The following is a 228,731-nucleotide window of genomic DNA, read 5'->3' as shown; positions in this document are numbered from 1 at the left end:
CAGCCGGTCTAGCGCCACGCACGGCGTTTGCGGTGCGCTGCGGCGCCAGGCGCGGCTAACTTCCCAGCTTTAGCAATAACTGTCCACGTTTTGGTTGCCCACAGGCCCCTGACCTGCGGCGATGCTTCGGGACCCGCCGAAACATGGACAGTTGGGGCACCGGCAGGGCCCGGAAAAGGTGACCACTGTATCGATGGGCCCGGTGCCGAGGCTGCGGTTCGGCGGAAACTGACGGTTTTGGAGTGGCGCGGAGCTGGAGCCCGCAGTCAGCCGAGCAGGTCCAGCAACGCTCCGGCGCCGACGGTGCGCGCCCCGAGGCTTTCAGCCCGTTCGCGCAGCCCGCGGTCCGACGTTGCCACTGTCACCGGCGCCTCGGGGTCGGTGCCGAACGCCTTCTCCACCTGAGCCACAATCTCGTCGTCGCCCGACCCGGCCGCGTGCACCACTTCCATTTCCACACCTCGGCGGCGCGCGGCCGAGGCCTGGGCTGCTGCCTCGCCGTCCTGCTCCGTCACCGGGGAGTCCGCGGCGACGCGGGCCCGTGCCCGGTTCGCCCCGCCGTCGTGCCCATCTGGGCTTGCAAATTCTGCCGGACGTGCCTGCCCATCCGGGTTCCCCGCACCTGCCGGCCCCGCCGGCCCCGCGGGGGCGGCATCCTTTGCGGCGCCTTCCAGCACGACGACGGTGCGCGGCCACACGGTGCCGGCGGGCACCTCCAACAGGTCCGCGGGAAGCCCCAGCTCCAGGGCGGTGTGCAGCGAGGCGAGCAGCCGGCGCGCGGCGCCGGGGCGGTCCTTCCACCAGCCGTCCGGCCGGGAGCCGACCACGTTGGCCGCGTCGACCACAAGCACCGGCGGGTGCTCCAGCAGCGTGCGGAGCCTGGGCCACGCCTCGCCGAAGTGCGGATGCAGCGGCAGCTGGTCCACCTCATCCAGCGGGACCCAGGCCAGGGCCAGGCTTTCGGCGTCGGTGATTTCCGGTTCAAACGGGCGAACGGTCCTGGCTGCGGCGGTTGTGTATGACCAGAAGCCCAGGTCCAGCACCGAGGTGAACAGCGGCGCCAGCGCGTCGACAGGGACGTCGGCTTCTTCGTTGGCCTCGCGCAGGGCGGCATCAACGGCCGGCTCGTCCTGATGCCGCGCCCCGCCGGGAATTCCCCAGGTGCCGCCGAAGTGGCTCCACTGCGCGCGGTGCTGGAGCAGGATGCCGCGCTCGCGGTCCACCGCCAGCAGCCCGGCGGAGCCAAACCGGCCCCACATCCGCGTGCCGTCCGGCCCCTCCACCCAGGCGTCGCCGGGATCGCGCGGACCGTGGAATGGCGGGGTCTCAGTCATGATTCCAGCTTGCCACGGTCGGCGGCGCCACGTGGAGGGCCCGGAGCGACCCGGCGGCTCAACCAGGCAACGGGCGTAACCCCGGTTCACAGTCGCCGCCGCAGCCGCTGCCCGGACACGAGTCGATAGGATGGGCTCAGAGGCAACGCCTTCGAATCCGTATCGCTAGCCAAGGAGTCAGCATGCCCGTTGCAACCCCTGAGATCTATGCCGACATGATTGACCGCGCCAAGGCGGGCGGCTTCGCCTACCCGGCCATCAACGTGACCTCCTCGCAGACCCTTAACGCCGCCTTGCAGGGCTTTGCCGACGCCGGTTCCGACGGCATCATCCAGGTGTCCACCGGCGGCGCCGCCTACTGGTCCGGCGCCGGGGTCAAGGACATGGTCGCCGGCTCGCTGGGCTTCGCCGCCTTCGCCCGCGAAGTAGCCAAGAAGTATCCGGTCAACGTGGCGCTGCACACCGACCACTGCCCGAAGGACAAGCTGGACGGCTTCGTGCTGCCGCTGCTGGCCGAGTCCGAGGCTGCCGTGAAGCGCGGCGAGGACCCCATCTTCCAGTCGCACATGTGGGACGGGTCGGCCGAGACGCTGGAGGAGAACCTGCGCATCGCCGAGGACCTGCTGGCCCGCACCGCCGCGGCCAAGATCATCCTGGAAGTGGAAATCGGCACCGTCGGTGGCGAGGAAGACGGCGTCGAAAATGAGATCAACGAAAAGCTCTACACCACCGTCGACGACGGGCTGAAGACCATCGAGGCGCTGGGCGCAGGGGAGAAGGGCCGCTACATCACCGCGCTGACCTTCGGCAACGTGCACGGCGTGTACAAGCCGGGCGGAGTGAAGCTGCGCCCCGAGCTGCTCAAGCAGATCCAGGCCGAGGTCGGTGCCAAGATCGGCAAGACCAATCCGTTCGATCTGGTCTTCCACGGCGGCTCCGGCTCCTCCGAGCAGGAGATCGCCGACGCCGTGGCCTACGGCGTCATCAAGATGAACGTGGATACCGATACCCAGTACGCCTTCACCCGTCCGGTCGCCGGCCACATGTTCAGCAATTACGACGGCGTGCTAAAGGTGGACGGCGAGGTCGGCAACAAGAAGGCTTACGACCCGCGTGTCTGGGGTGCGGCCGCCGAGAAGTCGATGGCAGCCCGGGTTGTCGAAGCGGCTGAACGGCTGGGCTCGGCCGGAAAGTCGGTGAAGTAAATGACCGAATCGTTCCGCACCAACTTGCTGGGCCCGGAGCCGACCTACCTGCCGGAGGAGACCGACGTCCTGGCCCGGCTGGAGGCCGGCGACGAAGCTTTGGACCTGGCCGCGAAGTTCCCCACCTCCTCACTGGTCTGGGCGATCCTTGCCGACGAGGCCTACTCCGAAGGCCGGACCATCGACTCGTACGCCTACGCCCGCGTGGGCTACCACCGCGGCTTGGACGCCCTGCGCCGGGCGGGCTGGCGTGGAGCCGGCCCCATCCCCTGGGAGCATGAACCCAACCGCGGATTCCTGCGCGCGCTCTACGCCCTGGGCCGCGCCGCTGGTGCCATCGGCGAGGCGGAAGAAGTGGACCGGATCGGCAAGTTCCTGGCCGACTCGGACCCCAACGCCAAGGCGGCCATCGAAGACGCCTGATCAGCAACAAATTCCTCGGGGTGGAAAACGGGAGCTCGCCGCACGGCAGCTCCCGTTTTCGGCCCCTGGGCGGGGGCTGTCCCGTGTCCGCCAGCCCGTCCGGCACTTTCCTGCAGATCCGTTGTTGGGCATGATGCAGAGATGGGAGCAGGCAGCAGCGGCCCGGCCGCTGGATCAACGGAAGGAGCCGGATCGTGAGCGGATCCGAGACCATCGACGAGTATCTGGGACGGCTCGGTTCCAACCAGCCCACGCCCGGCGCCGGCGCGGTCGGCGCGATCCACGCGGCGCAGGCAGCGGCGCTGATCGGCATGGTGACACGGTTTACCGAGCGGAGTGCGGCGAAGAACAACGACGGCGGCGCCTCCGCGGGCTCGGGGCACAACGACGGCGGTACTTCCGCGGGCTCGGCGCGCGACGACGGCGGTGCCTCCGCCGACTCCGGCCCGGATCCGGACCTGGACGCCATACTGGCCGAGGCCGGCGATCTGACCCGGGCGGCAGTGCACGCGGCAGTCTCCGACGAGGAGAAGTTCCGCAGGGTCGTCGACTGCTACAAACTCCCGACCACAACAGACGACGAACGCAGCCGTCGCAGCGCGGCCATCCGGGAAGCGCTCGTGGAGGCGACGCTCCCGGCGAGGGCCCAGCTGGACCTGGCCTCCGCCGTCGTGCGTCTGGGCACAGAGCTGGTGGGGGTGTGCAATCCCAACGTCCTGAGCGACATTGCCGTGGCCGCGGAAGCGGCGCGGGCCGCCGCCGCCACGGCACGGATCACGGTCGAGGCCAACCTGGCCTCCATCCGGGAGGATTCCATCCAGGAGTCGCTGAAAGAACACACGCAGAAGGCGGACGACATGGTGCGACGAGCCGAAGAGCTGTCAGCGTCGGTCCGGCGCCGCGTCCTGGACTGACCGGTGCGCGAGTAACGGAGCGCGGCCCCGCCGCGCGCTCGATGGAGCGAGACCCCGGCTAGGCCTGCTTCGTGCTGGCAATTTGGATGAGGTTGCCGCAGGTGTCGTCAAACACGGCCGTGACAACCGGTCCCATGTCGGCAGGCTCCTGAACGAACTGCACTCCCAGCGCGGTCAGGCGCTCGTACTCGGAGTGCACGTCGTCGACCCCGAAGCTGTTGAAGGGGATGCCGTCGGCGACCAGGGCTTCCTTGAACGGCTTCACCGCCGGATGGCCGGACGGTTCCAGGAGCAGTTCCACGCCGTCCGGGGCCGATGGCGAGACAACGGTCAGCCAGCGGTCGTCGCCGACGGGAACATCGTTCTTGAGCTGGAACCCCAGCTTCTCGGTGTAGAACTCGAGGGCCTTCTGCTGGTCGTCCACAAAAATGCTGGCGGTGGTGATGATCATGGTGTCTCCTTCGAAGAGGGCGGGAGGTTGGCGAGCCATTCCCTCGCATGGCTTAGCGGGGCAGTATCCAGATGGTGGATGGTGGTGCGTCCACGGTTGCTGGCGGTCACCAAGCCGGCCTCACGCAGAATCGCGAGGTGCTTGGTGACAGCCTGACGGGTGATGGCGAGATGGTGGTTGTTGATCAGGCGCACGGTCAGCTCGAACAGCGTCTGGTCGTTGTGCGCGGCCAGTTCGTCCAGCAAGATCCGCCGAGTCGGATGACTTAGGGCCTGGAAAACCGTGTCCACCCTTCCATGATAGGCAACCTCTAGGTTGCCTATCAAGCGCGCGACCTTGCCTTCGATCGGCCGCGCGGTCTTTCGCCGCGGCATCCGGGCAGGCATGATGCAGGTATGGGTGCGAACACGGCATTCACGGCCACCGAGCAGGTCTATGTGCCGCCGGCGCGGGCGTGGGCGCTGTTGACGGATTGGGCCGCGGCGCCCGCATGGATGCCCGGCGTGAACGAGATGCACGCCGAGGGGCCGCTGGCGGTCGGCCAGGCCATCAGCTTCCGCTCGCAGGGCCACGACCGCAGCAGCACGGTGACCGAGCTCGACGTCGGCCGCAGCATCACCATTACCTCGTCGGAGGGGGACGTGCGGGCTGACTACCGCTACGAACTGGACGGCGACGGCGGCGCGACCCGGCTGACGCTGACTGCCGACGTCGTCGTCAGCGAGGAGCTGGCCGGCATGGCGGAACAGATCCGGCGGGCGATCGCGGAGGCCGATTCCGGCCAGCTGGCCAGCTTCAAGCAGTTTGCGGAATCCGCGCCGTGATTGCCGCCAAGGCGCTGCGCGGACGCCATGCTGATCGCGGTCGTGCGCTGCGAAGAGGCCGCCCTGATCCCGTTCGTGCGCTGCGCGGAAGCCGCGCGCCGACCCTGTCTTGCGCTGCGGGGGAGCCGCGCGCCGACCCTGCTGCCGTCCGCCCGGCTTCCGGCTCAGTAGAATCGACTGCTGGGACCGCTTGAAAGGACTGCGTTGGCCAAGCTCTACTTCCGCTACGGGGCGATGAACTCCGGCAAATCGACCGGATTGCTCCAAGTAGCCTTCAACTATGAGGAGCGCGGGCAGCGCGTGTTGCTGGCCAAGCCGCAGATGGACACCAAGGGGGACAGCAAGATCGTCTCCCGGCTGGGCATGGCCCGGGACGTGGACTTCCTGATCCGCCCGGGTGAATCCGTTCGAGAGCACTTCGGCCGGGTGGCCGCCGGCGAGGATCCCGAAGCCCTGCTGGAGCACGTGGACGTGCAGCCGGTGGCGTGCCTGCTGGTGGACGAGGCTCAGTTCTTGGAGCCGGAACAGATCGACGACCTGTTCCGCATCGCGGTGATGGACAACGTGCCGGTGCTGGCGTACGGCATCCGCACCGACTTCCGCACCCAGGCCTTCCCGGGTGCCCGCCGGCTGCTGGAAATCGCCCACTCCCTTGAGGAGCTGAAGACCATTTGCCGCTGCGGCCGCAAGGCGGTCTTCAACACGCGCCGCGTGGGCGGGGAGATTGTGTTCGACGGCGAGCAGGTTGCCATCGACGGCGAAGACGTCTGGTACGAGTCGCTCTGCGGCACCTGCTACCTCGAGGCCTCCGGCGGCGCGCTGTAGCTCATAGGGCGGCACGCTCTAGGTTAGGCGGCGGTGGGCCGCGGGTTCATGGGCGGAACCCGGCAGCGTCCGTCTGCCGCGGGTGGGCACGCGTTGGCGCTTCCCGCTGGTCACGGGCCGGTAGGCAGGCCCAGCCTTTGCGCCAGCCCGATCGCGTTGAACGGTGCGTGGACCTTGACGTCGTTGTCGAAGTACACGTAAGCATCCCGGCCCGCGCCGTCGGGGCAGCCCGAGCCGTCCAGCCATCCGGCGACCGTCGATGCCAGCCGGTCCAGGTCTTCGTCCCGGTAGCCGCTGACGTAGAGTTCGTCCTTTCCGTGCAGCCGGACGTAGGCGAAGTCGGCCGTGATCTCGTCCAGCATCGGCCACTTGCCGGCGCTGTCGGCCAGCACCAGGGCAGTGTTGTGCCGGCGCAACTGGTCGAAGAACTCCTCGTTGATGAACGTGGTGCTGCGGATCTCGAGGGCGTGGCGCAGCGGCCGGTCGGCGCCGTCGTCGGGGATCCAGGTCCGGTCCTTCATCAGGTCGGTGTGCCCGGCGGCCAAGGCGGCGGCGGCGTGCGTGCTGCGCGGCAGTTGGACCAGAAACTTTTCCATCACCTCGGCGTCGTAGTTGGCCCGCTCGGGCAACTGCCACAGGAACGGTCCGAGCTTTTCGCCCAGGCCCAAGACCCCCGAAGCGTAGAAATTCGCCAAGGCGTCGCGGACGTCCTTCAGGCCCTTCATGTGGGTGATGTACCGCCCGCCCTTGACCGCGAACACGAAGTCCGGAGGCGTCTCGGCGTGCCACTGCCGGAAGCTGGAGGGGCGCTGCAGCGAATAGAACGTGCCGTTGATCTCGACGGAATTCAGGTGGCCGGAGGCATACTCCAGCTCGCGGCGCTGGGGCAGGCCCTTCGGGTAGAACGTGCCGCGCCAGCGCGGGTATCGCCAGCCGGAAATGCCGATCCGTGCCATCGGTTGAGAGGGGGCCATGTCCCGCAGGCTACCCGGCCCAGGCGGTGCAAGCCAGAGCAAGCCGCGCTCCCTCGTCGTGCTGTGGGGCGTTGCGCATCCTTTGAACCGCTGCCGCATCCGGGCACAAGAAGCCCCGCTTTTTCGAGTGGAGAGAAGATGCACGCTTATGCCCGGTTTCGCTGCATCTTCTCTCCACTCGACGCGCCGTCCCGGGTTCCGCCCCGGAATCGACGTCCCGGGTGCGGTAGTTGGAGGGGCTGCAATAGCTGAGGGGTCGCAACCGCTTTCCGGCTTCGGCCCCGGGAGCGACGTCCCGCTCCGGGAGCTAGGGGCCGCGATCGCTTTCCGATTTCCGCCATGGAACCGATTGGGCGGCGCGGATTCCGGTCGTTTGGGGCCCATCGGCTAAACTTGGCGGGTAAGAGCCCCAAATACTCCACCCGGAGTGAGGGGCGTTCTCATGCGCGGCAGCGGCTCCTTGATGTGCAGTCTGTCCGGGGCTTCCGCCGCATCGAATGGGGGAGGATCCCATGCCAGCAATTGTGATCGTCGGAGCCCAGTGGGGCGACGAAGGAAAAGGCAAGGCTACCGACCTGCTCGGCGGCCGCGTGGATTACGTGGTCAAGCCGAACGGCGGCAACAACGCCGGGCACACCGTCGTCGTCGGCGGGGAGAAGTACGAGCTGAAGCTGTTGCCGGCCGGCATCCTGTCCCCCAACGCCACTCCGATCATCGGCAACGGCTGCGTGGTCAACCTTGAGGCCCTCTTCGAGGAGATCGACGGGCTCGAGGCCCGCGGCGCGGACACTTCGCGGCTGCGCGTCTCCGCCAACGCCCACCTGGTGGCCCCGTTCCACCAGACCATGGACAAGGTGACCGAACGCTTCCTGGGCAAGCGCGCGATCGGCACAACCGGCCGCGGCATCGGCCCCGCCTACATGGACAAGGTGGCCCGGCTGGGCATCCGCGTGCAGGACGTGTTCGACGAATCGATCCTGCGGCAGAAGGTCGAAGGCTCGCTGCGGCAGAAGAACGAACTGCTGGTCAAGGTGTACAACCGCCGGGACGTGCACGTGGAGGAAGTCGTGGAGTACTTCCTGTCCTTCGCAGAGCGGCTGCGCCCGATGGTCATCGACTCCACCTACGTGCTGAACAAGGCGCTGGACGAGGGCAAGGTCGTGCTAATGGAGGGCGGCCAGGCCACCTTCCTGGACGTGGACCACGGCACCTACCCGTTCGTGACCTCCTCCAACCCGACGGCCGGCGGCGCGTCCGTGGGCTCGGGCATCGGCCCCACCCGGATCAACCGTGCCGTCGGCATCATCAAGGCGTACACCACCCGGGTGGGCGCCGGGCCGTTCCCCACCGAACTGTTCGACGACATGGGCGAGTACCTGCAGAAGAAGGGCGGGGAGTTCGGCGTGAACACCGGCCGGCCGCGGCGCTGCGGCTGGTACGACGCCGTGCTGGCCCGCCACGCCGCCCGGGTCAACGGCTTCACGGACTACTTCGTAACCAAGCTGGACGTGCTCACCGGCATCGAACAAATCCCGGTCTGCGTGGCCTACGACGTGGACGGCGTCCGGCACGACGAAATGCCGATGACCCAGACCGAGTTCCACCACGCCAAGCCGATCTTCGAGTACTTCGAGGGCTGGACCGAGGACATCACCGGCGCCAGGACGCTGGAAGACCTGCCGGAGAACGCCCGCAACTACGTGCTGGCGCTCGAAAAGCTCTCCGGCACCAGGTTCTCCGCCATCGGCGTGGGCCCCGACCGCGACCAGACCATCGTGGTCCGGGACCTGATCAGCGAATAGCAGGACTGACGACGGCGGGGCGCGGGCAGCGATGTCCGTGCCCCGCTGCGTTACCACCCCCTGCTTAAACCTTTCGCGGGCGGTGCGCGCCATGGGTTAGACTCGTGGGCAACACGGGAGTCCGGTGAGCCGGGCTGAGAGGAAACTTCTCAAGTTTCGACCGTCGAACCTGATCTAGATCATGCCAGCGCAGGGACGTTGACTCTTTACTACCCGTGCCCCGTTTAACAACCTAAGGGCGCGAAAATGCGAACATCAGACTCGATCGTCACCGCGACGAACACCCCTACTGCTGCCGTGCGCAGCGATAAGTTCACCGCCACTCCCCGCGAGTTCGGCGTGGGCGCGAGATTGACCCTGGCGGTCATGGCCGACAACTACGCCGACGTCATCCTGACGGCACTGGACCAGGCCGACGCCACCGGCCTCGAGGTGCAGACCGGCAAGGTGAGCACCTACCTGACCGGCGCCGAGCAGGATGTCCTGCGCTACTTGAGCCAGGTGATTGCCGCGGCGGGACGCACCGGGGCGCACGTCTCGGCCTCCGTGCTCCTGTCCCGGGGCTGCCCCGGCGGCGTCAGCTGCGAAATACCCGAGGGAGGCGCCGCCCTGTACTCGGAGATCCCGGAGCTGGAGCCCACCGGAATCGAGGCCGCAGCCGACTGGGCGCTGTATCCCCTGGCCGACGGCGGTACCGGCGGTGCCTCAGCCGACCACATGCGCGATATCTACGCCGCCATCGACTATGCAAAATCCACCGGTGTTGCGGTTCGGGCGGAGCATTTTGTCACCCGTCTGGACGGCGATGTGGCCCAGGTGCTGCAGGCCATTGCCGCCGGCTGGATCCTGGTGGGCCGTTCCGTCCAGCACGTCACGACGCACGCGACGCTGTCCATCAACAGCCCCAGCGCCTCCTGAAGCGGAAGGACCAGCCATGCCATCATCGTCTTCGCAGCAGCATGCCCTCCCGCGCGGTGCCTGGACCCTGAAGGACCTCGTCCTCCTGGTTGTCCTGGGCGTCGTCTTCGGTTTCCTCTATTGGGTCTTCGTCCAGGCCTGGACCGCCCTGTCCCTGCTGATGGGGCCGGCCGGAGACCTGTCGCAGCACTTCCTGGCCGGAAGCTGGCTGCTGGTGGCTCCGATCGCCATCGCCATCGTTCAACGTCCCTTCGCCGGCGTGCTGGCCGAAGTCTTGGCCTCGGTGATAGAGGTGGTGTTCCTGGGCTCCGCCGTCGGTCCGCTGCTCTTTATCGCGGCCGCCATCCAGGGCATTGGCAGCGAGATCCCGTTCTCGGCCACCCGCTACCGTTCCTACGGCTGGCTTACCTACGCCCTGTCCGGGCTGCTCGGCGCCGGCCTGGTCTTCTTCTATTCGGCGTTCCGGTCCGGCTGGTACGGACAGGACCTGTTCTGGACCCGCCTGGTCATCCACCTAATCTCCGGTGTGATCCTGGGCGGGCTGCTGGGCAAGATCATCGTCGACGGGCTGGCGAAGACCGGCGTGGTGGACAACTTCGCGATCGGCCGCGCCCGGCTGGGCACAACCGATGCGCACCGCTGACCCGGTCCTGGAGCTCAATGACGTATCCGTAGGCTTCCCCCGGCGGGACACAGCCGTGCTGCGCAACGTCATGCTGCGGCTCAAGCCCGGCGAACACCTGATTGTGTTTGGGGCCTCCGGGTCGGGAAAGTCCACCCTGCTGCAGGCGGTCACGGGGGTCGTTCCGCACTCGGTGGTCGCCACCCTGGCCGGCACGGTGTCGGTGAACGGCGTGGCCACAACCGATTCCTCGGTCGCCGAACTTTCCCGACACGTCGGCGTGTTGGCCCAGGATCCCTCCTCCGGGGTCTGTCTTCCGGACGTCGAACAGGAGCTGGCGCTGCCGCTGGAGAACGGTGCGGTGCCTCCCGAGGAGATATCGGCACGGATCGACACCGCGCTGGCCTCGGTCGGCGCCGCCGGCCTCCGCGGCCGCCAAACGGCCCAGCTGTCCGGCGGAGAAGGCCAGCGGGTGGCGCTGGCCGCGAGCCTCATCGCCGAACCGGACCTGCTGCTGCTCGACGAACCCACCTCCATGCTCGATCCGGCAGGCCTGGCCGCCGTGCGGGACGCCGTCACCGCTGCCACGGCCGCTTACGGACCGGCAGTGGTGCTGGTCGAACACCGGCTGGACGACTACGCCGGGGTAGCTGGCATAGCCGGCCTGCCGCGCCGGGCGGTCGTCCTGGGCGAGGCAGGCCAGGTCCTGGCCGACGGCGTGACGGCCGAAGTGCTGGGGGTCCATGCAGTCCGGCTGAACGCGGCCGGATGCTGGCTGCCGTTGGAGACGGAACTGCTGGCCGTCACCGGCCGGACCGGCGGTCTCGGCGCGCCCGACGTCTGCTCGGACTTGCGGCAACTGTCGGCGCCTGACCACGACGCGGATGGCGCGGCCCCCGCCGTCGGCGAGACGGTGCTGGCCGCGGAGAACCTCTCCGTTTCGCGGACGGCGCCCGTACGGAAGAGGCGCCGGAATGCGGGGGATGTCCGGCCGGAAGCGGCCATTCTCCATGGTGTGACCCTCCGGCTGAAGCGCGGCGAAATCGCAGCCCTGCTGGGAGCCAACGGGGCCGGCAAAACCTCGTTGCTGCTCACCCTCGCCCGGCTACTACCGCCGGCGACGGGAACCGTCCACGGGGAACGTCCAGGGATGGTGTTCCAGAATCCCGAGCACCAGTTCGTGGCGCACACCGTCCGGGACGAGGTCCGGCACGGCCTTCCCGACGCTCCCGCCGAACGCTTCGGCCGCCTCCTGGCGCAGCACCGGCTCACCCATGTGGCCGACCAGAGTCCCTTTCGGCTGTCGGGCGGCGAAAAGCGCCGCCTGAGCGTGGCGGCCATGCTGGCCCATGAGCGGCCTGCGCTCCTGGCGGATGAACCCACGTTCGGCCTCGACCGGCGGGACACCATCGCCACGGTGGCAGCCTTCAAGGAGGCCGCCGCCGCTGGCCGCGGCATCCTCTTCTCCAGCCACGACCTGCGTACCGTCGCGACTCTGGCCGACCGGGCCATCGTGATCGCGGACCGCACGGTGATTGCCGACGGCCCCGTCTTCGACATCCTGCGCGACCCTGCCGTCCTGCAGCGCGCCGGCCTGCGGCTGCCGCCGCTGATCGAATGGCTGCTGGCCGAGTTCGCCTCGGACCACGAGATCCGGCGGGTCCTCGACCGGCTCGACGCCGCCGTATCCCGCGCCGATACGGTCTATCCGCAGATCGGCAGCCGGGCATGAGCGCCGCCTTCGCCCCTGGCCCGGTTTCCGCCGTCGCCGGCGGCGTCCTGGCGCGGCGCAATCCGACCATCAAGCTCGCGCTCCTGTTTGTGGTGTCGCTGACCCTGGTCTTCATCTTCGATCCGGTGACGCCTGCCTTCCTCTACCTGGTCGCCCTGGCCGCGGTCGCATCCTCCACACGCCTCAGGCCCAGGACCCTGGCGCTGGCGCACGTACCCTTCGTCGCCTTCGGGCTGGGAATCTTCATGGTCAACGCGCTGAGCCGGCCCGGCGAGGTGTTATGGACCTCCGGGCCGCTGCGAATTACGGTCGAGGGCCTCGCCGTCGGCGGTTCCCTGGCCCTGCGCACCCTGATCATCGGGATTCTTGCCATCGGTTTTATTGCCTCGACCGACGGCGTCGCGCTGATGGGCAGCCTGCACCAGCACGCCCGGCTCGGGCCCCGGATCACCTACGCCATCCTGGCCGGGTACCGCATGCTGCAGGAAATGCCGCGGGAATGGCTGACCATTCGGCAGGCCCACGCCGTCCGGGCCCGGCTCCGTCCGGACGGTTCCTTGCCGCGCGGCCTCCGCGCCCACGGAAACGCGGCGTTCGCCCTGCTGGTCGTCTCCGTGCGCAAGGGTGAACGGATGGCCCAGGCGCTGGAATCGCGGGGCCTGGGCCTGAGCCCGCGGACGATCTGGCGGAGGGTCCCGTTGACCGGCGCGGACTGGCTGATGGTGGCAGGCGTGCTGGGGATCCTCGCGGCCGTCCTGCTCACCAGCCACACCCTGGGGTACCTGGCGGGCTTTGAAGCGCTCGGCAGCTGAAAACTCTTGTCGGCGGCCATCCCGGACCTAGTCGTCCCCCGATGCTGTGGAACCTGCCGGCAGCAAGAGCATTCCGGCCCTTCCGCCTGTCGCAAGGCAGGGTCCCGGCGTAACATGCTCGTCATGGGGGACGACGAACTTCTCCGCCGGACGGCCGAGCTGGCCACAAAATACCTGCAATCCCTGCCCGGACGCCCGGTGAAATCGGGGCTGAACGTGGCGGCCCTGCGCCGCGAGCTGGCGGGAGAACTACCACGGCAGGGCGAAGACCCGCAGGCGGTCATTGAGCACCTGGCCGACGTCGGCGGGCGGGCTGCCGTGGCCATGGCAGGTCCGCGTTACTTCGGCTTCGTGATCGGCGGCGCCCAGCCGGCCGCGCTCGCCGCCGACTGGCTCACCTCCACCTGGGACCAGAACGCCGGACTGTACGTGGCCGGTCCGGCCGCCTCCGTGGTGGAAGAGGCCGTGGGCGCCTGGCTGCTGGACTTGTTCAACCTGCCCGAAGACTCCGGCTTCGGGCTGGTCACCGGCTGCCAGATGGCACACTTCACCTGCCTGGCCGCGGCACGGACGGCAGTGCTGGAACGCGCGGGCTGGGACGTGGTCAGCGACGGCCTGTTCGGCGCGCCGGAGATCTCCGTCGTTGTGGGGGAAGAAGCCCACAGCACCGTGCTGACCGCACTTCAGTACCTGGGCTTGGGCCGCCGCAGGATCTACTCGGTGGACACCGACGCGCAGGGCCGCATCACGCTGGACTCGCTCGACGCCGTGCTGGACCGGGTTCCCGTCGACATGCCGCTGATCGTCAACCTGCAGGCCGGCAACGTGAACACCGGTTCCTTCGATCCCATCCGGCCGGCGGTGGAACGAGTACGACGGCGGGACGGCGCCTGGATTCATGTCGACGGCGCGTTCGGGCTGTGGGCCGCTGCCAGCCCGGATCACCGGCACCTGTTGGACGGCGTGGAGCTGGCCGACTCCTGGGCCACCGACGCGCACAAGTGGCTCAACGTCCCGTACGACTCCGGCGTGGCCTTTGTCCGCGACGCCGAGGTGCACCAGCGCACGATGTCCCCGCCGCATGCCGCCTATCTGGAGTACGGGGCCGAACGGGACGAGGTCGCGTGGGTGCCGGAGTTCTCCCGGCGTGCCCGCGGCTTCCCGGCCTACGCCGCGCTGCGGACGCTCGGCCGCGAGGGGGTGGCGGACCTCGTGGGGCGCTGCTGTTCGCTGGCGTCCCGGATGGCCGGACGGCTGGCCGAGGCGGACGGCGTGCAGATCCTCAACGAGGTGGTGCTCAACCAGGTGCTGGTCCGGTTCACGCCGCAGGACGGCTCGGACCCGGACGACTTCACCCGCGAGGTGGTGCGCCGGGTGCAGGAGGACGGAACACTCTGGCTTTCGGGGACCACATGGCACGGCCAGGCCGCGATGCGGATCAGCGTCAGCAACTGGTCCACTACGGAAGAAGACGCCGACCGCTCAGTGGAAGCCATCCTGCGCTGCGCGGGTAGCCACTGACCCCTGCCGGGGTCCGGGCGGGGCACGCCGCACAAAGCGCTCCCGGCCAAGGCCTGGCAAGGCCCTCGGCAAGTCGGCCCAAGGAGTGGCGCCGATACCCGCTGAAGCCGCCCGCCGCCGTCGGGCGGTGAATCCGCTGCGCCCGCGGAAGCGCCGGGCAAGTTGGTCTTAGGTAGGCTGGAAGGACACACACCGCCATCAAGACGGGAGCGCGTTATGAAGATCAGCGTCGGACAGCTCAACCCCAGCGGGGAGGTGACGGAGAACCTCCAGACGGTGCGCTCACTCGCGGAAGAAGCCAAGGCCGACGGCGCCGAGCTGGTCGTGTTTCCCGAGGAATCGATGTTCACCGTGCGGCACGTCGAGGGCGACCTGGCCGCGGCCGTCGACGCCAACTGGACCAAGTTCGTGCAGCAGCTGTCCTTCATCGCCGCCGAAGTCGGCATCGCGATCATCGCCGGTGGCTACGAATCCAGCGGCGAGGAACGGCCGTACAACACGCTCGTGATCGTCGATGCCACGGGCCGGATCGTCGACACCTACCGCAAGCTCCACCTCTACGACGCGTTCTCCTACCAGGAGTCCAAGCGGATCAAGCCCGGCGACGGCGGCCTGAAGATCGTGCAGCTGGGCGACCTGAATATCGGGGTGCTCACCTGCTACGACCTGCGCTTCCCCGAGCTCGCCCGCGCTCTGGCGTCGGAGGGCGCCGACTTGCTGTGCGTGCCGGCCGCCTGGTTCAAGGGAGACCACAAGATCGACCACTGGGAAACGCTGCTGCGCGCCCGTGCCATCGAGAACACCTGCTGGGTGGCCGCGGCCGGGACCTCGAGCACCAACACCGTGGGGCATTCGGCCATCCTGGACCCGATGGGCATTCCGAAGGCCTTCCTGGACGATGAACTCCGCGGCGTGGTCACCGTTGACGTGACCAGGCGCCGGATCGACGAAGTGCGCGAGTTCCTGCCGGTGCTGAAAAACCGGCGGCTCGCCAGCGCCGTGGAGATCGTCTCGGCGCACTGATTGTGCCCACGGCCGGCGGCGCCCGAAAACTTTTTCAAGAAGTTTCGCCGCACCCGTAACCTTTCCGTAGCCGGCCGCGATTACGTAGATGAGGAAGCCGCGCCACAGCTTATCCCCCCAACAAGCTGTGGCGCGGCTTCTGTCATCCCGCCGGACGGGACGCGGTGGCTAGCGTGAGCCCGGGGCTCCCGGCACGCAAGAGGCCAGGCCCCGGATTGCTCCGAAGCCTGGACTCTTTACTGGTTGAGGCGGTTATCTACCGTCCGGTCCGGAAGGACCAGCTGGTGGCCGACAGCCGGTTGCCCGAGGCATCCTTGATGCTGCTGCTCAGCCGAATTGTGTAGCTGGCATTAGCCTTCAGGTTGCTCGACGGATTCAGCGTTGCCGTCCGGGTCCGCGAGTTGTAGCTGACCTTGGCTGAGACCGTTTTGCCCTTGCTGTCGACCAGCTTGAAGCTGGAGCCGCTGACGCCGGAGACTGCCTTGCTGAACGTCACGGAGACGTTGCCGCTCCGGCTGATCGACTTGGCACCGGCTGCGGGTGTCCGCTTGGACACCGTGGGCCGGCCTTCCGTCGTGAAGCTCCAGCTGGAGGCCGCCAGGCGGTTGCCGTTGACATCCGTGATGCCGTTGCTGAGGCTCACCGTGAACCGGGTGCTGCTGGGCAGGATCGCCTTGGGCTTCAGCGTGGCCGTGCGCTTCGCAGCGTCGTAGCTGACCGTCGCCGGTACGAGCGTGCCCGCGGCGGTCCTCAACGTCACCGTGCTGGCGCTGACGCCCCGGACCGGTTCACTGAACGTCACCGCCAGGTTCCGGTTGGTGGCCGTATTAGCGGCGTTCACCGCCGGCGTCCGTCCGGCGATGGCCGGCGCGGCTTCGGTGGTGAAGTTCCAGGTGGTGGCCGTGATCGGGTTACCCGTTGAGTCCGTGATGCCGTTGGTCAGCCGCACGGTGTAGGTGCGGCTGGTCAGCAGGTTGGCGTTCGGGTTGACGGTGGCCGTCCGGGTTGCAGCGTCGTAGCTGACGCTAGCGATCACTGCCGTGCCGGCCGCGTTGGTGACCCGGAAGGTGGTGCCGTTGACTCCGGTGACCGGTTTGCTGAACGTGGAGGTGATGTTGCTGTTGGTGGCCACGTTGGTGGCGTCCACGGCCGGGGTCCGTCCGGTGATGGACGGCCCGGCCTCGGTGGTGAAATTCCACGTGGTGGCCGTGATCGGGTTACCCGAAAGGTCCCGGATACCGCTGGTTAACTGCACGGTGTAGGTGCGGCTGGTCAGCAGGTTGGCGTTCGGGTTGACGGTGGCCGTCCGGGTTGCAGCGTCGTAGCTGACGGTTGCGGTCACTGCCGTGCCGGCCGCGTTGGTGACCCGGAAGGTGGTGCCGTTGACTCCGGTGACCGGTTTGCTGAAGGTGGCGGTGATGTTGCTGTTGGTGGCCACGTCGGTTGCGTTCACCGCCGGCGTCCGTTCGGTGATAACCGGTGCGGCCTCGGTGGAGAAGTTCCACGTAGTGGCCGGCAGGGCATTGCCCTGCAGATCCCGGATGCCGCTGGTCAGCTGCACGGTATAGGTGCGGTTGGCCAGCAGGTTGGCGGGGTCGAGGGTAACCGTCCGGGTCCCATCGTCGTAGCTGACGCTTGCGGTCACTGCCGTGCCGGCCGCGTTCGTGACCCGGAAGGTGGTGCCGTCGACTCCGGTGACCGGTTCGCTGAAGGTGGCGGTGATGTTGCTGTTGGTGGCCACGTTCGTGGCGTTCGCCTCCGGGCTGCGCCCGGTCACCGATGGAGCCGCTCCGGCAGTGGTGAACGTCCAGCTGGTGGCAGTGAGGGGGTTGCCCGCCGCGTCCCGGATGCCGTTGGTGAGCGCAACGGTGTAGACCGTGTCGGTCGCCAGGTCCGGCACCGGGTCAAGCGTCGCCGTTCGGGTCACCGGATCGTAGGTCACGGTGGCGGCGGTCGGTGCCGTTGCTTCCGCGGCCGTCAACGTGGCCGTTGTCCCGGAGATCCCTTGGACGTCCTCGCTAAAGGTCGCCGTGATGTCGACCCCGACTGCCACGTCGGTTGCCCCGGCAGCGGGAGCGCGGTCCGTCACCGTAGGTGCCTCGGTATCTTTCGGGGCCGTGAGGTCAACGGTCTGGTCGGTGAACCGGAGGCGCTCGACATTGGTGATAGTGTCGGTGCCGTCGTCCCCGGTGCCGCGGACATGGGCCACGGTTGTGACTCCGTCGACGGTGGTGATGTCGTATTCATCGAGTGCGCCGGAGAAGTTGGCGGTGTCGATGTCGGTGGGAGCCGCACTGTTGAGGATTTCCCGCACGATGACCACGTCGCCCGGGTCGATCCTGCCGGCCATGATGTCGGCCTGAATGCTCTTCAGGGTGGTGACAGACCGCAGTTCAGCGCCCTGTGCGTCGCGAACGCTCAGCCGCACGTTCAGCCACTTGTCCCCATCGATGATGTCATCCGCGCCGTTGCCCCAGATCTGGTCGCTGCCGGAGCCGCCGATGATGATGTTGCCGGCGCCGAAATCTGTGGCACCGGCGGGCAGCAGGTCGGCCAGGCCGGCGATCCGCTTAATGCCCTCTGCGTCGAGCGCATTGCTGAGGCCTGGCACGGCGACCTCATCGTCGGGCTCTGACGGGACGATGTCATCGCCGCGCAAGACGTCGTCCTTGTCCCAACCAGAGAGGGCCTCGACCAGCAGGAACCGGTCCTTGAGGGCTTTGGGGCCCTCCACGATGACCATGCGCATATCGGAATCGGCCACTTCCACGGACCGTGCGTGGGTCACCCAGTCGAAGCCGTAGACCCCGTGATTGCGCTCGATCCCGGGGCCGGCGACCATGATGTCGTCACCGCCCTCGGCGTCGTAGTCGTCCTCGCCGCTGTCGCCGATGAGGACGTCGTGGCCGGGGTTGTTGATGTCGTCGAAGAACGGTGCGCCGCTGTCGCCCTGAAGCAGGTCGTTGGCGTTACCGCCTTCCTGCCAGTCATCGCCGCCGCCGCCGAACACCGTGTCCGGTCCGTCGCCGGCTATCACCAGGTCGTTGCCCTCGCCGGCGAAGGTCTGGTTGCCGTTGAGCCCGCCGTTGGAGAAGTCGTCCCCGTCGCCCGACATGATGACGTCCAGTCCGGGGCCGGCGTCGATCGCGTCGTTGCCCGGCCCGCCCTTGAGCACGTCGTCCCCGTGGGAGTCGGTGATCCGGTCGTTGCCGGCGCCGCCCAGGAGGGTGTCCGCGCCGTCGTTGCCTTCGATGATGTCATCGCCGCCGTTGCCCCAGACGGTGTCGTTGTCGACGCCGCCCCAGATCCGGTCCGTCCCGTCGGCGCCGCCGGCGTCGTCCTTGCCGTTGTAGGTCGCCTGGGCGTTCAGGCCCGGACGGTCCACGCTGTTGGAGACGCGGTAGCGGATGGTGCCGTCCGCCATCCGGAGCAGCAGGGCCGACTCGTCACAGGCGGAGGTGGGATCATCGGCCACATTGTTGCCCGTGGTGCCGACGATGTTGCCCATCTCGAACTCGCAGTCGGCGACGCCGAAGACATCCGCCTTGAGTGAAGCGGCGTCGGTATTGCGCATCACCAGCTCGGCCATCGAGTTGCCTTCGAGCTGGGCCCGCAGGTTCAGTCCTGAGGTGCGGGACAGGTAGTAGAGCCGGTCCCCGTCCTGCAGGTCCGTCATCTGGCGTTCGAAGATGTAGTTGAACGTGGAGCCGAGCAGCCCGCCGAAGAGATTCTGGGCTTCAGCCAGGCCCCCCACCCACAGGTCGACCGTGTCGAGGCCGGTCTTGGAGGCGGCGCCGTCGTTCGCCCACTCGCCGCTGCTGTTGACGAAGTCGTAGGCATCGGCCGGAGTTTCTGCCGCCGGGTCGGGGCTCATGTCGAAGAGCTTCTGCGCCGCCGCGCGCTTGGCATCGATGGTCGTCGCCTCGGTGATGCTGGGGTGCGTGCCGTAAGCGGCCATGAAGTTGACCACCGAATCCGGATGCTTCAGCGCCTGCCCGAAGTCCACCCAGTTGCTGTAAGGCTTCAGGGACGACTCACTCGTCTTCGCGTAGAGGTCCTTGCGGAAATTGTTCAGCGATGGAACGCCGGTCTCCCGGCCGCGGGCAATGTTGAGCGCGGCCAGGTCCAGGGGCAGGCCCAGCACGCTGTTGCGCAACGTGTCGGTGACGAACTCGTCGAGTTCTGCGCCCACCTGGTCGGTCATGCCCATCGCGATCGCGCCTGCGGCCTGCTCGGGAGTCATCGTGCTGTCCCCGTTGGCGTAGTAGGCCGGTGGATTCAGGAACGCGTCCAGCAGCGGCAGGCCGATGTCGGCGCCGCTGTTGGTCTTCCGGTCCACCGCGTCCGTCAGCATGGAGTGCCCGAACCGGTAGGTCGCGTGGGCGAACTCCGCCTCAATCGCCGGGTCAATCGCCGTGTCCGCCTGGGTGAAGACGTTGAACGGATTGATGCCCGGTTGGATCTTGCGCGCGAAGTCCTCGAAGACGATGTGCTGGTACTCCATCTCCGTGACGAACCGTGCGGCCTGGAAGAGGCGCTCCCCGTTCCATTCGCCATTCGGGAGCTTCCACTCGTTCAGGTCCAGGTTCAGCGACGTCAGCAGTTCTTCCATGTAGGTGACCAGCCGGTTGTGCTCCGAGTGGAAGACCTGGTGGACGGCGGTGAGTCCGATGTTCTCGTTCACGCGGCCGTCGCCGGCAACGAAGTGCGCGTTGAGCATTTCGTCGTCATAGGTGCCCGGGTCCTGCCGGCCGCTGGTGGGGGTGATGCCGTCGTCCCCGTCGGGTGCCAGGGCCGTGCCGCGCGAGTCGAACGGAGCCGCGAAGTGGGAAATATCGTCCAGGAACGCGATGCCGATCCGCTGGACATTCTCCGGCGGCGCAACGGGGCTTTCCAGGTTCCCTTCCACGAACTGCTTGTCCTGCGTGATGTACTGCGGCAGCCCGTTGGGGCCGCGCAGGAAGCGCCCGTACTGGTCGGTGGCCAGCATCGGGATATTAACGACGTCGGCGTCGGAGAGCTTCAGGCCGAGCATCGACTCGGCCTGGGTCTTGATGTCCGCCCAGGTGGCCATGCCGCCGGGGGCGCCTTCGGCCAGCTCGCCGGTCGAGACCGGGTCGCCCTCCTCGTTGAGCTCATACTCCCGGAGGAAGACGTGATGGGACGGGTTCGAACCGTAGGTCTGGCTCTGGTCTACCCACGGAGAGTCCGTGTTCGTGGCGTCCTGGACATCGTCGTCGGTGCCGAGTTTGCCGTCGGGGCCGGGCTGGTTCTCCGCCCGGTTGAGCAGCATGAAGTTCGTGGGCGATCCCTCGACATACAGTGGATCGTCCTTAGCCAGGGGCATCATGACGACGTTGTTGGTCTTCTTGGTGAAGTCGATGCCGTGGTCGAAAAACTGCCCGAACAGGGCAAAGAAGCCGTTGTATGGCGGCGAGAGCCCAAAGTCGGTGGTGACATTCGGGATGTCGAGTGTCTCGCCTTCGGGCACGCAGTTCAGGGGCCGGCCCTCGGCGTCGCAGGGAACCGCCGTCGGGCCGTCGTTCACCGTCCGGTGCGCCTTGCCGGCCGCAGCGATAGCGGCCGGATTGGTGGAGGTCTGGTCCACGATGACATTGCTGACGAAGCGCGGGTCCGCGTCCCGGAGCATCGGAACGTTGACCGACTTGTACGACTGGCCCCCGGCTGTGGTCCGCCATTCCGGTTCTGCCAGGCGCGGGAAGGGCAGGCTGGCGGCGCCGAAGTGCCCCTGGTTGGGCACCAGGTTGTTATCGGACCCGTCCACGCTGCGCAGCCCGTAGGGCAGCAGCGGATTGGCTATCTGGTTGGGGCCGGGGCCGAGGAGCGGCTGGCCCGGCACGGGATTGCCGTCGGCGTCTTCCTTGGTGGCGTGGTTCTCCGCGATCTTGATTTGCTTCAGGATGAACCTCATGTCCCCGGCATTGAGGGTCAGGCCCTGGCCTACCGGCGCTGCCAACGCCGCGGGGGCGAGGGCGGAGGGCAATACGCCCGCGCCCAACACGAGCGCGGCGAGCCCGGCCGTAACTTTTTGGGGGAAGGATGGCTTCCCCCTTTGGGCACGTTCGGTGCCCCTCCTTGGTTGTGGATCGGTTGGTGCAGTAAACACGGTGACTCCCCCTGGTCGAGTAATGTGTGGCTGGCCACAGCATCCGATGAGGACCTTGGGGAAATCCTTGAAGGCTTCTTCTAGCTACTTGCGGGCAGGAAAAAACCCGCCGCGTGCCCCGGCCCTCCACGTGGGAGGCCCGGGGACAAGGGGCGGGCTTTTCGCGGCCGGCGGGCTAGGCGCGGGCGGCGGGTCAGGCGTGACCGCCGGGGCTGGCCATGCTGGCCCTCCGCCGTCGTTAGTGCACCGTAGCTTAGTCGTTCGGGGAAGCCGCTCCGGGAGGCCCGCCTAGGCGGTCAGCTGCCGCTTGGAGGAGATCACGCCGGTGTCGAAGCCGGCCAGGTGCAGCCCGCCGTGGAAGCGGGCGTGCTCGATCTTCACGCAGCGGTCCATCACCACGTTCAGCCCGGCGGCCTCGGCCTTGGCCGCGACCTCCTCGTGCCAGGAACCCAGCTGAAGCCAGATGGTCTTGGCGCCGACGGCCAGCGTTTCCTCCAGCACTGTGGGCAGGTCGTCGTGTTTGCGGAACACGTCCACCAGGTCCGGTACCTCGGGCAGGTCCGCCAGCGACTTGTAGACCGGCTGGCCGAGGATTTCCTTGGCCACCGGATTCACGAAGTAGACCTTGTACGGCGAGCTGGACAGCAGGTACGTGGCCACGAAGTAGCTGGCCCGGCTCGGCTTGTCGGAGGCGCCGACGATGGCGATGGACTTGGTGTTGCGCAGGATGTTCAGCCGCTCCGCGGCGGACGGGCCGATCCAGGTGCGTTCTGGTGTCGCGGTCACTTGGCGGCTCCTTCTTCGGCTTCGATCAGTTCTTCCACGGACTCGACCACGCGCGTTCCGGGCTCTGTCCGGGCGGCACGCGCTGCCGGGATCGTGCAGGACTCGCCGGCATAGCTGGGCGAGGCGAACTCGGAGGTGTTGAACGCGTCGTCCTCATGGTCACGGCTGGGGCCGTGCTCGGCGCCTGCTTGTTGCGAGGCGGCCAGCGCCTGGTCCAGGTCCCAGAGGATATCGTCCACGTCTTCCAGGCCTACGGAGATGCGGATCAGGTCCTCCGGCACGCCGGCAGCCACCAGCTGGTCGGCGGTGAGCTGCTGGTGGGTCGTCGATCCCGGGTGCAGCACCAGGGTGCGGGCGTCGCCGATGTTGGCCAGGTGGCTGGCCAGCTGCAGCGACTCGATGAACTTCTGGCCGGCGGTGCGGCCGCCCTTGACGCCGAAGCTGAACACGGAGCCCACGCCCTTGGGCAGGTACTTCCTGCCCCGCTCGTAGTGCGGGTGCGCGGGCAGGCCGGCGTAGCTGACCCAGGAGACGCGCTCGTCGGCTTCCAGCCACTCGGCCACCGTGCGGGCGTTGGCCAGGTGCTCGTCCATCCGCTGGGCCAGCGTTTCCACGCCCTGCAGCAACTGGAACGCGGACTGCGCGGACAGCGACGGGCCGATGTCGCGCAGCTGCTCGGACCGGAGCTTGGTGAGGAAGCCGTACTCGCCGAAGTTGCCCCACCAGGACACGTTGCCGTAGCTGGGCACCGGGTCGGTCATCTGCGGGAACTTGCCGTTGCCCCAGTTGAAACGGCCGGATTCGACGACGACGCCGCCCAGAGTGGTGCCGTGGCCGCCGAGGAACTTGGTGGCGGAGTGGATCACGATGTCCGCGCCGTGCTCGATCGGGCGGATCAGGTAGGGCGTGCTCAAGGTGGCGTCCACGACGAGGGGGATTCCGGCGTCGTGCGCCACGGCGGCCAGCCCCGCCAGGTCGGCGATGTCGCCGGAGGGGTTGGCCACGATCTCCGTGTAGACGGCCTTGGTGTTCTCGCCGATGGCCGCGGCGAAGTCGGCCGGGTCGTTGGAGTCGACAAACGTGGTCTCCACGCCGAACCGGCGCAGCGTCACGTCCAGCTGGGTGATGGTGCCGCCGTAGAGCTTGGACGACGCCACGATGTGGTCGCCCGCCCCGGCGAGGGCGGCGAAAGTGATGAACTCGGCGGCCATGCCCGAGGACGTGGCCACCGCGCCGATGCCGCCCTCGAGCGAGGCGATGCGCTCCTCGAACGCGGCGACCGTGGGGTTGCCGATGCGGGAGTAGATGTTGCCGTACTTCTGCAGCGCGAAGAGGTTGGCGGCGTCGTCGGTGTCTTTGAACACGAACGAGGTGCTCTGGTAGATCGGTACGGCCCGGGCACCGTGCTCGGCGTCGGGCGTGCCGCCGGCGTGCAGGGCACGGGTGCGGAAACCGAATGTGCGTTCAGCCATCAGGCGGTTGCTCCTTCAAAACTAGGATTCCCGGGCAATGACGGTCCTGGCGGCACCGCGCGGGCGTCGTCCGGATCAAAGATTGCTTGCGCTCTCTCCATCGCTTCTGGCGGTAGCACCTTTCCGGTAGGCCGGATGGTTGCTGCGGTGTCAAAGAGCCAGATCTCTCAACCGCTCGGGATGGTCGCGTCCATTCTCGCAACCAACTGCCGCGGCGCCAAAAAATGTTGAGCCGCGTTGCGTCCTGTCCAAAAATTCCCAGCACGACGGCGGTGCCCGGTTTGGGCGCCCATGGCGGCCTTGCCGGCGCACGCCTTCGGTTGGAGCTGCGCATGCCCAGCACGACGGCGGTGCCCGGCCGCGAGTGGGACGGGAACCGCGCCTGCTGTGAGCCTGCCGGTTGCGCCGACCTCCCGGCGAAGGTCCGCGTAGTTCCCGTAGATTGGGTCTATGGCTGAGCTCTCGGCGTTGCAGCGCCTCGCACAGGAACACGGTGTCGGCATTACTTTCCGCGGTTGGGACGGCGGCGAGAAAGAAGTCGGACCGGCGACCCTGGTTGCCGTCCTCACCGCGCTGGACGTCCCCTGCGCAACCGACGACGATGTCGCCGCATCCCTCCGTGCCGCCGAGCTCGAGCCGTTGCAGCGCACGCTGCCGCCCGCCGTCGTCCTTCGCCAAGGCACCGCCACCGAGGCTCCAGTCAATGTCGGCGCGGGCCTCCGCCCGCGGGCCAGGGTCCTGTTGGAGGACGGGTCTTCGCGCGACGTCGAGGTGGTGTCCGGCAGGTCTGGCGCCGAAGGTGATCCGGGCGGACGTTTCGCGGCGGTTGTGCCGGCCGACCTCCCGCTGGGCTGGCACACGCTGGAGGTCGCGGAACTGTCGGAAGCGACGGCGACCCGAACCGGCGCGGCCGCGGAACCATCCGGCAGCCTGGCACAGTGCGCGCTGGTGGTCACCCCGCGGCGGCTCACCACCGCCGACAAGCTTCCCCGGACCTGGGGCCTGATGGCACAGCTGTACTCGGTGCGCTCGCGGTCGTCCTGGGGCATCGGTGATCTCGCGGACCTAGCCCGCCTCTCTGAAACGGCCGCCGCCAAGGGTGCCGGCTTCGTCCTGATCAACCCGCTGCACGCGGCACAACCCATGCCGCCGGTGGAGCCCTCGCCCTACCTGCCCACAACGCGCCGGTTCGTCAATCCGCTCTACCTGCGGGTTGAGGACGTGCCGGAATCCAAGGACCTCCCGCTGACCAACAACTTCCACGAGGTGAACCTGGACACCGGCATTCTGGACCGCGACCCTATTTTTGCGGCCAAACTGGAGGCGCTGGAAGCGGTCTATGCGGTGCCCCGATCCGCGGAACGGCAGCAGCGATTCGAGGAGTTCCGCAGTCACGAGGGCGAGGGGCTGGAGCGCTTTGCCCTGTGGTGCGCGCTCTCCGAAACCCTTCCGCCAGGCGCTCCCGAGTGGTCGGACCCTGCGTTCATCGAGTCGCAGCGCAGCGCGCTGAAGGACCGCATCGAGTTCCACCAGTGGCTGCAGTGGCTGTGCGACGAGCAACTCGAGGCGGCGCAACGCCGCGCCGTCGAAGCCGGAATGAACATCGGGATCATGCATGACCTCGCGGTCGGCGTCCATCCGACCGGCGCCGACGCCTGGATGTTGCACGACGTCCTGGCCCCCGGAATCTCGGTGGGCGCGCCGCCGGACATGTTCAACCAGCAGGGCCAGAACTGGTCCCAGCCGCCGTGGCATCCCCGCCGCTTGGCGGAATCCGGCTATGCCGCCTACCGGGACATGCTGCGGACCATCCTGCGGCACGCCGGCGGCATCCGGGTGGACCACATCCTCGGCCTGTTCCGGCTGTGGTGGATCCCCGTCGGCGGCCCTCCCGGCGAAGGTTCCTACGTGTATTACGACCACGAGGCCTTGATCGGCATCCTCGCCTTGGAAGCGGAACGGGCCGGCGTCGTCGTCATCGGCGAGGACCTCGGGGTCTTCGAGCCGGGGGTGCAGGACTACCTGGCAGAGCGCGGCATCCTGGGCACCTCCATCCTGTGGTTCGAGTACGACGGCGCCAGCCCCCGCCCGCCGGAGGGGTACCGTCGCTCCTGCCTCACGAGCGTCACCACGCACGACCTGCCGCCCACCGCCGGCTACCTTGCCGGCGAGCACGTGGACCTGCGCGAATCACTGGGCCTGCTGAACCGTCCGGTCGAGGAGGAACGGGCTTTGGACCAGGCGGCCCAAGAGGCGGTGCTTTCCCTGGTGCGCTCGCGGGTGCCGGCTGCGGAGCACGACGACGGCGCCGGCGCCACCTCCGAACAACGCACCGTTGAGGCCCTTCACGCGTTTATCGCCCAGACCCCTTCGGTGCTGCTGGGCGTTGCCCTCACCGACGCCGTGGGGGAGAGGCGGACCCAGAACCAGCCGGGCACCGCGGACGAGTACCCGAACTGGAGGATCCCGCTGGCCGGGCCGGACGGAAAGGCCGTCCTGATCGAGGACCTGGCGGGCAACGAAAGGTTCGACTCGCTGGTGCGCGCCCTGCGGGAGGACTAGGCGGGTAGCCGAGCCGGCGCCGCACCGGCGCCGGCCGGGGCTACCCCTGGACGGAAGCGCACCGTCGCCCGCGACGAATAGCCCCACCCCGCCAAGGAACCCTGACCCACCCCGCCAAGGAACGGGGGGCCACCCCGCCGAGGAACGGGCGCTGCTGAACGTGACCGGTTGTCCACGTTCAGCAGGAACTGTCCATGTCTTGGAGCGGAGTCTGGCGCTGACTAGGACAAACGCAAAAGCCTCCCGCAAAACGTGGACAGTCCCGGGGTCGTGCCCGGTCTCTACAGCCGGGCCAGCAGCGCTTCGCCTGTTTCGGCCCGCCGATAAAACACTTCGCGGCCCGACCGCATGGTGGCCGCCAAACCGCTCTCGGACATGACCTTGAGATGTTCGTTGACCGTCCCGGCGGCGAGGTCCAGGCAGCGGGCGAGCTGCGTCGTCGTCATCGGGACATCGAGTTGGGCGAGGATCTGCGCCCGGGTCTTGCCGAGCAGCCGCGCCACCGGGCTGTGCGTCGCCTCGCGGCTGGCTTCCCACAGCCGGCCGACGCCGCGTGGCGCGTAGGTCAGCGTGGGCACGAACGGCCGCACGTTGAGCACCAAGGTGTTGGGCCAGACGAACGCGTTGGGCACCAGCAGCAGCCCACCGCCGGGTTCGGGCACGTCGTCGGCCTCACAGCCGCGCATGATTTCCAGGCCGGTGGGAGTGGGACGGACGCTGGGGTGCAGGCTCTTGAACACTTCCAGGATGCCGTCGCGCGCCAGCTGGGCCAGCCGGCTGTCGATATCGGCCAGCAGCACGGACCGCAGGCGCGGCCATACCGGCTCGACGGCGGTGCCCCAGTACCATTCGAGGGCTGTGGTGATGCGCGGGATGCCCGCGTCGATATCCTCCGCCAGCTGCTGCAGTTCCCCGCGCGCGTAGTCGGCCGGGTTCTGGGCCAGCAGGTGGGTGACGTCGCGCTGCCACAGCTCCGGCGCAACCTCGGCGACGGCGGCTAGTCCTTCCGCGAAGGTGGCCTGGTGCTTGGGGGTGGGCGTGATGGAGTCGGCCAGGAAGCCCTTCGGTGGAACCAGCGCAGTCAGCAGGCGCAGGTGCGCGCGGGCTTGTGGATCGGCCGACTCGGCGATGCGCCGCTTGGTGGCCTCGATCCATGGGCGGTGGATAGGAGTGCCCACCTGCAGGGCGCGCAAACTGGCGACGGTTTCGCCCAGCGGCGCCGCCTCGAACCGGACCTTGGTGAGGTCCTCGCTGCTGAGCGTAATGTGCATGAAAACAGCGTAAGGTTGCCGGTTACGCCGGTCGAGGATTCGGGCTGGACCGAATCGTGGCCGGCGATGGCCGATGCGCGGATTCTGAATCCATGACTACTTCAACTCATGCCCCGCACTTCCTCGACGTCGATGACCGGACCTACCGCTCCAGCCAGTCCGCGGCCGGCTTGGTCCGTCCCACGACTGCGACGGGCCGTCCGGCCACTGCCACCGCTCGCCCGAGCAATGCAGACGCGCCCTTGAGCCTGTCGCAGCCGGTGCACGCGGCTACACGGACTGGCGTCTTGAGCGCTGACGGGAATTTCGCAACCGCCACTTTCCATGGCCTGGCCGCGGCGGTCCGCTGGCTCCGTTCAGCCTGGCAAGCCGGGGCCGCGAAGGAAGCCTTGATGGAGGAGCACCGGGACAAGGTCCGTACGCAGATCTACCAATTCGGTGGCCGCTACTGACGCACACGTCGTGGTGCGCCACATCCTGTAGAGGCACGCCCACCTCTCTAGATCCCAAGGTCTGCCGAGGCCACTCATTACGTTTTCCACAGGGAGTGCGGCGATCTAGCTGTCCGCGGCCGCAGCCTCCATGCTCGTGGATATGGACGAGGCGATAGCTGGTTACGTTGAACGGCGCGGTGGAACACTCCCGGCCAGCGAACTGGCCCGCTGCGGTTTCAGCCGGGACCAGATTCAGGCAGCCGTGAAGAACGGCGCGATCACTGTGCTCCGCCAAGGAATCGTCGGTACGGAGAAGGCTGATGCGAACGTACGCGTAGCCGTGCTGGCCAACGGACTAATTACCTGCATTTCAGCGGCTCGGGAACTAGGGCTTTGGACGATCAAAGACCCGGATCAACTGCACCTGTGGACGCTCCATAGCCGGCAGCCGCCGTCCACTGTCCAGCACCGAGGCGAACTGCTGGGGAGGCAGCGGCTTGGGAGCTACGTGAGCATCCTGGACTGCGTACTGCACGCCATCCGATGCCGGCCTCGGCTGGAGGCGTTGGTCTTAGCAGAATCGGCCGTGCGCAGGGGTGTCGTCACCAAAGCCGAACTGGTGGAGCTGCTTCCTGGCAAACGCAACGGCATGCGTCGGGCAGTCGTTTTGAGCATCGGTGACGACGCCGATTCGCCGCTCGAGATTATCGCCCGCGACCTGTTCCGCACGGTCGGGCTTCGGGTGGAAACCCAGGTGCCGATTCAGGGGCTTGGACGAGTGGACATGGTGGTGGAAGGCCGAATCATCATTGAGCTCGATGGGTTCGACTTCCACTGGAACCGGGCGACTTTCAAGAAGGACCGCAAAAGGAACAACGCCGGCATGCTCAGCGGGTTTCCAACCTTGCGGTACGTGTACGAGGATCTCGTCTTTACGCCCCAGAACGTTGTCGCCGAGGTCATGACGATGTTGCGGCGTGTTGCCTGAGCGCCAGAGGTTACCCCCGGAGTCATGCAGGCGGCAGGCCGGCTGTCCAAGTTCTGCAGCAACTGTCCACCTTTTGGAGCGGCCTCTGGCGCTGACTAGGGAAAACGCTCAGCGGTCAGCCAAGACATGGACAGCCCTGACCAGTGAAGGCGGAAAACTTTACCGTGCGTCGCAGATTGCCTGGATCTGCGCGATGCAGGGCTCGTTCTGCAGGCTGGTCGTGTCGCCCAGCTCCGTCCCCTCGAACAACTGGGTCAGCAGCCGGCGCATGATCTTGCCACTGCGGGTCTTGGGCACGTCGGGCACAAACACCACATCGCGCGGCTTGGCGATCGGCCCGATCTGCGTGGCCACGTGCTCCCGCAAGGCCGCAACCGCGGCGGCCCGCTTTGCCGCGGCCTCCACGGCCGCCGCCGTCTGTCCCTCGGCCTGCCCGGCAATCAAGTCACCGGCCGCAACCTCCGCCGACTGCTCCAACTTCCCGTCCCCGGCCGCCGCCCCGATCAGCGACTTGTCGCGCGGCACCACAAAGGCGGTGGCGGCGTGTCCGGTTTTGGCGTCGTAGGTCGGGCAGACGCCGGCCTCCACCACCGCCGGGTGTGAGACCAGCGCGGACTCGATTTCGATCGTGGACAGCCGGTGCCCCGAGATGTTGATGACGTCGTCGGTGCGGCCCAGGATCCAGGTGTCGCCGTCGGCGTCGAAGCGGGCGCCGTCGCCGGCCAGGAACCAGCCCTGCGCCGCGTACTTCTCCCAGTAGGACGTGAAGTAGCGCTCCGGATTGCCCCACACCGTCCGGGCCATCGCCGGCCCGGTGCTGGTGACCACAATGTTGCCCTGCTCCCCGGCACCCACCCGGGCGCCGCCGTCGTCCACGATGTCCGTGGCCAGCCCCGGCAAGGCGCGGGTGGCGCAGCCGGGCTTGAAGGACGTATCGGTCTGGCGCGGCGAGAGCACGGTGGCCCCGGTCTCCGACTGCCACCACGTATCCACCATCGGCACTCCCGACGCCGGGTCCCCGGCGACCAGCGAATCCCGCCCCACCTGGGTGCGCAGCCAGCGCCAGGCCTCCGGGTTCACGGCCTCGCCCACCGTGCCGGCCAGGCGGATGGAGCTGAGGTCGTACCCGGCGGGAATGCCGTCCGGGAACCAGCCCATGAGCGACCGGACCAGCGTGGGCGCGGTGTAGTAGCTGGTCACGCCGTAGCGCTGGATCACCTCGAAGTGCCGGCCGGGGTGCGGGGCGTTCGGTACTCCCTCGTAGATCACCTGCGTGACGCCGTTGCTCAACGGCCCGTAGATCTCGTAGGTGTGCGCGGTTACCCAGGCCAGGTCCGCGGTGCACCAGTGCACGTCGTCTTCGCGGGCGGCCGGGTCCGGGTTGCTGAACAGGTACGAGTGGCTGAACGAGGCCTGCGTCAGGTAGCCGCCGGTGGTGTGGACCAGGCCCTTGGGCTGGCCGGTGGTGCCCGAGGTGTACATGATGAACAGCGGCGTCTCGGCGTCGAACGCCTGGGCCTCGTGGACGCGCGGCTGCGTCTCGACGACGTCGTGCCACCACACGTCGCGGCCTTCCACCCAGTTGATGTCCGTGTGGCCGGTGCGGTTGATCACCAGCACGTGCTCGATCGCGTTGTCGCCGGAAACGGCCGCGTCCGCGTTGGCCTTGACCGGGACGGCGGTGCCGCGGCGGTACTGGCCGTCGGTGGTGACCAGCAGCTTGGCGCCGGTGTCCTCCACCCGGAACCTCAGGGCCTCCGCGGAGAAGCCGCCGAAGACCAGCGAATGCACCGCCCCGATCCGCGCGCAGGCCAAGGTGATGACCACCGTTTCCACCAGCACCGGCAGGTAGATGACCACCCGGTCGCCCTTGCCGACGCCCAGCGCCAGCAGCGCATTGGCGGCCTGCGAGACCAGCTCCTGCAGCTCGCGGTAGGTCACCGTGCGGCGGTCGCCGGGCTCGCCTTCGAAGTGCAGCGCCACCTTATCTCCCCGGCCGGCGGCGACGTGCCGGTCGGCGCAATTGACCGCGGCGTTCAGCTTGCCGCCGTCGAACCAGCGCAGCTCCGGTCCCCGCCGCCCCGCGGTGTCCACCGGGGTGGCGGAGTGCGCGGTGTGCCACGGCTCGGCCCACTGAAGCCGGGCCGCCGCGCGCTCCCAGAAGGCAATCCGCTCGGCCTCGGTCTGCGGCTCCGGCCAGTCGGTCACCTGGTCGCGGTAGGGCGCCAGGTCCTCTTCAAGCACGACGGCGGTGCTTCCGGCGGTGCGGCGACCGCCGGCGGTTTCGGCTACTTCTATGCCCATCTCTTGACTGCCCATTTCTCCGCAACTCCCAGGAGCGCGTCGGTGATCTTGCCGATGATGGCCAACAGGACGATGGCCAGCAGCAGCCGGTCGGTGCGGCCGTTGTTTTGCGAATCCGTCAACAGGAAGCCCAGGCCCATGGAGGAGGCGATCAGTTCCGCCGCCACCAGGAACAGCCACGCCTGTGCCAGGGCCAGCCGCAGTCCGGAGAACACGGCGGGCACCACGGCCGGCAGCTGCACGGTGGTCAGCAGCTTCACGCCCTTGAGTCCAAAGGCGCGGCCGGCCTCCACCAGGTTCCTGTCCACGTGGCGCAGCGCCAGCGAGACCGTCGTGAACACCGGGAAGAACGCGCCGATCAGGATCAGCGTGACCTTGGAGTCCTCGCCGATCTTCATCCACAGGATCAGCAGCGGCACCCACGCCAGCGACGGCACCGCACGCAGCGCCCCGATGGTGGGGGAGAGCAGCACATCGGCCACCTTGGACAGCCCGATCAGCGCGCCGAAGACCAGGCCGAGGGCGGCACCGAAGGCGAAGCCGAGCAGCACGCGCTGGGTGGAGATGGCCACGTGCTGGGCCAGTTCGCCGCGCTGGATCAGGTCGACCGCGGCGTCGATGACCGCACCCGGTGCCGGCAGTTGGACCGAGCTGAACAGGCCGGCGGATGTGCTCCACTGCCAGGCTGCGAGCAGGGCGGCGGGCAGCAGCAGGCCAAGGAGCAGGCGGGCCCAGCCGTTGCCGAGCACCCCGGTCGGGGACCATCCGTTGGCCGGGGACTGGGGTGAGGGGCCGTTCTGATCCGGCCCAGGCGCACCCGCCGTTTTGAGGACGCCGGTGGCCGCGAGGCCTTCCTGATTGGTGGCGTAAACGCTGTTGCCGGATGCGCCGGGATTGCCGAGGTGAGTCATTAGGATTCCTTGATGGCCGACGGGTCGGCCTTCTTCACCAGCGAGTCGTCGAGCAGGGTGGCGAGGGCCTCGTCGATGTCGGCCTGGCTCTTCACGTCGCCGGTCTCGACGAACGCCGGACCGACCTTCTCCAGCACCGCGCGCTGCTTCTCGCCCGGGGCGGCCTCCACGTCCAGGTTGCTGCGCTCGCTGATCACCTTGGTGGCGACCTCGAGGTCCAGGGCGGCAACATCGGCCAGGATCTGCGCGGTTTCCGCGGGGTTCTCGGCGGCCCAGGCGCGGGCCTTCTCGTAGGCGTTCACCACGGCCTGCGCCAGCTCTGGTTCCTCCTCCAGGAAGGACTCCGTGGCGTTCAGGAAACCGTACGTATTGAAGTCCAAGTTCCGGTAGAACAGTTCGGCGCCGTCCTGCTCGGCTCCGGCCATGATCGGATCCAGGCCAGACCAGGCGTCGACGGAGCCCTGCTGCAGGGCGGTCAGGCCGTCGGCGTGCTGCAGGTTCTGCACGGTCACGTCGTCGGCGGAGAGGCCGGCCTCTTCCAGGGACTGCAGCAGGAAGAAGTAGGGGTCGGTGCCCTTGGTGGCGGCCACCGACTTGCCCTTGAGGTCCTGGACGGACTCGATGCCGGAGTCGGGCAGCGCCACGAGGGCCGCCCATTCCGGCTGCGAGAAGAGGCTGATGGTCTTGATCGGCGAGCCGTTGGCGCGGGCAAGCAGCGCCGCGGAACCGGCGGTGGATCCGACGTCGACCGCCCCGGAGCGCAGCGCCTCGTTGGCCTTGTTGGAACCGGCCGACTGCACCCAGTTCACCTCGACACCGTCGTCGGCCAAGGTGGCCTCCAGCCAGCCCTTTTCCTTGATGACCAGGCTCAGCGGGTTGTAGGTGGCGAAGTCGATGTTGAGCACGCCGTCGCCGGTGCCCTGGGCGGCGGTGGCTTCGGAATCCTCACCGGCAACGCAGCCGGTAAGGGCCAGCGAGGCGGTGGCGGCAACGGCGGCGGCGCCCAGGAGCGGGCGGCGGGAAAAACGGCTGGCAAGCGACATGGTGGTTCCTTTGAACGGTGTGCGGAACAGGAGAGATTCCGCGACGGATGATTTTGGGCGCGAACGGCCCGGGAATTGCGCTTGACTTGATGAGTGGTGACGGCGGCCCTAATGGCCGTCGACGCCGAGGCTTTCGAGCAGCGAGCGGCGCATTCGGGCCAGCTCGACCGAACCGCGGTCCCGCGGACGGTCGCCGGGAACATCGACGGTGCGAACGATCGTGGCGCCGTCGTCCTCGCAGCCTTCTTCCTTGCCGAGCACGATGATTCTGTCCGCCAGTTGCAGGGCTTCATCCACGTCGTGGGTCACCAGCAGCACGGTGGTGGGTTCCGCCGCGTGGATATCGAGCAGCAAATCCTGCATCTTGATCCGGGTCAGCGCGTCCAGCGCGCCAAACGGTTCGTCCAGCAGCAGCACGCCGGGGTTGCGGGCCAACGCCCGGGCCAGGGATGCCCGCTGGGCCATGCCGCCGGAGACCTCGCGCGGCCGGTGCTTGGCGAAGGTGGCCAGGCCGACCAGTTCCAGCAGCCGGGCGACCTTGGTCTTGCCCTGCTTGGCACTGGAGCTCTTGGGCAGGCCGATGGCCACGTTGGCCTGCAGGGTGTGCCACGGCAGCAGCCGCGGTTCCTGGAACGCGACGGCGCAGCGGGAGTCGATGCCCTGGACCGGCGTGCCGTCGATCTCCACGGTGCCGGCGCTGGGCGAGTCGAGGCCGGCGGTGGCGCGCAGCAAGGTGGACTTGCCACAGCCGGACGGGCCCAGGATGGCCAGCACCTCGCCGGGACGGACATCGAAGTTTACGTCGCGTAGCACGGTGTGGGCCTGGGCTCCCGTGCCGAACGTCCGGTTCAGGCCGCGGAAGGAAACGGCCAGGGCGGAGTCGGAACGGGCCGCGGGTGCAGCGGAAGGGGGAGCCGCGTGGCGGGACGACGACAGTACTGCAGTCATGGGATCACTCCATCGATCCTGGCAGTAGCACCCTACGGATCAAGCCGTGCGGCCCGGCTTCCGCCGGCCGTACCCGTGGCTTGTCACCTCGTTATCACCGGCAGTCTGGGTGGGCTTCCGGTGACCAGGGTTGCTGCGGCGTCGTCGATCCAGGTCTCTCGGCCGCTCGGGATGGTCACCATCAACTAAACGGCACCCGCGGCACTCCCGGCAAACTGCCCGTAATAATGAGCCGTAACAAACACGCGACGAAAGTCTGCCGTAACAAACGCGGCGATCCGCTCGTGGGGGAACCTACCGGGAAACAACCACTTCCCCGCTATCCATGGACGCACCTTCGGGGCAATGGCAGGATGACCGCATGAAAATCAGCAGACAGATCATCGTGTTCGACGCCGCCGACCTCGCGGCGGAGAGCACCTTCTGGGCCAGCCTCCTGGACGGGACGGTCGAGGCCGAAGACGACTGGCACACGGTGATGGTGAACGGCGAGCCTCGGCTGGGATTCCAGCTTGCACCCAACCACATTCCGCCTGACTGGCCGGACGGGACGCCGCAGCAGATCCACCTGGACCTCTACATCGACGATCTCGCGGCCGCGCATGAACAGGCGACGTCATTGGGCGCCAAGCTGCTCAAGCCGGCCAACGACCCGGCGGCCGCCTCGGGGTTCCAGGTGTATGCCGACCCCGCCGGACACCCCTTCTGCCTCTGCTGGGACGCGTAACGGCGGCCCATGTACACCCCTCTTCTGCCCCCCTGATTGAAGGCTTTACTCCCCCTTCTTGCGAGCCCCACGACCAATCACGAACAAGAGACAGATCATGCCAACCGCTGTAAACCATGACCCCACGCTGCCCTGGACTGCGAGGATTAGAGACAACACAAGGACGACCCCGGCGACTGTGGCGAGAATCCAAAGGGATGTGCGCACTGTTCCTCCTGTATTCATCGGGACATGGACTGAATCTATCTTGATGCAGCTGGGGGTAGCCCCGCGTACGGGCGCACCCGGGCCCGCCCGTACATGACGCTCATGGAAGCGTACGGGTATCCACTGCGATGCCGGCGACCGGGGGTATACCCCTTCGGGCCCGCGTCAGCGCCCTCCCGGGTCATAACGACGGCAATGCCTCCTCCCGCCCATGAGCCGCCGACGTCGGCCGCCTCCTCCTCCCGCCCATGAGCCGCCGACGTCGGCCGCCTCCTCCTCCCGCCCATGAGCCGCCGATGTCGCCGCTGCTCCCGGTGCCCGCGTGGCGGACAAGCGGGTCTGGCAGTCAGGCGGGCGGATCCGCCGGGATGAGGATTGTGGAGAACAAGCGGCGGTGCCGCCCCTCTTCCGGGCCGTTGGCCGCCACCTTCTGCGCGGCCGCCCTGATGGCGGAGGTGAATTCCTCGAACTCTTCGTCCGTCATCCAGAGAGCGGTCTGCCGGTAGCCGGCGCCGTCGCGCAGGAAATCCGGATTCTCCCTGGCGGTGTACTGGTCGAAGGCCGCCAGCAGTCCGGCCGCGAAGGCCATGAAGCCGCGACGGTGGTCCTCGGCGGTCATGGAGGCCAAATCGTCTTCGGCCACTGAACTCTTGGCAACGTCCAGCCGGAAGGTGCGTTCGGTGGTGCCGCGGACCGGCCTTTCCTGGGCCACCGCCAGCACGCCGGCCTTAGAGAGCGTGCCGATGTGCCGGTAAAGCGTTGCCGTGGGAATGTCGGGGAGTTCGGCGGAGATCTCCGCCGTGGTCAGCTCGCGGTTGCCCAGCAGCGTCTGGACAATCCGCAGGCGCACCGGGTGCAGGATCAGGTCGGCGCTCGGCGAGGAGGACATGGCTCTACATTCTCACGGTTGACATTGTTCCCACAACTGATAATAATCGTACTGTCCGGCACGGGAACCGGGCTCGAACGACCAAGACGCGAGCAATAAACGACCCGAAGGGAGGCGCAGTGGCGGCGCTAGTGGTGGGGAACAAGGACGTCCTGCTGGAGTTGGACCGGTTTGAGAAAGTTGCGGGGCTGCTCGGCGACCAACGTTTCCCGCTGTCTGCGGTGACCTCCGTCCGGGTGCTCGCGGACGCGTTCGACGGCGTCCACGGCCTGCGGGCGCCCGGGCTTGCGATCCCGGGACGGACTCGGGTGGGAACATGGCGCGGCCGCGGCAGGACCATCGCCGTCGCCCGCCGCGGTACCCCGGCAGTGCAGCTTGACCTGAACGGGCAAAAGTACGCCCGGGTAGTTGCGTCGCTTCCCGATGCGGAGGATGTTGCGGCCCGGATCCGTGCCGCCGCCGGCCTGCCCGCCGGGCAATCGGTCACGGAAGAAGAGGTCCGCTTCTCCTCCGGGACCGTGCAGCTGGCCGGAACATGGGCCGAGCCGACCGGCCAGATGCGTGCCGTGGCGCTGATCCTGCCCGGGTCCGGACCGATCGACCGCAATGCCGACCATAAACGGATGCCGTTGGGCATCAGCCGTGACTTGGCAAACGCGCTGGCCGGCCACGGGATCGCTTCACTGCGCTACGACAAGCGCGGCACGGGCGACTCGAAGGAAAGCTTTTGGGCGGCCGGTTTTCGTCAGAACACCGACGACGCCGCGGCCGCCCTGCGGTGGATGGGCACGCAAAAGGCAGGGGACCTGCCGGTGTTCCTGGTCGGCCACAGCGAAGGCAGCTACCATGCAGCGGCCGTGGCGGCGGATCCCGGCACGCGGGTGGATGGCGCAGTGCTGCTTTCAGCCTCGGCACAGACAGGCTTTGAGACAGGCAGATGGCAGACAGCCCAGATCAGCGACTCGCTGCCCGCCTTTCCGCGCTTGCTGCTGAAGCTCTTCCGCCAGGATCTGGTCAAGATGCAGGCGAAGTCGGTGGAAAAACTTCGGATCACCACCCAGGACGTGGTGCGCATGCAGGGCCGTAAAATCAACGCCCTCTGGCATCGGGAGTTCCTTGACTTCGACCCCGTTCCGTACCTGGGGCGCCTACAGATGCCGGTGCTGGCCATCACGGGCGCCAAGGACGTGCAGGTGGACCCGGCCGACCTGGACATCATCGCGGCCACCGTTCCCGGTCCGGTCACGACGCGGAAGATCGAGGACCTGTCGCATTTGCTGCGCCGGGACCCGAACGCTCCGACCCTCGCCGACTACAAGCGCCAGATCCGCGAGCCCGTGGACGCTGAACTGCTCGAACTGGTGGGGCGTTGGATCTCCGAGCAGGCCGGCACTGCCTCCGGAACGTCCGGTGCGGCTGGAACTTCTGCCCCCGGGCAGCTGGCTCGCTAGTCACTGAGCGCACGGAGGGCCCCCAGAGCTGCCGCATGGCATTGGAGCCGCCCGAGATTGGGTATCTGCCTCTCGGTGAGGCGGCAGGGCGCGGGCGGTTCCGGTGCAGAAGAGTCGCGGGTAGGGTCGAGCCATGGCACACCAGAATGACCCCAAAGTCGTCCGGCGGCTGCTGGAAACCCCGGGCCGCTGGGCCGTCGTCGGCCTGTCCACGAACCCGCACCGGGTGGCCATGCGCATTTCCCGGTACCTGATGGACCAACTGGACATGGAAGTCGTCCCCGTCAACCTGAAAGGCGACGACGTCCTCGGCCTGACCGGATACCAAAAGCTCGCGGACATTCCCGGCGAGATCGACGTGGTGGACTGCTTCGTGAACTCGCAGAAGGTCGGACCGGTGGTGGACCAGGCCATCGAAGTCGGTGCCAAGGCGGTGTGGCTCCAGCTGGGCGTCGTCGATGAAGCCGCCGCGGACCGGGCCAAGGCGGCCGGCCTGGACGTAGTCATGGACACTTGCCCGGCGATCGAGGCCCCGCACTTCGGCCTCTAGCCCCGGCGCCCGTAACATTACGCCCCGGGACGTCACGGCCTGTCACGTGCTTCCCGGCGCCGGATCGGCCCCGGCATACTCAACTCCGAGATCAAGAGTCCCAACGACAAGCTCTGGCTGGTTGGGCGGCAACCCTCTCCCGTAGCGGGGTGCCCCAGATGAGGATCCGGCCGCGCACAAGACCGTGCCCGGCAAGTACGGCCCCCGCCAGGCTGCGCCCCCAACCGTGATGGTTGCTGCGCCGCAGGCAGGCGGGAGCCCCGCCTTGAGGAGCCAACATGACCGCCGTCGTGACCGAAATCAACCCGCAGACCGGCCGATCCCCGTGGGCCGGACAGGCCGCCGCCGAAGAACTGGCCCACTGGCAGCAGATAGCCGAAGGCGTTGCCGCGGCGCTGGCGCCGGACGTGCTGGAGCGCGACCGCCGCAACGCCGACCCGCACGCCGAGGTGGAGCTGCTGCGCAACTCCGGGCTGCTCAACCTGATAATCCCGGCCGAATGGGGCGGCGAGGGCGGGCACTGGGAAAGCGCGCTGCACGCCGTGCGCATCCTGGCCCGCACCGACGCGTCGATCGCGCAAATTCTCGGCTACCACTACGCCAATCTGGGCGCCGTCGTCTTCTACGGTGATGCGCAGGTCCAGGAACGCCTGCTCCGCCGCTCCGCGCTCGGCCGCTGGTCCTGGGGCGACTCCGTGAACCCCGTGGACCCGAATCTGGAACTGGTTCCCGACGGCGACGGCTACCGGCTGAATGGCATCAAGCACTTCTCCACCGGCGCTTCCGTCGGCGACGCCATCCTGGTCAATGCCGTGATCACGGCCGGGCCGGCGCAGGGCACGTTCCTGGCCCTCGCGCTGGAGCATGACAGAACGGGCATCGACTACCTCGGGGACTGGGACGCGCTGGGCCAGCGCCTCTCGGCCAGTGGTTCGGTGAAGTACGACGGCGTGCAGGTCAGCGCCGCGGACATCATCGGCGAGGTAGGGGAGGAGCCTTTCTCCACACTGGTCACCCCGTACATCCAGCTGGCCTTCGGCAACCTCTACCTGGGCATCGCGCAGGGGGCGCTGGACCGCGGACGCCGGATCACGCTGGCGCGCCGGAACTCCTGGTTCCTCAGCACGCAGGAGACCTACGCCCAGGATCCGCTCACCCAGCGGGTTTACGGCGAGCTGGCTTCGCGGGTTGCCGCGGTGGAAGCCCTGGCCGACCGGACGAACGCAAGGTTCGACGCGGTCATCGCCGCCGGCGCGCAGCTGACCGCGGAAGCTCGGGCGAACATCGCGATCGAGATCGCGCGGCTCAAGGTCGTGTCCACCGAGGTGGGTGTGGACGTGGCGAACCGTATCTTCGAGACCACCGGCTCGTCCTCCGCGAAAACCGACGTCGGGCTGGACATTTTCTGGCGTAACATCCGCACGCACACGCTGCACGACCCGGTCGACTACAAGAAGGTCGAGGTCGGCGCCAACTACCTGCTCGGGGACGTCCAGCCGATTTCGCTCTACACCTGAGCCGCGCCTAGCGCAGGCGATATTCCCCGTGCCCGCGGACCCCATCACGACTGCTCGCCGACCACGGGCCCCATCACGACTGCCCGCCGACCGCGGGCCCCATCACCCCGCCCTCGCGGCAGAACCTCCAGGAGAACCAGCATGACCGAAACCATTGACGACATCGCCACGGCCTTCGGCGCCGCAGCCGCCAAGTACCGTCCGATCTTCGCGCGCATCGCAGCCGGGGCGCTGAGCCGCGAGCTCACCCGCGAGCTGCCGTTTGAACAGATCGGCTGGCTGAAGGACGCCGGCTTCGGCGCCGCCCGGATTCCGGCCGAGTTCGGAGGCGACGGGCTGGACTGGGAAGAGTTCACCCAACTCCTGATCGAGCTGGGCGCCGCAGACAGCAATATTCCGCAGGCGCTGCGTTCGCACATCGCCTTGGTGGAGGAGAACCTGTACCACCACGGCCGTACCTCGGACCGCAGCGCCTGGCTGCGGCGCTTCGCCTCCGGCGAGCTGGCCGGCAACGCCTGGACCGAACCGGGTGCCGGGGGAACCGCCACCGTGCTGTCCGAGTCCGGCGGCAGGCTGCTGCTGAACGGCCGCAAGTCCTACACCACCGGCACCATTTTCGTGGACTGGATCGATGTCACCGCCAAGCGCCCGGACGGCTCCGATGTCTCGGTGATCATCTCAACCAAGACGCCGGGCGTGGAAACCTTCGACGATTGGGACGGTTTCGGCCAGCGGCTGACGGGCAGCGGCACCACCGTGTTTACCGACGCGGTTGTGGATCCGGCCAACGTGTCAGCCTTCGCCGACCGCTTCCCGTACCAGACGGCGCTCTACCAGCACATCCTGTTGGTCACCCTGGCCGGTATCGCCCGGGCCGTCACCGCCGAAGCCGCAGACAACGTGCGGGACCGTAAGCGGGTGTTCGGCCACGGAAACGGCCCGCTGGTCCGGCACGACGCGCAAGTCCTGCAAGTGGTCGGCGAAATCAGCGCCACATCCTACGCCGCGACGGCGACGACCCTGAGTGTGGCCCGCAGCCTGGACAGGGCTTTCGAGGCTCGGCGCCTGGATGCCGACGCCGAAAAGTCGGCCAACATCGCCGTCGAACTGGAATCGGGCCGGGCGCAGATAGTGCTCAGCACCCTGGTCCCGGACGCCGCGGGCGCCCTCTTCAACGCGCTCGGTGCTTCCTCCACCAGCACCGACAAGGCGCTGGACCGGCACTGGCGCAACGCCCGCACCGTGGCGACGCACAACCCGTTCATCTACAAATCCCGAATCGTCGGCGAGTGGGAAGTCAACGCCACGGAACCCCCCTTCGTGTGGACCATCGGCGAGGCCAATGCCGACGCCGACCGTCCGCCAGTCAGCCCCGCCGTCCGTTCCGCGGCCGTCTAGGAAGAACGCACACCATGTCTGTATCCACCAGTAATCCAACCCTCGCGGCACCCGAAGCCGCGGCCGGCGCCGCCGGCGCTCCGCGGCTCTCCGGCCGGCTGGGTGTCGCCAGCATCGTGCTCATCGTGCTGGCCGCAGCGTCGCCGCTGGGCGTCATCGGCGGAACCGTCCCGCTGGCCATCGTCAGCGGCAACGGCGCCGGCCTTCCCTTCATCTACCTGCTGGCCATGGCAATTCTGCTGTTGTTTGCCGTCGGCTTCACCACCATGACACCGCATGTGCCAACCGCCGGCGCGTTCTACAGCTACGTCGACAAAGGCCTCGGCCGCAGGGCAGGCCTGGGGGCGGCCTTCGTGGCTCTGCTCTCCTACCTCGCCCTGGAAGCGGGCGTCTACGGCCTCTTCGCCCCGGCGGTCGACGAGGTGGTCCGCGCCTACGGCGGCCCCGAACTGCCCTGGTGGGTGTGGGCCGCGGCCGCGCTGGCGGCCGTCGCTTGGCTGGGACACCGCAACATCGAACTCTCCGGCAAGGTGTTGGCCGTGCTGCTCGTGGCCGAGGTGCTGATCGTGCTGGTCCTGGACGCCTTCATCATCTTTGACGGAGGGGGTGCCGGCGGCCTGTCCACCGGGTTCGCCACGCCGTCCACCGTCCTGTCCGGGGCGCCCGGCATCGCGTTGCTGTTCGCCATCCTGAGTTTCATCGGCTTCGAGGCCACCGCAGTCTTCCGCGACGAAGCCCGCGACCCGGACAAGACCATCCCGCGCGCCACCTATGTAGCCCTCATCGTGGTGGGCACCTTCTACGCCCTCTCCAGCTGGCTGCTGATCAGCGTCTGGGGCGACGACGGAATCGTCCAAAAGGCCACGGACGCGCCGGGCACCATGCTCTCGGAGACCACAACGCTCTATCTGGGCACGGCCGGCAGCCACATCATCCAACTGCTGCTGGCGACCAGCCTCTTCGCCTGCATCCTGTCCCTGCACAACATCGGTTCCCGCTACTTTTTCCAAGTCGCCGGGCAGGGCATCTTCCCGGCCAAGCTGGCCAGCACCCACGCCCGGCACCACTCCCCGCATCTGGCCTCCGCGGCGGCCAACACGGTGGTGGCCCTGTTCCTGCTGGCCGCCGTCGTGGCCGGCTGGGATCCGATCATGCAGTTCTACACCTGGTTCGCCGGCTTCGCGTCGCTGGGAATCGTGGTGCTTATGACGCTGACCAGCGCAGCCGTCCTGGTCTTTTTCCGCCGGAACGGTGCGCCCCTTCGGGACTGGAAACGCACCGTCGCCCCTGCACTCGGACTGATCGGGCTGCTCGGAATTCTGGCGCTGATCCTGCAGAACCTCCCGACCCTGGTTGGCAACAGCGTCCCGCTGGCGGTCGCCGTCGTCGTCCTGATCCTGCTGTGCTTTGCGGCCGGAGCCGTGGTCCGCGCCCAGCGGAGGCAGCCTGTGTCCTGAGTTACCTCGCGTGACGGCACACATTTCCCTCCGGGACGTCCCCGGGTGTCCAATGGAGGGGTACCCATCCAGAGCGGCCGAGAGACCTGGCTTGTTGACGCCGCAGCAACCCCCTCCTTTGAGGAAGGTGCTACCGCCAGGACCGATGGAGAAGCTCGATCTCTCGTTGGTCTTCCGTTGGCAGCCGCATGCCCAACGGAGGGCCGGCGCGGGCTCTTCTCATCAGAAAAGGAGCCTGACATGACCCTGAACAACCCGAACCCCAACTCCCGGCGCCAGATTCGTTTCAACGCCTTCGACATGAACTGCGTGGGCCACCAGTCGCCCGGACTGTGGCGCCACCCGCAGGACAAGTCCGCCAACTACAACACCATCGGCTACTGGACCCACCTGGCCAAGGTGCTGGAAAAGGGCCTGTTCGACGGCCTGTTCATTGCCGACGTGCTCGGCACCTACGACGTCTTCGGGTCCTCCAACGAGACCACGCTGCGCGCCGGCACACAGGTTCCGGTGAATGATCCGTTCATGCTGGTCTCGGCGATGGCCGCGGTGACCGAAAACCTCGGCTTCGGCGTCACCGCCGGCACCGCCTACGAGCACCCGTACCCGTTCGCCCGCCGCCTGGCCACGCTGGACCACCTGACCAACGGACGGGTCGGCTGGAACGTGGTCACCGGTTACCTGCCCTCGGCGGCGCGCAACATGGGCCAGGAAGACCAACTGGAGCACGACGAGCGCTACAACCACGCGGACGAATACCTCGAGGTCATCTACAAGCTGCTCGAGGGCTCGTGGGAGGACGACGCCGTGGTCAAGGACGTCGAGACCGGCGTCTTCACCGACCCGGCCAAGGTCCACGAGATCCGGCACGAGGGCAAGTACTTCAAGGTCCCCGGCATCGCGATCACCGAGCCGAGCCCGCAGCGCACCCCGGTCATCTTCCAGGCCGGGGCCTCCAAGCGCGGCACCGAGTTCGCCGCCGGGAACGCCGAGGCGGTGTTCGTGACCTGCCCGACCAAGGAGATGCTCGCGGCGTCGGTGAAGAAGATCCGCGACGCCGTGGAAGCGGCGGGGCGCGACCGCTACGACGTACGCATCTACGCGATGCAGACCGTGGTGACCGGACCGGACACCGCCACCGCGCAGGCCAAATTCGAGGACTACAAGTCCTACGCGGACATTAACGGCGCTCTTGCCCTGATCTCCGGCTGGATGGGCGTTGACCTCTCCACCTACGGCCCGGACGACGTGATCGGCGGGAACGTGAAGTCCAATGCCATCCAGTCCTCGGTGGAAACCTTCCAGAAGGCTTCCGGCGACAGCGGCAAGCCGTGGACCATCCGCCAGCTGGCCGAATGGGTCGGCGTCGGCGGCTTCGGCCCGATCACCGTCGGCTCCGGCGCGGAGGTGGCCGCCAAGCTGGTGGAGTGGGTCGACGAGACCGACGTGGACGGGTTCAACCTGGCCTACGCCATCACCCCGGGCACCTTCGAGGACATCGTGGAATACGTCGTGCCGGAGCTGCAGAAGCTGGGCGCCTACCCCACGGAATACGCGCCGGGGACCCTGCGCAACAAGCTCTTTGGCCGCGGCGACAAGCTGCCGGAGAACCACCGCGCCGCCGGCTTCCGCCTGCAGAACGCGCTGGTCGACTAAGCGTCGGCAGCAGCAGAACCAGCTAAACAACGACGCCGGTGCGCCGCCCCTTCAGGGGGCGGGCACCGCTGTCGGCAAGAACCATCCAGAGCGGCCGAGAGATCTGGCTCGATGACGCCGCAGCAACCCCGGCAACTGCCGCACGGTGCTAACGCCAGAACCGATGGAGAACCCGGGCCGGCCCGGAACCGGCCGCGCCATGCCTGCGCGCCGTGATCGGCTGTGCCCGGGGCTCCCTGACCTTCAGGAGCAGCATGAAAAGGTATGCCGCGGGCGGCCCGCAATGATAGAAATCCGCAATCTGCACAAGAGCTACGACACGCGCCACGGGACGGTCGAGGTGCTCAAGGGCATCGACCTGACCATCGAGCAGGGGTCGATCACCGCCGTCGTCGGCCCTTCCGGCGCCGGCAAGACGACCCTCTCCCACTGCATCTCCTTGTTGGAAAAACCGACCTCCGGCCAGGTGCTGGTGGACGGCCGCGACCTGTCAGCACTGTCCGGACAGGCATTGCGCGGCGAACGCCGCGCCATCGGCACGATCTTCCAACACTCGGCCCTGCTGCGCCGGATGACGGTGGCGGAGAACGTGGCGCTGCCGCTGCGAAACCTCGGCGTGGTGCACGCTCAGATGGAGGACCGCGTGGCCGAACTGCTGGACCGGGTGGGCCTGCTGCACAAGGCCAACGCCTACCCCGGCCAGCTGTCCGGCGGCCAAAAGCAACGGGTCGGCATCGCCCGGGCGCTGGCACTTCGTCCCCGGATTTTGCTCTCCGACGAATCGACGTCGGGCCTGGATCCGGAGTCCACCCAGCAGATCCTGGACCTGCTGGACGACGTGCGCACCGAACTGGGGTTGTCGGTCATCCTGATCACCCATGAGATGGACGTGGTGCGCCATGTCGCCGACCAGGTGGCCGTGCTCTCCGGCGGCCGCGTCGCGGAATACGGGCCGATCGGCGCCCTGGTGGCCGATCCGGCCTCCGCCGCCGGCCGCCAACTGCTGCCAATCCGCGCCCTCCCGCTGCCGGCCGGCTTCGACTACGCCCTGTCCGTCTCGTACCGGCACGGGCCGGTGGACCCGGAGTGGATGACCCGCCTGTCCACCGGCTTGGGCGTGCGCGTGGCGCTGCTCGGCGGCTCGGTGGAAGCCCATGGTGAAGCGGTGCTGGGCCGCGCCGACATCGGTGTCGCCGGCCGCCCGGAGGCCGAGGTCCGCGCCTACTTGGCCGGCCTGGGCCTTACCGCAGAGGCACGCCACCGTGCCGTGGACGCGGCGGAAACGCCGCCGTCGGACGCAAAGGATCATGCAAGGAACGAGAAAATCGAGGTGCACGCATGAGGCCCGCAGAAACCGCCGCCGTCGGGCTGGACACGCCCTGGGCGGACCTGCCCGCGCTGCTGCTGCCGGCCTACGGCGAAACCTGGGCGATGGTCGGCATCGTGATGGTCATGGTGATCCTGGTCGGCGGCGCAACCGGCGTGCTGCTGTACAACACGGACGGCCGCGGCCTGTTCCCCCGGCCCCGCCTGCACGGAACGCTCAGCTGGCTCGTCAACATGGGCCGCTCGCTCCCGTTCCTGGTGCTGATGGCCGCCATCATCCCGCTGACCAAGTGGGTCACCGGAACGACCATCGGCATTGCGGCGGCCGTGGTCCCGATGACACTGGCCGGCATTCCGTTCTTCGCCCGGCTGGTGCAGAACGCACTCAACGACCTGCCGCGCGAGAACATGGCCGTCGGGCTGGTCACGGGCAGTTCCACCGGGCAGATCATCCGGCAGACGCAGCTGCGCGAAGCCCTGCCAGGTCTTACGTCAGCGGTCACGCTCAACACCATTTCGATGATCGAATACTCGGCGATCGCCGGGACCATCGGCGCCGGCGGCATCGGCTACCTGGCCGTCACCTACGGCTACCAACGGTTCGACACCCACGTCATGGCGGCCACCATCGTTGTCCTGATCATCACGGTGCAGCTGGTGCAGTTTGCCGGCGACCGGATCTCCCGCGCGCTGCTGCGCCCCTAGCCACCGACCAACAGGAGCATCACATCATGAGCACCCCTTCCGCCGGGTCCGGCCACGACCACGGCTTCACCCTGCGCAAACAGACCACCGCCCTGCCGTGGAGCATTGCCGCCCTTGCCGCCGTCGTCGCACTGGTCCTGGGGCTGCTGCTGGTGCAGCAGCAGTCAGGGCCGGCCGTCGCGGCATCCGGCAGCGAGGTCACCTCGCCGCTGAAAGTCCACTTCGAACCGGCGATGGCGGGGGAGGAGAAGATCCTGAAGTTCGTCGCCGAGGAAATCGCCCCCGACTACGGCGTGGAGATCGAGGCAGTGGGCCTGCAGGATCCGGTCCAGGCCAACCGCGCGGTGGCCGATGGGCAGTTCCACGCCACCATCTTCGAACACCAGTGGTACATGCAGCAGTCCGCCGACGCCAACGGGTTGGAACTGACGCCCACGGTGGAGCTGTACCAGTGGGGTTTCGGCCTCTACTCAACCCGCTACGGCTCGGTGGAAGACCTGCCGCGCGGAGCCGTGCTGCTGCTGCCCAACGACGCCGCCAACCAAGGCCAGGCGCTGTGGCTGCTGCAGCGCGAGGGACTGCTGGAGCTGGATCCCGCGGTGGAGCCGCGAACAGCAAAGATCCGCGACGTCACCGGCAACCCGCGCGGTTTCGAGCTGAAGGAAGCCGACCTGCTGGCGATGCCGCGGATGCTCGACTCAGTCGATGCCGCGATCGGCTACGTCTCCCAGTTCGACGCCGGCAAGATCGGCCGCGACAAGGGCATCCTGTTCCCTGCGGCGCCGAAGACATTCGCCTCCCGCCTGGTGATCGGCACCCAGTTCAAGGACAGCGCGGAGAGCAAGAAGCTGATCGAGATCTTCTCGGATCCGCGGCTGGAGGAGTACCTGCACACCACGGAGGATCCGCTGGTCAAGGACGTGCTGACGCCGGTCTCCACGGAGTAGGGCCGACACGCGAGAGGCCCCGGGCGCGCTACATCTTGGCGTAGCGTGCCCGGGCGCCCATGTACAGGCCGTAACAAATCAGGCCGACGGCGACGAGGGCGAGTGCGGCGGGGCCGAAAGCCTGGTCGCGCAGTGCCTTGAGCGCCCCGTCCAGCCCCTTGACCTCCTGCGGGTCGTGCTGCACCGCGGCCACCGCCAACAGCAGCCCCAACACGAACAGCGCCAGCCCCTTGCCCACATAACCCACGACGCCGAGCCACGTCACGGCGGTGCCGGTGTTGCCCCGGGGGGGCCTCTTAAGGTCGCTCAGGAACTTCTTCTTCAGTCCCTTGAACACGTAGAAGACGCCGGCGCCCATGATGACAGCGCCAATCAGGAACAGGACAACGACACCGCCGGGCCATTGCATCAGCCTGGTGCTCGCGTCCTGGGAACTCTGGCTGCTGTCGGCGCCGGAGCCCAACGCGAAGCTGCCGAACGACACCGCCACCACCGTGTACGCGATGGCCAGTCCCACGCACTTAGCCCGGTAGCCCCACTTCTTCTTAGCCTGGCGGCCGCGGCCCCCGAACACCGCTTCGCTGATCTGCCACAGGGCCAAGGCCGCGGCGGCAAGCATGCCCGCCCAGAGCAGGAACAATCCTCCCGGGCGCTGCGCCAGGCTTGAGGCGGCCCCGGTCTGGTCCGCCTCGCCACCTCCGCCGAACGCCAGTCGGAGCGCGATTGCGCCAATCAGCACGTGCAGCAGGCCGCTGGCCACGTATCCGAACCGCGCTACCCGCTCGAAAACCTTGGAATTGGCGGCGTCCTCGGTCTTGTCTTTCGCCCTGCCGGCTGCCCGCTTCGCTTCCCTGCCGGTGTCTGCCATGGGTCTCCTCTCCAAAGCCGTGGCCCATTCCGAAACCCGCCGGCGGCACGGAAGCCCCGCCGTCGTTCCCCGTGAAACAACTGTGAATCCATCCTGCCACCGAAGTTGCCGCCGCGCATTGGGCGAACTCGGGCGGCCGCGGGGCATGGGCGCGGGCCGCCACGTGGTTCCCCAGAACCGTGACCGGCGCGGGCGGGGCGCAGTAGGCTCGTGCCTATGGACGCAACCGCGCTGCGCGCATTCTGCCTGTCCCTGCCCGAGGCGTTCGAGGATTTCCCGTTTGGCCCCGAGGCGTCGGTGTTCAAGGTCAGGGCGGCGGGACGGGCCGGCAAGATGTTCGCGCTCTCCGACCTGCAGGCGCCGCAGCTGAGCATCAGCCTCAAATGTGAACCGGTGCTGGCGCAGCAGCTGCGCGCGGCGCATCCGGAGATCACGGGTGCCTATCACATGAACAAAACGCACTGGAACGGCGTGCGCTGCGACGGCGAGCTGCCCGACGACATGCTGCGCGACATGATCGAGGACTCCTACGATCTGGTGGTGGCATCACTGCCGCGCCGCGACCGCGAGATGCTGGGCTGGATGGGCCTGGCCAGGGGCGAAGATGCGCGGCAGGGCTAAGGATGAAGGCCAAGGACCTGGGCGGAGCGCGGTTGACGTACGACGGCGTGGGGCTGAGCCGGGAACGCACCTCGCCGCCGGGATACAGGGTCGTCGACGAGCGGGTCGGTGTCGGTGAGGGGGAAGAAGCTTTTCATCGGCTGGCCGAGGGGCTGTTGGGGTGGGAAGTGCATCGGCTGGCCGGGCTGCGGGTGGATGCCACGGGGCCGGTGGCCGCCGAAGGCGTGGAGGTGGTGTGCGGGTTCGGAGTCGGGCCGTTGCGGCTCGCCATCCCGTGCCGCGTCGTGTGGACGGAACGGATGCCAACGCGGACGGGCTTCGGCTACGGCACGCTGCCCGGGCATCCGGAGTCGGGGGAAGAAGGTTTTGTGGCTGTGCTGGAGGGGAGCGGGCGGGTGGTCTTCGAGGTGTTCGCGTTTAGCCGGCATTCCAACTGGTTCTACCGGACGGGCGCGCCGGTGGCGGAAGCCGCCCAGCGGTTGGTCACGCGGCGCTACATTGCGGCAGCCAGGGCGCTCGCAGGCGGGCAGGCCGGGCAGGCGGGCCGGCCTGGGCAGCGCCGCTAACTGACTGGCCGTCGACACGCACCGGCGGGCTGGCGGACAGGCCGGGCGGCGACGCCAACTGACGCTGGGCCAATCCTGACTGCCGCACCTGACCTGACGGACCGCGCGGTGCATGACAGGATGAAAAGACACCCCCAACAAGAAAGGCTGATGCCGCGTGATTTTCATTGTGGTCAAGTTCAAGGTCAAGGACGAGTACGCCGACAGCTTCCCCGAACTCGTGCGCGAATTCACCGAGGCAACGCGTGCCGAGCCGGGCAACCTGTGGTTCGACTGGTCACGCAGCGTGGACGACGCCAACACCTACGTGCTGGTGGAGGCCTTCCGGGACGACGCGGCCGAAGCACACGTAAAGAGCGACCACTTCCAGAAGGCCATGCAGGAGCAGCCGCAGTACCTGCAGGAAACGCCGCGGATCATCAGCCGCCAGGTCGAGGGCGACGACTGGGACCTGATGGGTGAAATGACCGTCGCGTAGCGCCGCGGCCGCCGGAGGGGCTGGCAAGCGGCCGGTTCTTCGCCACAATAGGGCGCATGGAACAGTTCACGCCCCGCACAGCCATTGTCACCGGTTCCGACTCCGGCATCGGCCGGGCCACCGCCGTCGCCTTGGCCCGTGCCGGCATGGATGTCGGGATCACCTGGCATTCGGACCGGGACGGAGCCGAGGACACGGCGAAGGAGGTCCGCGCGCTCGGCCGCAGCGCCGCCGTCGTCCAATTGGACACCACGAACCTGCCCGGCTGCGGGGACGTAGTCGACGCGCTCGCGGAGCAGCTCGGCGGGCTGGACGTGTTCGTCAACAACTCCGGTACCGGGGCGTCGGTGCCGTTCCTGGACCTGGACTACGAGACCTGGCGCAAGGTGGTGGCCACCGATCTGGACGGCGCGTTTGTCTGCATGCAGCGCGCGGCCCGGCGGATGGCGGATGCCGGCCGCGGCGGCCGGATCATCGCGGTCACCAGCGTGCACGAGCACCAGCCGATGATCGGGGCCGCCCCCTACGACGCCGCCAAGCACGGCCTCGGCGGGCTGGTGAAGAACATGGCGCTGGAACTCGGCCGGCACGGCATCACGGTCAACTCCGTCGCGCCCGGGGAGATCGCGACCGCCATGACCGGCAACGAGGACCAGGACCCGTCGGCCATCGACCGCCCCGGCATCCCGCTGGCCCGGCCCGGCGACGCCCGCGAGGTCGCCGCCGTGATCGCCTTCCTGGCGTCCCCGGGAGCCGGCTACGTCACCGGGGCGTCGTGGGTTGTGGACGGCGGCATGCTGCAGATGGGACCGCAGGCCGGGGCGGCCGTGACCGGCCACGACTGGCGCAAGGTGTAGCAGTAGCAGTACAACGGCCCGGACCGCGTCCGTCGCTGGTTAGTTGGCGGCGATCCGCTCCGTGGAGCCGCGCACAATCAGCGAGGCCTCCAAGGTGAGCTGCGGCTGCTCAAGGTCGCGGCCTTCGATCAGGCCGCGCAGCTGTTCGCCGGCCTTGAGGCCCAGGCGGGCGGCGGGAAGGTGGACGCTGGTGAGGCCGGGGTTGCTAGTGGCGGAGTAGGGCAGGTCGTCGAAGCCGGCGACGGCGAGTTCGTCCGGGATCCGCACGCCGGCGACGCGCGCTTGCTGCAGCACGCCGTACGCGTGGGTATCGGTGGCGCAGACGACGGCGGTGACACCGGATTGCTGCCACCGGGGCCAGGCGGCGGCAAACGCCTCGGCCGAGGCGCCGATGTCGATCGTGGTGCTGATCAGGTGAGCCGGATCCACCGTCATCCCGCGCGCGGCCGCCTCCGCCAGGAAGGCCGTCCTGCGAATGGTGAAGGTGGCTGTGCCGGTCACGCTGTCCAGGTACGCCACCCGCTGGTGGCCGGAGGCGGCCAGATGCGCCGCGAGTTCGCGGGCGCCGTGGGCCACATCGAGGTTGACGGACGGCGCATAAGCCTCAAGCCCGGGCGCGTCGAGCAGCACCAAGGGGCCCGTGGCGGAGAGGTCCTCGAGGAACGCGGCATCGGGGGCATCCACCAACAGGCCCGCCGGGCGCAGGGCGAGGATCCGGCGGATGTCATCCGCGCGGGGGAATTCACCGGCTTCGGTGACGGAGAGCAGCAGCTGGAAGTCCGCGCCGAGGGATTCCCGGACGCCGGCAACGACCTTGGCGAAGAACGGGTTGGAAATGTCCGGCGCCACCAGAACCACAATGGAGCTGACCCCCTTGGCCAGCGAACTGCCCACGCTGTCCACCACGTATCCGAGTTCGGCGATCGCCCGGCTGACCCGCGAGATGTTGTCCGCAGACACCCGCCCGCGCGTCTTGCCGTTGGCCACCAGAGAAACCGTCGCCGTGGATACGCCGGCGCGGGCGGCCACCATCGCCGCGGTCACTCGCCGACCGACGCGCGGCGGGTGCTGGGGAGGGCGGGCGGAATCCATGAGCCCATGATAGGCGTGATCAGGCACCATAAGGCATCAAGCGCTTGACCCAGGTTTACGTCAAGCGTTTGACGTGAACGGGGAGGGGGTGTCACACTTCCTGTGACCAAATTCCCGCTGCGGCGGGCCCCGATGACGTGGAGAGAAAACATGGACGCCACTTCCGCGACGCCCGGACCGAAAAAGATCATCTTGGATTGCGATCCGGGGCACGACGACGCCGTGGCGCTGCTCCTGGCCCACGGCAACCCGGACATCGAACTGCTCGCCGTGACCACCGTTGTCGGCAACCAGACCCTGGCAAAGGTCACCAAGAATGCTCTGGCCGTGGGGACGATCGCCGGCATCACCGGTGTCCCGTTCGCCGCCGGCTGCGACCGCCCGCTGGTGCGCACCATCGAAACCGCGCCGGACATCCACGGCGATTCCGGCATGGACGGCCCCGCGCAGCCGGAGTCCAGCATTGAACTCGACCCGCGCCACGCCGTTGATCTCATCATCGACACGATCATGGGGCACGAACCCGGCACCGTAACCCTGGTCCCGACCGGCGGCCTGACCAACATCGCGATGGCCGCCCGCAAGGAGCCGCGCATCGTCGAGCGGGTCAAGGAAGTCGTGCTGATGGGCGGCGGCTACCACGTGGGCAACTGGTCCGCCGTGGCCGAATTCAACATCATGATCGACCCCGAGGCCGCCCACATCGTCTTCAACGAGAAGTGGCCGGTGGTCATGGTGGGACTGGACCTCACCCACCAGGCGCTGGCCACCCCCGACGTCGTCGAGCAGATCGAAGCCGTCGGCACCGGTCCGGCCCGCTTTGTCCGCGAACTGATGGACTTTTTCGCCCAAACCTACAAGGACGCGCAGGGCTTCGACTATCCGCCGGTCCACGATCCCTGCGCCGTCGCCTACGTCATCGACCCCACGGTGATGACCACCCGCAAGGTCCCGGTCGACATCGAACTGCAGGGCAAGCTGACCCTCGGCATGACCGTCGCTGACTTCCGCGCCCCCGCACCGGACGACTGCCACACCTCGGTGGCCGTGGACCTTGACCGCACCAAGTTCTGGAACCTGGTGACCGATGCGCTGGTCCGGATCGGCGAGGTAGAGATCGGAACCGCCGCCACCACAACGACGACGGCGGCGCCCGCCTCCGCGGCGCCCGAGACCGCCAGGATGGCAGCGAAATGAGCGCCGTTCTCCACGAAGCCAAGGCAACCCGTGGCGGCACCACCGCCCTGATGGTCGCCCTGCTGACGGCCTGCGTGGCCTTCCAGCTCAATGCCTCCATGCTCAGCCCCGCCCTGGTCACCATGGGGGAGGAACTGCAGACAGACCAGGCCTCAATCGGCCTGTCCCAGACGTGGTTCTTCACCACCGCCGCTCTGTTCTCCCTGTTCCTGCCCCGGCTGAGCGATATTGTCGGCCGCAAGCGGATCCTCGTCGGGATGATGCTGCTGACGGCCGTTGGCTCCGTGATCGCAGCGCTGGCCCCGGACGTTACGTGGCTCTTCGTGGGCCGGATCATCCAGGGCGCCAGCGGCCCCACCGTGCCGCTGTGCCTCATCATGCTGCGCACCGCCGTGTCCAACCCGCGCACCTACGGCACGCTGATGGGCGTCATCCTCGCGGTCAATGGCGGCGTGGCCGGCGTCGATGCCTTCCTCGGCGGCTACATGGCCGAGCACTACGGCTTCCGCAGCATTTTCTGGTTCATGGTGGTCCTCGCCGTGATCGCCGCGGTTCTCGTCGCCGTCCTGACGCCCGAGAGCAAACCGCAGGCCGGGACGCGGATGGACTGGACCGGCGTCGTCTTTATAGTTGTCGCGGTCGGTGCCCTGCTCACCGCGCTGAACGAGGCCGCCAAGCTGGTCGGCGGGTTCTCCGGGGAAACCCTGGTCCTCTCGCTGGTGTTGATCGCCGTGGCCGCCGCCGCGTTCGCCGCCTTCTGGGCCACCGAAAAGCGCACGAAGCAGCCGATGGTCGAGATTGTCCATCTGCGCCAGCGCTCCACGTGGGCACCGCTGCTGACCACGGTCCTGACCATGACCGGCATCTTCGCCGTCATCAACGGAATCGTCCCCGCCTACGTACAGGCCGCCGCACCCGGGTTCGGCCTCGGCCCCACCGAAACGGCGCTGCTCATCCTGACCCCCTACGCGCTGCTGGGCTGGGTCTTCGGCCCGATCAGCGGACGGCTCGCCCCGGTACTGGGCTACACCAAGGTGCTGCGCATCGGCATGATCGGCAGCATCGTCTCCCTGGTGATCATTGTGCTGTTCGGCCTGAACAGCCTGCCGGTGATGGTCGCCGCCACTGCGCTGCTCGGCATCATGTACGCCGGCACCGCGAACATCATGCTCAACGGGCTCGGCGTGGTGCTCTCGCCCCCGGGCAACCCCGGCTTCCTGCCGGGCATGAACGCGGGCGCCTTTAACCTGGGCGCCGGGCTGAGCTTCCTGGTGCTGCCGGCCGTGCTCGTGGGCACCTCGGCGCTGGGCGACCGCGGCTCTTACCTCACCACGGTGGTGGTCGGCCTGGTCATCACGGTCGCGGCCTTCGCCGCCTCGCTGCTGATCCCCAAGCCCGTCGATGCCGAGGTGGAACAGTGAGTCCGCAGGCCGGACGCATCGTCGTCGTTGGTTCACTGAACGCGGACCTGACCATCTACACCGAGCGGCTGCCCAACCCCGGCGAAACCCTCCGCGGCGAAGGCTTCGCCGTGAACCCGGGCGGCAAGAGCGCCAACCAAGCCGTGGCCGCTGGCCGGCTCGGCGGCAACGTCGCCATGATCGGCGCGGTGGGCGAGGACTCCAATGGAGACATGCTGCTGGCCTCCGTTGCAGGGGCCGGCGTGGACGTTTCCCGCGTGCGCCGCGCCGCTGACGTCGAGACCGGCGTCGCCGTGATTACCGTTGACGCCGCGGGGGAGAACAGCATCGTCATCTCCCCCGGCGCCAACGGCACCGTTGTTCCGGATGACGTAGTCGCAGCCAGGGACGTTTTCGATGGCGCCGCCGTGGTTTGCCTCTGCCTCGAGGTCGGCCGGGACGTCGTGGAGGCGGCAGCAAGATCAGGGCACGACGCCGGAGCAACAGTGCTGCTTAACCTCTCGCCTTACGCGCCCGTGTCGCAAAGCCTGGCCAAACTCACCGACGTCCTGCTGGTCAACGCGCACGAGGCTTCGCAGTTCCTCGGCGGCGCCGAGATGCCCTGCGCCAATGCCGCCGTTGCCGACTGGGAGCAGGTGCGCTTGAAGTTTGCGGCGCAGGGGCTGGACCGCGTCGTGGTGACCCTGGGTGCCGACGGCTCCATCGTGCTGGATGCGCATGTCGAGGAGGGGCGCCGTTTCACCCGGATCGCCCCCACCAAGGTTGACGCCGTGGACACCACCGGCGCCGGTGATGCCTTCACCGGGTCCCTCGCGGCACGGCTTGCCGCAGGGGAGACCCTGGCCGAGGCGGCGGCGTTCGCTTCGGTCGCTGCTGCCCTGGCCGCCACGAAAAAGGGAACCCAGGCCGCGTATCCGCGACTGGCAGACGTGGAGCGCCTGCGGGCTGGCGCCTGACGTCCAGAGACCTAACGCGACGTACAAACGAACGGCGCGGTGCACCGGAAGGTGCGCCGCGCCGTCGTCCTTGGTGAGAGCAAGCCGGGCCGGCACGGCATCACGATGAACGCCGTCGCGGGGGGAGATCGCCACCACCGTGACCTGCAACGAGGATGAGGGCACACACCGCATCGACCGCCCGGCATCCCACTGGCCAGACCCGGCGAATCCCGCGAGGTCGCCGCCGTCGGCAGCCACGACTGGCGCGAGGTGTAGGAAACCACCTCGGGCTCCTGCAAGTGCGAGGGCAGACAAGGCCGTCCGCGCCGGTGCACACGACGGCGATTATAAGTCTATGGCTGCAGCAATCCCGGCAGAACCACGGGCGCGAAGGCGCCCGATTCCCACGTCAATACAAAATGAACGTTTGGACGGGAATTAAGACCAGCAACCATTGCCAGCCCCCTGGCGGCGTTGTGACACTAAGTTGCCGCCATGCAACCAGTGCCGTTCAGGTAGGGGCTGCCGACGGCATTCGCATGCAGTTCCATGGAAATTGATTCGACGAGGAGTCAGGTGAAAAAGACGAAACCAGCGCTCATGGCACTCTCATTGGTCCTTTCGGCCGGGTTGGCGGCAGGTCTTGCCGCCCCCGGTGCTACGGCGGCCGACACCACGGAGACCGTGCAGCAAAACAGTGAAAAGGTCCTCAGATCGGGTGCTATCACCGTCAAGCGGGACACCTACGGCGTCCCGCACGTCTACGCGGACACGACCCGCGATCTGTTCTACGGCTACGGCTATTCCGTTGCTGAGGACCGGATGTTCCAACTGGAAATGGCCAAACGCGCCGTTCTGGGCACCTCTGCCGAAGTCCTGGGCCCGGACTACGTCGAGATCGACAAGCGCTCCCGGGCCTCCTTCGACCCGGAAGCCATCAGGGAGCAGATTTCGGCCCTGCCCGCCGACGACCGGGACATCCTCGACGGTTACGCGGCCGGTTTCAACAAGCGCATCTCAGAGGTCATGGACAACCCCGGCGCCCTGCTGCCGAAGCAGTTCACCGATTACGGCTTCGAGCCCTCCCGCTGGTCAGGGTACGACGTGGCGATGATCTGGGTCGGCACCATGGCCAACCGCTTCTCGGACAGCGCCGGGGAGCTCTCCAGCCTGCAGGTCCTCCAGCAGCTCACCGCCGAACACGGCGCGGAGCAGGGCCAGCTCCTCTTCGATCAGCTGCAGTGGATCGAAGATCCTACCGCCCCCACCACCGTGCCGCGCGTGGATAAAAAGCGCCCGAACCAGCTGGCCTCGGACAGCCCCTCGCAGATGGCCAAGCTCAACAAAGTTTCCCATGATCTGAAGGATGACGGCCTGGAGCGGATGAAGCAGTTCGGCGGCGGCGACTGGCCGAACCTCCAGCCCGAGGCCAGCAATCTCTGGATCGTCGGCGGCAAGAAGAGCAAGGAGAAAGGCTCGGTGCTGCTCAACGGGCCCCAGTTCTCCTGGTTCAACCCCTCCTACGTCTACGGCATCGGCCTGCACGGGGCTGGCTACGACGTTACCGGCAACACGCCGTTCGCCCACCCGACGATCCTCTTCGGCACCAACAAGGACATCAGCTGGGGATCCACCGCCGGACCGCTGGACGTCAACGACGTCTACCAGGAGCAGTTGAACCCGGAAAACCCTTACGAATACAAGTACGACGGCGATTGGGTGCCGATGGAGGTCCGCACCGAAAAGATCGAGGTCGCCGGGCAGGAACCGATCGAACAGCAGGTTTACTCCACGATCCACGGTTTCGTGACCAGCTTTGACGAAGCGAACAACACGGCCTACTCAAAGAAACGCAGCTGGGCCGGCACCGAAATCCAGTCCTTCATGGCTTGGATCAAGATCATGAAGGCCCAGAACTGGGAGGAGTACCTGGCCCAGGCGGAGAAGGTGGGCATTACGATCAACTGGTACTACGCCGACAAAAAAGGCAACATCGGCTACGTCTCCCCAGGCAAGCTGCCGATCCGTGCCGAAGGGCACGACCCGCGGCTCCCCGCCGTCGGCGACGGGTCCATGGAGTGGGAGGGAATCAGGGACTTCTCCGAAAACCCCAAGGTCTACAACCCCAAGCAGGGCTATATCGTGAACTGGAACAACCAGTCCGGTGCCGGCTTCAACGCAGGCTCAGGAAACTGGTCGCCAGTGGACCGCGTCAACGAGATCATTGAGCGGCTTGAGGACCAGCACAAGTTCACGACCGACGAGATCTGGAACATCAACGAAGAAACCTCGTTCGCGGACCTGAACATCCGCTACTTCCGCCCGTTCCTCGAGGAAGCCGTCAAAACGCTGCCCGCCAGGGACCCGGTGGTCCAGGATGTCCGGCTCCTGACAGGATGGGATGGCCAGCGCCGTGACAGTGACGGCGACGGCAAGCTCGACGGCCCCGAGGCAGCGATCATGAACGCCTGGCTGCCGATCCTGTTCGAGGCGGTGCTCAAGGACGACCTGCCGGCCTCCGTTTTTGCCAGCTACTCGCAGGGCACCGGTCTCGCCCGTCCCGCAAACGGCAGCAAGCTCGTCTACAACGCCCTGTTGGGCAAAGACGCCGGCGTCTTACAGCACGTCGACTTCTTCAATGGCGTGGACAAGAAGCAAGTCTTGCTGGACACCTACCAGCAGGCGCTGGAGAAGCTCGAGGCCGAACAGGGCACCGACCGCAACAACTGGACCGCGCCCGCGCCCCAGCATGAGTTCTCCTACAAGAACTTTATCGGCGTCCCCCAGGCGAACCCGAACGAGAACCTGACCGGGCCGGACTACATGAACCGCGGCACCCAGAACGACATCGTCTCGCTCTTCGGTTCGCAGGCCGAGATGTGCACCGTCGCCCCGCCCGGCCAAAGCGGCTTCATCGCTCCCGACGGCACCAAGTCCGCGCACTACGCTGATCAACTGCAGATGTACGCGGACTTCGAATGCAAGACGGAAAACCTCTACCCGGAACAGCTCGATGCCAACCTCGAGAGCGAGAAAATACTGAAGTGACCTGTTCGTAGTCGACAGCAGGCGGCCACCGGCGGTGGGCGCCTGCTGCTTTCCCTATGGGCCTACTGTTCGTAGCCGACGAGCCAGTGAAGCCCGTGACGATCGATCACCTGGCCATCGGAGGCGCCCCACGGCTTCGGGGCAAGGGGATCGACCACCCGGCCGCCAACGGCGAGCTTGTCGAACCACTCGTGCAGCACCTCGGGCTCGGCCGTCCCGAGCAACGAGAGCATGACGCCCTCGAGCCGGACGCTCTTCTCGCCGGGTGCCGCATCCGATCCGGCCAGGGCGACCACGCCGTTCAGCATTCCGTGGGCTATGTGCCCCGGCGGTCCCGTACTGTTACCGAAGTCCTCATTGGTGTGCAGGGAAAGCTCGCCGCCAAAGATCTCTGCATAGAAACCCAGTGCTTCGCGGGCAGTGCCGGGGAAACTGATATAGATCTGCGGTGCCGTCATGGGCACAGCATACAGATACGGATATCCGGCAGTGCTGCGGTGCCGGTCCTCGAGGGGAAGACGAAGAGGGATGTTCCCTGCACCGCGGTGCTGGGAACATCCCTCTTGCGCCCGCCCCTGGGCAGGGCGGAATCTATCCGAAGTACTTCGGCAGGGTGCCCTCGTGGGCGTCCTTCAGTTCGGCCAGCGGCACGGAGAACTCGCTCTGGAAGTCCAGCGCGCCGTTCTCGGTGTCCACCACGCCGATGCGCATGAACGGGAAGCCCCGCGCGCCGCACATGTCCTTGAAACGGACCTCTTCGCTGCGCGCCACGGACACGACGGCGCGTGCCTGGGATTCGCTGAACAGCAGCGTGAACAGGTCCACGCCGTCACGCTCGCAGACCTCGCCCAGGCCGATCCGGGCACCGACGCCGAAGCGCAGCGCCATCTCGGACAGGGCGGCGGCCAGGCCGCCTTCGGAGAGGTCGTGGGCGGCGTCGATCATGCCGTCCCGGGAGGCGTTGATCAGCAGCTCGCCGAGCAGCTTCTCGGCGGCCAGGTCCAAGACCGGGGGCTTGCCGCCCAGGTGTCCGCGCAGGTTGGCCCATTCGGAGCCGTCCAGCTCGTCGCGGGTGGTGCCCATCAGGTAAATCGCCTGGCCGTCCTCGCGCCAGCCCGACGGGGTGCGGCGGCCGACGTCGTCGAGCTTGCCGAGCATCGCCACGACGGGAGTCGGGTGGATCGGGGTGTTGCCGGTCTGGTTGTACAGCGAGACGTTGCCGCCGGTGACCGGGACGCCCAGTTCCATGCAGCCGTCGGAGAGGCCGCGGATCGCTTCGGCCAGCTGCCACATGACGTCCGGGTCTTCCGGGGAGCCGAAGTTCAGGCAGTCGGACACGGCCATCGGCACGGCACCCACGGTGGCGACGTTCCGATAGGCCTCGGCCAGAGCCAGTTGCGCCCCCTGGTAGGGATCCAGGTAGGTGTAGCGGCCGTTGGCGTCGGTGGCCAGGGCAACGCCGAGGCCGGTTTCCTCGTCCACCCGGACCACCCCGGCATCGTCGGGCATGGCCAGTGCGGTATTGCCGCCCACGTAGCGGTCGTACTGGTTGGTCACCCAGTCCTTCGAGCACATGTTCGGGGACGCCATCAGTTCCAGCACGGCTGCCTTGAGGTCCTCGGCGCTGGCCGGGGGGTTGGCGCCGGCCGCGGAGGCGCGGAAGCTGTCGGCCTGGACCCGGTCCTGCCATTCCGGACGGGCGTAGGGGCGGTTGTAGACCGGGCCGTCGTGGGCGACGGTGCGCGGATCGACGTCGACGATGGTCTCGCCGTCCCACTTGATCACCAGGCGGCCGGTGTCGGTGACTTCACCCAGCCAGGAGTATTCCACGGCCCACTTGGCCATGACGGCCTCAAACGCCTCGACGTTTTCGGGGGAGACGACCGCCATCATGCGCTCCTGCGACTCGGACATCAGGATTTCGCCCGGCGTCAAGGTCGGATCGCGCAGCAGCACCGACGTCAGCTCAACGTCCATGCCGCCGTCGCCGTTGGATGCCAGTTCCGACGTGGCGCAGGAGATGCCGGCGGCCCCCAGGTCCTGGATGCCCTCGACCAGCGAGCCCTTGAACAGTTCCAGGCAGCACTCGATAAGCACCTTCTCGGCGAACGGGTCGCCGACCTGGACCGCGGGGCGCTTGGAGGGCTTGGTGTCGTCGAAGGATTCCGAGGACAGGATGGAGGCGCCGCCGATGCCGTCGCCGCCGGTGCGCGCGCCGAACAGCACCACCTTGTTGCCCTTGCCGGAGGCGTTGGCCAGCCGGATGTCCTCGTGGCGCATGACGCCCACGGCCAGTGCGTTCACCAGCGGGTTGCCCTGGTAGACGGAGTCGAAGACGACCTCGCCGCCGATGTTCGGCAGGCCCAGTGAGTTGCCGTAGCCGCCGATGCCGGCGACCGCACCGTGGACCACGCGGGCGGTGTCCGGGTGGTCGATCGCGCCGAAGCGCAGCGGGTCCATCACGGCCACCGGGCGCGCGCCCATGGAAATGATGTCGCGCACGATGCCGCCGATGCCGGTCGCGGCGCCCTGGTACGGCTCCACCATGGTCGGCGAGTTGTGCGACTCGATCTTGAAGGTTACGGCCCAGCCGTCACCCAGGTCCGTCACGCCGGCGTTCTCGCCGATGCCCACCAGCATGTGCTTCTTCATGTCCTCGGTGACCTTGTCGCCAAACTGGCGCAAGTGGACCTTGGAAGACTTGTAGGAGCAGTGCTCGGACCACATCACCGAATACATGGCCAGCTCGGCGGCGGTCGGGCGGCGGCCCAGCACCTTGACGACCTCGTCGAACTCGTTGCGCTTCAACCCCAGCTCGGCCCAGGGCAATTCCGTGTCCGGGGTCTGCGCGGCATGCTCCACGGTGTCGATGTTGAACTGGCGCCCCTCGACGCGTTCGACGGCGTCGGCCGCCCCGCCGTAGCTCTGCACGTGCTCATTGCGTGCCTCGGCCTCGGTTTCCAGCCGGGTGTCCACTGATGCGCTGGTCGGATTGGTCTCGGTCATTTACTTGGCACCTGCCACAATCTTCGTCAATACGGAGGTGAACATTCCCAGGCCGTCGGTGCCGCCGCGCAGCGCGACGTCGCCGAAGGCGGAGGAGTCCGGGCCGAAGCCGGCTTCCACGGCGTGTTCGGGGTGCGGCATCAGGCCCACCACATTGCCCGCGGCGTTGCTGATGCCGGCGATGTCGCGGCGCGACCCGTTCGGGTTCCCGTCCGCATAGCGGAACACCACGCGATTCTCTGCTTCCAGCTCGTCCAGGGTCTTCTCGTCCGCGACGTACTGCCCGTCCTGGTTCTTCAGCGGCACCACAATCTCGGCGCCTGCTTCATACTGGCTGGTCCAGGCGGTGGTGTTGTTCTCCACGCGCAGCCTTTGGTCGCGGCAGAGGAAGTGCAGGTGGTTGTTCTTGATCATCGAGCCGGGCAGCAGGTGTGCTTCGGTCAGCACCTGGAAGCCGTTGCAGATGCCCAGCACCGGCAGCGGATCGTGCTGCGCGTTGGCGGCATCGGCGATCTGCTCCATCAGCGGGGCAAAGCGGGAGATCGCCCCCGCGCGCAGGTAGTCGCCGTAGGAGAAGCCGCCGGGGATGATCACGCCGTCCACGCCCTGCAGGTCGTGGTCGCCGTGCCACAGGCTGACCGGCGTGCCGCCGGCAATCCGCACGGCACGGGCCGCGTCGCGGTCGTCCAGCGTGCCGGGGAAGGTGACGACGCCGATGCGCGCGCCCGAGAGGCCGGCGTCGGGGGCGGGCGAGAAGTCGCCGATCAGGGGAGTCTCAGTCATTATTCGCCGGCCCCGATGGTCGCCTCGGTGATGACCTCCACCCGGGTAACGTCTTCGATCACGGGGTTGGAGAGCAGCGTGGCGGCAGCATGCCGGGCCTGTTCCAGAAGTTCCTCGGTCACCTCGCCGTCAACCGTCAGTTCGAAGCGCTTGCCCTGGCGGACTTCGCTGAAGCCGGTCAGGCCCAGGCGGTTCAGTGCGCCGGCAATGGCTTTGCCCTGCGGATCAAGGATTTCGGGCTTGGGCATGACATCAACAACGATCCGGGGCATCCGGCCACTCCTGTGCTTGGATTGTGCTCTTCAAACGAAGCGAGGCGCGCGGAACTCAGTGCAGTGTCAATCCAACAATTGGTGCCGTCTCACGCTGACCCAGCGCTCCGCGAGCTTGCAGCACCATTCTACCGGCAACCCGGGGTGCTGATTTTACGGGACGACGACGGCGGAACCCGGCAAAACCGTGCCGTTGACAAGCGGGGCTCGTAGCATGGCTTTATGACTGAAAAGCCGCAATCCATGCTGCTGCCCATCCTGGCCGCCGTCGTGCTGGGCGGCGTTGGGCGGATGGTCATCCAAAAGAAGCGCGAAGACCGGCGGACCGCCCGCGCCGCAAGCCAGGATCTTGACCGCCGGGTGAGCGACATCATGCGCGACGGCCGACGCTGACCTGGTCGAGGCTGCGCTGGCCGACACTGCCCCCGTCGAACATCCGTACGCCGAGCCGGCCTTGGGCGGGCAGCCGGGTGCCGCTGCCGGGCTCAGGCTTCGCCGGCGCGGCTGCCCAGCAGGGCGGCCATGGCGTTCCACTCGGAGATCTTGCACCCGTCGGTGAGGGAGAAATGCTTGTTCACCTCGCGGCCGTTGAAGGTGCCGGTGACGTGGGCCTGCTGCGGACCGCCGTATTGCTGGGTGCAGAGGCGGTTGGGATCGGGCAACTCGAAGAAGACCTTGTCCCCGTGCTTGGCCAGCGCCGCGCACGCCGCCTCCGCGTCGCTGACCGTGGAACCTGCGGCGGGACGGGAATCCCGGCACACCAGCAGTTGCTCAAACCGGGCGGCGCTGTCCGCGGAGGTCAGCATGATGGATAGTTCGGCGTCCACGGCCACTCCTTTCTGATCGTCTGTCGGGGCGGGCTTCGAGGGTGCCGGTTCCGACGGGGCAGGCTTCGAGGGTGCGGGTTCCGAGGGGGAAGAGGTGCCGCCGTCGCCGGGGGACGCGGGAACCGCGATGCCGGGGGAAGGTTGCGGCTGGCCGTCCTGGGCACAGGCCGCCAGCCAGGGCAGGAAGAGCAGGCAGGACAGGAGCACGGCCGCTTGACGGGGTGCCCGCTGGGGCCCCGGACGCTTCGCCTCAACCGCCATGATCAGTCCTCCGTTCGGATAATTCCCGGAGCGGTGTGCAGCGCGCCGGCACGGTGCGACGACGAGTCCCCCTCCGTCCCACGGTCACGTCAAGCGCCTCCAGCGCCTCCAGCGCCTCCAGCGCATCAAGCGCTTCCAGGAGCCGCAGGCGCAGCACCTGGGCCTCGTCGGCAAACGCCCGCTGGGCCGCCACGTACTGCGCGCGGCCCTCGGTGGTCTCGATCCTGACCGGTTCGTAGCCCCAGCCCGAGAGGTCGTAGGGCGAGGCCCGCATGTCCAGCTCGCGGATCCGCCAGGACAGCTCGAAGCAGTCCATCACCAGTTCGCTGGGCAGCGCCGGGGCCAGCTTGTACGCCCACTTGTACAGGTCCATGTTGGCGTGGAGGCAGCCGGGCTGCTCCATCTGCCGCTGGTTCTCGCGGGTGGGCCGCAGCGTGTTCAGCGGTACGGCCTGCGGCGTGTAGAACCGGAAAGCATCAAAGTGCGAGCAGTTGATCCGGCTGCTGTCCACCACGCGGTCCGTCCCATCGGCGCCGAGCCGCAGGTCCAGGTAGTCGTGCCGGACGCCGTTGAGCCGCGACTTGTAGGCCATCGCCCATTCGTGCAGCCCGAAGCAGCCGAACCGGGCCGGCCGCGACGCCGCACCGGCCAGGATTTCCCGCGTGCACGCCACCGCGGTTCCCCGCGCCGCAAGGAAAGCTTCCGCGTCGAAGGTGACGGCACCGGCGTCGTGCTCCACACCCGCCGTGCGGCACTCCGCGGCGGTGAGCGCCCGGTAGAACTTCCACCCGCGGCGCTCGCCGGCGTCGGCGCCGGTCAGCACCACGCCCGCGCCGGGATGCCAGCGCAACAGCTGGCCCGGCTTGAGGCTGTAATAGGTGAAGAGGAAGTCTTCCACCGGGTGTTTCAGCCCGGCCGAGCGGCGTTGCAGATACGGCTGGGTGAAGCGCCGGGCGCGCTCGCGGTGGGCCCGGGCGCGCGGCAGCCACTGCTCCGGTTCGAGCACCCGGAGACGGTCGAGGAGGACCTGCGGCGCCATGGTTCCATTGTTCCAGCCGCCGGGGCAGATTGGCACCCGGCTTATAGCACCGCCGGCTTCGGCAGGGAAGTACCCGCAGGAGATTTCCGCCGCGGCACCGAAAACTAGGGTGAAACGGTTCTTTCAGACCTCCCGGTGCGGTACTTTGATCCCACAGACGCACCAATGTGGCTGTTGTCACAGTTGGGGATGGGGCCGGCCTCGCACGCCGGGGAAATCCAATACCCTGTGGGCCGTACGGCCCACAGGATAGGCATTCGGTTGCGTCTGCGGGCCGGCCAAAGCGGTCGGTCCACCGGATGAAAGGCATTTCCTTCTCATGACACAGCAAAGCAGCAGCTTTGTGCACCGGCAGGGATTGCGCTCTGCCGCAGCACTCGCACTGGGGATACCGCTGATCCTCTCCGGGCTTGCCGGCCCGGCGGCGGCCGCACCCGCCGACATTGCGCGCACCATCACCTCGAATCCGGACGGGCAGCAGGCCGTCTACGAGGACGGCCGCTACATCGTGATGCTTTCGGGCGATCCGCTGGCCACCTATGAGGGCGGCGTGTCCGGCATCGCGGCAACGAAGCCCGCGCCCGGCGAGAAGCTGAACGCAAACAGCGCCAACGCCAAGAAGTACCGGGCACACCTGCAGGAGCAGCAGAACGACGTCGCTGCCTCCGAGGGCGTGAAGATCGGGAAGAGCTTTACGACGGCGGTGAACGGCTTCGCGGCGGAGCTGACCGGGCTGCAGGCAGCCGAGCTGGCCAAGAAGACGGGCGTGGCGGCGGTAGCTCCGGACGAGCAGCACCACCCGGACTACTCCAGCACCGATTTCCTGGACCTGCCCGGCGGCAACGGCGTCTGGGCCGAACAGTATGGCGGCGCGCAGAACGCCGGCAAGGGAACCGTGGTCGGCGTGATCGACACCGGCTACTACCCGGAGAGCGATTTCCTGGCCGGCGAGGAGGTCAAGCCGCTGAGCGGCAAGGCCAAGGTCGGCGAACCCTACCTGACGCCGGACGGCAAGATCGCCATGCTCAAGGCGGACGGCAGCACGTTCCTGGGCGAATGCCAGCCGGGCCAGGAAGGCTCCGGCTTCGACGGCACCGAATGCAACTCCAAGGTGCTCAGCGCCCGCTACTACGCCGACGACTTCCTGGCCTACGTCCCGCCGGGAGACAGGCACCCGCAGGAGTCCATCTCCCCGCTGGACATCGCCAGCCACGGCACCCATACCGCCACCACGGCCGCCGGCAACAGCGGCGTGACGCAGACGGTTGACGGCCGCGACTTCGGCACCGGCAACGGCGTGGCCCCGGCCGCCAAGGTTGCCGTCTACAAGATTTGCTGGGAGGACAACGACGACGCCACCGGCGGCTGCTACACCTCGGCCTCCGTGTCCGCGATCGAGCAGGCCATTCTCGACGGCGTGGACGTGCTGAACTACTCCATCTCCGGCAACAACAACTCCGTGCTGGACCCGGTGTCGGTGGCGTTCCTGAGCGCGGCCGAAGTGGGCGTCTTCGTCTCCGCCTCCGCCGGCAACTCGGGCCCGGCTCCCGCCACCGTCAACCACAGCGCGCCCTGGGTGACTACGGTGGCCGCCAGCACGTTCTCCAACGAACTGCAGGGCACCGTTGAACTCTCTGACGGCACCAAATACCGCGGCACGTCCATCATGAACCGAGAGGTTCCGCAGACGGCGCTGATCCTTTCCGCCCAGGCGGGTGCGGCCGGTGCCACCGGGGACGAGGCACGGTTGTGCTACCCCGGCAAGCTAGATCCGGCCAAGGTCGAAGGCAAGATCGTCATCTGCGACCGCGGCGTGATCGCCCGCGCGGACAAGTCGGTGGCCGTCGAGCAGGCCGGCGGTGTCGGCATGGTGCTGGTCAACGTGACGCCCGGGTCGCTCGACCTGGACCTGCACGCCGTCCCCACCGTGCACATCGACGACCCGTCCATCAAGGAGAAGGTTGCGGCAGATCCGTCGCTGACCGCGGCGCTGCGCGACCGTGACACCACGGGACTGCCCCAGAGCCCGGTCCCGCAGGTCGCCGAGTTCTCCTCCCGCGGTCCGTCCACCGCGGTGGACTCGAACCTGCTGAAGCCGGACGTTGCGGCCCCCGGCGTGAACGTGCTCGCCGGAGTTTCCCCGGTGGTTGGCGGCGAGACCAGCGGCTTCATGTCCGGTACCTCGATGGCCGCACCGCACGTGGCCGGCCTCGGGGCGCTGCTGCTGGCCAAGAACCCGAAGTGGTCCCCGGCCACCGTGAAGTCGGCGATGATGACCACCGCCGGCGACCTGGTCACCGAGGACGGCTCGGTGAACGAAGACCGCTTCGCCACCGGCGCCGGCCATGTGGATACCGCCCGCATGGGCGATCCCGGCCTGGCCTACGACGCCGATGTCAACGACTGGCTGGGCTTCATCCAGGGCACCGGCGTGGACCTGGGCCTGAAGAAGCGGGACACCGTCGAATCCAAGGACATCAACGTTCCGTCGTTCGCCCTCGGGAAGCTGGCCGGCAAGGTCACCGTAGAGCGCACGCTCACCGCCCTGGAGCCCGGCACCTACACGGCGGACGTGGACCTGCCGGGTGTGAACGTGAAGGTCTCGCCCGCGAAGCTGATCTTCAAGAAGGCCGGCCAGGAACGCACGTTCAAGGTCACCTTCGAGAACGCGGACGCGCCGCTGGATCAGTTCACCATGGGCGAGCTGGTCTGGAGAGAAGAGGGCAAGGCCGGCAAGCCCGGCGCCCGGGGCGGCGGGCAGCACGTGGTTGCCTCACCCATCGCCGTCCGGCCGGTCACCGCGGTTGCGCCCGCCAGCGTGGCGTTCGCTTCCGACGGCGGTGACGGCACCGGTTCGATCGAGGTCACCTCGGGCACCAACTCGCCGATCGACCTGGCGGTCGAGGGCCTGGCCAAGGCCAACGCCACCGAAGTGGAGAAGGTCCCCGGACAGCCCGCCGTGATCGGTTCCAACGGCAGCACCGGATATGCCCCGCAGGCGGTGCCGGCAGGTGCCACGCTGGCGCAGTTCTCCATCACCGCGGCCGACCCGGGGGCAGACTGGGATCTGTACGTCTTCACCCCCGCGGGCACCGTGATCTCTGCGGCCACGGCCTCGGCCAGCGAGTCCTTGGTCATCAACAATCCGGCACCGGGCACCTACTACGCCATCGCGCACCTGTACAGCAGCCCGGACGGCAAGGCGAGCAAGGGGACCATCGACACGGTGGCGCTGAGCGGTGACGCCGGCAACCTGGCGGTCAGCCCGGATCCGCTGGAGCTGGCCAACGGCGAGACCGGCACGGTGACCGCCACCTGGTCCGGCCTGACCACCGGCAGCTGGGTTGGCCTGGTGAAGTTCGGCGACGGCTCCTCCACGGCGGTGACTGTCAACGTCTCCGGCAACGGGGCCGCCGCGCAGGCGCCGGCAGCTGAAGGTGCCGCCGTGATAGTCGACGGCAGCGCCTCGCCCCAGCCCGGGCAGCGCTCGGGTCGCTAGCGGCACACGCGGTCCTGGCCGCTGACAACACCTGAACAAACGGGAGGGTGGCCGGTGGAAACGTCCACCGGCCACCCTCCCGCCGCATCTACCGGCAGGACCGTGCCTCGGCGCTAGTCTTTGGCCGCCCGCGCGGCCTTGATCAGCGCATGCATCGAGGCGTTCAGCTCGCGCAACTGCTCCCGTTCGAGCCCTAAACGCGCCAGCATGGTGCCGGGCACGGCCAGGGCCTCCTCCCGCAGCGCCTCTCCGGCGTCGGTCAGGCCAACGGCCAGCGCCCGCTCGTTGCCTTCCACGCGCTCCCGGGTCACCAGCCCGGCCTGCTCCAGCCGTTTGAGCATGGGGGACAGGGTGGCGGGTTCCTGCTGCAGCGCCTCGGACAGATCCTTGACCATCTGCGGGCTCTGCTCCCACAGGGCCAGCATCATCAGGTATTGAGGATGCGTGAGGCCCAGCTTCTCCAGCACCGGCTTGTAGGAGGCCACCACGCTGCGCGATGCCACCGACAGCGCGAAGCACAGCTGGTGCTCCAGCAGCAGGTCGTCCGTAGTCCCCGCCGTCGCTGTCACGGCCATCACTCTCCATAAGTTCATGCGCTAATTGTTCATGCTCTATTCTGGGGTTAAGCGCCCGCAGAGTCCACCGGGCACCGGAAGAAGGATCACGCACATGGCCGAGAAGAAGTCCCGCGTCAACGCGTTCATGCGGGCGACCGGAAAGTTCCGCATCGTCTTCGGCCCGGCCCAGAAGAGCGGCGTGGACCATCCCATGACCGAGGAGAACAAAACCCTGCTCAAGCAGCGCGAGGCAGAAGCGTCGCAGTGGGAAACGGTCACGCGGGCGGACGGCAGCACCTACATCGTGCCGAAGAAGCCGGCCTAGGCGCGCTCTATTCTTGCGTACCGGTCCTCGTTAAACTGATGCCACGGATTCTTCTGAGCAAGAAGGTGATTCAGATGGCTGGAAATGGGCGTTTCATGGACCGCTTCATGCGCGCCACGGAGAAGGCGGCGAAGGTCTGGGGCCCTGCCGATCGGATCGAGTCTGACTCTCCGGTAGTGCACCGGCACGACGCGGCCGAGAAGGCGTCGGAGGAGCAACTGGCAGAGATCGAAGTGGAGCGCGGGCCCGGCCACGCCTACGCATACCGCAGGCCGCGCAAGGCCTGACACACGACGAAGGGGCCGTCAGCCAACTGCTGACAGCCCCTTCACGATTCCGCCGGTACGCCGTCAGCGGCCGGTGCCGCCGTAGACCGTGGCTTCCTCATCGGTGTCCAGGTCGAAGGCCGCGTGCACCGCGCGGACCGCGGTGTCCAGCAGATCGGCGTGCGTGACAATCGAGATGCGGATCTCGGAGGTGGAGATCATGTCCACGTTCACGCCGGCCTTGTGCAGGGCTTCGAAGAACTTGTAGGAGACGCCGGGGTTGGAGCGCATGCCCGCGCCGATCAGCGAGAGCTTGCCGACGTTCTCGTTGTAGAGAATGCCCTCGAAGCCCACTACGTCCTGGGCCGCGTTGAGCGCTTCCAGCGCTTCCTTGCCCTCCACCATGGGCAGCGTGAAGGAGATATCCGTCTTGCCGGTACCGCGGGTGGAGATGTTCTGCACGATCATGTCGATGTTCGAGTGCGCGCCGGCCACGATGCCAAAGATTTCCGCGGCCTTGCCGGGAATGTCGGGCACGCCCAGGATGGTCACCTTGGCTTCGGAGCGGTCGTGGGCAACGCCGGAGATGATGGGCTGTTCCAAGGGTTCTCCCTCTTGAATCTTGATCTTGTCGTCGGGGTCGGGCAGTACCCAGGTTCCCTCGTTCGTGCTGAAGGACGAGCGCACGTGCAGCTTCACGCCGAAGCGGCGCGCATACTCGACGCAGCGCAGGTGCAGGATCTTGGAGCCGGAGGCCGCCATTTCCAGCATCTCCTCGCTGGAGATGGTATCGATCTTCCGGGCGCTGTGCACTACCCGCGGATCGGCGGTATAGATGCCGTCGACGTCCGTGTAGATTTCGCAGACGTCGGCGCCCAGAGCGGCCGCCAGCGCCACCGCGGTGGTGTCGGAACCGCCGCGGCCGAGCGTGGTGATGTCGTTGCTCTCCCGGCTGATGCCCTGGAAGCCGGCCACGATGGCGATCTCGCCCTTTTCGATGGTCGTCATCACCCGGTGCGGCGACACGTCGATAATCCGTGCCCGGCCGTGGATGGCGTCGGTGACCATGCCGGCCTGGCTGCCGGTGAAGGACTGGGCCTTGGAGCCGAACTCCTGGATGGCCATGGCCAGCAGCGACATGGAGATGCGTTCGCCGGCGGACAGCAGCATGTCCATTTCGCGGGCGCTGCTGTTGGAGGAGACTTGGTCGGCCAGGTCAAGCAGTTCGTCGGTGGTATCTCCCATGGCGGACACGACGACGACAACTTGGTTGCCGGCGGCCTGGGTGTCGACGACGCGTTGTGCCACGCGTTTGATCCCCTCCGCGTCCGATACTGAGGAACCGCCAAACTTCTGCACTATCAGGCTCATGTGTTCTCTAAACAACTCCTGGGTTGGGGCCCGGACGGCGGCCGCTCGGGGCGCGCCGCCGGGCTCATGGATTGCTGCCGCGGGTCCCGGCTGCGCACCGCGCGGCAACCGCCATTCTAGCGCCGGAGTGCGTGCGGCAGAGAATGCGGACGGGCAGTATGACTGGCCAGGGTAATAACGACGACGGTGCCGGCGTCGGTGTCAGGTGAGGGCGCGGCGGCCTTCGAACGCGCGGCCCAGGGTAACCTCGTCCGCGTACTCGAGGTCGCCTCCGACCGGCAGGCCGGACGCCAGGCGGCTGACGGGGATGCCGATGGTCTTGAGCATCCGGCCAAGATAGGTCGCCGTCGCCTCGCCTTCGAGGTTCGGGTCGGTGGCGATGATGATTTCCTCGATCTGCCCGTCCGAGAGGCGGCTGAGCAGCTCACGGATGCGCAGTTGCTCCGGGCCAACGCCACCGATCGGATTGATGGCGCCGCCAAGCACGTGGTAGCGGCCCTTGAAGGACCGGGTCCGCTCGATCGCGATGACGTCCTTGGACTCTTCCACCACGCAGATGGCGGTCGGGTCCCGGCGCGGGTCGCGGCAGATGTTGCAGGTGTCCTGTTCGGAGACGTTCCCGCAGATGGAGCAGAACTTCACCCGCTCCTTGACGTGTGTCACGGCGTCAACGAGCCGCTTCATGTCGGCCGGATCGGACTCCAGAATGTGGAACGCGATTCGCTGGGCGGACTTCGGGCCTATTCCAGGCAAGCGGCCGAGCTCGTCGATCAGCTCCTGGACAGCACCTTCGTACACTGAACCTTCAATCTCCGCGGGCGGTTAGGAACCGTCGAGGCTTCGTTCTTCGATCAGGCGTCCGCCGAGGAGCCTTTCAATGGCAGCGCGGCCCACCAGTCCGGAATCTTCGATGGCCTCGTCGTCTTCGCTGGGGATGTCCTCGACGTACTTCAAGTTTAGGTCACGGGCTGCCGGGGACGGCGCCGCGGCGGCCGATGTCGCCTGCGTGGCCTTCGCCTGGTCCAGCAACTGCTGGTAGCGGCTGCGCTTTTGCCCGGCCATGTGCCGGTCCGGCGTCGTTTCCCATTCCTCGGCCGGCGGTTCGTCGTTGGCATACGGGATGTCGTCGTACGGAGACGGCTGTACCGGAGCGGAGGGGGCGGACGGGCTTGGTTGCGCCGACAGGGGGCCGGTGGGGTGCGTGTTCGTTTGGGCGGCAGCCCCGGGCACCGCCGCTGCTGGGACTGCGGAAGATGCTGGGACTGCGGGGGCGGGGAAGCCTGCCAGCGCCGGGCCGGAGTGGTTCGAGGCCGATGGTGCACCGGCTGCCACGGGGACAGCGGCGGGAGCCCCCGGGGCTGCCATCCGCTCGGCCAACTTCGCAAACACCGGCTTCTCCCCGGGCAGAGCCGGCGGTCGCTGGCCGTTGCCGGAGGCGCTGTTCGGTGACTCGGCCGACGGCGCTGACGCGGCGGTGGCTGCGGACATGCCGCTGGGTGCTGATGCCCCTGACGCGGCGGAGACCCCGGACATGCTGCTGGGGGCTGAAGCGGCGGTGGGCGCCGACAAGCTTGAGTCCGCGGACATGGCGCTGGGGGCTGAAGCGGTGCTGGGTGCTGATGCCCCTGACGCGGCGGAGGTAGCGCTGGGGGCTGAAGCTGCGGTGGTCGCCGACAAGCTTGAGCCTGCTGACATGCCACTGGGAGCCGAAGCGGCGGTGGACGCCGACATCCCGCTTGCTGCTGAAAGGCCCGTAGGCGCGGGGACCCCGCTGGGGGCAGCCGGACCGGAAACAGCCGAAGCCGGGGATACGCCGGATCCCCCCGACAACGCAGAACCACCCGAGAAGCCGGTCGCGGAGACGGCCGACATCGCCGAGCCAACCGGCGTGGCCGGGGCACCCGGCATCGCCGGTTCAGCCGAAGGCACAGAAGGCGCCGAGCGGGGGCCGGCCGTGGAGCCGGCCATCCCGGCAGCGGCCGGTCCGGGCTGCTGATGGACAGCCTGCCCAACCGGTTCCGAAACCGGCGCGGGCGCACCTACCGGCGCGGCGTTGGCGGACCAACCTCCGTCTGCCGGCTGCGGCCGGCTAGTAGGTACTTTTGGGTTTGACTCACCCGCTGTCACCGACGCGTCTTCGACGGTTTGGATCTGCAGGTCAATCCCGAGCACTTGCTGGATGGCCTGACGCACGTTGTCCGCGTGGTCGCCGTTGTTGAAGTTGGTGGCAGAACCTTGGTTCTTGAAACCGAGCGTCAGCGCCGTGCCGTCGAAGCTGAGCGGCGAGGCATTGGTGCTGACGTTCATCCACGTCACCTTGCGGATGCCGCTGAGCGTGTTCAGGATCTCCGGCCAGGCGCGGCGGATCATCTCGATCTGCCCGGACGCCTGGGGGCCGGATTGGCCCTGGCGCGGAGCCTGTGCCGGTGGCGCGGCCTGTTCGGGGCGCGCCGGAGACTGTTGGGCAGGATCCTGCCCGTGTGGTGCAACCGGTTCCGGCCGTGCCGGTGGCTGCTGCTGGGCCGGGGCCTGCGCCCGGGGTGCGGCTGGTTCCGGGCTCGCCGGAGCCTGCGGTGCTCCCTGCGTCTGCCGCTGCGTTTCGGGCTGCTGCGCCGGGGACTGGCCCTGTGCCTGGGGCCGCTGGTCGGATGCCGCCGTCGGCGCTGCTGTGTTCCGGGGAGATTGAGTCGGCTGGCCCGATGCAGGAGCCTGGCTTCCAGCCGGCTGAGCGGGGCGCGGGGCTTCGGGCGCCGGAGCCGGCTCCGGCATGGCGCCCCAAGTGCCACCCCAGTCGGCCGAGCTTTCGCCGGAGGATCCTGCAGCAGCTTCCTGCGGAACGGCCACGTCGGACGTAACCTGCACGCCGGCGTCCTGCCTGCTGCCGTCGCGCGGGTTCCCGAACACCGACGACGGGACGGTCGGACGGTTGGAATCGGCGGCAGATGCCGAGGCGGAAGGCGGCTGGGCGGAAGACGCTTGGGCCTCGGAGCCGGCCGCAGCGCCGGACGCATCCGGAGATCCGGAGCTTCCGGCCGCCGCAGGTGCCGTACCCCCGGAGCCAGCGGGAGCTCCGCCGTCGTGCTGTTGGGCAGGCTGGCCTGCGGGCTGGGAGTTGTTGGCGGCGGGAGCAGCGGGACCCTGCTGGTCTTCCCGTGGCCAGTCGGTGGTGCTCACCCGCGGGGGAGTGACGCGCTCCGCGTCCGGTCGGGCGGGCTCGGCCTTGTGGGCGTTGGCTCCCCGGAGCGCGGCGCGCGCAGCTTCGGGCCCGGAGAGCGGGGGCTCCGCGGCGGCATGCACGGGGGGCGCCTGCCCCTGGCCAACTGCCGGGGAGGGAGCCGGGCCCCCGCCGTAGCTGAGCCGGCGCTCGATCCGGTCCACCCGTGCCGCGACGCCCTGCTCGCCCTGGTCGGCGGCAGGCAGCAGGATTCGTGCGCACAGCAGTTCAAGGTGCAGGCGGGGGGAGGTAGCGCCCGTCATCTCGGTCAGCGCCTGGTTGGTGATGTCCGCGGCCCGGGAGAGTTCGGACGCGCCCAGCTGGTTGGCCTGGGTCTGCATCCGGGCGATCTGGTCCTCCGGGACGCCGCGCAGGATCGCGTGGGCGCTTTCCGGCATGGCGCGCACGATGATCAGGTCGCGGAAGCGCTCAAGCAGGTCCTCGACGAAGCGGCGCGGATCGTGGCCCGTCTGCACCACGCGGTCCACCGCGCTGAACACGGTGGAGGCGTCACCCGCGGCGAAGGCGTCGACGACGTCGTCCAGCAGGGAGGCGTGGGTGTAGCCGAGCAGCGAAACGGCCAGTTCGTAATCCAGCCCGTCCGGTCCGGCGCCGGCCATCAGCTGGTCCAGCACGGAGAGCGAGTCGCGGACCGAGCCGCCGCCGGCCCGGATCACCAGCGAGAGGACGCCCGGGGCCACCGGAACGTTCTCCTGCCGGCACAGCAGTTCCAGGTACTGCATCAGCGGTTCTGGCGGGACCAGCCGGAAAGGATAGTGGTGCGTCCGGGAGCGGATGGTGCCGATGACCTTGTCCGGCTCCGTGGTGGCGAAGATGAACTTGATGTGTTCCGGCGGCTCTTCGACGATCTTGAGCAGGGCGTTAAAGCCGGCCGACGTGACCATGTGGGCCTCGTCGATGATGAAGATCTTGTAGCGGTCGCGCACCGGGGCGAAAGTGGCCCGCTCGCGCAGGTCGCGGGCGTCGTCCACGCCGCCGTGGGACGCGGCGTCGATCTCGATGACGTCAAGGCTGCCGGGTCCGCCGCGGCCGAGTTCAACGCAGGAGTCGCAGGTGCCGCAGGGGGTGGGCGTGGGGCCCTCGGCGCAGTTCAGGCAGCGGGCCAGGATGCGGGCCGAGGTGGTCTTGCCGCAGCCGCGCGGGCCGGAGAACAGGTACGCGTGATTGACGCGGTTCTTCTGCAGCGCCGCCATCAGCGGGTGGGTTACGTGTTCCTGCCCGATAACGTCCGCGAAAGTGTCCGGGCGGTAGCGACGGTAAAGGGCTGTACTCACGATCAAACCCTATCGGTTGAAACTGGGCCCGTGCACGCCGAAGCGGCCGGGCTGGGGATAGGCAGCATGGGGGTAAGTAAAGACCCCTCATGCACCTGACAGAGCCCGCTTACCCTTGCTACCTTCCGGTCCTGGGGGAGTTCACAGGATGACACCGCATGAGGGGCCGACGAACAGTCTACCCGACTTCGGGCGGCGGCCCGAAATCACTGCCGGGGCCCGTCGGGGAGCCGGCGGCGGCGTCGGGAGCGGCGTCGGGAGCATCCCACCAGCGCAGCACGCGGGAGCACCGCAGCGTGGCCCAGCGGCCGATGTCCTCGGCGGTCCAGCGGAACCACATCCGCCCCGGATACGGGCGGTACCCGCCCCAGTTGCCCGGGCTGCGCCGTCCGTGGGCCACTACTTTGATGGCGGGCGTCATCCGGTCATCGTGCGGGCAGCCCTCGGTCCGGAAGTACTCGAGGCCGCGCAGGATGTCGTAGTGCCACTGCGGCGGGAACCGGAACTGGGACAGCGAAGGATGCGCCACGGCCCCGGTCCGGTGTGACCGGTAGAGCGAATGCATCAGCAGGAATTCGCGGCCGCGTGCCTCGGCGACGTCCACCTTGATCGAGCCGCCGCTGTGCCGGTAGGCAGCCAGCGCCTCCAGCGTGCTGATGGTGGTGTGGAAGGAGGCGTGCTTGGTCGGTGAGCTGTGGGCCTCGCAGTTCCAGCCGCCGTCGTTCAGTTCCTCGGCGAGTAACCACGACACGGCCTTGTCGAGCCGTTGATCGCCGTCGAGCCGCTGGCCCAGCTCGGAGCCGACCAGCACGGCCATGGCAGTGATGCAGTTCTCGGCCCGGTCCTGATGCCGGCCGAAGGTCAGCCCGCCGTCGAAATACTCTGCCCCGTCCAGCAGCCTCCGGCAGCCGGCCACGGCCTGCGGGTGCCCCGGCGCCAGCCCGAGCCAGTGCAGCAGCAGCAAGGTGAACATGGTGGAGGTCCACTTGGGGTTGTAGAGGCCGCCGCCCCAGCTGCCGTCCGGGTCTTGCGCCTGGAGCAGCAGCGCTCCCCAGCCGGAGCCGGCAATTTGGGCTTGCGCGGCCGCCACTTCGCCTTCCGGCGCGTCGCAGAGATCGCGCAGGGTCTGGAACCGGATTGACGCATCCCCGGCCAGCAGCCAGTCCAAGATGCGTGCCGGTGGCACGCTGCCTACCGCTGACTCTGTACCGGTGGCCATGTTGTTTAGTCCCCTTAGAAAAGGGGCTGCCCCCAGCCCCTCACCTCACCCATGGCGTAAGTTTGCCACTGCCGGTCGCAGCCTTCCAGAGCTACAGGGCGGTGGTACCCGCCGGGTCTCAGATTCAATTTTTGGGCCCGTTCCGGAGCGGAGGCGGCAGTCGCCGGGGAGCTTTGATCGCCCCGCCTCAGCCCCCGGGAGGCCTGCCCCTCGGCCCCCGGGAGGCTCGCGCCCCGGCTCCCCAGACTTCTGTGCCCCAGCCCCTTGGATTCCCCTGCCCAGCCCCTTGGCATCGCGCGACCGAGCTCTTCGGACTCCCGCGCCGCAGCCCCGTGGACTCCCGGGCTCCAGCTCCTTGAACTCCTAGGCTCAGCCCCTTGGGCTCCCGCCCGATTCGGCACATCGGTCCGGTTTCGGGTACTCTGGTATCTGCTCTTGTGAGCAAACATCTGGAGGATTCGCCTAGCGGCCTATGGCGCACGCCTGGAACGCGTGTTGGGTTCACGCCCTCGGGGGTTCAAATCCCCCATCCTCCGCCAGCAAGAAAGCGGCTCTGACTAGGGAAAACCTAGGCAGGGCCGCTTTTGTTTTGCCTCGCAGGAACTCCCGGACCCCTGATAGGAGTGGGCTCGCGAGTCGGATCGGCGTTTAGTCGGCAGTGCCTACTATCTCCTTCAGTGCACGCACGTGCCCGTCGAAGGCGTTCCGCCCGACTGGGGTGAGAGTCACCCAAGTCAGGCGGCGGGCATCCTTGCGCGCCGCCGATGCGGCCTTGGTCAGGCTGACGTATCCGGCTTCGACGAGGGTCTTCAGGTGCTTCGATAGGGTGGCGTCCGAGACGTCCAGCGTGTCACGCAGCACAGCGAAGTCCATCTGCTCCACCGGCCGCAGTACTCCGCAGATCCGTAACCGTAGCGGCGCGTGGATGACGTCGTCGAACCGGGCCCTAATCATGACGCAGCTGATCCAGCGCCGAGCGGTAGGCAATTCCTGCGAGCCACGTAACCAGGCCAAAGGCGCACAGGCTGGCCAGCGCCACGGCCCAGCCGACGCCCAAGGAAACCAGACCAAGTGAGACCGAGAAAAGAGTTAGGCAAACCAAGAGGACCGCGATCCCAGCCATTACGGCGCGTGGGCCCATCTTACGGAATCGGATTCCGGTTTCGCGGCGGATCAGGTGAACAATCACTAGAACGGCGACCAGGCCCAACCAGCCGGAAGCCGGGGGCTCGTAGTTCTCCCCGGGGGTGGCTGTCGCGGCTCCTGCCACCCACCAGGCCGCCACGCCCCCGAGTGCGGCCAGCAGTGTTTTGGGAACGCGCACGCCGTCGGCCAATGCCTGACGGTCGGAAGCGAGGTTGCGGAGGCTGGCAGCGGCCTCCTCGACCGACGGGTGCCCGTCAAAGTTATTTTCCATAACGGAAAGTCTACAGAATGACTTTCCGCTCCGGCAAGGAATGCGCGGCGTGGTTGAGTGCACGGATGGAGCAAGCGCCGGAGCCGTGCGATGCGTTGGGGTGGCTACATCAGTCAGCATTTGTCCATGTTTAGGCCCAACTGTCCACGTTTTGGAGAAAAGACAAGCCCCTGGCCTGCGGGTTTATTCGAGGGCCGTTTTAAACGTGGACAGTTGCGTCCCGTGAGTCGCGCCGTCAGGCCTGCTGCCGGAGCCGGGCGAGGCGGCGGCGCGCGGCGGATTCGCTGGGACCGGTCTTGCTCAGGCCCAGCCGGACGACGCCGAGGACAATCTGGGTGGCGGGCTTGATGAGGATCCGCAGCGGCAGGGGGGTGGTCGGCCGCAGCCCCAGCAGGCGGCGGTACTCCTCGGGCAGCGTTTCGACGGCGGCGGCGAACAGGATGCGGTAACCCAGCCGTTGAGAGCGGGGTAGTGGTGGCCGCCGGACGAATTCCACCGTCTCTTTCATAGTGGGCGACGCGGCGAGCTCCGGGGCGAAGCCGGCCAGTTGGGCGCGCAGTTCCGCGTAAGTTCGGGGCGGATCCGTGACGTGCATGAGTTCGCCGGCCTTCGCCCATTCGGCCACATAGCGGTCCGGGCCACCCGGCAGCCTTCGGCCGTAGGCCAGGTGCGCGGTGACAAAGGCGTCCGTGAAGGTCAGGTGCACCCAGCGCAGCAGATGGGGGTCGTTGGCGTTGTACGGCTGCTGCTCGCCGGTGGAGTCGGTGTAGGTGCCGCGGACGCGTTCATGCAGGCGCAGCACCAGGTCGCAGGCGGAGCGCGCCGCCGCGGTGTCCCCATAGGTGACTGTGAAAATCCACCGGATGGTGTTAGCTAGGCGCCCCAGCGGATCCTCGCGGTAGGCGGAGAAGTCATGCACGCCGGCCAACGCGCCGGGATGCAGCGTCTGGGTGAGCAGGGAACGGATCCCGGCAACCAGCGTGGGCATCGAGCCGTGGACAGCCCAGACGGCCGAATCGGGCGCGAAGTAGCCCGCGTCGTCGCCGTTCTCCAGATCCAGCTCCCACTGCGGGACCGTGTCGCTCTGTCCGGAAAATGTGCCGCGCAGTTCGCGGCGCCAGCGGGTCAGGATGTTGCCCACACAGCCCATTATGGGTGAGCGGGAACGGCAGCGCACCGGGGGTGGGGAGAGCCTGCACGCAGAAGAATGGTGTGTGCGAAGTCGACTTCGCACACACCATCCTCGAAAGGGAACATCAGCCCAGAAGCCCCGAAGCCCAGAAGGCCCGAAGGCCCGGACCCCGCACCCTCGGACCCGTAAGCCCGGCCCCCCGGCGAGCTCGCGCGCTTACTTGTTGGCGAGCAGCTCCGGATAGTACTTCTCGGTCACGTCCGGGTGGGCGCGGAGCCGGCCCTTGAGCATGTTGGCACCGAAGCTGGAGAGCATCGGGTTGGTGGGGTCGTCGGTGCGGCCGCGGGAGCTGGCCTTGAGCTCGTCCGGCAGCGGGACCGGGTCGATCACGGCATCAAGGCGCGGCGACCAGAAGAACGGCACCGAGTAGCGGTCCACGCCAGGCGGCGGAGCCTGCACGCGGTGGACGGTGGCGGTGATGTAGCCGTCGGTGGCCACCTCCAGCATTTCGCCCAGGTTCACCACCAGGGCACCCTCGATCGGCTCGACCGGCAGCCACTCGTCGGACTCCGGCGGGCGCACTTCAAGCCCTCCGACCATGTCCTGCAGCAGCAGGGTGACGAAGCCGTAGTCGGCATGCACGCCCACGCCCTGGTCGCCGGCTTCCTCCACCACGCCGCCCACGTAGTGCACCAGCTTGCCCATCCAGTGCGGGGTTCCGGCGAACGGTTCGTCGAAGTAGTCTTCCGGCAGGCCCAGTCCGACGCCGATGGCCGAGAGCAGGTCATGGCCCACCGTGGACATCAGCTCGGCCCAGGCCATGGCCTTCTCGCGCAGGTCCGGCTGCACGGCATCCGGCCACTGGTTCGGGCCGCGGAGCAGCCAGTACTTCTGGTCCTCGGGGTAGTCGGCCACCGGCTCGCTCTCGGGCGAGTAGTCCAGCTGCTCGCGGGCGTCGGCGCGGCCCTGGGTCCGCTCGGTGCCCATGCGGGTGTAGCCGCGGAAATGCGGAGAGTTTCGGTTGTCCAGCTTCAGCCGCTCTTCCAGCGGCAGGTCGAAGAAGCGCTTGATCGCGTCGAAGAGCTCCGCCACCTGGCCCTCGGCAGCGCCGTAGCCGGTGATCTGGAAGAACCCGACGCGGTGCGCGGCGTCGCGCAGCTGGTCGATGAAGTCCGGGTTGAAGCTGCCGTCCGCCAACCGGGCGGTGCTCATGTCGAGTACTGGAATGCTCCCCTGAAGTGCGTTCATGGAAGGCAGACTAGCACCGGGCCCGGAGTCAATTGTTACGGACGTTACGTTTTGCTGCAGCCGCGAAGTTTCGCTTGACTCGCGAGGGAAATCGGCGTGGAATGCGCCCCGTATTTCGCCGTGTTACGCCCCTACAGCGTCTGCGCGATCGCCGCCCACGTCCGCAGGAACGCCGCGCCGGCCTCCTCGTGCACGGCCTTCGGGAAGCCCAAGTGCGCTGCGGTCAGCACCGGGTACGGCTTCTGCGGGACCCCGTCGTCCGGGCGGACATCCACGTGCAGCACCGCGTGCCCGTTGTGGTGCAGCAGGTCGGACATCGCGTAGTCGGTGCGCGAATCGCCCATCGTCCGCCAGGCGTGCGGCACCACGCCGTCCGCGGCCAGCATTTCCAGCGCCCGCTCGGCGCCCAGGTCCTTGCCCAGCTGCACCGATTCGATGTCGGTGGCGATGATGTTCGGGTCCACCCGGTAGTCAATCCGGTCGTCGCTGTCCGGCAGGTGCTGGTCCAGGCGGGTGGCGCCCATGCCGAACCTGCCCATCAGAGCCAGGACCTCGGCGTCGAACTTTTCCTGCACCCGGCGGTACTCCCGGTTTTCCGTTCCCACCACCTGCTCCACGGAGACCATGGCCCGCTTGGTTTCGTCGAAGAACATGTGGCTGGAGTAGCCGGAGCTGACCAGCTTGCGAACCTCGGCGGCGAACTCCTGCGGCGGGGCCAGCGAATGGTCCACATGGACGGTGCCCGGGCCGGCCGCGGTGAAGCTGAACCAGACGGCGCCCTTTTCGCACACCGCATAGCAGCGCACCCCCGGAGGCATCCCGGCGGCCAGCATCGGCTCCATCACCTGCTCCCGGATGAACAGGTCCGACCGTCCGGTGTTGAACACAATCGGCCAGCCGCGTTTGGCCATCACCAGCAGCGAGTGGATGATCTCCGACGGCACCGTGCGGGTCACCGGCGAGGAAACCGGGCCGTCGACGTCCAGCAGCAGTCCGATGGGCGGCTGGTCCGGGCGGGCAGGGAGACCGGCTGTGAGGCTCATGGTCCCAGTATGACGGGGCGGCAGGGCCGTTTGCATCCCACCAGTTTTTCCCAAGCCCGCGCGGCAAGGATGAGTGCCTACAGGCATGGGGGACGGGAAGCGGTAAAGCAATGACGACGCTCTATGGGGATAGCGCGGTCGTGCCGGGGCCGGACAGCAGCGCGAACCTGCCGTCCGGCCTTTCGCGCCGTGTTTTTGGGGTACTTGTTGGAGTCGGCGTCGCCGGCGTGGCGGGGGGCGCAGGCCTGCTCTCGGCCAGCCACCTGCGGGCCGGCAACCTGGGTTCGGGAGGCGTGGAGACGTCCTTCGGGAGCGTGCGGCTGGTGTCCGCGGAGCGCCAGCATCGGTTGGCGTACGACGGCGGTGTCCCCGCCACGGGTGCGGAGTCCCCCGCTGCGGCGGGGCCGGCAGCGGCTGGCGCCACAGCAGGTCGGGACACTGCCCCGGCTGGATCCGGACACGCCGGCCACGGTGCCATCGTGGCGGCGGCCCCGCAGCCGGCAAACATGACGTGGGGCGACCACCTGCTGGTGGAGCTGGAGGTGCAGAACGCCTCGGAGGACGAGGTGCTGTTCGCCCCTGGACAGCTGCGGCTGAGGGTCGGCGACGGCGGCCCGACGGTGACCAACCGGGACTCGGGGGACGCCGTGGCGCTGGCGCCCCTCAGCGCCGAGCGCTTCTGGATCAGCTTCCTGGTGCCGGCGGACGCGCAGCGCTTCTCCGCGGAGTTTACGGATCCGTGGCTGCACGCGGCGCCGTTGCAGCTTGACCTGCCGCGGGTGGCGCTTAGGCCCGGGTGGCTGAACGAGGGCGGCCATCATGACTGAGCACGTGCCGGAGCCGGACCGCGGCGCCTTGGGCCAGGACAGCGAGGGCCGGGACAGCGTGGGCCGGGACAGCGTGGGCCGGGACAGCGTGGGCCGGGACAGCGTGGGCCGGGACAGCGCGGGGAAAGTGCACGTCGAGCGCTGGGATTTCCTGAAATACGGGGCAGCAGCCGGACTCGGCGCGCTTGCCCTCGGCGGGACGGGCAATGCCGCCGCTGCGGCACCGGCCGCGAGTGCCGCCGCGGCACCGGCGCCGGCAGCCGCCGCCGCTGCGCCGCTGGCAGGGGTGCGGCGCGCGCCAACCCGGCGCTCCGCCGTCGTGCCCATCCCCGGCGTGCTCGACCTGTACATCAACGAGGGCTACCTGAAGATGGTGGACGACTCGCTGGTCTACCACCGCGGTTTCGGCGATCGGCCCACCGGCCTGCGGGACGCCTCGCCGAGCCTGGCCGTGGCGCCCAGGGTGTTCACCGCCGACGGGCGGCTGGTGGAGTCGCGGAGCTATCCGCTGGGCGCGGCGCTGCCGCCGCGCGGCACCCCGCAGCCGTACGGCCCGGACCCGGCGAACCCCGGGCAGTACTTCATCCGCCGCAACTACTGGGCCAGCTACTTCCCCGCGCGCAGCATCATCGCCGAGGTCGGTTCGACGCTGCGCTTCCGGGTGCACAATCGGCTGGCCAAGGACCATGAGTTTGTTCTGCACGACGTCGGACCAGGCCACGCGGACGCCCGGACCGGTCCGATTGCGCCGGGTGGGAGCGCACTGCTGGAACTGCCCTGCCCGCCGGCCGGATCGTACATTTACAGCGATCCGACCAACGCGCCGGTCGAGCGGACCCTCGGGCTCTTCGGCGCGCTCGTGGTGATGGATCCCGCGCACCAGTGGGACATCACGCCCGGCAGGGCCAGCTTCGAACGGCAGTGGGTGTGGATGTGCCACGCGGTGGAGTCGAACTGGGCCGCCACCGAGGCCGCCGGCGGCACCGTTGACCCGTTGAAAACCAAGGCGGTGCCGCGGTACTTCACGCTCAACGGGCGCAGCGGCTACGAGTCGCTGGCGATGACCCGGAACGAGGCGCTCAACCTGGCCAGCGACGAGGAAACCCTGGTCTCCGGGTATCCGCGGCAGCTCGATGTGCGCCAGTTCGGCGAAGGCACCACCGCCGGCACCCTCCGCGGCGGCCAACTGGTGCGGCTGATCAACCCCGGAATCGTGTACCACCAGATCCACTTCCACGGGAACCACCTGTGGACCGTGCGGCGGAACAACTACCACTGGCCGCGGCGCGAGGGGTACGTGGACCAGCAGGGCCACGTGGTGCTGCAGCAGTGGGAGGACGTGGTGGAGCTGCAACCGATGGACCGCAAGGACTGCATCATGCCGGTCAAGCGGCCGCCGGATGCCCTTGATCCGGTCTGGTATGCCCGGACCACGGACTGGGAGTACCCGATGCACTGCCACGCCGAGCCCTCGCAAACCGCCGCGGGCGGCATGTATCCGGGCGGGCTGGTGGCGCACTGGAACCTGAAGGCACCGATTCCCGGGGAGGGATGATGAGCAACCTGAGAGTCCCTTTGCGCGCCGAGAGCCAAGCCGCGAAACGGGCAGAAGAGCAGCGCAAGCGGGCCGAGGCCGAGCGAAAGCAGGACGAAGCTGCCCGTCGGCGCGAGGAGGACCGGAAGAAGCGGGAAGCCGAACAACGGAACAAGAAGACGGAGGACAACCGCAAAGGCGGCGGCACGTCCACACCCACCGCGACGCCGAAACCGAAACCGACCGCGACGCCGAAACCGACCGCGTCCCCAAGGCCCACCGCAAAGCCCAGGCCGTCGGCGACTCCCCGTCCCACGGCGACGGCGGCGCCCACGGTTGAACCGACCGCCTCGCCCACGGGCAATCCCACCGCCGCACCGACGCCAAAGCCCACGAACGAGCCCACGGAGGCGCCGACGTCGTCCCCCACCGGGGAACCGACCCAGCCCACCGGGCAGCCGACGCCGAGCCCGCGTCCCACCAGCGACGACGACCGCCCGCGCCACCGCTTCCGCAGCCAGGTGGACTTCAGCTCGGACCAGTTGGATCTGGACCGCCCGGTCACAGAGTTCCGGCAGACGCCGCATTCGTCCGTCTACCTGGAGGTTTTTAACCGGGACCTGCGGTTCGACGACGGCGCGCAGTTCGAGATGTGGAGCTTTGACTCGCGGGAATCGGGCCGCGGCTTTCCCGGCCCGTTGATCCGGCCGTTGGAGGGGCAGATTTTCCACGCCACCGTGCATCCCTCGATGGGGCCGCACACCATACACTGGCACGGGCTGGAACCCGACCCGCGCAACGACGGCGTCGGCCACACCTCCTTCGAGATCGGCGGCACGTACACGTACCAGTGGGCGCCGGAACCGGGCCGGCCCGGAGATCCCAACTACGGCGCGGCCGGCACCTACTTCTACCACTGCCACGTCAACACCGTGCTGCACGCGCAAATGGGGATGTTCGGCCCGGTGATCGTGGACCCGGTGGTGCACCCCGACTATCCGGTGACGCCGGGGGCGCGGCGCGCGTTCGTGGACGGGCCGGAGTACGACATCGACACCGAGTCCATGCTGATCCCGTATTCGGTGGATCCACGCTGGCACGAAATGCACCACGCGGCCGGGCTGTCCGGGGAAGACGTGGGGCTGAACCGGTACGAGCCCAGGCACTTCTACCTGATGGGCGGGGAGCTGATCCGCCGGCGCTCGGGCGACAACCGGGTGTGGAGCCTGTCGGCGCTGAGGGCCAACGTGGCCGGCGGTGGGAAGAAGCCGACGCTGCTGCGCATCCTGAACGCCAACTACCTGCCCAACCGCATGTACTTTACGACCGTGGACGGGGAGCCCGTGCGGATGGCCGAGCTCATCGCCCACGACGGCCGGCCGTTCCGTGACACCTCCGTCCCCGGTGCGCCGTCACCGACCTGCCGGGAGGCCGGATACCCGCTCATGACCGACGTGCTGGCCTTCGGGGCGGCCGAGCGGTACGACGTGATGCTGCACCCGCCGGAGCGGGGGGAGTACCGGCTGCGGGTCGAGTGGGAGGACTGGATCACCGGCGAGATCGTGAGCGTCCGCGAAGTGCCCATCACCGCAGCCTGACCGGCGGCCGGTGGCCAGACACCGCGGCGTCCGAGGCGGTAGACGCCAGACACAGCGGCGTGCCAGCCCGAAAACGCCAGACACCCAACACGTGCAGCACGCGGTCCGTAACCTTTTGGCTACGGGTCCGCGGCACGCTGGGGCGCACGTTTCCTTCGTGGGCCGACTTCCTTAGGCTGGGTTGGTGATCTTCAAAGCCGTGGGCGACAGCCGCCCCTACCCCGAACATGGCCACGTCAGCCCCAAGGACTGGGCCGAGGTGCCGCCGCGCCAAGTGCGCCTGGACGAGCTGATCACCACCAAGTCAACCCTCAACCTCGATGCCCTGCTGGCCGAGGACTCCACGTTCTTTGGGGACCTGTTCCCGCACGTGGTGCAGTGGCAGGGGAACCTTTATCTGGAAGACGGACTGCACCGCGCGGTCCGCACGGCGCTCCACCAGAGGGCCGTGCTGCATGCCCGGGTCCTGGTGGTCGATGACTGAACCCAGCGTTCCGCCGCCACCCCGACGCAAGCCCAAGCAGATACTGAGCTGGCAGGGCCAGCGCGTCATCACCGAAGAGGATCTGGACCGCGTCTTCGTCGACGACGGCAATGTGGAGAGGCCGCACGTCTACCACCGGCGGATCCTGCACGGGGTGGTGTTGGTGCTGCTGGTCGGCCTGGTCATCGCCGCGGTGCTCGCGGCCCTGGCCGTCGCCCGCGGGGACGTGAAGGTTCCCGGCTGGGGTCCGCCGCCGCCCCCGGAAGCGGTCACCTGCCCGACCGGCACCTACGACTACCCGGACAACGGTTCGTTCCGGCTCAACGTCTACAACGGAACGCAGCTGGAGGGGCTGGGCAGCAAGGTGGCCGCCGCGTTGTCCGACCGCGGCTACGACATCGGCTCCGTCGGCAACAAGACCTTGAGCGTCTACGGGATGAGCGCCGTCGTCGTCTCAGGCAAGGCCGGCGAAGCCAACGCCTTCAATCTGCAGCGGAACATCCCTGACTCGGAATACGTGGCCGACGACCGCACCGATGACAGCGTGGACGTGGTGGTCGGCGCCGGCTACAAGGAACTCGTGCCGGCCAACCGGGTGGACCAGACACCGGGGACGCTGAGCTGCCCGCGGCTGTCGCCCACCCCCAGCGAACCGGCGGAGCAGGAGTAGCGCTTCACGCACGACGGCGGTGCCTGGCCGGGGCGCCCGCCTCACCGCCGCGAGGGGCCGTTTAGGCGCCGACGGCGCCGGCGGCACCCTTCCGGCGGCCGTGCACGAAGTAGTAGAGCACGGTGGTCAGCACCATCACCACGGCCAGCAGGGCGTACATGCCCGGATAGTCGAGAACCGGAACCAGCGTGCCCAGGATGATGGGCCCGAGCCCGGAGCCGACGTCGAGCATCAGGAAGAAGGTGGAGGTGGCCGTGCCGATGCGTATGGACGGCGACACCTTCACCGCAATCGCCTGCGCGCCGGACATGACGGTGCCGAAGCCGATGCCGCTGAAGATCGCCGAGCCGATGATGGTCAGGAGGGTGGGGTCCGGGATCAGCAGCGCCAACCCCAGCACGAAGGAAATCAGGGTGGGGTACATGACGCTGTTGTCGCCGCGGCGGTCCTGGATCCGGCCGGCGAACAGGCGGGAGACGAGCACCGCCCCGGCGTAGACCAGGAAGAAGACGCTGGCCGCGGCGGTGGAGCCCCGCGACTCCGCGTAGGAGGTCAGGAAGATCAGGATGCCGGAGTAGGAGGCCCCGGCCAGCAGGATGATGCAGGAGATGGGCAGGGCCGCCGTCTCGAAAATATCGCTCAGGCTCATCCGGAACCGGCCGGACCGCTTCGCCGCGGGCAGCTCCGGCACCCGCAGGAACAGGGCCACCACCAGGGCAACCACGGAGGCGGCGGCGCAGAAGTAGAACATGGCGTCGTAGTTGCCCAGCCCCGCCAGCAGCACGCCCACGAACGGGCCCACCGCCGTCGAGAGCGTGGTGGACAGGCCAAAGTACCCGGTTCCCTCGCCGCGCCGGGTGTGGGGGATGAGGGTCTGGGCCGAGGCCGCCACCGCGGTGGTGCCCGCACCGAAGGCCATGCCGTGCACGATGCGGAGCACCAGCAGCCAGGCCAGCGAACCGGTGGGAATGTACAGCAGCGAGGCGGCCACGAACACCGTCATGGTCACCAGGATCATCTTCCGGCGGCCCACGACGTCCAGCAACCGGCCGGCGAAGATCCGCGCGATGACCGAACCGAGCACGAACGCGCTGGACGTGAAGCCGGCGGCGGTGTCGGAGGCCTGGAACCGGTCCACGGCGTAGAGCGCCATGGTGGTCATCAGCATGTAGAAGACCAGGGAGATGAACAGGTTGACGACGATGGCCAGAATAAAGTTCTTGGTCCAGAGCCTCGTCGGTTGCTGATCCATCCCGCTATCAGTCCTCTCTCAATCGGGCCGAAGCCTCGGCCAGCCATTGCCAGTACATGCACCTGCGCACGCGGATGGAACCGCAGTGCGCAGCCAGGGGTGCTTCGCCGCGGTCGTCCAGGGGACGCGGTCGCCACAGTTAAGGGAAGCGGACCATCGCGGGACGGCAGTGTGCCGCCAGGCGATGCAAAAGGGTCCGTGGCAGAATCCTCGGCGACGAGGTGCCAAGCCTTTTCACTCTACTGCGGGTCCCTGTTTCACGCTGGTGGGCAGCGATATGAGCTTCGACACGGGGAACTCCGGGCTTGGGCACCCGGCGCACCCTTCAGCAACGTATCGCTTCGGGAGTAGCATGTCGGCCAAGCGCCGCCAAGGGACCAGCCGCCGTGGGAGGCCCGGTCAGTCAACTCAGTCAACGGACCCCGGGGCGGTCGGGGAGCAGAGCGAGGAGCAGGCGATGGGCGAGGCAACAGCGCAGCCGTCGGCAGAACTGATGATCGACCTGATCATCTCCCTGGACGGGTACGCCTCGGCCGAGGGCTGGCCCGGCTGGTGGGGGCTGGAGGGCCCGGAGTATCTGGCGTGGCTCGAGCAGGAGGGGGAGAAGGACTACACCTTCCTCATGGGCGCGAACACCTACCGGCTGATGTTCGGCATGTCCGAGGAGGCCGCCGCCGGGGGCTCGAAATTCTCCGAGGATGAGGGCGCCAGCCTGACCGGCCTCGCCGCCGTGCCCAAGGTCGTCTTCTCCTCCACCCTGCAGGCGCCGCTGGCCTGGCCAAACTCGGAGCTGGTCACCGGGGACGCAGTCGAGGCCGTGGCGGAGATGAAACGCACCGGGACCGGGCCGCTCAGCACCCTCGGCAGCCTCAGCCTGTGCCGGTCGCTGCTGACCGCGGGCCTCGTGGACAGGTTCCGGCTGGTCGTCTTCCCGGTCATCACGGGCCGCACCGGCCGGGAGCGGATTTACGACGGCTACCCCGACGTCTCGCTCGAGATGGTGGACAGTAAGATCTTCGACGGCCGGCTCCAGCTGCTCGAGTACGTCCCCACCGTGCTCGACGGCCCGCCCGGCAACCCTCCGTCGTAGGACACAAGAAAACCGGCGGGCCGCTCCGGGAAGCGGCCCGCCGGTTCCGGTCGGTCAGGTCAGTTGCAGCCGTCCGGGCCGCACACGGCGCCGTCGTCGGTCTTCGACTGCGGCAGCACGGTCAACGGGCTGCGCTCGTTCCACGCCTGCCGGATCGCCTGCGCGAACGCCTCGGCCGGCTGCGCCCCGGAGATCCCGTACTTGCGGTCCAGCACGAAGAACGGCACCCCGTTCACGCCGAGCTCGCGCGCCTCGGCGATGTCGGCGCGGACGTCCGCGGCAAAGCGGTCGCCCGCCAGCGTTTCGCGGATCTCCGTCTCGGGAAGACCCAGTTCGACGCCGATGCTCACCAGATACTCGGCGTCGCCAATGTCTTTGCCCTGCTCGAAATGGCCGGATAGCAGAGCCTCCTTGGCTGCGTCCATCACACCGTGCTCCTTGGCCAGGTGCAGGAAGCGGTGGGCGGTGAAGCTGTTGGCCACCACCACGGAGTCGAAGTCGTAGTTCAGGCCCTCGCCGGCCGCCTGCGCGGTGACGTGGCCGAACATCTGCTTGACCTGGTCCTGGGGCATGCCCTTGATCCGGGACAAGTACTCGGTCTCGGTGCCGTCATAGTGCTCCGGCAGGGTGGGGTCGAGCTGGTAGCTGCGCCATTCGACGTCGATCTGGTCCTTGTGTTCGAAGCCCTCCAGGGCCGTCTCGAAGCGGCGCTTGCCGATGAAGCACCAGGGGCAGGCAATGTCGGACCAGATCTCAATCTTCATGGACACGTCAACAAAGAGTGCGGGCCGGCTATTCCGCGCGGTCCAGCTCGCGGCTGATCCCGGGAGCGGAAGGAAGTTGCGGCCCTTCGGCTGAGGCCGGACGGGGGATAAAGTGTGCTCACCGGCCGAGTGCCTGCTCGCCGGCCAAATACCTGCCCACCGACCCTGGATCAGGAGGGCGACATGGCATCTGACGCACCAGGCAGCACCGGCCACGTGGTGCTGCTCGGCGATTCGGTGTTCGACAACGCAGCCTATGTGGCCGGGGGCCCCGACGTCGTGACGCAGCTTCGGGGGCTGCTGCCGCGCGGGTGGCAGGCCACGCTCCTGGCTCTCGACGGCGCCGTCATCAGCGGGGTCTCCGGCCAACTCCGCTCCCTCCCGCGGGACGCCACGCACCTGGTGATCAGCGTCGGCGGGAACGACGCCCTGGGATTCGCCTACCTGCTCAACGAACCGGCCGTGTGGGCGGCCGAGGCCCTGGCCATGTTCGCCGATGCCCAGGAAAAGTTCGGCGCCGGTTATGCCGCGATGCTAGATGCGGTGGCGGCAACGGGGCTGCCGACGGCAGCCTGCACCATCTACGACACCCCGCCATCCGGCCCGGACCAGCGGATCATCAGGTCGGCTGCCGCCCTGTTCAACGACCACATCACGCGGGCCGTCTTCGCCCGGGGGCTGGCGCTGGTGGACCTGAGGCTCATCTGTCCCGAAGACGACGACTACGCGAACCCGATCGAGCCCTCCGTCCAAGGCGGCCGCAAAATCGCACACGCCATCAGCGCCTACCTGTTCCCCGAGCAGGCCGCCCCTCGTTCCCTGGTGATCGGCGCCTGAGCTACTGCTCCGCCGACGTCCGCGACGGTTCCGCGGCCACGTCCACACCGGTCTCGTCCACCAACTCCGCGCGGCACCGTCCGGCGCCCTTGATGCCGAAGCGGTAGGCCACGAACAGCAGGGCGATCCAGGCGCAGCCCACCAGCAGCGCCACCCGCGTGTCCGGCATGATGCCCAGCAGCACCACGATGAACACCATGAACGCCAGCGCCAGGTAGGACGCGACGGGCCAGAACGGCACGGGGAATTCCGACGCCTGCAGACCCTTCCGCGCAATCTCGCGCTTCATCGCGATGTGGGAGAGCAGGATCATCAGCCAGACCCACACGGTGGCGAAGGTCGCGATCGACGCAACAATCAGGAACAGGGACTCCGGCAGGAGCGCATTGAGCACGACGCCGGCCAGCAGCACCGCGGCCATCGTCGCCACCGTCATCCACGGCACCCCGTGGCGGGAGATCTTCGCGAAGGCCTTCGGCGCGTGGCCTTGCTCGGCCAACCCGTACATCATCCGCCCGGCTCCGAACGTGTCGGAGTTGATCGCTGAAATGGCCGCGGTAATCACCACGGCGTTGAGGATGTGCGCGGCCGCAGGGATGCCCAGCATGTCGAAGATCTGCACGAAGGGGCTGGTGGAACCGTCGATCCGGTCCCACGGCGAGATCATCATCAGCACAGCCAGCGTGCAGACGTAGAAGAGCAGGATCCGCACCGGCACCGTGTTGATCGCGCCCGGGATCGCCTTCTTCGGGTTCTTTGCCTCGCCGGCCGTGATGCCGATGGTCTCAATTCCGCCGAAGGCGAACATCACAATGGAGAAGGAGGCCAGCAGCCCCCAGAACCCGTTGGCGAAGAAGCCGCCGGACCCCAGCATGGTCTCCAGCCCCGGGTTAGCGCCGTCCGGCAGCCCGAAGCCGAAGATGATGATCGCGGCGCCGCCGGCAATCATGGCGATGATCGCCGCGACCTTGACCAGGGACAGCCAGAACTCGGTCTCGCCGAACACCCTGACCCTGACGAGGTTTAGGGCGGCGATGAAGAACACGACGGCGAGGATCCAGATCCAGCGCGGCACGTCGGGGAACCAGAAGCCCATGTAGATGCCGAACGCCGTCACGTCCGCGATCGCCACAATGGCCATCTCGAATGCGAAGGTCCAGCCGGTGATGAAGCCCGCGAACGGTCCCAGGTAGCGGCTGGCGTACTGGCCAAACGACCCGGAGACCGGGTGCCGCACGGCCATCTCGCCCAGCGCCCGCATGACCAGGAACACCGCGGCGCCGCCGATGGCGTAGGCCAGCAGCACGGCCGGGCCGGCGGCCTGGATCGCGGCGGCCGAGCCGTAGAACAGCCCGGTGCCAATCGCGGAGCCGAGGGCCATGAAGCGGATGTGGCGGACAGTCAGGCCACGCGCGAGCGCGGACGCGAATTGCGGCATGGGAGAAACTACCTTGCTGGAGGGAGACGGCCGGTCAGAAAATGCGGCCAATCAATTCTACGCCCCGCCCGCAACCTCCGCGGCCACTGCCGCTTCCACCCGCACCCCGGTTCGATGGTCGGCAGCGCGGTCCTTTGCAGTGGACGGGTCGGCGATGGCAGAATTATGCTGTCCTCGACCCTCAGGTCGCGGGCTTTTTCTGTCTTTGATCTTGAGAGGATCTGATGTCCACTCCCGGTGACAGTCCGGGGCATAGTCCATGCCCCCTGCTGACCCTCGAAAATACACCGAGAAACGCAGCAGGGGGGTGTTTGTAAGTGGAACTAGTGTCGATCCTCGGCGGCCTCCTTCTGGTCGCCGGCTGTGGCTTGTTCGTTGCGGCAGAATTCTCCCTGATCACGGTCAACCGCAACTCGGTCAGGGACGCCGCAGCTGCCGGCGACAAAAAGTCCGTCGGTGTCTTGAAGGCGATGAACACGCTGTCCACCCAGCTGTCCGGCGCCCAACTGGGCATCACGCTGACCAACCTGGGCATCGGCTTCCTCGCCGAACCGGCGATTGCCGTCCTCGTATTGGGCCCGCTCATGGATGCAGGGCTGGCGGAGCCGGCAGCCCGCTCCGTTTCCATCACTATCGCCTTGGTCTTGGCAACGGTCTTGACCATGGTCTTCGGCGAGTTAATTCCGAAGAACCTGGCGATCGCCAAACCACTGGCCACCGCACGCGCCGTTTCAGGCTTTCAGCGCGGATTCAGCGCCGCGACCAAACCACTGCTCGTGTTCTTTAATGGCACGGCCAACAAACTGGTCCGGGCAATGGGCATTGAGCCGCAGGAAGAACTGGCGTCCGCCCGTTCCGCCGAGGAGCTGACCGTTCTGGTGCGCCATTCGGCCCGCCAGGGCGTGCTGCCGGAGGAGACCGCCGAACTGGTCCGCCGGTCGTTCGCGTTCGGGGCCCGTCGTGGCCACGACGCCATGACTACCCGTACCCGGATAATTTCAGTCGCCCCCGATCAGAGCGTTCAGGAGATGCTCGACATCGCGGCTGCCAGCGGCCACTCACGCTTCCCCGTGATGGAGCCCGGTTCGCATCAGGTGCTGGGTATCGTGCATATCCGGCGCGGCCTGGCCGTTCCCTTTCCCGACCGCGGCCGCCGCACCGTCACCGAAATCATGGACGCCCCTACGCTCATCCCGGACACCGTTGAACTCGACGACCTGATGGACACGCTGCGGGCCGGCGGCCTCCAGATGGCGATTCTGATCGATGAGACCGGTGACGTTGCTGGTCTGATCACCCTCGAGGACCTCGTCGAGGAGCTCGTGGGTGAAGTCTTGGACGAACACGACCCCGACGACGGCAGTAGTGAACGCCTGCCCTTCGGTGTGTGGCGTCTCGACGGCGCGCTGCGCCCCGATGAGGCGACAGAGATCCTGGGTCACGCCATTCCGGACGGCACCGAGTACGACACCATCGCCGGCCTGTTCACCCTCCATCTGGGCCGTATCGCCGAGCCCGGAAACACCGTCGAGCTGGTGACGGAGCAGTCCCATGGCCACGCGGCAGCCAAAATCGAGCTGTGCGTCGAGGAGATGGACGGTGCAAGGATTTCGAAGATCCTGGCCACCGCCACGCCCCTTGGAACCGAAGAAGGGGGCCGCTAAGTGGATGCCACCGGAATCATTCTGACCATCGTCCTGCTCGCCGCGAACTTCTTCTTCGTCGGCGCCGAATTCTCCCTCATCGCCGCACGCCGAAGCATTGTCGAACCCCGGGCAGAGCAAGGCGGACGGGCCGCCAAAATGACCCTGTGGGCCATCGAGAACGTCTCGCTCATGATGGCCGGCGCGCAGCTGGGCATCACCGTCTGCTCCCTGGCGCTGGGCTACGTCACCAAACCCATGGTGGTTTACGCCCTTGAGGGACCTTTCAGCGCCTGGGGAGTCCCGGCCGCCTTGATCGACCCGATCGCCTACGCCATTGCCTTGAGCGTCGTGACGTTCCTGCACGTGGTCCTCGCCGAGATGGTCCCGAAGAACATCGCCTTGGCCGGACCCGAGCGGATGGCCTTCGTCCTGGGTCCGGTGCTGGTCGTCGTCGTACGCATCCTGCAACCGCTGCTGTGGTGCATGAATGCCATCGGCAACGGGATTCTGCGCCTGTTCAAGGTGGAACCCAAGAACGAGGTCGCCAGCACCTTCACCCGGGACGAGGTGGCAGGCCTGGTCGAGGAGTCACGCGAAGGCGGGCTGCTCGACAAGCAGGATGAACGGCTCCTGCTCGGCGCCCTGACTTTCGAAGAACGCTCGGTCGAGAGCATCGTGATCCCGCTCAGCAAGGTCACCACCCTGCCGTCCGGATGCACCCCGGAGCAGATCGAACAGGTTGCCGCCAACGGCTTCTCCCGCTTCCCGGTTCAGTCCGCCACCGGGGAACTGGACGGATACGTCCATGTCAAGGACCTGCTCAAACTCGACGCCACGGCCAGGAACCGGCCGTTGCCGGCCAGCCTGGTGCGCGTCCTGCCGCAGGTGAACCTGAACGCCGCGCTGCGGTCCTCGTTGCACCGCATGCAGCGCGAAGGGGCACACCTGGCGCTCGCCATCGACGGCTCCGGCCGCCCTTACGGCATCGTGACGCTCGAAGACATGCTGGAAGAGCTCGTCGGACAGATCCGCGACGACAGCCGAAGCGCCCGCGCCTGAAACGGCAGGGCAGCCGGGGACCTGAAGCTGCATAGGGGAGAGGCTGCTCCAGTCCGCGGTGGGCTCGCCGAGTCGGGCGTTGAGCCGGACTCGGCGAGCCGTGCTCCGACGTCCGCGAGAGAATCTACGCCAAACCCTTGACCCTATGTCCAAAGCAGGACTAACCTGCAACCAAATGGTTGTAGATCAAGTCAGTGACCTCGAGTTGGACCGCCTCTTCCAGGCGCTCGCCGACGCCACCCGCCGCGACATCGTCGCCCGGGTGCTCACCGGCGAGTTCTCGGTGTCGGGTCTGGCGGCGGGGTACAGGATGAGTTTCGCCGCGGTACAGAAACACGTCGCGGTCTTGGAACGGGCTTCCCTGGTGGTTAAGGAGAAGCGCGGAAGGGAGCAGATGGTGCGGCCTCATCCTGAAGGAGTGCGGAGAGCGCGTCGCCTGCTCGACGAATACGAGATGCTCTGGCGCCAACGCGTTGACCGGATCCAGGACATTCTCGCCAAGGGATAGGAAGGACACCGTCATGCCGATTACCGACACCAAGCAGGACGTCGAGGGCCTGCAGTTCACCATCGTGGCCGAGTTCGACGCACCCGTCGAGCGCGTCTGGCAGCTCTGGGCAGATCCCCGCCAGTTGGAACGCTGGTGGGGACCGCCGGAGTGGCCCGCAACCTTCGACAAGCACGAGTTCACCCCCGGCGGTAGGGCCAGCTACTACATGACCGGTCCGGACGGCGAGACGGCCGGCGGCTGGTGGAAAATCACCGCGATCGAGGCCCCGCACCGGCTGGCCTTCGAGGACGGTTTTGCCGACGACGACGGCGAGCCGGTGGCGGACATGGGCACCACCTACGCCACGGTGACGCTGGAATCCATCGACGGCCGCACCCGGATGACCACCGAGTCCAGGTTCGAGTCGGCCGAGCAGCTGGAGAAGATGCTGGAGATGGGGATGGTCGAAGGCATGCAGGGGGCCATGGGCCAGATCGACGCCATCCTTGCCGAACCCGCGCCCGCCTGAGCCCGTACATTCCACGAACGGAAGGAGCACCCGTGTCACTCGTGCCAGCCAACCAGCCCGCCATCCTGGCGTTGCCGACGGCGGACCGCCGAACATCGTTCGATTTCTACCGGGCTCTCGGCCTGGCTGCCGTCGGTGAACCCGCCGACGACGGCATCCCCGAGCCCCTGCAGTTCGAGGTGAACGCCGGCCTGCGGCTGATGTTTGTTCCGCACGGAGGCTTCGGCTGGGTCACCGCCAACCGGCCCATGGCCACCGGCGACCAGACGGAATGCCTGCTGGGCCTGCCTGTCTCCTCGCCAGAGGAGGTGGACTCGACAATCGACGCGGCACGCCAGGCCGGGGCGAAAGTCGTCATGGAACCTGGCAGGCAGCCGTGGGGTTACTCGGCCGTCTTCGCCGACCCCGACGACCACCTCTGGCAGGTCACCGCCTCCTAGTCCGACAAGAGGCAACGCCGGGTGTGGCTCCTGCTCCGGGAGCCGCACCCGGCCCTCCGTTCTGCGCGCCGACGGTGGCTCCATCCGGGCGACGCCCCGGCGTCGTAGGCTACGAACATGGCCATCATCTACGACGCAGTGCTGAAACCCACCAAGCTCGAGCTTCTGGCCGCGTGGTTGCCGGGGCAGCCGTGGTTCCGGGAACTCGGGGCAGACGCCGCCGAGCTGGAACACCTTGGCGCCTTCCGCTTCGACGATCCGGTCGGGGAAGTCGGCATGGAAACCCACCTGGTCCGGGCCGGCGACGGTCCGGTGCTGCACGTCCCGTTGACCTACCGCGGCGCGCCCCTGCCCGGCGCCGAACAGTTCCTCGCCGGGACCATGGAACATTCGGTGCTCGGCGACCGCTGGATCTACGACGCCTGCGCCGACCCGGTCTATGCCGCCGCGCTGGCCACGGTCATCATCCAGGGTGGTTCGGGTGCGGAGGTGTTCCGCGACGTGGACGGGAAGCTCGAGCCGGCAACCGGCGCCCTCCCGGTGCGCGGCAGCGGCGCTCCCAGCGGCATCGTCCCCACCACGACGACGGCGGTGCCCACTACCGAGGGCAGCGTCACCACCATCGACGCAAGCCCGCTGACGCTGACCCTCTACCGCACACCGGAAGTCGGCGAACGGCCGGGCACCGCCCTGACCCTGACTTGTTCGCTGGCTGAGCAGCCGCTGATTCTCGCCTCGGCCTGGTGAACCGGCCGGACTGGAAAATGCCTGCACCGGAGTGGACCCGCAATACGTTGTGCTCGATTTGACCCACGGGAGGCGCGCCGGATAGGTTTTCGTGGCGTAGCTCACCAAACAGCCCTTACGGGCGAGGGGAGCGTGCAATCGGCCTGACGGGATGGCGATGGAGCCATTGCCCGGCCGTCCAAACGGAAACTTCCGCAGATGCGCAGTCCCACCCTAAGGAACACATGAGCACCGCGAGCACCACCAACGAACCGCACCTCCAGCGGTCCTTGTCCAACCGTCACATCCAGTTGATCGCCATCGGCGGCGCGATCGGCACCGGGCTTTTCATGGGCTCGGGCAAGACGATTTCCGTCGCCGGCCCCTCGGTCATCTTCGTGTACATGATCATCGGCTTCATGCTCTTCTTCGTCATGCGGGCGATGGGCGAGCTGCTGCTGAGCAACACCGAGTACAAGAACTTCGGCGACTTCGCCGGCGACATCCTGGGGCCGTGGGCGGCGTTCTTCACCGGCTGGACGTATTGGTTCTGCTGGGTGGTCACCGGCATCGCCGACGTCGTCGCGATCGCCCACTACGTGGCGTTCTGGTGGCCGGACCTGCCGCTGTGGATCCCGGCGCTCGCCTGCATCCTGCTGCTGCTCGCGCTGAACCTGCCCACCGTGCGGGCCTTCGGCGAAACCGAATTCTGGTTCGCGCTGATCAAGATCGTAGCCATCATGGCCCTGATCGTCGTCGGGCTGGTCATGATCATCACCGGCTTCGAGCACGACGGCGCCCGCGCTTCCTTCGGGAACCTGTGGGAGCACGGCGGAATGTTCCCCACCGGCTTCATGGGCTTCGTGGCCGGCTTCCAGATCGCCGTGTTCGCGTTCGTCGGGATCGAACTGGTCGGCACCACCGCCGCCGAGACCAAAGACCCGGAAAAGAACCTGCCGCGCGCGGTGAACTCCATCCCGATCCGCATCCTGATCTTCTACGTGGGCGCCCTCATCATCCTCATGGCGGTCCAGCCGTGGACCAATTTCAACGCCGACGAATCGCCGTTCGTGGGCATGTTCGCCCTCGCCGGCCTCGTCGGCGCGGCCGGCGTCGTGAACTTCGTGGTGCTCACCTCGGCGACGTCGTCGGCGAACTCGGGGATCTACTCGACGTCGCGCATGATTTACGGTCTCTCGCTGGAGGGCGATGCCCCGAAGCGCTTCGGCAAGCTCTCCGGGCGCGGCGTGCCGCGCAGCGCGCTGCTGTTTTCCTGCATGTTCCTGCTCGCCGGCGTGGTCCTGCTTTACGCGGAGGGCAGCGTTTCCGAGGCGTTCACCATGGTCACCACGGTCTCGGCGCTCTGCTTCATGTTCGTCTGGACCATCATCCTGGTGAGCTACATCGTCTACCGCCGCCGCCGGCCGCAGCTGCACGAGGCCAGCAAGTTCAAGATGCCGGGCGGCACGTTCATGCCCTACGTGGTCATGGCCTTCTTCGCCTTCATCCTGTGGGCGCTGACCACCCAGCCGGACACGTTGGCCGCCCTGCTGTTCACCCCGGTCTGGTTCGTCGCGCTCGGCATCGGCTACCTGTGGCTGCGCCGCAACCCGGAGCACACCGCCATCCGCGCCGCCCACGACGCCAAGGTCGCCGAGGAAAAGGCGGCACTTGCCGGCCGCAAGGACGCCCTGACCGGCCAGCGCTAGCGAAGCCGGCAGCCAGCTGCACAAAAACGTCCGCTTCCCGGGTCTCCGGGGAGCGGACGTTTCTGTTTCGCGTCCCCCCGGCAGCCAGCCCCTGTCCTCAGTGCCCGCCATGCCGCAATCCGGCATCGGCGGCCACCTGCACGCGCGGCTACGATGGCGCCATGGAAGATTCGATCACGCTGCGTTTCCTTGCGGCGCCCACCGACGTCGCGGCCGACGGGACTACGGTGCAGGCCGGGAGGGTCCTGGAGTGGATCGACAAGGCCGGGTACGCGTGCGCCGTCGGGTACTCGGGCGGCTACTGCGTCACCGCGTACGTCGGCAATGTGCACTTCACCCGGCCGATCCATAACGGCGACCTGATCGAGGTCAGCGCCCGCATCGCGCACACCGGACGTTCCAGCATGCAGGTGGTCGTGACCGTCGACGCCGCGGACGTGCGCTCGCGGCAGTTCCGGCCGGCCATGGACTGTATCTTGGTGTTCGTCGCCATGGACGGGCATCGGCGGCCTCGGGAAGTTCCGCCGTGGGCGCCGACCGACGACGCGTCGGAGCGGCTGGCGCGCGGTGTGGCGGGTCGGCTGGAGGCCCGGCGCGAGATTCGGGAGGTGATGAGCGCCCAGGCTTACACGGATGCGGGCACCACGCCCTCCGAACGCTTCCGTTTCCTCGCCGCCCCCACGGACGTGAATTGGGGCGGCCACGCCCACGGCGGGATCGTGATGCGCTGGATCGACGAGGTAGCCAGGGCATGCGCCATGGGCTGGTGCGGCGCCGACGCCGTGGCGGTCTACTCCGGCGGCATTCACTTCCTGAACCCGGTCCACATCGGGGACCTGGTGGAACTCTCCGCACGGATGATCCACACCGGACCACACTCCATGCACATCGCCGTCCACGTTCGGGCACGGGACCCGCGCGGTGCCGACTGGCGGGACACCACTCAGTGCATGACCGTCTTCGTCACCCGGGACGACGCGGGCCACGCCGCCAAGGTTCCGCAGCTCGTGCTGCGTTCAGACGAAGACCGGCGGCTGGCAGCCCACGCGCAGGACCTGGTCCGGCGGCGGGCCGCGCTGCCCCCGCTGAGCTTTGCCGTCGAGCGCACTTATCACTCGCCTGCCGGGAACTAGGGGAGTGCCCGGGACGACCCCCGGCCTGGGCAACCGCCTCAGACGCCGGGGGCTGCGCCCACGTCCGCCCAGGCCACCTTGCGTTATTTCTTCTTGAGGGTCAGTTCGATGATTTCAAGGATGTACGGTGCGATGACGTTGCGGGAGATGCGAAGGTCGACGACGAGGGTGCCGCGGGCTCCTTCAGCCACCCACTGCTGCACGGCATCGAGATCATCCATGGTGTTGACGACCAGGCCGGTGGCACCAAGACCCTCCCCGATCTTGGCGAAGTCGACCTGCTCAATTTCCATAATCCTTTCGTCCAACCCTTGGGACCCGTATTGGTGGATCTCGGCCCCGTAGCAGGCGTCGTTGAAGACGAGGACCACAGCGCTGGCAGCCGTGCGGACGAGGGAATCCAGGTCTGGAAGGCCCATCAGCCCGCCGCCGTCCCCGACGGCCACGATGGTGGTGGCATCGGGCCGGGCGAGCGCGGCACCAGGTGCGGAGGGCAGCCCGAGGCCGATGGATTGGTATTGAGTGCCGACCATAGTGAGGCTGTCCGGTGCAGGCAGGTCGAAGTAGTAGCTCGACCAGCCGATGAAGTGTCCGCCGTCGGAGACGACCTGCCGGTTGGCGGGCAAGATGTCGTTCAGGCGGACCATCGCCGTCCGCGGGTCGAGCAGGCCGTCGGGAGCCTGTCCCGTGCCGGCATCGCGGCTGAAGTTCAAGCGAGAATCCCGGGCATGATCGGCGGTACCTTCCCACGGACTTGCCGGCGCCTTAACCGAGCCGAGCTGTTCAAGCAGCGCGGCAGCGGTTTCCATGGAATCGCCCTGAAGATACAAATCGACGCAGGCATTGGTTCTTTCGGGGAGGACATCGATTTGTACGATGGTGGCCTCGGGGGCAAACTGCGTGCCGAAGGCAGTGGTGAACTGGTTGAGCCCGATCCCGGCGGCGAGGATGACGTCTGCCTGCCTGATGAGTTTGGAGGTGTCCTCAGAGGCGAAGCCGCCGCAAACACCGAGGTCGAATTCCCGGTCCGCGAAGGTGCCCCTGGCCGGGGCAGAGGTGGCGGTGAGCGCACCCAAGCGGTCGGCCAGATCGCAGAGGGGCACCGCGGCGTCGCGCGCACCCCGGCCGGCCAGGATCAAAGGGCGTTTGGCGCCGGCCAGTAGTTCGGCGGCCTGCTCGAGAACCCGCTGGTCCAGTCCATTTAAGTGGTCAACCGGCGGTTGCGGGGAAGGGGGCGGCTCGTTGGCTGCGGGGGCCGTGGCGGTGTCATAAGGGATAAAGAGGACCACGGGTAGGCGTTCGGCCTCTGCTAGGCGGAAGGCTTCGCACGTTGTGGCTGCCGGAGTGGCGGTGTCAACGGTCAGGGTGTGTGCGCCGACGCCGCGCGCGAGAGCGACCTGGTCGACGTCCCAGGGGCGGGGCCCGGTGGTGGGTTCCCCTCCGACGACGAAGACCAGCGGGGTGCGGGAGCAGGCTGCTTCGGCCAGAGGCGTCAGCGCGTTGGTGTAACCGGGACCGTACGTGGTTGTGGCCACCGCCGTGCGGCGACTGACGCGCTGATAGGCATCGGCCGACGCAACGGTAGCGGCCTCATGGCGCAAGCCGGTCAAGCGGACACGGCCGTCCCGCGCCAGGGCGTCGGTAAAGTAAGCGTTGCCGTTGCCCATGAGAGCAAAGACTTCGGTGGCATGATCGGCCACGGCGGTTGCGACGGCTTCGGAAACAGTAGTCATGTGACAATTCCTCAATCAGTGGTGGGGGACCTAGACAGCCCCGCCGCGGGCCGCGATCGCCTTCGCTGCAATGGTGGCAACGACGTCCAGGTGGCGCCGGACGGCTGCCCGGGCGGCCGCGGAGTCGCGCGCGACGACCGCGTCCGCAAGCTCCAGCAGATTCGCATGGTCCAGCATCTCCGTCCGCGCCCCCTCGGGGAGGATGCCAGACCACAGTGCGGCGGTCGACAGTTCCTCGTATGCGCCCAGCAGTTGCTCCGAGGGAGAGAGGCTAATCAGTTTGCGGTGGAAGAGCCGCGCGGCATCCACGTACTTGTCGAGGTCCGCGGACCCCGCAGTTTTAATAACATATGTGAGAGTCTCCCTCGCCAAACGGAGCTCCTCGATCTGCTCCTCGCGGGCGTGCGGCAGATGCGTGTCGATTACTCCAGCCTCGATGGCTGCCTGCGCCGCGAAGAAAGCCTGGGCCAGCTCCGCTGTGATGGGTGCGGCCGCCGCCGAACCGTCAGTGGCACGGGTGACGAGTCCCTCCGATTCGAGCCGCACGATTCCCTGGCGAACGTACTCCGGCCTGCTGCCCAATTCCTCGGCGAGGACGTGGGGGTCCAGCGGGGCCGATACAGGAGTGCGTCGCTGCAGGACATGCCGGCGAAGGGCCTTATAGCTTTTCTCCACCGCGTCGTGCTCGAAGCGGCCGAAAGTCCCCCGGTAGTAGGTCAGGGGTTCCCCCGGGAAGGCGGCGGCATCGATGACCTCCCCCAGAAAAACCGTGTGGGTCCCGCCGGCAGTCGTTTCGACCACCCGGCAGGCGATGGTGGCCAATGAGCCATCGATCAGCGGGACCCCATTCGGGGCAGGGGACCAGGAGATGCCGGCGAACTTGTCGGTGCCTTTGCGGGCGAATGCCGAGGCAGTTTCTCCCTGATCCTGAGCCAGAATGTTCACGCCGAAAATTCCCGATGCCGCGATCCGGTCGTGCGTGGCACTGGAGCGGTTGAGGCATACCAGCATCATCGGCGGGTCCATGGAAAGGGAAGCAACCGCCGATGCCGTGGTTCCGGCAGGGAGCCCATCGTTCGCCGTCGTAATGACAGTCACGCCAGTGGCAAAGTGCCCGGCCACATCCCGGAACACGGTCTGGTCAACCAGCTGTCGAGGGCTTTCACCAGCTTGGGGGTCGGTGGTTTTCATCGTGGTTCTCCTGAGCTAACGGGTTCGGCGCGAGCGCCCCATGGGGACGACAGTAGCAAGGTCACAAACATTTGTTAATGAGAAACTATTGCCTACGTCACATTCGATCCGTAATGTAACAGTTGTTAGTGACGCGGTCGACGGGCCGCTGACTCCCCAAGTTCTCTCTGCTCGTAAGGTCGGTACAGCAATGACAGTCAGTTACCTCTCTCCGGTGGGGATGCTCGGAGGCGGCTTCACGCCCGAGCATTTCGAAACCGCCGTCAGGGAGCGCCCCTTGGATTTCGTGGCGGTCGATTCCGGCTCCACGGATGGCGGCGCTAACAACCTGGGCGAAGACAAGTTCTTCTTCTCCCGCGACGCAGTCAAGCGAGACATGAGGCTGCTCTTGATCGAGACACGGCGGAAGGATATTCCGCTCCTCGTGGGGTCCTGCGGCGGATCCGGCGGTAACTGGAATCTCAACTGGATGTGGGAGATTGTGCAGGAGATCGCGCGTGAAGAAGGGTTGAGCTTCACCACCGCCCTGATTCCTGCGGAACCTGACCGCGACGTTCTGATCAGCAAACTGCGCGAGGGCCGCATCCGGCCACTCGATCCTGCCCCGGCGATCACTGAGGATACGCTGCGTGACACCCATCGCATCGTGGCGATGATGGGAGTGGAGCCATTTCAGAAGGCGTTGGAAGGTGGCGCCGACGTAGTCCTGGCCGGCCGTGCCAGCGACGCTGCCCTGATGGCTGCGGTCCCTCTGATGAAGGGCGTTGATGCGGGGCTGGCCTGGCACGCCGCCAAGATCGCCGAATGCGGCGGCGCGGCCGTAACCCAGATGACAAAGCCCGAAGGGATGATCTGCACCTTCGAGGACGACTACTTCATCCTGGAGCCGGTCAGCCCCGAGCAGCAGTGCACTCCGACGAGCGTCGCCTCCCACGCACTGTACGAAACGTCGAACCCCGTGGAGATGCAGGAGCCCGGTGGCACGATGCTGCTGGACGCTGTTACGTACGAGGCCCACACCGACCGCACCGTCAAAGTCAGCGGCAGCCGCTTCGAACGGGCAGAGGTCTACACCGTCAAGCTAGAGGGGGCCGCGCTGCAAGGCTACCGTTCCGCCGTTCTGGGTGGGGTGACCGACCCGGTTGTCCTGCGCAATTTCGACGAGTGGTTCGAGCGCGCCAAGGCCGGAGCCGACTACACCATGCGCCGTGCTCTTGGAAACGATCGCGCGGATCAGTGCACGACAACCTTCCGCATTTACGGACGCAACGCGGTCCTCGGGGACAGGGAAACCCGTAAATTCGACAACGACCACGAGATCGGTATTTTCATGGTGACGGTCGCACCAACGCAGGAACTGGCGAACAGCGCCATGGCCACCATCAGCCACACCATTTTGCACTTCGCGGTGCCGCAGTGGCACGGGCTCGTGTCCAACTTGGCGTTCCCCGAGGCACCGCACGAAATTGAACTCGGCCCCTCCTATTCCTTCGTGTTGAACCACGTCGTGGAGCTGGACGACCCGCTGGAGTTTTACGACATCGAATTCAAGGAGGTCTGACCGTGGCGACTCTCGGTTCCCTGGCGCAACTGATCCGGAGCAAGAATGCCGGGCCGTGGAAGCTAACCGTTGACGTGATGCTTCCCGACACTGAAACCTACGAACGGGTCCTGGCCTCCGGGGTGATCGACCAGGACACCATCAGCAGGCTCTTCGGCATCGAGGCCAGCAAGGTGGAGATTTACCACTATGCCCCGGCCAAAGCCATCAAGATCAGCTTCCCGAGGTTTCGACCCAACGGCCATCCGGAGGACACCGATCTCTTCGGCGGCCAGCAGTTCGCACCGCTGGTGGACCTCGAGGTTCCGCCCGCGCACTCCGCCGCCTAACTCATCATCATCAACTCCCGCAACGAAGCGGGTTTTCCAGGAAGGTCCACCATGCATCGCAAAAAGTCCCGTTTCATCGCCGTTCCCGCCGCCCTTGCCGCCCTCGCGCTGGCTGGGTGCGGTGGAGGCGCACCCTCATCCTCCGGAAGTGCTGCCGCGGCGCCCGAAGGAGAAACGATCGCCGTCACAATCAGCATTCCGCCGTCGTCCTTTGCCACGCCCATGTATCTGGGTGTCGAGGAAGGTATCTTCGAGAAGCACGGGTTTGATGTCACGCTCCAGCCGGGCACGTCCATGGCTGAGATGATGCCGTTGCTGATGAACGGTCAAGCGCAGTACATCTTCGCCGACCTGCACAACACCATCATCGCGAAGGAAGAGGGCATGCCGATCGCCGTCGGCGCGCCGAACGGCATTAACTCGGAGAAGGAGCCGGAAGGCAAGGGCTTCGCAAACCTCATGGTCGCCGAGGACTCCGGCATCGACGAGTTGAAGGACCTCGAGGGCAAGAAGATCGGCACCAACAGCATCAACGGCCAGGCTCAGCTGGACAACATGACGTACCTCGAATCCAAGGGCGTGGACACCTCCGGCATCGAGTGGATCGCCGTTCCAACCCAGCAGGCGGTCGCCGGTCTCAAGCAGGGCCAGTACGACGCCATCACCATCGCCGAACCCGGCGGCACCGCGGCCATGCATGGAGGCGGGGTGGAAATGCTCGGTTCCGCAGACGCCGCCATGCCCGGGTCTCCCATGTTCGTGCTCGTCGCCCAGGAATCGTACCTGGCGGAAGACCCCGAACGCGCCCAACGATTCCAGGAGGCGATGATCGAGGCGAACACCCTGGCCAATAACGACCGTGCCGCCGTCGAGGAGACTCTGGCGTCCTTCATGGATCTCCCGGAAGCGATTATCAAGGAGACCGTCCTGCCCGGTTTCTCCGAGGTGCCGTTTGAGGCGGCCAAGACCGAGCCTGTCATCGAGCGGTTGAAGAAGAACGGCATCCTGCCCCAGGACAGTAATCCGGACCTCGAGGCGCTCTTCCCCGTGAAGTAACCCCGCGGCCTACTCGGAGGAAACTGATATGACCCACCAAGCAACGCCCCTGGCTGCACCGGGGCGGCAGGTTGTCGCCCCTGCGCGGGCGCGGCCGGCCCGCAGGACCTGGGGCCGGGAACTGGCCTCGCAGGTCGGGGCCGTGACTGCGGCACTGGTTCTCTGGCACGTTTTCTCACTGACGGGAATCGCGCAGAAGGCGGCCATGCCGGCACCGCTGGAGAGCTTCGTTCGTTTCGCCGAGCTGCTCGTCACGGCGTCGTTCTGGACGACCATCGGCTCGACGCTGTTCAGCTGGTCGGTTGCGCTGCTGCTGAGCCTGATCGTGGGAATTCCGGTGGGGATGATGATTGGCCGGTCCCGGAGGGCGGCGGACAGCGGGAAGTTCCTGATTGATTTCCTGCGGACCATCCCGTCCCTGGCCATCATCCCGCTGGCACTGCTCCTGCTGGGGCCAACAAGCGCCATGGTCGTCATGGTGGCCACTTTCACGGCCGTATGGCCAGTGCTCATTCAGGCCATGTACTCCGCAGAGCACTCCGATCCCGTCTTGTCACGCGTAGCGCGGTCCTTCCGCCTCACCCTGGCGGATAGGATCCGCTACGTATTGGCACCGGAATTTTTGGCATTCTTTTGGCCGGGAGTGCGGATGGCCGTCACGGCCTCGTTGCTCGTGACAGTCGGTGCCGAATTGATCGGAGGTGCTCCGGGCATTGGGCGGGCCATCCAAGACTCCCTGCTGGTCAACCAGCAAGTCACCATGTTTGCGTATGTGATCGCCGCGGCGATGATCGGTCTCGCCATCAACGCCACCCTGATGCTCCTGCAGTGCAAGCTGCTGTGGTGGCACCCCTCCATCCGAAAGGAGCAGTGAAGCGTGGCTCTTCAAACACCGCCGACCGTCACGCCTCGACGTTTCCGGCGCCGTCCCAGATGGCAAGCGTTCCTGTGGCAGGCGTGGCTTCCCATGCTCGCCCTCGCCGTCGTCTGGGTGGTCAGCGCGCAAAGCACTTCGTTCTACTTCCCGCCGGCCGAAGACGTGTTCCGGAAGACGTCACAGGTCTGGTTCCCGGATGCCCTGATGACCGAACTGCTGCCGAGCCTGGCGCGGCTCTCCCTGGGCTTCGGAATTGCAGTCGTGCTGGGCATCCTTCTCGGTGTCCTGCTGGGTTTGGTGAGGCCGGCGGAAGTAGCGGTCCGGCCCCTGACGGAAACAGCTCGGGCCATCCCCGGTGTCGCGCTCCTTCCCATCGCGATGATGTTCTTCGGCACCGGAGAATCGATGAAACTCGTCATGATCGTCTTCATCTCGATGTGGCCGATCGTGCTCAACACCATCGAAGGCGTCAGGTCCGTCGACCCTGCCTTGCGCAGCGTCATGGCCTCCTTCCGGATCACGCCGATGGACAGGTTCCGCAGTGTGTACCTTCCCGCGGCTATGCCCCAGATCTTCTCCGGGGCGCGCATCGCCTTGGCCATCGCTGTAGCGGTCCTGGTGGCCGTCGAGATGTACGGCACTCCCGGCGGCATCGGTTACTTCATCCGCAACGCGCAACAGACGTTCCGGATCGTCGACATGTGGACCGGCCTGGTCATCCTTGGCCTGTTCGGATACCTACTCAACGTTGTCTTCCGCCTGCTGGAGGGCCGCGTCCTGCGCTGGCACAAGCGCATGGTGAAGCACGTTCAAGGAGAGTCATGACCAGCACCCCGCACACCGCAGCCCGCAGCGACCAGCCGATCCTAGAGATCGACGGATTCTCCTTCTCCTATGGGGAAGCGCACATCCTGCAGGACATCAACTTCGCGGCGGCCGCCGGCGAGTTCGTCTGCATTGTTGGTCCTTCGGGAGCAGGCAAGACCACGCTGCTGCAGTGCCTCGCGGGCCTGCGCCGGCCGACGTCGGGGCAAATCAAACTCAATGGTGTCGAAATCACCGGTCCGCCGGCGGAGTTGGCGGTCGTCTTCCAGGATTATTCGCGTTCGCTGATGCCGTGGCTTAGCGCCAAGGAGAACATCGCCCTGCCGCTGAAGAGCGCAGGAATCGGGAAGAAGGAACGCGAGGCCAAAGCTTTGGCCGCGCTCGAAGAGGTCGGCCTCGCCGCCGCCGCGGACTTGTATCCCTGGGAGCTTTCGGGCGGAATGCAGCAGCGTGTCGCGATCGCCCGCGCCCTGGCCTATGAGCCGGCACTCGTCATCATGGATGAGCCGTTCGCCTCGGTCGACGCCCAGACCCGCGCGGATCTCGAAGACCTGACGCTCCGGATCAAAAAACACCGGGGGATCACGGTCATACTCGTCACGCACGACATCGACGAAGCCGTTTACCTTTCCGACCGCGTGTTGGCATTGTCAGGGCGTCCGGCCCGGGTGGCCGACATCGTAGAGGTAGATCTTGGAAACAACCGCGACCAGATCACCACCAAAGAACGCCACGAGTTCGCCGGCCTCCGCTCACGGCTATACCGGCTGATCCGGCGGCCCGAGCAGCAGGACTCCGTCACGGCACTGCCCGAAGCCCACTAGCAACATCGAAGGATCACCATGGAAACCATTCCCACGCTCATTGGCGGCGAGTTCGTTACCGCGCGGAGCGGTCAGTACATCGATTCCATCAGCCCCTCCACCGGTGAGGTTTATCGTTCCGGCCATCGTCACGGGCAACACGGTGCTGCTCAAACCTTCGGAGCACACGTCGCTGTCCACCCTGGAGTTGGCCAAAGACTTCAACGAAATTTTCCCGCCGGGCGTGGTCAATGTGATCACCGGCTACGCGAACGAGGCCGGAAACGCGATCATCGACCACCCGCAGGTGCGCCGCATCGCCTTCATTGGCGGAGCCGCCGGGGGCCGGGCAATCCAGGAGCGCGCCGCCAGGGCCGGGGTCAAGAACGTTTCGCTGGAGCTTGGCGGCAAGAACCCGCTCGTGGTGTTCCCCGACGCCGACCTCGACGTCGCTGCGGACGCAGCAGTCACCGGGATGAATTTCGGCTGGCAGGGCGAGTCGTGCGCCTCGACGTCACGCCTGATGGTCCACGAATCGATCCACGACGAGTTCGTAGCCCGGGTGGCCGCGAAGATCGACGCCCTGCGCCCCGGCGATCCTCTGGACGAGACCGTCGACACCGGAGCCATCGCGAGCCGTCCGCAGTTCGACAAGGTGCTCAGCTACATCGAGCTCGGCAAGCAGGAAGGACGCCTTGTCGCAGGCGGAGGCAGGGCGACAGTGGAAACACTCGAACGCGGTCTCTTCGTCCGTCCCACCATGTTCGACGGGATCGAACCCGGGGCGCGCATCGCCCAGGAAGAGATCTTCGGCCCGGTCCTGGTAGCCATCAAGTTCAAGGACTATAACGACGCGGTCCGTATCGCCAACGGCATCGAATACGGGTTGACGGCCAGCGTCTTCACCAACGACTACGGAACAGCGCAGCGCTTTGCCCGCGATGTCGAGGCAGGCTACGTCTGGGTCAACACCGTCTCGCGGCTGTTGCCGGGCACCCCCTATGGCGGTATCAAGAACAGCGGCCTTGGCCGCGAGGGGCATCTCGACGAGCTTTATTCCTTCACGAACACCAAAAACATCACGTTCAAGTTCTAGCTTCTCTCGCACGACGGAAAGGCAGCGCACCATGGAATACCGTGAATTCGGACGGACGGGCTGGAAAGTCTCGTCCTTGATGATGGGCACCATGCAGTTTGGCGGTGATTGGGGCGACCAGGACGACAAGGATTCCGTTCGCACCCTCCACGCCGCGCTGGACGCCGGCATCAATTTCTTCGACACAGCCGATATGTACGGCTTCGGCCACGCCGAGGAAATGGTGGGAGAAGCCGTCAAGGGGCAGCGGGACAAGGTCTACATCGCCACCAAGTTTGGCTACCAGTGGCAGGAATACGGCGAAGAATGCGGACGCCAGCCACGGATCTATTCTGGCCAGTTCGTCCGTGACGCCATCGAAGGCAGTTTGCGCCGGCTCAACACCGACTACATCGACCTGTACCAGGCGCACAACTGTCCGCCGGAAGTACTGGCGTCCGAAGAGTGGTGGGCCGAGATGGGCCGGCTCGTGGAGGAAGGCAAGATCCGTTCCGTGGGCGTCACCGTAGGGCCCGGCGATTTCGGAACTCCAGACGCCATCGAGGCCGCCAAGCATCCGGAGTGTGGCTCAGTGATGATCGCCTACCACCTGCTCAGCCAGAACCCGGCGCGCGTGGCCTTCCCCTTCATGAAGGACCGGGGAGTGGGCGTGATTTCGCGCGGCCCGCTGGCCATGGGGCTGCTGACCGGAGCCTACGACGAGGACACAGTGTTTGCGGAGAACGACACCCGGCGGCACTGGCACCGTGACGACTTCCTGCGCCGCTTGGACCAGGCCCGGGCGTTTGATTTTCTCGTTGAGGGTCCCGTGACATCCAAGGCCGATGCGGCGCTTCGCTTCGCCTTGTCCAACCGCGACCTCTCCACCGTCTTGGTGGGAATGCAGACTCCGGAACAGGTGCAGCAGAACGTTCGGGTCGCAGAAATGGGCAGCTACGAAGTCGATCAGCTGCAGCAGATCGCCGAGCTGTACGACTCCTGGGCCGAGCACGAGTCGAAGCTGCCCGACATGATCAAGAAATAGCCCACGCCCGCCTCCATTGGGGGGCAGCGGCCGTGCGGGCGCTGCCCCCGTTCTTGGTAGGATGCGGCAATCTTTGATCACGAAAGTTCCATGCGGCACCGGAAGGTGAAGATCCAATGTCAGGCGACAGTGAGGCGAGCATCGAAAAGGCCCTGGCCGAAACAATGCCGCCGGTATTTCAAAACGTCATGAAGCTAACCCGGCTCGGAGGCCAGTTGGCCCGACCGTTCTTCCAGACTTACGCCCAAAATTTTTCGCTGACCCTCAACGAGTGGCGCGTAATTGTGGTCCTGCATGCGCGTCCCGGTACGGCTGCGCAGGACGTGAGCCGGTTCACTGGCGTCCACCCCATGAACGTCAGCCGCGCGATCAGTACTCTGAAAGACGCCGGGCGGGTGACGGCTGTGCCGGACGCGCAAAACCATCGCCGGAAAATGTTGTCTCTGACGGACGAAGGCGAAAGGCTGTTCGCCGAGCTGTATCCAAGTTCGGAACAGCAGGCTGTGCGGTTGTTTTCCGCGCTGTCACCGGCCGAGCAAGCCCTTTTTGGCGAGCTCCTGGACCGGCTGCTCGACCGAGCTGAGCTGATCATGGGCGAAGAGGAAGATCAGGCCGATGATGCACGCCTGATCTCCACAGAGATGTAGCCGGCCACGAGGCATTCCGCAAATTCACCGAGGTGTTCCTTGAGCAGGGCAAGATCCTCAACGCAGACCGTGACGCCTCCCGGCCGCCGACGAAGTGATCTTCGTGGGCAAGTGACAAGCAGATTACGCAACCCCGCGACCAAGCAGTTGGCAGCAAGACCATCACTAAGCAGAGAAAGTAACTGATTATGGCTTCGAAGAGACACCTCGCGCTGACCGTCTTCATGATTACCGGCGGTTACCACTACGACAGCTGGCGCAGGCAAGATAGCCGTGCCGAAGAACTGGGTTACCTTGACCTCGTTGTCGATATGGCCAAGAAAGCCGAGGCAGCGAAACTCGACGGTATCTTCTTTGGTGACACCGTGACGGCCGGTGCCGTACCCGGCATGGACCCGACGGTGGCCGGCCACTACGAACCGCTGACTACGCTGTCCGCACTTGCGGCGGTGACCAAGCGGATCGGATTGATCGGCACGGCTTCCACTACCTTCAGCGCTCCATACAACGTGGCCCGTCAATTCTCCGGCCTGGATTCGCTCTCCGGAGGGCGTGCAGGATGGAATATCGTCACGTCGTCGTTGGGCAACGAGAACTACGGCATGGAAGAAATGCCGTCACCGTCGGAGCGTTACGAGATGGCAACAGAATTCGTCGACGTCGTCACAGAGCTTTGGGACTCTTGGGCTGACGACGCTGTTGTCGTCGACCGTGAACGCGGTTCCTGGGGGGATCCGGAACGTATCCGGGCCATCGACCACCAAGGGAAGTACTACTCCGTCGCAGGGCCTATCAACATGCGGCGGTCACCGCAGGGTAGGCCTGTACTCGTCCAGGCGGGATCATCGGTGGACGGCATGCGGCTTGGCGCGGCGGTGGGGGACGCAATCTACACCGCCCAGCCGGACCGATCGAAAGCCGAGCAGTTCTACACCGAGTTCAAGTCGGTTGTGAAGAGCAACGGACGGAACCCTGATCACGTCAAGATCCTGCCCGGCATCGTGCCCATCATTGGCCGAACGGAAAAGGAAGGGCAGGAGCTCGCCGCCGAACTGGGGAGCCTGGTCAACATGGAGAACGGCCGCCGCACGATGGAGCAGCGGCTGGACACCAAGCTCGATGACATCGATCTGGACGAGAGCATCCCAGCCGAACGCTTCAACCTGGAATCGGCCCGCACCAGCCGTGCCCGCACTGAAATCTTCATGCGGCTGAGCGTTGAACAGGGCTACACACTCAGGGATCTGATCGTGGAGAACGCGCGGGGCCACGGCCACGGGTGGATTGTCGGTTCTGCCTCTCAAGCGGCAGACCGCATGGTCGAATGGTTTGAATCGGGCGCCTGCGACGGGTTCTCCCTTAACTCGCCGTACATTCCGGGCGGTCTCGACGATATCTGCGAGCTGCTCATCCCTGAACTTCAGGACCGCGGCTACTTCCGCGAGGAATACGAGGGGACAACGCTGCGGGAGCATCTGGGCATCGAACGTCCAGGTGCATGGGACGAGTCCTCGGCCCTTGCGGGGCAGGTTCAATAGCAGTCAATTGAGCCACCGGCAAGATCCTCGTGCTTCACCTGACGGATGCCCGGCCAGGCGAGGGCGCGGGCATTCCCTCAGGTGCGTGCCGAGTGTGCATGCCGCCAAGGACCATTCTCTGATGACGACGGCGGTGCTCACGGCCGAGGGAAGTCCGGGTCCGACCCTTACTTCGCGGCAAATAGTTCGGAGAGCGGTAGGACAACCCGAGGTTGGACGTTCCACTTCACGGTCAGGTGCAGCCGTGGCTCGCCACCCCTTCCCGCGCGCGGTCCAAGGCGCAAGAATGAACGCGGCACGGAACGCGCCGCATCCACTACGGAAGGCAGACCCATGGCACTGGACCTTAACCCCTACCTGCAGTTCAGCGGCAACGCCGCGGAGGCGATCGAGTTCTATCACTCCGTGTTCGGCGGTGAGGTGCAAAAGATGACCTACGCGGAGGGAATGGGCGACGAGAACCCCGAGACCGGCGCGAACATCATGCACTCGTCGGTGTTCGTGGACCGCGGCTTCCTGCTGATGGCCGCGGACGCGCCGCCCGAGATGCCCGCGACCGGAAACGGCTCCATCTGTCTTAGCTCCAGCGGAGAGGACCCGGCCGACGAGACCAAGTTGCGGACCTATTGGGAGCGCCTGAGCGACGGCGCGACCGTCGACATGCCGCTGGAGAAGGCGCCGTGGGGTGACTACTACGGACAGCTCACGGACAAGTTCGGCGTGAGCTGGATGGTCAACATCACCGGTCCCGAAAACGCCGACGTAGCACGGTAAGCGGCAGCCGGCAGAACGGGGACTACATGGCCATCACGGATTTCGACCGTTACCCGCTCACCTTCGGCCCCAGCCCGGTCCACCGCCTGCCCCGGCTCAGCAAACATTTGGGCGGCGCGCAGCTCTGGGCCAAGCGGGAGGACGTGAATTCCGGCCTGGCCTACGGCGGCAATAAGACCCGCAAGCTTGAGTACATCGTCCCGGACATCCTCGCCGAGGGCGCGGACACCATCGTGTCCATCGGCGGCTTCCAGTCCAACCACACCCGGCAGGTGGCAGCAGTGGCCGCGACACTCGGCCTGAAGGCCCTGCTGGTGCAGGAGAACTGGGTGGACTGGCCGGATCCGCTCACCGACCGCGTCGGCAACATCCTGCTCTCCCGGCTCATGGGAGCTGACGTGCGGCTCGACCCGGCCGGCTTCGACATCGGCATCCGCGACTCTTGGCAGAACGCCATCGCCGAGGTCGAGGCGGCCGGCGGCAAGCCCTACGCCATCCCGGCCGGAGCCTCCGAGCACAGGCTCGGCGGGCTGGGATTCGCCAACTGGGCCTACGAGGTACAGGAGCAGGAGAAGGAACTCGGCGTCTTCTTCGACACCATCGTGGTCTGCACCGTCACCGGCTCCACCCACGCCGGCATGATCGCCGGGTTCGCCGCCCTGCAGGACGCCGGCGGCCGGCCGCGCCGTGTGATCGGCATCGACGCCTCCGCCACCCTGTCCAAGACCCGCGAACAGGTCGTCCGCATCGCCCGCAACACAGCGCAGCTGATCGGGCTCGAGCGCGAACTGCACGACGACGAGATCACCGTGCTGGAGGGCTGGGCCGGCGACCTCTACGGCATTCCGGTCGACTCCACGCTGGAAGCCATGCGGCTGAGCGCCTCGCTCGAAGCCATGATCACCGACCCGGTCTACGAAGGAAAATCCATGGCCGCCCTGATCGACCTGGTCAGCAGCAAGCAGATCCCGGCCGAGAGCACCGTGCTCTACGCCCACCTCGGCGGCCAGCCGGCCCTCAACGCCTACAGCGGCCTCTTCCGGAGCTAACAAACAACGAGGGCGGCGCTCGCCTGAGCGCCGCCGTTCAGCGGGTCTTTCGGCCAGCTGGGGAGCGCTAGCGGGCCAGTTGGATCAGGCTGATGTACAGAACGGTCACGGCAAGCGCAGCCAGCACCTGCCACAGCACCACGGTTTTCCGGCCGGCGGGCCTCCGGTGTACCTCGTGCTGGTACTCAACGGCATCGATGGCAAGGCCAATGAGGACGGCACCGCCAAGGTTCGTCCAAAACCCGTTGCCGGCCACATTGAAAAGGGTGATAAACAGAAAGATGAAGGCAATGCCGAGCACATCGCGAAAGACTTTGCCGCCGCTGGAGAATTTCCACTCCAGGTAGCTTTTCGGCTTCTGCTGAGTTTCTGAAGTCGTTTGATCGTGGGTTGTCATGCATTTCCTTCGGGCTTAGTCTGCCGTCATTGTGCCATGGCCGCGGACTAGGTCACAGTTTGAGCCAGCTTTACGATCCACTCGGGTGTCTGGTGCCCTTGCTTCTTGTCCGTGACTACACGCAGCTTGGCCGCTTGCACTTTAATGTGCTCCTGCTGGGAATTCTCAGTAGCTGCACGGGAGCGCGGCTCGACCTCCACATCCTCAAGAGCCGAGACCTTTTGCGCCAAGACGTCTGTTGAAGCGACCTGAAGGATTCTGGCCTCTTCTTGGCCGGCCAGGCTACTTTCGGCGAGGAGCGCCAACACGCCGAGCCCGATGACTTTCCGATCCAGGCTGGAGGACATCGAAGCATCCAGCGCCCACTCCGCTCTCGCCCACCACTGGGAACGACGATCGGCCTCGGCCTGAGCCCGCATGCTGCGCCAGCCTATGTAAGCGGCGATGAGGGCAGCCAAGAGGATGGCCAGCGGACCGAGAGAAGCGAGGACGTCCCACACGATAGGGTCATCGGCCCGCACAACCACCTCGACCGGTTCCGGAACCTGCTGCACGATCATGGCTCCAACCTAGGGCATGCCTCCGGTGAAATCCCGTCTGACCGCAAGTCCCACGCCGCGCTACTACCAAGATGCTGCGCCTGCGCGACGGCAACCGGACTGGACGACTGGACCTTTGCCCGAAGACTGGGATGATCAGGGTATGACCATTCCAGTGACGTTTATCCCTTCCGACTTGGCCCGCGCGGCCCGCGCTTTGACGCAGGTCTCGTCCAAGGTGATCGCCAAGGCAGCGAACCTGGACAAGAAGCAGGTTCGAGACTTCGAAAAGGGCAACCAAGCGTTGACTCCCGAGCAGAATGAGCAGCTGCGTCTTGCCCTGGAAAGGTTCGGCGTCGACTTCATAGCTGACGACGACCACGGCGGCTACGGTGTGCGCCGCAAGTTCAACGCCACCAAGATCCAGCGCCTGGAAACCTGGGAAGGCGAAGGCGGAGCGGCTCACGAGGACGGCGTTTAGGGCACTCCGAGTCTGCATTGCCCTCGCGAGAGGTTTGTGTTCTCGTGTAGGTGCCATCTTCAACTCGCGTACTGAAACCCTGCGGATTCTTTCGTTCGTGCCGTGGTAAGTCGCGGATGGACACCGTGAAGCGTGTCTGTCGAGCGATAGAAGCCCACCTCCCGCCGGCTCTTTTGCTTCTCATCGCGATTCATCAGGCTGTCTAAAATGCCAAACTTCAGATTCGTGCGCAACTCGACAAGAGGACGATACGCTCAGGTTCGGGGATGCTTTCGAAGGGATGAACACAAAGAGGTCTGCGAGCGGCGTAAGCGCCGCTGCCCATTCGCCTCAGTCAAGTATTCCGTCCCCGCTAGGGCGAAAGCTTCGAAGGACTCGCTGAGCTAAACGCGGTGTTCATTTCTTCCCGATGCTGATTATCGTGTGGTGTTGCAGCAGGCTTCGAGCTTCCCGATGGCGACTGAGACACAGTACGAAATTATTCGTGCGCCAGCCTCACCTCAGTGCATGCTCATTGCCACTAAAGTGGCATCTAGTTTGTGAGCAGCGGTAACCGTCGTTGCTGAGTGGTTGTGCAACCTGGAAGGTGACCTTGGCAAAAGAACGTAGTCTTGCTGCAGACCCAGTAACGCTGCAGGAGCGCCTCAAAGATGATGTCCAACTTCTGTGCCCGCTGTTCCAAAGAAAGTACGTCTGGACGGCGAAAGAGATTGATCAGCTTTGGGAGGACATAGATTCAGTCCTAGACGGCACGGCAGAACGCCGGTTTCTCGGCGCACTGGTGTTCGCTGACCAGGAGAATTCCTCATCGACGAGCGCTGGTAAGTATCTAGTGATCGATGGGCAACAGCGAATGACCACACTAGTCCTGTCTGTTATCGCTCTCGCGGAACGAGCAGCTGAACAGGGAGAAGAAGGGCTAGAGCTAGCCAAGGATCTGTTCGAGCAGTACATCGTCAGCCGTAAAGCGAACACTAAGAACCAGCCGAAGTTGGCGCCTACGCTTATCGATACACGTCAGTTCAACGAGATTCTTCGGCAGGCTTTCGGCGACTTGTTCGCGCTGGACATCAATGAATCCAAGGAAGTTGGCCCAGCACAGGGCACTATGACTAAGTCCTACGGGTTGCTGCGGAAGAAGGTCATCAACCGGACGCAGGCAGACCCGGATGCGGCGGACAAAGAGGCTTCTGTCCGTCAGAGCATCCTGCGTCTTATGGATACGGTGCTCGACCGGCTTGAGTTCGTTGAAATTCTTCTTGGTGAAGAGCATGACCCGAATGAAGTCTTCGATCGCTTGAACAAGGAAGGCGTTCGACTCGGCATAGTCGATCTTGTGCGCAATGAAGTTCTTAAAAGACTAAGCGACGATCCCAAGCAGGCGCTGCAGTTGCATTCTCAGGAATGGTTGCCTTTTGAAAAGGCATTTGGTGACTCGACAACAGGATTAGATTCCTACTTCTACCCGTATGCGTTGACCGTGGACAGCAAGATAACGAAGGCGAAAGTCTTTGCGATGCTGTCGAAACAGTGGAACGCTCAGTTCAAAGACACCGGCTTGGCTCCAGAGCAGCAGCTGAAGAAGATAATGGAGGGCCTCAAGAGTCACGTTGTTTCCTACAACGCCATAGCGCGTGGGAAAACGGATCAGCTGGATGAAGACGTCGTCAAGTATGTTCTGAAGCTAAACGACATGAACCGGCCAAGTTCTGTGTATCCGTACGTTATGCAGTTGCTCACGGCTCATTCCCTTGGCAAGGTGGAGGCACCCCAGGTCGAGGAATGCTTGAGAATTATCGAATCGTTCCTGGTGAGACGGGCATTGCGCGGCATCGAGCCTACGGGCTTGCACGCGATCTTCAAGGGAATGTGGGATTCGGCCGGGGCCGATCCGTCAGCGGTGCGCAAGGCAATCGTGTCGAAGACTATTGTGTACCCGAGCGATGAACAGATTCAAGAAGCCATCATGGAGTGGCCCATGTATTCCCGCAAAATACTGCCGTACGCAATGGCTGAATATGAGCGGGAAGTCTCCGTCGTGGATGTCATGAAGTCCTTGCCGGAAATCACCGTCGACCACCTCATGCCGCAATCGCGTAAGGGCGACTGGGCAGAAGTCATGAGTAACAGTGACTTCGAGCGCCTGGTCGATACGTGGGGGAACCTTGTTCCACTCTCGGGTCCGGCTAACTCAGCCAAGAACGCGAAGAGTTGGGCCGAAGCCCGTGAACTGCTGCAGACAGAGACTGTGTTCTCTTCCACCAAGCAGGTCTACACGACTCACGAGGAATGGAACGCTGAAACCATTCAGGCGAGGTCTAGGGCCATTGCTTCATGGGCGGTTGACCGCTGGCCTTTCTTCAGTGAGTACCTTAAGGACGCATAGCTTCTGAACGGCTGGATTGCAAGGAAGATAGAGCGGGGTCTGCCAGCCACGCTCTATCTTGTTTGCCGTTACGCAGGTGCAGCACCATCGGAGAGCCACACGCGGCGTTCCGTTTGGCAGTGCTTCCGCAGGACCGCGGGCCCGCCCGACCCTCGTGTGCTTGTGGCGAAGTAGCGTGAACCAAACGTCCCTGCGGAAAGTCTTTGGTGCCGGCGGCGGAATGAGGGGCTGGCTATTGACCTCGGCCCGCCGCCGGACAGATCAGGCGGCGGCGATTCCCTGACCGACGACAGCTTCTCCAGCAGGTAGTTCTGGTACGCGGGGATCGTCAGGAATGCCGGGAACTCTTCGCACATGAATTTGCGGGACGGCCGAGATCCTTGTGCGGGGCGCCGGCATCGGCAAGGATGCAGGTGGTCCCCGTGCTGCGAAGAAGGAGCCGACGCCATGACAAAGTATCTGATCTCGTTTCCGAGTGCCGCCATGGTCTTCCCGGAAGAAGACCTGCCGGCCGTTTCGGACGCAGCGCACGCGGTCGTTCAGGAGGCGAAGGACGCCGGCGTCTGGGTGTTCGGCGGCGGCATCGATGAGAGCATCCCTCCCGTCCTGGTCGACGGCGATGGGACCGTGAGTGAGGGCACCTACCCGCAGACGGCGCAGCTTGAAGGCGGCTACTCGGTGCTGGAGCTGCCTACGTATGATGCGGCCTTGGAGTGGGCCGCGAAGATCGCGGTCGCTTGCCGTTGCGCGCAGGAGGTGCGGGCTTTCCAATATGACCCCGCCAGCTAGGTCCCGGCTGGGTGATCCTCGTCCCTGGGCTCAAGATCGATATCACAACGAAGAACGCCGGGTGCGGCTCTGTACGTAGAGCCGCACCCGGCGTTTTCATTCACTGTGCTTCCGCAGGGGCCGCCGGTCCGCCCGACCGTCGGGCTGCTTGTGGCGAAAGTACCGTGGACCTGGCGGCCCTGCGGAAAATGAGGGCCGATCTGATCATCTCGAGATCCGGTATGCGCACTCTCAAGCGACTAGTACGAAGCATGCCTGACGATGCCACAGTGCAACCACCGGGCATCGTCTGCTTCTGGCCAAGCGGAGCTCTTTAGGTAGAAGGGAGTGTCGATCGACGGGCCATCTGGCGCCAAATTGCGTGATCCAGTACCCAGGGTGAGGTGCCTAGTTCATCTGCAGCCGTGGCCAGCAAGCGACGTGCCTCGTCGATGGAGGGCTTACGGCCCAAAGCGGAAGAAATCCATCGAAGGATGTGACGATCCGGTTTTACAGTATTGTCGTCTCCTGCCGTCATCCATATGTAGCCAGTCCGGATGCCGCTAAGACCGCTGCCTTTGACCCGCCGCATGGCGGTTTCAATGTCCTTCAGCCTGTCTGTCTCGACGAGCAGCTGAGGGACGTCCGCCAACACCTCGACATCGAAAGCGACGAGAGTCTCGGCCAACTGTCGGACGGCGGCCGCTTTGAGAATGCCGCCTCGTGTTGAGGTCAGCTGTCGGTTCTTGAGAACGTCGGCCGCAAAGACTTCATCATCAATTTCGGCTACCGATTTCAAAAACTGACTCAGCGTTTGTTCCCCGTTGCGGGGACTGATGCTGTTGTAGTTTTCGGGGTAGATCAAGGCGTCCTGCAAGCCGGCGTATTCGGCGTAGCGTTTGACCGTTGGCACAACAGCGGCGTTGTAGCGTGCGCCAATGGAGAACGTCGCAGCGAGCAAACAAAGAGACAAATGGCCCCATCGTGAAGTTCTCGGCGATAAGTCCAGTTCTCGTCGCGCCTTTTCCACAAGTGCAGAGGTATTGATTTGTGGCATTATAGGCCTCCGGTCTGGACGTTCTTCTCTTATATCGAAGTATTGCATCGTGACAGCGTTTTGGGAGGAAGGAGATCGTTTGCACAGAATCTGACGCACGTTTCCGGGTTGGGGCGCTCCGCGGCCGTGATGACGTTTGGGAAACACCTATAAGAGTCAGTGGACGTCGGGTCCACCGGCCTCGGCCAGTTCACCGAGCACGGTGATCGCCTCGTCTGCATCGCCATCGTCTGGGTTCTCCTGAGCAACATCAGAAGACGACATTTCCGCTTCCTCGTCACCGAGGTGCGGGTACTTCTCAAGGAGGAAACGCTTCCGGTACTCAATGTTTGCGACGTCAACGATCGACTCCAGAGTCGTCCAGTTGAAGGCACCGCCAAGGACGATCCCGGCTGCGGGTACGACCTTTCCGAGCCCCTGCTTGGTAAGGCGAACGGCAAATTTCTCCGCAAACTTTTTGGATACCTGGGCGACGATCGAATGATCCAAGACCGCCCAGGTACTCCCGCGGACGAGATTCTGAACGAGCTTCGAAATGTCGGCCATCGCGGCGGCCTTCGCACTCGCGGACATCGCAGTCCCGGCGTTGACAACGGACATCACGAAAAGCTTCTCGGCTGGCTCTTCGGGATCGTAGCCGTAGAGCAACGAGATGTGGCCGACGGAGCGGGACGCCAGACCAAGCACAAAGGCAGCGTCACCGACGAAAGCGCCGGCGATCGCCGCTGCCGAAGGTGCCGCCGCAACGCCACCAGTGACTGGAACGGCAAGTTCTCCTCCGGAGATGATCAGGCCGGCGCCCGCTCCAGAAGCTGCCGCGATAGCAGGGTAATACCAGGTCGCTCCTCGTCCCCGGACAGCGTCGATTTGCTCAAGGTCGAGGTTGCGCAGGTCGAGCAGTCTCGCAACGTCGTGGCCGCGCTTCTGGTGGCTCGCAACCACTCGCTTGGGTGAGAGCCCCACCCGAGATACACGTCCCACGGACCGCCGCATCGACCCAAAAGCAACTTCACTCCAGTCTGGGAGGGCATCCGCTGCCATACGGGCTCCGGCGCCCACTGCTTGGGCGCCCTTGGCAGCGAACTTCTGACCCCGAGATACCGCCGCTTGGGCTCCTGGCCGCCTCTCCAGATACTGCGTTGCGCGCTTGCCGATCCCCGCAGCACCGGTAGCAACTTGCTCACCGGCATTCCTCACCATTCGTGAGAGTGGCCGGCCCTCGAACCGTTGGATGTTACGCCATGCATCTAGCTCATAGGCCGAGAGTTCATTCATACAGTGAGTCTATGGGCCAAGACTGACATATAAAGGATGATTAGGTGAGTGTTGGTGATTGCGCTATTCCACTTTGTCCCAGTTAGTTGGTGACCCCCCGCCGCAGCCTAAAATGCGAGCACCGTGCGTCTAACGAAATCCTGCATCATCGCGGCATGCCTTTGGCGCACTTACGAATCTAAATAATCGGACCGTGGCAAATGAGGTACTTAGAGCATCAGTCGGTGGGCTTGGACGTTTCCGCAGGACCGGCCGGGTCCGCCCGGATTTCGGGCTGCCTGTGGCGAACGGCGTGGACCGGCCGGTCCCGCGGAGTTGGTCGGTCCCCGTTCAATGAACGGAGACCGGGAGTGCGGTGATGGCACCTGCACGTGAACCCGGCAGTTGACCAGAGGCTGGCTATAGGACCCCGGTCAGCCGCCGGACAGTTATAAAGGGTTCAGCCGAGGGCGATGCCTCGGGTGAGGATGTGATGGCCCGAGACGCTGTGATCAATCGCGACGCATAACCAGAACATCGCGCGGGCAGCATCCCCCGTCCCCCACACCCGCCCTCCGATCCGGGCCACCATTGCCAGTGGCCCGGGAGCGGAGGAGCGAGGAGACCTAGGCTGCAGCAACCACCTTCAGAGGCGACTTCTCCAGCAGGTAGTTCTGGTACGCGGGGATCGTCAGGAAGGCCGGGAACTCTTCGCCGAGCGCGACCTCTTCGAAGATCTCGCGGGCGTCGTCGAACCGGTCGCCGTCGAACCGCGGCAGGCCGGCGAACTCTTCCTCCAGCAGTTCGCGGACCCATTCCCGGGTGATGATCTCGCCGTCGTCGGTCACGGCATGGGCGTGGATCCACTGCCAGATCTGCGAGCGGGAGATCTCCGCCGTCGCGGCGTCCTCCATCAGGTTGTGGATGGCCACAGCGCCGTTGCCGCGCAGCCAGGACTCGATGTACTGGATGCCGACTTCCAGGTTTGTGCGGATGCCGGTCTCGGTGATGGAGCCCTCGGTGCCGGCGACGTTCAGCAGGGCGGCGTCGTCGGGGATGACGTCCTCGCGCTGGCGGTCCAGCTGGTTCGGCCGGTCACCCAGCACGCCGTCGAACACCTCGCGGCAGACCGGCACCAGGTCCGGGTGCGCCACCCAGGAGCCGTCGAACCCGTCGGAGGCCTCGCGGGTCTTGTCCGCGTGCACCTTCTCCATGGCGATGGCGTTGGCCTCCGGGTCGCGGCGGCTGGGGATGAACGCGGCCATCCCGCCGATCGCCATGGCGCCGCGGCGGTGGCAGGCGCGGACCAGCTGCTCGGTGTAGGAGCGCATGAACGGCGCCGTCATGGTCACCTGCGTCCTATCCGGCAGCACGAACCGCGGCCCGCGGGCCCGGAAGTTCTTGATCACCGAGAAGATGTAGTCCCAGCGGCCGGCGTTCAGCCCGGAGGCGTGGTCGCGCAACTCGTACAGGATCTCCTCCATCTCGAACGCGGCCGTGATGGTCTCGATCAGCACGGTGGCGCGGATGGTGCCCTGCGGGATGCCCAGCAGGTCCTGCGCCAGGATGAACACGTCGTTCCACAGCCGGGCTTCCAGATGCGACTCGATCTTGGGCAGGTAGAAGTACGGCCCGCGGCCCTGAGCGATCAGCCGCTGGGCGTTGTGGAAGAAGTACAGCCCGAAGTCCACAATGCCGCCGGCCACCGGTTCGCCGCCGATCAGCATGTGCTTCTCCGGCAGGTGCCAGCCGCGCGGCCGGACCACGATGGTGGGCAGGTCGGTCAGCGTCTGCCCGGTCAGCTTGTATTCCTTGCCGGTGTCGGAGACGAAGTCGATCCGCCGCTCCAGCACGTCGGTCAGGTTCAGCTGCCCGTTGACCACGTTGGACCAGCTGGGCGTGGAGGAGTCCTCCATGTCCGCCAGCCACACCTTCGCCCCGGAGTTCAGCGCGTTGATGGTCATCTTCTTCTCCACCGGCCCGGTGATCTCCACCCGGCGGTCCTCCAGCCCGGGCGCCGGGGGAGCGACCCGCCAGCTGTCATTCTCGCGGATGTGCCGGGTGCCGGGCAGGAACTTCGGGTCGTGGCCGCGGCCGATCGACCGGCGCCGGTTCTCCCGCTGGACCAGCAGCTCCCGCCGCCGGGCCGCGGTGGCCTGGTGCAGCCGGGCCACGAACTCCAGTGCCTGCGGCGTCAGCACTTCCTCCTGCCGGCGCACCGGCGCGGCGGTCAACGTAATCCCGTTCAAGGTAATCGGATCATTCATCGCTCATTCACTCCTCAAGATTCCAAGTACGACGGCGGTGCTCACTTGAGCGCCCAAAGTGGCGCTTGTGGTGAGGTGCCCTAGGAGGCGAGCACCGCCGTCGTGATAAGGGAGGGGCGGCAGGGTCCCTACGTGGCGACGAAGTCGACACGAAAGGGCCCGCCCATCCCGTGGTTAGTGGAACTGGCCCTCTTCGGTGGAGCCGACCAGTGCCAGGGTGCTGCCGTTGGGGTTGAGGGCAGTGGAGATGGTGTCGAAGTAGCCGGTGCCCACTTCGCGCTGGTGCTTGGTTGCGGTGTAGCCGCGGTCTTCGGCGCCGAATTCGCGCTCCTGCAGGTCCACGTAGGCGCTCATGCCGTTGCGGGCGTAGCCGTGGGCCAGGTCGAACATCGAGTAGTTCAGGGCGTGGAAGCCGGCCAGGGTGATGAACTGGAAGGTGAAGCCCATCGCCCCGAGCTCGCGCTGGAACTTGGCGATCGTCGCGTCGTCCAGGTGCTTCTTCCAGTTGAAGGACGGCGAGCAGTTGTAGGAGAGCATCTGGTCCGGGAACTCGGCCTTGACCGCCTCGGCGAACTTGCGGGCCAGCTCCAGGTCCGGGGTGCCGGTCTCCATCCAGATCAGGTCCGAGTACGGGGCGTAGGCCTTGGCCCGGGCGATGCACGGCTCAATCCCGTTGCGGACCTTGTAGAAGCCCTCGGGGGTGCGCTCGCCGGTGATGAACTCGGCGTCGCGCTCGTCCACGTCGGAGGTGAGCAGCGTGGCGGCCTCGGCGTCGGTCCGGGCGATGATCACGGAAGGGGTGCCGGCGACGTCGGCGGCCAGGCGGGCCGCGTTCAGGGTGCGGATGTGCTGGCCGGTGGGGATCAGCACCTTGCCGCCCAGGTGGCCGCACTTCTTCTCCGAGGCCAGCTGGTCCTCCCAGTGCACGCCCGAGGCGCCGGCGGCAATCATGGACTTCATCAGCTCGTAGGCGTTCAGCGGCCCGCCGAAGCCGGCCTCGGCGTCGGCCACGATCGGCACCAGCCAGTCCTCAACGGTCTGGATGCCCTCGGAGAACTCGATCTGGTCGGCCCGCATCAGCGCGTTGTTGATCCGGCGGACCACCTGCGGCACCGAGTTCGCCGGGTACAGCGACTGGTCCGGGTAGGTGTGGCCGGAGAGGTTGGCGTCGGCGGCCACCTGCCAGCCGGAGAGGTAGATGGCGCGCAGCCCGGCCTTGACCTGCTGCACCGCCTGGTTGCCGGTCAGCGCGCCGAGCGCGTTGGTATAGCGGCCCTCGGCGGCCTCCTCGGTCAGCTGCTTCCACAGCTTCTGCGCGCCGCGCTTGGCCAGCGTGTGCTCTTCCTGGACCCGGCCGCGGAGGCGGACGACATCCGCTGCGGTGTAGTCGCGAGTGATGCCCTCCCAGCGGGAATCCGCGGCCCACTCGAGCTCCAGTTCCTTGGCCGCTTCCTCAGCGTTCAACGGGGCCGGCTCAAATGATGCAGTCATTGCTGTCTCCTGTTCGGTGTCGGGTCCGGCAGGTTCCGATCCTCGGTGATCGGTCCGGGCCAAATCCTTCGTGAAACCGACTATTCCGCACTCTGCAACACCCAAACCAGAGTTGGTGCTGGAAAGATTTGCAGTTCTTCTCGTATTCTCAAGAAATGACATCCACCAGCTGGAATCGTCCCGCCAAGCACGACGGCGGTGCCTCCTCCGAGTCCGAAATCGACGTCATCAGCCTGGGCCGGCGGGTGCGGCACCTGCGGAAGGCCCAGGGCATGACCCTGGACGATCTCGGTGCCGCCGTCGGCTCCGCGCCGTCGCAGCTCTCGCTGATCGAGAACGGCAAGCGCGAGCCCAAGCTCGGCATGCTGCAGGCCCTCGGCAAGGCACTGGGCGTGGGCATCGACCAGCTGCTCGGGGCCGAGCCGCCCAGCCGCCGGGCCGCGCTGGAGATCGAGCTAGAACGCTACCAGCGCGGCCCGCTGTACGAGTCGCTGGGGCTGCCCAAAGTCCGCGTCAGCTCGCGGCTTCCCATGGACGTGCTCGAGTCACTAGTGGGGCTTCAGCACGAGCTGGAGCGCAGGCTGGACGAACAGGCCGCCACGCCCGAGGAAGCCCGCCGGGCCAACACCGAGCTGCGCAAGGAAATGCGCGCCCGGAACAACCACTACGAGGACCTCGAGGCCCAGGCCCAGGAACTGCTGAAAGCGGTAGGTTTCAAGGGCGGTCCGCTGTCCCACCACGTGGCCGCAGACATCGCCGAACACCTCGGTTTCAGCCTGCAGTACGTCAGCGACCTGCCGCATTCCACCCGGTCCGTGACGGATTTGAAGAACAACAGAATTTACCTGACCCAGGGCCACCGGTCCGAACACGACCCCCGGTCGGTGCTGCTGCAGGCCGTCGGCCACTACGTCCTGGGGCACCAGGCGCCCACCGACTACGCGGACTTCCTCCGCCAGCGCGTCTACACGAACTACTTCGCCGCCGCCCTGCTGATGCCGGAGCACGCCACGGTGGACTTCCTGCAAAAGGCCAAGACCGCCAAGGAACTGGCCATCGAGGATCTGCGGGATGCCTTCAGCGTCTCCTATGAGACCGCTGCGCACCGCTTCACCAACCTGGCCACCCACCACCTGGGCATCACCTGCCACTTCCAGAAGGTGCACGTCTCCGGCATCATCCACAAGGCCTACGAAAACGACGGCGTGAACTTCCCGGCCGACCACACCGGCGCCATCGAAGGCCAGCCCGTCTGCCGCAACTGGACCTCACGGGCAGTGTTCGACGTTCCGGACAAGTTCCGCGCCTTCAACCAGTACACGGACACCAAAGCCGGAACCTTCTGGTGCACAGCCATCACTGAGCGCCACTCGTCGGGGGAGTACTCGCTGAGCATCGGCATCCCCTACAAAGAGGTGAAGTGGTTCCGCGGCCGCGACACCACCGAACGCTCCGTCTCCAACTGCCCCGATGAAACCTGCTGCCGCCGCCCACCCGCCGACCTCGCAGCCCAATGGGCCGGCCACGCCTGGCCCAGCGCCCGCGCTAACTCCCACCTCCTCGCGGCCCTGCCGCCCGGTGCCTTTCCTGGAGTCGACGAGACGGAAGTGTATTCGTTTCTGCAGGCACGAGCGGGGCGTTAGGTGGCTGGAGTGCTCGCCTCTCCTGCCCCGGCCTGAATGCGGATGATGGACGTAGCGCATTCATTGCTCTCGCGTTGCCTAAGCGCTGCCCAGACAACATCCCTGAGCTCGTAGATGGCCAATGATCGGGATTTGGGCGAGGTGAAGTAGGTGGGCGGTCTCCTGACTCTGACGGTGGCTGTGACTTGGGGCGCGGGGAAGTGCGCAGTTGCTTTAGTTGCGCGGTCAGCGGTAACAAGTTGATGCCCGTAGCGCCGGGCCACTTATTGTCCGCTCACTTAAGACCCTAAGCCGTTCGACCGCTCTGCGCTTGCCGGACCATGAAGCAAACTTCCGCAGTAGCACGGCCATCCGGAGCAGACCGATCGTCTTCGTAGCGCGGGCACCTGGGGTCGGGTACCTGAGCAGCGGTTCCGCAGCCGGGGGATCCAGATAAAGCCCAATCGCCCGTACCAGCGCAAAATAGATAGATCAAACCTGGATCCGCCTGGAAGTGGCCGTAGCCTGCTGGTACAGCGGATAGTCGAGCCGCATTGTATGGACCGCCCCACACCATTCAGGAGCCATCGTGAGCCAAGGTGACCGCTGCATCATTGTTATTGGCCGACCGGCTGGGCTGCGGGCAAAGTTAGCTTTCGGTAAATATTCTGACGATTGTTTGTGTGTGCTCGTTGAATCGTTTAGCCTTTAGTAAAGATCCTAGGAGGATGCATGAAGTTGCACGAGCGGCTTGATCGAGAGTTGAACAAACAGGGCAAGACCCAGGTTGCACTGGCAGAGGCCGTCGGCGTCTCCGCGGCAACGGTGTCGCAGTGGCGTGCTGGAACGAAGAAGCCGAGCGCCGCGAACCTTTTTAAGATCGCGAAGTACCTCGGGGTCCAGGCATCGTGGCTGACTTTCGGCGAGCTGGACGCGGTCAGCAGGCCTGTAGACCCAAAGCAGCGCGACGCCTACCGGCGCGATTGCCAGTGGTACTATCGCCCGGCGCCTCAGGACGAGGGGCGGGAGCTCGGGAATGCGGCGGGATTCGCTTTTCATGGCGGTCTCTCTACCTTGGCCCGCGAAACAAGCCAGAACATCCTCGACGAGGCCAAGGCTGGACAGCCCACAGTCGAGGCTCGTTACACCATAATCGAGCTGTCTGGAACGCGCCTCGAGTCCTTCCTGGAGACGATCCAGTTCGATGACCTGTTGCCGCACTTGGAGGCGGCGGCCGACAGCCGCCAGAAGGTCGCCAAGGTGATTCAGCGAGGGTTGGCATCGTTACGGGATAACCGCAGATTGATCCTGCTGCGCGTCGAGGACTACGGAGCCAAGGGCCTGGTCGGTCCGGAGTATGAAGACGGCAACTACATGGCGGTCGTCCGCAATATTCTGGACTCGTACAAGGGCGACAACGCTGGCGGCTCCTATGGTTTGGGGAAGTCTGTCATGTGGGCCTGCTCGCAGTTCGGGCTGGTGCTGATCAATAGCACCCTGTCGGTGGCGCAAGATGGCAACCGCGAAGGTCGGTTCATCGGACGGCTTGATCTTCCATGGCACCGCCTGCCCGTCGCTGACAGCGCCAGCCCCGAACCGTTTGCGGGTCCCGCGTGGTTCGGTCAGAGGGACGCCAAACGCGGGAAGGTCACAAAATCCTACTGGGGCAACGATGCCCTCGCTGCAGATACGTATTTGGCGCGGGACGGCGATGAGTCGGGCACGTCCTTCCTCATCGTCGGCGCATTTGATCCCGACGACAAGATCGAGGCTGTCGAGGACATGCACGACCAGCTTGTCAGGGCACTAGCAAAGAGTTTCTGGCCGGCGATGGTCGATCGCGACGGGGGCGACCCGGGAATGATGACCGCATTCGTGCGTTCTGAGCGCAACGGCGTCACGCTCAAGTCTGACCTCGTGGACCCGCACTCCTACTCTCCGGCGAAGGCTCGAATGCTGCAGGTGCACCGAGACGACCTGACGGTTGAGACACTGGAGAACCCTGGGGACGTTGTTCGTCGTCGGGTCGCGTTGAATATCCCTCGCCGACTTAGCGACGGCGCTCACGGCCCGCAGCAACACGAGGCCATCCTCCTTGTTACTGAGGCCGGGGATGACGAAACAGACACCAATCGGGTCGCATACATGCGTGGAAGCCACATGATCATCCGCGAGGAGCCTGTCGCCGGACTCCCGATGGGTAGCCGGACCTTTCACGCCGTCGTCCTAGCCGGCCTCGCCGCTGGTGACGACCCCGCGGACAAGGCGGCCGACCGTTTCCTTCGCGCCGCCGAGCCCCCTGAACACGACAACTGGGAGGTCACCCCGGATGTCTCAAGCTCTTACGCTCGCGGATATGGTAAGGCCCTTGGCGACTTTAAGACCGAAGTTCGCAAGGCGATCCGAGAGGTCGTCGGTCGCCCTACCCGCGACCTCTCCGATGGGCCAGACTCACTCAAAGAGCTGTTGCGCATCAGCCCCCCAACCGTTGACACGGCGAAACGTCCCAGAGTCAAGAGTGCCGTGGGCAAGCCGGACGCCGCTGGTCGCTGGTCCGTGAACGTCCGTGTTAGCTTGCCGGACCGCGCTTCTCCTTGGAGATTCAGCCCTGTCTTGCGCTTCGGCACGGAATCTGGCGCCCCAATTCCGGTGGTCTGGGAGGAGCTCGTCCCTGAGAGCAAGTGCTCTGTCTCGGGCGATGTCATTACAGCTGATCCGCGCGCTCGGGAGGTTCGTTTTAGCGGCACCACTAAGGCAGATACTCACCCCGTAGGCGCTACCCGCGCCACCGCGCTCGTCGACGTCCGAGTCTACAAGGGGAGCAACTCGTGATCGCTATCTACCCGTACGACACCCTGGTCGGAGACATCCGCATATCTGTAAGTAGAGTGGTCATCGACGGAAAACCTCTTTCAGCTAATTACGTCAACCCCGACATGCCTGAGATCGCCTTCCGAGACCTTGACGCCGACCACTGGGAGGAAGCGGTGATCGACGTCACTGTAACCGCGCCCGCCGGCGAGTTGTCCGGGAACCCTACATGGGAGGACCCTCAGGCTGTTGTCCAGATGCTCTGCTCGCACAGCAATACTCGTCGTATGGTCCCGGTTACCGAAGATCCATACTCCCCGGCCCGCTGGCACGGCACCGTCGTCCTTTCTCGGAACGAATGGTATGGACGCGCGACCATGCAGGCTGTCGTGGCTGCCACTGTGGAGGATGTGCCCCATCGCGTCATTGGATCCAGTGAAACGTGGGCGTTGTCCTTCGATGACCTGCCGCCGTCGCCCGTGCACGGCAGCATCGCGGTTCAGTGGGTGGACTTCGTCAACGACGGCGAGCTGGGTCTCAAGCCCTTCAAGGATGATCCGCACCACCTGCGCCTCGACCCCGAAGCGCCTGTGCTTTATCTCAACAGCGGTTTCGAAGGCTTAGAGGCCTTGCTTGGTGACCGCAAGCGTCGTCCACGAGCTGAGCAAGCCATGCATGACAGTACCCGAGCGAACATTGCTGGGGATGCGTGGCAGGCGATGTTCGTCGCTTCCTTGGACGCTGTGGAGATCGACCCGGAGACAGGTATGCCAGAGTGGCCCACACAGGAGTGGCGGGTCGTGGTGCTGAAGACGCTTTTCCCGCGCATCTACCCACACCTCGGACCGGACGACGCTCTGGTTGAAGCAGTTCAAGCCCGAGGTTCGGGGGAGGGCTCCAGCGAACTGCTGGAGCGTCTGCTTCCAGCTGCAGCTATGCAGGTAGGCACTGCGTCGCTCCTGCGCCGAGGCATCACATTGCTCGTGAAAGATGCTGAGAACAAGGAGATGTCATTGTGACTGGACTCGCAATACCGCTGGACGGGAGAAAGTTTCTCGGTGGCGTCGGCGCCACGATCCGGCTCACGCCGGCCTTTCGGCTTGGTACCACCGATCTCGATGCCACTGACCACTTGATTGAGGTGAAGGGCTTGCGCGAGCACCAGCTCGAACCTGTTCAGGTACTACTTGACGAGACAATGAGCCGTTTTTCCCAAGTGGATGCCGCTGCTTCCGACTCTTGGCTCGGGCCCCGCCTCCACGCGGCTCTTCGGCTTTCACGCAGGGAGGCGGGTAACAGGGATGTGTGGCGGTTCCTCGGTATTTGGTCCGCTGACTACGTCCGCTGGCGCTTCGGCCCACCCGCAGGCGAGGAGGACCCCGATAAGGCTGCCAAGGCCGAGCGTTTCGTGGGTCCCGATAGCAAAAACGCCTTGGCACGGCTCTGGTGGATGGCAGAGGTTTTCCGCGATGGTAAGAGCTACAGCACGGCCGCGCTTGCCCTTTCCAACCAGGACATCGTGAACAACCTGTTTCGCATGAGCATTTCGAATCACCGCCCCACAGCGCTCGCAGCGCTTGGCGCTCTTCCGTCGAGCGAGGACGGCATGTCGCTCCTTGATGGACGACGCGCCAACGCCTTGGCGAAAGCCACTAATGCTGCGGCCTCGACGCTGCTGCTCGACCTAATTGGCCCTGACGTCCCGCTCGACGTCAGCGCTCGTGCCCAGTGGGAGAACGTAAGGGCAGACTACGATCCCCTGATCTACTTCGACCAACTGCCGGAGGGCCCGGACGACGGAGAAACACCGCCGGAATCCATAGAAAAGATGAAGACGCTGCTGATCCAACTCCTTTCAGAGGCACCGATCCGAGGCGGAGAGCTCGCTGTGTAACTTCGCACTACAACTCTCCTGACCGCTTACCGTTGAGACCGACGATCGGGAGCACACGGCGTCATGTGAGCCACTCTGGGAGAGAGAAGCTCCCGGCCGCGACCGGGACTTCACGGGCAGTGTTCGCAGTGCCGCAGCCGGCCCCCTGACCTCGCCAGCCTGGGGGCCCGGCAATGCGCCCATGCTAACTCCCACCTGTTCGGAGCCCTCCGCCGGGGTATTTCCGGTGTAGGCGAGACCGAGGTGTACTCGCTTTGGGCGGTGCATGCCAAACGTGAATGGCACCGCCAGCTTAAGGCTCCGGTTGCGTTCTTTCCTACGTTCCCGAAGGACTGTCCCACTGGTAGAGCAATATCGGTTGCTATATCAGTTCGGGGTCGGGGATCAATGGCCGTGCATGGGTGTTCTTGCGGCAGAGTCTGCTCGGTACTGTTGTTCTCCGTGAAGTGGGGCCAGCGGCCGTGGTGCACTGCGCTGCCGGCTTGGGAGTTGCTTGCGTCTAGTGAAACCGGCGGGGCGGCTGCCTACATCAGCCATCACGCTGGCCGCCCCTTCTGACTCGTCGACGCGCGGCTTCGGCCGCAGATAGCTGTAGATAGACTCTGCGATTTTACGTCCAAGAGGGACTGGTACTGCGTTTCCGATTTGCTTGGCGATATCAGTCTTGGATCCGCACCACCGGAAATCATCAGGGAAGCCTTGCAGCTTCGCTGCCTCAAAGTGCGTAATTGGCCGGTTCTCGGTCGGGTGTAAGTAGCGCCCCTTCTCCGGCTTAAAAAATTCGGTTCTTATGGTAACTGAGGGGTGTCCGAGTCGCGCCCGGCCCATAACGTCTCCAGTCCCCGAGACGTGTTCGTCCCAGGACTGAGTCGACAGGTATTCAAGGGTGGCACTATGAGATGACTTACCGTCCCAAACATCAACTCGATACACGGCGTTTCTGCTTCGGCCACTGGGAGCGGCTTCAACGGCATACGACCGGATATAAAGCGTCCTGGAAGTTGGAGCACCACTGACTACTACCTTGTGCGCACCAAGTAAATTAAGATTTCCCAGATCGTCCCTAGGATTTCCAACCTTTTCGAGGATGATTTCCGGAGCCCCTTCGAAGCGACAGAGGTATCGCCCACGCAGATTCTTACGATTTCCATTTTCCGGAATCGCTCTGTAGCGGGCAAGCGATATCGACTCAGGGCGCCTAGTGAAGTGAAGCTCCGTTGTCACAAACGGTCCGGCAATGCTCGCCGCAATGCCTTTGACAGTAGTCACTCGACCACTTGGAAGCTCCGTTGTTTCGAGATTCATTAGGGCCGTCTCAGCGAACAGATCGTCAACAATTCGCCAGGGGGCACTGCCAGCAGAAGCGTCTCCTTTCCTATTGCCTGCGCCGGTCAGTCGAACACCCTTGGAGTGAGTCGGCTCGGGGTACTGCATGCGACCAACGGGTAATCCGGCATCAGTGCGAACGCCCATGACGATCGCTCGTCTGCGCGCCTGACTCGCGCCATAGTCGGCCGCATTAAGCAGGTATCGCTTGGCGCGTTCCTGTTCCGTGTCATCTTCTAGCGCTCCGGGTGCCGCGACAAGTTGGTAGTTAGTGAGGTCTCCGCTTCCCATTCGGTCTTGGAGGTCCTTGAACTCAACTGAGCGGATGAATCGGTCGACGTTCTCGATAACGAAAAGCTTGGGTTGGAGGTCTATGACAACACGCACAAACTCCTGCCAGAGTTTGTTGCGGTCCGCCCTCACCTTGTGCCGATTCAGCGCAGAGAATCCCTGACACGGAGGACCTCCGACGACGACGTCGACTTCGCCAGGTTGCCATTTAGGCTTCCAGCCAACAATGTCCCCACAATAGATTTCAGGGGGATCAAAATGACGGGCCCGCTCCGACTCGGCTCCGAAGTTCATTGCGTAGGAAGCCGCGGCGGCGGGCTCCCACTCGACCGCACCTATGGTACGGAAGACCGGGGTGCTCGTTCCGTATGGTCGGAACTGGTGAAAGCCTTCTGAAAGTCCCCCACAACCCGAGAAAAGGTCGAGGACTGTGATCGGTTCCTCGACTGCGTTCTCCTCTGCCATTGATCTAGTCTAACGTTCAGGCAGCACCGCTAGCAGCCGGCCTGATCTCGCAGCCGCTCCAGACAGCAGTTCCCGGTGGTTCACCGACCGAGTTCAGAACGTTCCCGCCGACCGGATTTCGTCCAGCACACCGTCCAGCAGTCCCGGTACATCGCTTCCGCCAAGCACGAGCTGTCGGTCGAGCAGCCGGTTTCCAGTCTCACACGACGTCTCACTGAGGAGAGAACAACCGTGGCAGGCCGACAGGTTTAGGCTCGATGCACCTTGTCGATCGCTCTCGATGCATACAGGATCGTTGGAACAGACATCCGCGTCGTCGAGCGCTTCTAAGAGTAACGGCATCAATTTGTCTGGATCGCCGAGTCTTACGAGACCCCCAAGTGTGCCTTGAGCATCACCAGCTGCTGTATAGATCAGGATGCCAGCAGTGCGGTCCCGTCGGTCGGTTTGCGCATAAATTCGCTCTTGGAGAGACGCCGAGGAATACCCACTCGCGTAGGCGAGACGGCGAATCAGGAGGTGCGCGATGGTGTGTAGAGCGATATAGCGTGGCTCCGGGACATCGAGGCGATGTGCCCATGGCGTCTCCCTGCGCCTGTCCAAGAGGATGCCCGCACGCGCTTGCACTTCTGGCTGGCTCTCCCACTCTGTGAGGAACTGCTCGTCGAATTGAAGAAATAAGCCCTCCCCGTACATCTCGATTGCGGGGAAAACGGGCTTTCGCTTGCCATCAATGGAAAGGTCTGCGCTTATCATTTCCGCGTCGGCGGAGTAGCGGCGAAACCCTTTAAGTGCACGGACCTCCCGCACCCTCCTGACTTGTCCGACGGCCGTCAGACGAGCGGTCAGTGCTGAGAACACGCCAGAATGGGTGCTAGCTGTCCAACCGTCCACGACGAAGTCGCCTTCGCTTCGGTCTCGTCCGGGTGTCTCCAGCTTCTTCAGGAAGGCTGCCCATTCGCCATCCTTTAAGTCGAGCAGGATGTCGTCAGCGGGTTCGTCACCTTCGGCTGCGACGCGCAGAACCTCTTCGGCGCTGATGCCGAGCTCGTCGGCGATCCATCCAGCGACGATCTCCGCCTGCGGGCCGCCGTTGTCGGCGACGATCTTCTCAAAGAACATGTGATTGCGGATGGCGTCACTCGCTTCCACCGAGCGAGGCCGCTCTTCTGGGATGTCGAGTGCTGAGATCCGTTCGGCGATGTAATTGCCGGTCGCTCCCCGCTGCACCGCAAAGAGCGTGTGATCGCAGGCATCGCCCGGCATCGGGTCCTGCCAGGGCTGGGTGCCTTGGCAGCGGATCCCGTCGCGGATGAGTGCGTCCCGGGTGACCAAGTCAGACAGGGGCCGTGACCGCTTACACCCACCGCACTCGACGCGCAGCGACTTCAGGCCTTCGCCGTGCTTTGCGGAACGGACGAACCGAAGCTCCTTGTAAGAGCGGCAGAAGCGTACGGATTCGGTGACGCCAGCATCGTGGCCGCGATGGGCCCACATGAACCAAGGGATGTCCTGGATATGGCTGCCCTTCTCGCAGACGGCGACGTAACGCATCGGTACGAGCGAGCCTTCGCAGGAACACTTGTTCGTCCACTTTCCCTTTTTTTTACCTGTCTGCTGCGACAGGCGAGAGCACCGTTCGCAGAACCTCCAGGCTGGGAACCGCCAGTACAGCAGGCCGACCGTATTCTTTCCTGCACGATCGGAGTGAGCCGGGGCCTCGCGCAGGAGGCTCGGTCCGAGTCGCTCCACGAGACGTTCGCAGTGAATCTCGGGAGCGAAGCGCTTGTCCCACCACGAGGTGTCGGGAGCGATGAGGGATTCCCCACGGACGTCAACAATTGCGCCGACGCCGAAGGGCGAAACTGTTTCCGACAACCGTAAGTCATGCTTGATGCGTTCCACTGGTTCCTTCCTCGAAAGGCTCGCGCACGTCCACGGCCACGTTGGGTTCAACCGACCGCATAGAGTCGGCGACAAGCCACCCCTCGCCCGATTCCCCGAAGCGCTTAAACAGTGCAGCGTCGGCCTGGTTTTGGTGTTCGTATAGCAGCCGAGAGCCAGACTCTCGGGCATACTTGGCCCGTCGGTCCCACTCGTTGAGTAGCGTCCAGACCCTCTCGTGAGTGTCGTCCGATTCGAGCTCGTCGGCACGCCGCACGAGGCCGACGAATCTGTCGACGAGTCCGTCAACTGTATCCCTCTGTACCGCATCGTCCAGGTCGAGCCGAGCAGCGGCGTCGTTCTCAGCGAGTTCGGGTATCAGATGGCGTACGAGGGCGGCCAGGGCACCAGCCAGCGAGCGAGCGCGTGATGCCAGGGACCAGGGGGTCACGCTTGTTGGTTCGACGTTGCGGTAAAGCACTTCGTGGTATCCACGGAAAGTCTCGAAGTGCGAGCGGTCCCTCGCGCGGTTGGACCGGAACAACGTCGTGACGACACCTTGGACCTTGCCTCGTCCGACGCGGCTAGTGGCTTGGATGTATTCGGAGGTCGTCTTGGGTTGCCCGACCATCAGCATCAGAGCTAGACGAGGGATATCGATTCCCACCGAGAGCATGTTCGACGACAGCACGACGTCTATCGCCTGATCGGAGTCGTCCGCGCTTCGCTTGAGCTCACGCAAATCATTTGGGAGCTCCTCGGGCCCGCGCCGGCTGGTGAGTTCGAGGACCCTTTCGGCTCTGACAATGCGGAGGGCGTGCTTGAGCCGCTCAGCTCGGGGCTCAAGACGCCCGTTTACGTCGTCGACGACGAGGGTGCCAGTGCGGCCAAGCTCGCGCAAGCTGTTGTGGTACATCACTGCGGTCCAGTATGCATCGCGGCTGGCACCCGAACTGCCGGACCTATCGAGCATGGCGGGAATCTCGATCAGCGGCGAGGCTGCTGAGACAGTCGCCGACATTTGAGACAGCGCTTGCGGCATTAGTCCGAGGTATAGGCGCCCCTCGCCGCTGCTGACAGGTCTGGAGAAGAAAGTTCTGTCGTCATCTAAACCTGACGGGGGGTACAAAGCCACGGGCCGCCCGTAAAGCCCCTGAACCTGCTCGTCGGAGGATCTAATCGTCGCGGTGGACGCAACGATCTTTGGCATGGACCCGCCAACGGAGAGCAGCAGCTGAATTACGGCGTCGAAGACCGCAACCGTAGTTCCTAGAGGCCCCGACAGCAGGTGTAGCTCGTCCTGGATGATCATCGAAGGCTGTCGGAACGCGGTATTCAGGCCGAGCAACCTCCCCGCTTTAGGGAGGAACTGCAGGCGTGCGAACTTGTCAACGGTCGCCAACAGGATGGTCGGCGGATTCTCGTACAGCGCCTCGTCCACAACCGCGACGGGAAGCTCGTCGCTGAACTCACATGAGCTGTTCGTGCAGTGGATTACAACGTCGCGGCCGACAAGCTTAAAGCCGTACTCGGTCAACCTCGAAGAATGCAACTCGGGCAAAAGCGCGGTTGCACACCAAGGGCAGCTCTCTATCTGGAACTGGTTCGCCTCCTCTGGACGAGCTGCCTTAAATAACCTTTCCAGAGCCGCTTTGGCGTCACGCCGCGATCCTGGGGTGACCTCATTACCCACCCACAGGCCGATCGAGAAAGCCGCCATCCCATTGACTCGCGGATCACCGAGCCGATCCGGTCGACGGAGGATCTCCATCGCGCAGACGAGTGAGGCCGCACGCTGGAACTGCTGGGAGGTCAGCAGGCGCAGCGTGTACCGGGTCAAAACCGCGGTGCCGCTACCTGCGGGTCCGTCGGCAATTCTACGACGGAAGATCTCGATGGCGGCGAGCCCAAGATAAGCCTCTGTCTTGCCACCACCGGTCGGGAACCAGATCAAGTCGACGAGCTCGCGCTCGGCGTGGGTCTCGTCGACGGTCGAGGCAAGAGAGACCAGCAAAAACCCGAGCTGAAACGGTCGCCAACGAGGTTCTGACGGCACATCATGCCGATTAGTGGCCGCCTGCCGCATTTGCAAGCGCATGGCGGCCATCGCGAGGGCGAACGCGGTGCGGAGATCGGACCGATCGTCTTGCCGCAAAAGAGCGATAGTCTCACGCATGCGGCGAAGTGCCACCTCGGAGCGATCGACGATCCGTCGAGCGACCGAGGCGTCGGCGCCGAACGAGTTGACCCGGACTTCTTCCGAGGCAACCCACGAGGCAAAGGCGTCGACGAAGGCGTCCAAAGACGCGAGGACCTCGACCGGCGAAGAGTCAAGACGGGAAAGATGGTCGAGACACAGGGCCTGCGCCTCAGCCGTCAACTCATCGAACGCTGTGGTCTCGATAGCCGGGACCACGAATGAAGGCACGGGGTCGAGCCACACCCGAGTGCAGCGGCTCTCGGACAGCTCCCAATCGGCTGACATGCCGTGGCCAACGGCGTAAACCTTTCGGTTCCGGTACCGAAGTCTAAGTTCGGCCGACTCATCGTCGAGGTCCAACGTCCTGGTCGTGTCGTACTCCAGGATCGATCCGCCCCCCTCCGGCTTGACCGCCAGCGAGATCTGGTAGAGCATGTTCGCCGCGTCGAGGCGGTCGTCTTTTGTCGAGGTGGCCAGGACGCGGACGTGCACGGTCACTAGGAACCCATCGCCGAATGCCCTCCACCGAGAGCCCATCTGAATCGGTACGTCCCCTGCTGCGTATTCATGGTGCGGCTGTTCGCGAGAGAGCTCCAGGTTCTCGAAGCGGAAGGGTACGCGCCGCCAGCGCGGCGGGCCGTCTCCACCCACTGCGACATATGTCGCGCCAGTGAGATCACACCGGATCGCCGGCCGATTAGTGACGAAGGAGATGGCAGCGGATGACGGCCGCCAATCCTCCGCGATCGGAACGCCTGCACCTGCCTCTTCTACTTCTCCGGAGGAAGCGACAGCCCCGTCGATGTCGACCTCGTCGATATCCAGGGCAGCAGTGCCCTCATCTGCGACTGGCACGGCGATCTCCTGTGGGAAGAGCATGCCGACGGCATATTGCCTGTTCGGGAGGTTCTCGATGACCTCATCATCGCCTCCATCTGGCCCCACGTATGCAGATCGAAGGTGCTGTAGCACGAGTTGTTGTGCAGGGGTGAGGGTCATCTTGCTGCCATCCGCTGTCGTACAAGCTGTTGGAGTCGTCTTCGGTCCGCTTTAGACACAAGGACGTGGAGCGAAACCCTTGCCCGCGTGACCGCCACGTAGAACGCCGCAATTCCGGCATCATCGAGCGAATCGGGCAAACCGCACACGACAACGTGCTCGGCTTCGAGGCCCTTAGCGAACCTAGGAGTGGTTATCGTGATTCCATCGTCACCCTTCATGGGTGCCTCGTCCGATGTCGGGTCGATGACCCAGATCTCGCTCCTGCGGACGCCGTCACTTACGAGCTTTGCAGCGACGGCCGCACCATCTGCGACGGTGGCCTGATTCTCGCTTGTGTGCCACTGAACTCTTTCGCCGTGCACGATACCTGGATCACCGACATCAGCGCCGAGGTACTCTTGGACCACGTGCACGATCGCCCTGGTGTTCCGCACGTTGAGATCGAGGTCGACGGCAATGGCTTCGTCTGCGACGAGCGCAGCAACGTCCTCGTCGTAGTCACCATCGACATGCGCTTGGTTGTTGGGGTCAAGGAACATGCGCCAACGCCCGTTGGCTCGACCTCCGACTATCACAGCATCTATTTGGTCCATAGCCTCGGCGGACATCATGTCTTGCGCCTCGTCGATCAGCACCACGTCGTAGCGCCCCGCGACGCCAAGGTTCTCAAACGGAATCACGTCCACGGGAAGGCTGTCCAGATGAGGTGCGAAGTACCGTGCAAGCGCGGGAGATCGGAACGTGACCAGCACGGAACGTCCTTGGTCTGCCTCTTGTTTGGCGGCCTCAACCAGGACCATGGATTTACCCGTGCCGGCGCCACCGTAGACGACCATGCGCTGATTCCTTGCGAGCGCACCAAGAACACGAGACTGCCCAGCGGTTGCACGGTTCTGCTCTTCGATGACCGCGCCCCGCTGTGCGTCGACGACCGGCATTCGAGTGAACTCGCCGAACAAACGCGTGCGTAAATCGTCCAAGCGTGCAAGCTTCTGTCCCGTTGGCGCCTGGCGCGTCCCCGCCACAACCGCCTCGAGCGCTGCAGTGAGGCCAGCAGAGGTCATTTGGTCTCGAGCGAGCCAATGCGTGGGTAGCCAGCCGACCGCGTCCGGCGGCGAATCGATGTCTGGGGTCATTACGACGGCCTCGTGAGCGAACCATCCGATACCCTGCTCCTTGAGGATATCTCTGAGGGCGAAGGCAGCAGATTGTGCCTGCTCGATTGGAGAGGTCGCAAGCTTGTGCCAGTCCCCGCGGCGGTCGACCGTGTACCAAACACCGTCATGCTTTCGGACGCCGCCGCCCTTGACCTCGATCACGATGACTGTCCCACGCCACAAGATCACGAAGTCTGCCTCGGCCTGCTGCTTGTACCGGTGCGAGCGCAGGTTCACAGAGTAGAAGGCCACGGCGCTAGGGTCTGCGTCGACATCACGTAGCAGGCGGGCAAAGGATCGCTCGCCAGCGCTCACGGACAGCTTTTCGATGTCTGCCAGGGCTGGAACCAAAATCATCCCCGCTGCTCCTTCCAGAGCTCTTCGTAGTCGTGATACCCGAGGAAGTCGTTCATTGCTCCCCAGTTATCGGCCACGTCGACAATCAGGCATTCCTCCTTGCCGCCGTTCTCCTTGCCGCGCAGCCCTCGACCCGCCATCTGGATGTAGGCGCCAGGGCTGAAGGTGGGACGCGCGATGTACAGGGCGCGGACGCCCGGTGCGTCAAAACCCTGAACCAGCAGGTCGCAGTTAGCCAGCACCTTAATCTCGCCGTCCTGGAATTCCTTGATAATGCTCCGGCGTTCCTGATGGCCGGTCTGGCCACTCACCGAGGCCGCTTTTACGCCGCGATAACGCAACGACGCAGCGAGTACCTGTGCGGAAAGGACGCTTGGCGTAAACACGAGTATGGGCCACTCCGGATCCTGCTGCAGGATGTGCTCCACCAAGATCCGCATGCGCTGCTCGTTGCGGCCGATTCGCTCGTAGACGTTGCGGTCGATGAGGCGGCTCGACTGGAGTGTGCTGCGTTCCGTATTGCTGAGATCAACTTCAACGCCTGAGGGGAGCACCTCATGCCGGACGCTTGCGAGGACGCCAAGCTTGACGAGCTGCCGGTACGCGTCGGACTCGAAAGCGGTGAGCCGTTTCGTGCCGAACCTCGCTACCAACTCCTTGGTACCGCTTTGGTCACCCGCCCGCCCTTTGAACGGGGTCGCAGATAAGCCCACCAGTGGACGTTCCCAGCTGCGTCCGTCTACTCCCAGCCATCTCAAGATCGTCGTGTAGCGTGTCGAGCCGCCAGCACGGTGGGCCTCGTCGATAAAGACGGCAGTTGGCTGGCTAAGCCACTCGTACTCGGGACGACCCATTATGGCCTCAATCTTGGCGTCGGTGGCGACGACGACGGAGAGGTCGGTGTCAGGCTCGTGGACAGTATTACTGTCCCAAAGCCGACCGATAGTCAAAGGGCGCTCGTCGCCTAGGTGCCGCCAGACCGACTGGAAGGTCTGCACTGCCTGCTCGCACAGCTCTGCGGACTGGGCTATCCACAAAATCGTGCCGGACAGTACCTCGTCGACGAACAACTTGAGCGCCGTCTCCGTCGCCACACGGGTCTTGCCTGCACCGGTCGGCAACTCGACCATGCCCTTCTGCGCCGGCCCTTCCGCCGACGGCTGGGTCAGAACGGTCCGCAGGTCCTCGCTGATTTTTTTCTGGTAGCTGTGAAACTTGTTAAGGTGGACAGCACCCGCAACAACGAACTCTTCGGGGCGGGGCTGGTTTCGTTGGCCTGCGAACTCCGGGCCGAAACCCATCTTGCGCACCCAAGAGATAGCTGCCGAAGTTCCGGCCCACGCCGACGGGACGTCGGAAAACCCTTCCTCCCGAAAGCGGTCAGCAAGGATCCGCAGCGAGTCGGAGCCGTAGACAGTCAGGAACAGTTCGGCGACGGACGTGTTGTCGTCAACGAGTCCCTGGACCTCCAAGGCAGTCCAAAGACCAGTCGGCAGCGCGTCCCGCAGATCGTCGGGTCCTATGTACAAATCCAGACGATCAGCGTCGGATGCGATTGCATGCGCCTGTTGGCGAAGGAGCTCCAGCCTATGGTTCAAACCGGCCTTAAGCACTGCGGAGAGGCGTGAGTTGTCGAGACGTAGGCCGAATGCCTCGTTCACGAAATTTAGGATCCGTCGCTCGTCGGCATCGTTCCTAACTACTAACTCAGAGCCATCTAGATGCCAGTCCAACGGTTGATCCTCGACACCGTCCTCTGTCGTAACGCGCTTGGCAATCAGGAGGGCACGGGAGACCTTGGAAGAGCCCAACCGTACTCCGAACTCATTGCGCAGCCCTGTGTAAATATCCAGGATCCTCTGAGCGTCCTGCTGCCCCTCGAGGACCATGGAGAACGAAAAGCTGTCTTCGAACCGACGACACCCGACGACCTCGACAATCTCGTCAACCTGTTCCATTGCAACGCGCAGATACGGGCGCTGGCGGGTGCGGAGGAAGTCTTCCTGCTCGTCGCTTGTGGCGAGATAAACGGTAGAAGGCGCATGCGCCTCAATCGTCTGATTTACTCGAGCCGGGACAGAGGCAGGCTTGGTGCCCGCGAGACCGATCCTGCTTGCTGTGAGCACGAACTCAACGAGGGTTCCGTCGTCCACCCGCGGGAAAAGCTGTCCTTCAAGCATTTCGCGCAGGACATGAGGGGGGACGGCATCGAGCTCGTCAGGCAGGTCCAGTACGTTCAACGCCTGATGCGGCCCCTTGTAGAGCGGCAACAGGCCAGCGAACCGCACCATCGAGGGCGCAATGACATCTCTGGGCGGACGGTAACCGCGAGTAGTGTTTAACAGGCCCGCCTGCTCGATTGCCCAACGAGCCGGTGATTTAACCGCATACGTGCGTCCAGTCTCTGCGTCCTCGAAGACCCATTCCCCTTCGGCGAACGAAAGAAGGGACGTCGTCCAGTTCTCGCGAACCTGAGGTGACGCACCTGCATCACGGAGCATGAAAAGCACCGAGAACGGTCCCGGGCCTTCACCGGGACTCAACTCGATCGACCTTATCGGCCGCTCACCCGGCCCTAGCGCGGCGTTGAGCTCGGTGAGCGTAGCCTCCACGAACGCCTCGTACGCCAGCTCGTCTTCCAGCGCAAAGTCCTTCACCGGCTGCTGTACCACACCAAGCGTGTGCGCGACGTCAGGTACGCAGCGCCGACGGTCCAGAAGCCTCGATGCGGCTTCCTCAGGTAGAGCAACGTCAAGGTCAATAACCTGCTGCGGCCATGCCCAGCCTCCGTCACGGGTCGGCACCTTAATCGACGCCCTTGAGGAGCCCATCACCCTCGCAGCGGCCGTGGACGCGACCGACAGTACCGCGTCCCATAGCTTGGTGAGGTCTTCACCGTTTGGGTTCACAGGAAGCGTCGCTAACCGGGCGTTAAGGATCGCCTCAGGGTTGAGGTCGCGGAACCCCTGCAGCCGCAAGAGCTTCTCTACGCCTTCCTCGGCTAGGAAGGCTGGGTCGATGAAAGCCGCACTCTCGACCTCAAGGTCTTCCTCACCGTGGAGGAACACAATGTCCTTATCCACGAGTGCTCGCATGCCTGCCGACGTGGGGATTACCCTAGCGGTCGCAATGTCGTCAAGAGCAAGGTTCTTGGTGACTGTACGAAACGCGTTGGCGGCCGAAGTGGGATCTTCGCCCTCGGCCCACTCTCGAAGCCACGTGAGAAGGCCTCTCTTCGGCATTTGCTCCAATGCGAGCTTGATGTCCCGTGCGCTCGGATCGAGGTCGGAGCTCGTTGCGGTCAGGAGGAGATCCCGGAGGCGAGTTGCGCGGGTGGCATTCGCGTAGCAGCGCCAGTGCGGTACGTCATCGCCAGTGTTAGGGGACGCAATCCATCCCTGATGCACGAGTGCCTCGAAGCGGACTGATGGATCGAGTGGCCGCAGTGCAGCGCCGTTGGAGAGCACGCCCTTTGCATTCGGGATGAATGCCCCCGCTCCCGCCAGCCCCAGGACGTGTGTTCCTAAATTTTCGTCACCAAACCCATGGCTTTCCTGCCCACGGCCGCGCGCTGGCATATAGTCCAGATGTGCTGCCGGGTCGGCCTCGGTCTGGATGCGCGGCAAAAGACCTACGAAGATCTCGGCGAGCGTTCGGAGGATCTCACGGTTGTACTCGTTTCTGAGCAAAGTCGTCCGGTCATCGTTCACGCTCCATGGCGCATTGAACAGAGCCGATGCTGACGTCGTGTCCTGTAGCTGGAAGTACGACCAGAACTGGCCAATCTTCAGCCGATTCTGCTGAGCTGGTAACGCAACCGTCACCTTAACTTCCGTCCGCGACACCGCCTCTCCGACGAGTTTTCTTGACTCCGCGGACGGGGCGTGCATCTGGCTTTCGACGATCCATTCAATACCTTCACCATCAGGGCCTTCGATCCGCAAGACTCCATCACCCAAGTCTCGAGAGATGTGGCTCGTCTCGAAGGGATCGGGACCAACCACGCGAAGCTTGACTTCGCGAACAGCGCCTACGAAGAGGAGGAACTCCGAGCTGAAGTTCTCAATCTCGTCGCGAAGATGCTCGAGGTTGGACGCCCCTGGGAGCTTCACGATCGTTGTCGCCCACACCGCCAGCTCGGCAAGGGTTGGATCTTCTTCGATCTCTTTTGCCGCATCCAAGAGAGTTGCAGTACGCAAGACAGGAAAACGCTGCGGTGCCGCTACATCTGCGAGCGCCTGACGGGCGTGGGATGAGTTGAACTCAAACGCGATGGAGCGGCTAAGCACTTGCGGCGAGTCAGTCACTGCAAGAACCGATTTGAACCCGAGTCCGAAACGCCCGATCTCATCGCCACGCTTCCCGCTGAGGTGCGCGTGTGTGATGGCGATCAGCCCGGACTTCGAGAAAGGACGTCCCGAGTTTGCGCAGTAGAGAGTCCGCGAAGCGGAGTCGAGCACGATCTCGACTCTTCCGATATCGTTCAGTCCGGCGTCATCTGCGCCAGCCATTGCGTCGGCTGCATTCTGAACCAGTTCGAGAAGTGTGCGATTTGCATACCCACCCGTTCGGATGGACTCCTCGTGGTTAGCATGCTCAGCAATCAATGTCGGTTTCGCTCTATAAGCGGCTATCGCGCTGGCGAACTGCTCGTTTATCTCCCGCGCCAACGTTTCGTCGGCTTGCCAGCCGGTAGTCACTTCTGCCACCTGATTCCCCCAATTTTGGCGCTGCTCCTGGGTGAATCCTGTAGCAGTGCAGCTTGTGATAGCAATCGATTTGATGCGCCCAGATTTCCCTATAACGTTTCAGTGTCGTGACATTTAGGGATCCGCGAGGCCGTTCTCCATTGTAGATAGCTTCCCATTCCTCGGCAAACACCTTGCTTCCGCCGAACTCCCGGATTTCCGGATAGTTGTTCGGAAACACTCCTCCGAGAGGCGCCAGCGAACCCCCACCTGTGTACGAAGGAGTTCTAGACTATGCGGTTCTTCCAAATAACATGGGGGGTTGCGGGTCGCCAAGGGGTATAAAAGTACGTCTTGCAGACAACGGTAGTGAGATGCAAAGCATGCTGTCTTTACTTGGACCTTCTGTCTAGTCAACCTTGATTTGGTTTGAGGAGTCTGAAAAAGAGTTCTTCCTCTTAGTCCAAAACAGCTGCAACTGAACCGAGAAACGCTGGTCTACAGAGTATTTTTACTAGCACGCTGCGTTTTGGTCGATGAGTCGGCGGTTTGATTCGGCAGGTGCTGTCAGGGACCTAGAGGGCTCGGGGGCTTCGGTGGTGTGTTAGCCTCCCCAAGTGATGGGCTGGCCTCCCCAAGTAGGAGAGTGGGGCGGTGTTGCTGGCACTCCAAGAGTCTGGGGTGCATATCTGGAGCCACTCTCGGCTTACGAGGACATGCATATCCTCACGAAGCCCGGATGACGTGGATAAGTGTATTCCAGCAGCGATCCGTCTAGGGATTAGGAAATCCTCCGCGCATAATCTTCCTTGACGACTTCGAGGTGGAGCCAGGAGTCGGTGCGGCTCACGCCGGGGAGGCTGCGGATTTCTTCGAGCTGGGCGAGGAGATCGCGGGGGGACTGGGCGGCGAGAGTGGCGATGGCGTCGAAGCGGCCGACGGTCTGGGCGACGAACTCCACGTGCGATGAGTTGCGCAGGAGTTCGAGGACGGCGTCGTTGTCGCCGGAGAGGTTCAGGCCCACGCCCATGGAGAGCTGCCGGCCGCCTGCGCCGCGGGACTCCACCGCGCTGATCCGGATGATCCGGGCATCGAGCAGCCGCTGCACCCGGGAGCGGACGGCGGTGGGGGTAAGCCCCACGGCGGCGGCCAAGTCGCGGTAGCTGGTCCGGCCGTCCTGCTGCAGGATCTCGATGAGCTGGGTGTCCACGCCGTCGATGGTGACCTCGCCGGCGTACTGCGAAATGAAGAGGCCCTTGACCACGCGGGTGTAGACCAGCGTGTCGATGTAGGCGACATTCGGGTGCCCGCGCAGTTGGGTGAGCACGGCGTGCAGTTCGTCGTGGGTGGCGACGCGGATCTCGGCGATCAGGTCATGGGTGCCGCCGACCGCGGAGACCAACACGGCCTCCGACCACTCCGCCAGCCGCTGGGCAATATGCCGCACCGGCCCGGACGCCACCACCGAGACGTGGGAGATCACGTGCTGGCCCAAGAACGCCGGATCCACCGCCGCCACTACCCGGACCGTGTGGCTGTCCAACAGCTCCCGCAGCCGGGCCGAAACCGTGGCGCGCGGCAGGCCGAGCTCGCGCGCCAGCTCCTGGTAGCTCGCCCGGCCCTCCTTCTGAAGTGCACGGACGAGTTTTGTGTCGATCATTTCGATGTGGTCCGCCAAAGTTTCCTTAACCTCCCAAGTGAGCACCGCCGTCGTCAATTATCCAGTGATTCAGCGCACACGCAAGCGCTTCCGCAAAAAACATGCGCGGCAACCCGAGCAGAAGTGAATTCAGGGGTCCGTAACGCAACATTTGTGCTCTTGTTGGATTGTGATTTAGGCCCTACAGTCGCAGAGATCACAACGGCACTCATGCCCACACCTTAAGGTGGAAGACCATGTCTCATACATCAGCAGCCCGGCCGCAGTTCAGCCACGCCCGGGCCCGCCGCGCCGGATTCGCGGCCTTCGTCGGCACCGCCATTGAGTGGTACGACTTCTACATCTACGCCACGGCCGCGGCCCTGGTGTTCGGCCCGCTCTTCTTCCCGGAAGCGGACCGGATGACCGGCATCGCCGCCGCCTTCGCCACCTACGCGGTCGGGTTCTTCATGCGCCCGCTGGGCGGCATCATCTTCGGCCACATCGGCGACAAGTTCGGCCGGCGCCCCTCGCTGGTGATCACGCTGCTGATCATGGGTTTGTCCACCGTGTTTGTGGGCCTGCTGCCCACCCACGAGAACATCGGCTCCTGGGCCGCAGTCCTGCTGGTGGTGCTGCGCGCCCTGCAGGGCCTGGCCGTGGGCGGCGAGTGGGGCGGGGCCGTGTTGATGGCGGTGGAGCACGCGCCGGAGAAGCACAAGACCTTCTACGGCGGCTTCGCACAGCTGGGCAACCCGGCCGGCGCGCTGGGCGCCACCCTGATTTTTGCTTACCTGTCCGGGATCAGCGACACGTTCCTGGTGGACGGCGGCTGGCGCATCCCGTTCCTGCTCTCCGTGGTGCTGATCGGCGTGGGCTTCTGGGTCCGCTACCGGGTGGAGGAATCCCCGGTGTTCGAGGAGAAGGTCGAAGGCAAGGTCCAGACCCTGCCGCTGAAGCACGCGCTGGTCACCAACTGGAAGCCGATCCTGATCGGCATCGGCCTGCTGCCCATCTCCACCGGCGGCTACTACCTGGCCACCACCTTCGCCACCGCGTACGGCACCGACCCGTCGGTGGGCTTGAGCGAAACCATGATCCTCAACGCGCTGTCCGTGGCCGCCCTGGTCGAGCTCATCTGCACCCTGGGCGTCGCCTGGCTGGGTGACCGGTGGGGCCGCAAGCGGGTCATGTTCGTGGGCCTGGTGGGCTCGATCGTGCTCATCGTCCCGCAGTTCCTGCTGATGTCCACCGGTCCGGAATGGCTGATCTTCCTGGCGTTCGCCGCGATGCGCCTGGTCATGACCGCCACCTACGCGCCGACCGCGACCATCCTGTCCCAGCTGTTCCGGGCGCAGGCCCGCTACACCAGCATCTCGCTGGCCTACGGGATGGCCAACGCCATCTGGGCGGCCCTCTCACCGCTGACCGCGACCTTCCTGTACAGCAGCACCGGCAGCATCTGGCCCGTCCTGATCATGTTCGGCGCCATGGGCGTGCTGAGCATCATCTGCCTGGCGATCGCTCCCCAGCACCGCGACGAGGACGACGACGCCGACTTGGCCGACGATGCCGAACGCACGAACAACAGCAACACCAATTTGGAGGCCTTCGGGTGAGGAAACTCAAGACTTTCGACGCCCCCGCGACCAGCTTCATCCCACAGCTGATCACGGCCGCGACCATCCACACCATGGATGAGGAGCGCCCGACGGCGGAGGCCATGCTCGTGCACGACGGCTACCTGCTCGCCGTGGGCACCGAGGCACAGTGCCGCGCCGCCGCCGTCAACCTCGGCCTGCCGGACCCGAAGGAACACAACGCCGGCGGGGCCACCATCGTGCCGGGCTTCATCGACGCGCACGCGCACCCGCTGATGTACGGGCAGCTGAAGACCTGGGTGGACTGCGGGCCGGAACGCGCCGGCAGCATCCCCGAGATCGTCGCGCTGCTGAAGGAACGGGCAGCCGAGACCCCCAACGGCCTGCCCGTGCGCGGCTTCGGCTACGAGCACACCAACCTGGTGGAGGGCCGCCACCCCACCCGGCAGGAGCTCGACGAGGTCGCCACCGACCGAGAGGTGTACCTGATGAACGCCTCCGGCCACGGCGGCGTGGTGAACTCCTACACCTTTGAACTGCACGGCGTCACCAAGGACACCCCCAACCCCGCCGGCGGCGAATTCTTCCACGACGCCTCCGGTGAGCTGACCGGCGAGCTCTCGGACGCGGCCTGCAATATTCTCACCGGGCTCGAGGGCGTGAAGATTGGCCACCACGGCCCGAACTTCCACCTGGCCGACGCGCCCGAGGAGCACCTGCGCCAGCTGCAGATCGCCCAGGAGAACTTCCTGGCCGGCGGCGTCACCACCATCGGCGACGCCCAGGTGTCCCGCCGCGAGTTCGACATGTACCTGCGCATGGCCGAGGAAAACCAGCTCAAGGTCCGGGTCAGCATGTACCTGCTCTCGCACCTGCTGGACGAGGCCGCCGAGATGGGCCTGCACGGCCAGTTCGGCAACGCGCGGCTCAGCTTCGCCGGCTTCAAGTTCTACGCCGACGGCACCCTGGGCGGCTGGACCGCGTACTTCCCGGACGGCTACGTGGGGGACCCCTGCCGGACCGGGCAGCTCTACCACGACCCGGCCGACTACGCCGCGCTGATCTCCAAGGCGCACCGGCTGGGCCTGCAGACCGCCACCCACGCCCAGTCCCCGACGGCGCTGGAGATGGTCATCTCCGCCATCGAGGCCGCGCAGGCCGAACGCGCTGACACCGATGCCCGGCACCGGATCGAACACTGCGGGCTGCCCACGCTGGAGCAGATCGACCGGATGGCCGCCGCCGGCATCCACCCGGTCAACCAGCCGCAGCACTACTACAACTGGGGCGAGGGCGTGAAGGAAGCCGTCGGCACCCCGGGCGAGCGCTTTAACCCGCTGGGCGAATTCGCGGCGGCCGGCGTGCGGGTGACCATCAGCTCCGACGCCCCCGTTGCGGAGCCGAAGCCGCTGGAAGCCATCCAGGCCGCCACCAACCGGATCACCCGCTCCGGCGTCAAGCTCGGGTCGGACTCGCTGCTCATCACCGCGCGCCAGGCGCTGGCGGCCCACACGATCAACGCGGCCTACACCCTGGGGCGCGAGGACGACCTCGGCTCGCTGACGGCGGGCAAGCGGGCCGACTTCGTGGTCTTGGCCGGCGACCCGCTGGCCGTGGACGCCGCCGAGATCTCGGACATCCCGGTTTTGGAAACCTGGGTGGACGGCATCCAGCGCTTCACGGCCGACCGGCCGGTACTCCGCACGGAAGAGGTCCAGCATGTCTGAGCACACCCCGGCGGCCACCCCCACCGTCACGCTGCCCGAGGGAGTCGTCGCCGATAACACCGGCCTGGCCGTCATGACGGTCCTGCGGAACTACGGCATCGACACCATCTTCGGCATCCCCGGGACGCACAACCTGGAGTTCTACCGCCACCTGGCACCGCTGGGCATCCGCCCGGTGACCACCCGGCACGAACAGGGCGCCGGCTACGCGGCCGACGGCTGGGCACAGCAGACAGGCCTGCCCGGCGTCGTCATCACGACGTCGGGGCCCGGCCTGCTCAATGCGCTCTCCGCCGCGGGCACCGCCTATTGCGAGTCCCGGCCGCTGATCATCCTCTCCCCGGGCGTGCCCGAGGGCGAAGAGTTCGCGGACATCGGCTCGCTGCACGAGACGAAGGACGCCACGGCCGCCGTCGGCGCGATCGTCGAGTGGTCGCGCCGTGTCACCTCCGCCACCGAGGCGGTCCAGGGCATCCACGACGCCTTCGAGCTCTTCCGCTACGGGCGCCCGCGGCCGGTGCACATCGAGGTACCGCTCAACGTGCTCGAGGGACCGAGCGACGCTCCGGCGGAGCTGCTGCAGGCTGCGCCACAGCGTGAGCCGGCCGGCGCGTCCGAGCAGGCCATCCGGCAGGCCGCCCAGTTGCTGGCCGAGTCGCGCCGGCCGGTGCTGCTGGCCGGCGGCGGCTCGCTGCGGGCCGGCGAGCACCTGCTGCAGCTGGCCGAAGCGCTGGACACCCCCGTGGTCACCACGCTCAACGGCAAGGGCGCCATCCCCGAATCGCATCCGCTCTCGCTGGGCTCGGACATCCGGCTGCCCGCCGCGCAGCAGCTCTGCGAGGAGGCCGACGTCCTGCTGGTCATCGGCTCCAAGGTCGGCGAGGCCGAACTGTGGTTCAACCAGCTGCAGCCGAGCGGCACGGTGATCCGCGTGGACATCCTGCCCGGCCAGATGGCCAAGAACATCGCGGCCGACGTTCCGCTGGTCGGTGACAGCGCCGCCGTCGTGCCCCAACTGCTCGCGGCACTCAACAACGACGGCGGTGTCCCGCCGCGGGCGGTAAGCGGCGCCGACCGCGCGGCCCGGCTGCGTCCGGGGATGCGCGACGCCGCCCGGGCGCTGTCCCCGGAGTTCGCCGCGCTGGCCGAACAGGTGGCGGCCGCCGTGCCGGAGTCGACCATCATCGGCGGCGACTCCTCCCAGGCCACCTACCTGGGCACGGCGAGCTTCGTGCCGCAAGACCGGCCGCATTCGCTGCTCTACACCCCGGCCTACGCCACGCTCGGGTACGGGCTGCCGGCCTCGATCGGCGCCCGCATCGGCGCGCCGGACCGGCCGGTGGTCTGCGTGGTGGGCGACGGCGCGCTGATGTTCGCGGTGCAGGAACTCGTCACCGCCGTCGAACAGCGCCTGGACCTGGTGGTGGTGTGCGCCGACAACGGCGGCTACGGCGAGATCCGGCAGAACGAGCTGGACCGCGGCATCGAGCCCGTGGGCGTGGAGCTCGTGCAGCCCGACTGGGCCGCCCTGGCCACCGCCTTCGGCGGCACCGGCCGGCGGATCCACGCCGCCGCCGAACTGGCCCCGGCCATCCGCCAGGCGCTGGCCGACGGCGGAGTCCAGCTGATCCACGTCCCCGCGCAGCTGTTCGCGCAGGATGGCCAGGCATGACGGGAAACCCGCGGGTCATTATTACCGACGCCGAGGACCTCGACTACTCCGTTGCCCTGGAGTTGCTGGCCGAGGCCGGCATCGAGGCGAGCTACCTCAACACCCGGGACCGCGGCGTCATTCTCGACGCCGCGGCGGGGTGCGAGGGGATCATCCTCGGCTACGCCAGCCTGGACGCCGAGATGATCGCCGCCATGCCGAACCTGAAGGCCGTGGCAACCATGTCCGCGGGCTTCGACATGGTCGACCTGGAGGCGGCGGCCGCCCGGAACATCACGGTCTGCAACGTGCCCTCGGTGGCCACCCGCGACGTGGCCACGCACGCCTTCGCGGGCATGCTCTCGCTCATCCGCGAGCTCCCGCGCTCCCAGGCGGCCACCCGGCGCGGGGACTGGACGGGGGAGGGGATCCCGGTGCCCCCGCGGATCAGCGAGCTGACCCTGGGGCTGGTCGGGTTCGGGCGCATAGCCCAATACCTGGCCGGCCTGGCGGCCCCGGTCTTCGGGTCCGTCATCGCCTACGACCCCTTCGTCCCCAACGAGGCGTGGCCGGCCGCCGTGCGCCGGGGCGAGCTCGCCGAGGTCCTGGCGGCGTCGAACGTGGTCAGCCTGCATACTCCGCTGACCGAGGAAACCCGGAACCTGCTCGACGCCGAGAATCTCGCCGTCCTGCCGGCGGGCAGCTATGTGGTGAACGTGTCGCGCGGCGCCCTCGTCGACGAACAGGCGCTCTGCGCCGCCCTGGACTCCGGCCACATCGCCGGGGCCATGCTGGACGTGCTCTCGGAGGAACCGGCCCCGGCCGACCATCCGCTGGTGGTCCACCCGTCGGCGATCGTCACGCCCCACGCCGCGTACCGCAGCAACGCCTCGCTGCGCGAATACGTGGCGCTGCCGGCCCGGAACATCATCGCCTGCCTGCAGGGCCGGCAGCCGGAGACCCCGATCGCCGCGGCATCCCCGTCCCTCGCCCCGGCGGCCGGGTAACCCGAGGCTCGCACCTACGCAACGGCGCCCGGTCTGCACCAGCAGACCGGGCGCTTTGCGTGAGAGCGTGTCACTGTGCAACAACGCCCGCTCGCGCCCGGGGGCGCCGGGCCACCGAATGCGACGCCGGGGTCGGTGAGTTCGGGTTGGCCGAGAGCTGCCGGGTCACCGGCCCGCCGCAGACGAACGAGTAGACCTTGGAGTAGTAGGAGCAGCGCTGGGTGTCCCAGCGGGCGGCCCCTCCGCGTAGGAAACCAATGTAGTTTCCTTGGTGCCGTGGCCGACTGGTTTCCAATCTCGATTTGGTGTGCGGGGTCGACGGGGGAGAAAGCCGGCAAGTACGGCTGCGGTCAGGGTAGCGAAAGCTGCGATCCAGAAGATGAGTTGAAAGGCCTGGAAGGACGGGTATTCGACTCCGTTGAGGATCAGAGTGGTTGAGGCCAGAAGCGCGGCTACCGCGGCGCTGCCGATGGTGGTTCCGATGACGCGCAGGACGGTGTTGAGGCCGTTGGCAGCGGCGGTAATTGTGACGGGGACTGCTTCCATGATGAGAGTTGGCATGGCCGCGTATGCGATCGCGTTTCCGATGCCTATCACGGCGGCTCCCACCATAACCATCCAGACCTCTTCCGTCAGGAAGAGACGGCAGATGAAGCCTGCGGCAGAGATGAGGGCGCCGGTCATGAGTGTGGTTTTCGCTCCGCGGCGGCGGCTGTTCATTGCAGAGAGGGGAGTGAACAGCACCATGGCCAGGCCGGTGGGAACCATGCAGAGGCCGGCCGCCATCACGCTGAGCCCGAAGCCGTAGCCGGCGGCTTCGGGCATTTGCAGCTGCTGAGTAGTGGAGAGCAGATTGGAGTACATCGAGTAGCCCAGGAGGACCGAAACCAGGTTTGTCAAGAGCACTGGTTTTCGGGCTGACGTTCGCAGGTCCAGCATTGGCTGGCTGATTTTGAGCTCGATCGGGACCCAGAGGGCCAGGGCGGCGATTGCGGCAGCAGCCGCTAAAAGGGTAGTTGTACTGGTCCAGCCCCAGGTGCCGCCCTTGGATAATGCAAGAAGCCCTGCGGTCAGGGCAATGGTCAGCAGGATGGCGCCGGCGTAATCAAATTTTGCTGGCGTGCGGATTCTGGATTTCGAAACGACCAAGGGCAGGGTCGCGATCAGCAGGATGCCTGTCGCTGCGGTGCTCCAGAAGATTGCTTGCCAGCCGAGAAGTTCGTAGAGAGCACCGGCCAGGGGAAGGCCCAGCGCACTTCCGAAACCGAGTGTCGCGCTGATCATTGCAACGGCCGGGCCCAGCTTGGGGCCGGGGATTTCCTCGCGCAGGACGCTGATGCCCACGGGGACCAGGGCAGCGGCGAATCCCTGGAGTGATCGGCCGGCCAGCATGGCCGCGAAATTCACGTCGATCGCTACCAGCGCCGAGCCGAGGGACATCATGACCAGGCAGACAAGCATGATTCGGCGTTTGCCGAACATGTCCGCCAGACGGCTGAGCACCGGGGTGGCGACGGCACTGGCGAGCAGGGTGGCAGTAAGGATCCAGGACGCGTCCTCGACGGAGATCCCGAGCAGGCGGGGCAGGTCGGGCAGCAGGGGAACGACCATGGTCTGCTGGAGGGTGACGGTTGTTCCGCACAGGCAGAGCACCGGCAGAAGGAGTTTGCTGGTAGTGCTCGGTTTGGACGCTGTGCCCTTGCAGCGGGGGAGCATTCTTGTGGCCGCCTTTTTGTCGGAGCGCAACTGTGCCGCTGATTCCGCTCGTCGGTGAATCAGCGGCACAGTGGGGGAGCAGCTGGAGCTTCTGCGTTTTAGGGTGTTTTGTCCCGGGTATTCGGAGCAGGTGCTGCCGTTAGTTGCTTGAGCTGTGCTGCTTCTCCGCCGGCGGGATAGGGCGGTCTTCGTCCGGATGAGCTGACGTGCTGCTAGAGGCGGGGACTACCTCGCGGTCGGAACTGTCCGGGTCCTGAGTATTTGCTTCTTCCATCACCTGGGATTCTGCGGTGGCCTTGGCGCCGGCGACGCGCTTTCGCATTCCGGTGATGACCTTGGCGGCGATGATGGCCAGGATCAGGGTGAAGATGATTGCGGCGGCCGGATCGGTGACGAAGATGTCCAGGCTGCCGCCGGAGATCAGCATGGACTGGCGGAAGGATTTTTCCAGGATTGGTCCGAGGACGAACGCCAGCACCAGCGGGCCGGGGTCGAAACCGGTCTTGGACATGATCCAGCCCAGAACGCCGAAGGCCAGGACCACCCACATGTCGAAGGAGCTGTTGTTGATCGAGTAAACGCCGATCAGCACAATCAGCAGGGAGAAGGAGACCAGGATGCTTTGGCGTACGCGCAGCATTTGGACGAAGATTCCCACGAGCGGAATGTTGAGGATCAGCAGCATTAGGTTGCCGATGTACATGGAGGCGATGACGCCCCAGAAGAGTCCTGAGTGGTCGGTCATCAGCTGCGGACCCGGGGTGATGCCGTGCATCAGCAGGGCGCCGAAGATCATTGCCAGCACTACATTGGAGGGGATGCCGAGGACCAGCAGCGGGATGAACGCGGTGGTCGAGGATGCGTTGTTCGCCGTTTCCGGACCTGCGACGCCTTCGATGGCGCCCTTGCCGAACCGGCTGGGGTCTTTGGCGCGGCGTTTCTCCGTCGCGTAGGAGGCCAGGGAGGAGATGACCCCGCCGCCGCCGGGGAGGATGCCGATGAGGAAACCGAGAATCGAGCCGCGGCCGATGGCGCCGGCCGAGTCCTTGATGTCCCGGCGGGAGGGCCAGATGTTCTTGATCTTTGTTTTGATGATCTGGGCTTTTTCGGTCTGCTCCAGGGTACGCAGGAGTTCAGCGACGCCGAAGAGGCCCATCGCCACCGCCACGAAGTCCAGGCCGCCCAGCAGCGGCATCTGACCGAAGGTGAAGCGGGCTGTCCCGTCGACGGGATCCTGGCCGACGGTGGACAGCAGCAGTCCGGCCGCGGCCATGCACAGGCTCTTGATGGTGGATCCGGTGCCCAGGGACGTGACCAGGAACAGGCCCAGGACCATCAGGGCAACATAGGCGGCTGGGCCCATGGACAGCGCGATCTTGGCGAGGGCCGGGGCCAGGAAGGTCAGGCCGATCACGGCCACGGTGCCGCCGATGAAGGATCCGATGGCGGAGATGCCCAGTGCCGTGCCGGCCCGCCCTTGCTTGGTCATCTGGTAGCCGTCGAAGGTGGTGACGACCGAGGCTGCCTCGCCCGGCAGGCGCAGCAGCACGGAGGTGATGGTGCCTCCGTACATTGATCCGTAGTAGATTCCGGCCAGCATGATGATCGAGGCTGTGGGGTCCATCGTGTATGTGATGGGCAGCAGGAGCGCGATCGTTGCAGTGGGCCCGAGGCCGGGCAGGACCCCGATCGCGGTTCCAATGACCACGCCGATCAGCACGAACAGCAGGTTGATGGGGTCGAAGGCAACGGAAAAGCCTTCACCGAGGTTGCTTAGGGTTTCCATGTCAGGTCCGTTCTAGACGAAGGCGCCAAGGGCCAGGTCGGCGGGGAAGGGCACGCCCAGGAGCCGGTCGAAGATGACATACAGCACGGCCGGGCCCGCTACCGCGAACACGACGGTCCAGCGCCAGGACTCTCTGCCGAAGACGCGCAGCCACAGCAGGAGCATCAGCACGGCCGGGACGAAGAAGCCGATCAGTTCAAAAAGAACGACGAAGGCGCCGAGACTGGCGACGCCGGCTGCCACCGACAGGCTTTTGCGGCCCCAGGCCTCCAGCGGTTCCTCTCCGGGCCAGATCGTCAGTGCGCCTGCACTGAGGATGATGGCCCAGGAGATGACGAACGGCCAGAGGCCCGGGGCAGGGTGGTGCAGGGTGCCCAGCTTCAACTGCCATGATCCCCAGGCTGCACCCAGGCCCAGGGCGAGCAGGACGAGCGGAGGAATTCGGCGCTGCCAGCGCGTGGCGCCGGTGTCCGGTGTCGCCGGTACGCGGGTGTCGGCGGCCGCTTCCACGGGAGAAGTAACCATGGGGTTGCCCCTTCTTCGGGCCGGCCGTACCGGCCGGCGGGTCAGTAGTCGGGTGTTACTTCGCCAGGAGGGGCTCGTAACGGGTGCGCATGTCATTGAAGATCTGCTGTGTCGCTTCCGCGTCCGAGAAGCCGTCAGGGACAAAACGGTCGCCGATCTGGGCGATGACGTCCGCGTCCTGGCTGCAGGTCTCGATGCCGTTTTCCAGCTTCCCGGCGATGTCCTGCGGCAGGCCCTTCGGCGCGAAGAGGCCGTAGACCGAGGCCGTCTTCACGTCGTAGCCTGCCTCCTCGGTCGTGGGGACCTCGGGGAAGGCTTCAGAGCGGACTTCGCCCGCGGCGGCCAGCGGGACGATGGCGCCGTCCTTCACCTGGGACTCGACATCGACGTAGTCGTTGACGAAGCCAGCGTCGATATGGCGGCCGAGAAGGTTGGTGATGAGTTCGGCGCTGCCGGAGGTGGGCACCATGGCGAATTCAATACCTGCGGTCTCCTGCAGGCGCTTGAGTTCGACGGCCAGTGAACTGGTGGCTCCCGGGACCCCGATGGAGACCTTTCCGGGTTCGGCCTTGGCGGCATCGAAGAGATCCTGCAGGCTTTTGTAGGGCGAATCCTTCGGCACGGCGAACAGCGTGGGGATCTCGGCCATGGTGCCCAGAGCCTGGAAATCGTCCTGGGAGTAGGGCAGCTCGTTGGTCATCGGATTCAACACCAGCGGGCCGTTGGTGCTCAAGCCCAGGGTGTAACCGTCGGGCTTGGCGCCGGCCAGCTTCTGCATGGCCACTGCCCCGGCGCCGCTGTCGAGGTTTTCCACCACGAAGGTGCCGTCCAGTTGCTTTGACAGGCAAGCACCGTAGGCGCGCGCCGTGGTGTCGGAGGGGCCGCCGGCGGCATAGGGCATCACGAGCGTCACGGCCTTGGCCGGATAGCTCTCGGACGCCTCGGACGCCTCGGAAGCACCCGAGCATGCGGTAACGGTTAGGGACAGGCCGGCGACAGCGGCGGCAGCGGAGATCAGGCGAGTGTTGTTCAAGGTAACCTCTGATACTTGGTCTGAAGTTGAGAGTTCACTCCGTAAGGAGTGCCCTCTCAGTAATACATGATTGTGATCGACGGCACAACTGCTCCGTCAAATGTGATTATTCGGTTACGGCCGATTCGAGCAGGGGCACGCTCAGCGCTGCGCGCGGTTTCATGAAGACGTCCCATAACGGTCCTGTCGAGAGCCAGCGCAGGGGGTCCATCAAGGCAAGGCTGCGCGGGACGAAAACCTTGCGCTGGCGTGCGGCCATCGCCGCAACCAGCAGATCGGCGCAGGTGTCCGTACTGGAAACGACATTGAAGGGCCAGGGCAGGGAACGGCTGTCTCCGGCCCGGGTGCCGGCCCCGGCGATCATGCCGGTACGCACCCAGGCCGGGTGCGCGACGCCAACGTCGACACCCTTGTGCGCCAGTTCGAGCCGCAGTGCCCCGCCGAACGCCTCCACGCCGGCTTTGGACGCGGCATACGCGTTGGCGCGCGGCACGTTTTTCAGCGCAGCAGCCGAACTCATCAGCAGGTAGTAGCCCCGGTTCTGGGTGACCTCCTCGAGGGTGGCCTTGACGGTCCGGATGACCCCGCCGAGGTTGATGTCCACGATCCGCAGCAGGTCCTCGGTGCGCGAAACGGCGACCGTGGAAGCGCTGCCCACGCCGGCGCAGGCGAAGACCACATCCAGCCGTCCGAAGTGGTGCACCGTTCGGCGGGTAGCGGCCTGCAGCGACTTGTAGTCGGTCACGTCAGCTGCCGTAGCCAGGTGTCCGCCGCCCAGTCGGGAGAGGAACCGGTCTAGGGTCTCCTGGTCACGGTCGATGAGCGACACGTGCGCGCCGGCGGCGGCGAGTCGCTCTGCGGTGGCCGCGGCGATGCCTCCGGCTCCGCCGGTGATCAGCACGACCCGGCCACGCAGCCTGCCGGGATCCGCAGCACGGCCCGTTCCTGTCCGGTCCGCCGTGGGGGGAGTCAGGGGTGGGGCTTTCATCCCATGTACGACCCGCCGTTGACGTCGACGGTAACACCGGTGACGAAACCGTTGTCGGCGGCGGCCAGGTACTGGACGGCCTGGGCCACGTCACTGGCATAGCCCAGCCGGCCCACCGGGATGCGGCCGAGATAGTTCCGGTTGACTTCGTCGGAGACACCTGAAGCCATGCCGGCGTCGATCCGTCCGGGGGCGATGGCGTTGACGGTGATTCCGAATGGCGCCAGTTCCCGGGCGAAGGAGCGGGTCAGGCCGAGGAGCCCGGTCTTGGTCGCCGCATAGTGGACACCGCCCAGCCGGCCGCCGTCACGCGCGGCCAGAGAGGACATGTTGACGATCCGGCCGAAGCCGGTGCTTTTCATGTGCGGCGCCAGCGCTTGGATACCTAAGAAGGGTCCTGTGAGGTTCACAGCCAGGACGCTGGTCCATTCATCGAGGGGGATTTCATCACCGTCGATTTTCTGTCCGTCCCGTTTCGGGGAGACGCCGGCGTTGTTGACCAAGACCACCGAGGGTTCGGGGGAGGCCTCGACGGCCTCGGCAATCCGCTTCCAGTCCAGTGGATCTGTTACGTCGCTGGACATGGTCTGCAGGAGTCCGGCATGCTGATTCAGGTCCGCCTGCAGGCCGTCCAGGGCCGAACCGGAAGTGTCAACAGCGATGACCCGGTCTCCGCTGGCCAGGAATGATTCCACAATGCCGCGTCCGATCCCGCCGGCTGCGCCGGTGACGACGACTGTTCGGTGCTGCTGTTCGGTAATGCTCATGCTTTTTTCCGTTCCTGGGTGATAGGGAGGCTGCCTTCCTTCAGGCAGCCTCCCGTGGTCCGTTAGTGCGCCGCGGCCAACACATGTTCGGAGGCTTTGTCCGCGCAGGTAGCCAGGTACGGTTCGGGGTCGAACGGTGCATTGACCTCGCGGAAGGTATAGGCCGGTTCCGGCCACAGGGTGGTAAGCCGCCCGTTGCGGTGGTCCACGTACCAGCTGCTGCAGCCGCCCTCGAGCCAGACGGTACCTTGGGCGAGGCTGTCCACGCGGTCCATGAAGTCATCTTCTGCTTCCCTGCTCACCTCGAGGGCAGGCAGCCCGGCCGCATCGCGGAAGTTCACCGCAGCCATGATGTAGTCGATCTGGGCCTCGGCGATGTACACGGCAGAGTTGTGCCCCAGACCGGTGTTGGGCCCGTTGATGATCCACAGATTCGGAAAACCGTGCACGGCGGTGGTGGCGTAAGCCTGCATGCCGTTGGCCCAGCGTTCACTGAGCGGCAGGCCGTCGCGGCCGAAGACGCGGTAGGCGATCGGCAGATCCGTGGCCTCGAAACCCGTGCAGGCAATGATGACGTCCAGTTCATGGCTGCCTCCGTCCCCGCCGAACACGCGGTTGCCTTCGACGCGCTTGATGCCGCCGGTTTCCAGATGGACGTGATCCTGAGTGAAGGTTGGGTAGTAGTCACTGGATTTCAGGACGCGCTTGCAGCCGAACGTGTAGTCCGGGGTCAGTTTCCGGCGCAGTTCCGGATCCTCAATCTGCCGGTGCAGGTGGTCCAGGGCAACCTGGGTGGCGGCGGAGACCAAGGTCGGGGTGCCGCGACGTTGGGCGTAGCGCTCCTCGTTGGACCAGAACATCTCTTGGCGCAGTTCCTGCATCGCCTCGGGCATCTTGCGGAACAGGCCCTTTTCCTGGTTGGTGTAGGACCGGTCGGGACGCGGGGTCACGTACGGGGCCGAGCGCTGGAACACGACGACTTGGGCGGCGATCTTGGCCACTTCGGGCAGCACCTGGACGGCTGTGGCTCCCGAGCCGATGATCCCGATCCGCTTGCCCGTCAGATCGATGCCGTCATTCCACTGGGCCGAGTGGAACAGTTCGCCGGAAAAGTCGTTCAATCCCTCGATGTCGGGCACCTTTGGCTCGGACAGATGCCCGACGGCGCTCACCAGGGTGCGGGAGGAGAACTCCCCCTTGGGGGTGGTGACCCTCCACAGTGCAGCTGCCTCGTCCCACTTGGCGGCGTTCACTTCGGCGCCGAACACGATCCGCTCAAGCAGGTTCTCGTCACGGGCGACGTTGCGCAGGTAGTCAAAAATTTCCCGCTGGGGCGCGAACATGCGGGACCACTCCGGGTTGGGGCGGAAGGAAAACGAGTACAGATGCGACGGGACGTCACAGGCGGCTCCGGGGTAGTGATTGTCACGCCAGGTGCCACCTACTTCGTCCGCCCGCTCAAGAATGATGAATGAGCGCTGGCCCTCGCGGGCCAGCTTCGTGCCCATGCCAAGGCCCCCGAAGCCGGCACCAACAATGATTACATCGACCGGTGAACCGGGCGCGGGATGTTTCAGACTGGTGCTTTCCACTATTCCTCCAAATTGTGTCGTGGTGTGTGCTGGTCCCGACGGGCTAGACAAGGATCGGCTCCTTAATCTCGCCGGCAGGGGCGGCGGCAGGATCGCTGACGAACTCGTTGATGAGCTGGAAGAGCTGGGCCGGACGCTCGTGGGGGATGGCATGTCCGCTGTCGATGACGGCGTACCGGGCGTTGGGGAGGCCTCCGAAGAGAAGCTTGGTTTGCCGGGCGGGCACCATCTGGTCATGCCCACCGGCGACGACAAGGGACGGCGCGCTGATGGCGGCCAGTTTCCCGCTCAGGTCGGCGGTGACGTTGAGCCGCATCTGCGCTGCAATGCCTTCCGGAAAGGTGCGGGACTCAACCAAGGTTTGGATATCTGCCTCGGCGCGGCCGGCAAGGAACGGGTGCCCATAAGCGGTCCAGGTAACAAATTCGCGCAGGAGGTTCTGGTCCGACTCGAAGAGCCGGGTCCAGATCCGGTTGCGGAGCCGTTGCTGATTATCGGCCTTGATCCAGCCGGCCACCAGGGTCAGGCTTGCCACGCCTTCCGGCCGTGACGCGGCCATGTCGGCAGCCACCAGGGCGCCCAGGGAGTAGCCCACGACATGAACCGGCCGGACAGGAATGCGGGCATCAATAACGCCGGCGACCTGTTTAGACAGCGCCTCCAGGGTCAGTTCTCCGTCGGGGGTCTGCAGATCGACGGAAAGCACGCGGTACCGGGCTGCGAGCATTGGAAACAGTGTGTGGAAGTGGGTCTTGCTGCTTCCGCCGGTTCCGTGCACCAGGACAATGGTGTCCCGGGAGTCATCCGCAGCATGCGTGTCATGGAACGGAACCGACAGGGAGCCGATGTGGACCAGTCCCTCTTGTGCATCTGGATGAATCTTCAATTCCAATCCCTTCAACGTTTTGTGAGTGCCGGTGTTAATGGTCAGGAGGGGATCCGCGTGGCGGAGGACTAGGGCAAACTGCCTGATATTGAAAGTACACTCCGTGCGGATTAGACTCTCATAAAAGCATATGAGTGATGCCAAGCACAATCCTGAAAGGGTTCATATGAAGATCACCGGCGCGGTTCTCGAAACTGTCGGCGCCCCCCGTCCCTACGCGCAGTCCCGGCCGCTGGCCGTTGCGGAACTTGACCTCGCCGACCCCGGACCGCAGGAAGTTCTGATCAGGGTGGAGGCCGCTGGCGTATGCCACTCCGACCTCTCCGTCGTCAACGGTGACCGTCCCCGGCCTCTGCCTATGCTGCTCGGCCATGAAGCCGCCGGAATTGTCGTCGCTGTCGGCGCCCAAGTTGATGATCTTCAACCGGGCCAGCGGGTCGTCACTGTGTTCCTGCCCCGCTGCGAGGAGTGCGCCAACTGCCGCACCGGAGGCAAGCTTCCATGCAGCGTCGGAACAGAATCCAACGGGGCGGGGTCATTGCCCGGCGGCGTCACCCGCCTCAGCCGCAGCGGCGAGCCGATCCTTCATCACCTCGGAGTCTCCGGATTCGCTACTCATGCTGTCCTTAACCGGCGCTCGGTAGTTCCCGTCGGCAGCGACATCCCGCCCGCGGTCGCAGCGGTTCTTGGCTGCGCGGTGCTCACCGGCGGTGGGGCGGTTATCAATGCGGGCAAACCGGAAGCGGGCCAGGACATCATGATCATCGGCCTTGGCGGAGTCGGCATGGCCGCGCTGCTGACCGCCGTCGCGGTCTCCTCACCCTGGGCCGCACCGCCCCGGATCATCGGCGTCGACGCCAACCCGGACAAACTGACCGCGGGGCGTGACCTTGGCGCCACAGAAACCTACTCTCCAGCGGAAGCCGAGGAACTAGGCATCCGCGCACACCTCGTCATCGAGGCCGCGGGTCACCCTAAGGCCTTCGAAACCGCCGTACGCTCAACGGCACCGGGAGGTACCACCGTGACAGTGGGCCTGCCGGCTCCCGGAGCCGTGTCATCGATCGAACCACTGGGCATCACAGCGGAGGCGCGGACCATCATCGGTTCCTACCTCGGCTCCGCGTTGCCCGCCCGCGACATCCCGGTCTACGCGCAGATGTGGCGCGAAGGAAGGCTCCCGGTCGAAAAGCTTGCCTCCTCAGTGATCCCCCTCGACGGGATCAACGAGGCGATGGATGAACTTGCCGACGGCAAGGCCATTCGCCAGATCGTGATGTTCAATTAAATGTCATCTGCACCAGGAAGTAGCAGCCCGGGCGGCCCATCACTGGGCCGCCCAGGTGCCGACGCTGATAGGGGCGTTAACAGGAAATGAAAACAACGACTTCGGTGGCCACAACACCGGGCGCCCCTGTCGGGCTGCGGGAGCGAGCGCGAATTGAGCGCTACCAAAACATCCGCGCCGCGGCCGAACAGCTCTTCAACGAACGAGGTTACGAGCAAACAACGACCAAGGAAGTAGCCGAACGTGCCGGCGTCGGGGAAGCAACTCTCTTCCGTTACGTCACGAACAAACACGAGCTGCTCCTGTTGGTTATCGGAGAACGCATGGACATGGCGCTCCAAGCGATCGAGGACGCTGACAAGGAACAGGTTGCCAATACTTCCACCGCCCGGGACTACGTCGAGCGGATCTACGCCATCTTTCAGGCTCGCGCCCAGTTCTACGCAACCGACCCGGAGAACGTCACCAGCTATCTGCACTACGGATTCAAGGCCGGAAGCCAGCTCGGCGCGCAAAGCATCTCCCAAGGCGACAGGATCATCGCGCTAACAGCATCTATCCTCGACAGCGCACGCGACGCCGGTCACCTGACTGCCGAAGTAGACTCACGGACAGTCGCGCAGAACTGCAACGGAACATACATCCACGAAGTTCTGCGTACGCCAGCCCGGGGATTCCAGCCCGAGGACCTCTGGGGAAAACTCCACGAACGCCTGCGCGTACAAATCGAGCCTCTCTTCCGGCTCTGAAGGCTCAAATCGACTTCCACGTCGAACTTGAAGGTGGCCGGTCGTCCTTGCCGAAGACCTGATAGATAACCTTGCCGGTCGGCAATATGCGCGGTTATCGGGTTTGGAGTTGGGCCGCGTGTTTAGTTCTCGAACCCCTGTTGCGGGTGCATCGTGGTTGAGCGCCTTGAGTGCCACTCTTCATTGACTGGAAGTATTCAGTGGCTTCTGCGTGCCTTTGCGGGGATTGGCCTTAATGGCGGTGCGGTTGCGGAGCCACTGGAACCGATCGGCGTACGGGCGGATAACTTCAACGTGGAGACGACGGTATGCGTGCCGGTCACTTCATTTTCCGACCCCTGGAGAAGCCGTTCCTGGCCGCGACGTTCAGTACTCGTCCGGCCCGCCGAACCATCCGGAAGCTCGGGCGTGGAATTCTTGCGTATGCAGCGCCGAGGCTCCCGCAGGGATCATCCCCAGGAACGGGACGGGAAGATCGCTCAGGTACCGCTGGTTGTCCAACTCAATGTCGGTGGGCTCCTGCGGCCAGGCACCGATCACTAACCCCGCGACCGGAAGCGACCGGCGCTGCAGTGCCTCGAGCGTAAGCAGGGTGTGGTTCAACGTCCCGAGCCCGCTGCGGCACACGACGACGATGCCCGCCGTTCGCTGGCTGTCGCCGGCGCCGGCCGTCGATGTCCCGTCGATGAAGCCAGCAGCCAGATCCGCGAGGCAAAAACCCGGTTCGAGTTCGACGAGCAGTCCGCCGGCCCCCTCCACCAGCACGTGATCGAAATCCTCGGCTAGCCCCCGGATGGTCTCGGTGTGCTGCACACGTCTGGGGAGGGAAGCGCCCTCCCGGGCGGCTGCGGCGACCGGCGCCATCGGTAACCGGAGCCGGGCACCTTCTAAGACGTGGTCGATCCCGGCCAGCCGGCGGACTTCCTCGATGTCCCCGGCCTCCTCCTCCAGAACGCCCGTTTGGACGGGTTTATAGACCGCGACCGAGGGGCGGCCGCTGCGCGCGGAAGCCGCGCGGGAACCGGCAGACAACGCCGCCGCAAGCGCCGCCGTCGTCATCGTTTTGCCCACGCCGGTATCCGTGCCGGTCACGAACAGGATCCGGGGCAGGGCGGGCAGGCCCGCGTCAGGGTGCCTCACCGGTTGCTCCTTTCCGGTGACGCGGCTTCCACCGTGACGGACAGGGGCGCCTGGAAGGACAACAGCCGCAGCCAGTCAGGTTCCGGCCCAATCAGCCGTATATCAGGCAGGGCGCGGGCTGTTTCCTCCAGGGCCAGGACGGTTTCGAGTTCGGCCAGCCTCGCCCCCAGACAGCGGTGCAGCCCGTAGCCGAAGGACAGCGAGTAGGCCGTGGGGCCAGCATCGGGCGGGTGGTGGCCGGCCAGTTCCAGAAGGATTTCGGATCCGGCGGGCAGCGCCGTGCCGTCCAGGACGGTATCGCGCGGGACGACCCGGCGCCAGGTGTGCACGGACGGTTCCTCGGCCAGCACCCTGCGCACCAGCGTTGATCCAGTGCCGCCGGAGGCCAGCGATTGCCAGCAAGCGGGATCCTGCAGCGCCCGGTACAAGGCTGTGCCGATCAGCAGTGCGGTGGTTTCCTGCCCGGCGATGAGCAGGAAGTAGCCCAGCGAGCAGACCTCTGCGGTCCGGAGCCCGGCCGCGTGCAGTGCGCCGAAGAGGTTGTCGTGCCCATGGCTGGCGACGACCTCGGCCCGCAGCCAGGCGTAGAACTCGGCGGCGGTTTCGGCGAGTTCCACCTGACGCTGCGGATCCGGCCAGCCCCAGAAAAGTTCCAGTGAATCCCGGCTCCAGCGCTTGACCACTTCCGAGTCCGGCAGTGGGAAGCCGGTCAGTTCCTGCATGATCACCGGCGGGATGTGGGCTCCAACAGCCCTGGCAAGGTCCACCGGGCCGTGCGCGATCTCCGCGGCGGCAGCTTCGGCATGTTTGCGCGTTAGTTCGCGCACCCGCGGGCCGATGGCGGCGACCTTGGCGGGGGTGAAGAACCCTGCTACCACCGAACGCACCGTCCGGTGCAGCTCCCCGGTGGCCGAGGCCAGCACCGGCGGCAGGGCGAACCGGCTGCGGCTCAGGATCCGCAGTGCCGCCGGGCTCAGCGGCACCACCGAGGTTAAGGCGTTGGTGGGCAGGAAATCATCCACTCGGCGCAGCACCTGGCGGACCTGCTCGGGGTCCCTGATGACCTGATAGCTCGTGCCCTCGCTCACGCGGGCACCTCCATGTGGGATAGCAGCGTATTAATAAGGTCGGTGACGTTTCGCAACTGCGCCGGGGCCAGGTCCGCGCGGGCGGTCAGCCTCAGCCGCGAGATCCCGTCCGGCACACTCGGCGGACGGAAGCAGCCGACCAGCACGCCGGCGTCCTCCAGCCTGGCGGCCAGGTCCGCGGCGCACCGCGGTGAGCCGGCGGGCACGGACTGCACCGCGCCATCAGCCTGCTCGATGCCCAAACCGGCGGCGATCAGCGCCGCGTTGCGGCCGACGGCGGCCACGCGCTCCGGCTCGTCGGCAATGATGCGGCAGGCCTGCGCGGCGGCAGCGGCCGCGGCCGGGGCCAGCCCGGTGTCGAAAATGAAGCTCCGCGCGGTATTGACCAGATGCTCGCGCAGAGCGGGGGAGCCGAGTACCGCCCCGCCCTGGCTGCCCAGGGCCTTGGACAGCGTGGCGGTAACCGCCACATGCTCCGCTCCGGCCAGCCCCGCGGCGTACACGGCGCCGCGGCCGTGGCCGGCAACGCCGATCCCGTGCGCCTCGTCCACCACCAGCAGCGCGTCGTGGTCGGCGCACAGTTGCGCAACGGCGGACACGTCGGCGGCGTCCCCGAGCACCGAGTAGATCGATTCGATCACGACGACGGCGCGCGGCTGGCTGCGCGCGGCCAGCCGCTGCTCCAAGGCATCCAGGTCGTCGTGCGGGAAGACCTCGACCGGGGAGCGGGAGAGCCGGGCGGCGTCGATCAGCGAGGCGTGGATGTGCTCGTCGGTCAGAAGCAGGGTTCCGGGGCCGCCGAGAGCGGTGAGGATGCCCAGGTTCGCGGCGTAGCCGCTGGAGAAGGCCAGCGCCGCGGGGCGGCCGGTGAGCGCGCACAACTCGGCCTCGAGCTCCTCGTGCACAGCGTGCGTGCCGGTGACCACGCGGGAAGCGCGGGCGCCGGTGCCGTAACGTTCGACGGCGGCGACGGCGGCGGCCTGCAGCCGGGGGTCCGCGGCCAGGCCCAGATAATCGTTGGAGGCCAGGTCGAGCACGGTGCCGGTCCGCGGTACCGTGTGCCGGATGATACCGCGCCGGACGCGCACTCGGGCCTGGGCGGCGAGCCAGTCCTGCATGGAGCCCATCAGCCATGCACCTCTTTAACGGCGGCGCTAATGCCGGCGCCGATCGCCGCCACGTCAGCCGGCGTGCAGATATATGGCGGCATGGTGTAGACGAGGTTGCGGAACGGGCGCACCCAGACCCCGTGCGCCAGGGCCGCGCGGGTCATGGCCGGGACGTCCACCGCATCGTGGAGTTCGACGACGCCGACGGCGCCGAGCACCCGCACGTCCCGGACGGACCCGAGGCCGGATGCCGAGGCCAGGGACGCGCGCAGGCCAGCTTCGACGCCTCGCACCTGCTCCTGCCAACCGGCGCTTTCCAGCAGCTGAAGCGAGGCCAAGGCCGCCGCGCAAGCCAGCGGGTTGGCCATAAAGGTCGGCCCGTGCAGGAGGGCCCGGAATTCGGAGGCGGTGATGACGTCCGCGACCGTCGTGGAGCACAACACCGCGGCCAGGGTCAGGTAGCCGCCGGTGAGGGCCTTGCCCACGCACATGACGTCCGGGACCACCCCTGCCCATTCGCCGGCGAAGAGCTTGCCGGTGCGGCCGAAGCCGGTAGCGATTTCGTCGAAGACGAGCAGTAGCCCATGCGCGTCGGCCACCCGGCGCAGGGCCTGCAGGCATTCGGGCGGGTAGGCGTGCATTCCGCCGGCGCCCTGCAGCACTGGTTCCACAATGATCCCGGCCAGCTCGTGCCCGTGCCGGGCGACGGCGGCCTCCAATTCCGCGGTCCAGGCGGCAACCGCTGCGCCGTCGGAGACCAGGCTGCCGCCGCCGTTCAGCCGCGCGGCCGGCGGCCGGGGCAGGAAATGCTGGACCGGCAGGGATGGGAAGGCCGAGTGCATGCCGTCCACCGGATCGCACACGCTCATAGCACCGAAGGTGTCCCCGTGGTAGCCGCCGCGCAGGGCCAGGAACGCGTGCCGGCCCTGCCGCCCGGCTGCGGCCTGGTACTGGATGGCCAGCTTCAGCGCGACCTCCACCGAGACCGAACCGGAGTCCGCGAAGAACACGTGCCGCAGCGGATCTGGGGCCAGCTCCGCCAGCTGCTCGGCCAGCCGGACGGCAGGCTCGTGCGTGAGGCCGCCGAACATCACGTGGCTGAACCGCTTCACTTGCCGGCGTACTGCGTCGTCGAGGGCCGGATGCCGGTAGCCGTGGATGGCGGACCACCAAGAGCTCATGGCATCGACCGCCTCGAAGCGCGCCCCGTCCGCGGCTTCCAACTGCAGCCGCACGCCGTCCGCGGCGGCAACCGCGTAAGGCGTGGGGCCGTCCAGCGGGGCGTAGGGGTGCCAGAGCAGGCCGCGGTCACGCGCAAGCAGCGCAGCGCCGGACAGCGCTGCCTCAGGCATTGGGGGCAAGCTCCGTCCCCGCGCCGCGGCGCCGGATGGAAATCTCTGTCGGTGCGCCGTCGTCGTCAGCGGCCGCAGCGGGCACCGGGCCGGCAGGGGCCAGAACAGTGAAGCCGGCGTCGGCAATCATCTCCAGGTCCGCCTTCGCGGCCTGGCCCTCGCTGGTCAGGTAGTCGCCGAGGAAGAGCGAGTTGGCCACGTGCAGGGCAAGCGGCTGCAGCGAGCGCAGGTGCATCTCGCGGCCGCCGGCCATCCGCAGTTCGGTGGGAGGGCAGGCGAAGCGCACCAGCGCCAGGATCCGCAGGCAGTGTGCAGGGGTGAGCAGCCAGGTGCCCTCCAGGGGGGTGCCCTCGAAGGGCATCAGGAAGTTAACCGGGATCGAGTCGGTCTCCAGCTCTCGCAGGGCAAAGACCGCGTCGATCAGCTCTTCGTTGCTCTCGCCCATTCCCACGATCAGGCCGGAGCAAGGGGAGAGGCCGGCGTCCTTGGCATGGTTGACGGTACGAACGCGGTCTGCGTATTCGTGGGTGGTGCAGATGTCGGCGTAGTTGGATTCGCTGGTGTTCAGGTTGTGGTTGTAGGCGTCCACTCCGGCGGCCTTGAGCTTGTCTGCCTGCCCGTCCTTGAGGATGCCCAGGCAGGCGCAGACCTCCACCTGCGGATGCTCGTCCTTGAGTCCGGCGACCATGTTGGCCACTCGATCCACGTCCCGGTCCGTTGGGCCCTTGCCGCTGGCCACGAGGCAGACCCGGGAGGCGCCCGCGCGGATGCCGCTGGCGGCCTGTTCGGCGGCCTCTTCCGGTTTGAGCCATGTGTACTTGAGGATTTCGGCGGCCGAACCCAGGCGCTGCGAGCAGTAGGTGCAGTCCTCCGGGCAGAGGCCCGACTTGAGGTTCACCAGGTAGTTCACCTTGACGGTATTGCCGAAGTGGGCCCGCCTCAGCGTCGCTGCCGCCGCCGTCAGCTGCAGCAGCTGTGAATCGTCGGAAGCGAGGATGGCACGCGCATCGTCGCGCGTCAGGGTGCCGCCGGCCAGCTGCCGGTCGGCCAGATCTTGGAAGGAATTGAACACCGTTCAATAGTGGGTGTGGCCGGAGTGGTTGTCAAGGATGGTGCATGATGGACGCGATAACGTGACATCGGCTGGAGACGGAGAGGACGGAGGCCGACGTGGCCCTGACGCGCCAGAAGATCGTCGATACGGCCTTGGAAATTTTGCGCTCGTACGGTCTGGCCGATCTCTCGATGCGCAGGCTTGCGCGCGATCTCGGCGTGCAGCCCGGAGCGCTGTATTGGCATATTAAGAACAAGCAGGAACTGCTGGTGGTGTTGGCCGAGCGAATCCTGGAGCCAGTAGAAGTGGGCGACGCCGGCGGCGACCCGGAGGGTGCCGTGCGGCGGTCCGCGCAGGATTTGCGTGCGGCGCTCCTTGCCGTGCGCGACGGCTCGGACGTCGTTTCCCTCGCGCAGGCGCTGGCGCCGGAGTCCCTCACCCCGCTGAATGGGATGACCGCGCTCTTGGTTGAAAGTGGACTGAGCGAGCTGCACGCGCGCTGGGGGGCGAAGAGCCTGACGCACTACATCCTCGGCGCGGTGGCGGAGGAGCAGACCCGGGCCGAGCTTGCCCGATCCGGCCTGCTGGAACCGGGCCCTGATTCCGACACTAACGGCGAAGCGTTCCTCTTCGGCATCAATACGCTGCTTGAGGGGCTGCAGATGCATCGGACGCGGTGATCCGAGTCCTGCCTAAGGGTCCGAGGGTCGAGCTCGCGGGTGATGCAGGAGGCGATGTTGCTCAGCTGCGGCTGGAGCCTCTCCGGCACGTTCTCGACAATGCGCCGCGCATTGAAGGATGTACAGATTTATGTTCATCCTCCACTGCCGAAACTAGGCTGGCCTTATGCGGAATGAGCTGAAGGCTGCTGCAGACCAACTGAATGTTCAGCCGGACGCTAACGTCCTGACCGTAGCTGAGGCTCGCGCCGCCTTGCCGGCAACGTTGCGGCACTTCCGAACCGTCCCGGGTGCGCGCCCCGTACTGGTTGGATCCCATCGAAAAGCTGATGCCGCGATTGTGCCAATCCGCCTCTACGGCAGCATGGACGCCGGCCGGGTCGGCGAATCGATGCCGTTGCTCGAACTCCTCAGGCAGCGGCGCCGGTTGATTTCCCGTCTGGCTACACTCAACCGAATTGAGGCTGTCGCTGTCTTCGGGTCGGCCGCCCGCGGAGAAGAAAAGCCGGACAGCGACCTGGATCTGTTGGTCGATCCACAGGATGCCGCGAGTCTGTTCGATTTGGCCCAGTTCGCCGAGGATATGGAGCAGTTGGTCGCCCGCCCGGTGGATGTCATCTCCCGCCGTGGGCTCGATCCCGGCCGCGACGCGACGATCCTGGCTGAAGCTGTGCCACTGTGACAGACTTTCCCGATCACACGCAACGATGGCTGGCAGACCTCGCGGTCAACCTGGATCTGGCGGCTGAGCTCGTGAGCCGGGGCCGCGAAGCGTTCAACTCCGATCCTGCGCTCCGTCTGGCCTTTGAGGCTTTGTGCAACCGTGTCGGTGACCTGTGCAAGAGGCTCGTTACCGCGGAACCCGAGACCTTCACTGACCCGATCTGGCGGCAGGCAGGCAGGAACAGGGATTTCTTCGTGCATCACTATGACCGCGTCGATGAGCAAGCGCTGTGGGTGACGGTCTCGGTAAGGTTTCCGGAGCTGCGCGATCGGCTCGAAAGAATATGCCGGCGGCCAGGGGAACACTGACTGCGCACGACGGAGATGCACAGGCAGCGAAGCTGGCGGTGTTCACTCTGGTCATCCAGCGATGGGCTTTGGGTAGCAGGCAAGAAGGTAGACGGGCAGCGACGGCGGGGACGGGCAAATGCTCGGCCCCGCCTTCGCAGCAAGCTGAAAGCATGAGGGGGGCCTCCCACGGTGGGATGGCACCCCTCATGACTGTCCGCAGGTTAGGCGGCGGGCTCTTCGACGACAGGCTGCTCGATAATCAGGTCTTCAACAACCGGCTGTACGGCAACCAGCTGCGCCTCGTAGGCGGCAGCGATGGTCTGGTAGGCGGCGCGGGCCTCGCCGACGATCACTCGGTTCTCGGCGCGGAGTTTCTTCAGCGCAGCGGCCTGGGCTGCACGCAGGTTCTTGACCTCCAGTTGCGCAGCCTTCACAGCCTTGCCCTTGGCGAGCTTCGCCTTCTTGGACAGGGCCTTCAGCGCGGCGGCAGCGGTGGCACGGGCCTGCTTCTCAGCAGTCTGGGCTCCGATTTGCGCGTCCTTGAAGGCAGCCTTTGCTGCTGCGACGTCGGCGTTGGTGAGGGGGGCTGACTCAGTGGCAACCGGTGCGGTGGTGACGGGCACAAGGTCAGCGGCGGATGCGGCGGTGGCACTTCCACCAACCAGGAGGCCGGCGGCGAGGAAGCCAGCGGCGATCTTGAGAATTGCAGTCATTCTTACTCCGTATTCGGATGAGATAGCTGGCCCAGCGCCAGCCACCTTTCGAAAGTAACGAGCGCACTCGACGCAAAAGCCAACCTTGCGGCTAATCTGCTGAAAGACTGTCGCTGCTTTCCAAAAGCTGCGCTTTTGCTGGGACAAGCCGTGCCCGGAAGTGGCCGTGCAAAACGAAGGCGGGCATCGCCGTCGTGATGATTTACGCGACTTTTCTGCCCGGCTCTGTGGCCTAGGGCGCTGGCACGGCTATTCCCGTGCCTTTGCACGGTGTGTGACACCTGGTGGGGCAGACGTAGGGATCAAAGAGGTAGCTGATCCTCAGAGGGCAGGGTGCCATGACTAGGATGTGGGGCATGCCGACAAGCTCAATCCCCGTGACCGACGCTGCCCGCGCCGACGCACTCCACGCCCTGGATATTCTCGATACCCCTCGAGAGGAGCGCTTTGACCGGATTGTCCGTGCAGCACGGGCCGTCTTTGATGTGCCGATGGTGGCCCTGAACTTCATCGATCTGGACCGGCAGTGGACCAAAGCAGAAGCCGGTTTACCGGGCTTGGAAAACACGCCGCTCGATGAAGCGATCTGCTGGTATACCGTCCGGAAAGGCGACGTACTGGTTGTGCCCGACGCGTCGGTCGACGAGCGGTTCAGTGACTACCCGTTCGTTACCTCGGATCCTAATATTCGCTTCTATGCAGGGCAGCCACTGAGGGCGTCGGGCGGGGAACCTGTCGGCTCGCTGTGCATCCTGGACACGAAACCACGGCAGCTCAGCGACAAAGAAGCCCAGGTGCTGGCCGAAATGGGGCGTTGGGTCGAGCAGGAGCTGGAGTTGCAGCGGGAGCTGGACCACGCGGCCGAGGTGCAACGCGTACTTTTGCCCCGTACCGTCCCGGATCTTCCCGGCTACCAGCTGGCTGGCCGGTGTGTGCCGTCGAGAGGGTTGAGCGGGGACTTCTTTTACTGGCACGCCTTGCCCGACGGTAAGCTCCAGCTGCACGTGGTGGATGTGATGGGCAAGGGGATCCCCGCCGCGCTCATTGCGGCGTCGCTTCGGGCCACCTTGGTGGGAGCTGCACGGTTCAGCGACCAGGGTCAGGCATTCCATCGGGCGGCGGTCGCATCGGAGCAGTTGCTTTCCGACGCCGACTCCTTCGGCACTGTCTTCTCGGCCCGCCTTGAACCGTCCACCGGGCGGATTGACTATGTAGATGCCGGACACGGGCTGGCCTTCGTCTTCAGCGACGGAGGTTACCGTCGGCTGCACCGTTCCGGTCCTCCCCTGGGGGCGGTACCCGGCCAGCGGTGGGAGGTCCACAGCACGGTCCTGGAGTTTGGGGAGACCTTGGTGGTGGTGTCAGACGGTTTCCTCGATTTCTTTGCGACCTTGGAAGAAACGGTCGAGCAGGCGGTTGCCGCCGGAATCGTCGCCTTGCCACCGGATGAGTTGGTTGACCGGGCCGTTGCCTTCGCCGGCGTGAAGGGACACGACGACGACATCACCGTCGTCGCACTTCGTAGGGAATAAGACGACCGTGAGCGGTGCATTCCGGGGGGCGGGAATGGTGCCGACTTATGTACCTCGCGGTGCATTTGATCCGCCTCGATTGGTTCGGATAGTGTTGCGCCGCACGTGCCGTTGATAGTTCCGCCACTGCTCTTCCCTGTCTCGCCTTCTCCCACTAGAGAGTCCTCCCATGCGTCTGGCGTTAAACGTTTTGATGGTTCCAATCCTGGTCGCACTCGCGCTGATGTCAGGCGGGATTGCCCCGGCGCAGGCAGCCACGGCCGCGATAACGCTTAGCTCCTCGTCGGGGCCGGCAGGAACTTCGGTAACGGTCACCGGAACGGGTTTCCCCAAAAAGTCGTCCGGAACCATCACCGGCGGAGCAGAGCCTGTCGCTTTCGCCTCCAGTGCCTCCGGATACTTCCGTACCACGCTGGTGATACCTGCGGCCGAGCAGGCAACTGTCCTCATCGAGGCTAGAGCCGGGGCCACCCGCGCATCGGCTCCCTTCACGCTCACCTACAGCAGCCCCTCAGTGACGCAGGAGGAACCGGCGCAGCCCCAGCAGTCTCCCGCCCCCACCGCGCCAACGATCAACAAGGCGCCGCTTCGCTTCGGCCTGGGAACGCCGGGCGGACCGTTGGCATCCGCCGAAATTGACACAGCCGCTGCCCTGGTCGGCGAAGCTCCATCGATCATCCTCTCCTACAAGGACTTCAACCAAGCCCCGCCCATCGCAGAACTGGAAGCGGTCCGCACCCGCGGTGCGGTCACCTTGCTCACCTGGGAGCCATGGACCTGGGGCGGCGGCACCGAACAGCCCGCCTACTCACTGGACCGGATCACAGCCGGGGACTTCGACCCCTATCTGCGCGATTGGGGCACGGCTCTGGCTAAGTGGGGCCACCCCGTGATGCTGCGCTTCGGCCATGAGATGAACGGCAACTGGTACCCCTGGTCTGAAGGTATCAACGGCAACACGGCCGGGGACTATGCCGCCGCGTGGCGGCACGTTCACGACGTCGTCTCTTCCACCGGCGCACGGAACATCACCTGGGTGTGGAACCCGAACGTCCCCTACGCCGGATCAACGCTTCTGGACGGGCTTTACCCCGGCGCGGGCTACGTGGACGCGGTTGCCCTCGACGGGTACAACTGGGGAACCTCCGCAGCGTGGAGCACCTGGACCCCGCCGTGGGCGCTTTTCGCCGACGGCCTCGGACAGCTCCGGTCACTGGCCCCGGGCAAGCCCATCCTCATCGCCGAAACAGCCTCCGCGGAAGAGGGCGGCTCCAAGGCAGCCTGGAACAAGGACCTTGTCTACTACCTGTCCCAGCAGCCCGACATCACGGCCTTGGTCTGGTTCCACTACAACAAGGAAACCGACTGGCGCATCGACAGCAGCAAAGCCTCTGCAAGCGCGCTCGCCGAAGCCCTCGCCGCCAGACCCCGATAGTGGACTAGCAGAGTAGTCCTCACTGAAGTGAAACCTGCGCTGACCTCAAAGCGGTGGGGCTGGGAAGGCGGTTTCTTCCCAGCCCCACCGCGTGGGCGACCCCATACGGGCCACCGGCGGGTGTTCTAAGGAGCTGCGACCTCGTGTGAGCGATGAGCCTCGTCGTCCTTGGCGAGGTCCTTGCCTTTGGTCTCCGGAGATGCGATCGCCGCGACCAGCACCAGGGCACAGAGCAGGATCAGGTAGATGTCGAAGGCCCGCGGCATGCCCTCCGAGTAGAGCCAGGTCTGCAAGTACGGCGCGGTTCCGCCGGTTAGCGCTCCGGCAACAGAGTAGGGCAGGCCCATGCCGATGGCCCGAACACGGGTCGGGAACTGCTCCGGGAAGAAGGCCGGCATGATAGCCGTCGGTGCGGCAATGAGAATCATGCCCACGCCCATATAAACAATCAGCCGCCATGATTCCTGGCCGCCATTGAAGACAAGTGTCAGGGGGATGATCAGCACCATCGCGCCGATGGCAAAGAAGTACCAGTTGAACTTTCGGCCAATCTTGTCCGACAGCCATCCCCAGAAGATAAGGCACACAATGAAAAAGACGTTGGCCGCGGTGCTGATCCACAACACATGGCTCGGGTTCATCTGTAGCGGACCCATGGCGAAAGCCGGAGCCATGATCGACCACACATAGAACATCACAGTGCCACCTGCCGCCAAACCGACGATGCGCAGGCATGCCCGGCGGTGCTTCCAGATTTCAGGCCACAGCGGAGTGCGCTCTTCGGTTCGGCCGGCCGCACGGGCAGCTTCGATCTCCTTGGCACGTTGGCGGAACATGGGAGTCTCGTCGAGCTTGCGCCGCAAGACGAGTGCGTAGATGCCGAGGACTCCACCAGCGATGAACGGCACGCGCCATGCCCACTCACGGACGGCGTCCGCACCGATCGTGCTGGTTAGGATGGCACCCAGAAGTGTGGCTGCCATGACTCCGACGGTGACGAACACGAAAACGCTGGAGGACCATAAGCCGCGGGATTTGCGCGGCGCCATCTCTGTCACGTAAGTGAAAGATGAAACGACTTCGCCGCCGTGCCCAAGCCCCTGCAACACACGGCCCAGTAGCAGGAAGGCGGCGGCCGCGGCGCCGATCATGTCGTAGCTCGGCGAAATGCCGATGAGCAGGCTGCCGCCGGCGGTGATAGTCATCGAAACGGACATGGCCTGCCGCCGGCCGAGTCGATCAGCGAACCATCCGAAGAAGAGCCCGCCCAAAGGGCGCATGAGGAATCCAACGGCGAAAACCGCCAGCGTTCCCAAGAGTGCGGTGATCGGGTCTTCGGCGCGGAAGAACTGGCCGGCGAAGTAGGCGGCGAAGATCGAATAGGCGGTCCAGTCGTACCATTCCAGCGCGTTGCCGACGCCGACGCCGATAATGATCTTTCGTTTTTCCCGGGCCGACAGCGGAGTGCCGGCAGCCAGGGCGGTGGATGTTTCAGTCATGAACATGCCTTCGCTTGTGGAAGTGACGGATGGGGGCGGGGCGCATCATTGCTCCAGGGCGGGGCGCATCATTGCGCCAGCGGTCGAGCGGAGTCTCCAGTGTTGAAAAGGCTTTGGGACACATGCCCTGCTTTGCTCGGCTGCATCTTGCCCTCAAGCTGGTCAGCAGCAGTTTCGCTGTGAGTACTGTGTCACATCTTCGTGACGGAAGTCACGGAAATGCCAGATAACGGTTTTGTTACGCGGCTAGTTGGCGGAAGCGGGAGCCGTGAAAGACCAGTGGGCTCCTCTCCTTGTCGGCTTGCAGTGCGTGGATTTCGAAGAACACCGCGTCGTGATCTCCTGCCTCGTGTTCGGCATAGATGCTGCACTCGAACCACAGTGATGCCGCAGGCAAGAGGATTGCCCCGCTCTGCGTGGTTACTGTCTCGACGCCCTCGAATCTGGACTTCTTGTCGCGGCCGGCCAGCTGTCGGCACAGTGCGCCCTGGTCTTCGCCCAGGATGGAGACGCCGATTCGGTCGGCTTGCCGCAGAACGGGCCACGTTGTCGAGGACTTTTGGACGGCGAACATCACCAGCGGGGGCTCGAGGGAGACGCCCACGGTGAAGGAGGATGCCACCAAAGTGTGGCTTTCTCCTGACACCTCGGCGGCCATGGCGGCAACACCGGAGGGGAAATGGGCGAAAGTCTCCCGCAGTAACTGCGGATCGGGCGCGTGGGTGCTCAGGTTCATGATCGTGTCCTCCTTGGATTTTGGGTGACGGCGGTCGCCGCATGTGTGCAGTTAGCATGCCAGAAAAGAGGCCGACTGTATAGCAATTCAGTGACGACCGTTTAGATTTTAGATATATGACGCAGTTCACGCGTTGGTATTGCAGCACCGTGCCGACCGTAGTAGTTTCTGTCACATCGCCGTACCGCTGCGGCGCATCGGAAGGAGCACCATGACCCACCAGATTGATACGAAGACCCGAAGCCGTGTAAGCGTGGTCCGTCAGGCCGAGCGTGAAAACCTGTGGTTTCTCGGCGACCTGATTCAGCCGATTATCACCAGTGAGATGACTGAGGGTCGGTTCATGATGGCCCTAACGCATTCGAAGGCCGGCTCGGAGCCGCCCCTGCACGAGCATGACGCCGAGGATGAGATCTTCTACATCCTTGAAGGAAAGATCTCATTCTGGGCGGCCGATACCGAGGTGACGCTTGGCCCAGGTGACTGCATTCTGATGCCCAAGGATGTGCCGCACATCTTCCAAGTGGCCCCGGACCTGGAAGCGAAATGGCTCGTCATGACCGCTCCCGGTGGGTTGGAAGATTTCTTCCGGGACGTCTCCATCCCGGCCGAATACGCCGGCCCGCAGCGGGGCTGGGAGATGGATGAGGCCACCGAAAAACGTCTTGAGGCCGCGTGCGCGAAGCACAACATCACGCTGCTGGCACCTCCCGGTACTCGTCCGGGCAAGGCTTCCTGACGTGACGGCGGCACCCCCGACGCTGACAGATACTGTGCGCGCCTTCTGGAAAGCTCAGGCAGCGGGTGACGCCGAGTCCGCCCGCGCTCTGATGTGCGACGACGTCGAATGGACGGTGGCCGGTCGGCATGCCCCGGTGGCTCGTACGTATTTCGGCGCAGAGGAGTTTTTCGGACAGTTGATGGCCACGCTCGGGCGGACCTTCGAGGCCGGCAGCGCAGTCATGGACATCCGGGGCATGTATGAAGATGCGGCCCAGTCCACCGTCGTCACACACCTGCGCGAAACGGCCACGACCCGCACCGGGCTGACATTCGACAACGAGATCGTCACGATCATGACCGTCCGGGACGGACGGATCACCCGATGTCGGGAGCTGATGGACCTGCACGAGGTCCGCCGAACCTTCGGCGCCCAACCGGAGCCCGAACCCGCAAAAGCCCATGAATAAGGAAGAACCATGACCGACACCGACGTCGCCCCTGTCCGGATCGCAGCCATCGAAGCACCACCAGCTGAAGTAACGGCCGAAATCGTCGAACGCATCCACAATATCGGCCCGCTGCTGCGGGAGAACGCGTTGCTTGCGGACCGCAACCGGGTCCTGCCCCAGGAGACCGTGGAGGCGCTGGAGGACGCCGGTGCCCTGCGGATCGCCGCACTGCGCCGCTACGGCGGTTACGAGGGTGGGGCGTCCATGCTGCTGGAGGTGGCCCGCACCGTCGGTTACTACGACCCGGCGGCTGCCTGGTGCACCGTGATCTCGAACGGCTCGGTGATGCTCGCCAATCGTTACAGCGACGAACTGCTCGACGAAGTATTCGCGGATGGCCCCGTGCGGATGGCCTCGATTTTCGCCAGCCCCCAGGGGACGGCCGTTCTGGACAACGGCGGGTGGCGCGTTTCGGGCGTATGGCCGTTCGCCTCGAATTCCTCGCACTCCGAGTGGGCCATCGGCATCCTGTTCATCAAGGAAGCAAACGAAGAACCGGGCGCGGCTCCGCGCATCGGTTTCGCCATGATGCGCCGCGGGGAGTATGAGGTGAAGGACACGTGGTTCACCATCGGCATGCGCGGATCCGGTTCCAACACCATGGTGACGGAGAACCTGTGGCTGCCGCACAATCGAATCATTACCTTTGAACAGCTGATGGGACCTGGCTACGAGCAAGACCCGGAGGCCACGTTCGGCCGCCGGCTGACTCCGCACCTGACTATGTCCACCACCATCCAGGCGCCCTCACTCGGCGCAGCCGCTGCAGCCTTGGACTTTGTGCGGGAAAAGGCCCAGACCCGGCCGGTCACCTACACCAACTACAAGCGGCAGATCGATTCCGGCGCCTTCGTGCAGAACCTCGGCCAGGCCAGCATGAGGATCGACTCTGCCCGGGTGCTGCTGGAGCGCTCGGCCGCCATGATCGACGCAGCGGCCGCGGGCACCCAACCGATGCCGCTGGAGCAGCGCGCCAGCAATCGCGGAGGCATCGGCCACGCCGGCCATGAACTGGTGGACGCGGTCAACGATCTCTGCTGGTTGCACGGCACGGCGGCGTTCGCCGAACACAGTCTGCTGGGCCGGATGTGGCGCGACATCAACACCGGGACACGCCACGCCTCGATCACCGCCCCGATGGGCTACGAGCTGCACGGTAACGGGCTGACGGGGACCGAGTTCATCTCGGCCAAGCTTTAGGGGAGAACGGTGGGAACCTCGGCCAAGTCAGCCTCCACCCGGCTGTATGCCCAGCGCGACGCCGGTGTCCTCGCCTACCGCGGCATCCGCTACGCGGAGCTCGACGGTGCCGCCCGGTTCGCCGCCCCGCGCCCAGCCTCGGGCCAGCTGAAGACCGACCGCTTGGCCGAGGTGCCGGTCTTTCCGCAGCTGCCAAGCCGGCTGGCTGCCGCGATGGGAAGCGGAGCGGAAAACCCGCAGGCGGAGGATGCGTTCTACCTGAATGTATGGGCTCCCGAGGGTGCCGACCGGCTGCCAGTGCTGTTCTTCATTCATGGCGGGGCCTGGATGAGCGGCGGCGGATCCAACGAATGGTACGACGGCGCCGAGCTGGCCCGCGAAGGACTGGTGGTGGTCACCGTCAACTACAGGCTAGGCGCTATAGCCCACCTCGCCCCGCCCGGACGCGAGCACCGTCCGGTGCAGGACCTGCTGACGGCGCTGAGATGGGTCCGGGACAACGTCGAGGACCTCGGCGGGGATCCCGACCGTGTCACCGTCGCCGGCCAATCGGCCGGCGGCTGGTATGGGCACCTGCTGAGCGTGCTGCCCGAGGCCCAAGGCCTGCTGCGCCGCGTGGCGCACCTCAGCATGGCAACACGCAAGCCGTGGGATGCTGAGCGTGCCGCCCGCGTGCGGCGCGCTGCCGCAGGCGAACAGGCTCCGGATCTGCTGTCAATGGCCCCGCTGCCCCGCCTGCTGCGCGCCGGCATGCGCGGGCTGACGGCGACGGCCGACACAAGACCGCTCGGGCATGCAGCCTCGGGTTACCTGCCCACGGAGGCGCCCAACATCCCGGAGCGGTTCCTCGATCCTGAATGGGCCGCCGGGCGATGCCATGTGGAAGCGGCCTACATCCGCTATACGGCGGATGAAACGGGCATGTTCTTCTTCAACTCCGAGCCGGAACGCCACGCAACGGCCGATCAGGTCGATGCCTGGATGGCCATGCTGCCCGCGGCGGACCGGCCGCCCCGGGATGCAACCACAATGGACCCGTACGAGCGGCTTGTCACGGCGTCGTCGTGGATCCAGTTCCAGCGCCTTCCGCATGAATTGGCTTCCGCCTACGCCGCGGCCGGCATTCCCACGTCGTTGAAGGTCTTCGCGCACCGCAGCCCGCTGCCGGGCCTGCTCAGTGGGCACTGCCTCGACTTGCCGTTTCAATTCGGTACCCGTGCGGCCTGGGCCGACGCGCCGATGCTCCGCGGAACGCCCGATGATGTGTTTGAACAGTTGTCCGGAGAGCTGATCAGCGAGTTGGCAGCGTTCGCAGCGGGGTAGTGCGCTGACATCACGCCCCCGGGGCCTTACTCCGTCCGCCTTGAGTCCTCGCCCTGGCCCGACCTGGCCTCCGATGTGGCCGCCGGTCAGCTGTGGATGGCTCGTTGGGCGTGCCGGGCAGAGAGCGGCGCGAGCAGCGCGTGCAGTTCGCGAAAGAGCTCCCGGGCGGGTTCGCCCTTCCAATCTTCGGGCAGCGCTTCGGCAGGCAGGCCCGGATCAAGGTACGGCAACTGCCGCCACTGGGTCACCATGGGAATATACGTGCAGAACGCCTCCCGATAGACGTCGCCGCTGCGGTCTGAGCGGTCCCGCCATGCGTCCAACGAAGGGCCGTACGCATCCAAGAAGTCCTGGTAATGCGACTCCAGAGCGGCAAGGTCCCACCACCGGGCAACCTTGCGCCGGAGGTCGGTGGGCCCTGCATGATGGGAGAGGAAGAAGTCGACGAAATCGTCCAGCCCGTTGCGCTCCATGAAGTCGGCTGCCTCGTTGATCAGGTCGCCAGGCGCCACGCAGAGTCCCGGCCCGACGGTGCCAAAGCCCATCCGCGCCAGTCCGCTGCGGATCTTGTGCCGCTGGTTGCGCTGGGTCTCCGGGACTGAATACGCCGCCAACAGCCACGGGTCCTCCGCACGCGCAGTATGGGGGGCAAAGATGCGCTCGTCGCCAATCCGGAAATGCTCTTCAAGTTCCGAAGAGAGTGCGTAGCCGGCCTCGCCGTCGACGCGCTCGCTGGTCAGTACGCCCTTCTTCTTAAGGCGTGAGATCGAGGAACGGACGCTGGCCGGTTCCGCACCCAAGTCCTGCAGCAGCCGGACGACGACGGCCACGGGGATCGCACCGCCGCTTTGCCGACCATAGATGCCGAAGACCGTGACGATGAAACGGTGATGCGGTGGTTGTCCCTTTGAGCCCGGCAGCCGGCCGGCAATAATCTCGTCTTCAGCGCGCACCCACCGAGCCTATCGGACCGCCGCTGCAGCCCGGCGCAGCTGATAAGTGTCACCGACTTAGGATGGGAGACGCACGGAGTATGAGGGGTGCGCATTCAAGAGGAGGACACAATTCCCGCCATGGCGCCACGGACGCAGCGCCCGCAGCTGCAGCAATTGCTGGTTACGCTCTACGGTCTTTACGCGGGAGGCGCTGGAGCGTGGTTGCCGGTCTCTGTGTTGGTGGCCATGTTGGCGGATCTGGGCGTGGACGGCCAAGCAGCGCGGTCGACGATTTCCCGGTTGAAGTCAAAGGGCGTGTTGTCCGGTCGGCGGACCGGCGGCGTGTCCGAATACGCACTCTCCGAAGGCGTGCTGGATATTTTCCATTCCGATGACCAGCGGATCTTCGCACCGGAGCGTTCGCGGCCGGAAGACCCCTGGGCCTTGGTGGTGTTTTCCGTACCCGAGGCCGAGCGCAACCGCCGGTACGAACTGCGCGCGGAATTGACCAGCCTGGGCTTCGGGTTCGTGGCGGCAGGCGTGGCGGTCGCGCCAGCTACGGTGATGGAGCAGGCCATGCGCCGGCTTGCTGAGCGTGGTCTAGACCGCTACACGGAGTACTTTGCTGGAAGCTACCTTAAAGACGGCAATGTCGGCGAGCAGGTGCAACAGTGGTGGGACCTCGCCCTGCTCGAGCGCCAGTATCAGGATTTCTTGACTTGTTACTCGCCGGTGGCGGACGAGTGGCAGCGGCGGAGTTCGCAAGGTGAAAAGCCGCTTCCGCGCGAGGCTTTCAGCTTGTACGTGCCAATGCTCACTCAGTGGCGAAGGTTCCCCTACCGGGACCCAAACTTGCCCTTCGAATACTTGCCTGAAGGCTGGAAAGCACCCGAAGCCAAACAAGTGTTCCTGACCTTGAACCGCATCCTTCGTGCTCCGGCCGCCGATCATGCACGGAGGCTGGCGGCAGCGGCGTCTCGCTGAGCTGGCACGGTATCCGGTGTGCCGATGAGCACCGGCGCCGGTGCCTTGCTGCGTGAGCAGGGCACCGGCGTCGTTGTTCAGGACTTTCCCCGGCCGCTTTAGAGCGGGGATTACGCGCCGGGAACGCTGCCCTCGGGCAGGAAGTTTACGTCGTGCAACGCCGATCGGCGTACAACTTCTTCCGGATCGCTGAGGTTGTGCAGCTGGTCGAATAGCTGGGCCAGCCGGCCTGACGGGCTGACCCAGAAGAGAGCCTTGCCCGGGGTCTCTCCCTTGTTGTAGTAAGCGTGCGGCAGGTCCCGGGGCATGCGGACGGTGTCGCCCGGGCCCGCGGTGGTCCACTCGCCGTCGAGGTACAGCGTATAGACGCCTTCCATCACGTAGATGTGCTCGTCCTGAGTCGGGTGGACGTGCGGCGGCACACCTGTTTCGGTGGGATCCAACGACAGCCACGCAAAGCTTGTGGCACTTTCCGACTTGGCCAAGTAGGTGTGGCCGAGGACGTTCCAGGTCTTGTTACCCATGGCTTCGCTCGCGAGAGTGATGCCCTTGGGCAGATCTCCCAGAACGATTTCCTGATCCTGTTGCGCCTGCATGGCGGCTCCTTTCGTTGAACGAACTGTGCAGTCAGCATGGCAGGCTGGGAGTGAATATGCAATAGGTATTGCGATCGCAAAAGTAGCTCCATATGATGTGTGTCACGCTTCGATGCCGTAAGGCCGGGGCGCGTCACGACGCCGCCACATCACCTTCTCGGGCGGCTCATTTTCCCGCCCACCTACCGAAGGAAAGAGGGCACATGGCTACAGCACCGCAGGGTATGAGCGTTCACACGCTCGGAACTGGAGGCGGTCCGATTGTCTCCAGCAGTCGCGCAGGAACCAGCACCGCCATCCGCGTAGATGACGCTGTCTACGTTGTGGACTGCGGAATGGGCAGCATCCGCAACTACCGCTCCAGCTCTACGTGGGGCGAACTGCGGGGGATTTTCCTGACCCACCACCACTCGGATCACGTGTATGACCTGGGGTCGTTCCTAGTCACGGGTTGGCAGGTCCCCGGGGAGTCCTTTAGCCGGCAGATCCAGATTCTGGGGCCGGGCCGTCCTGAGCGCGTGCCCGCTCTGGATGACGAGCATGCCGGGCAGATCAGCGCACGGTTCGGCAACCGCGGCATGACAGGTACCCGCGAGATGGTGGGCGCGCTGCTGGACAAGGTTTTCGCGTCTGATATCTGCATCCGGATGGCCGATGAAGGGCGCGCCGACCCCAACGACTGGGTGGTTGCCGCAGATATTGAGATACCAGCATCGGCGGCAGCAGACCCTGTCCACAACCGACATCCCGAGATGGAGCCCTTCGAGATCTACCGGGACGACAAAGTTGCCGTCAGCGCCATTCTGGTGGACCACCGGCTGTGTTTCCCGGCCTTCGCCTACCGTTTCGACTCGGCGTACGGTTCGGTGGTGATATCCGGAGATACAGCCTATTCGGAGAACTGCATCCGGCTTGCGCAGGGCGCCGAGCTGCTGCTGCACGAGGTGATGGATCTGGAAGCTATCCTCGCGACCTTCCCGGACGGGCCCACCCGCAACGGCATAGAAGTTCACCTGCGTGAATCGCACACCCCCTACACCGAAGTGGGCAAGGTGGCCGCACGTGCAGGTGTGGGGCGGCTGGTGCTGCACCACGTGGTGCCGAACACGCCGGGCGCGGCTGACACACAGAAAATGCAGGAGGCCGCTGCCGCCGACTTCGGGGGTCCGGTGGACGTGGCCGAAGACAATGACGTCTTCGTCCTGCCACCGGGGTTCCCGGTTGATGCGCCGTCCGTGGCCGGGGCAGCGGAGGCTCTGGCCGCAGCCGAGACCGTGGAGGTCGGGGTATGAGCGCGCAGCAGGCCCGGGAGGCGACCGGGCAAGAGGAGCAGATCCCGTCGCATACCCTCCGGGCCGCGGTCCGATATGGACGGATGAATCGGCGAGCCTGGCTGGTCACGGGAGCACTGGTGGTTTTTCAGATCATCAACTTCGCGGACAAGGCGGTGCTCGGCCTGGTCGCAGCGCCCGTGATGCAGGAGCTCAACCTGAGCGCCGGTGAGTTCGGCTTCATTGGCAGCGCGTTCTTCTTTCTCTTCGCGGCAGCTGCCGTGGCCGTGGGCTTCCTGGCCGGCAAGGTGCCGACGCGTTGGATCCTGCTGGCCATGGGTATTTCCTGGGCGGTGCTGCAGTTCCCGATGCTCTTCGGCGGCGGCGCGGCCGTCCTGCTGGTTACCCGGATCATCCTGGGCGCCGCAGAGGGTCCGGCCACTCCCATCAGCCTGCAGCACGTCCATGGCTGGTTCCCGGCCAAGGAGCGGGGGCTACCCAGCAGCTTGGTCGCCATCGGCTCCACGCTCGGGCCTATCATTGCAGCTCCGATGCTGGCCTGGATCATCGCTCACCCGGACCTGGGCTGGCGCTGGGCCTTCGGATTCCTGGGAATCGTGGGGTTGCTGTGGTCGCTTGCCTGGCTTTTCATAGGACGCGAAGGTCCTTATAGCCACACTGCCAGATCAGAGTCTGGCAAGGCGGGCGGCGAGGAGCCAACTGTTGCTGCCGCGGCGGCGGCAGAGGAGCGACCTGCGCCCGCTCCCGCGACCGCAAGTATCGCTGACCGTTCGGACCTGCTCAAGATAGTCCCGATCCGACGTGTGCTCGGCACTCGCATGTTCCTGTGCGCTGTCTTGGCGGGAGCCGGTTGCTTCTGGGCGCAGGGATTCCTGACCACCTGGTCGCCCAAATACCTCGCTTCGGTCGTCGAGCTTTCTCCCGAGATGATCGGGCTCGTCTCCACCTTCCCCTGGGTCCTCGGCGCGCTGGCGCTGCTGGTGCTCGGCTACACCTCCCGGTTCCTCATGCAGCGCGGTGTGACCGTTCGCTGGGCCCTCGGGGCGCTGTTCGGGGCATCGCTGCTGTGTTCGGGTGTGTGTTTCCTGGTGCTGCCGCAGGTTGGCGGCACGGCAGCGGTGGTCTTTGTGACGCTTGGCGCAGGTCTGGCGCTGGTCTTTCCGCTGGCTCCGACGGCCTTGGCCTTCAGCGTCTGTGCCAAGCAGCGTGGTGCCGTGATGGCCACCTTGACCGGTTTGGCCTCGCTCGGCGGCGTGATCGCTCCGGCGATGGTCGGCCGACTGATGGACAGTGCCGGCTATGTCATAGGCCCCAGGGGTGCTGCCGATACCGGCGAGATGGCCGCCCGGCTGGCCGCGGGGATGAACTCGGCATTCTGGATAATCGGCATCTACCTCGTCGCGGTCGGGATCCTGAGCGTCATCATGCTCAACCCGGACCGCACGGCAAATCGGCTGCAGCAGCGGTTCGTGTTCAACGGCTGAACAGCGAAAGGCCGCCGTCGTCTATCGACCCGGCAGGGCGCTCCGTCACCGTTGCGCCATAGGATGGATGTCGTCTGCAGCGAAAGGAGAACCATGGAGCGGAATGACGGCGGCCTGCCGGAGGTCAGCATCGAACGGACCGTTGAGTGGGTCGATACCGACGCGGCGGGCCACCAGCACAATTCCGTGATCATGCGGTGGGTGGAGGCTGCTGAGGCCGAACTGTTCCGCCGGCTGCAGTTGCCCGATTACTTCCCCAGCGCCCCGCGCGTGCAGCAGGTGATCAACTACCGGGCCAAGCTGTGGTTCGGCCAGCGGGTGACCGCCCGGTTGTCCGTGCAGGAGTTGGGTCGGACATCCCTGACGTTCGCGTTCGAGGTCCACGGCCAGCCGCATGAGCAGTCGCCAGGCGGTCTGGCGGCCCACGGAACCTTCACCACTGTTTACGTACCGGTCGACAGCGGCGGCGCGCAGCCGTGGCCCGACCACATGCGCGCCGCCATCTGCGGTGCCGGTTTTCGGCCGGCGGGTGCGGGAATTATGAAGGCATGATGGAGATTCCAGCGCCGCAACTGCAGCACCAGCAGCTGATCCTCACCATCTACGGCTTGTATGGGCGGCGAGGCGGATCCGCGCTGCCCGTGTCCGTGCTGATCGATATGCTTGGCGACCTGGGGCACGACGCCCCGGGGGTGCGTTCGGCGGTCTCCCGCATGAAGGCCAAGGGCGTGCTCAACAGTGTTCGCAGCGGAGGAGCGGCGCGATACGAGCTGTCGCCGCGCTCGCTGGAAATAGTGCAGGAAGGCGATGAGCGCATTTTCGCGCCGCACCGCGGGGAGCCGGAAGGCCGATGGGTGCTGGCGATTTTCTCGGTGCCGGAGTCAATGCGCGATCGCCGGCACCAACTGCGCGCCGAACTGGCCCGGCTCGGTTTCGGGTCCATGTCGGCGGGGGTTTGGATCGCACCGGCCGCAGTCCGGGAGAGCGCCCGGCGGCGGCTCGAAGACCGCGGTTTGGCCGAGTACGTGGAATTCTTCACGGGTGAGTACTCGGAAGGGCCGGATATGCGAGCCAAGGTGGCGCAGTGGTGGGACCTCGACGCGTTGGCGGTCCAAATCGATGAATTCCTGGACTACTACGGTGGATCGCTGGCAGCGTGGGCGGAACGCGTTGGTGGCGACGCCGCGCGGGCGCTGGCCGCGTCGGATGCCGAAACCAAACGGGACGCTTTCCGGTACTACGTGCCCATGCTGACGTTGTGGCGACGACTGCCGTACCGGGACCCCGGACTCCCGCTGAAGTACCTGCCTGAAGGTTGGCGCGGCCCGGACGCGCGACAGACATTTTTTGGGGTTCATCGCTTGATCGGCCCGCTGGCCGAGGCCCACGCACAGTCGCTGGTCGCTGACGACGCCGCGGCCTGAAGCCGGACGGCAATAGCCGCAGAACGCCGGGACGGTGTGGGATTAGGCGTCTGCCGGACCCGCCGACGGGTCGCAAGCCGACGCCGGCGTGACGTCTCCTCATCCCCACAATTCATTTGTGGAAATATGGTGACGCCCGTCACAGGCTTGTGCTATGTTGTGCCAGTATGACGCTCGTAAAGATGTCAGCATATGCCTTGGGTGGCGCAGTAGAACCGCACAACGGCAGTCCTGCCCGTCCCGTAGAGCACTCGCCCACTTCGTCCCGAATGATGAATTGAGACCCGAATGGAAACTACATCCCCACCCGCCTTCAGGGTGCCGCCCAAGGCAACGAAGACGGTGCTTTTTTGCTGCTGGCTGGCCATCCTGGCGGAAGGCTACGATGTCGGCGTCCTTGGTGCTGTCCTGCCGGCGCTCGCGGAGTACCGCGCCTGGGACCTTACGCCGTTGGAGCTCGGCGGACTCGGAGCCTACGCCCTGGTTGGAATGCTCATCGGCGCCCTGTTTATCGGCACCCTTAGCGATATGTACGGGCGCAAAAAAATGCTGTTGGTCTCAATGGTCATCTTCACCCTGACACAGGCAGGTGCCGCGGTCGCTCCGACGCCGGAAATCTTCGGTCTTTTCCGACTCATCGGCGGCCTTGGCATGGGCGGCGTCATTCCCGTGGCCGCCGCGCTGACTATCGAATATTCGGCTCCGAAAAAGCGTTCGTACAATTACGGACTCATGTACTCCGGCTACTCGCTGGGCATTGTTGCCGCGGCGCTCATGGCGCTCTTCTTGCTCCCGGTGGCCGGTTGGCGCTGGGTCGTCGCAATCGGCGCCGTCCCGGTTCTACTCTTGCCGGTTATCGCCAAGCTGCTGCCGGAGTCGCTGGACTATCTGGAAGCCAGCGGAAAGCGGCAGCAGGCTGAGCTTTTGGCCGGCCGATTGGGAATAGCTCCTTATGTTCCGACCGTGCCAACGAAGCCAGTCGAAGAAGGCAAAGCCGACCCTTGGTGGCGGACCATTACGACGATGTTCTCTTCCCGATACTTGCGCTCCACAGTATTCTTCTGGATTTCCCTCTTCTGCGGCATGGTCCTGGTCTACGGGCTGAACACCTGGCTGCCTTCCATTATGAAATCCGCCGGCTACGACCTCGGTTCCTCTTTGACCTTCCTGCTGGTGTTCAGCCTCGCCTCCGCTGCGGGAGGGCTGGCCTTGGGCAAGGCTGCAGACAGGTATGGTCAGAAGCTCATTCTGGTGGTCTTCTACCTCCTCGGGGGTTTGGGCATTCTTTTGCTGATATTCCCCGGGAACATGGTGGTCAACCTCCTGTTTGTCGCGTTCGCCGGTATCGGCTCCATCTCTACCTCGCTGGTGCTGACGGGCTACATTGCCGACTACTATCCCGCGAATATGCGGGCCACCGCCACGGGTTGGGCGTTGAGCTTCGCTCGCATCGGAGCCATCTCCGGCCCCTTGATTGGTGGATGGATCGGAAGCGCCGCACTGCCCTTCGAGTGGAACTTCATCATTTTCGCCGGAGTCGCCGTTATCGCAGCGGTAGCAGTTGCGCTGATTCCGAAACGCATTTCACCAACGCTGCCGTCGACGAAGCGAGGCGGTGAAACTGCCGACGTGAGCGTCCGCTAGCCGTACTGCTGAGCGCGGAAATGCCTCGGAGCCGAGCCGGAGCCGAGGCATTTCCGTCATTTCATCGTTACTGCGGGACCATCGCCGAGCTGGACTGGCCCCGTCTATGGAGGGATACGTCTTGACCGTTACGACCAACAACCGCCGACAGGAACGCCCGCAAGCAGACGCCCGGCCACCCGTCAACGTCGCAGAGCTCGTAGGCTACACCCTGGCACGTCTGGGGGCGGGCCACGTTTTTGGAGTAGTGGGCAGCGGCAACTTCACTGCGACCACGGCGTTGCGCCGCTACGGCGTCCCGTTCACCGCCGCCCGGCATGAAGCCGGCGCAGCGACTATGGCGGACGCGTACGGGCGGATGTCCGGAAGGGTGGGCATCGCTTCTACCCACCAAGGCTGCGGGCTGACCAATGCCGTCACCGGAATCGGGGAAGCCGCTAAGAGCCGCACTCCGATGATCGTGCTGACAGCGGACACGGCGGCCTCGGCCATCCGTTCCAACTTTAGAATCGACCAAGATGCCCTGGCGCGAAGCGTCGGTGCCGTCGCCGAACGGATCCATTCGCCGGAGAGCGCCGTAGCGGACACCGTCCGTGCCTTCCGTACCGCTATCAACGAACGCCGGACGGTGGTGCTGTCGCTGCCGACGGATATCCAGGCGGCGGCTGTGTCTGCCGACGTACCCGATATTGAACCTTTTCCGGTGCCGCAGGCCGTCCGTCCGGACGTCACATCGGTCTCCCGGTTGGCCGAATTGATTCGCGGCGCTCAGCGTCCCGTCTTTGTCGCCGGACGCGGCGCTCGCGGAGCCGGTCCGCAGATTTCGGCGCTTGCCGCAGCCTCCGGGGCGCTGGTGGCAACCTCCGCAGTGGCACACGGGCTCTTCGCCGGAGAATCCTTTAATCTCGGAATATCCGGAGGATTTTCCTCCCCCTTCACCGCGGAAACCATTGGCAGCGCGGACTTGATAGTCGGCTGGGGCTGCGCATTAAACATGTGGACGATGAGGCACGGGTCCTTGATCGGGTCGAATACGCTGGTGGCCCAGGTCGATGTGGAGGATTCGGCCCTCGGCGCTAACCGGCCCATCGAACTGGGCGTACTGGGTGACAGCGCCGAGACGGCCCAGGCCGTACTGGAAGTGCTGCAGGCCGAGGGCTACCGGGCCGCAGGCCTGCGTACCCAGGAGATGGCCGCGCAGATCTCCGCCCACGCCCGCTGGAACTCCGTGGCGACGGAAGACCTGTCCACTGGTGAGGTCATCGACCCACGGGTCATCAGCCGGGAGCTGGACAAGATCCTCCCGGCTGATCGGCTGGTGTCCATCGACTCCGGAAACTTTATGGGTTACCCCAGCAGTTACCTGTCTGTGCCGGACGAATTCGGATTCTGCTTCACCCAGGCGTTCCAATCCATTGGCCTCGGGCTCGCGACTGCCATCGGCGCCGCAACAGCCCGCCCGGACCGCCTGCCGGTCCTGGGCACGGGCGACGGTGGCTTCCTGATGGCTATCGCCGAGCTGGAGACAGCAGTGCGGGAGCGGATTCCGCTGGTAGTCATCGTCTACAACGACTCCGCTTACGGGGCCGAAGTCCATCACTTCGACGTAGACGACGAGGATCTTGAGGTGGTCCGCTTTCCGCTCGTGGACATCGCCGCGATAGCCAGGGGCTACGGGGCCGAGGCGATGACCGTTACCTGCTTGGACGATGTTGCGGCGGTTTCGGCGTGGCTTGCGGGCCCTCGGGCGGAGCCGCTGGTGATAGATGCGCGGATCGCCTCCGACGGCGGTGCGTGGTGGCTTGCCGAGGCATTCAAGGGGCATTGACCGTCGGCGCTGCCGGGGGTGTGGTCGGCCACGGCTGAAAACATGTGGGAGGGCGGAAATTTCCGCCCTCCCACACAGCGTGGCTCTGCGTTTTTACTCAGCGCTCCGGGATCACCGCGGTGCCTTGGATTTCGATCAGCGCTTCCTTCTGCCACAACCGGGAGACGCCGATGCCGGCCATCGCCGGATATTCAGTGCCGGCCATTTCCCGCCAGAGCCGCCCAATTTCCCGGCCGTTGGCCAGGTAGTCGTCTACGTCGGTGAGGTAGATGGTCACGCTGACCAGGTCTTCGGGGCGCCCGCCTGCTTCCTCCAGCGTGGCCAGCACGTTGGAAAATGCCTGGCGGAACTGCTCGACAATCCCGCCCGGGACGATGTTCATGTCCTTGTCCAGGGCGGTCTGGCCGCCCAGGAAGACCGTGTTTCCGGCCAAAATCCCGTGTGCGTAGCCGGACGGCTTGGGTAGCGACGCAGGGTTGATGGTGCGGTTGCCAACGGCTGACTGATTGCTCATGTGTTCTCTCCTGGCGTTGGTAGATCGGTTTCTTCAGTTTTTGGAAAAACTCTGGTGCGGATCGTTCTGATCGTGTACGTTGAGCATATGTGACGGCCGTAAAAAAGTCGACACATCGAAATACGAAGGAGAGACCGCATGAAACTGGCCACCTTGCGCACCGGACTAGGCAGCACCACGGCCGCCGTCCAAACGACGGCCGGCGCCTATGTGCCGTTGCCGACGTCCGATGTGGGAGCCTTGCTGGCGATGCCGGACTGGCGCGCCCAGGCCGAGGAGGCGGTGCACACCGCCGCGAGCGCCGCCGTCGTCCGGCCCCGGGACGGCGAACTGGCGCCGGTAGTGCCGCGGCCGGGCAAGGTGATCTGCTGCGGCCTGAACTACGGCGACCACATCCAGGAGATGGGGCGCGAGCTGCCCGAGTATCCGACGCTGTTCGCAAAATTCGCGGACACCTTGGCCGGTCCGGAGGACCAAGTCAGCGTGGCCGGCAGTGAGAACGTGGATTGGGAGGCCGAGCTTGCCGTGGTCGTGGGAGCCACCCTGACCGGAGCCGACGAAGACCAGGCTGCGGCCGCCATCGCCGGCTACACCGTGGCCAACGACGTCTCGATGCGGGACTGGCAGCGCCGGACCCTGCAGTGGTTCCAAGGCAAGGCTTTCGACGCGAGCACGCCGCTGGGACCGGTGCTGGTCACCGCCGACGAATTCGACGGAACAGGCGTGGAGGTCCGCGGCTACGTGAACGGCGAGCTGGTACAGCGCGGCCACACCCGCACTCTGGTGTTCGGTCCGGCCAGGCTGCTGTCCTACATTTCGCAGTTCACGACTCTGCGCCCGGGAGACGTGGTCCTGACGGGCACACCCGGGGGAGTGGGCATGGGCATGGTTCCGCCGCGCTTCCTGGCCGACGGCGATGTGCTCACCACCGAGATCGACGGCATCGGCCGCCTGACGAACCTGATCCACATCCAGCCCGCGGAAGGCCTGCGGGAACGGGCACCGGCCCTTTCCGGAACAACAACGGCGGAGCCGGCCGCCCGCGGCTGAGGCGCCTTTCCCAACCCCACCCCTATGACAGAGGAGCGACATGACTGAAGCAGCTACCGAATACCGCACCGAGGGCGACAACTCGGTGTATGCCGGCGCGGACGGGAAAGTGGTCCCGGTCGTCACCAAATCCGGCAGCGAGGACACCAACACCGCCCAGTCCGGCGATTGCGTCCGCGTCTCCGGCGTCTCGATCCAGCACACGCCGGCCACCAAGATCTGGTTCGGACAGGTTTCGAACGTTCCCGGCTACCGCTCGCTGCCCCACCACCACGGCGAAGCCGAAACCGGCGGCTACGTGCTGCGCGGCCACGGCCGGATCTACTTCGGCGAGGACTACTCCGAGTTTGTGGACATGACGGCCGGCGACTGGGTCTTCGTGCCGCCGTTCATGCCGCACGTGGAAGCGAACATGTCCGTCACAGAAGAGCTGGTCTGGCTTACGGCCCGCACGCCCGAGAACATTGTGGTCAACCTGGACGACGTTCCGGACGAGACGTTGGAAGGATACCGCAGGGCATGAATACCGACACCGTAACCGTTGAGGGAAGCCTGGCGCCGACGGCCGAGACCTTCCTGCGCGCAGTCGAACTGACCGCCGTTGAACCTCAAGTCCACGACGAAGCCTACGAGGCGACCACCCAGTACGTGCCGTGGCCGAAGGCCTACGGCGGCGACATGGTGGCCCAGGCCGCAGCGGCAATGATGCGCTCCGTAGGCGAGGACCGGCAGCTGCATTCGATGCACAGCTACTTCATGCGGCCCGTGGATATTGGGGCCGTGGTGCGCTACGAAGTGGAGAAGCTGCGGGACGGTCGCGGCTACTCCACCCGCAGCGTACGAGGCTGGCAGGACGGCAAGACCGTGTTTGCCGCAATGGGTTCCTTCCACGTGCCCGAGGACGGTCCGGAATTCCAGCCGGACATGCCGGCCTCCGTAGACCCGGATTCGCTGCGGAGTGCCGCCGACGTGCTGGCAGGCGTCGAAGGCGACGCCGCTGCCTACTGGTCCCGGGGACGCAGTTTCGACATGCGGCACGTGCCCGGCCCGGTGTATGTGGAGATCGAGGGCGAACAGGTGCCGCAGCAAGCTGTATGGGTGAAGGCATTCGGGCAACTGCCTGATCAAGTCGACGAGCGCGCCACCCGGGACCTGCACCGCACCGCGCTGGCCTACGTCTGCGACTACACCATCCTGGAGCCGATCCTGCGCGCGCAAGGCCAGTACTGGGCCCAACCCGGACTCGTGACCGCCAGCCTCGACCACTCCATGTGGTTCCACCGCGACGGCCGCGTGGACGACTGGGTGCTGTACTCCCAAGAAGCGGTTTCCGGCCAGCGCAACCGCGGGCTGGCCACCGGCAGGTTCTTCGACCGCGACGGCCGCCTGCTGGCCACTGTTGCGCAAGAAGGCATGATCCGCGCAGGGCGCTGAGCCTGGCGGAGGCATATGCGCCATCCACATGCCTCCGCACTGCCCGACTAACCCGCTCTTTCATCTCCCCGCCCATTCTTCTCTCCGAAAGGAACGCCATGGAGCTTTCCCCGTCAGCTCATGTGGACTCGTTCACGCGCGACCACCTGCCGCCCGCTGAGCAGTGGCCGATCCTGGAATTCACCCTTCCCGAACTGCAGTATCCCGACCGACTTAACGCTGCCACGGTCCTCATCGATGAGGCCGTAGCCGCCTTCGGGGGCGAGCGCCCCGCCCTGCATACCCCGGAGGGCCAGACCTGGAGCTACGGCCAACTGCAGCAGCGCGCTAACCAAGTGGCGCAGGTGCTCACCGAGGATTTCGGCGTGGTGCCGGGTAACCGTGTCCTGCTGCGCGGCCCCAATAACCCCTGGCTGGTGGCCGCCTGGTTGGGCGTGCTCAAGGCCGGTGCCGTCGTCGTCACCACGATGCCGGTACTGCGCGCCAGTGAAGTCGCCACCATCTGCCAGCTGACGCGTCCCTCCGCTGCGATCACTGATGCTCGCTTTGCTGATGGACTTGCTGAGGCGGTGGGGGAAGGCATCGCCGTCATGACCTACGGGGCGGACGACCCCGATGACCTCATAGTCCGGTGTGCTGCTAAGAGCGGCAAATTCGACGACGTTGCCACAGCGGCGGACGACATTGCCCTGCTTGGGCCGACCTCGGGTACCACCGGCACACCCAAGATCACCATGCACTTCCACCGCGACATCCTGGCTAACGCGGATACGTTCGCCCGGTACATCTTGCAACCCACCGCCGACGATGTGTTCGCGGGATCTCCGCCTCTGGCGTTTACCTTCGGGCTCGGCGGATTGGTGGTCTTCCCGCTGCGGTTTGGTGCTTCCGCGCTCCTGACCGAACGTGCCACCCCGGTGCAGTTGGCGGAACAGGCGGCCAATGCCGGCGCTACGGTGCTTTTCACGGCCCCCACGGCGTACCGCGCCATCCTGAAGGAAGGTCGGGCGGACCTCCTCCGTGGGCTGCGCATTGCGGTGTCGGCAGGAGAGCATCTGCCAAGGGAGACGTGGGAGGCGGTCCATGAGGCCACCGGGCTATCCCTGGTTAACGGGATCGGTTCCACCGAGATGCTGCATGTGTTCATTTCCGCCGCCGGAGACGACATCCGCCCCGGCGCCACGGGGATTGCGATCCCGGGTTTTCGTGCCAAGGTGTTGGACGACGATGGCAACGAAGCCCCGGTCAACCAGCCCGGGAAGCTGGCCGTCATCGGCCCGACCGGTTGCCGCTATCTGGACGACCCGCGGCAGGCAAACTACGTGCAGAACGGATGGAACATAACCGGCGACACGTTTCTGCGCGACGAGGAAGGCTACTTCGTCTACCAGGCCCGGTCGGACAACATGATTGTCTCGTCCGGCTACAACATCGGGGCCCCCGAGGTGGAAGCGGCGATCGACCAGCATCCGGACGTGGTGGAGAACGCCGTGATCGGTCGGCCGGATCCGGAACGCGGCAGCGTGGTCTGCGCCTTCGTGGTGCTGCGCGACGGTGTGGTCGGCGACGACGCCACACGCAAGGACATCCAGAACTTCGTCAAGGCAACCATCGCGCCTTACAAATACCCGCGGGACATCAGGTTCGTGACCGAGCTGCCGCGCAACCCCAGCGGAAAACTTCAGCACTTCAAACTCCGCGAGCAGGCTGGCCAAGGGGCAGACCTGGCCGGAAGCCCGGCTTAGACCAGACCGGAAGGACAACAGACATGAAAATCGCAATTGTGGGAGGCGGCCCCGGCGGCCTGTACTTCGCAGCCCTGATGAAGCAGTTGGACCCGGCGCACGAGGTGACTGTCTGGGAGCGCAACGCGGCTAATGACACCTTCGGTTTCGGCGTGGTTTTTTCGGACGAAACCCTGGGCGGGATCGGCAACGCGGATCCGGTGGTGGCCGAGTATATGAGCCGCCGATTCGCCCGCTGGTCCGACATCGACATTCACTACCAGGGCGAAATCATCGCCGTGGGCGGCCAAGGTTTCGCTGCCATGAGCCGTAAAGAACTGCTCGAACTGCTGCAGCACCGTTGTGCGGAACTCGGTGTGGACCTGCGCTTCTCAACCCTGGCACCCCCGGTGGAGGAACTCGAAGCCGGCTATGACCTGGTGCTGGCAGCAGACGGGGTAAACTCCCAGATCCGCTCGAAGTACGCCGAATCGTTCGGCCCCAATCTGGACCCGCGGCCGAACAAATTCATGTGGTTGGGTACCGATCTAGTCTTCGAAGCCTTTAAGTTCTTTATCAAAGAGACCGAGCACGGGGTCATGCAGATCCACGGCTACCCGTTCTCCGATCAGGGCTCCACGTTCATCGTGGAAATGCCCGAAGACGTCTGGCGCGCTGCCGGCTTCGATGAAACCGAGAACGAGGTATTTGCCCCCGGCGTCTCCGATGAGAAAGCGATCGCGAAGATTCGGGAGATATTCGCTGACGAGCTCGAGGGCCATCAGGTACTGGCCAACAATTCCAAGTGGCTGAACTTCACCACCGTCCGCAACAGCAGTTGGCGGCACAGCAACGTGGTGCTGCTCGGCGACGCTGCGCACACCGCACACTTCTCCATCGGCTCCGGCACAAAACTGGCCATGGAAGATGCCTTGGCCCTGGCGGCATGCCTCCACGAACACCAGGATCTGGAGACGGCGCTGGAAGCCTATGAAACCGAGCGGCGGCCAGTGGTGGAATCTACCCAACGCGCCGCGCAGGCGTCACTCGAGTGGTTCGAACGCGTGGGCCAATACACCGGGCAGGACCCGGTCCAGTTCACCTTCAACCTGCTCACCCGCAGTCGGCGCATCACGCAGGACAACCTGCGGTTGCGGGACCCCGAATTCGCACTGAAGGTGGAGGAACACTTTGCCAGCTCGCAGGGTCTGGAATCGGTCGCGCCGGCTATGTTCCAGCCGTACCGCATCGGCGGCCTGGAGCTGAAGAACCGCATCGTGGTCTCGCCAATGGACATGTACTCCGCCATCGATGGGATGCCGGCGGACTTCCACAAGGTGCACCTGGGCAGTAAGGCCATGGGCGGCGCCGGCCTCGTCATGACGGAGATGGTGTGCGTCTCGGCAGAAGGCCGTATTACCCCGGGCGACACCGGGCTCTACACGGACGAACAGCGCGACGCATGGAAAGACATCACCGAGTTCGTCCACGGGCATTCCGACGCCAAGATCGGCGCCCAGATCGGCCACGCCGGCCGCAAAGCGTCAACGAAGCTGATGTGGGAAGGCATCGATCAGCCGCTGGAATCGGGTAACTGGGAGGTCATCGGCCCATCGCCGCTGCCCTACGGACCGGACAACCAGGTTCCCCGGGAAATGGATCGTGCCCAGATGGATAAGGTCGTGGCAGACTTTGTCGCCGCCACACAGCGGGCAGACGAGGCCGGATTCGACCTCCTGGAAGTACACGCGGCGCATGGCTACCTCCTCTCCTCATTCCTGTCTCCGGTGGCCAACCACCGAACGGACGAGTACGGCGGCAGTGTGGACAACCGGCTGCGCTTCCCGCTGGAGGTCTTCGACGCGGTGCGGGCTGCGTGGCCGGCGGAGAAACCGCTGACGGTACGCATCTCCGCGACAGACTGGATCGAGGGCGGCAATACGCTGAATGAAGCTGTGCAGATTGCCAAGGCGTTTGCGGTCCACGGCGCCGATGGAATCGATGTATCCACCGGCCAGATCGCCAAGGGGGAGAAGCCTCAGTTCGGTCGCAGCTACCAGACGCCGTACGCGGACCGAATCCGTCAGGAAGTCGCAGTCCCCGCGGGCATCGCTGTTATCGCGGTGGGGGCGATTTCCACCTACGACGACGCGAACTCGATCCTGCTGGCCGGACGCGCCGACCTGATCGCTCTGGGACGGACACACCTGTATGACCCGCACTGGACGCTGCACGCAGCTGCGGAGCAAAACTACCGGGGCGACGGCGTTGCGTGGATTCCACAATTCCGGGCCGGACGGCGCAAACCGCCAAGCGCGCGCACGGATGCGGTCCGCCCGCGGCTGTCCCTGGTGCGCGAGGACAACGTGCCAGCGATCAACTCGCATCTACGCTGGAAGCCATTGCGTCCGGCTGAGCCTGCACTGGCGGGCTAAGGTCGCCTGGCGACTGGTGATTGATGGCGGCCGGCCCGGGCAACAGCCCGGGCCGGCCGCCATCCGCAGCTATTCCGGCAGCGTGAGCAGGCCGAAAGGGAAGGTTAAGTGAGCAAAACCGCCGAAGAAATTCAGACCATCTACTACGGACCGGATGCCTCCCAGCAGGTTGTTTGCTGCAATCCAGCCGGCCACGCTACACCCGTCGGCATAGCTTTGCTGGTGCACGGCGGCTATTGGCGTGCGCAATTCGATGCCTCTCTGATGGAGCCAATGGCGGCCGACCTGACTTCCCGTGGATGGGCGGTAGCAAACATCGAATACCGGCGCGGAGCGGCGGAGAGCGAGTGGCCCGAACCGCACGAGGATGTCGACGAGGCAATCCGCGCGGTCACCGAAAGTGCCTGGGCGCAGGAGCTGCCCGGACCGCGGGTTGCCATCGGCCATTCGGTAGGCGGGCAATTGGTCCTGCTTACCCGCGCGCCAGTTGACGCGCTGGTTGCGCTGGCGCCTGTGACGGACGTGGCACGAACATACGAAGAAAACCTGGCGGAAGGTGCCGTCGCTGAATACTACGGCGCTGGGCGCCACGATTTGTACCGCGATGCATCGCCGGTGCGGCAGCGGCCACGCCCCATCCCCACCTTGGTGGTGCATGGCGAGGCCGACGTCCGCGTGCCTCTGGATCACACCCGCGAATTCGTCCGGCAGGCCCGGACACACGGTGCCCGGATCGAACTATGCGTTCAGCCCGGCATGGACCATGTCCAGCTCATCGATCCACGGGCCGGGCACTGGGACACGGTACTGACGTGGATGGATGAACAAGGATCACGGTTGGAACGCGTGCCATTGATGCCGTAACCATCGTCGCCCAACAGTAGTTCCACGATTAGGAAGGCGGGTAAGGCAGCGCCTATCGCGTCATCGAGCGGTGTGCCTCGGGCAGCGGGACCTTCTTCTCGCCCTTGAGTGCGCCGTCCATGGTTTCCTTCCAGACCGGGGCAGCGACTTCGGAGCCGGTCAGGTCGGTGTAGGTGTTGCCGTACGCCGTGAGGCGGGTGAGCGGGTACTCCGCGCCGCCTCGGGGATCACCGAGCCAGACGGCGGCGGTGAGCTGGGGAGTGCCGCCGACGATCCAGTTGGCCGCGAAGTCGTTGGTGGTTCCGGTTTTCGCGCCGGCTTCCCGGTTGCCGTCGAGTTCAAGGCGCGGTCCCAGAGTACCCCTCGGGTTGAAGGGTTCCTTGAGTACGTCCGCGACGGTGTCCGCGACTTTCGGATCGATGGCGCGGTGGCAGCCGGGGTCGGGGACCGGCAGCTCTTCTTTGGTGCCGGTGCGGACCGCCTTGATGACCGTGACGGGGCGGCACACCGTGCCGTCGTTCATGAAGGCGGCGTAGGCGTTGGCCATTTCCAGCGGGTTCACTTCGTAGGCGCCCAGGGCAATGGAGCCTTCCCTGCCGCCAAGCTTCTTGGGGTCGATGGAGGTGATGCCCAGCGTGTTGGCCATTTCGGCGGCCTTGACGACCCCGACGCGCTCGACGAGCTTGATGAAGTAGATGTTCACCGAGGCACGGATCGCTTGGTACGCATTGATGACTCCGTAGTCCTCGTTGTCGTAGTTGATGTAGCCGCCCTTCGGATTGTCCAGTTTCTTTGAGCGGTAGGGGCCGTCCGCCTTGAACTTTTGGGAGGTTGGGATGCCCTGCTCAAGTGCGGCGGCGAGCACGATTGGCTTCATGGCCGAACCGACCTGGAAGGCGTGCTTGGCGTAGACAACCTGGGTCTTGCCGTCACCCTCGCCCCAGGCACGGTTCTGCGCGATGGCGACCACGTGACCCTTGCCCGGCCGGACGATCGCGGTTCCCAGGGCCGCGCGGTTGTCGTTGCCGAGCGCCCGCTTGACTGCCTTCTGGGCCGCGTCGGCGGCCTTCCGGTCCAGCGCCGTTGTCAGTGTCAGGCCGCCCAGGTAGAAGCGCTCCTGCCGTGCGTCGGCTGTCTTGCCGAAGGCCGGGTTGCCCAGGATTTCTTCGCGGACCACCTCGCAGTAGAACGGATACTTGGACCCGCCGCAGCTGGACGGCACCGAGCCGCGCTTTACGCCAAGAGGGGCCTCGCGGACGGCCTGTGCCTCGCGGGCTGACAGGACTCCCTCCTTTTCCAGCACCTGGAGCACGGTGTTCCGCCGCGCGCTGGCCGCGTCCGGCTGGGTGAACGGGTCGTAGGTGACAGGCGCCTTGAGCAGGCCGACCAACAGGGCGGATTGCGCGTGGTCGAGCTTCGCCGCCGTCGTGCTGAAGTAAACACGGGCGGCGGCCTCCACGCCGTAGGCCCGGTTGCCGAAATAGACCGCGTTCAGGTAGCGCGTGAGGATCTCGTCCTTGGGCAGCTGCTTTTCCAGGGCGACGGCATACTTCATCTCGCGGAGCTTGGCATTATAGGTATCGCCGACGGCGACCTTGTCTTCCTCTTCATTGCGGGCATGGTTGACCAGGATGTTCTGGACCAACTGCTGGGTAATGGTGGAAGCTCCCTGGACGTCTTGGCTGGTGACGTTGTTGATCAGCGCGCGGGTGATGCCGAGGGGATCGACCCCGCGGTGCTCGTAGAAGCGGGCATCCTCCGTGTTGATCAGGGTCTCCTTAAAGGCCTCCGACACCTGGTCCAGCTCAACATCGATCCGGTTCTCGCTGTAGAGTCGGGCGAATTCCTTGCCGTCCTTGTCCAGCAGGACGGTGTGCTGTGGCAGCGGCCGCTCCACCGGCAGATCGGTCGGCAGGTCTTGCCACATGTCCAGGACGGAATTGCCGACGGCGGACACGCCCACCGCCGCGGGTGCGACGATCGCCCCGGCCCCTAGGGCCGCCACGGCAACGCTCACCAGCCACAAGTCGAGGCGCCGACGCCGGAGCTTCTTCTTCGGACGACGGGCAGACGCCATCAGCTCGTCGAAATCGACCTGTTGAAACCTGTTTCGTCGAAAGGGCCACATGATGCGTTATGCGGGAAATCCAAGTGACGGATGCATCCGCGCGCAGCCTTCGGGCGGGGCGTTGGGGAGCATTTCCTGACGATGGATTCCACACCCCTCCTTCCCCGCAATGGAGCAGTAGAGAAAATGGTAGAAGCTCAAAAGCCCCTTCGGTAGAGGCCGGCCTACCCTGTTTTGGCCAGGGGAGGGGCACCGTCGTGGAGCGCTGCTGCAGGATGGTCCAGACGCCGGATATGGTGGCCACGAACAGCCATTTCCTCACCGAAGGAGAAAGATGCAACGCGACGTGCAGACCGATGTCGTGGACCAACAGACGGCAGGCGGACGCCCGCCCGCGGTGGCCACCGTGCAGATCGACAATGACCGAGTGACGGTCACGGAGTGGCGGTTTGCTCCCGGTGCGGAGACCGGTTGGCATGTGCATCCCGTGGACTATGTCGTGGTCCCCATGAGCACCGGTGCCCTGACCTTGGAGTCCCCCGAGGGGAAATCGACCAGCGAGCTGACCGCAGGCGTTTCCTACACACGCGAGGCGGGCAGCGAACACAACGTCGTCAACGAGTCCGACGACGACTTTGTGTTCGTTGAGATCGAGTTGAAGTAGACAGTCGACAGTAGCCCGGCCGACGGGCGGTCAGCCGCCGACCACGTGCGCGTCGATCAGGACCGGGCCGCTGGCGGTGAGCGCTTTTTGGTAGGCGGCTTCGAATTCCTCGCGGGTGCTGGTGCGTTCGGCGGGGACGCCGTAGCCCTCGGCGATGGAGACGAAGTCGATGCCGCCGAGCTTCAGGCCCGGCACGTCGGGCACGCCCATGCGCTGGGCGAAGCCGGCGAGGGCGCCGTAGCCGGAGTTGTTGACGATGACAAACACGGTCCGTGTCTGCTGCCGGGCTGCGGTGTAGAGGGCGGTGATCCCGTAGTTGGCGGAGCCGTCGCCCACGGTCGCGACGATCGTCTTTTCCGGGTCGCCTAGGGACATGCCCACGGCTGCGGGCAGGCCGAAGCCCAGGCCGCCGGAGGCCGGGAAATGGTACATCCCCGGCCGGTCGATCGCGATGCGTTCGAGGTAGTCCAGGTCCAGGGTGGTGGTTTCGTTAACGTAGGCGACGGTGTCGTTGACGTGGGTGTTGAGGACTTCAAGGATTTCGGTGCCGGTCATGCCGTCCGGGGAGGTCTTGGCCGCCGGCAGTTGCCGGGAGCCGGGTTCGCCGCGCCGCCTGCCGCGGTCCCTCACGCCGTCGGCCAGGGTTTTGGCCGCGCCTGCCACGTCGGCGACGACGGACCGGCCGAACGGTGCCCGGGCCGCCTCGCGCGGGTCCTGGGTGAGGTGGATGACGCGGGTTCCTGCTTCGAGATAGTTGCCCGGCTCCCAGCGGTGGTACCTGAACACGGCGGCGCCGAGGACGAGCACGACGTCGTGGCCGGCGAGCCGGTCGCGCACGGACTTGATGCCCGGGACCAGGACCGCCTCAAAGTTCGGGTGGGTGGTGGGGAACGGGCCCCGCGAGGGGGAGGGGGCGACGTAGACGGAGGCGTCGGCCTTCTCCGCTAGGGCCACCACGGCATCGAACACGCCCGGGTCCTCGACGGCGGCCGCGTCCACCTGCGGGCCCACGATTAGGGCCGGGTTCTTGGCACCGTCGATCGCGGCGATCAGTTCCCGGGCCAGGTCCTCGGTAAGGCCGCCGGCGGTAGTCACCGAGCGGTCGGTGAGCAGGGCGTCGTCGTCGAGGGCGGGCTCGGCCCAGTCATCGAGGGGGACCGAGACGTAGACCGGGCCGCGGGGCGGGGTGCAGGTTTCGGACACGGCCTGGGACAGGGTGCGCGGCACGTCGGCGGCGGCCAGCGGCTCGTGCGAGTACTTGACCAGAGGCGCCGGCAGGGCCGCGGCGTCGGCGCTGGCGAGCATCACCTCTTGGCCGACGGTGCGGCGGACCTGCTGGCCGGCAAGGATGACCATCGGGATGTGCCCGTAGTGGGCGTTGGTCAGGGAGCCCATGGCGTTGCCCGACCCGGAGGCGGCATGCAGGTTCACCAGCGCCGGCCGGCCGGTGGCACGCGCGTAACCCTCGGCCATGCCCACGACCGCCTGCTCGTGCAATCCGAGGACGAAGTCGAAGTCCCCGCCCAGGCCGGCGAGGAACGGAAGCTCGTTCGACCCGGGATTGCCGAAAATCGTGGTCATCCCGTGTGCGCGGAACATCTCCAGCGTCGCCTCGAGAACCGTCTTCTTCATCTCCGTCACTCGTCTGCTCCTCAACTGCGCGAACCAGGCGGTCAGTCCTGGCGACCGGCCGCGCCGGCCCGGCGTCATGCCCTTGGACGCAGCCTATGTGCAGCGAATCACTAAATCCAACGTCGCGGTTCCCCGGCTTCCTGACAGCCTGCCCCCGGTCGGTAGCAGCGGTAACGTACGCATGCGCGGCAACAAGACGGCCCGGACGCGATAGCGTGGACGCGTGATGGTCCGGGCGGTTCGGACCCGAAAGGAGCAGCATCGTGTCCATTGTCGTCATTAACGCTCTCAAGGTCCCCGAAGGCTCTGGCACCGAATTGGAGGCGCGCTTCGCCGCACGCAAGCACGCCGTCGACTCTGCTCCGGGCTTTGAGGGCTTCCAGTTGCTGCGTCCCGTCGCGGGCGAAGACCGCTACTTCGTGTACACCCAGTGGGCCACGCGTGAGGACTTCGAGAACTGGCGTGACAACCGTGCCCCACGCGATCACGGCTCGAAGGCCCCGGTGGCCAGTGGTTCAGAGCTGCTCGAGTTCGAGGTTGTCGAGCTCGCCGACTGACAACAGTGGTCGGCCCGCCGGACCATGATGGCGGCAAACGGCCATGTTGCGCGAGCGGTTCACCGGTTAGGGTGTGTGCATGCCCGAGATGCCCGAAGTGCAGGGACTCGTCGACTTCCTGCGGCTGAAGCTCATCCCGCCCGACGCCCCGCCGGCCCAGGTGGCCAAGGTGGAGGTGCTGTCGTTTTCCGTGTTGAAAACGGCCGACGTGCCGCCGGAGATGATGGCAGCCGAGCCGGTGTCCGCGGTCTCGCGCCGCGGCAAGTTCATCGTCATCACCGCGGGGCAGACGCATCTGGTGATGCATCTGGCCAAGGCTGGGTGGCTCCGGTGGTCGGATGCGCTGAAGCCCGAACCGCTGCGGCCCGGCAAGGGCCCGATTGCGCTGCGCGTGCGGTTCGTCGCGGCCGACGGCGCGGGTCAGCCCGGGTTCGACCTGACCGAAGCGGGCACCAAAAAATCACTGGCCGCCTACGTGGTCAAGGACCCGATGGATGTGCCGGGCATCGCGCGGCTGGGACCCGATGCGCTCGACGTCGACCACGCGGCTTTCGCGCGCATGCTCGCCTCGCACTCGGGCCAGATCAAGGGGCTGCTGCGGGACCAGTCGGCGATCGCGGGCATCGGTAACGCGTACAGCGACGAAATCCTGCACGCGGCGAAACTCTCCCCGTTCGCCAACGCCTCGAAGCTGGACGCCGAGGACGTGGAGCGCCTGTTTTGGGCGATGCACCAGGTGCTCGAGTCGGCGATTGCCCACGCCTCCGGCCGACCGGCCAGCCAGCTGAAGGACTCCAAGCGCAAGGCCATGCGCGTGCACGCCCGAACCGGCGAGCCCTGCCCGGTGTGCGGGGACACGGTTCGGGAAGTGTCCTTCGCCGATTCCTCGCTGCAGTACTGTCCCAGCTGCCAGACGGGCGGGAAGCTGCTGGCCGACCGGCGCATGTCCAAGTTCTTGAAGTGAACCTGCTGCGGTCCGTTGTTCATACCGGAGAAATTCTGGTGTTCCTGATGGATGGTTACTCCGACCGCGGTAAGTTCACAGGGACGACGCGTACTGCGGGAAAGAGGGGGCATGGTCACCGAACCATACGAGGCAAAACCTCAAGCCACTGACTTCGGTTTCGGGTTACACCACATTCAGCTCGCACTGCCGCCGGGTGGTGAGGATGATTGCCGAAAGTTTTACGTCGAAGTCCTCGGGCTCACGGAGGTGCAAAAGCCACCGATACTGGCTGCCCGCGGCGGGCTGTGGGTGCGCTCCGATAACTTAGAGATTCATCTAGGAGTAGAGGAGAATTTCCGTCCTCAGCGGAAGGCACATCCCGGAATCCTCGTCCGGGACATAGATGCACTGGCCCGGCGAATAGAAGCTCATGGGCATACCCCCGAGTGGGATGACAACTTTCCGGGAATGCGCCGGTTCTACCTGTGGGACAACAACGGAAATCGGCTCGAGTTTCTCTCGCGTCATAGCGCGTAGCAAGAACAATCAAAAGGGCTCGTGCCGTCAGACACCAGCCTGATCCTCAGAAGTAGCAGTTGAGGCGGATGTCTTAGGCAGAGGGTGGCGGAAGCAGGTTTGCTTCCGCCACCCTCGCTGCGCAAGATCAGGCTTGCGCCGCGCCGGCGCCGACTGTCGCCGTCGTTGTTTCCGCCGCCCGGCCGCCGCGGATGAGGTCGGCGCAGCGTTCGCCGATCATCATCACGGTCAGGTTCGGGTTGACGGTCACGTGCTCGGGCATGACCGACGCGTCGGCGACGCGCAGGCCGGTGACGCCCTTGACCCGCAGCTCGGAGTCCAGCGGCGACATGGCGTCGTCGTCCGGCCCCATGCGCACGGTGCCGGCCGGGTGGTAGACGGTGTTGTGCGTCTTGCGGATGTAATCCTGCAGCTCTTCGTCCGTCTGCGCTTCGATGCCCGGGGACAGTTCCCGGCCGGCCCACTCGGCCATCGCCGGCTGCGCGGCAATCTCGCGGGCCTTGCGGATGCCGGCGACCATCACGCGCATGTCGTGGCCCTCGGGGTCGGTGAAGTACCGGGGATCGACCATGGGCTTGTCGCGGAAGTCGCGGCTGCGCAGCCGGACGGTGCCGCGGGAGCGGGCGTGCGTGACGTTCGGGGTGAGGCTGAAGCCGTTCTCCGTGGTGGGGTAGCCGTGCCGCAGGGTGTTCATGTCGAACGGCACCGAACCGTAGTGCATCATCAGGTCCGGCCGGTCCAGGCCGTCCTCGGTGGGCGTGAAGATGCCGATCTCCCACCACTGGGTGGAAGTCTGGACCATCGGCTGCTTCGCCTCGAACTGGACCACGCCCTCGGGGTGGTCCTGCAGGTGTTCGCCGACGCCGGGGGAGTCGACCACGACGTCGATGCCGTGCTCCGCGAGGTGCGCCGCCGGGCCGATGCCGGAGAGCATCAGCAGCTTCGGCGAATCGATGGCGCCGGTGGACAGCACCACCTCGCGCCGCACGGAGAGCCGGTGCGTCCGGCCGAAGGCTGAGTCCACGATGTCCACCCCGGTGCAGCGCTTCTCCGCGTCGAACACCAGCTGGCGGGCCCGCAGGCCGGTCAGCAGGGTGAAGTTCTCGCGCTCCATGATGGGGTGGATGTAGGACACCGAGCTGGAGGAGCGGGTGCCGTCGGCCCGGCTGTTGATCTGGAAGAAGTTGGCGCCGTTGACCACGGTGCTGCCGTCGTTGAACTTGGCCCGCGGGATGCCGGCCTGTTCACATGCATCCAGCAGCGCGACACCGGTCGGGTCGACCGGCGGCACGTTCATGACGTGCACGGGGCCGGAGTCGCCGTGGTGCGGGGCTTCCGGGCCAGCGTCCTCGTTGGTCTCCAGCCGCTTATACAGCGGGTAGGCGGCCTCGGCGTTCCAGCCGGTGACGCCGTGCTTGGACTCCCACTCGTCCAGATCCTCGCGCGGGGCCCAGAAGGCGATGCAGGAGTTGTGGCTGGAGCAGCCGCCCATGACCTTCGCCCGGGAGTGGCGCATGAAGGAGTTGCCGTTCTCCTGCGGCTCGATCGGGTAGTCCCAGTCGTAGCCGGATTCGAGCAGCTCCATCCAGCGGTCCAGCTGCAGGACCTCGGGCACGCCGCGGTCGTCGGGGCCGGCCTCGACCAGCGCCACGGATACCGCGGGGTCTTCGCTCAGGCGGGCGGCGACGGCGGCGCCGGCGGATCCCCCGCCGACGACGATGTAGTCGAATACCCGGTCGATGAGGTTCTCGACGTTGTCGATGTGCATTAGTTCTCCTTGCCGTGGTCAGCGAACCAGCCGGTCACCTGCGGGCTGGTGTTCTGGTAGATGTGCTTGGCTTCCTGGTACTCGGCCAAACCGGTGGGGCCGAGTTCGCGGCCGACGCCGGACTGGCCGAAGCCGCCCCATTCGGCCTGCGGGAGGTAGGGGTGGAAGTCGTTGATCCAGATGGTGCCGTGGCGCAGCCGGCCGGCCACGCGCTGGGCCTTGCCGGCGTCCTGGGTCCAGACGGCTCCGGCCAGGCCGTAGATCGTGTCGTTGGCGGTGGCCACGGCCTCGTCCTCGTCGCGGAACGTCTCCACGGTGACCACCGGGCCGAAGGCTTCGTCCACGACCACGGACATCCCCCGCTCTACGCGGTCCAGGACGGTGGGCAGGTAGTAGAAGCCGTCGTCGTACTCGGAGCCCTCGGGGGCGGCGCCACCGCAGCGCAGCCGCGCGCCCTCCTGCACGCCCCGCTTCACGTAGGCGTCTACCTTCTCCCGGTGTGCGGCCGAAATCAGCGGCCCGGTTTCCGCGGCCTCGTCGAACGGGCCGCCCAGGCGGATGCCCTCGGCGCGGCGGACCAGTTCGTCCACGAAGCGCTCCGCGATAGACTCCTCGACCAGCAGGCGCGCGCCGGCGGAGCAGACCTGCCCGGAGTGGACGAAGGCTGCGTTCAGCGCGTTGTCGACGGCGGCGTCGAAGTCCGCATCGGCGAACACCACGTTCGGGTTCTTGCCGCCGAGTTCCAGGGCCACCTTCTTCACGGTGCCGGCGGCGGCCGCCGCGACCACCTTGCCGGTCACCAGGCCGCCGGTGAAGGAGACAAGGTCGACGTCGGGGTGCTCGGAGAGCGGTGCGCCCGCCTCCGCGCCGGGGCCGGTCACCAGGTTCGCGACGCCGTCCGGGAGGCCCAGGTCCTTGAGCAGTTCCATGGTCAGGATGGCCGTGGACGGGGTGAGCTCGGCGGGCTTGAGCACGAAGGTGCAGCCGGCGGCCAGCGCGGGCGCGATCTTCCACGCGGCCTGCAGCAGCGGGTAGTTCCAGGGCGTGATCATGCCGCAGACGCCCACCGGCTCGTGAACGATGCGGCTGACGACGGCGGGGTCCCCGGCATCGACCACGCGGCCGGCCTGCTGCGAGGCGATCTTGCCGAAGTACTCGAAGCAGGCGGCGATGTCGTCCATGTCGATGCGGCTTTCGACGATCCGCTTGCCGGTGTCCAGCGACTCGGCGCGGGCGAAGTCCTCGCGGCGCTCACGCAGGCCGGCGGCCACCTTGAGCAGGAAGTCGCCGCGCTCGGGCGCCGGGACGGCCGCCCAGACGCCGGAGTCGAAGGCGGCGCGGGCCGCGGCGATGGCGCGTTCGGTGTCGGCCCGGCCGGCCTCGGACACGGTGGCCACGACCTGGCCGTCGGCCGGGTTGCGGATCTCGCGGGTGGCGCCGGAGGCGGCCGGCTCCCAGGCGCCGTTGATGAACAAGGTGGAGGCGGTTGTGGTCATGGTGTCTCCTTCGGAAGTGCGGCGACGGGTTCGTCGACGGTGTCGTAGTCGGTTTCCCAGTCCGCCTTGGGCGGAACGTTTTCCGCGGCGGTGCTGTAGGGCAGGGTGGCGCGGTGCTGGTGCAGGAACTCGAGGTGCACCTCGTAGTGGTCCAGCACGTCCGCGATGACCTCGTCCTTGCTGTAGCCCATGAGGTCGTAGCCGTGGCTGCCCTCGAGCGAGAACACCTCGATCCGGTAGTACTTGCCGGCGGCGGCGGAGGAGCGCGCGTAGGACGGGACGTCGTTCTGTACCGGGTAGATCTGGTACTTGAAGGTGCGTTCGCCGTCGAGCTCCACGCAGAGGTCGGCGGTGTCGATCCCGAAGGCCTCCACGGTGCTGGTCTTCAGCGTGGCTTCGAGCCCGCGGGCGGCGAGGTCGGCGCGGACGTCGGACAGCGCGGGAACGGCGACCTCGGACACGAAGCGCTGGGCCTGCCGGCGGCCCGGGTAGTTCATGGCCCGGGCCAGGCGCTGGCGCCAGCCGCGGCGGCCGTCCGCCCCGTGCGGCACGTTGGTGCGGGAGTTGAGCACGGCGTGCAGGCCGGCCTGGTAGCTGTCCGCGAGGGCGGTCTCCAGCCGCAGCGCCTTGTACAGGCCCAGCATGATGAAGACCAGCACCACCGAGAACGGCAGGCCCATAATGACGGTGGCGCTCTGCAGCGTGGGCACCCCGCCCACCAGCAGCATCGCCAGGGTCAGCAGGCCGGTGGCGACGGACCAGAAGACGCGCAGCCACTTGGGCCCGTCGGAATCGGCGTCCTTGAGGTACGAGGTGAAGTTGCTCATCACGAGGGCACCCGAATCGGCGCTGGTGACGTAGAACAGCAGCCCGGTGAACGTGGCGATCGCGGCGCTGAGCGGGGCCATCGGGTACTGCTCCAGCAGACCGTAGAAGGCGCGCTCCGGCTGGCTCATGGCCACCTCGCCGAAGGCGGTGTTGCCGCCCATCACGATCTCGAGGGCGCTGTTGCCGAAGATCGAGATCCACAGCAGGATGAACGCGAACGGCACCACCAGCACGCCGATGACGAATTCGCGCAGCGTGCGTCCCCGCGAGATGCGCGCCAGGAACAGGCCCACGAAGGGCGCCCAGGCGATCCACCAGGCCCAGAAGAACAGCGTCCAGCCGTTCAGCCAGTCGTCGGGCCGGTCGTAGGCGAAGGTGTCCAGGGCCATCGACGGGAAGCGGGAGAGCGTGTCGCCGATGTTGGTCACGATCCCGTCCAGCAGGAACCGGGTGGAGCCGGTGATCAGGATGAAGACCATCAGGGAGATCGCCAGGACGACGTTGAGTTCGGACAGCCGGCGGATGCCCTTCTCAATCCCGGTGAGCACCGAGATAGTCGCCATCAGCACCGCGACGGCGATGAGGGCGATCTGCACCACCGTGTTCTCCGGGATGCCGAACTGGAAGCTCAGGCCGTAGTTGAGCTGAGCGACGCCGATGCCCAGGCTGGTGGCAATGCCGAAGATGGTGCCGAGCATGGCGGCAATATCGACGGCGTGTCCCACCGGTCCGTGGATGCGCTTGCCCAGGATCGGGTAGAGCGCCGAGCGGATGCTCAGCGGCAGGTTGTGCCGGAAGGCGAAGTAGCCCAGTGCCAGCCCCATCAGGGCGTAGAGACCCCAGCCGAGAATGCCGTAGTGGAACAGGGTCCAGACCACGGCCTGCCGGGCGGCCTCGACGGTGGAGCCGTCACCCGTGGGCGGAGCCAGGTACTGGGTGACCGGCTCCGCAACCGAGAAGAACATCAGGTCGATGCCGATGCCCGCGGCGAAGAGCATCGCCGTCCACGTGAAGATGTTGAAGGTCGGGCGCGAATGGTCCGGCCCCAGCCGGGTCTTGCCCACCCGGGAGACGGCCACGAAGAGGACGAAGGCCAGGACCGCAACGACGATCAGCGAGTACCACCAGCCGAAGGTCTCGCCCACCCATGCCACGGCGGTTCCGATCACCGCGTCTGCCGACTCCCGGTCGAGGATGGCCCACAACGCAATGCCGATGACACCTGCCGCGGAGCCGATGAAGACGGTCCAGTTGACCCGTGTCCGCGGCTCGGGTGCGGCGTCGGTGCCGGGGGGAGGCTCCGACGGAGCGGATCCGGGCGCCGAGCGCTTACTGTGTTCGTCGTCGAGCGTGGGCTCGCCGGTTTCGGGCGGCGTACTCATATCGGTCTCGTACCTCGCATCGTAGGAGTGCTGGTGGCGGTCTCGCTGTTGTCTTCGCCGGGTGAGGGCAACTCTCGACGCTAGCAAGAGCAGGAATTAGGCGGCCTGCGCGCGTATAGCACATGGATTAAGTGAGGAAGGTTACCCGGTTAAGTGGGGAGACTCACGCCTATCTCCCCGCGTGTTCTGTTTACGGGAGGGTAAGGGAAGTTCGGGCGCGCCACAGGCAGGTGCCGCACGCCTGTTCGCGGTCAGTTCGCGTGCGGCCATCCTGTCGAGTCTCCGCCCTACTCTTCAGGCCTTCTTAGGCGCCGTCGTCGTACATGCTGGCTGGACATCCCATACTCGGGGTCCTGTTCAGAGCGGACCGCTTGGTGGGGCGGTAATGGGGTTAGCCGGGACGGCCGCGCCATGCGACACGTTCACTTTTCCAACAAGCCTTCGCGAGCTACTGAGACGTTGATGCCACGTCCCCGACGTTGGCCTGCGGCACGCGTCAATTGCCAGGTCAACATGGCCCCCAGCAGGCCGAAAGCGCACGTCATCCACCACGTCGAATGCCACCCTCCGGATATTGTTGCTATCCACGCCATGAGCGGCGGACCGGCGAAATTTCCGACGTTGAAGATTTGCTGCATCAAACCGATGACGGCGGGAACAGACCCATCGGGCGGTGCGAGCCCCACAGCGACGCGGGTCAGGATGGCAGGCGCCATGCCGCCGACCAGCGAGAAGATCATGGCGAAGGTGAATTGCCCCGCGAGGCCGGGAGATCCTGCCGGCCATGGCACGGCAAAGATCGCCACCGAGGTGACCGCCATGGTGCCGAACGTAACCATCAGCAGGGCTCTTGGGCGGTAGCCGCGTTGCAAAAGCAGCCCCGATGCCAGCGCGCCGATGGCGTTGACGCCTCCCACGGCCGCGGACAGCAGGCCAGGCCAAGGCCTGTCGAGTCCGGCTGCGCTGTAGACCGACGGGAGGAACCCCATGACCGCCATCCATTGGACGGTGTAGCAAGCGAAGACGGCGCCGGCAGTCCACGGTGCTTGGTGGCGCAAGGTGGCGCGGATGCGTCGACCCGATTCGGCAATGCTGCCCCCTGTCATAACGGCACGTGGGTCCCGTGGAACCCAGCGAAGCACCGGGATTACCGGGGCCAGAGCAAGGGCCGCCATGACAATCCACCACGCGCGCCAGTCCATGGCTTGCAGTGCCAGTGCAGCGGTGGAAAAGCCGAGCAACGCAGCCGTGCCCTGGAAGGCACCCCAGCTCGCCATGGCGATATTCATGCGTTCCGGAGCGCAACTCCGCTGGATCAGAGGAGGTGCCAACACTGTGCAAAGCAGAAACCCGACGCCTTCCACGGTCCGCGAAACCATGAGAACCGCGGCGCTGGGTGCCGCCGCGCCGAGCAGGGAACCGCCGGCCAGAAGCAGGAGGCCGAGGATCAGCAGGCGACGGAGCCCGAAGACTTCACCCGACCAAGCGACCAGAAGGCCCCCGAGCATGCTTGCCACCTGGATGATCCCCACGAGAAGGCCGGCGAGGACCAGCGAGATGCCAAGTTCGGCTTGGATGGCCGCCAGGGCATTCGGCAGCTTCCAAATGTGGGTCGCAGCCGCAATGCCGGCGAGAACGACGACGATCCACCCGATGTTGCCTTCGGTGCGGACAAGCCCACCCACAGCCAGCCCCGACGCCTGCGCGTGGCCGGTGCGTGGGGGCGGCTGCGGCAAGATAAAGCTCCTTGGGATGGTCTGACCACCAGTTTGCCGCAGGCGGCGCGCGCCCAGTGGAGGATTTCCGTCCAATGGAAGGCGCGAGGGCGGCCCGCGGTGTTGAAACCGGGTCAGCTGCTGGTGCCGAGTCCTCCCTCGCGCAGGATACTCACGAGTAAGTCAACAACGTGGCTGGGCTGGCGCTCGCTGGACCAGAGGGCGGCGGCCTGCAACGGCGGAATATCGTCTGCCAGCTCCCGGAGGACGACCGGCGTCGTCCCCATGCCGCGCACGGAATCAGGTACGAGGGAAACGCCCAGGCCGGATGCCACCAAGGGAATGGCCGTCTGAAGCGTTGCCACCCTCCGCGTCTGCGGCGGGGTGAGGCCCAACCGGTCCCACAGCGTATCGAAGAGCTCCGGCAATCCGCGGATCCGGAGCGACCTGCGCGGCATGATCCAGGTCTGGCCATGCAGTTCGGCCAGACTAAGCCGCTGTGGCGCATCCGAGAACGATGGCGGCAAGGCCAGCAGCATTGGAAGATCTCCGGCGTGAAGAACGTGCAGCGAAGAGCGATAGGAATCTTGCAATTGCTCGCAGCTGAGTGTTGCGATCAGGCCGACGTCCGCCTCGTTGGACAGCACCATCTCGAGAACTTTGGCGGGGGGTGGATCTGCCACGGTGATGTCGGTAGTGGGGGAGTCTGAGACGAATTTCCGGAGCAGCCGCGGAAGAAGGAACCACGTAATGGTGGGGACTGAAGCGATGGACAATCGGCCACTCGTGCCGATGACGCCGTTGCGCATGTCATCCCGCAGTTGGTACAGATCCTGAAGGATCCGCTCGGCCTCCTCCGCGAAATGAGAGCCAGCTTCCGTCAGCCGGGCCCCTCTGGACTCGCGGGCCAGCAGGGGGCGGCCTAGGTCTGCCTCCAGTTTGGCGATTGAAATGGACAGGGGTGGCTGGGTCATGTGGAGCGACTCCGCAGCGCGGGAAATAGACCCTTCGGTGGCGACCCGAAGGAAGTACTCAAGCTGGCGCAGTTCCATATATGGAATATATGTCACCCCGGCCTAAAAAATAATAGACGAATGAGTGAGTGACGAATCACACTTGGATCTGCAAGTCTCTGGAACTCTTGGGCTCCTCTCTTTAATCCTTAAGGACACGCCGTGACATTCTCTGTTGCCGACGCTTCCACGCGGCATCCGGCGAAAGGCCGGGCGGTCGGTGGACCGGAACCGGTCGCTGGGCGGCCGCGCTTACTCAGGCGGGGCACTTCCCGCCGACTGCCGTGGCGCGGCGCCGCCACCGTTGCCGCCCTCCTCCTCATCTGGGAGGTGGCTTCGCGCACCGGACTGATGCCGGCAGCTTCGCTGCCTCCAGCCAGCGACGTGCTGGCCGCCTGGCCGGCGCTCGCCGCCGCACCCGCCTTCTGGACAGCGGTGGGCCACACCTTGGCCAGCGCCCTCGGCGGATTGGGAATAGTAGTCCTCATTGCGGTACCGCTGGCCTTGGCCATTGGACTGAGCCGTTTCGCCCGCGAATCCACCTGGCTCGTGATCGAGTTCCTGAAGCCCATACCGCCGGTCGCGATGATCCCGCTGGGACTGCTGCTCTGGGGGCCGTCAGAGACGATGAAGCTCACGCTCATATGCTTCGGTGCGTTGTGGCCGTTCCTGACCCAAATGGTTTACGGCATCGGACAGGTCGATCACGTCGCCCTGGACATGGCCCGCAGTTACCGGCTGAAGGCCTGGCTGACCACCAGCCGGATAGTGGTTCCGAGCCTGCTGCCCTTCGCGGCCACCGGGCTGCGCGTTTCCGCTTCCATCGCCGTCGTGGTCTCGGTCGTGACTGAGTTGATCGGCGGCGCGGCCGGCCTCGGCCGCGACATCATGATCGCTCAGTCCTCCGGAAACCTACCCGCCATGTATGCCCTCATCCTGACCACTGGACTACTCGGTTTGCTCATTAATTTCGCCTTCGCCGCGGCAGAACGTCCTCTGCTCTTCTGGCACCCCTCCCAGCGAAAGGATGCCGAGCGATGAACCGCACACTTCCAGTCCTGCGCACCGCTGCTCTGCGACTGTGGCTCCCCGTCCTGCTCGTTGTCGCGTGGTGGTTCACTTCTGCTGGCAGCCAGAACATCTATTTCCCGCCGTTGGCCACCATCATTGAAACCTTCGCCCATGACTGGCTGGGCAGCCGCGTTACCACCGATCTGCTGCCGTCGCTGGGAAAGTTCGGCCTGGGATTTCTGATTTCGGCGCTGGGCGGTATTGCGCTCGGCACCTGGTTGGGCCTGTCACCAGCGGCACGGGAAGCCGCCGAGCCCGTCGTCCAGTTCCTTCGATCGCTTCCGCCACCTGTTCTGCTGCCGATTGGACTGCTGTTCTTCGGCATCACCGGGACCATGAACGTCGCCATCATCGTCATGGGCGCCATCTGGCCCACCGTGCTCAACACGGCAGACGGCGTCCGCAGCCTGGACGGCCAGGTGGCGGACATGGCGCGCAGCTACCGCCTTACTTTCACACAGCGGCTGCTGTCCGTGGTGCTTCCCAACGCTGCCCCGCAGATCTTCGCCGGGTTGCGCACCACGCTGCAGCTTTCGATCATCCTCATCGTCGTCAGCGAGATGGTCGCGGCCGTCAGCGGAGTGGGCTACTACGTGCTCAATTCACAACAGACCTTTGCCGTGGCCGAAACGTGGGCGGGCACCCTGGTTTTGGGTGTTATCGGCTACCTGTCCACCCTCGTTTTTCTCGCCGTCGAGAAACGCGTTCTGAGCTGGCAGCACGGCATACGCCGTGCCGCAGGAGGAGAATGAAAATGCAAGAATCAACCACCGAAGCATCGGTTGAGCTCGGGCGCCAGCCGGAGCAGGCCGTCGTCGAACTCCGCGACCTGCGTAAGTCCTACGGAACGGGCAACTCAGCCGTTCCCATCCTCGACGGGGTCAATTTCGAGGTCCGCCGCGGTGAATTCGTCTGCGTTGTCGGCCCATCCGGTTCCGGCAAAACAACGCTGCTCAAGTGCATCGCCGGCCTCCTCAAGCCCACCGCCGGCAGCACAGTCTTCGAAGGCGAGGAAGTCGTTGAACCGCCGGCCAAGCTCGCCGTCGTTTTCCAGGACTACAGCCGAAGCCTGCTGCCGTGGATGACCGTTCGCCGCAACATTGCCTTGCCGCTGCGCAACAAGTTCCCTAAAGGGGAACGGGATGCCCGCATCGAGGAGGCACTCGAAAGTGTGGGACTGGCAGGCAAGGGCCACTTGTACCCATGGCAGATGTCCGGCGGCATGCAGCAACGTGCAGCCATCGCGCGCGGGCTCGCCTACCAGCCGGACGTGCTGCTGATGGACGAACCGTTCGCGGCAGTTGACGCCCAGACGCGGATCGACCTGGAGGACCTGGTCCTGGAGATCCGTGCCAAGTACAACACGACAGTCCTGTTTGTCACGCACGATATCGACGAGGCCGTCTATCTCGCGGACCGCGTCATCATCCTGTCCGGAGCTCCGACGAGTGTCAGCCACAACATCTCTGTCGACTTGCCGCGCCCCCGTCACCAGGTAGAGACAAAGCGGGAACCGCGCTTCGCCGAGCTTCGCTCCTTCGTGTTCGAACAAATCCAGGCTGCAAAGTCCAACGCCGTGCGCAACCGCGCCGACGCCTAACGGAAACGCCGACCCAACATCACGTCCTGAGAGGATTACATTCCCATGCGAGTAACCAAGACATCCTTCGCTGCGGCATCCGCCGCAGCAGCACTGTCGCTTTTCCTAACTGGCTGCGGCGGTTCGGCACCGGCCGGCGATTCCACTGCCGCCGCCGGGGGAGCTACTGCCACCGAGATCAAGGTCGGGCTGATTCCGGTAGCCGAATTCTTCCCGGTCTACGTCGCGGAAGACCAGGGGTTCTTCGATGAGGCAGGACTGGATGTCACCATTGAATCCATGTCGAATGCTGCCTCGATCGTTCCTTCAGTTCTCAACGGACAGTTGAACATCGGAACTGCCGCTACGCCGCCCTTCCTTACCGCTATCGAGAAGAACATTCCCCTTACCGCCGTCGCCAACGCCGGCAACACGACGTCGGTGGCGGGCGAAGACACCGGAGCGTTTATGGTGGCTGCCGACAGTGCGATCACGTCTCCGAGCGACCTCGAGGGCAAGACGGTCGCGGTGAATGCGCTGAGCTCCTTGCCTCACGTCGCCGCGGCTGCCCGCATCGCTGCCGACGGTGGCGATGTGGACGCTGTGAAGTTCGTTGCCATGCCGTTCACCGACATGCTGGCCGCACTGGAGCAGAAGAGGGTGGATGCGATCCTTCCGGTGGAGCCCTTCATGTCACAGAGCCTTGAGGCAGGGGCCAAGAGCATCTCCCCGCTCTACACGGATGTTTACCCCGCTGGAACAACCCACACACTGTACTTCGCGTCGAAGCAATTCGCCGCCGAGAATGCCGGGGCCATGGCTGGCTTCCGGGACGCGGTGGCGAAGGCAAACGACCTAATCTCCCAGGACGCATCGGTACTCCGTGCCGCTCTGGTAGAGCACGGCGGCATGGCAGAATCCACGGCGGAAAGCGTCAATTTGCCCGCGTACGAGACGGACTTCAACATCGAAGGCATGAAAGTCCTGGCGGCTAAGATGAAGGAAAACGGCTTCCTGACCACCGACGTGGACGTCGAGGGCTCGATCCTGAAGTAGATTCGGAACCTCTCGGCCGGGCGTGCACGTGCGTCCGGCCGGGTTCTGTTCGAAAACATGCGATCGCCGGGACGCCGCCGGAGGAGGTTTCTTGGCCAATCCATACCCACGCCGGCCGAAGCCGACGGACGCCGAAGCGCCGGAGCCGCAGAATACGGTGACAGCCAAGGCCTTGTCGCTGTTGGCAACCTTCGACCCCGAAAACAGCCGGCATTCGCTCAGTGAGATGGCCCGGCGCGCTGGCCTGCCCGTGGCCACCGCGCACCGCTTGGCGAACGAGCTGGTGGCCTGGGGGGCTTTGGAACGCGTCGGCAGCGCGTACGTAGTCGGACACCGGATCTGGAGGCTGGGCCTGCTGGCGCCGGTGCGGCAGAACATTACCGAATTGGCTGCCCCCTATATGCAGGACGTCCTGTTCGTCACCCAGAACGTGGTCAATCTCTTCATTCTCGACGGCGAAGAGGCGCTGCTCTTGGAACGGATCTCAGGAACCAGGGCGGGTCTGCCGTTCCGCAGGGTCGGGGCGCGCATGCCACTGCATGCCAGCGCCGCGGGCAAGGTCTTTCTGGCCTTCGGACCCGAGCACGTTCGGGAGATACCCGGACGGCGGATGGAGGCCCAGACCGCACACACCATCACTGATCCGATGGCGCTGAAAACCGAGGTGGAACGGGTTCGCTCCCGCGGCTTCGCGACCACGAACGAAGAAGCCGGCTTGGACAACTTTGCCGTGGCCGTGCCGGTCCTGACGCCCAACGGCACGTGCACCGCGGCCCTGGGTGTAGTCGCCCAGGGAGGACCGCCGTCCGTTGGATCCGTGGTTCCGGTGCTTCGGATTGCCGCACGGAGCATCGCCCGCCGGCTTGCTGTCGGCAGCGGGTACTGACGGGAGCTTGCTGCCTCCGACTGCCGTACCGTTTTCCATTGGCCGGAAAGGGCGCAGGGGACTGTGGCGCCGCGCACCTAGCATGGTGATCACTGCCTCACCCGCACTGCGGGGCAGGCGCGAATTACCCAATATCTAGGAGCGGTACAGCATGACAACCACTGCCCCAGTGATGGCTCCAGCGATCATTGACACCACCATCGAGGCCGTGGAACACGTTGCCGACGGTGTTGCCTCCCTGGTGCTTCGCCGCACCGACGGCCAGCCCTTCTCCCCCTGGGAACCCGGAGCTCACATTGACGTGTTTCTGGAGGAGGGGCTGATTCGGCAGTATTCGTTGTGCTCGACGCCCAACGACCTCAACACCTTGCGCATCGGAGTGCTCCGCGTACCGGACTCAAGGGGCGGCTCACAGCATGTGCATGAAAAACTTGCCGCCGGGGCGCCATTGGCCATCTCGGCCCCGCGCAACAATTTTCCGTTGGCAGATTCACGCAAGTACTTGTTTCTCGCGGGCGGCATTGGCATCACACCCATCATCCCGATGATCGAGGCAGCGGAGACTGCTGGCCGGGAATGGGTGCTCTACTACGGAGGGCGCAGCCGGGACACCATGGCCTTCGCCGACCGCTTGGTCGCTCAATACGGCGAGGAGCGCGTGCGCATCGTGGCCGAGGACACTGACGGCCGCATGGACCTGCAGAAAATCCTGGGAATGCCGCGGGCCCACATGCTCGTCTACGCCTGCGGCCCCGGAGGGATGCTCAACGCGGTCGAAGACTTCTGCATGGGCTGGCCGCCGGGGGCCCTGCACACCGAGCGGTTTGTCGCGGATTCCCTCGGCGCCGGTGCCAACGCCGAACCGTTCGACGTCGAGCTCGCCCGCACTGGCGGTACCGTCACAGTGGCGGCCAACCAGACGATCCTGGAGGCAGTGGAGCAGGTCGGGGCCCGGGTGCTGTCGAGTTGCCGCGCGGGGTTATGCGGAACCTGCGAAACGCGGATCGTCTCCGGCGAGCCGGAGCACCGCGATGCCGTCCTCACCCAGGAAGACAAGGATGCCGGCGAGATCATGCTGGTTTGCGTCTCCCGTGCAGCTGCCGGCTGTAACCGGCTCGTCCTCGACCTCTGACCGTTCCAGGAGCAAATCATGACCATCACATCGCACGAACCCGCAGTCATCGCTGAGGATCCATTCAGCCCGGCAGTCATCACGGACCCGTACCCGTTCCTTACCCGCCTGCGCGATGCCGGGGCCGTTACCTGGCTTGAATCCGCCGGAAGCTACGCGGTCGCCGGCTACGAGGAAGTGTACGAGGTCCTCACTGATTTTGAGACGTACTGCTCCTCCGGTGGCCTCGGTCCCCGGGACATTCGCAAGGACGAGGGGTGGCGGCCGCCGAGCATCCTCGAGTCGGACCCGCCGATCCACACCGTGATGCGCCGGGCGCTGACCGGCGTCATCAATCCCGGCACCGTGCGGGCGCTGCGCGCTCCCTTTACGCCCCCGGCAGAGGAGCTGGCCGCCGACCTGGCCCGGCGCCCGGGGTTCGATATCGTGAAGGATCTCGCTGAAAAATATCCGCTGCGAGTTTTCCCCGACGCCGTCGGCATTCCGGACGAAGGCCGTGAGCACCTGCTGCCTTACGGCAACATGGTGTTCAACGCGTTCGGACCGGAGAACTACATCTTCCAGCAGGCATTTGCCCACGGTGACGAGCACGCGGCCGCCGTGATGAAGAGCTGCGCCCGGGAATCCCTCGACGATGTCGGTTTCGGCGCCCGCATCTGGGACAAGGTCGGCGAAGGGCTGATCACGGAACAGCAAGCAACGCTGCTGGTGCGCGCGCTGTTGTCCGCCGGGGTAGACACGACGGTGTTCGGCATCGGCAATACCCTGTCCGTACTGTCCCGCAGCCCAGACGTGTGGGCCAAGCTGCGCGAGAACCCCACCATGGCCAAGTTCGCCATCGACGAGGCGCTGCGGCTGGAATCACCGTTCCAAAAGTTCCACCGCACCGTCACCGTGGACACCACCTTGGGCGGTGTACGCATCCCGGCCGGTTCCAAGGTCCTGGTCTTCATCGGGGCAGCCAACCGGGATCCGCGCAAGTGGGGGGACGACGCCGATTCGTTCAGTTTCGAACGCAGCTCGTCCGGACACGTCGCTTTCGGCATGGGCCTGCACCAGTGCGTCGGCCAGCCGATTGCCCGGCTTGAGATGGAGATCGTCCTGCAGGAACTGCTCCAGCGGATCGCCACGATCGAGCCGGCAGGCGCACCGGTGCCCATCGTGCACAACGTGCTCCGTGGCTTCGAGTCCCTGCCCGTGAGCATCACCGCAGCCTGACTCTGCCTGGCGGCGTCTGCCGCGTCCGCACGGTTCCGGCAGTTCGCCCCTGCGAGGAGCCCCGCCACTCCCAACAGCGGAGCTCCCCGCCGCTGCCCAGAGCCAGGCCCCCCGCCACTTCCCGCCTCCGGACGCCGTCGCGGCCACTTGCCGGCGGCCGACGCGAACCGTCCTCCCCAGAAGGAGCCACCATGGCTATCGATACCTCCGCGTCGTCCGACGCAGCCGTCGCAGACCACCGGGACCCGGCCCGCTGGAGCCCACGGAAACGCAACGCGTACGGTTGGAGCATAACCGGCATGCTGCTGGTGCTGATGATGATCAGTTGGGCGGACAAGGCGATTCTCGGCATCGTTGCGGTGCCGCTGATGACGGACCTCAATTTGACAACGGAGCAGTTCGGCCTGCTCGGCAGCGCCGTCTTTATGCTGTTCGGCGTGGCGCAGCTCGTCGCCGCGCCGATCGCCAACCGGGTCAAGTCCAAGTGGATTCTGCTGGTCCTGTGCCTGACCTGGTCCGTGGCCCAAGTGCCGATCTTCGTTTTCGCCTCGTTGCCCGCCTTGTGGTTCAGCCGTCTGCTGCTGGGACTGGGCGAGGGGCCGTTGGCGCCGATTTCGATGCACGCCACCTATAAGTGGTTTCCCGCGGCGCGCAGTGCAGCGCCAGCCGCCGTCACGTCCTCAGGGGTCACCCTGGGCATTGTGGCCTTCGCACCGGTCCTGGCATGGATCGCCGCCGAGTTCGGTTGGAAAGCCACCTTCGTCTTCTTGGCCTTCATTGGCGTGGTCTGGGCCGTCGCGTGGATATTTGTGGGCAAGGAAGGCCCGTATGTCTCGGCCCAGGCCGAGCGGGAGATGGACGGCAACGACCAAGGGGCCGGCGAAGATGCCTCGGCTGCGGCTGCGGCTGCGGCCGCGGCTGCCGCTGACACCAAGGTTTCCTATCGTCGCTCCTTCGCGACGCCGACCTGGCTGCTCGCGGTGTTGTGCTCCTTCCTCGGGTACTGGACATTTACGGTGGCCACAACATGGCTGCCGGCATACTTCGAAACAGTGCATGGTGCCAGCACGCAGGAGGCCGGTTCGCTCATTACCCTGCCGGCGCTCTGGGGCACGATCGCAACGATCGGGCTGGGTGTGCTACCCCAAAAACTGGCCGCCAGAGGTATTCCGACGAGGCGTTCGCGAGGGGTTGTCCTCGGTTGCGCCGCGGCCTTTGCCGGGAGCATGGTCGTCTTGGGAACATTGGCTCCGGTCGCCTGGCTCGCGGTCCTTTGCTTCACCTTCGGATTCGGTACCGCTCCTGCCCTGTTTGCCCTGACATATCTTGTCGCATCCGAGACTACGACCGTCGGGCAGCGTGGCGCAGTGCTCCAGGTGACGAACGCGGTGCTGACAGCCGGTGGCCTCTTGGCCCCCGCCGTCGTCGGTTTCATTATCGGACGGGCGGCGAGCGCCCCTGCCGGTTATGCCGACGCCTTCCTCCTAACAGGCGGAATGCTGGCCGCCGCGGGCATCCTCGGAGCCGTTTTCATTAACCAGCAGCGTGACCGACGCCGTCTGGGGCTGGACATCGCCCAGCCAGCCTGACCCAGCAAGGCTCCTCCTTACTGATGCCGGACAGCGCCGCCGCCCCGAGGGGCGGCGGCGCTGCCTTTTCGCACCTGCAGTCCTTGCCGGAAAGCGAAAGGGCCAACCCCGAAGGGTTGGCCCTGACACCGCACGGCGGAGTTAGTTCGCAGCCTGTGCCAACGCGGGCGCGAGGGTGAAACGATCGCCGCTGAGGGCGACGTCCACAGGTCCGGCGAAGGTGCTGCGCGCGCGTCGTCCCCATTCCTCGGTGCTCGCTACCCCCGCCAAGTGGGACAGCACCAGACGTTTGGCTCCCGCCTGGGAGGCGATGCGACCGGCGCCCTCGGGGGAAGTGTGCGACACGCTCTGATGATTGAGGAAAGCCGGATCGAATCCCCGCCGGGCAAAAAACTCAAGATTCACGGCTTCATGCACCAGGATGTCGGTACCCTCGGCCAGGCGGCTCAGCGCGGCGCACTCTGCGGTATCGCCTGAGAACGTGACGGAACCTGCTGCGGTGTCGAAACGAAAGGCGAGAGCCGGCCGCACCGGAGGGTGGTCCACGAGGACCGCGGTGACCCGGACCAGGTTGTCTTCATAGACAGGAAACGGCGCCCCGGCTTCGACCGAGTCGTATGCCGGAGTCTGGATTTCGGTGGCCTTGACCAAGCGCTTCAAATTTGGACGCGCCTCATCCGTCTCGCGGATGTTGACATCGTAGGAGAACGCCTCAAGCGTATGGTTCACCAATTCGCTGGTGCCGGCCAAGCTGTGCCCGTCGGGATGCGTGGTGTCCCGGCCCGGCCCGTATATTCCGATCTCGCGGGTAAAGCCCTCCACGGGCTCTCCCCAATTCCAGAGGAGGAAGCCCGGCAGTTCCACAACGTGGTCGGAATGCAGGTGGGTCACGAAGCCTGCAACGAAATCACGGCCGCGCAGCCCCGCCTGATGAGCTGCCCGGACACAACCCAGGCCAAAGTCCACCATGTAAAAAGAATCCCCGACGACGACGGCGCTGGCGATACCGTTTTCCGGGCCGCGGATAGCGGGTCCGGCCGCGGTACCCAGCGTGACGAGTTCGGTGGTGGGAATGGATGTCAATGGACTTTCCTTCGTCGTGTGCAGCATGGCTAAGCGTGGGGCCGCATGTTGAGGGTGCGGGTCTCCAGATATTCGTCGAGGCCCCAACGGCCTCGTTCCCGGCCCACTCCGGAAGCCTTCCAGCCGCCGAACGGTGCATCCGGTTCGACGACCGTATGTTGGTTGATCCAAACCGTGCCAGCTTCCAGCCGGGAGGCTATGCCGTGGGCGCGGGCCGTGTCCGGTGACCAAACCGAGGCGCCCAGGCCGAACTCCCCGGAGTTGGCCGAGTCCACCGTGGCGTCCAGGTCGTCATAGGCCACGATCGGAAGGGCGCTGCCGAACTGTTCCTCATCCACGAGGCGCATACCTGGTTCAGCGTCAATGACAACCGTGGGCGACAGGAAGTAGCCGGGGAGGTCGCAGCCCCGGGAGCCGCCGGCGGCGATCCGCGCGCCGGAGGCAACGGCTTCCTCCACCAGACCGTTGACGGTCTGCAGTTGTGAAGCGTTGTGCATGGGGCCCATCGTCGTACCTTCGGCAACTCCGCGTCCCAGCACATGTTCCGAGGCCACAGCGACGATTGCCTCGGTGAACTCACTGGCGCGACTGCGCGGCACGTACACGCGCTTCACTGCCATGCAGACCTGGCCGGCGTTGCGGAAGGCGCTGCCGACGATGCCGCGGGCCGTGGTCTCCGCGTCGGCGTCGTCTAGGACGATGGCCGGATCGTTGCCGCCCAGTTCCAGGGTCACGCGCTTGACCGTGGCCGCCGCCTGCGCTGCGACGGAGGTTCCCACGTCGGTGGAGCCCGTAAAGGAGATTTTTCGGACGCCCGGCAGGGAGCTGAGCGCCACGTTGACCGTGCGCCGGCTGCTCGTGCGCACCTGCAGCACGCCAGCCGGGAGGACCGTGTTAAGGACCTCCGCGAGGGCCAAGGTCGAAAGGGGAGTGCTGGCCGACGGTTTGGAGATGACGGTGCAGCCAGCGAGCAGAGCCGGGGCAAGTTTCACGCAGAGCAGTGAGATCGGGAAGTTCCACGGCGTGATCGTCCCGACCAGCCCGACCGGCCGGTAATGGACTTCCAGGGAGCGGTCGGCGCGCGGTGGCAGCGGCTCCACCTCGTCCCACTGCAAGTCGGCGTAGTAGTCGAAGAGGCTTGCTGCGACGCGGAATTCTCCCACTGCTTCTGCCAGCACCTTGCCCTGTTCCAAGGACAGGATGCGTCCCAGGCGGTCTGCGTCCGCGCGGATCAGCTCGGCGATGCGCCGGAGTGCTGCGCGCCGGGCGTCGCGGTCAGCGGCCCAGCCCGCGGCGGCGGACTGTGCCGCTCCTATGGCCTGGCGGACGTCCTCCTCGGAATGCTCCGGGGCTTGGCCAACGACTTCCAGGGTCGCGGGATCGAGGACGTCGTAGACGGCGTGCGGCATGGTGGTCCTTCCGGATCGGGCGTGCTTCCTCATAGCATCCCGTGCGGCGGAATATCATGTATCCCGCTGTTCCATTGGGTGGAAAGAAGGTGTGGGCCGCCTCGCGAAGGGATGCACGATAGGAGCGAAGAGAGAACTAGCCGACGCGCCCCTGTGGGGTGAAGGAGTGGGATGACATGACCACCAATCTGCCGATCGCTGTCACAGGAGTCGCCTCCGGAATCGGTGCGGCCACCGCAAGGCTATTGAGCGAGCAGGGTGCCACGATCATTGGCATTGACAGGGCCGTGCCGGCGTCGTTCAAAGGAAGTTTCATTCAAGCGGACCTCTCGACGCCTGAAGGTGCCCGCGAAGCCGCCGCACAGGTGGCAGCATCCGCGCCCGAAGGAGTGCAGGGCTTGGCCAATATCGCCGGCGTTCCGGGGACAGCACCATGGCGCACGGTCCTTGGAGTTAATGTCTATGGGCTCCGTGAGCTGACACGCGGCTTGGCGCCCGCCCTGGTCGAGGGCGCGAGCGTCGTTAACTTGGCCTCGTCAGTGGCCTTCCAATGGCGCAGCTTGGTCGACTCCTGTGCACGTTTCGCCCTTGCCGTGGACACCGAGGCTGCCCTTGAAGCCGTCGCGGACGACCCACACGCCACCGGGGAGTCCTACCTCTTTTCCAAACAGTGCGTTCGTTTTCTCACCGAGCAGCTCTCGGCGGAGCTATTGCCGCGCCGCATCCGGGTGAACTCGGTCAGCCCGGGTCCGGTGCAGACGCCTATTTTGGAGGACTTCAAGAACGACCACGGGCGGGACAAAGTCGAGGGGGCGGCCAAACTTCTGGGCAGGTTTGGCGAGCCCGAGGACATCGCGGGTGTAGTGGCCTTCCTGCTCTCCAGTGACGCGGCCTGGGTGAACGGATCTGATATCCGGGTCGACGGCGGGCTGACCGCGTACCGCGCTTCGTCTGCGGTCACCACAGGAGCCTGACGGCGGCGGTAAGCAGCTGAGCCAGGAAGCGGAATAGGCCAATGGGACATCCCGTTTCTGCCGCCTCTGCCTCTGCTGAATGGACGCCCGTGAGGTAATCTGCGGGCCCTCAGGTTAATCAGGCGCGCCGGAGGCCGCACCTGCCGGCGTGTTCTTCCTCAGGTCTCAGGCGCCGTCGTCGTAATACTGGCTGTTCATCCCGTACTCAGGGTCCTGCTCTGAGCGGACCATGCGGTGGTCTTCGGGGTGGTCCAGGCAGGGGCTGGTGAAGGAGAGGACGACGGCGCCCACGCCGCCGGCAACGTGGTGGGCGGCGGTGGCACCGAGGTCGCCGTTCCGGAAGTAGAGCGTGCGGACGTCGCCGGTTTCGGCGGTGGCCTCGTTCTTTTGCTCCCAGCCGTGCGCGGTCAGGTAGCCGGCGGCGGCGTCGAGGGCGGCGTTGGCCTGGTCGGCGTCGGCGACCTTGCCGGTGGCCCGGCCGATCCAGGCGGTCTGGGTCTGCGGTTGTTCGTCCTCGGGGCGCAGGCAGGTTTGTTCGCGCAGCAGGTTGATCTTCAGGTCGGCGGCGGCGGACGCCTCCGCGATGGCCTGGGGGAGCAGTTGCTCGAGCTGGCGTCCGTAGTCCTGCGAGGTCGGTTGTATCTCCTGCGGCTGGTTCTCCTGCGTCATGGCGCAGCCTCCTAGAATGACGACGGAAAGGGCGGCAGTCGCGGTGAGGGCGGCGGCGAAGCCGGGGCGCCGCCGTCGTTCTTCGCCGCGCAAGCGGGCCGGGCGGTGCCGGGGGGAGTGAGCCCGCATGTTCATTTCTCCAGACTTTCGACCGTCACGGTTTCAAGGTTGCCATATGCGTAGTCCTCGGGATTCTGCTCGAGCGGGCTGGTGATCAGCGGGCCGTAGGGGGAGTAGGTCTGCTGAATCCGATTTTCGACGAACGGGCTGACGCTCGTGCCTTCGACGACGCCCTGGATGTTGGCGGCCGAGGTGGAGCCGGGCCAGAAGTAGTCGGTGTGCCCGTTCATCAGCGAACCGGGGTCCTCGGGCTTGAGGAAGCCGGTCTCGAGCCGCACCGGGTCCATGGCCGTGGGGCTGCCGCCACGCCAGAACGAGGCTCCGTGGTAGCCGCCGCCGAGGATCTGGGCCGCGCTGATGGGGTCGTCGCGGGTCTGCAGCCAGTAGCGGTGGGCATCGGGGTTGGCGGTGTCCGCGGGGCTGCCCACGTTGTGCCCGGTGCCGGCCGGCGCGACGTAGACGATGTTGGTGGAATCCAGGCCCTCGCGTTCGGCGGTACCCAGCAGCGAGCCGCCGGCGCTGGAGCCGATGTACGTGGTGCGGGCGCCGGACCGGGTTTCCAGGTCGAGGGCGTGGTCGAAGGCGGCCAGCAGTGGCCCGCCCTGCTCGTTGAACGAGGTGGTGATGTTGTCGGGGACCTCATCCGGCAGGTCGGTTCCCTGCCAGTAGAAGGAGACCGTGCCGGTGGCCGGTTCGCCGTTCACGGCGTCGAGCCGGCGCGAGTAGGCCTCCAGCTGGCCAAGGTCGGCGCCGGTGCCGGGGACCAGGGCGGCCACGGTCCGGGTGTCCGGGGTCAGCGTGCCGTTCATGGTGACGATCCGGCCGTCGCCCTCCAGGCTGACCAGGACCACCTGGGAGTGATGGCCGACGGCGTAGTCCAGTCCCGTTTTCAGCGTTGCCAGCCGGTCGTGTTCGGCCTGCCAGGTTTCGAGGTCGGCGGTGTACTGCCGATAGGCCTGCTGGTAGACCATCCGCGGGTGGCCCGGCTGATTCCCCGCGGCCACGAGGTAGTCGTTGAGCTCGGGCTGTGGCCCCAGCTGTGCCTGCCGGGTCGCCACTGTTTCGCGGTAGCCGGCGGCGGTGACGGTGTTGGCGCGGATCCGGTCGGCGAAGGGGATGCCGTTCAGGGCCCCGAACACTGCCGGGTAGAGCAACAGCAGCCGTTCCTGCTCGGACGGCGCCAAGGTGAGCCAGGCCTCGCGGATTCCTGCGATCCCGCCCTCGGTCAGTGCGGCGTCGCCGGCCATCGCCTCCGCCATGACGGCCTCGGCCGAGCCGGGCCTCCGCCACGCGGGAAGCTTGTTGGCGGCCAGCAGGGCGGCGCCCTCGGGGTTTGCCGCCGCCCAGGCCCGGAGCTCCGCGTCGGTGAGGCCGGCCAGGGATGGCAGGTATGACTGCGGCGACAGCGGACCGAACCGCTCGTCGAGCCCGCTGGTGAAGTGGGCCCACGGCGGGGAGGACGGAGCGGCGGCGGCAGCGGCCAGCAGCGGGGTGGGCGGCAGCGAGTCGGCGGTCCCGCCGCTGATGGCCCGCAGAGCCGCTGCGGTTTCCGTGGTCAGCGCCTGCCAGTCGGCCCGGAGGGAGCGGACGCGGCCGTTGAAGGCCTCCGCCCTCTGCTCCGCGTGGTCCGCCTCGGCCCCCTCCTGTGAGCCGGTGCCGCTCAGCTCCCTGGCCAGACCGGGGCGTGCCGCCGCGAGTTCTTCGGCCTCCGCCTGCAGCGCCCGGCCCGAGGAGACGAAGGCCGTGACGGCTTCCCGGGCCGCGGCCAACGCCGCAGTCCATTCCTGCGAGGGACCCTCCAGCTCGTTCAGTGCGGAATAGACCTCCAGCTCGGTGTCCGGTTGCTGATAGGCAACGCTCAGCCCGGCCCACGCAGCGCCGGCATCGGCCAGGTAGTTCGCCGCGGACGCGGCGCGCAGGGACATCTCCTGGACCGCATCGCCGAGCCGGTCCCAGGGGACTTTGATCTCCGGGACGCTGCCCAGCCGCACGGTCACGGCTGCGGCACCGGCCCGAAGCCGCGCGAAGTAAGGACGGCCGAGTGGCCGGCGTTCAGGGACTCGGCGAAAGCGGCGGCATCGCCGGACATCCGTCCGTCCGCCTCGACGAACAGCTCGGCGGTTTCGGCCACCACCCGGGACTTGTTGTACACGAGGCCGGCAATCCTGTGGCCCACGTCCCGCCGCGACGACCAGAACCCAGCGAACGCGTCGGCCACGTCCGTGGCGCTGCCGAACAACGACGCCGCCTCGTCGCCTGCCGCCGCCGTGTCACCTGCCGCCTTGTCCAGCGACTGGCCGTCCGCGGCTACGTCCACCAGAACCATGTGGAGCTGCCTCGGATTGATCCGCCAGCTGCCCATCCCGCCGCCCTCCTGCTTAACCGTTTCCCTTACACTGTCCCACGCGGCAACGCGGAACTGAATGGGGACGACTACCCATGGGTTTTGGCGAGGCTGCTGGCAGAAGAAAGCGCCGGCCGGAGCCGGTGCGCGTCGGGCCGCCGGCGGGCGGCGGCGCTGAGCTTCCGGCAGTCGGTCGCGCTTGGACGAGGGCTTGTAAGACGGAGAACGACGGCCACCGCGCTGCCTGCGACCGGGCTCAGGTTGCCCGGGCCGGAGACAGCGACGACGGCCGTCGTGTTGTGGCGGTAAAGCTTTAGCTGTCGCTGACCGTGAAGCGGGTCCGGCGGTGCGCGGGCTTTTCGATTTCGTCCAGGATGGCCACGGCCATCGTGCCGGTGGTGGTGTGGGATTCGCCGTCGCCGGCATAGAGGAGCCGGTCTCCGCCCAGCACCGGCGCGGTGGCGTCGCCGGGCGTGAACAGCGCCGAGGGGGATACCCCGACCCAGTCGACGTCCGTGACGCCGCGCAGGTACTCGAGCTCCTTCAGCTGGTTCTCCGGGATGGAAATCCACGCCTCGGCGCCGGGGATGTTGCGAATGTCCTCGACGAACAGGTGGTCGTCCTCACCGGTGGTCAGGCTGCCGGCGCCCAGGATGAAGACCAGGCGGGGAGTGGTTTCCCCGGCGAGTTCGACCAGCGAGCGGGCCAGGTCCACGTGCCGGTAGGCCTCGTGCGGAGCCGTG

The 228,731-nt window shown here is 65.9% G+C and carries 193 protein-coding genes, 1 tRNA gene, 1 other RNA gene and 5 riboswitches (2 of these 200 running past the window's edge); of the genes, 114 read left to right on the top strand and 81 right to left on the bottom strand.

The window, feature by feature from the left end; all coding sequences use genetic code 11:
* Positions 1–12, top strand: the 3' portion of a protein-coding gene (locus tag AC5RVD_RS05770) for a TrmH family RNA methyltransferase (RefSeq protein WP_494126463.1). 591 nt of this gene lie to the left of the window's left edge; 12 of the gene's 603 nt are visible here — the last part of the coding sequence; the start codon falls outside the window, past its left edge; it ends in the stop codon at positions 10–12.
* Positions 13–266: 254 nt separating this feature from the next.
* Here AC5RVD_RS05770 and AC5RVD_RS05765 read toward each other — a convergent pair whose 3' ends face one another.
* Positions 267–1,334 (bottom strand): NUDIX domain-containing protein, encoded by a 1,068-nt coding sequence (locus AC5RVD_RS05765; protein ID WP_494126337.1) that lies wholly within the window; start codon positions 1,332–1,334, stop codon positions 267–269.
* A gap of 182 nt (positions 1,335–1,516) precedes the next feature.
* Between AC5RVD_RS05765 and fbaA the strand changes: the two genes are divergently transcribed.
* The 3 genes from fbaA to AC5RVD_RS05750 all read left to right on the top strand — a co-directional run bounded on the left by fbaA (position 1,517) and on the right by AC5RVD_RS05750 (position 3,876).
* Complete coding sequence (gene fbaA, locus AC5RVD_RS05760; RefSeq protein ID WP_493977221.1) at positions 1,517–2,539, top strand: class II fructose-bisphosphate aldolase; 1,023 nt, start codon at positions 1,517–1,519, stop codon at positions 2,537–2,539.
* Entirely contained in the window at positions 2,540–2,962 is a 423-nt protein-coding gene (locus AC5RVD_RS05755) for a DUF3151 domain-containing protein (protein ID WP_494126336.1), read from the top strand.
* A 194-nt stretch (positions 2,963–3,156) separates the two neighbouring features.
* Positions 3,157–3,876 carry a cyclodeaminase/cyclohydrolase family protein gene (locus AC5RVD_RS05750; protein WP_494126335.1) on the top strand — a complete coding sequence of 240 codons (720 nt, stop codon included), beginning with the start codon at positions 3,157–3,159 and terminating at the stop codon, positions 3,874–3,876.
* 58 nt (positions 3,877–3,934) lie between these two features.
* On the opposite strand, the gene AC5RVD_RS05745 is transcribed toward AC5RVD_RS05750, so the two are convergent.
* Both AC5RVD_RS05745 and AC5RVD_RS05740 read right to left on the bottom strand, forming a co-directional pair.
* Positions 3,935–4,327 (bottom strand): VOC family protein, encoded by a 393-nt coding sequence (locus AC5RVD_RS05745; protein ID WP_494111072.1) that lies wholly within the window; start codon positions 4,325–4,327, stop codon positions 3,935–3,937.
* On the bottom strand, positions 4,324–4,617 hold the full coding sequence (locus tag AC5RVD_RS05740; protein WP_494126334.1) for an ArsR/SmtB family transcription factor: 294 nt from the start codon (positions 4,615–4,617) through the stop codon (positions 4,324–4,326). Before AC5RVD_RS05740 ends, AC5RVD_RS05745 begins: the two co-directional genes overlap by 4 nt.
* 105 nt (positions 4,618–4,722) lie before the next feature.
* Between AC5RVD_RS05740 and AC5RVD_RS05735 the strand changes: the two genes are divergently transcribed.
* Together AC5RVD_RS05735 and AC5RVD_RS05730 are read left to right on the top strand one after the other, a co-directional pair.
* On the top strand, positions 4,723–5,151 hold the full coding sequence (locus AC5RVD_RS05735; protein ID WP_494126333.1) for an SRPBCC family protein: 429 nt from the start codon (positions 4,723–4,725) through the stop codon (positions 5,149–5,151).
* Between the two features lie 204 nt (positions 5,152–5,355).
* The gene (locus AC5RVD_RS05730) at positions 5,356–5,976 is read left to right on the top strand and encodes a thymidine kinase (protein ID WP_494126332.1); all 621 of its coding nucleotides are present in this window, start codon (positions 5,356–5,358) and stop codon (positions 5,974–5,976) included.
* A gap of 110 nt (positions 5,977–6,086) precedes the next feature.
* Here AC5RVD_RS05730 and AC5RVD_RS05725 read toward each other — a convergent pair whose 3' ends face one another.
* On the bottom strand, positions 6,087–6,950 hold the full coding sequence (locus AC5RVD_RS05725; protein WP_494126331.1) for a DUF72 domain-containing protein: 864 nt from the start codon (positions 6,948–6,950) through the stop codon (positions 6,087–6,089).
* Between the two features lie 512 nt (positions 6,951–7,462).
* Between AC5RVD_RS05725 and AC5RVD_RS05720 the strand changes: the two genes are divergently transcribed.
* From AC5RVD_RS05720 to AC5RVD_RS05690, 7 genes are all read left to right on the top strand, one after another.
* Complete coding sequence (locus AC5RVD_RS05720; RefSeq protein ID WP_493988550.1) at positions 7,463–8,752, top strand: adenylosuccinate synthase; 1,290 nt, start codon at positions 7,463–7,465, stop codon at positions 8,750–8,752.
* Between the two features lie 103 nt (positions 8,753–8,855).
* Positions 8,856–8,966: riboswitch (TPP riboswitch) on the top strand.
* Between the two features lie 32 nt (positions 8,967–8,998).
* Positions 8,999–9,670, top strand: a complete 672-nt coding sequence (locus AC5RVD_RS05715) for a YkoF family thiamine/hydroxymethylpyrimidine-binding protein (RefSeq protein WP_494126330.1) — start codon at positions 8,999–9,001, stop codon at positions 9,668–9,670.
* Positions 9,671–9,686: 16 nt separating this feature from the next.
* Entirely contained in the window at positions 9,687–10,313 is a 627-nt protein-coding gene (locus AC5RVD_RS05710) for an ECF transporter S component (RefSeq protein ID WP_494126329.1), read from the top strand.
* Positions 10,300–12,024, top strand: coding sequence for an ABC transporter ATP-binding protein (locus AC5RVD_RS05705; RefSeq protein ID WP_494126328.1), 1,725 nt, complete (start codon positions 10,300–10,302; stop codon positions 12,022–12,024). Before AC5RVD_RS05710 ends, AC5RVD_RS05705 begins: the two co-directional genes overlap by 14 nt.
* Positions 12,021–12,836 carry an energy-coupling factor transporter transmembrane component T family protein gene (locus AC5RVD_RS05700; RefSeq protein ID WP_494126327.1) on the top strand — a complete coding sequence of 272 codons (816 nt, stop codon included), beginning with the start codon at positions 12,021–12,023 and terminating at the stop codon, positions 12,834–12,836. The genes AC5RVD_RS05705 and AC5RVD_RS05700 overlap by 4 nt, the downstream gene beginning before the upstream one ends.
* A 123-nt stretch (positions 12,837–12,959) precedes the next feature.
* The gene (locus AC5RVD_RS05695) at positions 12,960–14,357 is read left to right on the top strand and encodes a pyridoxal phosphate-dependent decarboxylase family protein (protein ID WP_494126326.1); all 1,398 of its coding nucleotides are present in this window, start codon (positions 12,960–12,962) and stop codon (positions 14,355–14,357) included.
* 216 nt (positions 14,358–14,573) lie between these two features.
* Positions 14,574–15,380, top strand: a complete 807-nt coding sequence (locus AC5RVD_RS05690; protein ID WP_494126325.1) for a carbon-nitrogen hydrolase family protein — start codon at positions 14,574–14,576, stop codon at positions 15,378–15,380.
* Between the two features lie 256 nt (positions 15,381–15,636).
* On the opposite strand, the gene AC5RVD_RS05685 is transcribed toward AC5RVD_RS05690, so the two are convergent.
* From AC5RVD_RS05685 to AC5RVD_RS05675, 3 genes are all read right to left on the bottom strand, one after another.
* The gene (locus tag AC5RVD_RS05685) at positions 15,637–21,312 is read right to left on the bottom strand and encodes an Ig-like domain-containing protein (RefSeq protein WP_494126324.1); all 5,676 of its coding nucleotides are present in this window, start codon (positions 21,310–21,312) and stop codon (positions 15,637–15,639) included.
* 483 nt (positions 21,313–21,795) lie between these two features.
* Positions 21,796–22,293, bottom strand: a complete 498-nt coding sequence (locus AC5RVD_RS05680; protein ID WP_494126323.1) for a CoA-binding protein — start codon at positions 22,291–22,293, stop codon at positions 21,796–21,798.
* The gene (locus AC5RVD_RS05675; RefSeq protein WP_494126322.1) at positions 22,290–23,765 is read right to left on the bottom strand and encodes an O-acetylhomoserine aminocarboxypropyltransferase/cysteine synthase family protein; all 1,476 of its coding nucleotides are present in this window, start codon (positions 23,763–23,765) and stop codon (positions 22,290–22,292) included. Before AC5RVD_RS05675 ends, AC5RVD_RS05680 begins: the two co-directional genes overlap by 4 nt.
* A gap of 94 nt (positions 23,766–23,859) precedes the next feature.
* Positions 23,860–23,952: riboswitch (SAM riboswitch) on the bottom strand.
* A gap of 263 nt (positions 23,953–24,215) precedes the next feature.
* On the opposite strand from AC5RVD_RS05675, the gene malQ reads away from it, so the two are divergent.
* A complete protein-coding gene (malQ, locus tag AC5RVD_RS05670) occupies positions 24,216–26,327 on the top strand; it encodes a 4-alpha-glucanotransferase (protein WP_494126321.1) in 2,112 nt (703 codons plus the stop codon).
* 281 nt (positions 26,328–26,608) lie between these two features.
* Here the strand turns inward: malQ and AC5RVD_RS05665 are convergent, their stop codons facing one another.
* On the bottom strand, positions 26,609–27,598 hold the full coding sequence (locus tag AC5RVD_RS05665) for an ArsR/SmtB family transcription factor (RefSeq protein WP_494126320.1): 990 nt from the start codon (positions 27,596–27,598) through the stop codon (positions 26,609–26,611).
* A gap of 92 nt (positions 27,599–27,690) precedes the next feature.
* On the opposite strand from AC5RVD_RS05665, the gene AC5RVD_RS05660 reads away from it, so the two are divergent.
* Entirely contained in the window at positions 27,691–28,050 is a 360-nt protein-coding gene (locus AC5RVD_RS05660; RefSeq protein ID WP_494126319.1) for a hypothetical protein, read from the top strand.
* A 142-nt stretch (positions 28,051–28,192) separates the two neighbouring features.
* The gene (locus tag AC5RVD_RS05655) at positions 28,193–29,020 is read left to right on the top strand and encodes an endonuclease domain-containing protein (protein WP_494126318.1); all 828 of its coding nucleotides are present in this window, start codon (positions 28,193–28,195) and stop codon (positions 29,018–29,020) included.
* A gap of 159 nt (positions 29,021–29,179) precedes the next feature.
* Here the strand turns inward: AC5RVD_RS05655 and AC5RVD_RS05650 are convergent, their stop codons facing one another.
* The 4 genes from AC5RVD_RS05650 to AC5RVD_RS05635 all read right to left on the bottom strand — a co-directional run bounded on the left by AC5RVD_RS05650 (position 29,180) and on the right by AC5RVD_RS05635 (position 34,226).
* Entirely contained in the window at positions 29,180–31,339 is a 2,160-nt protein-coding gene (locus tag AC5RVD_RS05650; protein ID WP_494126317.1) for an acetate--CoA ligase, read from the bottom strand.
* Positions 31,315–32,235, bottom strand: a complete 921-nt coding sequence (locus tag AC5RVD_RS05645) for an ABC transporter permease (RefSeq protein WP_494122240.1) — start codon at positions 32,233–32,235, stop codon at positions 31,315–31,317. The genes AC5RVD_RS05650 and AC5RVD_RS05645 overlap by 25 nt, the downstream gene beginning before the upstream one ends.
* Positions 32,235–33,278 carry an aliphatic sulfonate ABC transporter substrate-binding protein gene (locus tag AC5RVD_RS05640; RefSeq protein ID WP_494122239.1) on the bottom strand — a complete coding sequence of 348 codons (1,044 nt, stop codon included), beginning with the start codon at positions 33,276–33,278 and terminating at the stop codon, positions 32,235–32,237. Before AC5RVD_RS05640 ends, AC5RVD_RS05645 begins: the two co-directional genes overlap by 1 nt.
* A 108-nt stretch (positions 33,279–33,386) precedes the next feature.
* Entirely contained in the window at positions 33,387–34,226 is an 840-nt protein-coding gene (locus AC5RVD_RS05635) for an ABC transporter ATP-binding protein (RefSeq protein ID WP_494126316.1), read from the bottom strand.
* Positions 34,227–34,587: 361 nt separating this feature from the next.
* Between AC5RVD_RS05635 and AC5RVD_RS05630 the strand changes: the two genes are divergently transcribed.
* Positions 34,588–34,953 carry a VOC family protein gene (locus tag AC5RVD_RS05630; protein WP_494122238.1) on the top strand — a complete coding sequence of 122 codons (366 nt, stop codon included), beginning with the start codon at positions 34,588–34,590 and terminating at the stop codon, positions 34,951–34,953.
* A 553-nt stretch (positions 34,954–35,506) separates the two neighbouring features.
* Here the strand turns inward: AC5RVD_RS05630 and AC5RVD_RS05625 are convergent.
* Complete coding sequence (locus AC5RVD_RS05625) at positions 35,507–36,049, bottom strand: helix-turn-helix domain-containing protein (RefSeq protein WP_494126315.1); 543 nt, start codon at positions 36,047–36,049, stop codon at positions 35,507–35,509.
* Between the two features lie 119 nt (positions 36,050–36,168).
* On the opposite strand from AC5RVD_RS05625, the gene AC5RVD_RS05620 reads away from it, so the two are divergent.
* From AC5RVD_RS05620 to AC5RVD_RS05580, 9 genes are all read left to right on the top strand, one after another.
* Positions 36,169–37,500 (top strand): alpha/beta hydrolase, encoded by a 1,332-nt coding sequence (locus AC5RVD_RS05620; RefSeq protein WP_494126314.1) that lies wholly within the window; start codon positions 36,169–36,171, stop codon positions 37,498–37,500.
* Between the two features lie 133 nt (positions 37,501–37,633).
* On the top strand, positions 37,634–38,050 hold the full coding sequence (locus AC5RVD_RS05615; RefSeq protein ID WP_494126313.1) for a CoA-binding protein: 417 nt from the start codon (positions 37,634–37,636) through the stop codon (positions 38,048–38,050).
* An 89-nt stretch (positions 38,051–38,139) separates the two neighbouring features.
* Positions 38,140–38,254: riboswitch (SAM riboswitch) on the top strand.
* Positions 38,255–38,328: 74 nt separating this feature from the next.
* Positions 38,329–39,567, top strand: a complete 1,239-nt coding sequence (locus AC5RVD_RS05610) for an acyl-CoA dehydrogenase family protein (protein ID WP_494126312.1) — start codon at positions 38,329–38,331, stop codon at positions 39,565–39,567.
* 141 nt (positions 39,568–39,708) lie between these two features.
* The gene (locus AC5RVD_RS05605; protein ID WP_494126311.1) at positions 39,709–40,965 is read left to right on the top strand and encodes an acyl-CoA dehydrogenase family protein; all 1,257 of its coding nucleotides are present in this window, start codon (positions 39,709–39,711) and stop codon (positions 40,963–40,965) included.
* Positions 40,966–40,979: 14 nt separating this feature from the next.
* Positions 40,980–42,422 carry an APC family permease gene (locus AC5RVD_RS05600; RefSeq protein WP_494126310.1) on the top strand — a complete coding sequence of 481 codons (1,443 nt, stop codon included), beginning with the start codon at positions 40,980–40,982 and terminating at the stop codon, positions 42,420–42,422.
* 61 nt (positions 42,423–42,483) lie between these two features.
* Positions 42,484–42,574: riboswitch (SAM riboswitch) on the top strand.
* 88 nt (positions 42,575–42,662) lie between these two features.
* Positions 42,663–44,078: an LLM class flavin-dependent oxidoreductase gene (locus tag AC5RVD_RS05595; protein WP_494111100.1), complete on the top strand. Its 1,416-nt coding sequence runs from the start codon at positions 42,663–42,665 to the stop codon at positions 44,076–44,078.
* A gap of 78 nt (positions 44,079–44,156) precedes the next feature.
* Positions 44,157–44,248: riboswitch (SAM riboswitch) on the top strand.
* 113 nt (positions 44,249–44,361) lie between these two features.
* Entirely contained in the window at positions 44,362–45,420 is a 1,059-nt protein-coding gene (locus tag AC5RVD_RS05590) for a methionine ABC transporter ATP-binding protein (RefSeq protein ID WP_494126309.1), read from the top strand.
* On the top strand, positions 45,417–46,109 hold the full coding sequence (locus AC5RVD_RS05585; RefSeq protein WP_494082989.1) for a methionine ABC transporter permease: 693 nt from the start codon (positions 45,417–45,419) through the stop codon (positions 46,107–46,109). Before AC5RVD_RS05590 ends, AC5RVD_RS05585 begins: the two co-directional genes overlap by 4 nt.
* Positions 46,110–46,135: 26 nt before the next feature.
* A complete protein-coding gene (locus AC5RVD_RS05580; protein ID WP_494111102.1) occupies positions 46,136–47,056 on the top strand; it encodes a MetQ/NlpA family ABC transporter substrate-binding protein in 921 nt (306 codons plus the stop codon).
* A gap of 28 nt (positions 47,057–47,084) precedes the next feature.
* Here the strand turns inward: AC5RVD_RS05580 and AC5RVD_RS05575 are convergent, their stop codons facing one another.
* Entirely contained in the window at positions 47,085–47,924 is an 840-nt protein-coding gene (locus tag AC5RVD_RS05575; protein ID WP_494126308.1) for a DUF1206 domain-containing protein, read from the bottom strand.
* 216 nt (positions 47,925–48,140) lie between these two features.
* Here AC5RVD_RS05575 and AC5RVD_RS05570 point away from each other — a divergent pair, with 216 nt between their 5' ends.
* The 4 genes from AC5RVD_RS05570 to AC5RVD_RS05555 all read left to right on the top strand — a co-directional run bounded on the left by AC5RVD_RS05570 (position 48,141) and on the right by AC5RVD_RS05555 (position 50,446).
* Positions 48,141–48,545, top strand: coding sequence for an MmcQ/YjbR family DNA-binding protein (locus AC5RVD_RS05570; RefSeq protein ID WP_494126307.1), 405 nt, complete (start codon positions 48,141–48,143; stop codon positions 48,543–48,545).
* Positions 48,546–48,547: 2 nt separating this feature from the next.
* The gene (locus AC5RVD_RS05565; protein WP_494126306.1) at positions 48,548–49,111 is read left to right on the top strand and encodes a DUF1990 domain-containing protein; all 564 of its coding nucleotides are present in this window, start codon (positions 48,548–48,550) and stop codon (positions 49,109–49,111) included.
* A 157-nt stretch (positions 49,112–49,268) separates the two neighbouring features.
* Entirely contained in the window at positions 49,269–49,589 is a 321-nt protein-coding gene (locus AC5RVD_RS05560; RefSeq protein WP_494111105.1) for a putative quinol monooxygenase, read from the top strand.
* Positions 49,590–49,645: 56 nt separating this feature from the next.
* On the top strand, positions 49,646–50,446 hold the full coding sequence (locus AC5RVD_RS05555; protein ID WP_494126305.1) for an SDR family oxidoreductase: 801 nt from the start codon (positions 49,646–49,648) through the stop codon (positions 50,444–50,446).
* A gap of 39 nt (positions 50,447–50,485) precedes the next feature.
* Here AC5RVD_RS05555 and AC5RVD_RS05550 read toward each other — a convergent pair whose 3' ends face one another.
* On the bottom strand, positions 50,486–51,478 hold the full coding sequence (locus AC5RVD_RS05550) for a LacI family DNA-binding transcriptional regulator (RefSeq protein WP_494111141.1): 993 nt from the start codon (positions 51,476–51,478) through the stop codon (positions 50,486–50,488).
* A 210-nt stretch (positions 51,479–51,688) separates the two neighbouring features.
* Here AC5RVD_RS05550 and uriH point away from each other — a divergent pair, with 210 nt between their 5' ends.
* From uriH to AC5RVD_RS05530, 4 genes are all read left to right on the top strand, one after another.
* Positions 51,689–52,735, top strand: coding sequence for a uridine-preferring nucleoside hydrolase UriH (gene uriH / locus AC5RVD_RS05545; protein ID WP_494126304.1), 1,047 nt, complete (start codon positions 51,689–51,691; stop codon positions 52,733–52,735).
* The gene (gene uriT / locus AC5RVD_RS05540; RefSeq protein ID WP_494126303.1) at positions 52,732–54,156 is read left to right on the top strand and encodes a uridine transporter UriT; all 1,425 of its coding nucleotides are present in this window, start codon (positions 52,732–52,734) and stop codon (positions 54,154–54,156) included. Before uriH ends, uriT begins: the two co-directional genes overlap by 4 nt.
* Positions 54,153–55,112 (top strand): ribokinase, encoded by a 960-nt coding sequence (locus AC5RVD_RS05535; RefSeq protein ID WP_494126302.1) that lies wholly within the window; start codon positions 54,153–54,155, stop codon positions 55,110–55,112. Before uriT ends, AC5RVD_RS05535 begins: the two co-directional genes overlap by 4 nt.
* Positions 55,113–55,694: 582 nt before the next feature.
* Positions 55,695–58,142 carry a penicillin acylase family protein gene (locus tag AC5RVD_RS05530; RefSeq protein ID WP_494126301.1) on the top strand — a complete coding sequence of 816 codons (2,448 nt, stop codon included), beginning with the start codon at positions 55,695–55,697 and terminating at the stop codon, positions 58,140–58,142.
* A gap of 62 nt (positions 58,143–58,204) precedes the next feature.
* Here AC5RVD_RS05530 and AC5RVD_RS05525 read toward each other — a convergent pair whose 3' ends face one another.
* The 4 genes from AC5RVD_RS05525 to purS form a co-directional block, all read right to left on the bottom strand.
* Complete coding sequence (locus tag AC5RVD_RS05525; protein WP_494126300.1) at positions 58,205–58,600, bottom strand: VOC family protein; 396 nt, start codon at positions 58,598–58,600, stop codon at positions 58,205–58,207.
* Between the two features lie 133 nt (positions 58,601–58,733).
* On the bottom strand, positions 58,734–61,148 hold the full coding sequence (gene purL / locus AC5RVD_RS05520) for a phosphoribosylformylglycinamidine synthase subunit PurL (RefSeq protein WP_494126299.1): 2,415 nt from the start codon (positions 61,146–61,148) through the stop codon (positions 58,734–58,736).
* Entirely contained in the window at positions 61,149–61,931 is a 783-nt protein-coding gene (purQ, locus tag AC5RVD_RS05515) for a phosphoribosylformylglycinamidine synthase subunit PurQ (RefSeq protein ID WP_494111114.1), read from the bottom strand. It lies immediately after the preceding gene.
* Positions 61,931–62,203, bottom strand: coding sequence for a phosphoribosylformylglycinamidine synthase subunit PurS (gene purS, locus AC5RVD_RS05510; RefSeq protein ID WP_493988587.1), 273 nt, complete (start codon positions 62,201–62,203; stop codon positions 61,931–61,933). Before purS ends, purQ begins: the two co-directional genes overlap by 1 nt.
* Positions 62,204–62,425: 222 nt before the next feature.
* Between purS and AC5RVD_RS05505 the strand changes: the two genes are divergently transcribed.
* The gene (locus AC5RVD_RS05505; protein ID WP_494126298.1) at positions 62,426–62,596 is read left to right on the top strand and encodes a hypothetical protein; all 171 of its coding nucleotides are present in this window, start codon (positions 62,426–62,428) and stop codon (positions 62,594–62,596) included.
* 92 nt (positions 62,597–62,688) lie between these two features.
* On the opposite strand, the gene AC5RVD_RS05500 is transcribed toward AC5RVD_RS05505, so the two are convergent.
* Entirely contained in the window at positions 62,689–63,291 is a 603-nt protein-coding gene (locus AC5RVD_RS05500) for an SSI family serine proteinase inhibitor (RefSeq protein WP_494126297.1), read from the bottom strand.
* Positions 63,281–64,330, bottom strand: a complete 1,050-nt coding sequence (locus tag AC5RVD_RS05495) for a 3-methyladenine DNA glycosylase (protein ID WP_494126296.1) — start codon at positions 64,328–64,330, stop codon at positions 63,281–63,283. The genes AC5RVD_RS05500 and AC5RVD_RS05495 overlap by 11 nt, the downstream gene beginning before the upstream one ends.
* Positions 64,331–64,649: 319 nt before the next feature.
* Here AC5RVD_RS05495 and AC5RVD_RS05490 point away from each other — a divergent pair, with 319 nt between their 5' ends.
* Complete coding sequence (locus AC5RVD_RS05490; RefSeq protein ID WP_494126295.1) at positions 64,650–67,829, top strand: S8 family peptidase; 3,180 nt, start codon at positions 64,650–64,652, stop codon at positions 67,827–67,829.
* 113 nt (positions 67,830–67,942) lie between these two features.
* Here the strand turns inward: AC5RVD_RS05490 and AC5RVD_RS05485 are convergent, their stop codons facing one another.
* The gene (locus AC5RVD_RS05485) at positions 67,943–68,422 is read right to left on the bottom strand and encodes a MarR family winged helix-turn-helix transcriptional regulator (RefSeq protein WP_494126294.1); all 480 of its coding nucleotides are present in this window, start codon (positions 68,420–68,422) and stop codon (positions 67,943–67,945) included.
* A 76-nt stretch (positions 68,423–68,498) separates the two neighbouring features.
* On the opposite strand from AC5RVD_RS05485, the gene AC5RVD_RS05480 reads away from it, so the two are divergent.
* Positions 68,499–68,711 (top strand): hypothetical protein, encoded by a 213-nt coding sequence (locus AC5RVD_RS05480; RefSeq protein ID WP_494111120.1) that lies wholly within the window; start codon positions 68,499–68,501, stop codon positions 68,709–68,711.
* A gap of 74 nt (positions 68,712–68,785) precedes the next feature.
* A complete protein-coding gene (locus tag AC5RVD_RS05475) occupies positions 68,786–68,998 on the top strand; it encodes a hypothetical protein (RefSeq protein WP_494111121.1) in 213 nt (70 codons plus the stop codon).
* A gap of 63 nt (positions 68,999–69,061) precedes the next feature.
* Here the strand turns inward: AC5RVD_RS05475 and AC5RVD_RS05470 are convergent, their stop codons facing one another.
* The 5 genes from AC5RVD_RS05470 to AC5RVD_RS05450 all read right to left on the bottom strand — a co-directional run bounded on the left by AC5RVD_RS05470 (position 69,062) and on the right by AC5RVD_RS05450 (position 76,076).
* Positions 69,062–70,348 (bottom strand): aspartate kinase, encoded by a 1,287-nt coding sequence (locus tag AC5RVD_RS05470; RefSeq protein ID WP_494111122.1) that lies wholly within the window; start codon positions 70,346–70,348, stop codon positions 69,062–69,064.
* A 201-nt stretch (positions 70,349–70,549) separates the two neighbouring features.
* Complete coding sequence (gene recR, locus AC5RVD_RS05465; RefSeq protein ID WP_493988596.1) at positions 70,550–71,146, bottom strand: recombination mediator RecR; 597 nt, start codon at positions 71,144–71,146, stop codon at positions 70,550–70,552.
* Between the two features lie 24 nt (positions 71,147–71,170).
* Entirely contained in the window at positions 71,171–74,863 is a 3,693-nt protein-coding gene (locus AC5RVD_RS05460; RefSeq protein ID WP_494126293.1) for a DNA polymerase III subunit gamma and tau, read from the bottom strand.
* Positions 74,864–74,932: 69 nt separating this feature from the next.
* Positions 74,933–75,028, bottom strand: an RNA gene (gene ffs / locus AC5RVD_RS05455) — signal recognition particle sRNA small type.
* Positions 75,029–75,035: 7 nt separating this feature from the next.
* Positions 75,036–76,076, bottom strand: a complete 1,041-nt coding sequence (locus tag AC5RVD_RS05450) for a prenyltransferase/squalene oxidase repeat-containing protein (RefSeq protein WP_494126292.1) — start codon at positions 76,074–76,076, stop codon at positions 75,036–75,038.
* 451 nt (positions 76,077–76,527) lie between these two features.
* Between AC5RVD_RS05450 and AC5RVD_RS05445 the strand changes: the two genes are divergently transcribed.
* A tRNA-Ser gene (locus tag AC5RVD_RS05445) sits at positions 76,528–76,615 on the top strand.
* 109 nt (positions 76,616–76,724) lie between these two features.
* On the opposite strand, the gene AC5RVD_RS05440 is transcribed toward AC5RVD_RS05445, so the two are convergent.
* The 5 genes from AC5RVD_RS05440 to AC5RVD_RS05420 all read right to left on the bottom strand — a co-directional run bounded on the left by AC5RVD_RS05440 (position 76,725) and on the right by AC5RVD_RS05420 (position 80,916).
* Positions 76,725–77,030, bottom strand: coding sequence for a transcriptional regulator (locus AC5RVD_RS05440; protein WP_494126291.1), 306 nt, complete (start codon positions 77,028–77,030; stop codon positions 76,725–76,727).
* A complete protein-coding gene (locus AC5RVD_RS05435) occupies positions 77,023–77,493 on the bottom strand; it encodes a hypothetical protein (protein WP_494126290.1) in 471 nt (156 codons plus the stop codon). Before AC5RVD_RS05435 ends, AC5RVD_RS05440 begins: the two co-directional genes overlap by 8 nt.
* Positions 77,494–77,728: 235 nt before the next feature.
* Positions 77,729–78,643 carry an oxygenase MpaB family protein gene (locus AC5RVD_RS05430; RefSeq protein ID WP_494126289.1) on the bottom strand — a complete coding sequence of 305 codons (915 nt, stop codon included), beginning with the start codon at positions 78,641–78,643 and terminating at the stop codon, positions 77,729–77,731.
* 198 nt (positions 78,644–78,841) lie between these two features.
* Positions 78,842–79,873 carry an isopenicillin N synthase family dioxygenase gene (locus AC5RVD_RS05425; protein WP_494126288.1) on the bottom strand — a complete coding sequence of 344 codons (1,032 nt, stop codon included), beginning with the start codon at positions 79,871–79,873 and terminating at the stop codon, positions 78,842–78,844.
* A 131-nt stretch (positions 79,874–80,004) separates the two neighbouring features.
* Complete coding sequence (locus AC5RVD_RS05420; RefSeq protein WP_494126287.1) at positions 80,005–80,916, bottom strand: hypothetical protein; 912 nt, start codon at positions 80,914–80,916, stop codon at positions 80,005–80,007.
* A 110-nt stretch (positions 80,917–81,026) separates the two neighbouring features.
* On the opposite strand from AC5RVD_RS05420, the gene AC5RVD_RS05415 reads away from it, so the two are divergent.
* The 5 genes from AC5RVD_RS05415 (at position 81,027) to AC5RVD_RS05395 (ending at position 86,029) form a co-directional block, all read left to right on the top strand.
* Positions 81,027–81,743 carry a DUF4352 domain-containing protein gene (locus AC5RVD_RS05415; RefSeq protein ID WP_494126286.1) on the top strand — a complete coding sequence of 239 codons (717 nt, stop codon included), beginning with the start codon at positions 81,027–81,029 and terminating at the stop codon, positions 81,741–81,743.
* A complete protein-coding gene (locus tag AC5RVD_RS05410) occupies positions 81,736–83,298 on the top strand; it encodes a cupredoxin domain-containing protein (protein ID WP_494126285.1) in 1,563 nt (520 codons plus the stop codon). Before AC5RVD_RS05415 ends, AC5RVD_RS05410 begins: the two co-directional genes overlap by 8 nt.
* Positions 83,298–84,875, top strand: a complete 1,578-nt coding sequence (locus tag AC5RVD_RS05405; RefSeq protein ID WP_494126284.1) for a multicopper oxidase domain-containing protein — start codon at positions 83,298–83,300, stop codon at positions 84,873–84,875. The genes AC5RVD_RS05410 and AC5RVD_RS05405 overlap by 1 nt, the downstream gene beginning before the upstream one ends.
* A 184-nt stretch (positions 84,876–85,059) precedes the next feature.
* Entirely contained in the window at positions 85,060–85,359 is a 300-nt protein-coding gene (locus tag AC5RVD_RS05400; RefSeq protein WP_493977152.1) for a type II toxin-antitoxin system VapB family antitoxin, read from the top strand.
* Positions 85,352–86,029 carry a LytR C-terminal domain-containing protein gene (locus AC5RVD_RS05395; RefSeq protein WP_494126283.1) on the top strand — a complete coding sequence of 226 codons (678 nt, stop codon included), beginning with the start codon at positions 85,352–85,354 and terminating at the stop codon, positions 86,027–86,029. Before AC5RVD_RS05400 ends, AC5RVD_RS05395 begins: the two co-directional genes overlap by 8 nt.
* Positions 86,030–86,090: 61 nt before the next feature.
* Here AC5RVD_RS05395 and AC5RVD_RS05390 read toward each other — a convergent pair whose 3' ends face one another.
* Positions 86,091–87,281, bottom strand: a complete 1,191-nt coding sequence (locus AC5RVD_RS05390; protein ID WP_494126282.1) for an MFS transporter — start codon at positions 87,279–87,281, stop codon at positions 86,091–86,093.
* A 457-nt stretch (positions 87,282–87,738) separates the two neighbouring features.
* Here AC5RVD_RS05390 and AC5RVD_RS05385 point away from each other — a divergent pair, with 457 nt between their 5' ends.
* The gene (locus tag AC5RVD_RS05385; protein WP_494126281.1) at positions 87,739–88,371 is read left to right on the top strand and encodes a dihydrofolate reductase family protein; all 633 of its coding nucleotides are present in this window, start codon (positions 87,739–87,741) and stop codon (positions 88,369–88,371) included.
* 59 nt (positions 88,372–88,430) lie between these two features.
* Here the strand turns inward: AC5RVD_RS05385 and AC5RVD_RS05380 are convergent, their stop codons facing one another.
* Positions 88,431–89,135 (bottom strand): DsbA family oxidoreductase, encoded by a 705-nt coding sequence (locus tag AC5RVD_RS05380; protein ID WP_494126462.1) that lies wholly within the window; start codon positions 89,133–89,135, stop codon positions 88,431–88,433.
* A gap of 183 nt (positions 89,136–89,318) precedes the next feature.
* On the opposite strand from AC5RVD_RS05380, the gene AC5RVD_RS05375 reads away from it, so the two are divergent.
* A complete protein-coding gene (locus AC5RVD_RS05375; RefSeq protein WP_494126280.1) occupies positions 89,319–89,972 on the top strand; it encodes a GDSL-type esterase/lipase family protein in 654 nt (217 codons plus the stop codon).
* A 1-nt stretch (position 89,973) separates the two neighbouring features.
* On the opposite strand, the gene AC5RVD_RS05370 is transcribed toward AC5RVD_RS05375, so the two are convergent.
* Positions 89,974–91,410, bottom strand: a complete 1,437-nt coding sequence (locus AC5RVD_RS05370) for an amino acid permease (RefSeq protein ID WP_494126279.1) — start codon at positions 91,408–91,410, stop codon at positions 89,974–89,976.
* Between the two features lie 317 nt (positions 91,411–91,727).
* Here AC5RVD_RS05370 and AC5RVD_RS05365 point away from each other — a divergent pair, with 317 nt between their 5' ends.
* From AC5RVD_RS05365 to AC5RVD_RS05330, 8 genes are all read left to right on the top strand, one after another.
* Positions 91,728–93,074, top strand: coding sequence for a hemolysin family protein (locus tag AC5RVD_RS05365; protein ID WP_494126278.1), 1,347 nt, complete (start codon positions 91,728–91,730; stop codon positions 93,072–93,074).
* Positions 93,075–94,115 carry a hemolysin family protein gene (locus tag AC5RVD_RS05360; protein WP_494126277.1) on the top strand — a complete coding sequence of 347 codons (1,041 nt, stop codon included), beginning with the start codon at positions 93,075–93,077 and terminating at the stop codon, positions 94,113–94,115.
* Positions 94,116–94,290: 175 nt separating this feature from the next.
* Positions 94,291–94,623, top strand: a complete 333-nt coding sequence (locus AC5RVD_RS05355) for an ArsR/SmtB family transcription factor (RefSeq protein ID WP_493988624.1) — start codon at positions 94,291–94,293, stop codon at positions 94,621–94,623.
* 13 nt (positions 94,624–94,636) lie between these two features.
* Positions 94,637–95,134: an SRPBCC family protein gene (locus tag AC5RVD_RS05350; protein ID WP_494126276.1), complete on the top strand. Its 498-nt coding sequence runs from the start codon at positions 94,637–94,639 to the stop codon at positions 95,132–95,134.
* 32 nt (positions 95,135–95,166) lie between these two features.
* Positions 95,167–95,574: a VOC family protein gene (locus tag AC5RVD_RS05345; protein ID WP_494126275.1), complete on the top strand. Its 408-nt coding sequence runs from the start codon at positions 95,167–95,169 to the stop codon at positions 95,572–95,574.
* Positions 95,575–95,691: 117 nt separating this feature from the next.
* Positions 95,692–96,321, top strand: a complete 630-nt coding sequence (locus AC5RVD_RS05340; protein WP_494126274.1) for a CG0192-related protein — start codon at positions 95,692–95,694, stop codon at positions 96,319–96,321.
* Between the two features lie 224 nt (positions 96,322–96,545).
* Positions 96,546–98,009, top strand: a complete 1,464-nt coding sequence (gene cycA, locus AC5RVD_RS05335) for a D-serine/D-alanine/glycine transporter (RefSeq protein WP_494126273.1) — start codon at positions 96,546–96,548, stop codon at positions 98,007–98,009.
* A gap of 161 nt (positions 98,010–98,170) precedes the next feature.
* A complete protein-coding gene (locus tag AC5RVD_RS05330; protein ID WP_494126272.1) occupies positions 98,171–99,142 on the top strand; it encodes an acyl-CoA thioesterase in 972 nt (323 codons plus the stop codon).
* Between the two features lie 83 nt (positions 99,143–99,225).
* Here the strand turns inward: AC5RVD_RS05330 and AC5RVD_RS05325 are convergent, their stop codons facing one another.
* Together AC5RVD_RS05325 and AC5RVD_RS05320 are read right to left on the bottom strand one after the other, a co-directional pair.
* Positions 99,226–100,875: a thiamine pyrophosphate-binding protein gene (locus tag AC5RVD_RS05325; protein WP_494126271.1), complete on the bottom strand. Its 1,650-nt coding sequence runs from the start codon at positions 100,873–100,875 to the stop codon at positions 99,226–99,228.
* A 30-nt stretch (positions 100,876–100,905) separates the two neighbouring features.
* Entirely contained in the window at positions 100,906–102,066 is a 1,161-nt protein-coding gene (locus AC5RVD_RS05320; RefSeq protein WP_494126270.1) for a flavin reductase, read from the bottom strand.
* Positions 102,067–102,256: 190 nt separating this feature from the next.
* Between AC5RVD_RS05320 and AC5RVD_RS05315 the strand changes: the two genes are divergently transcribed.
* The 12 genes from AC5RVD_RS05315 (at position 102,257) to AC5RVD_RS05260 (ending at position 113,645) form a co-directional block, all read left to right on the top strand.
* Positions 102,257–103,627 carry an acyclic terpene utilization AtuA family protein gene (locus tag AC5RVD_RS05315; protein WP_494126269.1) on the top strand — a complete coding sequence of 457 codons (1,371 nt, stop codon included), beginning with the start codon at positions 102,257–102,259 and terminating at the stop codon, positions 103,625–103,627.
* 2 nt (positions 103,628–103,629) lie between these two features.
* On the top strand, positions 103,630–103,956 hold the full coding sequence (locus tag AC5RVD_RS05310) for a DUF4387 domain-containing protein (protein ID WP_494126268.1): 327 nt from the start codon (positions 103,630–103,632) through the stop codon (positions 103,954–103,956).
* Between the two features lie 51 nt (positions 103,957–104,007).
* Complete coding sequence (locus AC5RVD_RS05305; protein ID WP_494126267.1) at positions 104,008–105,012, top strand: ABC transporter substrate-binding protein; 1,005 nt, start codon at positions 104,008–104,010, stop codon at positions 105,010–105,012.
* Between the two features lie 28 nt (positions 105,013–105,040).
* On the top strand, positions 105,041–105,886 hold the full coding sequence (locus AC5RVD_RS05300; RefSeq protein WP_494126266.1) for an ABC transporter permease: 846 nt from the start codon (positions 105,041–105,043) through the stop codon (positions 105,884–105,886).
* Positions 105,887–105,889: 3 nt separating this feature from the next.
* On the top strand, positions 105,890–106,714 hold the full coding sequence (locus tag AC5RVD_RS05295; protein WP_494126265.1) for an ABC transporter permease: 825 nt from the start codon (positions 105,890–105,892) through the stop codon (positions 106,712–106,714).
* Positions 106,711–107,538, top strand: coding sequence for an ABC transporter ATP-binding protein (locus AC5RVD_RS05290; RefSeq protein ID WP_494126264.1), 828 nt, complete (start codon positions 106,711–106,713; stop codon positions 107,536–107,538). Before AC5RVD_RS05295 ends, AC5RVD_RS05290 begins: the two co-directional genes overlap by 4 nt.
* 103 nt (positions 107,539–107,641) lie before the next feature.
* Entirely contained in the window at positions 107,642–108,613 is a 972-nt protein-coding gene (locus tag AC5RVD_RS05285; protein WP_494126263.1) for an aldehyde dehydrogenase family protein, read from the top strand.
* Positions 108,614–108,644: 31 nt separating this feature from the next.
* Complete coding sequence (locus AC5RVD_RS05280) at positions 108,645–109,637, top strand: aldo/keto reductase (RefSeq protein WP_494126262.1); 993 nt, start codon at positions 108,645–108,647, stop codon at positions 109,635–109,637.
* A 116-nt stretch (positions 109,638–109,753) separates the two neighbouring features.
* Positions 109,754–110,284: a MarR family winged helix-turn-helix transcriptional regulator gene (locus AC5RVD_RS05275; RefSeq protein ID WP_494126261.1), complete on the top strand. Its 531-nt coding sequence runs from the start codon at positions 109,754–109,756 to the stop codon at positions 110,282–110,284.
* Between the two features lie 188 nt (positions 110,285–110,472).
* Positions 110,473–111,822 (top strand): LLM class flavin-dependent oxidoreductase, encoded by a 1,350-nt coding sequence (locus AC5RVD_RS05270; RefSeq protein WP_494126260.1) that lies wholly within the window; start codon positions 110,473–110,475, stop codon positions 111,820–111,822.
* A 333-nt stretch (positions 111,823–112,155) separates the two neighbouring features.
* Positions 112,156–112,596: a VOC family protein gene (locus AC5RVD_RS05265; RefSeq protein ID WP_494126259.1), complete on the top strand. Its 441-nt coding sequence runs from the start codon at positions 112,156–112,158 to the stop codon at positions 112,594–112,596.
* Positions 112,597–112,622: 26 nt separating this feature from the next.
* Positions 112,623–113,645, top strand: coding sequence for a 1-aminocyclopropane-1-carboxylate deaminase (locus tag AC5RVD_RS05260; RefSeq protein ID WP_494126258.1), 1,023 nt, complete (start codon positions 112,623–112,625; stop codon positions 113,643–113,645).
* A gap of 67 nt (positions 113,646–113,712) precedes the next feature.
* Here the strand turns inward: AC5RVD_RS05260 and AC5RVD_RS05255 are convergent, their stop codons facing one another.
* Positions 113,713–114,042 (bottom strand): hypothetical protein, encoded by a 330-nt coding sequence (locus AC5RVD_RS05255; RefSeq protein WP_494126257.1) that lies wholly within the window; start codon positions 114,040–114,042, stop codon positions 113,713–113,715.
* Between the two features lie 47 nt (positions 114,043–114,089).
* Positions 114,090–114,602, bottom strand: a complete 513-nt coding sequence (locus tag AC5RVD_RS05250) for a hypothetical protein (RefSeq protein WP_494126256.1) — start codon at positions 114,600–114,602, stop codon at positions 114,090–114,092.
* Between the two features lie 142 nt (positions 114,603–114,744).
* On the opposite strand from AC5RVD_RS05250, the gene AC5RVD_RS05245 reads away from it, so the two are divergent.
* From AC5RVD_RS05245 to AC5RVD_RS05235, 3 genes are all read left to right on the top strand, one after another.
* Positions 114,745–115,062, top strand: a complete 318-nt coding sequence (locus tag AC5RVD_RS05245; protein WP_494126255.1) for a hypothetical protein — start codon at positions 114,745–114,747, stop codon at positions 115,060–115,062.
* Positions 115,063–115,654: 592 nt separating this feature from the next.
* A complete protein-coding gene (locus tag AC5RVD_RS05240; protein WP_494126254.1) occupies positions 115,655–117,448 on the top strand; it encodes a DUF262 domain-containing protein in 1,794 nt (597 codons plus the stop codon).
* Positions 117,449–117,895: 447 nt separating this feature from the next.
* Positions 117,896–118,237: a YciI family protein gene (locus tag AC5RVD_RS05235; RefSeq protein WP_494126253.1), complete on the top strand. Its 342-nt coding sequence runs from the start codon at positions 117,896–117,898 to the stop codon at positions 118,235–118,237.
* A gap of 313 nt (positions 118,238–118,550) precedes the next feature.
* Here AC5RVD_RS05235 and AC5RVD_RS05230 read toward each other — a convergent pair whose 3' ends face one another.
* The 4 genes from AC5RVD_RS05230 to aceA form a co-directional block, all read right to left on the bottom strand.
* Positions 118,551–119,273, bottom strand: coding sequence for a DUF8548 family protein (locus AC5RVD_RS05230; protein ID WP_494126252.1), 723 nt, complete (start codon positions 119,271–119,273; stop codon positions 118,551–118,553).
* Positions 119,274–119,429: 156 nt separating this feature from the next.
* A complete protein-coding gene (locus tag AC5RVD_RS05225) occupies positions 119,430–120,548 on the bottom strand; it encodes an EcsC family protein (RefSeq protein ID WP_494126251.1) in 1,119 nt (372 codons plus the stop codon).
* Between the two features lie 605 nt (positions 120,549–121,153).
* Positions 121,154–122,794 carry a malate synthase A gene (gene aceB, locus AC5RVD_RS05220; protein ID WP_494126250.1) on the bottom strand — a complete coding sequence of 547 codons (1,641 nt, stop codon included), beginning with the start codon at positions 122,792–122,794 and terminating at the stop codon, positions 121,154–121,156.
* 174 nt (positions 122,795–122,968) lie between these two features.
* Positions 122,969–124,285, bottom strand: a complete 1,317-nt coding sequence (gene aceA / locus AC5RVD_RS05215; RefSeq protein WP_494126249.1) for an isocitrate lyase — start codon at positions 124,283–124,285, stop codon at positions 122,969–122,971.
* A gap of 128 nt (positions 124,286–124,413) precedes the next feature.
* Here aceA and AC5RVD_RS05210 point away from each other — a divergent pair, with 128 nt between their 5' ends.
* The 4 genes from AC5RVD_RS05210 (at position 124,414) to AC5RVD_RS05195 (ending at position 130,612) form a co-directional block, all read left to right on the top strand.
* Positions 124,414–125,928 (top strand): helix-turn-helix domain-containing protein, encoded by a 1,515-nt coding sequence (locus tag AC5RVD_RS05210; RefSeq protein ID WP_494126248.1) that lies wholly within the window; start codon positions 124,414–124,416, stop codon positions 125,926–125,928.
* 711 nt (positions 125,929–126,639) lie between these two features.
* Positions 126,640–128,739 carry a helix-turn-helix domain-containing protein gene (locus tag AC5RVD_RS05205; protein WP_494126247.1) on the top strand — a complete coding sequence of 700 codons (2,100 nt, stop codon included), beginning with the start codon at positions 126,640–126,642 and terminating at the stop codon, positions 128,737–128,739.
* On the top strand, positions 128,736–129,737 hold the full coding sequence (locus AC5RVD_RS05200; RefSeq protein ID WP_494126246.1) for a hypothetical protein: 1,002 nt from the start codon (positions 128,736–128,738) through the stop codon (positions 129,735–129,737). Before AC5RVD_RS05205 ends, AC5RVD_RS05200 begins: the two co-directional genes overlap by 4 nt.
* Entirely contained in the window at positions 129,734–130,612 is an 879-nt protein-coding gene (locus tag AC5RVD_RS05195; RefSeq protein ID WP_494126245.1) for a DUF6339 family protein, read from the top strand. Before AC5RVD_RS05200 ends, AC5RVD_RS05195 begins: the two co-directional genes overlap by 4 nt.
* Positions 130,613–130,996: 384 nt before the next feature.
* Here the strand turns inward: AC5RVD_RS05195 and AC5RVD_RS05190 are convergent, their stop codons facing one another.
* The 6 genes from AC5RVD_RS05190 to AC5RVD_RS05165 all read right to left on the bottom strand — a co-directional run bounded on the left by AC5RVD_RS05190 (position 130,997) and on the right by AC5RVD_RS05165 (position 145,660).
* A complete protein-coding gene (locus AC5RVD_RS05190) occupies positions 130,997–132,694 on the bottom strand; it encodes a DNA cytosine methyltransferase (protein WP_494126244.1) in 1,698 nt (565 codons plus the stop codon).
* A gap of 93 nt (positions 132,695–132,787) precedes the next feature.
* The gene (drmB, locus tag AC5RVD_RS05185) at positions 132,788–134,599 is read right to left on the bottom strand and encodes a DrmB family protein (protein WP_494126243.1); all 1,812 of its coding nucleotides are present in this window, start codon (positions 134,597–134,599) and stop codon (positions 132,788–132,790) included.
* Positions 134,580–137,777: a helicase-related protein gene (locus tag AC5RVD_RS05180; protein ID WP_494126242.1), complete on the bottom strand. Its 3,198-nt coding sequence runs from the start codon at positions 137,775–137,777 to the stop codon at positions 134,580–134,582. Before AC5RVD_RS05180 ends, drmB begins: the two co-directional genes overlap by 20 nt.
* Positions 137,774–139,294 carry a nuclease-related domain-containing DEAD/DEAH box helicase gene (locus AC5RVD_RS05175; protein ID WP_494126241.1) on the bottom strand — a complete coding sequence of 507 codons (1,521 nt, stop codon included), beginning with the start codon at positions 139,292–139,294 and terminating at the stop codon, positions 137,774–137,776. Before AC5RVD_RS05175 ends, AC5RVD_RS05180 begins: the two co-directional genes overlap by 4 nt.
* Positions 139,291–144,003: a DEAD/DEAH box helicase gene (locus AC5RVD_RS05170; protein WP_494126240.1), complete on the bottom strand. Its 4,713-nt coding sequence runs from the start codon at positions 144,001–144,003 to the stop codon at positions 139,291–139,293. The genes AC5RVD_RS05175 and AC5RVD_RS05170 overlap by 4 nt, the downstream gene beginning before the upstream one ends.
* 760 nt (positions 144,004–144,763) lie before the next feature.
* Entirely contained in the window at positions 144,764–145,660 is an 897-nt protein-coding gene (locus AC5RVD_RS05165) for an Lrp/AsnC family transcriptional regulator (RefSeq protein ID WP_494126239.1), read from the bottom strand.
* Between the two features lie 218 nt (positions 145,661–145,878).
* Here AC5RVD_RS05165 and AC5RVD_RS05160 point away from each other — a divergent pair, with 218 nt between their 5' ends.
* From AC5RVD_RS05160 to AC5RVD_RS05145, 4 genes are read left to right on the top strand one after another with little or no spacing between them, the layout of a single operon-like run.
* The gene (locus AC5RVD_RS05160; protein ID WP_494126238.1) at positions 145,879–147,240 is read left to right on the top strand and encodes an MFS transporter; all 1,362 of its coding nucleotides are present in this window, start codon (positions 145,879–145,881) and stop codon (positions 147,238–147,240) included.
* Positions 147,237–148,949, top strand: a complete 1,713-nt coding sequence (locus tag AC5RVD_RS05155) for an amidohydrolase (protein ID WP_494126237.1) — start codon at positions 147,237–147,239, stop codon at positions 148,947–148,949. Before AC5RVD_RS05160 ends, AC5RVD_RS05155 begins: the two co-directional genes overlap by 4 nt.
* Positions 148,942–150,621 carry a thiamine pyrophosphate-binding protein gene (locus tag AC5RVD_RS05150; protein ID WP_494126236.1) on the top strand — a complete coding sequence of 560 codons (1,680 nt, stop codon included), beginning with the start codon at positions 148,942–148,944 and terminating at the stop codon, positions 150,619–150,621. The genes AC5RVD_RS05155 and AC5RVD_RS05150 overlap by 8 nt, the downstream gene beginning before the upstream one ends.
* Positions 150,618–151,607, top strand: a complete 990-nt coding sequence (locus AC5RVD_RS05145; RefSeq protein WP_494126235.1) for a C-terminal binding protein — start codon at positions 150,618–150,620, stop codon at positions 151,605–151,607. Before AC5RVD_RS05150 ends, AC5RVD_RS05145 begins: the two co-directional genes overlap by 4 nt.
* 165 nt (positions 151,608–151,772) lie before the next feature.
* On the opposite strand, the gene AC5RVD_RS05140 is transcribed toward AC5RVD_RS05145, so the two are convergent.
* From AC5RVD_RS05140 to AC5RVD_RS05105, 8 genes are all read right to left on the bottom strand, one after another.
* Entirely contained in the window at positions 151,773–153,323 is a 1,551-nt protein-coding gene (locus AC5RVD_RS05140) for an MFS transporter (protein WP_494126234.1), read from the bottom strand.
* Between the two features lie 139 nt (positions 153,324–153,462).
* Positions 153,463–155,109: a tripartite tricarboxylate transporter permease gene (locus AC5RVD_RS05135; RefSeq protein ID WP_494126233.1), complete on the bottom strand. Its 1,647-nt coding sequence runs from the start codon at positions 155,107–155,109 to the stop codon at positions 153,463–153,465.
* A gap of 12 nt (positions 155,110–155,121) precedes the next feature.
* Positions 155,122–155,634 (bottom strand): tripartite tricarboxylate transporter TctB family protein, encoded by a 513-nt coding sequence (locus AC5RVD_RS05130; protein WP_494126232.1) that lies wholly within the window; start codon positions 155,632–155,634, stop codon positions 155,122–155,124.
* A 55-nt stretch (positions 155,635–155,689) separates the two neighbouring features.
* On the bottom strand, positions 155,690–156,667 hold the full coding sequence (locus AC5RVD_RS05125) for a tripartite tricarboxylate transporter substrate binding protein (RefSeq protein WP_494126231.1): 978 nt from the start codon (positions 156,665–156,667) through the stop codon (positions 155,690–155,692).
* 106 nt (positions 156,668–156,773) lie between these two features.
* Positions 156,774–157,655 carry an SDR family NAD(P)-dependent oxidoreductase gene (locus AC5RVD_RS05120; protein WP_494126230.1) on the bottom strand — a complete coding sequence of 294 codons (882 nt, stop codon included), beginning with the start codon at positions 157,653–157,655 and terminating at the stop codon, positions 156,774–156,776.
* The gene (locus tag AC5RVD_RS05115) at positions 157,652–158,422 is read right to left on the bottom strand and encodes an SDR family oxidoreductase (protein ID WP_494126229.1); all 771 of its coding nucleotides are present in this window, start codon (positions 158,420–158,422) and stop codon (positions 157,652–157,654) included. Before AC5RVD_RS05115 ends, AC5RVD_RS05120 begins: the two co-directional genes overlap by 4 nt.
* A gap of 62 nt (positions 158,423–158,484) precedes the next feature.
* On the bottom strand, positions 158,485–160,014 hold the full coding sequence (locus AC5RVD_RS05110; protein ID WP_494126228.1) for a flavin-containing monooxygenase: 1,530 nt from the start codon (positions 160,012–160,014) through the stop codon (positions 158,485–158,487).
* A gap of 43 nt (positions 160,015–160,057) precedes the next feature.
* On the bottom strand, positions 160,058–160,900 hold the full coding sequence (locus AC5RVD_RS05105) for an alpha/beta fold hydrolase (protein WP_494126227.1): 843 nt from the start codon (positions 160,898–160,900) through the stop codon (positions 160,058–160,060).
* A 130-nt stretch (positions 160,901–161,030) separates the two neighbouring features.
* Here AC5RVD_RS05105 and AC5RVD_RS05100 point away from each other — a divergent pair, with 130 nt between their 5' ends.
* Together AC5RVD_RS05100 and AC5RVD_RS05095 are read left to right on the top strand one after the other, a co-directional pair.
* On the top strand, positions 161,031–162,188 hold the full coding sequence (locus AC5RVD_RS05100) for an alcohol dehydrogenase catalytic domain-containing protein (RefSeq protein WP_494126226.1): 1,158 nt from the start codon (positions 161,031–161,033) through the stop codon (positions 162,186–162,188).
* 86 nt (positions 162,189–162,274) lie between these two features.
* Complete coding sequence (locus AC5RVD_RS05095) at positions 162,275–162,937, top strand: TetR/AcrR family transcriptional regulator (RefSeq protein WP_494126225.1); 663 nt, start codon at positions 162,275–162,277, stop codon at positions 162,935–162,937.
* 366 nt (positions 162,938–163,303) lie between these two features.
* On the opposite strand, the gene bioD is transcribed toward AC5RVD_RS05095, so the two are convergent.
* From bioD to bioB, 5 genes are read right to left on the bottom strand one after another with little or no spacing between them, the layout of a single operon-like run.
* Entirely contained in the window at positions 163,304–164,077 is a 774-nt protein-coding gene (gene bioD / locus AC5RVD_RS05090) for a dethiobiotin synthase (RefSeq protein WP_494126224.1), read from the bottom strand.
* Positions 164,074–165,165 (bottom strand): cytochrome P450, encoded by a 1,092-nt coding sequence (locus AC5RVD_RS05085; RefSeq protein ID WP_494126223.1) that lies wholly within the window; start codon positions 165,163–165,165, stop codon positions 164,074–164,076. The genes bioD and AC5RVD_RS05085 overlap by 4 nt, the downstream gene beginning before the upstream one ends.
* Entirely contained in the window at positions 165,162–166,292 is a 1,131-nt protein-coding gene (locus AC5RVD_RS05080; protein WP_494126222.1) for an 8-amino-7-oxononanoate synthase, read from the bottom strand. Before AC5RVD_RS05080 ends, AC5RVD_RS05085 begins: the two co-directional genes overlap by 4 nt.
* Entirely contained in the window at positions 166,292–167,626 is a 1,335-nt protein-coding gene (locus AC5RVD_RS05075) for an adenosylmethionine--8-amino-7-oxononanoate transaminase (RefSeq protein ID WP_494126221.1), read from the bottom strand. The genes AC5RVD_RS05080 and AC5RVD_RS05075 overlap by 1 nt, the downstream gene beginning before the upstream one ends.
* Positions 167,619–168,698 carry a biotin synthase BioB gene (bioB, locus tag AC5RVD_RS05070; protein WP_494106811.1) on the bottom strand — a complete coding sequence of 360 codons (1,080 nt, stop codon included), beginning with the start codon at positions 168,696–168,698 and terminating at the stop codon, positions 167,619–167,621. Before bioB ends, AC5RVD_RS05075 begins: the two co-directional genes overlap by 8 nt.
* A gap of 98 nt (positions 168,699–168,796) precedes the next feature.
* Here bioB and AC5RVD_RS05065 point away from each other — a divergent pair, with 98 nt between their 5' ends.
* From AC5RVD_RS05065 to AC5RVD_RS05055, 3 genes are all read left to right on the top strand, one after another.
* Positions 168,797–169,360: a TetR/AcrR family transcriptional regulator C-terminal domain-containing protein gene (locus tag AC5RVD_RS05065; protein WP_494126220.1), complete on the top strand. Its 564-nt coding sequence runs from the start codon at positions 168,797–168,799 to the stop codon at positions 169,358–169,360.
* Between the two features lie 166 nt (positions 169,361–169,526).
* Complete coding sequence (locus AC5RVD_RS05060) at positions 169,527–170,042, top strand: nucleotidyltransferase family protein (RefSeq protein ID WP_494126219.1); 516 nt, start codon at positions 169,527–169,529, stop codon at positions 170,040–170,042.
* A complete protein-coding gene (locus tag AC5RVD_RS05055) occupies positions 170,039–170,392 on the top strand; it encodes a HepT-like ribonuclease domain-containing protein (RefSeq protein WP_494126218.1) in 354 nt (117 codons plus the stop codon). Before AC5RVD_RS05060 ends, AC5RVD_RS05055 begins: the two co-directional genes overlap by 4 nt.
* A gap of 203 nt (positions 170,393–170,595) precedes the next feature.
* Here the strand turns inward: AC5RVD_RS05055 and AC5RVD_RS05050 are convergent, their stop codons facing one another.
* Positions 170,596–171,087: a hypothetical protein gene (locus AC5RVD_RS05050; protein WP_494126217.1), complete on the bottom strand. Its 492-nt coding sequence runs from the start codon at positions 171,085–171,087 to the stop codon at positions 170,596–170,598.
* Positions 171,088–171,443: 356 nt separating this feature from the next.
* Between AC5RVD_RS05050 and AC5RVD_RS05045 the strand changes: the two genes are divergently transcribed.
* Both AC5RVD_RS05045 and AC5RVD_RS05040 read left to right on the top strand, forming a co-directional pair.
* The gene (locus tag AC5RVD_RS05045; protein WP_494126216.1) at positions 171,444–172,619 is read left to right on the top strand and encodes a PP2C family protein-serine/threonine phosphatase; all 1,176 of its coding nucleotides are present in this window, start codon (positions 171,444–171,446) and stop codon (positions 172,617–172,619) included.
* Positions 172,620–172,788: 169 nt separating this feature from the next.
* Positions 172,789–174,054, top strand: a complete 1,266-nt coding sequence (locus tag AC5RVD_RS05040) for a glycoside hydrolase family 26 protein (RefSeq protein WP_494126215.1) — start codon at positions 172,789–172,791, stop codon at positions 174,052–174,054.
* 125 nt (positions 174,055–174,179) lie between these two features.
* On the opposite strand, the gene AC5RVD_RS05035 is transcribed toward AC5RVD_RS05040, so the two are convergent.
* Both AC5RVD_RS05035 and AC5RVD_RS05030 read right to left on the bottom strand, forming a co-directional pair.
* Positions 174,180–175,553: an MFS transporter gene (locus tag AC5RVD_RS05035; RefSeq protein WP_494126214.1), complete on the bottom strand. Its 1,374-nt coding sequence runs from the start codon at positions 175,551–175,553 to the stop codon at positions 174,180–174,182.
* Between the two features lie 238 nt (positions 175,554–175,791).
* The gene (locus AC5RVD_RS05030) at positions 175,792–176,289 is read right to left on the bottom strand and encodes a flavin reductase family protein (RefSeq protein WP_494126213.1); all 498 of its coding nucleotides are present in this window, start codon (positions 176,287–176,289) and stop codon (positions 175,792–175,794) included.
* Between the two features lie 211 nt (positions 176,290–176,500).
* Here AC5RVD_RS05030 and AC5RVD_RS05025 point away from each other — a divergent pair, with 211 nt between their 5' ends.
* From AC5RVD_RS05025 to AC5RVD_RS05010, 4 genes are read left to right on the top strand one after another with little or no spacing between them, the layout of a single operon-like run.
* The gene (locus tag AC5RVD_RS05025; RefSeq protein ID WP_494110283.1) at positions 176,501–177,028 is read left to right on the top strand and encodes a quercetin 2,3-dioxygenase; all 528 of its coding nucleotides are present in this window, start codon (positions 176,501–176,503) and stop codon (positions 177,026–177,028) included.
* Between the two features lies 1 nt (position 177,029).
* Entirely contained in the window at positions 177,030–177,479 is a 450-nt protein-coding gene (locus AC5RVD_RS05020; RefSeq protein ID WP_494126212.1) for a nuclear transport factor 2 family protein, read from the top strand.
* A gap of 9 nt (positions 177,480–177,488) precedes the next feature.
* Positions 177,489–178,721, top strand: coding sequence for an acyl-CoA dehydrogenase family protein (locus AC5RVD_RS05015; RefSeq protein WP_494126211.1), 1,233 nt, complete (start codon positions 177,489–177,491; stop codon positions 178,719–178,721).
* A 9-nt stretch (positions 178,722–178,730) separates the two neighbouring features.
* On the top strand, positions 178,731–180,044 hold the full coding sequence (locus AC5RVD_RS05010) for a carboxylesterase family protein (protein ID WP_494126210.1): 1,314 nt from the start codon (positions 178,731–178,733) through the stop codon (positions 180,042–180,044).
* Between the two features lie 86 nt (positions 180,045–180,130).
* Here the strand turns inward: AC5RVD_RS05010 and AC5RVD_RS05005 are convergent, their stop codons facing one another.
* On the bottom strand, positions 180,131–180,997 hold the full coding sequence (locus AC5RVD_RS05005; RefSeq protein ID WP_494126209.1) for a PaaX family transcriptional regulator: 867 nt from the start codon (positions 180,995–180,997) through the stop codon (positions 180,131–180,133).
* A gap of 120 nt (positions 180,998–181,117) precedes the next feature.
* On the opposite strand from AC5RVD_RS05005, the gene AC5RVD_RS05000 reads away from it, so the two are divergent.
* On the top strand, positions 181,118–181,963 hold the full coding sequence (locus tag AC5RVD_RS05000; protein ID WP_494126208.1) for a PaaX family transcriptional regulator: 846 nt from the start codon (positions 181,118–181,120) through the stop codon (positions 181,961–181,963).
* 110 nt (positions 181,964–182,073) lie between these two features.
* On the opposite strand, the gene AC5RVD_RS04995 is transcribed toward AC5RVD_RS05000, so the two are convergent.
* Complete coding sequence (locus tag AC5RVD_RS04995) at positions 182,074–182,559, bottom strand: cupin domain-containing protein (RefSeq protein ID WP_494126207.1); 486 nt, start codon at positions 182,557–182,559, stop codon at positions 182,074–182,076.
* A 203-nt stretch (positions 182,560–182,762) separates the two neighbouring features.
* On the opposite strand from AC5RVD_RS04995, the gene AC5RVD_RS04990 reads away from it, so the two are divergent.
* The 6 genes from AC5RVD_RS04990 to AC5RVD_RS04965 all read left to right on the top strand — a co-directional run bounded on the left by AC5RVD_RS04990 (position 182,763) and on the right by AC5RVD_RS04965 (position 190,231).
* Positions 182,763–183,851, top strand: coding sequence for an MBL fold metallo-hydrolase (locus AC5RVD_RS04990; RefSeq protein ID WP_494126206.1), 1,089 nt, complete (start codon positions 182,763–182,765; stop codon positions 183,849–183,851).
* Entirely contained in the window at positions 183,848–185,335 is a 1,488-nt protein-coding gene (locus AC5RVD_RS04985) for an MFS transporter (protein ID WP_494126205.1), read from the top strand. The genes AC5RVD_RS04990 and AC5RVD_RS04985 overlap by 4 nt, the downstream gene beginning before the upstream one ends.
* 93 nt (positions 185,336–185,428) lie before the next feature.
* Positions 185,429–185,887, top strand: a complete 459-nt coding sequence (locus AC5RVD_RS04980) for an acyl-CoA thioesterase (RefSeq protein ID WP_494126204.1) — start codon at positions 185,429–185,431, stop codon at positions 185,885–185,887.
* Positions 185,884–186,759 (top strand): PaaX family transcriptional regulator, encoded by an 876-nt coding sequence (locus tag AC5RVD_RS04975; protein ID WP_494126203.1) that lies wholly within the window; start codon positions 185,884–185,886, stop codon positions 186,757–186,759. The genes AC5RVD_RS04980 and AC5RVD_RS04975 overlap by 4 nt, the downstream gene beginning before the upstream one ends.
* A gap of 288 nt (positions 186,760–187,047) precedes the next feature.
* Positions 187,048–188,403, top strand: a complete 1,356-nt coding sequence (locus AC5RVD_RS04970; protein ID WP_494126202.1) for an MFS transporter — start codon at positions 187,048–187,050, stop codon at positions 188,401–188,403.
* Between the two features lie 121 nt (positions 188,404–188,524).
* Positions 188,525–190,231: a thiamine pyrophosphate-binding protein gene (locus tag AC5RVD_RS04965; RefSeq protein ID WP_494126201.1), complete on the top strand. Its 1,707-nt coding sequence runs from the start codon at positions 188,525–188,527 to the stop codon at positions 190,229–190,231.
* Positions 190,232–190,328: 97 nt separating this feature from the next.
* Here AC5RVD_RS04965 and AC5RVD_RS04960 read toward each other — a convergent pair whose 3' ends face one another.
* Positions 190,329–190,745 carry a RidA family protein gene (locus AC5RVD_RS04960; RefSeq protein WP_494122154.1) on the bottom strand — a complete coding sequence of 139 codons (417 nt, stop codon included), beginning with the start codon at positions 190,743–190,745 and terminating at the stop codon, positions 190,329–190,331.
* A 138-nt stretch (positions 190,746–190,883) separates the two neighbouring features.
* On the opposite strand from AC5RVD_RS04960, the gene AC5RVD_RS04955 reads away from it, so the two are divergent.
* The 6 genes from AC5RVD_RS04955 to AC5RVD_RS04930 all read left to right on the top strand — a co-directional run bounded on the left by AC5RVD_RS04955 (position 190,884) and on the right by AC5RVD_RS04930 (position 198,252).
* On the top strand, positions 190,884–191,795 hold the full coding sequence (locus AC5RVD_RS04955) for a fumarylacetoacetate hydrolase family protein (RefSeq protein WP_494126200.1): 912 nt from the start codon (positions 190,884–190,886) through the stop codon (positions 191,793–191,795).
* Between the two features lie 40 nt (positions 191,796–191,835).
* Positions 191,836–192,318 (top strand): cupin domain-containing protein, encoded by a 483-nt coding sequence (locus AC5RVD_RS04950; RefSeq protein ID WP_494122152.1) that lies wholly within the window; start codon positions 191,836–191,838, stop codon positions 192,316–192,318.
* Positions 192,315–193,229, top strand: a complete 915-nt coding sequence (locus AC5RVD_RS04945; protein ID WP_494126199.1) for an acyl-CoA thioesterase — start codon at positions 192,315–192,317, stop codon at positions 193,227–193,229. Before AC5RVD_RS04950 ends, AC5RVD_RS04945 begins: the two co-directional genes overlap by 4 nt.
* Before the next feature lie 98 nt (positions 193,230–193,327).
* Positions 193,328–194,974 carry an AMP-binding protein gene (locus AC5RVD_RS04940; RefSeq protein WP_494126198.1) on the top strand — a complete coding sequence of 549 codons (1,647 nt, stop codon included), beginning with the start codon at positions 193,328–193,330 and terminating at the stop codon, positions 194,972–194,974.
* A 23-nt stretch (positions 194,975–194,997) separates the two neighbouring features.
* Positions 194,998–197,388 carry a bifunctional salicylyl-CoA 5-hydroxylase/oxidoreductase gene (locus tag AC5RVD_RS04935; RefSeq protein ID WP_494126197.1) on the top strand — a complete coding sequence of 797 codons (2,391 nt, stop codon included), beginning with the start codon at positions 194,998–195,000 and terminating at the stop codon, positions 197,386–197,388.
* Positions 197,389–197,496: 108 nt separating this feature from the next.
* Positions 197,497–198,252, top strand: a complete 756-nt coding sequence (locus AC5RVD_RS04930; RefSeq protein WP_494126196.1) for an alpha/beta hydrolase family protein — start codon at positions 197,497–197,499, stop codon at positions 198,250–198,252.
* Between the two features lie 52 nt (positions 198,253–198,304).
* On the opposite strand, the gene AC5RVD_RS04925 is transcribed toward AC5RVD_RS04930, so the two are convergent.
* Complete coding sequence (locus AC5RVD_RS04925; protein WP_494126195.1) at positions 198,305–200,269, bottom strand: transglycosylase domain-containing protein; 1,965 nt, start codon at positions 200,267–200,269, stop codon at positions 198,305–198,307.
* A gap of 385 nt (positions 200,270–200,654) precedes the next feature.
* Between AC5RVD_RS04925 and AC5RVD_RS04920 the strand changes: the two genes are divergently transcribed.
* Entirely contained in the window at positions 200,655–200,984 is a 330-nt protein-coding gene (locus tag AC5RVD_RS04920; RefSeq protein ID WP_494126194.1) for a cupin domain-containing protein, read from the top strand.
* A 30-nt stretch (positions 200,985–201,014) separates the two neighbouring features.
* Here AC5RVD_RS04920 and mdlC read toward each other — a convergent pair whose 3' ends face one another.
* A complete protein-coding gene (gene mdlC, locus AC5RVD_RS04915) occupies positions 201,015–202,616 on the bottom strand; it encodes a benzoylformate decarboxylase (RefSeq protein WP_494126461.1) in 1,602 nt (533 codons plus the stop codon).
* Positions 202,617–202,879: 263 nt separating this feature from the next.
* On the opposite strand from mdlC, the gene AC5RVD_RS04910 reads away from it, so the two are divergent.
* From AC5RVD_RS04910 to AC5RVD_RS04900, 3 genes are all read left to right on the top strand, one after another.
* Entirely contained in the window at positions 202,880–203,173 is a 294-nt protein-coding gene (locus tag AC5RVD_RS04910; protein WP_494112105.1) for an antibiotic biosynthesis monooxygenase family protein, read from the top strand.
* 79 nt (positions 203,174–203,252) lie between these two features.
* Positions 203,253–204,137 (top strand): DNA-formamidopyrimidine glycosylase family protein, encoded by an 885-nt coding sequence (locus AC5RVD_RS04905; protein ID WP_494126193.1) that lies wholly within the window; start codon positions 203,253–203,255, stop codon positions 204,135–204,137.
* 111 nt (positions 204,138–204,248) lie between these two features.
* Entirely contained in the window at positions 204,249–204,656 is a 408-nt protein-coding gene (locus AC5RVD_RS04900; RefSeq protein WP_494126192.1) for a VOC family protein, read from the top strand.
* A gap of 127 nt (positions 204,657–204,783) precedes the next feature.
* Here the strand turns inward: AC5RVD_RS04900 and AC5RVD_RS04895 are convergent, their stop codons facing one another.
* From AC5RVD_RS04895 to AC5RVD_RS04875, 5 genes are all read right to left on the bottom strand, one after another.
* Positions 204,784–206,424: a GMC family oxidoreductase gene (locus AC5RVD_RS04895; RefSeq protein WP_494126191.1), complete on the bottom strand. Its 1,641-nt coding sequence runs from the start codon at positions 206,422–206,424 to the stop codon at positions 204,784–204,786.
* Positions 206,424–207,920, bottom strand: a complete 1,497-nt coding sequence (locus AC5RVD_RS04890) for an aldehyde dehydrogenase family protein (protein ID WP_494126190.1) — start codon at positions 207,918–207,920, stop codon at positions 206,424–206,426. The genes AC5RVD_RS04895 and AC5RVD_RS04890 overlap by 1 nt, the downstream gene beginning before the upstream one ends.
* Entirely contained in the window at positions 207,917–210,130 is a 2,214-nt protein-coding gene (gene betT / locus AC5RVD_RS04885; protein WP_494126189.1) for a choline BCCT transporter BetT, read from the bottom strand. Before betT ends, AC5RVD_RS04890 begins: the two co-directional genes overlap by 4 nt.
* Positions 210,131–210,552: 422 nt before the next feature.
* Positions 210,553–211,941 carry an MFS transporter gene (locus AC5RVD_RS04880; RefSeq protein ID WP_494122137.1) on the bottom strand — a complete coding sequence of 463 codons (1,389 nt, stop codon included), beginning with the start codon at positions 211,939–211,941 and terminating at the stop codon, positions 210,553–210,555.
* 38 nt (positions 211,942–211,979) lie between these two features.
* Positions 211,980–212,897, bottom strand: coding sequence for a LysR family transcriptional regulator (locus tag AC5RVD_RS04875; protein WP_494126188.1), 918 nt, complete (start codon positions 212,895–212,897; stop codon positions 211,980–211,982).
* A 291-nt stretch (positions 212,898–213,188) separates the two neighbouring features.
* Here AC5RVD_RS04875 and AC5RVD_RS04870 point away from each other — a divergent pair, with 291 nt between their 5' ends.
* The 8 genes from AC5RVD_RS04870 (at position 213,189) to AC5RVD_RS04835 (ending at position 221,389) form a co-directional block, all read left to right on the top strand.
* On the top strand, positions 213,189–213,899 hold the full coding sequence (locus tag AC5RVD_RS04870) for an ABC transporter permease (RefSeq protein ID WP_494122135.1): 711 nt from the start codon (positions 213,189–213,191) through the stop codon (positions 213,897–213,899).
* The gene (locus AC5RVD_RS04865) at positions 213,896–214,681 is read left to right on the top strand and encodes an ABC transporter permease (RefSeq protein ID WP_494126187.1); all 786 of its coding nucleotides are present in this window, start codon (positions 213,896–213,898) and stop codon (positions 214,679–214,681) included. The genes AC5RVD_RS04870 and AC5RVD_RS04865 overlap by 4 nt, the downstream gene beginning before the upstream one ends.
* Before the next feature lie 2 nt (positions 214,682–214,683).
* Complete coding sequence (locus tag AC5RVD_RS04860) at positions 214,684–215,529, top strand: ABC transporter ATP-binding protein (RefSeq protein WP_494126186.1); 846 nt, start codon at positions 214,684–214,686, stop codon at positions 215,527–215,529.
* A 45-nt stretch (positions 215,530–215,574) separates the two neighbouring features.
* Positions 215,575–216,564: an ABC transporter substrate-binding protein gene (locus AC5RVD_RS04855; RefSeq protein WP_494126185.1), complete on the top strand. Its 990-nt coding sequence runs from the start codon at positions 215,575–215,577 to the stop codon at positions 216,562–216,564.
* A gap of 91 nt (positions 216,565–216,655) precedes the next feature.
* Positions 216,656–217,450: an IclR family transcriptional regulator gene (locus tag AC5RVD_RS04850; RefSeq protein WP_494126184.1), complete on the top strand. Its 795-nt coding sequence runs from the start codon at positions 216,656–216,658 to the stop codon at positions 217,448–217,450.
* Positions 217,451–217,601: 151 nt separating this feature from the next.
* Entirely contained in the window at positions 217,602–218,582 is a 981-nt protein-coding gene (locus tag AC5RVD_RS04845) for a PDR/VanB family oxidoreductase (protein WP_494126183.1), read from the top strand.
* Between the two features lie 18 nt (positions 218,583–218,600).
* The gene (locus tag AC5RVD_RS04840) at positions 218,601–219,800 is read left to right on the top strand and encodes a cytochrome P450 (protein WP_494122129.1); all 1,200 of its coding nucleotides are present in this window, start codon (positions 218,601–218,603) and stop codon (positions 219,798–219,800) included.
* Positions 219,801–219,991: 191 nt separating this feature from the next.
* Entirely contained in the window at positions 219,992–221,389 is a 1,398-nt protein-coding gene (locus AC5RVD_RS04835; RefSeq protein ID WP_494122128.1) for an MFS transporter, read from the top strand.
* A 141-nt stretch (positions 221,390–221,530) separates the two neighbouring features.
* On the opposite strand, the gene AC5RVD_RS04830 is transcribed toward AC5RVD_RS04835, so the two are convergent.
* Positions 221,531–222,472 carry an MBL fold metallo-hydrolase gene (locus tag AC5RVD_RS04830; protein WP_494126182.1) on the bottom strand — a complete coding sequence of 314 codons (942 nt, stop codon included), beginning with the start codon at positions 222,470–222,472 and terminating at the stop codon, positions 221,531–221,533.
* 29 nt (positions 222,473–222,501) lie between these two features.
* A complete protein-coding gene (locus AC5RVD_RS04825) occupies positions 222,502–223,881 on the bottom strand; it encodes an aldehyde dehydrogenase family protein (RefSeq protein ID WP_494126181.1) in 1,380 nt (459 codons plus the stop codon).
* A gap of 176 nt (positions 223,882–224,057) precedes the next feature.
* On the opposite strand from AC5RVD_RS04825, the gene AC5RVD_RS04820 reads away from it, so the two are divergent.
* Complete coding sequence (locus AC5RVD_RS04820) at positions 224,058–224,855, top strand: coniferyl-alcohol dehydrogenase (protein WP_494126180.1); 798 nt, start codon at positions 224,058–224,060, stop codon at positions 224,853–224,855.
* A 165-nt stretch (positions 224,856–225,020) separates the two neighbouring features.
* Here AC5RVD_RS04820 and AC5RVD_RS04815 read toward each other — a convergent pair whose 3' ends face one another.
* The 4 genes from AC5RVD_RS04815 to AC5RVD_RS04800 form a co-directional block, all read right to left on the bottom strand.
* Complete coding sequence (locus tag AC5RVD_RS04815; protein WP_494126179.1) at positions 225,021–225,524, bottom strand: hypothetical protein; 504 nt, start codon at positions 225,522–225,524, stop codon at positions 225,021–225,023.
* A 131-nt stretch (positions 225,525–225,655) separates the two neighbouring features.
* Positions 225,656–227,641, bottom strand: a complete 1,986-nt coding sequence (locus tag AC5RVD_RS04810; RefSeq protein WP_494126178.1) for an alpha/beta hydrolase — start codon at positions 227,639–227,641, stop codon at positions 225,656–225,658.
* On the bottom strand, positions 227,638–228,006 hold the full coding sequence (locus tag AC5RVD_RS04805) for a hypothetical protein (protein WP_494126177.1): 369 nt from the start codon (positions 228,004–228,006) through the stop codon (positions 227,638–227,640). Before AC5RVD_RS04805 ends, AC5RVD_RS04810 begins: the two co-directional genes overlap by 4 nt.
* Before the next feature lie 295 nt (positions 228,007–228,301).
* Positions 228,302–228,731: the 3' portion of an NAD(P)-dependent oxidoreductase gene (locus tag AC5RVD_RS04800; RefSeq protein WP_494126176.1), read on the bottom strand. Its footprint extends 212 nt past the window's final position; 430 of the gene's 642 nt are visible here — the last part of the coding sequence; its start codon lies off the right edge, out of view — the gene reads right to left on this strand; the stop codon is at positions 228,302–228,304.

The organism is Arthrobacter sp. THG-b23, assembly GCF_059091265.1.
Note: the sequence above shows the minus strand (reverse complement) of the source record. Positions and strands in the feature narration are given on the sequence as shown.

Excerpts from the sequence above, each read along its gene's own strand:
- AC5RVD_RS05765 (WP_494126337.1), bottom strand. The coding sequence starts at position 1,334 with ATGACTGAGACCCCGCCATTCCACGGTCCGCGCGATCCCGGCGACGCC.
- fbaA (WP_493977221.1), top strand. The coding sequence starts at position 1,517 with ATGCCCGTTGCAACCCCTGAGATCTATGCCGACATGATTGACCGCGCC.
- AC5RVD_RS05755 (WP_494126336.1), top strand. The coding sequence starts at position 2,540 with ATGACCGAATCGTTCCGCACCAACTTGCTGGGCCCGGAGCCGACCTAC.
- AC5RVD_RS05745 (WP_494111072.1), bottom strand. The coding sequence starts at position 4,327 with ATGATCATCACCACCGCCAGCATTTTTGTGGACGACCAGCAGAAGGCC.
- AC5RVD_RS05735 (WP_494126333.1), top strand. The coding sequence starts at position 4,723 with ATGGGTGCGAACACGGCATTCACGGCCACCGAGCAGGTCTATGTGCCG.
- AC5RVD_RS05725 (WP_494126331.1), bottom strand. The coding sequence starts at position 6,950 with ATGGCCCCCTCTCAACCGATGGCACGGATCGGCATTTCCGGCTGGCGA.
- AC5RVD_RS05720 (WP_493988550.1), top strand. The coding sequence starts at position 7,463 with ATGCCAGCAATTGTGATCGTCGGAGCCCAGTGGGGCGACGAAGGAAAA.
- AC5RVD_RS05715 (WP_494126330.1), top strand. The coding sequence starts at position 8,999 with ATGCGAACATCAGACTCGATCGTCACCGCGACGAACACCCCTACTGCT.
- AC5RVD_RS05710 (WP_494126329.1), top strand. The coding sequence starts at position 9,687 with ATGCCATCATCGTCTTCGCAGCAGCATGCCCTCCCGCGCGGTGCCTGG.
- AC5RVD_RS05705 (WP_494126328.1), top strand. The coding sequence starts at position 10,300 with ATGCGCACCGCTGACCCGGTCCTGGAGCTCAATGACGTATCCGTAGGC.
- AC5RVD_RS05700 (WP_494126327.1), top strand. The coding sequence starts at position 12,021 with ATGAGCGCCGCCTTCGCCCCTGGCCCGGTTTCCGCCGTCGCCGGCGGC.
- AC5RVD_RS05695 (WP_494126326.1), top strand. The coding sequence starts at position 12,960 with ATGGGGGACGACGAACTTCTCCGCCGGACGGCCGAGCTGGCCACAAAA.
- AC5RVD_RS05690 (WP_494126325.1), top strand. The coding sequence starts at position 14,574 with ATGAAGATCAGCGTCGGACAGCTCAACCCCAGCGGGGAGGTGACGGAG.
- AC5RVD_RS05685 (WP_494126324.1), bottom strand. The coding sequence starts at position 21,312 with ATGAGGTTCATCCTGAAGCAAATCAAGATCGCGGAGAACCACGCCACC.
- AC5RVD_RS05675 (WP_494126322.1), bottom strand. The coding sequence starts at position 23,765 with ATGGCTGAACGCACATTCGGTTTCCGCACCCGTGCCCTGCACGCCGGC.
- malQ (WP_494126321.1), top strand. The coding sequence starts at position 24,216 with ATGGCTGAGCTCTCGGCGTTGCAGCGCCTCGCACAGGAACACGGTGTC.
- AC5RVD_RS05665 (WP_494126320.1), bottom strand. The coding sequence starts at position 27,598 with ATGCACATTACGCTCAGCAGCGAGGACCTCACCAAGGTCCGGTTCGAG.
- AC5RVD_RS05660 (WP_494126319.1), top strand. The coding sequence starts at position 27,691 with ATGACTACTTCAACTCATGCCCCGCACTTCCTCGACGTCGATGACCGG.
- AC5RVD_RS05655 (WP_494126318.1), top strand. The coding sequence starts at position 28,193 with ATGGACGAGGCGATAGCTGGTTACGTTGAACGGCGCGGTGGAACACTC.
- AC5RVD_RS05650 (WP_494126317.1), bottom strand. The coding sequence starts at position 31,339 with ATGGGCAGTCAAGAGATGGGCATAGAAGTAGCCGAAACCGCCGGCGGT.
- AC5RVD_RS05645 (WP_494122240.1), bottom strand. The coding sequence starts at position 32,235 with ATGACTCACCTCGGCAATCCCGGCGCATCCGGCAACAGCGTTTACGCC.
- AC5RVD_RS05640 (WP_494122239.1), bottom strand. The coding sequence starts at position 33,278 with ATGTCGCTTGCCAGCCGTTTTTCCCGCCGCCCGCTCCTGGGCGCCGCC.
- AC5RVD_RS05635 (WP_494126316.1), bottom strand. The coding sequence starts at position 34,226 with ATGACTGCAGTACTGTCGTCGTCCCGCCACGCGGCTCCCCCTTCCGCT.
- AC5RVD_RS05630 (WP_494122238.1), top strand. The coding sequence starts at position 34,588 with ATGAAAATCAGCAGACAGATCATCGTGTTCGACGCCGCCGACCTCGCG.
- AC5RVD_RS05625 (WP_494126315.1), bottom strand. The coding sequence starts at position 36,049 with ATGTCCTCCTCGCCGAGCGCCGACCTGATCCTGCACCCGGTGCGCCTG.
- AC5RVD_RS05615 (WP_494126313.1), top strand. The coding sequence starts at position 37,634 with ATGGCACACCAGAATGACCCCAAAGTCGTCCGGCGGCTGCTGGAAACC.
- AC5RVD_RS05610 (WP_494126312.1), top strand. The coding sequence starts at position 38,329 with ATGACCGCCGTCGTGACCGAAATCAACCCGCAGACCGGCCGATCCCCG.
- AC5RVD_RS05605 (WP_494126311.1), top strand. The coding sequence starts at position 39,709 with ATGACCGAAACCATTGACGACATCGCCACGGCCTTCGGCGCCGCAGCC.
- AC5RVD_RS05600 (WP_494126310.1), top strand. The coding sequence starts at position 40,980 with ATGTCTGTATCCACCAGTAATCCAACCCTCGCGGCACCCGAAGCCGCG.
- AC5RVD_RS05595 (WP_494111100.1), top strand. The coding sequence starts at position 42,663 with ATGACCCTGAACAACCCGAACCCCAACTCCCGGCGCCAGATTCGTTTC.
- AC5RVD_RS05590 (WP_494126309.1), top strand. The coding sequence starts at position 44,362 with ATGATAGAAATCCGCAATCTGCACAAGAGCTACGACACGCGCCACGGG.
- AC5RVD_RS05585 (WP_494082989.1), top strand. The coding sequence starts at position 45,417 with ATGAGGCCCGCAGAAACCGCCGCCGTCGGGCTGGACACGCCCTGGGCG.
- AC5RVD_RS05580 (WP_494111102.1), top strand. The coding sequence starts at position 46,136 with ATGAGCACCCCTTCCGCCGGGTCCGGCCACGACCACGGCTTCACCCTG.
- AC5RVD_RS05575 (WP_494126308.1), bottom strand. The coding sequence starts at position 47,924 with ATGGCAGACACCGGCAGGGAAGCGAAGCGGGCAGCCGGCAGGGCGAAA.
- AC5RVD_RS05570 (WP_494126307.1), top strand. The coding sequence starts at position 48,141 with ATGGACGCAACCGCGCTGCGCGCATTCTGCCTGTCCCTGCCCGAGGCG.
- AC5RVD_RS05565 (WP_494126306.1), top strand. The coding sequence starts at position 48,548 with ATGAAGGCCAAGGACCTGGGCGGAGCGCGGTTGACGTACGACGGCGTG.
- AC5RVD_RS05555 (WP_494126305.1), top strand. The coding sequence starts at position 49,646 with ATGGAACAGTTCACGCCCCGCACAGCCATTGTCACCGGTTCCGACTCC.
- AC5RVD_RS05550 (WP_494111141.1), bottom strand. The coding sequence starts at position 51,478 with ATGGTGGCCGCCCGCGCCGGCGTATCCACGGCGACGGTTTCTCTGGTG.
- uriH (WP_494126304.1), top strand. The coding sequence starts at position 51,689 with ATGGACGCCACTTCCGCGACGCCCGGACCGAAAAAGATCATCTTGGAT.
- uriT (WP_494126303.1), top strand. The coding sequence starts at position 52,732 with ATGAGCGCCGTTCTCCACGAAGCCAAGGCAACCCGTGGCGGCACCACC.
- AC5RVD_RS05530 (WP_494126301.1), top strand. The coding sequence starts at position 55,695 with ATGGCACTCTCATTGGTCCTTTCGGCCGGGTTGGCGGCAGGTCTTGCC.
- AC5RVD_RS05525 (WP_494126300.1), bottom strand. The coding sequence starts at position 58,600 with ATGACGGCACCGCAGATCTATATCAGTTTCCCCGGCACTGCCCGCGAA.
- purL (WP_494126299.1), bottom strand. The coding sequence starts at position 61,148 with ATGACCGAGACCAATCCGACCAGCGCATCAGTGGACACCCGGCTGGAA.
- purQ (WP_494111114.1), bottom strand. The coding sequence starts at position 61,931 with ATGACTGAGACTCCCCTGATCGGCGACTTCTCGCCCGCCCCCGACGCC.
- purS (WP_493988587.1), bottom strand. The coding sequence starts at position 62,203 with ATGCCCCGGATCGTTGTTGATGTCATGCCCAAGCCCGAAATCCTTGAT.
- AC5RVD_RS05505 (WP_494126298.1), top strand. The coding sequence starts at position 62,426 with ATGACTGAAAAGCCGCAATCCATGCTGCTGCCCATCCTGGCCGCCGTC.
- AC5RVD_RS05500 (WP_494126297.1), bottom strand. The coding sequence starts at position 63,291 with ATGGCGGTTGAGGCGAAGCGTCCGGGGCCCCAGCGGGCACCCCGTCAA.
- AC5RVD_RS05495 (WP_494126296.1), bottom strand. The coding sequence starts at position 64,330 with ATGGCGCCGCAGGTCCTCCTCGACCGTCTCCGGGTGCTCGAACCGGAG.
- AC5RVD_RS05490 (WP_494126295.1), top strand. The coding sequence starts at position 64,650 with ATGACACAGCAAAGCAGCAGCTTTGTGCACCGGCAGGGATTGCGCTCT.
- AC5RVD_RS05485 (WP_494126294.1), bottom strand. The coding sequence starts at position 68,422 with ATGAACTTATGGAGAGTGATGGCCGTGACAGCGACGGCGGGGACTACG.
- AC5RVD_RS05480 (WP_494111120.1), top strand. The coding sequence starts at position 68,499 with ATGGCCGAGAAGAAGTCCCGCGTCAACGCGTTCATGCGGGCGACCGGA.
- AC5RVD_RS05475 (WP_494111121.1), top strand. The coding sequence starts at position 68,786 with ATGGCTGGAAATGGGCGTTTCATGGACCGCTTCATGCGCGCCACGGAG.
- AC5RVD_RS05470 (WP_494111122.1), bottom strand. The coding sequence starts at position 70,348 with ATGAGCCTGATAGTGCAGAAGTTTGGCGGTTCCTCAGTATCGGACGCG.
- AC5RVD_RS05450 (WP_494126292.1), bottom strand. The coding sequence starts at position 76,076 with ATGGCCACCGGTACAGAGTCAGCGGTAGGCAGCGTGCCACCGGCACGC.
- AC5RVD_RS05440 (WP_494126291.1), bottom strand. The coding sequence starts at position 77,030 with ATGATTAGGGCCCGGTTCGACGACGTCATCCACGCGCCGCTACGGTTA.
- AC5RVD_RS05435 (WP_494126290.1), bottom strand. The coding sequence starts at position 77,493 with ATGGAAAATAACTTTGACGGGCACCCGTCGGTCGAGGAGGCCGCTGCC.
- AC5RVD_RS05430 (WP_494126289.1), bottom strand. The coding sequence starts at position 78,643 with ATGGGCTGTGTGGGCAACATCCTGACCCGCTGGCGCCGCGAACTGCGC.
- AC5RVD_RS05425 (WP_494126288.1), bottom strand. The coding sequence starts at position 79,873 with ATGAACGCACTTCAGGGGAGCATTCCAGTACTCGACATGAGCACCGCC.
- AC5RVD_RS05420 (WP_494126287.1), bottom strand. The coding sequence starts at position 80,916 with ATGAGCCTCACAGCCGGTCTCCCTGCCCGCCCGGACCAGCCGCCCATC.
- AC5RVD_RS05415 (WP_494126286.1), top strand. The coding sequence starts at position 81,027 with ATGACGACGCTCTATGGGGATAGCGCGGTCGTGCCGGGGCCGGACAGC.
- AC5RVD_RS05410 (WP_494126285.1), top strand. The coding sequence starts at position 81,736 with ATGACTGAGCACGTGCCGGAGCCGGACCGCGGCGCCTTGGGCCAGGAC.
- AC5RVD_RS05405 (WP_494126284.1), top strand. The coding sequence starts at position 83,298 with ATGAGCAACCTGAGAGTCCCTTTGCGCGCCGAGAGCCAAGCCGCGAAA.
- AC5RVD_RS05395 (WP_494126283.1), top strand. The coding sequence starts at position 85,352 with ATGACTGAACCCAGCGTTCCGCCGCCACCCCGACGCAAGCCCAAGCAG.
- AC5RVD_RS05390 (WP_494126282.1), bottom strand. The coding sequence starts at position 87,281 with ATGGATCAGCAACCGACGAGGCTCTGGACCAAGAACTTTATTCTGGCC.
- AC5RVD_RS05385 (WP_494126281.1), top strand. The coding sequence starts at position 87,739 with ATGGGCGAGGCAACAGCGCAGCCGTCGGCAGAACTGATGATCGACCTG.
- AC5RVD_RS05380 (WP_494126462.1), bottom strand. The coding sequence starts at position 89,135 with ATGAAGATTGAGATCTGGTCCGACATTGCCTGCCCCTGGTGCTTCATC.
- AC5RVD_RS05375 (WP_494126280.1), top strand. The coding sequence starts at position 89,319 with ATGGCATCTGACGCACCAGGCAGCACCGGCCACGTGGTGCTGCTCGGC.
- AC5RVD_RS05370 (WP_494126279.1), bottom strand. The coding sequence starts at position 91,410 with ATGCCGCAATTCGCGTCCGCGCTCGCGCGTGGCCTGACTGTCCGCCAC.
- AC5RVD_RS05355 (WP_493988624.1), top strand. The coding sequence starts at position 94,291 with ATGGTTGTAGATCAAGTCAGTGACCTCGAGTTGGACCGCCTCTTCCAG.
- AC5RVD_RS05350 (WP_494126276.1), top strand. The coding sequence starts at position 94,637 with ATGCCGATTACCGACACCAAGCAGGACGTCGAGGGCCTGCAGTTCACC.
- AC5RVD_RS05340 (WP_494126274.1), top strand. The coding sequence starts at position 95,692 with ATGGCCATCATCTACGACGCAGTGCTGAAACCCACCAAGCTCGAGCTT.
- cycA (WP_494126273.1), top strand. The coding sequence starts at position 96,546 with ATGAGCACCGCGAGCACCACCAACGAACCGCACCTCCAGCGGTCCTTG.
- AC5RVD_RS05330 (WP_494126272.1), top strand. The coding sequence starts at position 98,171 with ATGGAAGATTCGATCACGCTGCGTTTCCTTGCGGCGCCCACCGACGTC.
- AC5RVD_RS05325 (WP_494126271.1), bottom strand. The coding sequence starts at position 100,875 with ATGACTACTGTTTCCGAAGCCGTCGCAACCGCCGTGGCCGATCATGCC.
- AC5RVD_RS05320 (WP_494126270.1), bottom strand. The coding sequence starts at position 102,066 with ATGAAAACCACCGACCCCCAAGCTGGTGAAAGCCCTCGACAGCTGGTT.
- AC5RVD_RS05315 (WP_494126269.1), top strand. The coding sequence starts at position 102,257 with ATGACAGTCAGTTACCTCTCTCCGGTGGGGATGCTCGGAGGCGGCTTC.
- AC5RVD_RS05305 (WP_494126267.1), top strand. The coding sequence starts at position 104,008 with ATGCATCGCAAAAAGTCCCGTTTCATCGCCGTTCCCGCCGCCCTTGCC.
- AC5RVD_RS05300 (WP_494126266.1), top strand. The coding sequence starts at position 105,041 with ATGACCCACCAAGCAACGCCCCTGGCTGCACCGGGGCGGCAGGTTGTC.
- AC5RVD_RS05290 (WP_494126264.1), top strand. The coding sequence starts at position 106,711 with ATGACCAGCACCCCGCACACCGCAGCCCGCAGCGACCAGCCGATCCTA.
- AC5RVD_RS05280 (WP_494126262.1), top strand. The coding sequence starts at position 108,645 with ATGGAATACCGTGAATTCGGACGGACGGGCTGGAAAGTCTCGTCCTTG.
- AC5RVD_RS05275 (WP_494126261.1), top strand. The coding sequence starts at position 109,754 with ATGTCAGGCGACAGTGAGGCGAGCATCGAAAAGGCCCTGGCCGAAACA.
- AC5RVD_RS05270 (WP_494126260.1), top strand. The coding sequence starts at position 110,473 with ATGGCTTCGAAGAGACACCTCGCGCTGACCGTCTTCATGATTACCGGC.
- AC5RVD_RS05265 (WP_494126259.1), top strand. The coding sequence starts at position 112,156 with ATGGCACTGGACCTTAACCCCTACCTGCAGTTCAGCGGCAACGCCGCG.
- AC5RVD_RS05260 (WP_494126258.1), top strand. The coding sequence starts at position 112,623 with ATGGCCATCACGGATTTCGACCGTTACCCGCTCACCTTCGGCCCCAGC.
- AC5RVD_RS05255 (WP_494126257.1), bottom strand. The coding sequence starts at position 114,042 with ATGACAACCCACGATCAAACGACTTCAGAAACTCAGCAGAAGCCGAAA.
- AC5RVD_RS05250 (WP_494126256.1), bottom strand. The coding sequence starts at position 114,602 with ATGATCGTGCAGCAGGTTCCGGAACCGGTCGAGGTGGTTGTGCGGGCC.
- AC5RVD_RS05245 (WP_494126255.1), top strand. The coding sequence starts at position 114,745 with ATGACCATTCCAGTGACGTTTATCCCTTCCGACTTGGCCCGCGCGGCC.
- AC5RVD_RS05235 (WP_494126253.1), top strand. The coding sequence starts at position 117,896 with ATGACAAAGTATCTGATCTCGTTTCCGAGTGCCGCCATGGTCTTCCCG.
- AC5RVD_RS05230 (WP_494126252.1), bottom strand. The coding sequence starts at position 119,273 with ATGCCACAAATCAATACCTCTGCACTTGTGGAAAAGGCGCGACGAGAA.
- AC5RVD_RS05225 (WP_494126251.1), bottom strand. The coding sequence starts at position 120,548 with ATGAATGAACTCTCGGCCTATGAGCTAGATGCATGGCGTAACATCCAA.
- aceB (WP_494126250.1), bottom strand. The coding sequence starts at position 122,794 with ATGAATGATCCGATTACCTTGAACGGGATTACGTTGACCGCCGCGCCG.
- aceA (WP_494126249.1), bottom strand. The coding sequence starts at position 124,285 with ATGACTGCATCATTTGAGCCGGCCCCGTTGAACGCTGAGGAAGCGGCC.
- AC5RVD_RS05205 (WP_494126247.1), top strand. The coding sequence starts at position 126,640 with ATGAAGTTGCACGAGCGGCTTGATCGAGAGTTGAACAAACAGGGCAAG.
- AC5RVD_RS05190 (WP_494126244.1), bottom strand. The coding sequence starts at position 132,694 with ATGGCAGAGGAGAACGCAGTCGAGGAACCGATCACAGTCCTCGACCTT.
- AC5RVD_RS05180 (WP_494126242.1), bottom strand. The coding sequence starts at position 137,777 with ATGACCCTCACCCCTGCACAACAACTCGTGCTACAGCACCTTCGATCT.
- AC5RVD_RS05175 (WP_494126241.1), bottom strand. The coding sequence starts at position 139,294 with ATGATTTTGGTTCCAGCCCTGGCAGACATCGAAAAGCTGTCCGTGAGC.
- AC5RVD_RS05160 (WP_494126238.1), top strand. The coding sequence starts at position 145,879 with ATGTCTCATACATCAGCAGCCCGGCCGCAGTTCAGCCACGCCCGGGCC.
- AC5RVD_RS05150 (WP_494126236.1), top strand. The coding sequence starts at position 148,942 with ATGTCTGAGCACACCCCGGCGGCCACCCCCACCGTCACGCTGCCCGAG.
- AC5RVD_RS05145 (WP_494126235.1), top strand. The coding sequence starts at position 150,618 with ATGACGGGAAACCCGCGGGTCATTATTACCGACGCCGAGGACCTCGAC.
- AC5RVD_RS05140 (WP_494126234.1), bottom strand. The coding sequence starts at position 153,323 with ATGCTCCCCCGCTGCAAGGGCACAGCGTCCAAACCGAGCACTACCAGC.
- AC5RVD_RS05135 (WP_494126233.1), bottom strand. The coding sequence starts at position 155,109 with ATGGAAACCCTAAGCAACCTCGGTGAAGGCTTTTCCGTTGCCTTCGAC.
- AC5RVD_RS05130 (WP_494126232.1), bottom strand. The coding sequence starts at position 155,634 with ATGGTTACTTCTCCCGTGGAAGCGGCCGCCGACACCCGCGTACCGGCG.
- AC5RVD_RS05120 (WP_494126230.1), bottom strand. The coding sequence starts at position 157,655 with ATGAAAGCCCCACCCCTGACTCCCCCCACGGCGGACCGGACAGGAACG.
- AC5RVD_RS05115 (WP_494126229.1), bottom strand. The coding sequence starts at position 158,422 with ATGAGCATTACCGAACAGCAGCACCGAACAGTCGTCGTCACCGGCGCA.
- AC5RVD_RS05100 (WP_494126226.1), top strand. The coding sequence starts at position 161,031 with ATGAGTGATGCCAAGCACAATCCTGAAAGGGTTCATATGAAGATCACC.
- AC5RVD_RS05095 (WP_494126225.1), top strand. The coding sequence starts at position 162,275 with ATGAAAACAACGACTTCGGTGGCCACAACACCGGGCGCCCCTGTCGGG.
- AC5RVD_RS05080 (WP_494126222.1), bottom strand. The coding sequence starts at position 166,292 with ATGGGCTCCATGCAGGACTGGCTCGCCGCCCAGGCCCGAGTGCGCGTC.
- AC5RVD_RS05075 (WP_494126221.1), bottom strand. The coding sequence starts at position 167,626 with ATGCCTGAGGCAGCGCTGTCCGGCGCTGCGCTGCTTGCGCGTGACCGC.
- AC5RVD_RS05060 (WP_494126219.1), top strand. The coding sequence starts at position 169,527 with ATGCGGAATGAGCTGAAGGCTGCTGCAGACCAACTGAATGTTCAGCCG.
- AC5RVD_RS05050 (WP_494126217.1), bottom strand. The coding sequence starts at position 171,087 with ATGACTGCAATTCTCAAGATCGCCGCTGGCTTCCTCGCCGCCGGCCTC.
- AC5RVD_RS05045 (WP_494126216.1), top strand. The coding sequence starts at position 171,444 with ATGCCGACAAGCTCAATCCCCGTGACCGACGCTGCCCGCGCCGACGCA.
- AC5RVD_RS05040 (WP_494126215.1), top strand. The coding sequence starts at position 172,789 with ATGCGTCTGGCGTTAAACGTTTTGATGGTTCCAATCCTGGTCGCACTC.
- AC5RVD_RS05035 (WP_494126214.1), bottom strand. The coding sequence starts at position 175,553 with ATGACTGAAACATCCACCGCCCTGGCTGCCGGCACTCCGCTGTCGGCC.
- AC5RVD_RS05030 (WP_494126213.1), bottom strand. The coding sequence starts at position 176,289 with ATGAACCTGAGCACCCACGCGCCCGATCCGCAGTTACTGCGGGAGACT.
- AC5RVD_RS05025 (WP_494110283.1), top strand. The coding sequence starts at position 176,501 with ATGACCCACCAGATTGATACGAAGACCCGAAGCCGTGTAAGCGTGGTC.
- AC5RVD_RS05015 (WP_494126211.1), top strand. The coding sequence starts at position 177,489 with ATGACCGACACCGACGTCGCCCCTGTCCGGATCGCAGCCATCGAAGCA.
- AC5RVD_RS05000 (WP_494126208.1), top strand. The coding sequence starts at position 181,118 with ATGGCGCCACGGACGCAGCGCCCGCAGCTGCAGCAATTGCTGGTTACG.
- AC5RVD_RS04995 (WP_494126207.1), bottom strand. The coding sequence starts at position 182,559 with ATGCAGGCGCAACAGGATCAGGAAATCGTTCTGGGAGATCTGCCCAAG.
- AC5RVD_RS04990 (WP_494126206.1), top strand. The coding sequence starts at position 182,763 with ATGGCTACAGCACCGCAGGGTATGAGCGTTCACACGCTCGGAACTGGA.
- AC5RVD_RS04985 (WP_494126205.1), top strand. The coding sequence starts at position 183,848 with ATGAGCGCGCAGCAGGCCCGGGAGGCGACCGGGCAAGAGGAGCAGATC.
- AC5RVD_RS04980 (WP_494126204.1), top strand. The coding sequence starts at position 185,429 with ATGGAGCGGAATGACGGCGGCCTGCCGGAGGTCAGCATCGAACGGACC.
- AC5RVD_RS04975 (WP_494126203.1), top strand. The coding sequence starts at position 185,884 with ATGATGGAGATTCCAGCGCCGCAACTGCAGCACCAGCAGCTGATCCTC.
- AC5RVD_RS04970 (WP_494126202.1), top strand. The coding sequence starts at position 187,048 with ATGGAAACTACATCCCCACCCGCCTTCAGGGTGCCGCCCAAGGCAACG.
- AC5RVD_RS04960 (WP_494122154.1), bottom strand. The coding sequence starts at position 190,745 with ATGAGCAATCAGTCAGCCGTTGGCAACCGCACCATCAACCCTGCGTCG.
- AC5RVD_RS04955 (WP_494126200.1), top strand. The coding sequence starts at position 190,884 with ATGAAACTGGCCACCTTGCGCACCGGACTAGGCAGCACCACGGCCGCC.
- AC5RVD_RS04950 (WP_494122152.1), top strand. The coding sequence starts at position 191,836 with ATGACTGAAGCAGCTACCGAATACCGCACCGAGGGCGACAACTCGGTG.
- AC5RVD_RS04945 (WP_494126199.1), top strand. The coding sequence starts at position 192,315 with ATGAATACCGACACCGTAACCGTTGAGGGAAGCCTGGCGCCGACGGCC.
- AC5RVD_RS04940 (WP_494126198.1), top strand. The coding sequence starts at position 193,328 with ATGGAGCTTTCCCCGTCAGCTCATGTGGACTCGTTCACGCGCGACCAC.
- AC5RVD_RS04935 (WP_494126197.1), top strand. The coding sequence starts at position 194,998 with ATGAAAATCGCAATTGTGGGAGGCGGCCCCGGCGGCCTGTACTTCGCA.
- AC5RVD_RS04920 (WP_494126194.1), top strand. The coding sequence starts at position 200,655 with ATGCAACGCGACGTGCAGACCGATGTCGTGGACCAACAGACGGCAGGC.
- mdlC (WP_494126461.1), bottom strand. The coding sequence starts at position 202,616 with ATGAAGAAGACGGTTCTCGAGGCGACGCTGGAGATGTTCCGCGCACAC.
- AC5RVD_RS04905 (WP_494126193.1), top strand. The coding sequence starts at position 203,253 with ATGCCCGAGATGCCCGAAGTGCAGGGACTCGTCGACTTCCTGCGGCTG.
- AC5RVD_RS04900 (WP_494126192.1), top strand. The coding sequence starts at position 204,249 with ATGGTCACCGAACCATACGAGGCAAAACCTCAAGCCACTGACTTCGGT.
- AC5RVD_RS04895 (WP_494126191.1), bottom strand. The coding sequence starts at position 206,424 with ATGCACATCGACAACGTCGAGAACCTCATCGACCGGGTATTCGACTAC.
- AC5RVD_RS04890 (WP_494126190.1), bottom strand. The coding sequence starts at position 207,920 with ATGACCACAACCGCCTCCACCTTGTTCATCAACGGCGCCTGGGAGCCG.
- betT (WP_494126189.1), bottom strand. The coding sequence starts at position 210,130 with ATGAGTACGCCGCCCGAAACCGGCGAGCCCACGCTCGACGACGAACAC.
- AC5RVD_RS04875 (WP_494126188.1), bottom strand. The coding sequence starts at position 212,897 with ATGGAACTGCGCCAGCTTGAGTACTTCCTTCGGGTCGCCACCGAAGGG.
- AC5RVD_RS04865 (WP_494126187.1), top strand. The coding sequence starts at position 213,896 with ATGAACCGCACACTTCCAGTCCTGCGCACCGCTGCTCTGCGACTGTGG.
- AC5RVD_RS04860 (WP_494126186.1), top strand. The coding sequence starts at position 214,684 with ATGCAAGAATCAACCACCGAAGCATCGGTTGAGCTCGGGCGCCAGCCG.
- AC5RVD_RS04855 (WP_494126185.1), top strand. The coding sequence starts at position 215,575 with ATGCGAGTAACCAAGACATCCTTCGCTGCGGCATCCGCCGCAGCAGCA.
- AC5RVD_RS04845 (WP_494126183.1), top strand. The coding sequence starts at position 217,602 with ATGACAACCACTGCCCCAGTGATGGCTCCAGCGATCATTGACACCACC.
- AC5RVD_RS04840 (WP_494122129.1), top strand. The coding sequence starts at position 218,601 with ATGACCATCACATCGCACGAACCCGCAGTCATCGCTGAGGATCCATTC.
- AC5RVD_RS04835 (WP_494122128.1), top strand. The coding sequence starts at position 219,992 with ATGGCTATCGATACCTCCGCGTCGTCCGACGCAGCCGTCGCAGACCAC.
- AC5RVD_RS04825 (WP_494126181.1), bottom strand. The coding sequence starts at position 223,881 with ATGCCGCACGCCGTCTACGACGTCCTCGATCCCGCGACCCTGGAAGTC.
- AC5RVD_RS04820 (WP_494126180.1), top strand. The coding sequence starts at position 224,058 with ATGACCACCAATCTGCCGATCGCTGTCACAGGAGTCGCCTCCGGAATC.
- AC5RVD_RS04815 (WP_494126179.1), bottom strand. The coding sequence starts at position 225,524 with ATGACGCAGGAGAACCAGCCGCAGGAGATACAACCGACCTCGCAGGAC.
- AC5RVD_RS04805 (WP_494126177.1), bottom strand. The coding sequence starts at position 228,006 with ATGGGCAGCTGGCGGATCAATCCGAGGCAGCTCCACATGGTTCTGGTG.